At 68.1% G+C, this 225,288-nt stretch carries 231 protein-coding genes and 2 pseudogenes (2 of these 233 only partly in view); 171 read left to right on the forward strand and 62 right to left on the reverse strand.

The window, feature by feature from the left end:
• From galE (BKA02_RS07505) to galT, 3 genes and pseudogenes are all read right to left on the reverse strand, one after another.
• Positions 1-691 carry the 5' portion of a UDP-glucose 4-epimerase GalE gene (gene galE, locus BKA02_RS07505; RefSeq protein ID WP_179432755.1) on the reverse strand. It extends 287 nt beyond the left edge of the window, so the window shows 691 of its 978 coding nt (coding positions 1-691); its start codon is at positions 689-691; the stop codon falls past the left edge of the window.
• A 50-nt stretch (positions 692-741) separates the two neighbouring features.
• Positions 742-1,917 carry a galactokinase gene (galK, locus tag BKA02_RS07510; protein ID WP_179432757.1) on the reverse strand — a complete coding sequence of 392 codons (1,176 nt, stop codon included), beginning with the start codon at positions 1,915-1,917 and terminating at the stop codon, positions 742-744.
• A pseudogene (galT, locus tag BKA02_RS07515) lies at positions 1,917-3,054 on the reverse strand (galactose-1-phosphate uridylyltransferase). Before galT ends, galK begins: the two are co-directional and overlap by 1 nt.
• 140 nt (positions 3,055-3,194) lie before the next feature.
• Here galT and BKA02_RS07520 point away from each other — a divergent pair.
• The 4 genes from BKA02_RS07520 (at position 3,195) to BKA02_RS07535 (ending at position 6,706) form a co-directional block, all read left to right on the forward strand.
• On the forward strand, positions 3,195-4,904 hold the full coding sequence (locus BKA02_RS07520; RefSeq protein WP_246285995.1) for an MDR family MFS transporter: 1,710 nt from the start codon (positions 3,195-3,197) through the stop codon (positions 4,902-4,904).
• 1 nt (position 4,905) lies between these two features.
• The gene (locus BKA02_RS07525; protein ID WP_179432758.1) at positions 4,906-5,364 is read left to right on the forward strand and encodes a MarR family winged helix-turn-helix transcriptional regulator; all 459 of its coding nucleotides are present in this window, start codon (positions 4,906-4,908) and stop codon (positions 5,362-5,364) included.
• Positions 5,365-5,434: 70 nt separating this feature from the next.
• Positions 5,435-5,890 (forward strand): MarR family winged helix-turn-helix transcriptional regulator, encoded by a 456-nt coding sequence (locus BKA02_RS07530; RefSeq protein ID WP_179432760.1) that lies wholly within the window; start codon positions 5,435-5,437, stop codon positions 5,888-5,890.
• Between the two features lie 39 nt (positions 5,891-5,929).
• Positions 5,930-6,706, forward strand: coding sequence for a sugar phosphate isomerase/epimerase family protein (locus BKA02_RS07535; RefSeq protein WP_218844495.1), 777 nt, complete (start codon positions 5,930-5,932; stop codon positions 6,704-6,706).
• Here BKA02_RS07535 and BKA02_RS07540 read toward each other — a convergent pair.
• The 4 genes from BKA02_RS07540 to BKA02_RS07555 form a co-directional block, all read right to left on the reverse strand.
• Positions 6,694-7,806 carry an acyl-CoA dehydrogenase family protein gene (locus BKA02_RS07540; protein WP_179432762.1) on the reverse strand — a complete coding sequence of 371 codons (1,113 nt, stop codon included), beginning with the start codon at positions 7,804-7,806 and terminating at the stop codon, positions 6,694-6,696. The genes BKA02_RS07535 and BKA02_RS07540 overlap by 13 nt on opposite strands.
• Positions 7,803-8,555 (reverse strand): ABC transporter permease subunit, encoded by a 753-nt coding sequence (locus BKA02_RS07545; protein WP_218844496.1) that lies wholly within the window; start codon positions 8,553-8,555, stop codon positions 7,803-7,805. Before BKA02_RS07545 ends, BKA02_RS07540 begins: the two co-directional genes overlap by 4 nt.
• On the reverse strand, positions 8,552-10,576 hold the full coding sequence (locus BKA02_RS07550; RefSeq protein ID WP_179432764.1) for an ABC transporter substrate-binding protein: 2,025 nt from the start codon (positions 10,574-10,576) through the stop codon (positions 8,552-8,554). Before BKA02_RS07550 ends, BKA02_RS07545 begins: the two co-directional genes overlap by 4 nt.
• 88 nt (positions 10,577-10,664) lie before the next feature.
• Positions 10,665-11,222 (reverse strand): TetR family transcriptional regulator, encoded by a 558-nt coding sequence (locus BKA02_RS07555; RefSeq protein ID WP_179432766.1) that lies wholly within the window; start codon positions 11,220-11,222, stop codon positions 10,665-10,667.
• A gap of 138 nt (positions 11,223-11,360) precedes the next feature.
• On the opposite strand from BKA02_RS07555, the gene BKA02_RS07560 reads away from it, so the two are divergent.
• Positions 11,361-11,903: a DUF4242 domain-containing protein gene (locus tag BKA02_RS07560; RefSeq protein ID WP_179432768.1), complete on the forward strand. Its 543-nt coding sequence runs from the start codon at positions 11,361-11,363 to the stop codon at positions 11,901-11,903.
• Between the two features lie 21 nt (positions 11,904-11,924).
• Here BKA02_RS07560 and pgm read toward each other — a convergent pair whose 3' ends face one another.
• A complete protein-coding gene (gene pgm / locus BKA02_RS07565; RefSeq protein WP_179432770.1) occupies positions 11,925-13,565 on the reverse strand; it encodes a phosphoglucomutase (alpha-D-glucose-1,6-bisphosphate-dependent) in 1,641 nt (546 codons plus the stop codon).
• Between the two features lie 267 nt (positions 13,566-13,832).
• On the opposite strand from pgm, the gene pheA reads away from it, so the two are divergent.
• Positions 13,833-14,783 carry a prephenate dehydratase gene (gene pheA, locus BKA02_RS07570; RefSeq protein ID WP_343045369.1) on the forward strand — a complete coding sequence of 317 codons (951 nt, stop codon included), beginning with the start codon at positions 13,833-13,835 and terminating at the stop codon, positions 14,781-14,783.
• Between the two features lie 42 nt (positions 14,784-14,825).
• Here pheA and BKA02_RS07575 read toward each other — a convergent pair whose 3' ends face one another.
• Positions 14,826-17,399 (reverse strand): ATP-dependent Clp protease ATP-binding subunit, encoded by a 2,574-nt coding sequence (locus BKA02_RS07575; RefSeq protein WP_179432774.1) that lies wholly within the window; start codon positions 17,397-17,399, stop codon positions 14,826-14,828.
• Positions 17,400-17,571: 172 nt separating this feature from the next.
• Between BKA02_RS07575 and BKA02_RS07580 the strand changes: the two genes are divergently transcribed.
• The 5 genes from BKA02_RS07580 (at position 17,572) to BKA02_RS07600 (ending at position 23,673) form a co-directional block, all read left to right on the forward strand.
• Positions 17,572-18,585, forward strand: a complete 1,014-nt coding sequence (locus BKA02_RS07580) for a LacI family DNA-binding transcriptional regulator (RefSeq protein ID WP_179432776.1) — start codon at positions 17,572-17,574, stop codon at positions 18,583-18,585.
• Positions 18,586-18,739: 154 nt separating this feature from the next.
• The gene (locus BKA02_RS07585) at positions 18,740-20,410 is read left to right on the forward strand and encodes a glycoside hydrolase family 13 protein (RefSeq protein ID WP_179432778.1); all 1,671 of its coding nucleotides are present in this window, start codon (positions 18,740-18,742) and stop codon (positions 20,408-20,410) included.
• Positions 20,411-20,447: 37 nt separating this feature from the next.
• Positions 20,448-21,815 carry an extracellular solute-binding protein gene (locus BKA02_RS07590; RefSeq protein ID WP_179432780.1) on the forward strand — a complete coding sequence of 456 codons (1,368 nt, stop codon included), beginning with the start codon at positions 20,448-20,450 and terminating at the stop codon, positions 21,813-21,815.
• Complete coding sequence (locus BKA02_RS07595; RefSeq protein ID WP_179432782.1) at positions 21,812-22,756, forward strand: ABC transporter permease subunit; 945 nt, start codon at positions 21,812-21,814, stop codon at positions 22,754-22,756. The genes BKA02_RS07590 and BKA02_RS07595 overlap by 4 nt, the downstream gene beginning before the upstream one ends.
• Positions 22,753-23,673 carry a carbohydrate ABC transporter permease gene (locus tag BKA02_RS07600; RefSeq protein ID WP_246285996.1) on the forward strand — a complete coding sequence of 307 codons (921 nt, stop codon included), beginning with the start codon at positions 22,753-22,755 and terminating at the stop codon, positions 23,671-23,673. The genes BKA02_RS07595 and BKA02_RS07600 overlap by 4 nt, the downstream gene beginning before the upstream one ends.
• A gap of 7 nt (positions 23,674-23,680) precedes the next feature.
• Here the strand turns inward: BKA02_RS07600 and BKA02_RS07605 are convergent, their stop codons facing one another.
• On the reverse strand, positions 23,681-24,739 hold the full coding sequence (locus BKA02_RS07605; RefSeq protein WP_179432786.1) for an LLM class flavin-dependent oxidoreductase: 1,059 nt from the start codon (positions 24,737-24,739) through the stop codon (positions 23,681-23,683).
• A gap of 94 nt (positions 24,740-24,833) precedes the next feature.
• On the opposite strand from BKA02_RS07605, the gene BKA02_RS07610 reads away from it, so the two are divergent.
• The gene (locus BKA02_RS07610; protein WP_179432788.1) at positions 24,834-26,579 is read left to right on the forward strand and encodes a cation:proton antiporter; all 1,746 of its coding nucleotides are present in this window, start codon (positions 24,834-24,836) and stop codon (positions 26,577-26,579) included.
• Positions 26,580-26,599: 20 nt separating this feature from the next.
• On the opposite strand, the gene BKA02_RS07615 is transcribed toward BKA02_RS07610, so the two are convergent.
• Positions 26,600-27,898: an isochorismate synthase gene (locus BKA02_RS07615; RefSeq protein WP_179432790.1), complete on the reverse strand. Its 1,299-nt coding sequence runs from the start codon at positions 27,896-27,898 to the stop codon at positions 26,600-26,602.
• The gene (locus tag BKA02_RS07620; RefSeq protein ID WP_179432792.1) at positions 27,895-28,872 is read right to left on the reverse strand and encodes a LysR family transcriptional regulator; all 978 of its coding nucleotides are present in this window, start codon (positions 28,870-28,872) and stop codon (positions 27,895-27,897) included. The genes BKA02_RS07615 and BKA02_RS07620 overlap by 4 nt, the downstream gene beginning before the upstream one ends.
• A gap of 94 nt (positions 28,873-28,966) precedes the next feature.
• On the opposite strand from BKA02_RS07620, the pseudogene BKA02_RS14500 reads away from it, so the two are divergent.
• Positions 28,967-29,314 (forward strand): annotated as a pseudogene (locus tag BKA02_RS14500) (CoA transferase); the annotation flags it as partial.
• A 60-nt stretch (positions 29,315-29,374) separates the two neighbouring features.
• Here the strand turns inward: BKA02_RS14500 and BKA02_RS07630 are convergent.
• From BKA02_RS07630 to trxB, 5 genes are read right to left on the reverse strand one after another with little or no spacing between them, the layout of a single operon-like run.
• Complete coding sequence (locus BKA02_RS07630; protein WP_179432794.1) at positions 29,375-29,779, reverse strand: arsenate reductase ArsC; 405 nt, start codon at positions 29,777-29,779, stop codon at positions 29,375-29,377.
• 25 nt (positions 29,780-29,804) lie between these two features.
• Positions 29,805-30,797, reverse strand: a complete 993-nt coding sequence (locus tag BKA02_RS07635; RefSeq protein WP_179432796.1) for a metalloregulator ArsR/SmtB family transcription factor — start codon at positions 30,795-30,797, stop codon at positions 29,805-29,807.
• Positions 30,794-31,891 carry an ACR3 family arsenite efflux transporter gene (arsB, locus tag BKA02_RS07640; protein WP_179432798.1) on the reverse strand — a complete coding sequence of 366 codons (1,098 nt, stop codon included), beginning with the start codon at positions 31,889-31,891 and terminating at the stop codon, positions 30,794-30,796. Before arsB ends, BKA02_RS07635 begins: the two co-directional genes overlap by 4 nt.
• On the reverse strand, positions 31,888-32,214 hold the full coding sequence (gene trxA / locus BKA02_RS07645; RefSeq protein WP_179432800.1) for a thioredoxin: 327 nt from the start codon (positions 32,212-32,214) through the stop codon (positions 31,888-31,890). The genes arsB and trxA overlap by 4 nt, the downstream gene beginning before the upstream one ends.
• A complete protein-coding gene (gene trxB / locus BKA02_RS07650) occupies positions 32,211-33,188 on the reverse strand; it encodes a thioredoxin-disulfide reductase (RefSeq protein ID WP_179432802.1) in 978 nt (325 codons plus the stop codon). Before trxB ends, trxA begins: the two co-directional genes overlap by 4 nt.
• 125 nt (positions 33,189-33,313) lie before the next feature.
• On the opposite strand from trxB, the gene BKA02_RS07655 reads away from it, so the two are divergent.
• The gene (locus tag BKA02_RS07655) at positions 33,314-33,718 is read left to right on the forward strand and encodes an arsenate-mycothiol transferase ArsC (RefSeq protein ID WP_179432804.1); all 405 of its coding nucleotides are present in this window, start codon (positions 33,314-33,316) and stop codon (positions 33,716-33,718) included.
• A 55-nt stretch (positions 33,719-33,773) separates the two neighbouring features.
• Here BKA02_RS07655 and BKA02_RS07660 read toward each other — a convergent pair whose 3' ends face one another.
• Positions 33,774-35,081 carry an FAD-dependent oxidoreductase gene (locus BKA02_RS07660; protein ID WP_218844820.1) on the reverse strand — a complete coding sequence of 436 codons (1,308 nt, stop codon included), beginning with the start codon at positions 35,079-35,081 and terminating at the stop codon, positions 33,774-33,776.
• A gap of 82 nt (positions 35,082-35,163) precedes the next feature.
• On the opposite strand from BKA02_RS07660, the gene BKA02_RS07665 reads away from it, so the two are divergent.
• The 7 genes from BKA02_RS07665 (at position 35,164) to BKA02_RS07695 (ending at position 41,223) form a co-directional block, all read left to right on the forward strand.
• On the forward strand, positions 35,164-35,505 hold the full coding sequence (locus tag BKA02_RS07665; protein WP_300267426.1) for an ArsR/SmtB family transcription factor: 342 nt from the start codon (positions 35,164-35,166) through the stop codon (positions 35,503-35,505).
• Positions 35,502-36,674: an MFS transporter gene (locus BKA02_RS07670; RefSeq protein ID WP_179432808.1), complete on the forward strand. Its 1,173-nt coding sequence runs from the start codon at positions 35,502-35,504 to the stop codon at positions 36,672-36,674. Before BKA02_RS07665 ends, BKA02_RS07670 begins: the two co-directional genes overlap by 4 nt.
• Positions 36,675-36,817: 143 nt before the next feature.
• Positions 36,818-37,783 carry a PstS family phosphate ABC transporter substrate-binding protein gene (locus BKA02_RS07675; RefSeq protein ID WP_343045370.1) on the forward strand — a complete coding sequence of 322 codons (966 nt, stop codon included), beginning with the start codon at positions 36,818-36,820 and terminating at the stop codon, positions 37,781-37,783.
• Between the two features lie 23 nt (positions 37,784-37,806).
• Positions 37,807-38,763 carry a phosphate ABC transporter permease subunit PstC gene (pstC, locus tag BKA02_RS07680; RefSeq protein WP_179432812.1) on the forward strand — a complete coding sequence of 319 codons (957 nt, stop codon included), beginning with the start codon at positions 37,807-37,809 and terminating at the stop codon, positions 38,761-38,763.
• 74 nt (positions 38,764-38,837) lie between these two features.
• Positions 38,838-39,677 carry a phosphate ABC transporter permease PstA gene (gene pstA / locus BKA02_RS07685; protein ID WP_234001305.1) on the forward strand — a complete coding sequence of 280 codons (840 nt, stop codon included), beginning with the start codon at positions 38,838-38,840 and terminating at the stop codon, positions 39,675-39,677.
• 89 nt (positions 39,678-39,766) lie between these two features.
• Positions 39,767-40,537, forward strand: a complete 771-nt coding sequence (pstB, locus tag BKA02_RS07690) for a phosphate ABC transporter ATP-binding protein PstB (protein ID WP_179435318.1) — start codon at positions 39,767-39,769, stop codon at positions 40,535-40,537.
• Complete coding sequence (locus tag BKA02_RS07695; protein WP_179432814.1) at positions 40,534-41,223, forward strand: winged helix-turn-helix domain-containing protein; 690 nt, start codon at positions 40,534-40,536, stop codon at positions 41,221-41,223. The genes pstB and BKA02_RS07695 overlap by 4 nt, the downstream gene beginning before the upstream one ends.
• Here BKA02_RS07695 and BKA02_RS14560 read toward each other — a convergent pair.
• From BKA02_RS14560 to BKA02_RS07720, 5 genes are all read right to left on the reverse strand, one after another.
• Positions 41,205-42,161: an arsenate-mycothiol transferase ArsC gene (locus BKA02_RS14560; protein ID WP_343045371.1), complete on the reverse strand. Its 957-nt coding sequence runs from the start codon at positions 42,159-42,161 to the stop codon at positions 41,205-41,207. The two genes, BKA02_RS07695 and BKA02_RS14560, sit on opposite strands and share 19 nt — an antisense overlap.
• Positions 42,158-42,475 (reverse strand): ArsR/SmtB family transcription factor, encoded by a 318-nt coding sequence (locus tag BKA02_RS07705; RefSeq protein ID WP_179432816.1) that lies wholly within the window; start codon positions 42,473-42,475, stop codon positions 42,158-42,160. The genes BKA02_RS14560 and BKA02_RS07705 overlap by 4 nt, the downstream gene beginning before the upstream one ends.
• Before the next feature lie 123 nt (positions 42,476-42,598).
• Positions 42,599-42,919 (reverse strand): hypothetical protein, encoded by a 321-nt coding sequence (locus tag BKA02_RS07710; RefSeq protein WP_179432818.1) that lies wholly within the window; start codon positions 42,917-42,919, stop codon positions 42,599-42,601.
• Entirely contained in the window at positions 42,909-43,673 is a 765-nt protein-coding gene (locus BKA02_RS07715) for a hypothetical protein (RefSeq protein WP_179432820.1), read from the reverse strand. Before BKA02_RS07715 ends, BKA02_RS07710 begins: the two co-directional genes overlap by 11 nt.
• A 552-nt stretch (positions 43,674-44,225) precedes the next feature.
• Positions 44,226-44,537, reverse strand: coding sequence for a DF family (seleno)protein (locus BKA02_RS07720; protein ID WP_179432822.1), 312 nt, complete (start codon positions 44,535-44,537; stop codon positions 44,226-44,228).
• Between the two features lie 200 nt (positions 44,538-44,737).
• Between BKA02_RS07720 and BKA02_RS07725 the strand changes: the two genes are divergently transcribed.
• From BKA02_RS07725 to BKA02_RS07745, 5 genes are all read left to right on the forward strand, one after another.
• Positions 44,738-45,436, forward strand: coding sequence for a DsbA family protein (locus BKA02_RS07725; protein ID WP_425487510.1), 699 nt, complete (start codon positions 44,738-44,740; stop codon positions 45,434-45,436).
• 167 nt (positions 45,437-45,603) lie between these two features.
• Positions 45,604-45,963, forward strand: a complete 360-nt coding sequence (cmtR, locus tag BKA02_RS07730; RefSeq protein ID WP_179432824.1) for a Cd(II)/Pb(II)-sensing metalloregulatory transcriptional regulator CmtR — start codon at positions 45,604-45,606, stop codon at positions 45,961-45,963.
• On the forward strand, positions 45,960-47,876 hold the full coding sequence (locus tag BKA02_RS07735) for a heavy metal translocating P-type ATPase (RefSeq protein WP_179432826.1): 1,917 nt from the start codon (positions 45,960-45,962) through the stop codon (positions 47,874-47,876). The genes cmtR and BKA02_RS07735 overlap by 4 nt, the downstream gene beginning before the upstream one ends.
• Entirely contained in the window at positions 47,876-48,481 is a 606-nt protein-coding gene (locus tag BKA02_RS07740) for a cadmium resistance transporter (RefSeq protein WP_179432828.1), read from the forward strand. The genes BKA02_RS07735 and BKA02_RS07740 overlap by 1 nt, the downstream gene beginning before the upstream one ends.
• A complete protein-coding gene (locus tag BKA02_RS07745) occupies positions 48,478-48,999 on the forward strand; it encodes a signal peptidase II (RefSeq protein ID WP_179432830.1) in 522 nt (173 codons plus the stop codon). Before BKA02_RS07740 ends, BKA02_RS07745 begins: the two co-directional genes overlap by 4 nt.
• Positions 49,000-49,032: 33 nt before the next feature.
• Here BKA02_RS07745 and BKA02_RS07750 read toward each other — a convergent pair whose 3' ends face one another.
• The 3 genes from BKA02_RS07750 to BKA02_RS07760 all read right to left on the reverse strand — a co-directional run bounded on the left by BKA02_RS07750 (position 49,033) and on the right by BKA02_RS07760 (position 51,939).
• On the reverse strand, positions 49,033-50,055 hold the full coding sequence (locus tag BKA02_RS07750; RefSeq protein WP_179432832.1) for a hypothetical protein: 1,023 nt from the start codon (positions 50,053-50,055) through the stop codon (positions 49,033-49,035).
• A 428-nt stretch (positions 50,056-50,483) separates the two neighbouring features.
• Complete coding sequence (locus tag BKA02_RS07755; RefSeq protein WP_179432834.1) at positions 50,484-50,831, reverse strand: helix-turn-helix domain-containing protein; 348 nt, start codon at positions 50,829-50,831, stop codon at positions 50,484-50,486.
• On the reverse strand, positions 50,821-51,939 hold the full coding sequence (locus BKA02_RS07760; RefSeq protein WP_343045372.1) for a tyrosine-type recombinase/integrase: 1,119 nt from the start codon (positions 51,937-51,939) through the stop codon (positions 50,821-50,823). Before BKA02_RS07760 ends, BKA02_RS07755 begins: the two co-directional genes overlap by 11 nt.
• Before the next feature lie 290 nt (positions 51,940-52,229).
• Between BKA02_RS07760 and BKA02_RS07765 the strand changes: the two genes are divergently transcribed.
• The 12 genes from BKA02_RS07765 (at position 52,230) to BKA02_RS07815 (ending at position 64,688) form a co-directional block, all read left to right on the forward strand.
• Complete coding sequence (locus tag BKA02_RS07765; RefSeq protein WP_179432836.1) at positions 52,230-53,036, forward strand: CaiB/BaiF CoA transferase family protein; 807 nt, start codon at positions 52,230-52,232, stop codon at positions 53,034-53,036.
• Complete coding sequence (locus BKA02_RS07770; protein ID WP_179432838.1) at positions 53,033-54,037, forward strand: ABC transporter permease; 1,005 nt, start codon at positions 53,033-53,035, stop codon at positions 54,035-54,037. The genes BKA02_RS07765 and BKA02_RS07770 overlap by 4 nt, the downstream gene beginning before the upstream one ends.
• A complete protein-coding gene (locus tag BKA02_RS07775; protein ID WP_179432840.1) occupies positions 54,034-55,584 on the forward strand; it encodes an ATP-binding cassette domain-containing protein in 1,551 nt (516 codons plus the stop codon). The genes BKA02_RS07770 and BKA02_RS07775 overlap by 4 nt, the downstream gene beginning before the upstream one ends.
• Positions 55,585-55,586: 2 nt before the next feature.
• On the forward strand, positions 55,587-56,657 hold the full coding sequence (locus tag BKA02_RS07780) for a sugar ABC transporter substrate-binding protein (protein WP_179432842.1): 1,071 nt from the start codon (positions 55,587-55,589) through the stop codon (positions 56,655-56,657).
• A gap of 142 nt (positions 56,658-56,799) precedes the next feature.
• Positions 56,800-57,228 (forward strand): cupin domain-containing protein, encoded by a 429-nt coding sequence (locus BKA02_RS07785; protein ID WP_179432844.1) that lies wholly within the window; start codon positions 56,800-56,802, stop codon positions 57,226-57,228.
• A complete protein-coding gene (locus BKA02_RS07790) occupies positions 57,225-58,337 on the forward strand; it encodes a zinc-binding dehydrogenase (RefSeq protein ID WP_179432846.1) in 1,113 nt (370 codons plus the stop codon). Before BKA02_RS07785 ends, BKA02_RS07790 begins: the two co-directional genes overlap by 4 nt.
• A 23-nt stretch (positions 58,338-58,360) precedes the next feature.
• Complete coding sequence (locus BKA02_RS14375; protein WP_246285998.1) at positions 58,361-59,842, forward strand: aldehyde dehydrogenase family protein; 1,482 nt, start codon at positions 58,361-58,363, stop codon at positions 59,840-59,842.
• Positions 59,835-60,821, forward strand: coding sequence for a hydroxymethylglutaryl-CoA lyase (locus BKA02_RS07795; protein WP_343045373.1), 987 nt, complete (start codon positions 59,835-59,837; stop codon positions 60,819-60,821). Before BKA02_RS14375 ends, BKA02_RS07795 begins: the two co-directional genes overlap by 8 nt.
• 32 nt (positions 60,822-60,853) lie before the next feature.
• Entirely contained in the window at positions 60,854-61,408 is a 555-nt protein-coding gene (locus BKA02_RS07800; RefSeq protein ID WP_179432850.1) for a DUF402 domain-containing protein, read from the forward strand.
• Between the two features lie 43 nt (positions 61,409-61,451).
• Positions 61,452-62,180 carry a class I SAM-dependent methyltransferase gene (locus tag BKA02_RS07805; protein ID WP_179432852.1) on the forward strand — a complete coding sequence of 243 codons (729 nt, stop codon included), beginning with the start codon at positions 61,452-61,454 and terminating at the stop codon, positions 62,178-62,180.
• Between the two features lie 49 nt (positions 62,181-62,229).
• Positions 62,230-63,291, forward strand: coding sequence for a polyprenyl synthetase family protein (locus BKA02_RS07810; RefSeq protein WP_179432854.1), 1,062 nt, complete (start codon positions 62,230-62,232; stop codon positions 63,289-63,291).
• Between the two features lie 23 nt (positions 63,292-63,314).
• Positions 63,315-64,688 carry an FAD-dependent oxidoreductase gene (locus tag BKA02_RS07815; RefSeq protein ID WP_179432856.1) on the forward strand — a complete coding sequence of 458 codons (1,374 nt, stop codon included), beginning with the start codon at positions 63,315-63,317 and terminating at the stop codon, positions 64,686-64,688.
• A gap of 27 nt (positions 64,689-64,715) precedes the next feature.
• On the opposite strand, the gene BKA02_RS07820 is transcribed toward BKA02_RS07815, so the two are convergent.
• A complete protein-coding gene (locus BKA02_RS07820) occupies positions 64,716-65,105 on the reverse strand; it encodes a type II and III secretion system protein family protein (RefSeq protein WP_179432858.1) in 390 nt (129 codons plus the stop codon).
• An 83-nt stretch (positions 65,106-65,188) separates the two neighbouring features.
• On the opposite strand from BKA02_RS07820, the gene BKA02_RS07825 reads away from it, so the two are divergent.
• From BKA02_RS07825 to BKA02_RS07845, 5 genes are all read left to right on the forward strand, one after another.
• A complete protein-coding gene (locus BKA02_RS07825; protein ID WP_179432860.1) occupies positions 65,189-65,797 on the forward strand; it encodes a hypothetical protein in 609 nt (202 codons plus the stop codon).
• Between the two features lie 137 nt (positions 65,798-65,934).
• Complete coding sequence (locus tag BKA02_RS07830; RefSeq protein ID WP_179432862.1) at positions 65,935-66,651, forward strand: copper resistance CopC family protein; 717 nt, start codon at positions 65,935-65,937, stop codon at positions 66,649-66,651.
• A 151-nt stretch (positions 66,652-66,802) separates the two neighbouring features.
• Positions 66,803-67,381 carry a copper chaperone PCu(A)C gene (locus tag BKA02_RS07835; RefSeq protein ID WP_179432864.1) on the forward strand — a complete coding sequence of 193 codons (579 nt, stop codon included), beginning with the start codon at positions 66,803-66,805 and terminating at the stop codon, positions 67,379-67,381.
• On the forward strand, positions 67,378-68,619 hold the full coding sequence (locus BKA02_RS07840; protein WP_179432866.1) for a Dyp-type peroxidase: 1,242 nt from the start codon (positions 67,378-67,380) through the stop codon (positions 68,617-68,619). The genes BKA02_RS07835 and BKA02_RS07840 overlap by 4 nt, the downstream gene beginning before the upstream one ends.
• 68 nt (positions 68,620-68,687) lie before the next feature.
• Positions 68,688-69,716, forward strand: coding sequence for an alpha/beta hydrolase (locus BKA02_RS07845; protein ID WP_179432868.1), 1,029 nt, complete (start codon positions 68,688-68,690; stop codon positions 69,714-69,716).
• Here the strand turns inward: BKA02_RS07845 and BKA02_RS07850 are convergent.
• Positions 69,691-70,359, reverse strand: coding sequence for a GntR family transcriptional regulator (locus BKA02_RS07850; protein WP_179432870.1), 669 nt, complete (start codon positions 70,357-70,359; stop codon positions 69,691-69,693). The genes BKA02_RS07845 and BKA02_RS07850 overlap by 26 nt on opposite strands.
• Positions 70,360-70,533: 174 nt before the next feature.
• Between BKA02_RS07850 and BKA02_RS07855 the strand changes: the two genes are divergently transcribed.
• From BKA02_RS07855 to BKA02_RS07890, 8 genes are all read left to right on the forward strand, one after another.
• Positions 70,534-71,934 (forward strand): FAD-binding oxidoreductase, encoded by a 1,401-nt coding sequence (locus tag BKA02_RS07855; protein ID WP_343045374.1) that lies wholly within the window; start codon positions 70,534-70,536, stop codon positions 71,932-71,934.
• Positions 71,931-72,398, forward strand: a complete 468-nt coding sequence (locus BKA02_RS07860; protein ID WP_179432872.1) for a GlcG/HbpS family heme-binding protein — start codon at positions 71,931-71,933, stop codon at positions 72,396-72,398. Before BKA02_RS07855 ends, BKA02_RS07860 begins: the two co-directional genes overlap by 4 nt.
• Complete coding sequence (locus BKA02_RS07865) at positions 72,395-74,581, forward strand: malate synthase G (RefSeq protein ID WP_179432874.1); 2,187 nt, start codon at positions 72,395-72,397, stop codon at positions 74,579-74,581. The genes BKA02_RS07860 and BKA02_RS07865 overlap by 4 nt, the downstream gene beginning before the upstream one ends.
• 47 nt (positions 74,582-74,628) lie before the next feature.
• Entirely contained in the window at positions 74,629-76,707 is a 2,079-nt protein-coding gene (locus BKA02_RS14565; RefSeq protein ID WP_179432876.1) for an RHS repeat-associated core domain-containing protein, read from the forward strand.
• Positions 76,697-76,981 (forward strand): hypothetical protein, encoded by a 285-nt coding sequence (locus BKA02_RS07875; protein ID WP_179432878.1) that lies wholly within the window; start codon positions 76,697-76,699, stop codon positions 76,979-76,981. Before BKA02_RS14565 ends, BKA02_RS07875 begins: the two co-directional genes overlap by 11 nt.
• Positions 76,982-77,221: 240 nt before the next feature.
• Positions 77,222-77,830 carry a polymorphic toxin type 44 domain-containing protein gene (locus tag BKA02_RS07880; protein ID WP_179432880.1) on the forward strand — a complete coding sequence of 203 codons (609 nt, stop codon included), beginning with the start codon at positions 77,222-77,224 and terminating at the stop codon, positions 77,828-77,830.
• Positions 77,827-78,303: a hypothetical protein gene (locus tag BKA02_RS07885; protein ID WP_179432882.1), complete on the forward strand. Its 477-nt coding sequence runs from the start codon at positions 77,827-77,829 to the stop codon at positions 78,301-78,303. The genes BKA02_RS07880 and BKA02_RS07885 overlap by 4 nt, the downstream gene beginning before the upstream one ends.
• A 49-nt stretch (positions 78,304-78,352) precedes the next feature.
• A complete protein-coding gene (locus BKA02_RS07890) occupies positions 78,353-78,841 on the forward strand; it encodes a hypothetical protein (RefSeq protein ID WP_179432883.1) in 489 nt (162 codons plus the stop codon).
• Positions 78,842-79,050: 209 nt separating this feature from the next.
• On the opposite strand, the gene BKA02_RS07895 is transcribed toward BKA02_RS07890, so the two are convergent.
• Positions 79,051-79,539, reverse strand: coding sequence for a YajQ family cyclic di-GMP-binding protein (locus tag BKA02_RS07895; RefSeq protein ID WP_179432885.1), 489 nt, complete (start codon positions 79,537-79,539; stop codon positions 79,051-79,053).
• A 70-nt stretch (positions 79,540-79,609) separates the two neighbouring features.
• Here BKA02_RS07895 and BKA02_RS07900 point away from each other — a divergent pair, with 70 nt between their 5' ends.
• The 4 genes from BKA02_RS07900 to BKA02_RS07915 all read left to right on the forward strand — a co-directional run bounded on the left by BKA02_RS07900 (position 79,610) and on the right by BKA02_RS07915 (position 82,116).
• Positions 79,610-79,762 carry a hypothetical protein gene (locus BKA02_RS07900; protein ID WP_179432887.1) on the forward strand — a complete coding sequence of 51 codons (153 nt, stop codon included), beginning with the start codon at positions 79,610-79,612 and terminating at the stop codon, positions 79,760-79,762.
• Positions 79,763-79,877: 115 nt separating this feature from the next.
• Positions 79,878-80,822, forward strand: coding sequence for an ABC transporter (locus tag BKA02_RS07905; protein ID WP_179432888.1), 945 nt, complete (start codon positions 79,878-79,880; stop codon positions 80,820-80,822).
• A gap of 171 nt (positions 80,823-80,993) precedes the next feature.
• A complete protein-coding gene (locus BKA02_RS07910; protein WP_179432890.1) occupies positions 80,994-81,422 on the forward strand; it encodes a hypothetical protein in 429 nt (142 codons plus the stop codon).
• A 46-nt stretch (positions 81,423-81,468) separates the two neighbouring features.
• A complete protein-coding gene (locus tag BKA02_RS07915) occupies positions 81,469-82,116 on the forward strand; it encodes a spermidine/putrescine ABC transporter substrate-binding protein (protein ID WP_179432892.1) in 648 nt (215 codons plus the stop codon).
• A 34-nt stretch (positions 82,117-82,150) separates the two neighbouring features.
• On the opposite strand, the gene BKA02_RS07920 is transcribed toward BKA02_RS07915, so the two are convergent.
• A complete protein-coding gene (locus BKA02_RS07920; RefSeq protein ID WP_179432894.1) occupies positions 82,151-82,570 on the reverse strand; it encodes an META domain-containing protein in 420 nt (139 codons plus the stop codon).
• 151 nt (positions 82,571-82,721) lie between these two features.
• Here BKA02_RS07920 and BKA02_RS07925 point away from each other — a divergent pair, with 151 nt between their 5' ends.
• From BKA02_RS07925 to BKA02_RS07950, 6 genes are all read left to right on the forward strand, one after another.
• A complete protein-coding gene (locus BKA02_RS07925) occupies positions 82,722-84,725 on the forward strand; it encodes a S1 family peptidase (RefSeq protein WP_179432896.1) in 2,004 nt (667 codons plus the stop codon).
• 279 nt (positions 84,726-85,004) lie between these two features.
• Positions 85,005-85,373 carry a 30S ribosomal protein S12 gene (gene rpsL, locus BKA02_RS07930; RefSeq protein ID WP_017201609.1) on the forward strand — a complete coding sequence of 123 codons (369 nt, stop codon included), beginning with the start codon at positions 85,005-85,007 and terminating at the stop codon, positions 85,371-85,373.
• A 5-nt stretch (positions 85,374-85,378) separates the two neighbouring features.
• Entirely contained in the window at positions 85,379-85,849 is a 471-nt protein-coding gene (gene rpsG, locus BKA02_RS07935) for a 30S ribosomal protein S7 (RefSeq protein WP_179432898.1), read from the forward strand.
• A 121-nt stretch (positions 85,850-85,970) separates the two neighbouring features.
• Positions 85,971-88,085 (forward strand): elongation factor G, encoded by a 2,115-nt coding sequence (fusA, locus tag BKA02_RS07940; RefSeq protein ID WP_179432900.1) that lies wholly within the window; start codon positions 85,971-85,973, stop codon positions 88,083-88,085.
• Between the two features lie 150 nt (positions 88,086-88,235).
• Complete coding sequence (gene tuf / locus BKA02_RS07945; RefSeq protein ID WP_179432902.1) at positions 88,236-89,429, forward strand: elongation factor Tu; 1,194 nt, start codon at positions 88,236-88,238, stop codon at positions 89,427-89,429.
• Between the two features lie 161 nt (positions 89,430-89,590).
• Entirely contained in the window at positions 89,591-89,815 is a 225-nt protein-coding gene (locus BKA02_RS07950) for a hypothetical protein (RefSeq protein WP_179432904.1), read from the forward strand.
• A gap of 156 nt (positions 89,816-89,971) precedes the next feature.
• Here BKA02_RS07950 and BKA02_RS07955 read toward each other — a convergent pair whose 3' ends face one another.
• Positions 89,972-90,976, reverse strand: coding sequence for a hypothetical protein (locus BKA02_RS07955; RefSeq protein WP_179432906.1), 1,005 nt, complete (start codon positions 90,974-90,976; stop codon positions 89,972-89,974).
• Positions 90,977-91,506: 530 nt separating this feature from the next.
• Here BKA02_RS07955 and rpsJ point away from each other — a divergent pair.
• From rpsJ to map, 23 genes are all read left to right on the forward strand, one after another.
• Positions 91,507-91,815, forward strand: a complete 309-nt coding sequence (gene rpsJ / locus BKA02_RS07960) for a 30S ribosomal protein S10 (protein ID WP_017201594.1) — start codon at positions 91,507-91,509, stop codon at positions 91,813-91,815.
• 11 nt (positions 91,816-91,826) lie between these two features.
• Complete coding sequence (rplC, locus tag BKA02_RS07965; protein WP_179432908.1) at positions 91,827-92,486, forward strand: 50S ribosomal protein L3; 660 nt, start codon at positions 91,827-91,829, stop codon at positions 92,484-92,486.
• A gap of 3 nt (positions 92,487-92,489) precedes the next feature.
• Positions 92,490-93,152 carry a 50S ribosomal protein L4 gene (rplD, locus tag BKA02_RS07970; RefSeq protein ID WP_179432910.1) on the forward strand — a complete coding sequence of 221 codons (663 nt, stop codon included), beginning with the start codon at positions 92,490-92,492 and terminating at the stop codon, positions 93,150-93,152.
• Positions 93,149-93,472 (forward strand): 50S ribosomal protein L23, encoded by a 324-nt coding sequence (gene rplW, locus BKA02_RS07975; protein WP_179432912.1) that lies wholly within the window; start codon positions 93,149-93,151, stop codon positions 93,470-93,472. The genes rplD and rplW overlap by 4 nt, the downstream gene beginning before the upstream one ends.
• Positions 93,473-93,492: 20 nt before the next feature.
• A complete protein-coding gene (rplB, locus tag BKA02_RS07980) occupies positions 93,493-94,332 on the forward strand; it encodes a 50S ribosomal protein L2 (protein ID WP_179432914.1) in 840 nt (279 codons plus the stop codon).
• Between the two features lie 12 nt (positions 94,333-94,344).
• Positions 94,345-94,626, forward strand: a complete 282-nt coding sequence (gene rpsS, locus BKA02_RS07985) for a 30S ribosomal protein S19 (RefSeq protein ID WP_179432916.1) — start codon at positions 94,345-94,347, stop codon at positions 94,624-94,626.
• Positions 94,627-94,652: 26 nt separating this feature from the next.
• Positions 94,653-95,051 carry a 50S ribosomal protein L22 gene (rplV, locus tag BKA02_RS07990; RefSeq protein ID WP_179432918.1) on the forward strand — a complete coding sequence of 133 codons (399 nt, stop codon included), beginning with the start codon at positions 94,653-94,655 and terminating at the stop codon, positions 95,049-95,051.
• Positions 95,051-95,800 carry a 30S ribosomal protein S3 gene (gene rpsC / locus BKA02_RS07995; RefSeq protein ID WP_179432920.1) on the forward strand — a complete coding sequence of 250 codons (750 nt, stop codon included), beginning with the start codon at positions 95,051-95,053 and terminating at the stop codon, positions 95,798-95,800. Before rplV ends, rpsC begins: the two co-directional genes overlap by 1 nt.
• On the forward strand, positions 95,800-96,219 hold the full coding sequence (gene rplP, locus BKA02_RS08000; protein WP_179432922.1) for a 50S ribosomal protein L16: 420 nt from the start codon (positions 95,800-95,802) through the stop codon (positions 96,217-96,219). Before rpsC ends, rplP begins: the two co-directional genes overlap by 1 nt.
• Positions 96,219-96,533: a 50S ribosomal protein L29 gene (gene rpmC / locus BKA02_RS08005; RefSeq protein ID WP_179432924.1), complete on the forward strand. Its 315-nt coding sequence runs from the start codon at positions 96,219-96,221 to the stop codon at positions 96,531-96,533. The genes rplP and rpmC overlap by 1 nt, the downstream gene beginning before the upstream one ends.
• Positions 96,533-96,844 carry a 30S ribosomal protein S17 gene (gene rpsQ / locus BKA02_RS08010; protein WP_179432926.1) on the forward strand — a complete coding sequence of 104 codons (312 nt, stop codon included), beginning with the start codon at positions 96,533-96,535 and terminating at the stop codon, positions 96,842-96,844. Before rpmC ends, rpsQ begins: the two co-directional genes overlap by 1 nt.
• Complete coding sequence (gene rplN, locus BKA02_RS08015; protein ID WP_179432928.1) at positions 96,841-97,209, forward strand: 50S ribosomal protein L14; 369 nt, start codon at positions 96,841-96,843, stop codon at positions 97,207-97,209. The genes rpsQ and rplN overlap by 4 nt, the downstream gene beginning before the upstream one ends.
• 2 nt (positions 97,210-97,211) lie before the next feature.
• The gene (rplX, locus tag BKA02_RS08020; protein WP_179432930.1) at positions 97,212-97,571 is read left to right on the forward strand and encodes a 50S ribosomal protein L24; all 360 of its coding nucleotides are present in this window, start codon (positions 97,212-97,214) and stop codon (positions 97,569-97,571) included.
• On the forward strand, positions 97,571-98,161 hold the full coding sequence (gene rplE, locus BKA02_RS08025; RefSeq protein ID WP_179432932.1) for a 50S ribosomal protein L5: 591 nt from the start codon (positions 97,571-97,573) through the stop codon (positions 98,159-98,161). Before rplX ends, rplE begins: the two co-directional genes overlap by 1 nt.
• 118 nt (positions 98,162-98,279) lie before the next feature.
• Entirely contained in the window at positions 98,280-98,678 is a 399-nt protein-coding gene (rpsH, locus tag BKA02_RS08030; protein ID WP_179432934.1) for a 30S ribosomal protein S8, read from the forward strand.
• A 6-nt stretch (positions 98,679-98,684) separates the two neighbouring features.
• Positions 98,685-99,221 (forward strand): 50S ribosomal protein L6, encoded by a 537-nt coding sequence (gene rplF, locus BKA02_RS08035; protein WP_179432936.1) that lies wholly within the window; start codon positions 98,685-98,687, stop codon positions 99,219-99,221.
• Positions 99,222-99,223: 2 nt separating this feature from the next.
• Positions 99,224-99,583 carry a 50S ribosomal protein L18 gene (gene rplR, locus BKA02_RS08040; RefSeq protein ID WP_179432938.1) on the forward strand — a complete coding sequence of 120 codons (360 nt, stop codon included), beginning with the start codon at positions 99,224-99,226 and terminating at the stop codon, positions 99,581-99,583.
• The gene (gene rpsE, locus BKA02_RS14505; RefSeq protein ID WP_343045375.1) at positions 99,580-100,290 is read left to right on the forward strand and encodes a 30S ribosomal protein S5; all 711 of its coding nucleotides are present in this window, start codon (positions 99,580-99,582) and stop codon (positions 100,288-100,290) included. The genes rplR and rpsE overlap by 4 nt, the downstream gene beginning before the upstream one ends.
• Positions 100,290-100,475 carry a 50S ribosomal protein L30 gene (gene rpmD / locus BKA02_RS08050; protein WP_179432942.1) on the forward strand — a complete coding sequence of 62 codons (186 nt, stop codon included), beginning with the start codon at positions 100,290-100,292 and terminating at the stop codon, positions 100,473-100,475. Before rpsE ends, rpmD begins: the two co-directional genes overlap by 1 nt.
• Positions 100,475-101,131, forward strand: coding sequence for a 50S ribosomal protein L15 (rplO, locus tag BKA02_RS08055; protein ID WP_218844498.1), 657 nt, complete (start codon positions 100,475-100,477; stop codon positions 101,129-101,131). Before rpmD ends, rplO begins: the two co-directional genes overlap by 1 nt.
• Positions 101,132-101,233: 102 nt before the next feature.
• Positions 101,234-102,556 carry a preprotein translocase subunit SecY gene (secY, locus tag BKA02_RS08060; protein ID WP_179432944.1) on the forward strand — a complete coding sequence of 441 codons (1,323 nt, stop codon included), beginning with the start codon at positions 101,234-101,236 and terminating at the stop codon, positions 102,554-102,556.
• A complete protein-coding gene (locus tag BKA02_RS08065) occupies positions 102,553-103,146 on the forward strand; it encodes an adenylate kinase (RefSeq protein ID WP_179432946.1) in 594 nt (197 codons plus the stop codon). The genes secY and BKA02_RS08065 overlap by 4 nt, the downstream gene beginning before the upstream one ends.
• Before the next feature lie 14 nt (positions 103,147-103,160).
• Positions 103,161-103,991 carry a type I methionyl aminopeptidase gene (map, locus tag BKA02_RS08070; protein ID WP_179432948.1) on the forward strand — a complete coding sequence of 277 codons (831 nt, stop codon included), beginning with the start codon at positions 103,161-103,163 and terminating at the stop codon, positions 103,989-103,991.
• 49 nt (positions 103,992-104,040) lie between these two features.
• On the opposite strand, the gene BKA02_RS08075 is transcribed toward map, so the two are convergent.
• On the reverse strand, positions 104,041-105,021 hold the full coding sequence (locus BKA02_RS08075) for a hypothetical protein (protein WP_179432950.1): 981 nt from the start codon (positions 105,019-105,021) through the stop codon (positions 104,041-104,043).
• 275 nt (positions 105,022-105,296) lie between these two features.
• On the opposite strand from BKA02_RS08075, the gene BKA02_RS08080 reads away from it, so the two are divergent.
• The 14 genes from BKA02_RS08080 to BKA02_RS08145 all read left to right on the forward strand — a co-directional run bounded on the left by BKA02_RS08080 (position 105,297) and on the right by BKA02_RS08145 (position 116,207).
• Positions 105,297-105,986 carry a DsbA family protein gene (locus BKA02_RS08080; protein ID WP_179432952.1) on the forward strand — a complete coding sequence of 230 codons (690 nt, stop codon included), beginning with the start codon at positions 105,297-105,299 and terminating at the stop codon, positions 105,984-105,986.
• 133 nt (positions 105,987-106,119) lie between these two features.
• Positions 106,120-107,502, forward strand: a complete 1,383-nt coding sequence (locus BKA02_RS08085; protein WP_179432954.1) for a choice-of-anchor A family protein — start codon at positions 106,120-106,122, stop codon at positions 107,500-107,502.
• Positions 107,503-107,661: 159 nt separating this feature from the next.
• Positions 107,662-107,883: a translation initiation factor IF-1 gene (gene infA / locus BKA02_RS08090; protein WP_028496510.1), complete on the forward strand. Its 222-nt coding sequence runs from the start codon at positions 107,662-107,664 to the stop codon at positions 107,881-107,883.
• Positions 107,884-107,957: 74 nt separating this feature from the next.
• On the forward strand, positions 107,958-108,074 hold the full coding sequence (gene rpmJ, locus BKA02_RS08095; RefSeq protein WP_084516090.1) for a 50S ribosomal protein L36: 117 nt from the start codon (positions 107,958-107,960) through the stop codon (positions 108,072-108,074).
• A 134-nt stretch (positions 108,075-108,208) separates the two neighbouring features.
• Positions 108,209-108,583, forward strand: coding sequence for a 30S ribosomal protein S13 (rpsM, locus tag BKA02_RS08100; RefSeq protein WP_179432956.1), 375 nt, complete (start codon positions 108,209-108,211; stop codon positions 108,581-108,583).
• Between the two features lie 27 nt (positions 108,584-108,610).
• Positions 108,611-109,009 (forward strand): 30S ribosomal protein S11, encoded by a 399-nt coding sequence (gene rpsK, locus BKA02_RS08105; RefSeq protein ID WP_045253826.1) that lies wholly within the window; start codon positions 108,611-108,613, stop codon positions 109,007-109,009.
• A 145-nt stretch (positions 109,010-109,154) separates the two neighbouring features.
• A complete protein-coding gene (locus BKA02_RS08110) occupies positions 109,155-110,144 on the forward strand; it encodes a DNA-directed RNA polymerase subunit alpha (protein ID WP_179432958.1) in 990 nt (329 codons plus the stop codon).
• Positions 110,145-110,174: 30 nt separating this feature from the next.
• Positions 110,175-110,870 (forward strand): 50S ribosomal protein L17, sunset domain variant, encoded by a 696-nt coding sequence (gene rplQ / locus BKA02_RS08115; RefSeq protein ID WP_179432960.1) that lies wholly within the window; start codon positions 110,175-110,177, stop codon positions 110,868-110,870.
• A 266-nt stretch (positions 110,871-111,136) separates the two neighbouring features.
• Complete coding sequence (gene truA, locus BKA02_RS08120; RefSeq protein ID WP_179432962.1) at positions 111,137-111,988, forward strand: tRNA pseudouridine(38-40) synthase TruA; 852 nt, start codon at positions 111,137-111,139, stop codon at positions 111,986-111,988.
• 64 nt (positions 111,989-112,052) lie between these two features.
• A complete protein-coding gene (locus tag BKA02_RS08125) occupies positions 112,053-112,745 on the forward strand; it encodes an endonuclease/exonuclease/phosphatase family protein (RefSeq protein ID WP_179432963.1) in 693 nt (230 codons plus the stop codon).
• Between the two features lie 173 nt (positions 112,746-112,918).
• The gene (rplM, locus tag BKA02_RS08130; protein WP_179432965.1) at positions 112,919-113,365 is read left to right on the forward strand and encodes a 50S ribosomal protein L13; all 447 of its coding nucleotides are present in this window, start codon (positions 112,919-112,921) and stop codon (positions 113,363-113,365) included.
• Between the two features lie 26 nt (positions 113,366-113,391).
• The gene (rpsI, locus tag BKA02_RS08135; protein WP_179432967.1) at positions 113,392-113,877 is read left to right on the forward strand and encodes a 30S ribosomal protein S9; all 486 of its coding nucleotides are present in this window, start codon (positions 113,392-113,394) and stop codon (positions 113,875-113,877) included.
• Positions 113,878-113,894: 17 nt separating this feature from the next.
• Complete coding sequence (glmM, locus tag BKA02_RS08140) at positions 113,895-115,253, forward strand: phosphoglucosamine mutase (RefSeq protein ID WP_179432969.1); 1,359 nt, start codon at positions 113,895-113,897, stop codon at positions 115,251-115,253.
• Positions 115,254-115,385: 132 nt separating this feature from the next.
• A complete protein-coding gene (locus BKA02_RS08145; protein ID WP_179432971.1) occupies positions 115,386-116,207 on the forward strand; it encodes a hypothetical protein in 822 nt (273 codons plus the stop codon).
• Positions 116,208-116,331: 124 nt separating this feature from the next.
• Here the strand turns inward: BKA02_RS08145 and lepB are convergent, their stop codons facing one another.
• From lepB to BKA02_RS08160, 3 genes are read right to left on the reverse strand one after another with little or no spacing between them, the layout of a single operon-like run.
• Complete coding sequence (gene lepB / locus BKA02_RS08150; protein WP_179432973.1) at positions 116,332-117,042, reverse strand: signal peptidase I; 711 nt, start codon at positions 117,040-117,042, stop codon at positions 116,332-116,334.
• A gap of 1 nt (position 117,043) precedes the next feature.
• Positions 117,044-118,636, reverse strand: coding sequence for a hypothetical protein (locus BKA02_RS08155; RefSeq protein ID WP_179432975.1), 1,593 nt, complete (start codon positions 118,634-118,636; stop codon positions 117,044-117,046).
• A complete protein-coding gene (locus tag BKA02_RS08160) occupies positions 118,633-119,454 on the reverse strand; it encodes a glycosyltransferase family 2 protein (RefSeq protein ID WP_179432977.1) in 822 nt (273 codons plus the stop codon). Before BKA02_RS08160 ends, BKA02_RS08155 begins: the two co-directional genes overlap by 4 nt.
• A 62-nt stretch (positions 119,455-119,516) precedes the next feature.
• Between BKA02_RS08160 and BKA02_RS08165 the strand changes: the two genes are divergently transcribed.
• The 3 genes from BKA02_RS08165 (at position 119,517) to BKA02_RS08175 (ending at position 122,090) form a co-directional block, all read left to right on the forward strand.
• Positions 119,517-119,972, forward strand: coding sequence for a GtrA family protein (locus BKA02_RS08165; protein ID WP_179432979.1), 456 nt, complete (start codon positions 119,517-119,519; stop codon positions 119,970-119,972).
• Between the two features lie 91 nt (positions 119,973-120,063).
• On the forward strand, positions 120,064-121,152 hold the full coding sequence (locus BKA02_RS14570) for a glycosyltransferase (protein WP_179432981.1): 1,089 nt from the start codon (positions 120,064-120,066) through the stop codon (positions 121,150-121,152).
• Positions 121,149-122,090: a nucleotidyltransferase family protein gene (locus BKA02_RS08175; protein WP_179432983.1), complete on the forward strand. Its 942-nt coding sequence runs from the start codon at positions 121,149-121,151 to the stop codon at positions 122,088-122,090. Before BKA02_RS14570 ends, BKA02_RS08175 begins: the two co-directional genes overlap by 4 nt.
• A 40-nt stretch (positions 122,091-122,130) precedes the next feature.
• On the opposite strand, the gene BKA02_RS08180 is transcribed toward BKA02_RS08175, so the two are convergent.
• Positions 122,131-123,201, reverse strand: coding sequence for a TlpA family protein disulfide reductase (locus BKA02_RS08180; protein WP_179432985.1), 1,071 nt, complete (start codon positions 123,199-123,201; stop codon positions 122,131-122,133).
• A 47-nt stretch (positions 123,202-123,248) separates the two neighbouring features.
• Here BKA02_RS08180 and BKA02_RS08185 point away from each other — a divergent pair, with 47 nt between their 5' ends.
• Positions 123,249-124,304 carry an acyltransferase family protein gene (locus BKA02_RS08185; protein WP_179432987.1) on the forward strand — a complete coding sequence of 352 codons (1,056 nt, stop codon included), beginning with the start codon at positions 123,249-123,251 and terminating at the stop codon, positions 124,302-124,304.
• Between the two features lie 58 nt (positions 124,305-124,362).
• Here the strand turns inward: BKA02_RS08185 and BKA02_RS08190 are convergent, their stop codons facing one another.
• Together BKA02_RS08190 and BKA02_RS08195 are read right to left on the reverse strand one after the other, a co-directional pair.
• Complete coding sequence (locus BKA02_RS08190) at positions 124,363-125,067, reverse strand: hypothetical protein (protein WP_179430094.1); 705 nt, start codon at positions 125,065-125,067, stop codon at positions 124,363-124,365.
• A 192-nt stretch (positions 125,068-125,259) separates the two neighbouring features.
• Complete coding sequence (locus BKA02_RS08195) at positions 125,260-126,081, reverse strand: AraC family transcriptional regulator (protein ID WP_179432989.1); 822 nt, start codon at positions 126,079-126,081, stop codon at positions 125,260-125,262.
• Between the two features lie 117 nt (positions 126,082-126,198).
• On the opposite strand from BKA02_RS08195, the gene BKA02_RS08200 reads away from it, so the two are divergent.
• Positions 126,199-127,563, forward strand: a complete 1,365-nt coding sequence (locus BKA02_RS08200; protein WP_179432991.1) for a PqqD family protein — start codon at positions 126,199-126,201, stop codon at positions 127,561-127,563.
• Here BKA02_RS08200 and BKA02_RS08205 read toward each other — a convergent pair whose 3' ends face one another.
• The 4 genes from BKA02_RS08205 to BKA02_RS08220 all read right to left on the reverse strand — a co-directional run bounded on the left by BKA02_RS08205 (position 127,564) and on the right by BKA02_RS08220 (position 132,739).
• Entirely contained in the window at positions 127,564-129,045 is a 1,482-nt protein-coding gene (locus BKA02_RS08205) for a polysaccharide biosynthesis tyrosine autokinase (protein WP_179432993.1), read from the reverse strand.
• A 69-nt stretch (positions 129,046-129,114) separates the two neighbouring features.
• Positions 129,115-129,834: an arsenate reductase/protein-tyrosine-phosphatase family protein gene (locus BKA02_RS08210; protein ID WP_281370270.1), complete on the reverse strand. Its 720-nt coding sequence runs from the start codon at positions 129,832-129,834 to the stop codon at positions 129,115-129,117.
• On the reverse strand, positions 129,824-131,293 hold the full coding sequence (locus BKA02_RS08215) for a polysaccharide biosynthesis tyrosine autokinase (RefSeq protein WP_179432995.1): 1,470 nt from the start codon (positions 131,291-131,293) through the stop codon (positions 129,824-129,826). Before BKA02_RS08215 ends, BKA02_RS08210 begins: the two co-directional genes overlap by 11 nt.
• 84 nt (positions 131,294-131,377) lie before the next feature.
• Positions 131,378-132,739 (reverse strand): tyrosine-protein kinase domain-containing protein, encoded by a 1,362-nt coding sequence (locus BKA02_RS08220; protein WP_179432998.1) that lies wholly within the window; start codon positions 132,737-132,739, stop codon positions 131,378-131,380.
• Between the two features lie 100 nt (positions 132,740-132,839).
• Between BKA02_RS08220 and BKA02_RS08225 the strand changes: the two genes are divergently transcribed.
• The 10 genes from BKA02_RS08225 (at position 132,840) to BKA02_RS08270 (ending at position 143,015) form a co-directional block, all read left to right on the forward strand.
• Positions 132,840-133,949 carry a hypothetical protein gene (locus BKA02_RS08225; protein ID WP_179433000.1) on the forward strand — a complete coding sequence of 370 codons (1,110 nt, stop codon included), beginning with the start codon at positions 132,840-132,842 and terminating at the stop codon, positions 133,947-133,949.
• Between the two features lie 160 nt (positions 133,950-134,109).
• Positions 134,110-135,969 (forward strand): polysaccharide biosynthesis protein, encoded by a 1,860-nt coding sequence (locus tag BKA02_RS08230; RefSeq protein WP_343045376.1) that lies wholly within the window; start codon positions 134,110-134,112, stop codon positions 135,967-135,969.
• A gap of 14 nt (positions 135,970-135,983) precedes the next feature.
• Entirely contained in the window at positions 135,984-137,099 is a 1,116-nt protein-coding gene (locus tag BKA02_RS08235; protein WP_179433004.1) for a DegT/DnrJ/EryC1/StrS family aminotransferase, read from the forward strand.
• 10 nt (positions 137,100-137,109) lie between these two features.
• On the forward strand, positions 137,110-137,739 hold the full coding sequence (locus BKA02_RS08240; RefSeq protein WP_179433007.1) for a sugar transferase: 630 nt from the start codon (positions 137,110-137,112) through the stop codon (positions 137,737-137,739).
• Positions 137,732-138,370: an acetyltransferase gene (locus BKA02_RS08245; protein ID WP_179433009.1), complete on the forward strand. Its 639-nt coding sequence runs from the start codon at positions 137,732-137,734 to the stop codon at positions 138,368-138,370. The genes BKA02_RS08240 and BKA02_RS08245 overlap by 8 nt, the downstream gene beginning before the upstream one ends.
• Before the next feature lie 27 nt (positions 138,371-138,397).
• Positions 138,398-138,610 (forward strand): phosphopantetheine-binding protein, encoded by a 213-nt coding sequence (locus tag BKA02_RS08250; protein ID WP_179433011.1) that lies wholly within the window; start codon positions 138,398-138,400, stop codon positions 138,608-138,610.
• Between the two features lie 10 nt (positions 138,611-138,620).
• Entirely contained in the window at positions 138,621-139,370 is a 750-nt protein-coding gene (locus BKA02_RS08255; protein ID WP_179433012.1) for an SDR family oxidoreductase, read from the forward strand.
• A 21-nt stretch (positions 139,371-139,391) separates the two neighbouring features.
• Positions 139,392-140,399: a 3-oxoacyl-ACP synthase III family protein gene (locus tag BKA02_RS08260; protein ID WP_179433014.1), complete on the forward strand. Its 1,008-nt coding sequence runs from the start codon at positions 139,392-139,394 to the stop codon at positions 140,397-140,399.
• A gap of 212 nt (positions 140,400-140,611) precedes the next feature.
• Positions 140,612-141,757, forward strand: coding sequence for a glycosyltransferase family 4 protein (locus BKA02_RS08265; protein ID WP_179433015.1), 1,146 nt, complete (start codon positions 140,612-140,614; stop codon positions 141,755-141,757).
• Entirely contained in the window at positions 141,708-143,015 is a 1,308-nt protein-coding gene (locus BKA02_RS08270; RefSeq protein WP_246285999.1) for a lipopolysaccharide biosynthesis protein, read from the forward strand. Before BKA02_RS08265 ends, BKA02_RS08270 begins: the two co-directional genes overlap by 50 nt.
• Here the strand turns inward: BKA02_RS08270 and BKA02_RS08275 are convergent.
• Both BKA02_RS08275 and BKA02_RS08280 read right to left on the reverse strand, forming a co-directional pair.
• Positions 142,983-144,326, reverse strand: coding sequence for an oligosaccharide repeat unit polymerase (locus BKA02_RS08275; protein WP_179433019.1), 1,344 nt, complete (start codon positions 144,324-144,326; stop codon positions 142,983-142,985). The genes BKA02_RS08270 and BKA02_RS08275 overlap by 33 nt on opposite strands.
• A gap of 78 nt (positions 144,327-144,404) precedes the next feature.
• The gene (locus tag BKA02_RS08280; protein ID WP_179433021.1) at positions 144,405-145,301 is read right to left on the reverse strand and encodes a glycosyltransferase family 2 protein; all 897 of its coding nucleotides are present in this window, start codon (positions 145,299-145,301) and stop codon (positions 144,405-144,407) included.
• A 96-nt stretch (positions 145,302-145,397) separates the two neighbouring features.
• Between BKA02_RS08280 and BKA02_RS14575 the strand changes: the two genes are divergently transcribed.
• From BKA02_RS14575 to BKA02_RS08305, 5 genes are all read left to right on the forward strand, one after another.
• Positions 145,398-147,227, forward strand: coding sequence for a DUF4012 domain-containing protein (locus BKA02_RS14575; RefSeq protein ID WP_179433023.1), 1,830 nt, complete (start codon positions 145,398-145,400; stop codon positions 147,225-147,227).
• A 69-nt stretch (positions 147,228-147,296) separates the two neighbouring features.
• Entirely contained in the window at positions 147,297-148,592 is a 1,296-nt protein-coding gene (locus tag BKA02_RS08290; protein ID WP_179433025.1) for a nucleotide sugar dehydrogenase, read from the forward strand.
• A gap of 72 nt (positions 148,593-148,664) precedes the next feature.
• Positions 148,665-149,273 carry an acyltransferase gene (locus BKA02_RS08295; protein ID WP_343045377.1) on the forward strand — a complete coding sequence of 203 codons (609 nt, stop codon included), beginning with the start codon at positions 148,665-148,667 and terminating at the stop codon, positions 149,271-149,273.
• Positions 149,270-150,367, forward strand: coding sequence for an aminotransferase class I/II-fold pyridoxal phosphate-dependent enzyme (locus BKA02_RS08300; protein WP_179433027.1), 1,098 nt, complete (start codon positions 149,270-149,272; stop codon positions 150,365-150,367). Before BKA02_RS08295 ends, BKA02_RS08300 begins: the two co-directional genes overlap by 4 nt.
• Positions 150,367-151,362, forward strand: coding sequence for a Gfo/Idh/MocA family protein (locus tag BKA02_RS08305; protein ID WP_179433029.1), 996 nt, complete (start codon positions 150,367-150,369; stop codon positions 151,360-151,362). The genes BKA02_RS08300 and BKA02_RS08305 overlap by 1 nt, the downstream gene beginning before the upstream one ends.
• A gap of 4 nt (positions 151,363-151,366) precedes the next feature.
• Here the strand turns inward: BKA02_RS08305 and galE (BKA02_RS08310) are convergent, their stop codons facing one another.
• Positions 151,367-152,374: a UDP-glucose 4-epimerase GalE gene (galE, locus tag BKA02_RS08310; RefSeq protein WP_179433031.1), complete on the reverse strand. Its 1,008-nt coding sequence runs from the start codon at positions 152,372-152,374 to the stop codon at positions 151,367-151,369.
• A gap of 116 nt (positions 152,375-152,490) precedes the next feature.
• Here galE (BKA02_RS08310) and BKA02_RS08315 point away from each other — a divergent pair, with 116 nt between their 5' ends.
• Positions 152,491-153,846 (forward strand): HNH endonuclease signature motif containing protein, encoded by a 1,356-nt coding sequence (locus tag BKA02_RS08315; RefSeq protein ID WP_179433033.1) that lies wholly within the window; start codon positions 152,491-152,493, stop codon positions 153,844-153,846.
• Between the two features lie 45 nt (positions 153,847-153,891).
• Here the strand turns inward: BKA02_RS08315 and BKA02_RS14395 are convergent, their stop codons facing one another.
• Complete coding sequence (locus BKA02_RS14395) at positions 153,892-154,341, reverse strand: VanZ family protein (RefSeq protein ID WP_179433035.1); 450 nt, start codon at positions 154,339-154,341, stop codon at positions 153,892-153,894.
• Positions 154,342-154,454: 113 nt separating this feature from the next.
• Between BKA02_RS14395 and BKA02_RS08325 the strand changes: the two genes are divergently transcribed.
• Positions 154,455-155,189 (forward strand): hypothetical protein, encoded by a 735-nt coding sequence (locus tag BKA02_RS08325; protein WP_179433037.1) that lies wholly within the window; start codon positions 154,455-154,457, stop codon positions 155,187-155,189.
• Positions 155,186-155,869 carry a hypothetical protein gene (locus BKA02_RS08330; RefSeq protein ID WP_179433040.1) on the forward strand — a complete coding sequence of 228 codons (684 nt, stop codon included), beginning with the start codon at positions 155,186-155,188 and terminating at the stop codon, positions 155,867-155,869. The genes BKA02_RS08325 and BKA02_RS08330 overlap by 4 nt, the downstream gene beginning before the upstream one ends.
• A 37-nt stretch (positions 155,870-155,906) precedes the next feature.
• Here the strand turns inward: BKA02_RS08330 and BKA02_RS08335 are convergent, their stop codons facing one another.
• Complete coding sequence (locus BKA02_RS08335) at positions 155,907-156,911, reverse strand: Ppx/GppA phosphatase family protein (protein WP_179433042.1); 1,005 nt, start codon at positions 156,909-156,911, stop codon at positions 155,907-155,909.
• A gap of 370 nt (positions 156,912-157,281) precedes the next feature.
• Here BKA02_RS08335 and coaA point away from each other — a divergent pair, with 370 nt between their 5' ends.
• From coaA to glmS, 3 genes are all read left to right on the forward strand, one after another.
• Positions 157,282-158,232, forward strand: coding sequence for a type I pantothenate kinase (coaA, locus tag BKA02_RS08340; RefSeq protein WP_179433044.1), 951 nt, complete (start codon positions 157,282-157,284; stop codon positions 158,230-158,232).
• Positions 158,233-158,392: 160 nt separating this feature from the next.
• Entirely contained in the window at positions 158,393-158,830 is a 438-nt protein-coding gene (locus BKA02_RS08345) for a hypothetical protein (protein WP_179433046.1), read from the forward strand.
• 61 nt (positions 158,831-158,891) lie between these two features.
• Positions 158,892-160,739 (forward strand): glutamine--fructose-6-phosphate transaminase (isomerizing), encoded by a 1,848-nt coding sequence (gene glmS, locus BKA02_RS08350; protein WP_179433048.1) that lies wholly within the window; start codon positions 158,892-158,894, stop codon positions 160,737-160,739.
• A gap of 59 nt (positions 160,740-160,798) precedes the next feature.
• On the opposite strand, the gene BKA02_RS08355 is transcribed toward glmS, so the two are convergent.
• The 3 genes from BKA02_RS08355 to BKA02_RS08365 all read right to left on the reverse strand — a co-directional run bounded on the left by BKA02_RS08355 (position 160,799) and on the right by BKA02_RS08365 (position 163,694).
• Complete coding sequence (locus BKA02_RS08355; protein WP_179433050.1) at positions 160,799-161,620, reverse strand: citryl-CoA lyase; 822 nt, start codon at positions 161,618-161,620, stop codon at positions 160,799-160,801.
• Entirely contained in the window at positions 161,617-162,786 is a 1,170-nt protein-coding gene (locus BKA02_RS08360) for a CaiB/BaiF CoA transferase family protein (protein WP_179433052.1), read from the reverse strand. Before BKA02_RS08360 ends, BKA02_RS08355 begins: the two co-directional genes overlap by 4 nt.
• Before the next feature lie 98 nt (positions 162,787-162,884).
• Positions 162,885-163,694, reverse strand: coding sequence for an IclR family transcriptional regulator domain-containing protein (locus BKA02_RS08365; protein WP_179433054.1), 810 nt, complete (start codon positions 163,692-163,694; stop codon positions 162,885-162,887).
• A 193-nt stretch (positions 163,695-163,887) separates the two neighbouring features.
• On the opposite strand from BKA02_RS08365, the gene dctP reads away from it, so the two are divergent.
• From dctP to BKA02_RS08430, 13 genes are all read left to right on the forward strand, one after another.
• Entirely contained in the window at positions 163,888-164,970 is a 1,083-nt protein-coding gene (gene dctP, locus BKA02_RS08370; RefSeq protein WP_179433056.1) for a TRAP transporter substrate-binding protein DctP, read from the forward strand.
• Positions 164,971-164,985: 15 nt separating this feature from the next.
• Positions 164,986-165,537 carry a TRAP transporter small permease gene (locus BKA02_RS08375; protein ID WP_179433058.1) on the forward strand — a complete coding sequence of 184 codons (552 nt, stop codon included), beginning with the start codon at positions 164,986-164,988 and terminating at the stop codon, positions 165,535-165,537.
• Between the two features lie 29 nt (positions 165,538-165,566).
• Positions 165,567-166,859: a TRAP transporter large permease gene (locus BKA02_RS08380; RefSeq protein ID WP_179433060.1), complete on the forward strand. Its 1,293-nt coding sequence runs from the start codon at positions 165,567-165,569 to the stop codon at positions 166,857-166,859.
• Positions 166,860-166,891: 32 nt separating this feature from the next.
• Positions 166,892-168,112, forward strand: a complete 1,221-nt coding sequence (locus BKA02_RS08385) for a thiolase family protein (protein ID WP_179433062.1) — start codon at positions 166,892-166,894, stop codon at positions 168,110-168,112.
• Positions 168,113-168,146: 34 nt separating this feature from the next.
• The gene (locus tag BKA02_RS08390) at positions 168,147-168,644 is read left to right on the forward strand and encodes an OB-fold domain-containing protein (RefSeq protein ID WP_179433064.1); all 498 of its coding nucleotides are present in this window, start codon (positions 168,147-168,149) and stop codon (positions 168,642-168,644) included.
• Positions 168,641-169,795 (forward strand): CaiB/BaiF CoA transferase family protein, encoded by a 1,155-nt coding sequence (locus BKA02_RS08395; protein WP_179433066.1) that lies wholly within the window; start codon positions 168,641-168,643, stop codon positions 169,793-169,795. Before BKA02_RS08390 ends, BKA02_RS08395 begins: the two co-directional genes overlap by 4 nt.
• A gap of 109 nt (positions 169,796-169,904) precedes the next feature.
• Entirely contained in the window at positions 169,905-170,273 is a 369-nt protein-coding gene (locus BKA02_RS08400) for a holo-ACP synthase (protein WP_179433068.1), read from the forward strand.
• Positions 170,273-171,394: an alanine racemase gene (gene alr, locus BKA02_RS08405; protein ID WP_179433070.1), complete on the forward strand. Its 1,122-nt coding sequence runs from the start codon at positions 170,273-170,275 to the stop codon at positions 171,392-171,394. The genes BKA02_RS08400 and alr overlap by 1 nt, the downstream gene beginning before the upstream one ends.
• Before the next feature lie 14 nt (positions 171,395-171,408).
• Complete coding sequence (gene tsaE, locus BKA02_RS08410) at positions 171,409-171,879, forward strand: tRNA (adenosine(37)-N6)-threonylcarbamoyltransferase complex ATPase subunit type 1 TsaE (RefSeq protein ID WP_179435335.1); 471 nt, start codon at positions 171,409-171,411, stop codon at positions 171,877-171,879.
• 74 nt (positions 171,880-171,953) lie between these two features.
• A complete protein-coding gene (gene tsaB, locus BKA02_RS08415) occupies positions 171,954-172,577 on the forward strand; it encodes a tRNA (adenosine(37)-N6)-threonylcarbamoyltransferase complex dimerization subunit type 1 TsaB (protein ID WP_179433072.1) in 624 nt (207 codons plus the stop codon).
• Entirely contained in the window at positions 172,574-173,056 is a 483-nt protein-coding gene (gene rimI / locus BKA02_RS08420; protein ID WP_179433074.1) for a ribosomal protein S18-alanine N-acetyltransferase, read from the forward strand. The genes tsaB and rimI overlap by 4 nt, the downstream gene beginning before the upstream one ends.
• The gene (gene tsaD, locus BKA02_RS08425; protein ID WP_179433076.1) at positions 173,053-174,117 is read left to right on the forward strand and encodes a tRNA (adenosine(37)-N6)-threonylcarbamoyltransferase complex transferase subunit TsaD; all 1,065 of its coding nucleotides are present in this window, start codon (positions 173,053-173,055) and stop codon (positions 174,115-174,117) included. Before rimI ends, tsaD begins: the two co-directional genes overlap by 4 nt.
• Positions 174,114-174,512 (forward strand): hypothetical protein, encoded by a 399-nt coding sequence (locus tag BKA02_RS08430; RefSeq protein WP_179433078.1) that lies wholly within the window; start codon positions 174,114-174,116, stop codon positions 174,510-174,512. Before tsaD ends, BKA02_RS08430 begins: the two co-directional genes overlap by 4 nt.
• Before the next feature lie 270 nt (positions 174,513-174,782).
• Here BKA02_RS08430 and BKA02_RS08435 read toward each other — a convergent pair whose 3' ends face one another.
• On the reverse strand, positions 174,783-176,021 hold the full coding sequence (locus BKA02_RS08435) for a THUMP-like domain-containing protein (protein ID WP_179433080.1): 1,239 nt from the start codon (positions 176,019-176,021) through the stop codon (positions 174,783-174,785).
• A gap of 133 nt (positions 176,022-176,154) precedes the next feature.
• On the opposite strand from BKA02_RS08435, the gene groES reads away from it, so the two are divergent.
• The 8 genes from groES (at position 176,155) to fgd (ending at position 183,885) form a co-directional block, all read left to right on the forward strand.
• Entirely contained in the window at positions 176,155-176,451 is a 297-nt protein-coding gene (gene groES / locus BKA02_RS08440; protein ID WP_067242196.1) for a co-chaperone GroES, read from the forward strand.
• A 467-nt stretch (positions 176,452-176,918) separates the two neighbouring features.
• Complete coding sequence (locus tag BKA02_RS08445) at positions 176,919-177,701, forward strand: ABC transporter ATP-binding protein (RefSeq protein WP_179433082.1); 783 nt, start codon at positions 176,919-176,921, stop codon at positions 177,699-177,701.
• Complete coding sequence (locus BKA02_RS08450) at positions 177,694-178,539, forward strand: ABC transporter permease (RefSeq protein WP_179433084.1); 846 nt, start codon at positions 177,694-177,696, stop codon at positions 178,537-178,539. Before BKA02_RS08445 ends, BKA02_RS08450 begins: the two co-directional genes overlap by 8 nt.
• A gap of 45 nt (positions 178,540-178,584) precedes the next feature.
• The gene (locus tag BKA02_RS08455) at positions 178,585-179,640 is read left to right on the forward strand and encodes an ABC transporter substrate-binding protein (protein WP_179433086.1); all 1,056 of its coding nucleotides are present in this window, start codon (positions 178,585-178,587) and stop codon (positions 179,638-179,640) included.
• Between the two features lie 70 nt (positions 179,641-179,710).
• A complete protein-coding gene (locus BKA02_RS08460; protein WP_179433088.1) occupies positions 179,711-180,901 on the forward strand; it encodes a M24 family metallopeptidase in 1,191 nt (396 codons plus the stop codon).
• A 5-nt stretch (positions 180,902-180,906) separates the two neighbouring features.
• Positions 180,907-181,902, forward strand: coding sequence for an LLM class flavin-dependent oxidoreductase (locus BKA02_RS08465; protein WP_179433090.1), 996 nt, complete (start codon positions 180,907-180,909; stop codon positions 181,900-181,902).
• A gap of 1 nt (position 181,903) precedes the next feature.
• The gene (locus tag BKA02_RS08470; protein WP_179433092.1) at positions 181,904-182,878 is read left to right on the forward strand and encodes an LLM class flavin-dependent oxidoreductase; all 975 of its coding nucleotides are present in this window, start codon (positions 181,904-181,906) and stop codon (positions 182,876-182,878) included.
• Positions 182,869-183,885: a glucose-6-phosphate dehydrogenase (coenzyme-F420) gene (gene fgd / locus BKA02_RS08475; RefSeq protein WP_179433094.1), complete on the forward strand. Its 1,017-nt coding sequence runs from the start codon at positions 182,869-182,871 to the stop codon at positions 183,883-183,885. The genes BKA02_RS08470 and fgd overlap by 10 nt, the downstream gene beginning before the upstream one ends.
• 23 nt (positions 183,886-183,908) lie before the next feature.
• Here the strand turns inward: fgd and BKA02_RS08480 are convergent, their stop codons facing one another.
• Positions 183,909-184,343, reverse strand: a complete 435-nt coding sequence (locus BKA02_RS08480) for a VOC family protein (protein WP_179433096.1) — start codon at positions 184,341-184,343, stop codon at positions 183,909-183,911.
• 146 nt (positions 184,344-184,489) lie between these two features.
• Positions 184,490-186,010: a PucR family transcriptional regulator gene (locus BKA02_RS08485; protein WP_179433098.1), complete on the reverse strand. Its 1,521-nt coding sequence runs from the start codon at positions 186,008-186,010 to the stop codon at positions 184,490-184,492.
• A gap of 145 nt (positions 186,011-186,155) precedes the next feature.
• On the opposite strand from BKA02_RS08485, the gene gcvPA reads away from it, so the two are divergent.
• The 5 genes from gcvPA (at position 186,156) to BKA02_RS08510 (ending at position 192,630) form a co-directional block, all read left to right on the forward strand.
• Positions 186,156-187,547, forward strand: a complete 1,392-nt coding sequence (gene gcvPA / locus BKA02_RS08490) for an aminomethyl-transferring glycine dehydrogenase subunit GcvPA (protein ID WP_179433100.1) — start codon at positions 186,156-186,158, stop codon at positions 187,545-187,547.
• Complete coding sequence (gene gcvPB / locus BKA02_RS08495) at positions 187,544-189,214, forward strand: aminomethyl-transferring glycine dehydrogenase subunit GcvPB (protein ID WP_179433102.1); 1,671 nt, start codon at positions 187,544-187,546, stop codon at positions 189,212-189,214. The genes gcvPA and gcvPB overlap by 4 nt, the downstream gene beginning before the upstream one ends.
• The gene (locus tag BKA02_RS08500; protein ID WP_179433104.1) at positions 189,211-190,320 is read left to right on the forward strand and encodes an ATP-NAD kinase family protein; all 1,110 of its coding nucleotides are present in this window, start codon (positions 189,211-189,213) and stop codon (positions 190,318-190,320) included. The genes gcvPB and BKA02_RS08500 overlap by 4 nt, the downstream gene beginning before the upstream one ends.
• A 23-nt stretch (positions 190,321-190,343) precedes the next feature.
• A complete protein-coding gene (gene rarD / locus BKA02_RS08505; protein WP_179433106.1) occupies positions 190,344-191,279 on the forward strand; it encodes an EamA family transporter RarD in 936 nt (311 codons plus the stop codon).
• A 106-nt stretch (positions 191,280-191,385) separates the two neighbouring features.
• Positions 191,386-192,630, forward strand: a complete 1,245-nt coding sequence (locus BKA02_RS08510; protein WP_179433108.1) for an ABC transporter substrate-binding protein — start codon at positions 191,386-191,388, stop codon at positions 192,628-192,630.
• Positions 192,631-192,700: 70 nt separating this feature from the next.
• Here BKA02_RS08510 and BKA02_RS08515 read toward each other — a convergent pair whose 3' ends face one another.
• Genes BKA02_RS08515 through BKA02_RS08530 form a run of 4 tightly spaced genes read right to left on the reverse strand, consistent with a single transcriptional unit; the run spans position 192,701 to position 196,754 of the window.
• Positions 192,701-193,471 (reverse strand): ABC transporter ATP-binding protein, encoded by a 771-nt coding sequence (locus tag BKA02_RS08515; RefSeq protein WP_179433110.1) that lies wholly within the window; start codon positions 193,469-193,471, stop codon positions 192,701-192,703.
• The gene (locus tag BKA02_RS08520) at positions 193,468-194,439 is read right to left on the reverse strand and encodes an ABC transporter ATP-binding protein (protein WP_179433112.1); all 972 of its coding nucleotides are present in this window, start codon (positions 194,437-194,439) and stop codon (positions 193,468-193,470) included. Before BKA02_RS08520 ends, BKA02_RS08515 begins: the two co-directional genes overlap by 4 nt.
• On the reverse strand, positions 194,429-195,406 hold the full coding sequence (locus tag BKA02_RS08525) for a branched-chain amino acid ABC transporter permease (protein ID WP_179433114.1): 978 nt from the start codon (positions 195,404-195,406) through the stop codon (positions 194,429-194,431). Before BKA02_RS08525 ends, BKA02_RS08520 begins: the two co-directional genes overlap by 11 nt.
• A gap of 1 nt (position 195,407) precedes the next feature.
• Positions 195,408-196,754 carry an ABC transporter permease subunit gene (locus BKA02_RS08530; protein ID WP_179435337.1) on the reverse strand — a complete coding sequence of 449 codons (1,347 nt, stop codon included), beginning with the start codon at positions 196,752-196,754 and terminating at the stop codon, positions 195,408-195,410.
• Between the two features lie 263 nt (positions 196,755-197,017).
• Between BKA02_RS08530 and guaB the strand changes: the two genes are divergently transcribed.
• From guaB to BKA02_RS08555, 5 genes are all read left to right on the forward strand, one after another.
• The gene (gene guaB / locus BKA02_RS08535; protein WP_179433116.1) at positions 197,018-198,520 is read left to right on the forward strand and encodes an IMP dehydrogenase; all 1,503 of its coding nucleotides are present in this window, start codon (positions 197,018-197,020) and stop codon (positions 198,518-198,520) included.
• Positions 198,521-198,580: 60 nt separating this feature from the next.
• Positions 198,581-198,898, forward strand: coding sequence for a DUF2277 domain-containing protein (locus BKA02_RS08540; RefSeq protein ID WP_179433117.1), 318 nt, complete (start codon positions 198,581-198,583; stop codon positions 198,896-198,898).
• A gap of 57 nt (positions 198,899-198,955) precedes the next feature.
• Positions 198,956-199,177, forward strand: coding sequence for an AbrB/MazE/SpoVT family DNA-binding domain-containing protein (locus BKA02_RS08545; protein WP_179433119.1), 222 nt, complete (start codon positions 198,956-198,958; stop codon positions 199,175-199,177).
• A 189-nt stretch (positions 199,178-199,366) separates the two neighbouring features.
• Entirely contained in the window at positions 199,367-200,485 is a 1,119-nt protein-coding gene (locus BKA02_RS08550; protein WP_179435339.1) for a GuaB3 family IMP dehydrogenase-related protein, read from the forward strand.
• A 7-nt stretch (positions 200,486-200,492) separates the two neighbouring features.
• Positions 200,493-201,302: an SURF1 family cytochrome oxidase biogenesis protein gene (locus tag BKA02_RS08555; protein ID WP_343045378.1), complete on the forward strand. Its 810-nt coding sequence runs from the start codon at positions 200,493-200,495 to the stop codon at positions 201,300-201,302.
• 71 nt (positions 201,303-201,373) lie between these two features.
• Here BKA02_RS08555 and BKA02_RS08560 read toward each other — a convergent pair whose 3' ends face one another.
• Positions 201,374-201,976 carry a VOC family protein gene (locus tag BKA02_RS08560; RefSeq protein ID WP_179433121.1) on the reverse strand — a complete coding sequence of 201 codons (603 nt, stop codon included), beginning with the start codon at positions 201,974-201,976 and terminating at the stop codon, positions 201,374-201,376.
• 134 nt (positions 201,977-202,110) lie between these two features.
• On the opposite strand from BKA02_RS08560, the gene BKA02_RS08565 reads away from it, so the two are divergent.
• Together BKA02_RS08565 and guaA are read left to right on the forward strand one after the other, a co-directional pair.
• Complete coding sequence (locus tag BKA02_RS08565; RefSeq protein WP_179433123.1) at positions 202,111-202,605, forward strand: DUF3817 domain-containing protein; 495 nt, start codon at positions 202,111-202,113, stop codon at positions 202,603-202,605.
• The gene (gene guaA / locus BKA02_RS08570) at positions 202,602-204,218 is read left to right on the forward strand and encodes a glutamine-hydrolyzing GMP synthase (RefSeq protein WP_179433125.1); all 1,617 of its coding nucleotides are present in this window, start codon (positions 202,602-202,604) and stop codon (positions 204,216-204,218) included. The genes BKA02_RS08565 and guaA overlap by 4 nt, the downstream gene beginning before the upstream one ends.
• Positions 204,219-204,324: 106 nt before the next feature.
• Here the strand turns inward: guaA and BKA02_RS08575 are convergent, their stop codons facing one another.
• Positions 204,325-204,597 carry a GlsB/YeaQ/YmgE family stress response membrane protein gene (locus BKA02_RS08575; protein WP_179433127.1) on the reverse strand — a complete coding sequence of 91 codons (273 nt, stop codon included), beginning with the start codon at positions 204,595-204,597 and terminating at the stop codon, positions 204,325-204,327.
• 156 nt (positions 204,598-204,753) lie between these two features.
• Positions 204,754-205,704, reverse strand: coding sequence for a Bax inhibitor-1/YccA family protein (locus BKA02_RS08580; protein WP_179433129.1), 951 nt, complete (start codon positions 205,702-205,704; stop codon positions 204,754-204,756).
• A gap of 87 nt (positions 205,705-205,791) precedes the next feature.
• Here BKA02_RS08580 and BKA02_RS08585 point away from each other — a divergent pair, with 87 nt between their 5' ends.
• From BKA02_RS08585 to BKA02_RS08630, 10 genes are all read left to right on the forward strand, one after another.
• The gene (locus tag BKA02_RS08585) at positions 205,792-206,772 is read left to right on the forward strand and encodes a glycerophosphodiester phosphodiesterase family protein (protein WP_179433131.1); all 981 of its coding nucleotides are present in this window, start codon (positions 205,792-205,794) and stop codon (positions 206,770-206,772) included.
• Positions 206,773-207,075: 303 nt separating this feature from the next.
• Entirely contained in the window at positions 207,076-209,562 is a 2,487-nt protein-coding gene (locus tag BKA02_RS08590) for a lamin tail domain-containing protein (RefSeq protein WP_179433133.1), read from the forward strand.
• Between the two features lie 88 nt (positions 209,563-209,650).
• On the forward strand, positions 209,651-212,680 hold the full coding sequence (locus BKA02_RS08595; protein WP_179433135.1) for an ABC transporter permease family protein: 3,030 nt from the start codon (positions 209,651-209,653) through the stop codon (positions 212,678-212,680).
• Entirely contained in the window at positions 212,677-215,151 is a 2,475-nt protein-coding gene (locus BKA02_RS08600) for an ATP-dependent helicase (protein WP_179433137.1), read from the forward strand. The genes BKA02_RS08595 and BKA02_RS08600 overlap by 4 nt, the downstream gene beginning before the upstream one ends.
• Before the next feature lie 51 nt (positions 215,152-215,202).
• Positions 215,203-216,342, forward strand: coding sequence for an SseB family protein (locus tag BKA02_RS08605; protein ID WP_179433139.1), 1,140 nt, complete (start codon positions 215,203-215,205; stop codon positions 216,340-216,342).
• A gap of 159 nt (positions 216,343-216,501) precedes the next feature.
• The gene (locus tag BKA02_RS08610; RefSeq protein ID WP_218844500.1) at positions 216,502-217,119 is read left to right on the forward strand and encodes a SipW-dependent-type signal peptide-containing protein; all 618 of its coding nucleotides are present in this window, start codon (positions 216,502-216,504) and stop codon (positions 217,117-217,119) included.
• 67 nt (positions 217,120-217,186) lie between these two features.
• Positions 217,187-217,738: a SipW-dependent-type signal peptide-containing protein gene (locus BKA02_RS08615; RefSeq protein ID WP_281370333.1), complete on the forward strand. Its 552-nt coding sequence runs from the start codon at positions 217,187-217,189 to the stop codon at positions 217,736-217,738.
• Between the two features lie 80 nt (positions 217,739-217,818).
• Complete coding sequence (locus BKA02_RS08620) at positions 217,819-218,439, forward strand: signal peptidase I (protein ID WP_179433141.1); 621 nt, start codon at positions 217,819-217,821, stop codon at positions 218,437-218,439.
• Complete coding sequence (locus tag BKA02_RS08625; protein ID WP_179433143.1) at positions 218,436-219,095, forward strand: hypothetical protein; 660 nt, start codon at positions 218,436-218,438, stop codon at positions 219,093-219,095. Before BKA02_RS08620 ends, BKA02_RS08625 begins: the two co-directional genes overlap by 4 nt.
• Before the next feature lie 83 nt (positions 219,096-219,178).
• A complete protein-coding gene (locus tag BKA02_RS08630) occupies positions 219,179-219,694 on the forward strand; it encodes a hypothetical protein (protein ID WP_179433145.1) in 516 nt (171 codons plus the stop codon).
• 7 nt (positions 219,695-219,701) lie between these two features.
• Here the strand turns inward: BKA02_RS08630 and BKA02_RS08635 are convergent, their stop codons facing one another.
• Positions 219,702-220,382 (reverse strand): YqaJ viral recombinase family protein, encoded by a 681-nt coding sequence (locus BKA02_RS08635; protein WP_179433147.1) that lies wholly within the window; start codon positions 220,380-220,382, stop codon positions 219,702-219,704.
• A 118-nt stretch (positions 220,383-220,500) separates the two neighbouring features.
• Positions 220,501-221,865: a glucose-6-phosphate dehydrogenase gene (locus BKA02_RS08640; RefSeq protein ID WP_179433149.1), complete on the reverse strand. Its 1,365-nt coding sequence runs from the start codon at positions 221,863-221,865 to the stop codon at positions 220,501-220,503.
• 55 nt (positions 221,866-221,920) lie between these two features.
• Here BKA02_RS08640 and BKA02_RS08645 point away from each other — a divergent pair, with 55 nt between their 5' ends.
• From BKA02_RS08645 to rplL, 4 genes are all read left to right on the forward strand, one after another.
• Positions 221,921-223,774 carry a glycoside hydrolase family 15 protein gene (locus BKA02_RS08645; RefSeq protein WP_179433151.1) on the forward strand — a complete coding sequence of 618 codons (1,854 nt, stop codon included), beginning with the start codon at positions 221,921-221,923 and terminating at the stop codon, positions 223,772-223,774.
• 162 nt (positions 223,775-223,936) lie between these two features.
• Positions 223,937-224,062 (forward strand): hypothetical protein, encoded by a 126-nt coding sequence (locus BKA02_RS14510; RefSeq protein WP_281370271.1) that lies wholly within the window; start codon positions 223,937-223,939, stop codon positions 224,060-224,062.
• 294 nt (positions 224,063-224,356) lie between these two features.
• Positions 224,357-224,878 carry a 50S ribosomal protein L10 gene (rplJ, locus tag BKA02_RS08650; protein ID WP_179433153.1) on the forward strand — a complete coding sequence of 174 codons (522 nt, stop codon included), beginning with the start codon at positions 224,357-224,359 and terminating at the stop codon, positions 224,876-224,878.
• Positions 224,879-224,926: 48 nt separating this feature from the next.
• Positions 224,927-225,288, forward strand: partial view of a 50S ribosomal protein L7/L12 gene (gene rplL / locus BKA02_RS08655; protein ID WP_179433155.1) — the 5' portion only. The gene runs 28 nt beyond the window's last position; 362 of the gene's 390 nt are visible here — the first part of the coding sequence; it begins with the start codon at positions 224,927-224,929; its stop codon lies off the right edge, out of view.

Here is a 225,288-nt window from a genome sequence, read left to right on the forward strand (position 1 = left end):
CGATGTCGCCCACGTGCACGTAGTCGCGCACGTTCGTGCCGTCGGGGGTGTCGTAGTCGTCGCCGAAGATGCGCGGGGTCGTGCCCGCCAGCAGCGCCTCGAACACGATGGGGAAGAGGTTGTGCGGGCTCACGTCGTACACGCTCGGGTCGGCCGAGCCCACGACGTTGAAGTAGCGCAGCGAGGTGTGCCGCAGCGGATGCTCGGAGGCGGCCGTCGCGATCGCCTGGTCGCGCAGCAGCCACTCGCCGATGAGCTTCGACTCGCCGTACGGGCTCGAGGGGCGCTTGGCGGTGTCCTCCTCGACGAGCGGGACATCCGGTGTGCCGAAGACGGCGGCGCTGGAGGAGAACACGATGTTCGACACATCGGCGGCCGCCATCGCCTCGAGGATGATGCGCGTGCCCTCGACGTTCTGCGCGTAGGTGTGCAGCGGGCGCTGCACCGAGACCCCGGCGTACTTGAAGCCGGCGACGTGAATGACCCCGGTCACCGCATGCTCGCGCAGCGTGCGCTCCACGAGCTCACGGTCGAGGATGCTGCCCTCCACGAGCGTGACGTCGCCAGGCACGAACGATGGACGCCCGCTGGAGAGGTCGTCGAGCACGACCGCCGTCATCCCGGCTCCGGTGAGCGCACGCACGACGTGCGATCCGATGTAGCCGGCACCGCCGGTGACAAGCCAGGACATGCGTCTCCTCTCCTCGCGCGGATGCGCGCCTGCCATTCTTCCAGGTGAGCTCAGGCGTCGCGGCGGGGGCCTGCCGACGGCGGGGCGGTGAACAGGCGGGGCGCGCGGAAGCCGGCCGCGGCGAAGGATGCGCGCACCGCCGCGCCCACGGCATCCGCCTGCTCGTGGTCGACGAGCGCGATGGCCGCGCCGCCGAACCCGCCGCCGGTCATCCGAGCCCCGATCGCCCCGTGCGCGAGCGCCGTGTCGACCGCGAGGTCGAGTTCGGGCACGGAGATCTCGAAGTCGTCGCGCATCGAGGCATGCGAGGCGATGAGCAGCCCACCGATCGCGCGCGGGCCCTCAGCCTCCAGCGCCGCGACCGTGTCGAGGACGCGCTGATTCTCGGTCACGACGTGGCGCACGCGGCGGAAGGTCGTCTCATCCAGCAGGCCGGCTGCACGGTCCAGATCGTCCACGGCCACATCGCGCAGCGCGGGCACGCCCAGCTCCGCCGCCCCGCGTTCGCAGGCGGCGCGGCGCTCGCCGTACCCGCCCGTGGCGTGCGCATGGCGCACCTGCGTGTCGATCACGAGCACGTCCAGTCCCGCCTCGCGCACCCTCAACGGCACGGTGCGCGCCGCGAGCGATCGGCAGTCGAGGAACACCGCGGCATCCGGCTCGCCGAGCATCGACGCCATCTGGTCCATGATCCCCGTCGGCGCGCCCACGGCCTCGTTCTCGGCCCGCCGCCCGGCGCCGGCGATCCTCACGGCGTCGAGCCCCAGCTCCCACACGTCGTCGAGCGCGACCCCGACTGCGCTCTCGATCGCGGCCGATGATGACAGACCCGCGCCCACGGGCACATCGGATGCGATCGCGATATCGAGCCCCGGGAGTGCTGCGGGGGCGTGGGCGAGCGCGCGCAGCGCCCATGCCACGCCCAGCGGATACGCCGCCCACTCCGGCACGCGCGGCACGGCCGAGGGGAACAGCCGGTCGAGCTCCTCGAGGGCGACCTCGACCGGGGCATCGGCGAACGTCGAGGCGACGCGGATGCGTCCATCCGGCCGCGTCGCGACGGCCGCCGCGGTGCGGTGCGGGATGGCGAACGGCAGCACGAATCCGTCGTTGTAGTCGGTGTGCTCGCCGATGAGGTTGGCACGACCCGGCGCCGACCAGACCCCTGCGGCGGGCGCTTCGGTGAGTGAGGCGAGCAGGAGGCGCGCAGCCGATGCCGCATCCATCAGGCGCTCACGCCCTCGACGGCTTCGCGCAGCCGGGCGGCGGCGGTCTCGGGGGTGATGTCGCCGATCCACGCGCCCATCGCGGCTTCGGAGCCGGCGAGGTATTTGAGCTTGTCGGCCGCACGGCGCGGCGAGGTGAGCTCGAGGCGCATCCGCACCGTGTCGCGCCCGGTCGCGACGGGTGCCTGGTGCCAGGCGGCGATGTACGGGGTGGGCGAGTCGTACAGCGCATCGACGCCGCGCAGCAGGCGCAGGAAGAACGGGGCGAGTTCATCGCGCTCGGCGGCCGTGAGCCCGGCGAAGTCGGCGACGTGACGATGCGGCAGCACGTGCACTTCGACGGGCCACCGTGCGGCGAAGGGCACGAAGGCGGTCCAGTGCTCGCCGCGCAGCACGACGCGCTCGCCGGCCTGCTCGGTGGCGAGCACGTCGGCGAACAGATCCGCCCCGGGATGCGCGCCCTCGTAGGCCGCGATGCGCTCGAGCAGGCGCCGGGTGCGCGGGGTGAGGAAGGGGTAGGCGTAGATCTGGCCATGCGGATGCGGCAGCGTCACGCCGATCTCCCGCCCCCGGGTTCTCGAACGGGAACACCTGGGCGACGCCGGGCAGGGCCGACAGCGCCGCCGTGCGATCGGCCCATGCCTCGATCACGGTGCGCGCGCGCACGGGGGTGAGCGTGCCGAACGAGCCCTCGTGCTCGGGCGAGAAGCACACGACCTCGCAGCGTCCGAACGAGGGTGCCGTGGCATCGAGGCCGAGGGGCTGCGGATCGAGAGGTGCCGCATCCGCGCCAGGCAGTCCTGGTCCGAACGAGGGCGAGCGGTTCTCGAACACGGCGACGTCGTAACGGTCGGGCACCTCGGAGGGGTTCGTCGGGGTCTGCGGGGCGAGGGGGTCGAGCTCGGCGGGCGGCAGGAAGGCGCGGTTCTGCCGTGCGGCGGCGATCGAGATCCAGTCGCCGGTGAGCACGTCGAAGCGCATGGTGGCCGTGTCGGGACGGGCGTCGAGCGTGCGGGCGTCGATGCGGCGCTCGGCGGGCAGGGTCGTGCCCGGATCGTCGTAGTAGAACAGCTCGCGCCCGTCGGCGAGCCGCGTGCTCCGCTTCACGACGCCGGCGCCGAGTCGCTCGATGCTCACCCCTTCACGGTAGTGCCGCGCGCGGCCGAGACGGATTCCGCCGGATCGGGAATGGTTGACGTCCATCATCAGTTGCAAAGAATCAACTAATGATTTATGGTTGAGCAAGATCAACCTTTCCTACTCAGGAGCATCCCCTTTTGAACGTCACCGCACCATCCGTGGAATCGCCGCGCTCCGCGCGTGAAGTCTTCACCGCCATCTCCGGTCTCATCGTCGGCATGTTCGTCGCCGTGCTCTCGGGCACGGTCGTCTCGACCTCGTTGCCGGTCATCGTCGCCGACCTCGGCGGCACGCAGTCCCAGTACACCTGGGTCATCACCGCCAGCCTCCTGGCCACCGCCGTCTCGACCCCCATCTGGGGCAAGCTGGCCGACCTCGTCGACCGCAAGGTGCTCGTGCAGCTCTCGCTCGCCCTGTTCACCGTGGGCACCGTGATCGCCGGCTTCTCCACCGACATGAACATGCTCATCGCCGTGCGCGTCGTGCAGGGCCTCGGCGTGGGCGGTCTCATGTCGCTCGTCATGATCGCCGTCGCCCTGATCATCTCGCCGCGCGAGCGCGGAAAGTACATGGGCGTCGTCGGCGGCATCATGGCCCTCGGCACGATCGGCGGACCGCTGCTGGGCGGATTCATCACCGACGCGATGGGCTGGCGGGCCAACTTCTTCGTCGGCGTGCCGTTCGCCGTCATCGCCCTCCTCCTGCTGCAGTTCACGCTGCACCTGCCCAAGCCCGACAAGGCGCGCGTCTCCATCGACTACATGGGCATCGTGCTGCTGGCGGTCGGCGTGTCGACCCTGCTCATCTGGGTGTCGATGGGCGGCAACCAGTTCGACTGGGACTCCTCGACCAGCCTGACCCTCGGCGTCATCGCCGTGGTCGCCATCCTCGCCTTCATCGCGGTGGAGTTCTTCGTGAAGGAACCCATCGTGCCGATGTCGTTGTTCCGCAACCGCACCTTCACCCTCTCGGTGATCGCCTCGATCGCGATCGGCGTGTCGATGTTCGCCACCTCGGTGTTCCTCGCGCAGTACTTCCAGCTCGCCCGTGGCGCCACGCCCACCGAGTCTGGTCTGATGACCATCCCGATGATCATCGGCCAGATGGGTTCGTCGATCATCATCGGCCAGCTGGTGAGCCGCTTCGGCAAGTGGAAGGGCTGGATGATCACCGGCTCCGTGCTCACGGTCGCCGGCGTCAGCCTCATGTCGACGCTGCGCTACGACACCCCGTTCCCGCTCGTGGCGGCCTTCATGGTGGTGCTGGGCGCGGGTCTGGGCATGGTCATGCAGAACCTCACCCTCATCGTGCAGAACGACACCCCGCCCACGCAGCTGGGGGCGGCCTCGTCGAACGTCAACTTCTTCCGCACGATCGCCGGCACCATCGGCGTCACGGTGATGGGCTCGATCCTGTCCACGAGCGTGGCGACGCACGTCACCGACGGCCTGTCGGGCTTCACGCCCACCTCGCCGGATGAGATCGACGCGCTCAAGAGCCTCTCCACGGGCAATGTGCCGAAGATGTCGGAGCTGCCCGAGACCATCCGCACCATCGTGGAGTCGGCGTACGGCCACGGCATCGCCGAGGCGTTCATGGTCGCCATCCCGCTCGCGGTGCTCGCCGTGATCGCGATCGCGTTCATCCGCAACAAGCCGCTGTCGACGAAGAACGCCGCCGAGCAGCTGCGCGCGCAGGCCGAGGAGTCGGTGATCGAGGTCGCCGAGGCCGAGGTGGCCGCGTCGCTGAACACCGGCAGCGTCCTGATCGGCAACTCGGATGCGGCGACGCAGACCGAGCGCCCCGTGGCCGTGCTCGAGCGCGACGACGAGGAGCGGGGGCGCTGACATGGCGACCGTCGAGAGCGTGGCGCACGACGAGGATCTCGATGAGGTGCTCGCCGAGTTCCAGGGCGACCTGAACCTCATCTTCACGCGCGCCCGGTCGCTGTGGAAGGAATCCGCGGCGCGGATCCATCCCGATCTGCAGCCGGCCGGGTACAAGCTGCTCTCGCACATCGCCCGCGCCGGCAGCGCCAGCGCGCACCTGCTCTCCGAGCGGTTCGAGCTGGACAAGTCGGCCGTCAGCAGGCAGATCCGGATGCTCGAGGATCTCGGGCTCGTGGCCTCTCGTCCGGATGAGCACGACGGCCGGCTGCGGGTGCTCACCGCGACGGCCGAGGCCGAGGCTGCGCTCGTCGGGGTGCGGCGCGCCCACGTCGACCGCCTGCGTCGCATCCTCGCCGAGCTGACGCCGGAGGAGCTTCGCGCGGCGTCGAAGGTGTTCCGTCTCCTCGCCGAGGTCTGACCCCTCTGCACGATTCTCGCGCCCCGTCATCGGACGTTCCGATGGCGGGGCGCGGCCGTACACTGGCGGCATGAGTGCCGAATCCGATGACGCCACGGGCTCGTCGCTCGATCAGGCCGTCGCGCGAGTGGAGCACGAGCTCGGCCGGCTGTTCGCGCGCATCCGCATCGGGTGGCGCGAGGCCGCGGCCACCGTGCATCCCGAACTGCAGCCGCTGGGCTACCAGGTGCTCACCTCGATCGTCAGCGGCAAGGCCACCACGGCGGGCGAGATCATCGAACGTCTGCAGACCGACAAGTCGGCGATCAGTCGTCATGTCCGCCAGTTGGAGCAGCTGGGGCTCATCGAGAGCGTGCGCGATCCCGACGACCGGCGGATGCGTCGACTCGTCGCCACGCCGCTCGCCCAGGAGAGGGTGGCGGAGGCGAGAGCCGCCTACGAGGGCCGCCTCGGCGATCGGTTGCGCTCCTGGTCGGTCGAAGACCTCGACCACTTCCTCGCCCTGCTCGACGACTTCGGTCGCTGAACGCTGCCGCCGCGCGGCAGCGCATGTCAGGGTGGGTGGATGATCATCCGGTCGGGGCTGTGCTCGGTGACGTTCCGTGCTCTCGAACCCGCGCACATCGCGGCGCTCGCCGCGGAGTCGGGGTTGGCCGCGATCGAATGGGCCGGTGATGCGCACGTGCCGCCGGGCGATCTCGACCATGCCGCCGAGGTCGGCCGGATCACGGCGGATGCGGGCATCGCCGTCGCCTCGTACGGCTCGTACTTCCGTGCGGGAGCGGGGGAGGAGATCGCGCCCTGGCTCGATGCGGCAGAGGCGCTGGGTGCCGACCGCGTGCGCGTGTGGGCCGGCTCCGTGGGTTCTGCCGAGGCGACGCCCGAGGAGCGCGCGCAGGTCGCCTCGCGGGTGGCGGATGCGGCGCTTGCCGCGGCAGAACGGGGTCTGACCCTCGCGCTGGAATACCACGGCGGCACGCTCGCCGACACTCCGCAGGCGACGCTCCGCCTCCTCGCCGAGGTGGATCATCCCGCGCTGACGAGCTATTGGCAGCCGACGGTCGGAGCGCCGGATGCGGTGGCGCGCGACGAGTTCGCCGCGGTTGCGGGGCAGGTGAGCGCCATCCACGCGTTCTCCTGGTGGCCCGACGACGAACGCCATCCCCTTCAGACCCGGGAGTCGTTGTGGACGGCCGTGCTCGCGCACGCGGCGGCCCTGCCGGCGCCGCCGCGAGACGTGCTGCTGGAGTTCATTCCCGACGACGATCCCGCGCTCCTGCCCCGCGAAGCGGCCGCGCTGCGCCGGATGCTCGCGGGAGCGGGTGCCGGTCAGATCGTGTAGGCGTCGGCGAGGCGGTCGCCGAACTGCTCCAGCTCCCACAGCAGTTGCACCTCGCTGGGCGACTGCACGGGAAGGAAGCTCGCCTCGCGCAGGCGACGGTTGGTGGCCGAGGTCGTGACGAAGCCGCGCCCGCCGGTGAGCGCCGATTCGTGCCGGGCGGCGGCGTTCGCCAGCCGGGCCGATTCGAACCGCAGCAGGGTGACCTCGCGCGGCGAGACGGCATCTGCGCTCCGCGCGAAGCGGTCGAGGTCGGCCGTCAGGGCCTCGGCCTGGGCAGACAGCCGGGTCTGGAATCCGCCGAGCACCTGGTTCGGGCCGCCGAGCCGCTCGCCCGCCTCCGCGAGCGAGCGGCGGGCAAGGCCCAGGCACAGCGCGGTCTGCAGCAAGAAGTGCGTGGTGCGCTGCGCGGCCACGGCGGCCAGCGACTCGGCCAGCACGTTCCCTGCAGGCACGTGCAGCCCGTCGAAGGCGAGCATCGCCGAGCGCGTCGCGCCGAGCGCCAGCAGATCCTCGACAGGGCGGGTCGTGAGCCCGTCTTCGCCCACGGTGGTCACGAGGATGACGCGGGCTCCATCGTCGGCAGACGCCTCCGCGCCCTCGGCGACCACCCGCGCGGGAAAGACGACGAGCGTGCCCTCGGCGATGTTCGACGCCCACGCGATGCGGCCCGACACCCGGTATCCGCCCTCGCCATCGGGGGCGGCGAGGGTCGGCACGGCGCCGAGACCGGCCGCCTCCTGCAGCGCCGTCGCCATCGCGATCGAGCCCGCACGCCGCCCCGACACCAGCTCGTCGAGCAGCTCGTCGCGGGCAGGAAGAGCCGAGGCGCGCACGTACTCGGTGACCATCCGGTGCGCCCACAGCGAGAAGGCCGTGCTCATGCACTCGCCGGCGACGGCAGAGAGCACGGCCACGGCATCGGAGAGGTCGTCGTCGTCGCGATCGACGCCCGCGCCGAGCGCGCCGATCGCGGCGTAGGCGGCGAGCGTGTCGTGCAGCGGCTCCGATTCGGCGCCGTCGACGGCACCGGCGGTGGTGGCGGCGCGGGCGGCGCTCGCGGCGACGATGTCGTCGCGGCTGCGTGCGAGGGCGGCGGTCATGTCTGGTCCTTTCGCCCGGGCGCGAGCTGGTGGACGCCCCGGAAGATGCGATCGAGGAGGAAACCGAGGATGCCGATGGCGAGCATCGTGGCCGCGAGCCCCGAGTAGTCGATGTTGTCGCGCGCATTGAGGATCGCGTACCCCAGCCCGTTCGCCACGCCGAGCATCTCGGCGGGCACGATCACGACCCACGCGATGCCGAGTGCGACGCGGGCGGCGCCGGTGATGGGCGCCGCCAGCGCGGGCAGCGCCGTGGAGCGGAACGCCTCCCATCGCGTCGCGCCGAGCGAGCGGGCGACCCGGTTCAGCCCAGGATCCAAGGCCCGCACGCCCCCGGCCACACCCAGCACGATCGGCCACACGGCGGCCAGGGCGACGAGGGCGATGACCGCTCCCGTGCCCGCGCCGAGCAGCACGATCGCCAGCGGCGCCCAGGCCAGCGGCGAGGTCATCCGCAAGAACTGCACGACGGGGTTCACCGCGTCCTCCACGAGCCGGCGCGAGCCGAACAGGATGCCGAGCGGGATGCCGATCACCAGCGCGATCGCGAGACCGGCCAGCAGCCGTCCGAGCGAGACGGCGATCGCATCCAGGAACTGCGGGTCGACGACGAGGCCGGCGAGCGCGCGCACCGTGCTGATCGGCCCCATCTTCGAGACGACGGGGTTGCCGGCGAAGACGACATCGGCCAGCAGCCACCACAGCACGACCGTCGCGGCGAGCACGCCGATGCGCGCCAGCGCCTTCACGGCTGCACCTGCTCGGTGCGGGTGGCGGTGGCGCCGAACTGCGACAGGCCACCCGCAGCATCGATCGCGCGCTCGTTGATGTCGACGGCGACGAGGTCGGTGTGCACGGCGGCCGGATCGATCCGATCCAGCCATGCGGTGTCGGCGTCGATGGTGGTCAGGCGCATCTGCCGCACGAGCTCTTCGGTGTAGCTCGGGTAGGCGTACGGCTGGAAGCCGATGCGCGACTGCTCCCACTCCGGGTGGTGGATCGCGCCGTCCTCCACGTAGTGCTCCTCGCCGTGCTCCACGAGCACCTTGGCGATGGCCTCGGGCGACTGGGGCAGGTAACCGCCTGCGCTCAGGCGCTCGGCGGCGGCCGCACGGTCATCGAGGATCAGCCGCTGGGCGGCGACCACGGCATCCGCGGCGCGCTGGGCCAGGTCGGGGTCGCCGGTCACGAGATCTTCGCGCACCACGGTCACGCAGCACGCGTGCTCGCGCCACACATCTCCGGTGAAGCGGAGGATGCGGCCCACGCCCTGAACCTCGGCGACCGCGCAGAAGGGTTCGGCGACGATGTAGCCCGACACAGATCCGGCGCCCAGCGCGGCGGGCATGTCGGCGGGGGCGAGCACCACGAGCTGCACGGTGCCCGCCTCGACGCTCGGTTCCTGGTTGATGACGGCGGTGAGGCCCGCATCCCGCAGCAGCTGCTGGAAGACGACGTTGTGCACCGAGTACCAGCCGGGCACGGCGAAGGTGGTGCCGGCGAGCTGGGCGATGTCGGTGACGTCGGGGCGCACGGTCACGGCCGAGCCGTTCACGTGGTTCCAGGCGAGCACGCTCACCGGCACGCCCGCCTCATAGCGCAGCTGCATGGCAGAGGGCATGAGCAGGTGCACGATGTCGACGCTGCCGGCCTGCAGCGCCTCGACCAGCGGCGCCCAGCCGCGGAACAATGTGGGCGTCGGAGTGTCGATGCCGCGCTCGGCGAAGGCGCCGGAGTCGTGGGCGAGCAGGAGCGGGGCGGCATCGGTGATGGGCAGATAGCCGATGCGGAGGGTGTCTCGGGGCGCGTCGGGATCACGGGCGGGTCCGGCATCCGGGTTGACGCCTCCCGCGTTCGGCTCGGCCGAGGCGGATCCGCCCCGCACGGTGCCCGCGGCGACGACGGGCAGCGCCAGCAGGGCACCGGCGCCGGCGAGGGTGAGGAACTCGCGCCGCGACCGGGCGGGCTTCGGCGCCCCGGTGAGGACGGCGTCGTCAACGGGTTCGTCGTCGCCGATCTCGTCGGCGAAGCGCGCGAGCAGCTCGGCCTCGAGGGCGGCGTGGTCGTCGCCGTCGGAGGAGAGGATGTGCAGACCCTCCCGCCCCGGCCGCAGCACGGCCACCCGGTCGCCGAGGCGCGCGGCTTCGGCGAGGTCGTGCGTGACGAGCACAGTGGTGAGTCCGCGGTGCTCGTGCACGCGGCGCAGCCAGGCCTGGGTGTCGGCGCGGGTGAGCGGATCGAGTGCCGAGAACGGCTCGTCGAGCAGCAGCAGGCTGGGCCGGGCCGCCACGGCACGCGCGATCGCGACGCGCTGGGCCTGACCGCCCGAGAGCTGCACGGGAAGGCGATCGGCGAGCTCGGCGATCCCGAGGTCCGCCAGGAGTGCGGCGACGGTCGCATCCGCATCCCGCGCGTGGCCGAGTCCGTGCCCGCCGTTGGCGCGGTACTCCAGTCCCAGGCGCACGTTCTCGGCGGCGGTGCGCCAGGGCAGCAGATGCGCATCCTGGAACACGACGCGGGTGGACCCGCCCTCGTCTTCGGGGCGGCGCACGGTGCCGGCGGTGGGGGCGAGCAGTCCCGACAGCAGCGACAGCAGCGTGGACTTGCCCGCGCCGGAGGGGCCGACGATCGTGAGCAGCTCGCCGGGGAGGAGTGCGAGGTCGAGCCCAGAGAACACCTCGGTGCCGCCGCGGACGACGCCGGCGTCGCGCACCTCGGCTATCGGGGCGGATCCGGGCGTCTGCTCGCCGGGCGGGGTGGTGTCGGTCACGGCTGCTCCAGTCGCGTGCGCCGCGATCGCGGCTCGGGGGATGGGGCGAGCGTAACAACCAGACAGACCCGTCTGTGCTCGTGTGACGTCAGATTGCAGCGGCGAGGCGGGTGCGCACGATCTCGCCGGCCAGCTCGATGGGCGCGGGGGAGTGCTCGACCTTCGAGCCGAGCAGCCCGCCGTCGTAGGCGACCTGCGCCTCGGCGATGATCCGCTCGGCGTCGTCGCGGGCGCTCACGGCATCCCGCCACTGCTCCTGCACCCAGTCGCGGTGCTGTCGCACGGCGCGGCCGATGGGTTCGTCGGGCTCGGGGAACTCGTTGAGCGCGTTGAGGTACACGCATCCGATGAAGCCGTCGGCGGCGGTGCGCCGCGCCGCCAGGGTGAAGGAGGCGAGCAGCCGCGCGGGACCAGCGGGGATGGACGCGATGTGCGCGCGGTACGCCTGGCGGTCTGCCATGTCGCGGCGCTCGAGGTGGGCGACGATGAGCGCCTCCTTCGAGCCGAACGCCTGATAGAGGGTCGCCTTGGCGACGCCGGCGTCGGCGAGGATGCGGTCGATGCCGACGGGGCGGATGCCCTCCTGGCAGAACAGGCGGCTGGCCGACTGGAGCAGGCGGTCGGCGGCGGGAGTGAGCGTGGTCACGTCACCATGTTACGGAGCGTCGGGCGTCGATCGGATACGCTGGGCGGTGACTAGACAGACCTGTCTAGTCACTGACATCCCGTGCCGCCGATTCCGGCCGCACGCGCAGGAGCCGCCGGCTCCGGAACGGAGGACCGCATGGGCCTGTTTCTCGTCGAGGCCGAACTGAGCGAGCCGGGTCGCCAGAGCGCCGCGACCGTCATCGAGGCCGTGGCCGCCGCCTATGCGTCGTCTGGCGGAACGCTGGTCGAGGCCCAGGTTCCCGCGGGTCACGAGCGGGTCTACCTCATCCTCGAGGGCGACGACTGCGCGGGTGTCGTGCTCGACGCGGCCGCGCTCCCCGGCGTCGCCTCGATCACCGAGGCGGTGCCCGTGCGGATCGTGGGCGCCACGGTCGAGCAGGTGCGCGAGCGCGGCGCCGGTGCCGGCTACCTCGTGGAGTGGGACATCCCCGCCGAGGTGACGATGGAGCAGTACCTCGCGCGCAAGAAGGAGAAGTCGCCGCTGTACGACACCCTCGACGATGTCTCGTTCCTGCGCACCTACGTGCGCGAGGACACCCAGAAGTGCCTGTGCTTCTACGATGCGCAGGACGAGGCGGCCGTCCGCAACGCGCGCGAGGTCGTGAGCACGCCGATCAGCCGGCTACAGGCGCTCGATGCCGACGCCGTCGTGAGCTGAGCCCCGTGCGTTGACGCGCGCTCAGTTCAGTGCGGCGGCGACGACGGTCCGCGCCTCGTCCTGCACTTGGGCGAGGTGCTCGGGGCCGCGCAGGCTCTCGGCGTACAGCTTGTAGACGTCTTCGGTGCCGGAGGGGCGCGCGGCGAACCAGGCGTGCTCGGTCTGCACCTTGAGCCCGCCGATCGCGGCTCCGTTGCCCGGCGCGTGCGAGAGCTTCGCGGTGATGGGCTCGCCCGCCAGCTCGACCGCCGACACGGACTCCGGCGCGAGGGCCGCGAGGGCCGCCTTCTGCTCGGGGGTGGCGGGGGCGTCGATGCGCTGGTAGGCCGAGGCGCCGAACTCCTGCTCGAGTTCGGCGTAGCGCTGCGAGGGCGTCTTGCCGGTGACGGCGATGATCTCGGCGGCCAGCAGGCACAGCAGGATGCCGTCCTTGTCGGTCGACCACACGGTGCCGTCGGTGCGCAGGAACGACGCTCCCGCCGACTCCTCGCCGCCGAAGGCGACCGAGCCGTCGAGCAGCCCCGGCACGAACCACTTGAAGCCGACCGGCACCTCCAGCAGCGGGCGCTCGAGCGAGGCGGCGACCCGGTCGATGACCATAGACGACACGAGAGTCTTGCCGACCGCCGCATCCGCCCGCCACGACGGCCGGTGCGAGAAGAGGTAGTCGATCGCCACGGCGAGGTAGTGGTTCGGGTTCATCAGCCCCGCATCCGGGGTGACGATGCCGTGCCGGTCGGCGTCGGCGTCGTTGCCGGTGAGCACGTCGTAGTCGCCGCGCTTGGCGACCAGCGACGCCATGGCGTTCGGGGAGGAGGGATCCATCCGGATCTTCTCGTCCCAGTCCAGTGTCATGAACCGCCAGGTCGGGTCGACCTCGCGGTTCACCACGGTGAGCTCGAGACCGAACAGCTCGCCGATGAGCGCCCAGTACTCCACCGAGGCCCCGCCGAGCGGGTCGGCGCCGATCCGCACCCCCGCGCGCTTGATGGCATCGACGTCGATGATCGAAGGCAGGTCGCGAACATAGGCGTCGCGGAAGTCGTACGCACCGATGCGGGCGGCGTCGATGTCGGCGTAGCGGATGCGCTGCACGCCCTCCATCCCCGCGGCGATGAGGGCGTTGGCGCGCTCGGCGATCCATCCGGTCGCATCCGTGTCGGCGGGGCCGCCGTGCGGCGGGTTGTACTTGAACCCGCCGTCGCGGGGCGGGTTGTGCGACGGGGTGACGACGATGCCGTCCGCCCTGGCCGAGGCGCCGTCGGGCGTGCGGAGGTTGTGGGTGAGGATGGCGTGGCTGAGCGCCGGGGTCGGCACCCACGAGTCGCGGGCATCGACCCGCACCTCCACGCCGTTCGCGACGAGCACCTCGATCGCGCTGCGCTCGGCGGGGCGGGAGAGGGCGTGCGTGTCGCGGCCGAGGAACAGCGGTCCGGTGATGCCCTGCGCCGTGCGGTAGTCGACGATCGCCTGCGTCGTGGCGAGGATGTGGTTCTCGTTGAAACTGCCCGACAGCGACGAGCCGCGGTGCCCGCTCGTGCCGAACACGACCTGTTCGGCGGGATTCGACGGATCGGGGGCCCGGTCGTAGTACGCCGCGATCAGGGCGTCGACGTCGATGAGGTCACTTTCCTCCGCGGGGAGGCCGGCACGGCTCGTCATGGGAACAGTCTGCCCCCGCAAGTGTGTGGATCGCATCCTCGTGGGGACAGATGGCTGAATGCGTCGGAGGTCGGCGGGACGGACGGCTGAGCGCTTCGACGATCGGCGGGATGGATGGCGGACGATTCGGCGGGTTTCGAGCGGACACGCCCCGAATCAGGGGCGTCCGGCAACTGTGGTCAGCCATCCGTCCCGCGGAGGCGGAGTGAGGCTCAGCCATCTGTACTGCGGACACGGGTGGGACTCCGCCATCCGTGCCGGACTACAGTGAGTCGGGTGACCGAACGCCGCACGTACAGCTATCTCGGACCCGCGGGAACCTTCACCGAGGCGGCCCTGGATCAGGTGCCCGAGGCGCGCGGCCAGGACTGGCGGCCCGTGCACAACGTCGGCGAGGCGCTCGCCGACGTGCTCGAGGGCCGCAGCCACGCGGCGATGATCGCGATCGAGAACTCCGTCGAGGGCGGGGTGACCACCACGCTCGACGCGCTGGCGACGCTGCCGGGCCTGCGCATCGTGGGCGAGTACCTCGTCAAGGTCGACTTCATGCTCGTGGCCGCCCCCGGCACCGCGCTCGACGACGTGCGCGTGGTCGCGGCCCATCCGGTCGCCTATGCGCAGTGCCACCGCTGGCTCGGCGAGACGCTGCCCTCGCACCAGCACGTGCCGGCGGCGAGCAACGTCGCCTCGGCCCTGGGCATCCTCGACGGCACGCTGCCCGCCGATGCCGCCGTCGCCGCGCCGGGCATCGTGCGCCACCACGACCTCACCGTGCTCGCCGACGACATCGGCGACAACGACAACGCCGTCACCCGGTTCGTGCTCGTCACCCGCACGATCGCCCCGGCTCCGCCCACGGGGGCCGACAAGACGTCGCTCATCGTCGAGCTGCCGCAGGATCACCCCGGCGCGCTGCTGGAGCTGCTGGAGCAGTTCTCCACCCGCGGCATCAACCTGTCTCTGCTGCAGTCGCGCCCCATCGGCGATGCGCTGGGCCGGTACCGGTTCGTGCTCGACGCCGACGGTCACATCCACGACGAGCGGATGGCGGATGCGCTGCTCGGCATCCGCCGGTTCAGCCCCGGCGTGGTGTTCCTCGGGTCGTACCCGCGTGCGGACCGCAAGATCGTGAACTACCCCGACCGCTACGCCGACGACGTGTTCGTCGAGGCGCGCGACTGGCTGCGCAGCCTCGTCAGCGGTGCCCCGACGCAGTAGTGCGCCGGAGCACCGCCGCTGTGCGCCGCAACGCCGAGGCGATCAGGCCGCTGTCGCCAGCGCGGCTGTTCTCACGGCGATCCCGGTGTCGTCGGCATCGACCGTCACCGCGCCGCCGTCGCCGAGGGCACCCGTGACGAACAGGTCGGCGATGCGGTCGTCGACCTCGCGCTGGATGAGTCGGCGCAGCGGACGCGCCCCGTACTCGGGCTCGTAGCCGTGCTCGGCGAGCCAGCGCACGGCGGCATCCGTGACGTCGATCGAGACCTCGCGCGCGGCCAGCCGTGCGGCGGTCGCGCCGAGCATGAGCCGCACGATGCGCTCCAGCTGGGTCTGGTCGAGCTTGCGGAACAGCACGATGTCGTCGATGCGGTTGAGGAACTCCGGCCGCATGGCCTCGCGGAGCTTGCCCATGACCCGGTCGCGCAGCTCCTTCTCGCTGCCGAAGCCGGTGTCCCCGCCGCCGTCGGCGACGAAGCCCAGCGCCCCGGAGCGCGAAGCGAGGAACTCGGAGCCGATGTTCGAGGTCATCACGATCACCGTGTTGCGGAAGTCGACCGTGCGGCCCTGGCCGTCGGTGAGCCGCCCGTCGTCGAGCACCTGCAGCAGCAGGTTGAACACGTCGGGATGTGCCTTCTCGATCTCGTCGAACAGCACGATCGCGTACGGATTGCGGCGCACGCGCTCGGTGAGCTGCCCGGCCTCGTCGTAGCCGACGTATCCCGGAGGGGCGCCGACGAGACGCGAGACCGTGTGGCGCTCGCCGAACTCGCTCATGTCGAAGCGGATGATCGCCTGGTCGTCGTCGAACAGCGACGCCGCGAGGGCCTTGGCCAGCTCGGTCTTGCCGACGCCGGTGGGGCCGAGGAACAGGAAGGATCCGACGGGGCGGCGCGCATCGGCCATGCCGGTGCGGTTGCGTCGCACGGCCCTGGCCACGGCGGTCACGGCGTCGTCCTGCCCGATCACGCGGGCGTGCAGCTCGTCTTCGAGCACGGCCAGCCGGTCGCGCTCGGATTCGGTGAGCCGGTTCACCGGGATCCCTGTGGCGCGGCTGATGACGGCGGCGATCTGCGCCTCGTCGACGACGGCCTCGTCGGATCGGGCATCCTCGGATGCGGTCGTCGCCGGAGCGGATGACGTCGCCCCATCGAGCTTCTCCTGCACCTCGGCGATGGCGTCGCGGATGCGCGAGGCGTCTTCGTACTTCTCCGCGCTCACGGCCGCGTTCTTGTCGGCCTCCAGCTCCGCCAGACGCGCGCGCAGCGCCTCGGTGTCCGCGGGCACCCCGAGACGCAGCCGCAGTCGGGCGCCGGCCTGGTCGATGAGGTCGATGGCCTTGTCGGGCAGCACACGCTCGGTGAGGTAGCGGTCGCCCAGCTCGACGGCGGCGCGAAGGGCGGCATCCGTGTACTGCACGCCGTGATGCTCGGCGTAGGCGGGGGCGAGGCCCCGCAGGATCGCCACGGCATCCTCCACCGAGGGCTCCCCGACCTTCACCGGCTGGAAACGGCGCTCCAGGGCCGTGTCCTTCTCGATCGTGCGGTACTCCTTCAGCGTCGTCGCACCCACCAGGTGCAGCTCGCCGCGGGCGAGGCGGGGCTTGAGGATGTTGCCCGCATCCATGGCGCCCTCGCTGCCGCCTCCGGCGCCGACGACGGTGTGCACCTCGTCGATGAAGACGATCATCTCGCCCCTGTGCGCGGCGATCTCGTCCATGGTGCCGGTGAGGCGCTCCTCGAAGTCGCCGCGGTAGCGGGCGCCGGCGAGCATGGCGGGCAGGTCGAGCGCAACCACGCGGGTGCCGCGCAACTGCTCGGGCACGGCCTCGGAGACGATCGCGCGCGCCAGACCCTCCACGATCGCCGTCTTGCCGACGCCGGCCTCGCCGACGAGCACGGGGTTGTTCTTGGTGCGGCGGCTGAGGATCTCGATCGTCTGCTCGATCTCGTCGTCGCGGCCGATCACCGGGTCGAGCGCCCCTTCGCGCGCGAGCGCGGTGAGGTCGGTGCCGAAGCGGTCGAGCATCGGCGTCTCGGAGGCGGTGCCGGATGCCGCATCCGCGCCCGTCGCCGGCGCACCCGAGGGGGTGACCGTCTCGCGGGCGCCCTGGGTGAGCGCCTCGGCGGTGACGCCGGCGTCGGCCAGCGTGCGCCCGGCGGGGGTGTCCTGCGCGAGCACGAGGGCGAAGAAGAGGTGCTCCGGGTCGACGTAGGTCGAGCCGGAGGCGCGCGCGACCTGGAACGCGTGGAACAGGGCGCGCTGCACGGAGGGCGTCACGACGGCGCCGTCGACGTCGGCGGCCTCCGAGGCGGCGGGAAGGCCCGCCTCGGCGGCGTGTGCGATCGCACCCGCGTCGGAGCCGATCCGTGCGACGGCGGAGGCGACGGAGTCGTCGCGCACGAGCACGCTCAGCACGTGCAGGGCGTCGAGCTCGCGCTGGCCGCGCTCGAGCGCGAAGCGTCCCGCGCGCTGCAGGATCTCCTGCGTGCGTGCGCTGAGGAACCGCGCGAGGTCGATGGAGCGCTGCTCGTGGGCGCGCTCGCCGGCGAGGTAGCGGGCGAGGAACTCGTCGAACGCGCTGGTGCCGTCGTTCGGCGTCGTGTTGTCAGGCATCCTGGTTCTCCCTGATCGGACGGACAGTCAAACTTGCGTTGGCTGCTATCAACTTTACAAAGTTGAGCGTAGTCTTATCAATCTGAACGCGTCAACGCGAGGGATATTCCGAGCAACACCTCAGAATCGTTTTTTTGCGTCGGCGCGCAAGCGGTTTGCATAGGATGTGCGCATGACGAGACGGTTGGCGGAGGTCGCACAGAAGGTCGGCGTGAGCGAGGCCACGGTCTCTCGCGTGCTCAACGGCAAGCCCGGGGTCTCGGAGGCCACGCGGCAGGCCGTGCTCACGGCGCTCGACGTGCTGGGGTACGAGCGGCCCACCAAGCTGCGCGGCGAGCGCGCGCGCCTGGTCGGGCTCGTGGCGCCGGAGCTGACCAACCCGATCTTCCCCGCCCTGGCCGAGATCGTCGGCGGCGGGCTCGCGCAGAACGGCTACACCCCCGTGCTCTGCACGCAGAACGCGGGGGGCATCGGCATCACCGAGGCCGACTACGTCGATCTGCTGCTGGCCCAGCACGTGTCGGGCGTGATCTTCCTCGGCGGCCTGTACACCCAGGCGGATGCTCCGCACGAGCACTACGACCGACTGCGGCAGGTGAACCTGCCCACCGTGCTCGTGAACGCGCGGGTCGAGAGCCTGCCGTTCCCCGCGATCGCGGCCGACGACGCGGCGGCGGGCGAGCAGGCTGTCTCGCACCTGCATCAGCTCGGGCATCGACGCATCGGCCTGCTGCTCGGCCCCTCCGATCACGTGCCGTCGCGGCGCAAGCGCACGGCGGCCGAGCGGGCGCTCGCGAGCTTGGGCGACCCGCTCGACTCCAGCCTCGTCGTGCACGGGAACTACGCGCTCGAATCCGGTCAGGCGGGGGCGGCGAAGCTGCTGGACCGTGGCGCCACGGCGATCGTGTGCGCCAGCGACCCGCTCGCCCTCGGCGCCATCCGCTGCGCCCGTCGGCGGGGCGTCTCGGTGCCCGGTGAGGTGTCGGTGGTGGGCTTCGATGACTCCGCCCTGATGAGCTGCACCGAGCCGCCGCTGACGACGGTGCGCCAGCCGATCGAGGCGATGGGGCGCGCCGCCGTGGAGCTGCTGCTGGCGCAGATCGCGGGCACGGCGAGCGCGACCGATGAGCTGCTTTTCGAGCCCGAGCTCGTGCTCCGCGGGTCGACGGCGCCTCTGCGGGGCTGATCCCCGGTCCGTGACCTCGGCGAATGAACACGGCGGCACGGCGTCGCCCTGCAATAATCAGCAAATTACGTAAGTTCGTTACGTTTTTGCATTTAAGTATCCGGAAAGCTACTTTTGTCGCAGCGATCATCCGATCGCCCGATCGAGGAGCACGATGGACACCGAGGCAACCGGCCACGCCGACGACTGGTGGCGCACCGCCGTGATCTATCAGGTGTACGTGCGCAGCTTCGCCGACGGTGACGGCGACGGGATCGGCGACCTGCGCGGCGTGCGCGAGCGGCTGCCGTACCTGGCCGCGCTCGGCGTCGACGCCCTCTGGTTCACCCCGTGGTATCCGTCGCCGTTCGCCGACGGCGGCTACGACGTGGCCGACTACCGCGACATCCATCCCTGGTTCGGCGTGCTCGCCGACGCCGAGGCGCTCATCGCGGATGCGGCAGAGCTCGGCATCCGCACGATCATCGACGTCGTGCCCAACCACGTGAGCGCCGAGCATCCGTGGTTCCGCGCGGCGCTGGCCGCGGGCCCCGGCTCGCCCGAGCGCGAGCGGTTCTGGTTCCACCCCGGGCGCGGCGAGGACGGCTCCGTCATCCCCACCCGGTGGGAGTCGAGCTTCCAGGGCAGCACGTGGACGCGCACGGTCGGCGCCGACGGCACCCCGGGCGAGTGGTACCTTCACCTGTTCACCCCCGAGCAGCCCGACCTCAACTGGAACCATCCCGATGTGCACCGCGAGCACGAGGACGTGCTGCGGTTCTGGTTCGACCGCGGCGTCGCGGGGGTGCGCATCGACTCGGCGGCCCTGCTGGTGAAGGATGCGGCGCTGCCCGAGGTCGGCGAGAGCGCCGACGGCACGCATCCCGCCCAGGATCGCGACGAGCTGCACGACGTCTACCGGTCGTGGCGGCGGGTCGCCGACGGCTACACGCCGCCGCGCGTGCTCGTGGGCGAGATCTGGCTCGACGACGTCGACCGCTTCGCCGCCTACCTGCGCTCCGACGAGATGCACACGGCGTTCAACTTCGACTTCATGACGCAGCCGTACGACGCCGCGGCGTTCCGGGAGTCGATCGCGCGCACCCTGCACGCCCATGCGCCCGTGGGCGCGCCGAGCACGTGGGTGCTCTCCAACCATGACGTCACCCGCCCCGTCACCCGCTACGGGCGCGAGGAGTCGGGCTTCGCCTTTCTCGACAAGCGCTTCGGCACACCCACCGACCTGGAGCGCGGCACGAGGCGCGCCAGGGCCGTGAGCCTCGTGGTCGCGGCGCTGCCCGGATGCCTGTACATCTACCAGGGCGACGAGCTGGGCCTGCCGGAGGTCGAGGATCTGCCGCGCGAGAGCATCCAGGATCCGATGCACTTCCGCTCCGGCGGGGTGGATCCGGGCCGCGACGGATGCCGTGTGCCGCTGCCGTGGTCGGGCGACCGGCCGCCGTACGGGTTCGGACGCACCGGCGAGCCGTGGCTACCGCAGCCGGACGACTGGGCGGCCCGCACCGTCGAGGCGCAGGACGCAGACGCGTCGTCGATGCTGTCGCTGTACCGTCGCACGCTGCACCTGCGCCGCACCCTCGAGCCGCTGCGCTCGGGATCGTTCGCCTGGATCGAGGGCCTCGGCGACGACGTGCTCGCCTTCCGCCGCGGCGATCTCGCCTGCGTGCTGAACATGGGCCAGGCCCCCATCCCGCTGCCTCCGGCCGCATCCGCCGTGCTGGCCAGCGACGAGCTCACCGACCACCTGCTGCCAGGCGACACCGCCGTCTGGCTGCAGGGGGCGTCCGCATTCGCGGGCGCCGACCATCTGGGATCACCGGCGTGACCGCACCACGCGCCGCCCGCACACGAAAGGTATGACGATGAGGTCACCACGAAAGGTCCTGCTCACCGGCACGGTGCTGCTCGCCGCCGCCGGACTGCTCGCCGGCTGCGGCACCGGACAGGCGGGAGCAGGCGACGGCCGCGTGCAGCTGCGCGTCGCCACCTTCCCGCCCGGCGCCGACGCCGCGGCGTACGAGGCGTTCGCCGCGCAGGAGGAGCAGTTCGAGAAGGAGCATCCCGACATCGACGTGATCGGAGTCGAATACGAATGGGAGGGGCCGACCTTCGCCGTGCAGCTGGCGGGCGGTTCTCTCCCCGACGTCTTCACCGTTCCCTTCACCGACACCAAGACGCTGCTGGAGAACGGCCAGCTCACCGACGTGACCGACGCCATCGAGCGCCTGGGCTACACGGATGCCTTCAACGACGTCATCCTCGACGGCGTCACCGGCGACGACGGCCACCTCTACGGCTTCCCGCGGCAGGCGTATGCCATGGGCCTGCACTACAACCGCGAGCTGTTCGCCGAAGCGGGTCTGGACCCCGACGCCCCGCCCACGACGTGGGACGAGGTGCGCGAGTACGCGAAGCAGATCACCGAGAAGACCGGCAAGGCCGGGTACGCGCAGATGGCGGCCAACAACACCGGGGGCTGGCAGCTCACCGCGGCCACCGTCGCCCGCGGCGGTCGCACCCAGGTCGACGAGGCCGACGGCTCGGCCACCTCGACGATCGACAACGACGCCACGAAGGCGGCGCTGCAGTTCCTGCACGACGTGCGGTGGACCGACGGATCGTTCGGGGCCCGGTTCGACCTGGACTGGGGCACGATCAACCAGGAGTTCGCCGCGGGCAACCTCGGCATGTACACGTCGGGATCCGACGTGTACACCGCCCTCGTGCGCGACTTCGGCATGGCGCCCGAGACGTACGGCCTCGGAGTCGTGCCCGTCGAGGGCGACGATCCGGGCACCCTCGGCGGCGGCGATGTCGCGGTGATCAGCCCCACGGCGGATGAGACGACGGTCGATGCCGCCGTCGAGTGGATCGACTGGTACTACATGCAGAAGCTGCTCGACGAGGATGCTGCGGTCGCCGATGCCAAGACGCTCGCCGATTCCGGCCAGGCCGTCGGCACCCCGCTGCTGCCCGTGCTCAGCCGCGAGCAGTACGAGGAGTCGCTGACCTGGATCGAGCCGTACATCAATGTACCGCGCGACCAGATGAGTGCGTTCATCGACGACATCTGGGAGCAGACGCCGGTGGGCGAGCCGAAGAAGAAGACGCAGGAGGTCTACGCCCTGCTCGACACCGTCGTGCAGACCGTGCTCACCCAGCAGGACGCCGATATCGACGCCCTGCTGAAGAACGCGCAGTCCGACGCGCAGGCGCTGCTGGATCAGTGACGGCTCGGACCCCCACGTCGCCGGAGCCGCGCGTTCGCGCGCGGCTCCGGCGCACGCCTGCCACCTGGTACCGCGGCGGCGGGCTGTGGAACCTGCTGTTCCTGGCGCCGATGATCGTCGTGTTCGCGGTGTTCAGCTGGTCGCCCATCGTGCAGTCGGTGCTGATGAGCCTGCAGAAGACCAACCTGATCACGGCGGACTGGGTCGGCTTCGCCAACTACGCGAAGGTGCTCACCGATCCGCTGCTGGGCGAGGCCGCGATGAACACGCTGTGGTTCGCCGCGCTCGCCCTGCTGTTCGGCTTCCCCGTGCCGCTGCTCATGGCCGTGCTCATGAGCGAGGTCCGCCGAGCCAAGGGCCTGTACTCGGCGCTGGCCTACCTGCCTGTGGTGGTCCCGCCGGTCGTCGCCGTCCTGCTGTGGAAGTTCTTCTACTCCGCCGATGCGAACGGCGTCTTCAACACCGTGCTCGGCGTGGTCGGCATCCCGCCGCAGCCGTGGATCCAGGACGCCGTGCAGGCCATGCCCTCGCTCGTGCTCGAGGCGACGTGGGCCGGAGCTGGTGGATCGATCATCATCTACCTCGCCGCTCTGCTGGGCGTGCCGCCCGAGCTCTACGACGCCGCCGAGGTCGACGGCGCGGGCATCTGGAGCAAGGTGTGGCACGTGACCCTGCCGCAGCTGCGCGGGATCCTGTTCATCATGCTCATCCTGCAGATCATCGCGACGGCGCAGGTGTTCCTCGAACCGTTCCTGTTCACCGGCGGCGGCCCTGCGGGCGCGACCAGGACCATCCTGCTCTACATCTATGACAAGGCGTTCCGCAACAGTCTGGGCGGCGCGTACGGCGAGGCCACCGCCGTGTCGGTGCTGCTCGCGATCGCCCTGGCGCTGCTCAGCGCCCTGTATTTCCGACTCACCACCCGATGGAGCACCGCATGAGCGCCCGCACCGCCCGCACCGCCCGCCCGGCGGATGCCGAGGCCGAGCGCACGATCGTCTCGGCATCCGATCGGCGAAAGCCGGGCATCCGCACGGGCATGGCGTTCACGCACGTCTTCCTCTTCGTCACGCTCGTCATCGCGGGGCTCGGGCCGATCCTCTGGCTCATGAAGGCCGCCGTCACCCCGACGCAGGACACCCTGCAGCAGCCGTTCGCGCTGTGGCCGAACGGCATCGACTGGCAGAATCTCGCCGCCGCATGGAACGACATCGGCATCTCGCAGTACTTCTGGAACACGATCGCGCTGGCCGCCGGCGCCTGGCTGTTCCAGCTGTTCGTCGCCACGACCGCGGGGTACGGGCTCTCGGTGCTGCGACCGCGCTACGCGCCCATCCTCAACGGGCTCGTGCTGGCGACCCTGTTCATCCCCGGGGTCGTGCTGCTCGTGCCGTTGTACCTGACGATCGTGCATCCGCCGCTGATCGGGCAATCGCTGCTGAACAACTACCTCGCCGTGTGGTTGCCGATGGCGGCCAATGCCTTCAACATCCTGCTCGTCAAGCGCTTCTTCGATGCGCTGCCCCGAGAGGTGTTCGAGGCGGCGCGCACCGACGGCGCGGGCCCGGTGCGGCTGTTCTGGTCGATCGTGCTGCCGATGTCGAAGCCGATCCTGGGCGTGGTGTCGGTGTTCGCGATCATCGCGGCGTGGAAGGACTACCTGTGGCCCATGCTCGTGCTGCGCGACCCCGCCGTGCAGCCGCTGTCGGTGCGGCTTCCGGCCGTGCAGTCGCAGACCGAGCTCGACGTCTTCCTCGCCGCGCTCGCGATCGCCACGCTCATCCCGATCGCGATGTTCCTCGCGTTCCAGTCGGTGTTCCTGCGCTCGGCCGGGCTCGGGGGTGCCGTCAAGGGGTGAGCGCGGCTCAGCCGTCGAGCGCGTCGACGACGAGGTCGACCGTCTGCACGCGGCCCGGGGCGCGGTCGCGGGGCTCGGCGTCGAACGACCCGGCGACGGGCGAGATCATGATCTCGTCGACCCCGTGCCGTTCGGCGAAGGCGCGCAGCTCTGCCGCGACCGTCTCGCCGGTGCCGACGAGCCAGCGCGCGCGGGCGGCGTCCATGATCTGCCGCTCCTGCGCATCCGGGTTCTCCTGCAGCGCGGCCCGCGCCTCCTCGACGGTCTCCAGCGCGACGAGCGGGCGGTTCAGTCGCAGCCGGGCCATCATCCGCAGCTGCGGCAGTGCGCGCTGCTCGGCCTCCTCGGCCGTGGGCGCGGCGACGGCGTTCACGGTGACGAAGGTCAGTGGATGCGGATGCGCCTCGGTCGGCTGGAACCCGCCGCGGTACAGCTCGAGCGCCCGCTCCAGCCCCGCGCCGGAGAAGTGGTTGGCGAAGACGTAGGGCAGGCCGAGCGAGGCGGCCAGCTGCGCGGAGTAGTCGCTGGAGCCGAGCAGCCACACCTCGGCGGTGCCGGTCGCGGCGGGGGTCGCGTGCACGGAGTAGGTGCCGCCGCTGGTGAACTCCACCGTCGCGCCCTCGGCCGATAGGAGCATCCCGATGTCCTGAACGTGCGAAGGGAAACGCTCCACGTCGCCCGCCGCGCCGGATGCCCGCAGCAGCTGGGTGATGACGGGATCGCTGCCCGGCGCCCGGCCGATGCCGAGGTCGATCCGGCCAGGGGCCAGCGCCTCGAGTGCGGCGAACTGCTCGGCCACGATGAGCGGGGCGTGGTTGGGCAGCATGACGCCGCCCGAGCCCACCCGGATGCGCTTCGTGCGCGCCGCCGCCGCGGCGATGAGTACGGGCGGGGCGGTGGAGGCGACGGCCGGCATGTTGTGGTGCTCGGCGAACCAGTAGCGGCGCAGCCCCCGTTCGTCGGCGCGATGCACGAGGTCGAGCGAGGCGGCCACGGCCTCGGTGCTGGTCTGCCCTGTGCGCACGGGCACGAGGTCGAGGACGGAGAGTGCGGGAGTCATCCTCATCGCCAACGCCTCGCGAGCGCCGCAGATTCCCGGGCCATGTCCGATTCCCGCTGATCCCGCCGTGGGAAGGTCACGGTTCTGTACCCTTTTCGACATGGATGTCGAGTTCTTCTATGTGATCGTCGGCGCCGTCGCGGTCTCCGCCTTCGCACGATGGAGAGGCTGGCCCGCACCCCTGCTGGTCACCCTCGTCGCCCTGCTGGCCTCGTTCCTGCCCTTCATCCACGAGATCACCATCGACGGCCACGTGCTGCTGAACCTCGTCCTCCCGCCGCTGCTGTATTCCGCGGCGCTGGATGTCTCGTTCGTCAACTTCAAGCGCAGCATGCCGCAGATCCGTCGGCTCGGCATCGGCCTCGTGCTCGTGACCACCGTCGCCGCGGGCCTGGTGGCATGGTGGATCATGCCCGAGCTCACCCTCCCGGGCGCCCTGCTGCTCGGGGCGATCGTGGCGCCGCCCGACGCGGTCTCGGCGGCCGCCATCGGACGCAAGCTCGGTCTTCCGCGCCGCATCATGACGGTGCTGTCGGGGGAGAGCCTCATCAACGACGCCACCTCGCTGACCCTGTATCGGGTGTTCGCGTCGATCGTCGCGGGCGCCGCGCTGACCGTGTGGGACGGCGTGTGGCAGTTCGCGCTCGCCGTGGGTGTGGGCGTCATCGTCGGTCTCGTCTTCGGCGCCGCCGTGCATCAGCTGCGCATCCGGGTGTCCGATCCCGTCGTCATCAGCGCGGTCGGGCTGCTCGCGCCCTTCGGCGCCTACGCCATCTCGGAGCACCTGCAGGGCTCGGGCGTGCTCACCGTCGTCGCCATGGGGCTGTATGTCGGGTTCCACTCCCCGCGCACCACGTACACGACACGCCAGCAGGAGGGGCCGATCTGGCTGTCGGCGGACTTCCTGCTCGAGGCGTACGTATTCGCGTACATCGGCCTGCAGTTCACCCGGGTGCTGCGCGATCTGGGCAGCGAATCCGTGCTCGACGTGCTCAGCCTCGCCGGCGCCGTGCTGCTGGTGGTGCTGTTCGTGCGACCGCTGTTCATCTTCCCCTCCGAGGCGTGGGGGCGCATGTGGGCCGGGCGCAAGAGACGGCTGTGGGAGCGGGGGCTCGAGAGCGGGCGTATCGCGGCGATGGCCGCGCGCGGGTCGGATGACCCGCGCCGCCGTACGCCGCCGATGACCATGGCGGAGTACGACCGGCAGGCGGGCCCCGTGCTCAGCTGGCGCGACAAGGCCGTGATCTCATGGTCGGGCATGCGGGGTGTGGTCACGCTGGCGACGGCGCTCGCCGCCGCCGACCTCGCCGCGCTGGATGCCGAGGCTTCGCACGCGATCGTGATCGCGGCGTTCATGGTGACCGTCGCGACCCTCATGCTGCAGGGGCTCACTCTGCCCTGGCTCATCCGCATGCTGGGGCTCGCCGACGACACGACGGAGGACGAGGAGGACGAGCGGGAGCTCGCCGCCGTCCGCGCGCGCACGAAGGAGGCCGGCAAGGACTACCTGCGCACCAAGCGCGATGAGTGGATCGAGAAGCACGGCCGCGAGGAGATCGAACAGTTCGACGTGTTCATCCGTCGTCTGCTGCGCGTCGAGTCGGGCACCGACAAGGCGCAGGAGGCGCAGGATTCGCTGGATCCCCGCAAGCACCAGCGCGAGTTCGCCGAGTACATGGAGCACCTGTCGAAGGGGTGGATCGAGGTGCGCCGCGAGCTGCTGATCGCCGAGCGCGACGCGGGCACCCTGAACGAAGAGGTGATGCGCGAGCTCATCGACGCGATGGATGCCGAAGAGCTCGCCCTCGACACCCGCGGCGCCTTCCGCGGCGGCTCGCGCGTGTAGGCGGATCGTGGCGGGATGCGCTACGCGAGGGCGTCGACGACGGGCCGGAATTTCACCCGGGTCTCCAGCAGCTCCGATTCCGGATGGCTGCCTGCGACGATGCCCGCGCCCGCATACGCGGTGACGGGGATCGTGTCGGAGTACTCCGCGTGCCGTCGTGCGGGCGGCGCGCCGATCTGCGCGCAGCGCAGCGCGATCGCCCACTCGCCCCCGCCGTCGGCGTCGAGCCAGCCCACCGGCCCCGCATAGCGGCCGCGGTCGAAGGGCTCGATGCGGTGGATCGCCTCGATCGCCGCATCCGTCGGAGTGCCGGCCACGGCGGCGGTCGGATGCAGGGTGCCGACGAGGTCGAGCACCGTCGATCCGTCGGACAGCTCGCCCTCCACGTCCGTGGCGAGGTGGAACAGGTTCGGCAGCCTCAGCGTGAACGGCTGCTCGCTGGCCGCCAGTGCGCGGGTGTGCGTGCGCAGCGCCGACAGCACGCTCTGCACGGCGTACTGGTGCTCGTCGAGGTCTTTAGTGCTCGAGGCGAGGTCGGCGGATGCCGCCGTGTCGCCGTCGGGATCGGCGCCGCGGGCGGTCGTGCCGGCGAGCACGCGCGCCGTGACGCGGCCGCCGCGGCTCGTGACGAGGGTCTCGGGGCTCGCGCCGATGAGCCCGTCGACGGCGAAGGTCCACGTGTCGGGGTAGTCGCTGGACAGCGCGCGGGCGAGCCGGCGCACATCCGCCCCCGCCGGGATCGTGCCGGTGAGGTCGCGGGCGAGTACGACCTTGCTGTAGGCGCCGCCGGCGATCTCGTCGAGCGCGCGCCGCACGGCATCCTGGTAGCCCTCGGCGGTCTGCGCGCCGGGGCCGAGCGTGCCCGCCCAGTGCGGCCCGTACGGCAGGGGCACGGCTTCCGGTGTGGGCAGGTCGTGGTCGCCGCGGATGCGGGTGATCCATGAGCGGCCCTCGTGGCGGCCGATGACCGCCCGCGGCACGAGGATGACGCTCTCGCGCACCGAGCGCTCGTCGAACACGAGTGCGCCGAAACCTACCAGTCCCGTACCCGGTAGGCGGACCGGATCGTCGATCTCGGCCTCGGCGACGAGCGCGCGCCAGGCGTCTGCGGCCGCAGCGGTGCGCGTGCCGGCAGGCGAGGGCTCGGGCATCGCGGGAACGCGGATCTCGCGCATCGTTCCCGGTCCGGGCACGCCGGCGCCGATCGCGACGATGCCGTCTCCGCGTCGCAGCCAGGCCAGCGGGGCGTCGGGATCGGCGTAGGCCAGGAGGTCTTCGACGGGGTCGATCTCGCGGGTCTCCACGACCAATCTGCTCACCCGTCCAGCCTAATCCGTGCGGCCGGCGGGGACTCATCGTGTACCGGTCGCGAGACCACCTCGCGAAGGATGCGGGCGAACTCTCGAGCGGCGGGAGAGGTGGCCCGATCCGGCACCGACACGAGCCCGAGTGGGCGCTCGGCAAGCGGTTCGGTGAGCGTGGCGGATTCGAGGTCTGCGAACTTCATCAGCGGAATGACGAACTCTGGAGCGGCAGCGACACCGAGCCCAGCCGCGACGAGACCCGCAACGACGGCGATGTTCTGGGCCTCGATCGTGGTGGAAATCGACAAGCCCAGGTCGGTGAGCACGCGATCTGTGCGCGTGCGGATGCTGCTGGAGGCGCCGAACATGGCCACGGGTTGGTCGGCGAACTCCTGCCATGTCACCTCCGAACGTTCGTGGAACGGATGATCCTCGCGGAACACGACCCGGAAGCGGTCACTGGTCAGCGGTGTGAAAGTCACACCCTCGGGGAGCCAGTCATCCGTTGTCAGGGCGTAGTCCACTTCGCCCGCGAGGAGTCGATCGATCGCGACATGGGCGAGGGTGTCGTCGACGGACAGGGCGATGCCGGGTCTCTCGGACTGGAGTCGCGCGACGAGTGGGGGCAGCAGTATCGCGGCGACGGATGGGAGGGCTGCCACACGGACCGAACCGCTCAGCCCCTGGCGGAAAAGCGCAAACTCGTTGAGAGTCCGTCGATGCGTTGCGAGGAGCCGCTTCGCCAGGCGGACGAACTCGACGCCCTCCGGCGTGAGGTCGACGGCCCGGGTCGTGCGGGTGAACAGTCGCGTGCCCAGACGCCGCTCGGTCTCATTGATGGCCCGGCTGAGCGCGCTTTGCGACAGATGCATCTCGAGAGCGGCGTTTGTGAAGCTGCGCCGTTCGGCGACTTCAAGCACATAGGAGAACTCGCGAAGGGTGAGGTCTGCCGTGAGGTTGTCACCTGCGACCTCGAGCGAATCATTCATGAGTCTCAAGCATATATTCATGTGGATTATGCCGTGCGGATGCGTGTATCCAATTTCTAGCGTGGGAGGTGTCGTCAACGGAGACAGGAGCCTGATGCCCGATCACGAGCCCGCGGACTTTCGCCCACTCGAAGGCATCCGCATCATCGACTTCACGCGACTCCTGGCAGGCCCGTACGCGACGATGACGCTGGCCGAGCTGGGCGCAGATGTGATCAAGGTCGAGATGCCCGGAGTCGGCGATGAGACTCGCACCTGGGGCCCGCCCTTCGTCGCCGGCTCCAGCGCGTATTTCCACGCGGTGAATCGCGGCAAGCGAAGCGTCGCGCTCGACCTCGCTGCGGCTGACGGGCGTGAATGCGCGGATGCGCTCATCGCGACCGCCGATGTCGTGCTCGAGAACTTTCGCCCCGGGGTGGCAGACCGACTCGGGATCGGTGCAGTGTCGGCGGAGAGAAGTATTCCCGAGAGAACTATTCGCGCTCAGCAGGCCATACCGGAGCTAGATGAGCTCGCTCACCAGCTGCTCGATGCGGCCACGGATATCGTCGCGGATGGGACGCACGGAGTCGATGCCCTGACCTGCCGGGTCGTCAAGCTCCCAGTCCTCGTAGCGCTTCCCCGGGAAGAACGGGCAGGCATCGCCGCAGCCCATCGTGATCACGACGTCAGAGGCCTGCACAGCTTCGGTGGTGAGCACCTTGGGGGCTTCGGCGGTGATGTCGATGCCAAGTTCGGCCATCGCGTCGACCGCGACGGGGTTGATCTGGTCGGCGGGCATGGAGCCGGCGGAGCGGACCTCGATGCGGTCGCCGGCGATGTCGCGGAGGAATCCGGCGGCCATCTGCGAGCGGCCGGCGTTGTGGACGCAGACGAACAGGACGGAAGGCTTAGCGGTGTCGGTCATGGTGGCTCCAGGTTTTGAGAAGTGGTCAGTTGAGAAGATCGTCAACGAGAGTGCGGACGCGGGCGGCGATGTCGTCTCGGATGGCTCCGACGCCTTCGCGGGACGCAAGTGCTGGGTCTCCGACGGCCCAGTCGTCGTAGCGGATGCCGGGCATGATCGGGCAGACATCGCCGCACCCCATGGTGATCACGACATCGGCCGCGCGGACAGCATCGTCGGTGAGGGGCTTCGGGAACCGCTCGGCGGCGTCATCGCCCTCGATCTCGGCGAGCAGGGATCGAACGTGCGGGTGGATGACGTCTGCGGGGCTGGATCCTGCCGAGCGGGCGATGACCTTGCCGTCAGCGATCTGGTTGACGAGGGCGGCGGCGAGCTGTGAGCGGCCGGCGTTCGCAACGCAGACGAACAGCACTTGCGGGACTGCCGTGTCACGGTCTCGGGTGAGATCGCTCAGCCGCTGACGCGCGAAACGCTCCGTGAGCGGGATCAGTGCTGAGGTCACACGCGCGGTGCGAGCGAGGGCGGTGTATGACTCCCGCACGATGGTCAGGACAGTCGCTGAGTCAAGTTCCGGGATCTCGGCGGCCAGCTCGTCGGCGAGATGAGTGACGCGGGCGTCGAAGTCTGGTCGGCGTGCCTCATCAGCGGCATCGTCCGCCCAGGGTGCGGCGACGGTGGCGGGTGCGAAGGAGTCGAGCAGTGCGGTGACCGCGCGGCGACGGTTCGGGTTGATTTTGTACCAGACCCAGGTGCCGCGACGCTCGGACGTCAGCACATCGACATCCTTGAGGACCTTGAGATGGTGCGACACGGTCGGCTGGGACACCTCGGCGAGCTCGGCGAGGTCGCAGACGCAGGATTCCCCGCGGGGGTCTGAGGCGATCGCGGACAGCATCCGCAGTCGCAGTGGGTCCGACAGCGCCTTCAGCGTGGACGCCACCGATGACGCCGCGTCCTGGCCGATCGCGTGCGTGCTGACAGGACTGCACGTCTCCTCAGCGGTCAATGTAACATTCATGATGGCAACCTTTCACCCGAGTACGGGTCAGTGTGGAACCATTTCCGGGCCGTCCAGAGCGACACGTAGACCAGCCCGACGAGGACCGGCACCTCGATGAGAGGTCCGACAACGCCGGCGAGGGCCTGGCCGGACGCAGCGCCGAAGGTCCCGATGGCCACCGCGATCGCGAGCTCGAAGTTGTTGCCGGCGGCGGTGAAAGCCAGGGTCGACGATCGGGCGTAGCCGAGGCCGAGGGCCTTGCCCGACAGCAGCCCAACGAACCACATCACGGCGAAGTAGACCAGTAGCGGCAGCGCGATCCTGGCCACGTCGAGCGGGCGGGACGTCACCTGCTCGCCCTGCAAGGCGAACAGCAGCACGATGGTGAACAGCAACCCATAGAGGGCCCAAGGCCCGATCTTCGGGAGGAACTTCTCCTCGTACCAGTCGCGCCCCTTGCGGCGTTCACCGATGAAGCGGGATGCGAATCCCGCCAGCAGCGGGACTCCGAGGAAGATGAGCACGTTGAGGGCGATCGCTCCCACGGAGAAGTCCAGCCCCTGGGTATCCAGCCCCAGCCATCCAGGGAGCACGGTGAGGTAGAACCACCCGAGCAGCGAGAAAGCCACGACCTGGAAGACCGAGTTGACCGCGACGAGCACGGCTGCCGCTTCCCGGTCGCCGCAGGCCAGGTCGTTCCAGATGACGACCATCGCGATGCACCGCGCGAGTCCGACGATGATGAGACCGGTCCGGTACTCCGGCAGGTCGGGCAGGAACATCCACGCGAGGGCGAACATCAGCGCGGGGCCGATCAGCCAGTTCAGCACGAGCGAGGAGATGAGCAGCTTCTTGTCGCCCGTGACCGCCGCGACCTTGTCGTAGCGAACCTTCGCGAGCACCGGGTACATCATCACCAGCAGACCAAGGGCGATCGGGATCGAGATCCCACCCACTTCGAGGCTCGCGAGCAGCGGAGAGACGCCGGGGATGAATCGGCCAAGGAGGATGCCGGCGACCATCGCCAGGCCGATCCACAGGGGTAGCCAGCGGTCCAGGGTGGACAGCCGACGTGTCGTTGAGGTCGGCGCGGGAGCGGTTGCGGTACTCATGCGAGCAGCGCCTCCATCTTCTCGGCGATGACGGGCCTCGGGTGGGCACCGATGAGCATGTCGGTGCGGACACCGTTCTTGTAGAAACCGAGGGTGGGGATCGAGGTGACGCCCGCAGCTGTCACCGTCTCCGGGTTCTGGTCGGCGTCGAGCTTGACGATCTTGATCCGGCCGTCGTACTCGGCGGCGAGCTGGTCCAGCAGCGGTGCGATCTGCTTGCACGGGCCGCACCAGGTGGCCCAGATGTCTACGACGACGGGGAGGTCCGCATCGAGGACTTCGGTCTGGAAGGTGGCGTCGGTGACAGGTGTGGGGGCGCTCATGCGAACACTTCCTCGGTCTTGAGGTCGATCGTGGTGCTCTCGTCCAGAGCGGACAGGTAGTGCTGGGCGTCCTGCGCTGCCGCGCATCCGGTGCCCGCAGCGGTGATGGCCTGCCGGTAGGTGTGGTCGACGAGGTCGCCGGCCGCGAACACTCCGGGGAGGTTCGTGCGGGTGGAGGGATGGTCGACGAGCACGTATCCGTCGGCATCCGTGTCGATGATCCCGGTGACCAGTTCGGAGCGCGGGTCGTGCCCGATGGCGACGAAGACGCCGGTCGCCGAAAGCTCGCGTTCTGCTCCGGTGACGGTGTCGCGGAGGGCGACCGCGTGCACCTTCTCGGCGCCGATGATCTCGGCGACCTCACTGTTCCAGGCCACCTCGATCTTCGGGTGATCCAGCACCCGCTGCGCCATGATCTTCGAGGCGCGGAACTCTTCGCGGCGGTGCACGACGGTGACCTTCGATGCGAAGCGCGTCAGGAACAGTGCTTCCTCCATCGCGGAGTCGCCGCCGCCGACGACGACGATCTCCTGCTCGCGGAAGAAGAATCCATCGCACGTCGCGCACCACGAGAGACCGTGGCCGGTCAGCCGCTCTTCCTCGGGCAGTCCGAGCTTGCGGTAGGCGGACCCCATCGTGAGGATGACGGCGCGGGCGCGGAACGTCTCACCAGCGCCGGTCTCGATGACCTTGATCGGGCCGTCGAGCTCGACACGGATGGCGTCGTCGAGCAGGATGCGTGCTCCGAAGCGCTCGGCCTGCGCACGCATCGACTCCATCAGTTCGGGGCCCTGCACACCGTCGACGAACCCGGGGAAGTTCTCCACCTCGGTCGTCGTCATCAGAGCGCCACCCGCAGTCACGGAACCCGCGAGCACGACCGGCTCGAGTCCCGCACGAGCGGCATAGACCGCAGCGGTGTACCCGGCAGGTCCGGAACCGACGATGACCAGCTCAACCTCTTGAATCGACATGCGTCTATATTGACATTCATCGATACCGAATGCAACCATGCTGAAGAAGAGTTCACCTGCCCGTCACCCGGCGAGCCGATCATGCCAATGCAGCACCCCTTTCCCTCCTCCGAGAAAGCCTCGAAATGACGACCCAACCCAAGACTGTCCTGTTCATCTGCACTCACAACGCGGGGCGTTCGCAGCTGGGCGCCCACCTGCTCACCCAAGTCGGAGACAAGTGCCTGGTGGCTATGAGCGCGGGCATCAGCCCGGCCGAGGCGATCAACCCGGCGATCGCGGCATCGCTGCAGGAACTCGGCATCGACACGAGCGCCGCACATCCGCGTGCGGTGACGGCCGGAGATCTCGACGCCGCCGATGTCGTGGTGCTGATGAAGCCGGGCCTGTCGCTACCAGGCCCAGTGCGCGGAGAACTCGTCGAATGGTCGTTCCCTGATCCATCGAACTGGGAAGCCGACGGAGTGCGCGAGCTACGCGATGCCGTCAATGAGAGCGTGCGCGGGCTCGCTGCGCGTCTCACGGACTGAGGACACGAAGGGCTGGGTCCTCCTCGCCTGGACCCACCCCTTCGAGACCTGACGATCAGCCGACGGTGACGGGACGCAATCCGATCTGCACCAAGGCCGGAGCTGGGGCCGCACAGCAGCTTCCCGCGTTGTCATCGAAGTCGCCCGAACCGCCACACACGCCGGTACCCGGCAGGACGAGTTCGTTGCGCGCGGCGGCCTCGTGATCTCCGGCGAGATGCGCGGTGACACTGCGCACCTGCTCGTATCCCGTCAGGGCGAGGAACGTCGGTGCACGGCCGTAGGACTTCACCCCAACGATGAAGAAGCCATGTTCGGGCTGCGCGAGCTGCTTGGCGCCTGTTGCCGACACCGAACCGCAGGAATGGATGTTCGGGTCGATCTCGGAGGCGATGCCGGCGACCGCATCAAAAGCAGGATCAAGGTCAGTGCGCACCTCGCGCAGCATCTCCGTGTCCGGCCGGAACCCGGTGAGAGCGAAGACATGCGCGACGTCGGTGACCGCAGCACCATCTTCGGCGACGATCGTCAGCGACTTACTATCTTGGCGGAACTCGGCGACGCGGAATCCGGTCACGAGGTTCACCAGACCCTCATCGATCATCTTGCGGGCTCGAGAGCCGAGCGCGGCGCGCTCTGGGAGTTCATCGCCGAGCCCACCACCGAAGACGTTCGTAGCGCTCCCGCGACGCAGCACCCATGTCACCCGCGTCCCGGGTGACCGCCGGGCCAGTTCACTCAATCGGAGCACGGCGTGGGTAGCGGAGTGCCCCGCCCCCACGACCACAACATGCGACCCGGCGAATTCAGACACGTCATCGGGGATGCGATACGAGATCGACGCCGACGCCTTTGATTCCCCGAGCGCGGGGAATCCATCGCTACCGGCAGGGTTCGGAAGGCCCCAGGTACCGCTTGCGTCAATGACGGCCCGGGCGCCCAGGCGGGATTCATTGCCGTCCTGGTCCACCGCGTGCACGATGAAGGGCTGGCTCTTGCGTCCGCCGTCGACGACCTTGTCGCGTCCCCGGCGAGAGATGCCGGTCACGGTCGTTGAGTACTTCACCCGCTCTCCCAGAACACCAGCGAGCGGGGCAAGGTAGTTGCTCACCCATTCCGCCCCGGTCGGGTATCCCGAGGTGGGTGCGCTCCAGCCGGTGGGTTCGAGAAGACGTCGTGCGGCGGTGTCCGTCAGCTCCGGCCACGATGAGAAGAGACGCACGTGGCCCCATTCCGATACCGCTGCCGCGGGGCCCTCGCCACGCTCGAGGACAACCACGTCCACGTCGCGTTCGGCAAGGTGCGCCGCTGCGGCAAGCCCTTGTGGACCCGCACCGATGATGACAACAGGAAACTCATCCATCACATCTCCTCAAATCGAAGTTCTTCAATACGAAACTGTTACGCATCTATCGAAGAATGTCAATACGTGCCGGACTAGACCCGTGAGCCTGCCAACCACCATCGAAGCGACCGCCTGCTGCGTGCCACGCATCACCTCCGCGCTCACCGCTGAAGATGCGGAGCGGGTGTCACGGGTGTTTAAGGCCCTAGGCGATCCGACCCGCGTCAGACTGTTGTCCCTCATTGCGGCCGGCGCGGGCGGCGAAGCATGCATCTGTGACCTCACAGAACCGGTCGGGCTCTCGCAGGGCACGGTCTCGCATCACATGAAGCTCCTGACCGATGCGGGTCTGGTCACTCGGGAGCAACGAGGCAAGTGGGCGTACTTCGCACTCAACGACGGCGCGCTGGATGCGGCCGCCGACGCACTTCGCTCGGTATGACCGCGGTACAAGCACCGCCCCGCCTGGGTGGACGGCTCGCGGCGCTGTCCATAGGGCAGGTCATCAGCTGGGGCATCCTGTTCTACGCACTCATCGTCGCGTCCCCTGCGATCGCGGCCGACACAAGCTGGCCCGTTGCACTGGTGACCCTGTCATTCTCGTCAGGCCTGATCGCGTCCGCGGCTGCGGGGGTATTCGTCGGCCGGTGGCTCGATGAGCGCGGCCCGCGACTCATCATGACCATCGGCAGCATCGTCGGTCCCGCCGGACTCCTCGTCGTCGTGATTGCACCGAACCTCGGGGTGTTCACGGTCGGGTGGGTCATCGCGGGCATCGCGCAGTCGGCCGTGCTCTATCAGGCGGCGTTCACCGTCATCGCCCGCAGGTACGGGGCGCGCCGCCGCGGCGCGATGACGATCCTGACCCTGGCCGGCGGCCTCGCCTCCACGGTGTTCGCCCCGATCGTTGCCGGACTTCTCACGGTCACGGATTGGCGGACCACGTTCCTGCTTCTCGCCGTGTTCCTGTTCTTCACCACGGTGCCTCTGCACTGGTTCGGCCTCGAGCGCACCTGGACCCCCATCGCTCATGACGACAGCGTCCAGGTTCACACCGTGAGCACGGTCGTTCGCACCGGGCGCTTCTGGATGCTGGAACTGTCCATGCTCGCCCTGGCGGCAGCTCTCTTCAGCGTCACTCTCGCCCTCATCCCGCTGTTCATGGAGAAGGGCCTGACCTACGAACTCGCCGCCTGGGCACTAGGACTTCTTGGGGCAGGACAGGTCATCGGACGACTTCTCTACGTCGCCATTCCGCACACTGCCGCGCCTTGGATTCCCCTCGCGGCCACCGCTGGACTGAGCGTCGCATTCCTCGCCCTCCTCGCTCTCGTCCCCGGCCCGCCATGGCTGCTCATCTCCATCGGAATCGCCGCCGGTGCCGTCCGCGGCGCACAAACCCTTGTGCAGGGCTCAGCCGTCGCAGACCGATGGGGCACCCACAACTACGGCGCCATCAACGGCGTCTTCGCCGCCCCCATCACCCTCATCAGTGCGATCGGCCCCGCCATCGGGCCACTGCTCGCAGTCGCGACCGGCTCCTACTCGGCCATGGCGCTCATCGCCGTCGCCCTCGCTGCGCTCTCGCTCGTCTTCGCCCGGTTCTCCTGACGCGGTAACTCAGGAGAGTTCTTCCACGCTCGTTCACCTCACGTTCACATAGATGACCTTCTATGAATACGTCGGATAGACAACCATCTATTTGAGGCGGTCCACTGGCTGCCTGACACGTATCTGAGATGAAGGAAGCAATCGTGCGAAAGACCACAGCAAAGATCTTCGCGTCGACGGCGCTGGTCGTCATCGGCGCGCTCACGCTGAGCGCCTGCGGGGGACAACCCGCGGAGGGTGACTCCGGCGGATCGGGCGGCTCCGCAAGCGGATTGTCCGGTTCGGTGACCACCGACGGTTCGTCGACCGTTGCCCCGCTCACCGAGGCGGCAGCAGACCTGTTCGGCGACGAGGAGTCCGGTGTGAACGTCTCCGTCGCCACGTCTGGCACCGGCGGCGGGTTCAAGTCTTTTTGCGCCGACGAGACTGACATCTCCAACGCGTCCCGTCCGATCAAGGACGAAGAGGCTGCGGAGTGCGAGGCGGCGGGTGTCGAGTACACCGAGATCGTCGCCGCGAACGACGGGCTCTCGGTGATCATCAACCCGGAGAACGACTGGGCTGAGGACCTCACCGTCGAGCAGCTCAACACCATCTGGGGCCCGGAAGCCGAGGGTGAGATCACCAACTGGAACCAGGTCGACTCGAGCTTCCCCGACCAGGCCATCACGCTGTTCGGTGCGGGAACAGACTCCGGCACGTTCGACTACTTCACCGACGCGATCAACGGTGAAGAGGGCGCGATTCGCACCGACTACAGCCCGTCGGAGGACGACAACATCACCGTCCAGGGCGTCTCGGGCGACGTCGGCGCGATCGGCTTCCTTGGCCTGAGCTACGTCGAAGAGAACGAGGGCGTCATCAAGGCCGCCATGATCGACGGTGTGATGCCGAGCACGGAGACCGTTCAGGACGGCACCTACACGCCGCTGGGGCGTCCGCTGTTCATCTACGTCAACAACGCCTCCTACGTTGAGAAGGAACAGGTGAAGGCGTTCGTCGACTTCTACGTCGCGAACTCGCTCGACATCGCCGAGCGTGCTCTGTTCGTCCCCCTCACCGAGGAGCAGGTCACCACGGCCTCGGACGAGCTCGCCTCACTCGGCTGATCCGCCCGCTCACGACGCCTCCCATGACCACCGTCACTGAGCGGACAGGGGGGCCGGCCACTGGTCGGGCCCCCTCCCCCTCCACATCATTCGCCGGACGCCGCCGGCCTGGTGAGTTCCTCATCAAGCTCGGGCTGCGCGTGGCCGCCGGCATCACTGTCATCACGACGGTCGGCATCCTCATCGCGCTGCTGATTCCGTCGCTGAGCTTCTTCGCCGAAGTGCCCGTGCTCGAGTTTCTCTTCGGTACACGCTGGGCACCGCGGTTCGCGGACGCCTCGTTTGGCGTTCTGCCCCTGGTCACCGCAACACTCTGGACGACGGTGATCGCTCTCCTGGTCGCGGTGCCGTTCGGTCTCGGCGCCGCGATCCTCCTCGCGGAGTACGCCAAACCCCGCGTCCGCAAGATCCTCAAGCCGCTGTTGGAGATCCTCGCCGGCATCCCGACCGTCGTCTACGGGTTCTTCGCCCTTCAGTTCGTCCAGGGCACGGTCCTCCGCGACTGGCTTCAACTGCCCACTGGCGCGTTCAGCGTTCTCGCCGCTGGCCTTGTGATGGGCGTCATGATCATTCCCACCATCGCCTCGATCGCCGAAGATGCCATGTCTGCCGTTCCCAGCGCGCTCCGACAGGGAAGCGCCGCCCTCGGCGCCAACCGCATGCAGACCACTCTCCGCGTTGTCTTCCCCGCAGCGCTGTCAGGCATCGTCGCCGCCGTCGTCCTGGGGATCTCCCGCGCGGTCGGAGAGACGATGATCGTTGCGATCGCCGCCGGCAGCCAGGCACAGATGGTGAGCAACCCGCTCGAGCAGGGACAGACGATGACCGGCTTCATCGCGAACGCCGCCCTGGGCGACTCCCGCGTCGGAAGCCTGGAATACAACACGCTCTTTGCCGTCGGGCTGCTGCTGTTCCTCATCACGCTGCTCATCAATTTCATCAGCATCCGCTTCGTGCGTCGATTCCGGGAGGCCTATTGATGTCCGCGCCGACAACCACCCCGCCCCGCGTAATCCACGCATCACGCCCGCTCGCGACCGGGCGAAACGGTGAGATGCGCCCCACTGCGCTTTTGTTCCTCCTGCTGCTGTGGTTCTCGCTGTTCGTCGCGTTCGCGGTGCTCATCACGCTGCTGGTGACCATCTTCCTCACCGGACAGAACAAGCTCTCCTGGAACCTCATAACGAACTTCCCTTCCGCCGACCCCGAGGAAGCCGGAGCTCGCCCCGCCATCCTCGGTTCCGTCTGGGCGATCGGCACCACCGCCGTGCTGACTTTGCCCCTGGGCATCGCCGCCGCGGTACACCTGGAGGAGTTTGCCGACCGGAAACGCTGGTTCAACAAGTTCGTCGAACTCAACGTGCAGAACCTCGCCGCCGTCCCGTCCATCGTCTACGGCCTACTGGCCCTCGCATTCCTGTCGATGTTGGGCGTGACCAACAAGAACATCGTCATCGGCGGGGCGCTCGCACTGACCCTGCTCATCCTGCCGGTCATCATCATCGCCACCAGAGAAGCCCTCCGTGCCGTGCCCCGCGAGATCCGCGACGGCTCTCTGGCACTGGGGGCGACGCCGTGGCAGACAACGTGGCGGCAGGTGCTCCCCGCATCCGTCCCCGGCATCGCCACAGGGTCGATCCTCGCCCTGTCCCGCGCCCTGGGCGAGGCCGCACCGCTGCTCGTCCTCGGCGCCCTTGTGTACATCACCTTCGATCCGAACGGGCTCCTCAGTGGATACACCACCTTGCCGATTCAGATCTTCAACTGGACCGGGCGACCACAAGAGGGATTCCACGAACTCGCCGGCGCGACCAGCATCCTTCTGCTCGCCGTTCTCATCCTGATGAACGCCCTCGCCATCTTCATCCGCAACAAGTTCCAGAAACGGTGGTAACCATGAGCACCTCCACAGACAGCTCGGCAGCACACACTCACTTCCACGCCGCCAACTCACGCCGCGTCGCCGAAACCCCCAGCGGACTCATTCGCTGCGAGGACGTCAACGTCTACTACGGCGACTTCCGTGCCGTCACCGGCGTGAACCTCGAATTCGGCCGCAACGAGATCACCGCTCTCATCGGTCCCTCCGGATGCGGCAAATCCACCCTCCTGCGTTCCCTGAATCGCATGAACGACCTCATCGACGGTGCCCACGTCGAGGGCAACGTCCTCTTCCAGGAGGAGAACATCTACGCAAAGGGTGTCGATCCGATCGAAGTCCGCCGACGCATCGGCATGGTCTTCCAGAAGCCGAACCCGTTCCCGAAGTCGATCTACGACAACATCGCCTACGGCCCCAGGGTCACGGGGATGAAGGTCGACAACATGGACGACCTCGTCGAGGAAGCGCTGACACGTTCGGCCCTCTGGGGAGAGGTCAAGGACAAACTCAAGCAATCGGCGTTCGGTCTCTCGGGCGGTCAACAGCAGCGCCTGTGCATTGCCCGGACCATCGCCGTACAGCCCGACGTGATCCTCATGGACGAGCCGTGTTCTGCTCTCGATCCGATCGCCACCTCACGGATCGAAGACCTGATGCACGAACTGCGCCAGGACTATACGATCATCATCGTCACCCACAACATGCAGCAGGCCGCACGCGTGGCTGATCGCACCGCATTCTTCACTGCCCTCGCCGATGACACCACCGGCGACCGCACGGGCGTGCTGGTCGAATACGACCTCAACAAGAACATCTTCGAGCAGCCGCAAGACCAGCGCACCGAGGACTACATCAGCGGACGATTCGGATGAGCGACATCCCCCGGGCCGGCAACGCCCGATTCGTCGTACACGGCAACAGCACCGATATTCTCCGGGGCAGCTTCGCCGAATTCCGCCACGCGGGAGTGCCGATCACAATCCACCCAGAGATCGTCGGCGCCCTCGCCGATCTCGCTCACGATGACGATGCCTCGCTCATCCTCGCAGGCGGCGAAGCCTTCGAGCAGCTCAGCGCCATCCTCCAGATCGCCCAGCCCGTATGCGGCGGCTCCATCTTTCTCGGTGTTTCCGATACCACCGCGACGGCGACGATAGCCGGCGCGATGACAGCGGGAGTGCGCGGCACGGTCCGGCTGCCGATGAGCCCGCAACGACTGCGGGAAGTCGCCCGCCTGCACCCGCGGACCGGCCCGATCGAGCGCATCCTCACCATCGGAGAACTGACCCTCGACGTCCCGCACCGCAGTCTTCGATGGCGAGACCAGTCGCTGCTCCTGCCCGCGCGGGAGTTCGAGCTCCTGCACCAGATCATTCGTGCGTACCCGGAGAGTGTGAGCATCGACACCCTCGCGCTCGCCTTCGGTTCCGACCTGGAAGACCCTCATGCTTCGGTGCGGGTAGCGATGACGAAACTGCGTGCACGGCTGGCGGCGTTCGCCCCCGCACAAGCACTCATCGAGACCGTGCGGGTGGCAGGTTACCGGCTCGCGTCCTGAGGCTCGACCCCGAGTTCAACCAGCAGGTCCAGAACACGGGAGCGAATGTCGTCACGCACATCCCGGAGACCAGCGTCATCAAGCTCAAGCGGATCCGGAAGATCCCACTCCATGTACCGACGCCCCGGAAACACCGGACACGCGTCGCCGCACCCCATCGTGATGACATAGTCGGCGGCGCGCACGACGTCATCGGTCAGCGGCTTCGGGAACTCGCCCCACAACTCCACGCCCGCTTCCAACAACGCCGCAGCTACGCGAGGATGCGCGGCCTCGGCCGGTGATGAACCCGCCGTCCGAACGTGCACCTTCCCGCTGGAGAGGTGACGTAAGAATGCTCCGGCCATCTGCGAGCGGCCGGCATTCTGCACGCAGACGAACAGCACCTCCGGTGTATCTCGGAGTAGCAACCCCTGCGCTGTCGCAAGAGCCTCCAGCCGGTCAGCGGCATAACGCTCCGTCATCGTCAGAAGGTGCTCGCGGACGCGTGCCCGCTGACTCAACAGCAGATAGCTCTGCGCAACATAGCTCGCCACCGTCTCGGGGCTGAACGTGGAACTGAACCGGTACGCCAGATCCGCAACGATCGTCATCACTCCCTGCGGGAGATCCGTGACCGACGGGGTAGCCGGCTCAGTCTGCAGCGACTCACTCGACAGCAGTCGCCCAAATCGGACCCAGGTATCGACGGTCGGAGTCATTCGCCCCTCGTCGTCGCGTACCAGCGCCGTCATGAGAAGGGAGTGCAGCGCAGCGTCGACCACTGCCTGCTTCATTCCTAATTTCGCGGGGATCGACGCCGCAGGAACGTCGGACGCGAGAGCGCTGAGGACACGAAGGATGTCGGGGTTGCCCAGGACCGATACCTGCGCGGCCCGATCGCGCGCGGCGCGCTCATCGAGCGGCTTGCCCACTCGATGGCGCGCGTTGTCGCTCACTGCAGGAAGTCCTCGATCGCACCGCGTCGAGCGGGATCAACCGATAGCCAGCCAAGCTTCCCGTCCTGCTGACGCGTGATGAATCCGTCATCGAGCAGTATCCGGACGTGATGAGTCACCGTCGGCTGCCGCAGCCCCAGGGCATCGGCCAGCTGGCTCACCGTGGCACGCTCATCGAGGGAGCCAAGGATGATGCTCAGGATCTGAAGCCGAGTCGGATCAGCCACCGCTCGAAGCGTGCGCGCCAAATCTTCCGCGACACCACGATCCAGGGCGCCACCTATCTGAGGCTTGGACTTCGGAAGCGACGACATCAAGCCGAGTCTACGTCCAACTCGCTGTCACAAAGCAGCGCCCATCTCCCACCCTGAGGGGTGCATTCGATGTGGCCACTACTCTGCTTTCCTTGGGCCGATCACCCACCAGGGTTTGAGATCTCAACTGCGCAGCTCTGGATAGTTCGACCAGGTACCGCCTGATTTCCTCTTGCGGCGGTCGGCCGTGTGGCCGCCGATGCCGATGACGTCAGCGATGACGGCGGACGGCATTCGCATCGACAGGAGGTTCATCCGGGTCTCACGCGACACCCGTGCGCGGATCCCAAGCTCAGCGAGGCGAAGCCGGATGTAGGCAGCCGTCATGTGCGTGCCCGGAGATAACCCCTCGAACAGCCAGCCTGATGCCCCTGCGGCATACCCTCTTCTTGGTTCCGCCGAGACTTGTCGGCGAACGAGATCGCCGACCACGTCATCGAGCACGATGGGGGGTGGCTCCGAACCGTACCGTCACCCGTTCTGGTGAGACGTTGATCTGATCGCGCGTCAGGCTGACGGCGCGACCGAGTAGTTGGGCGTAGAGGAGCACGAACAGCCCGGCGACGCGCACTTCCAGCTCCACGCTCTCGTCCGTGAGGAGAAGATCAGTGGCACGCCACAGTTCCTCTTCGGTCATCGTCGTCATCGTGTTTCGAGCAGCGCGGGCGTGAGTGGTCAGGTCGCCAGTCAGCCGCGATTTCGTCGCCCACCGGACGAAGTGATCCACCGGCTCCCGGGTCTTGATGCGGGCGGTGTAGTGGTCAAGTGTGCGCTGGTCGAGGTCTCCGAGGAGCGTCCCTCTGGCATCCATCCAGACCAGGAATCGCACGACAGCGGCGAGATGGCCGCGCTGGCCGATGACGGCCTCCATGGACAGATCTCGGCCGCGATCTCGGTAGCGTCGATGCAGTTTGGGCAGGATGTCCCACCTATAGAAGCGGCGGAGTTTGTTCCCCGACGCGGGCTCGAGCGCGCCCGCCAACGCGGCAACGTGCAATGTGAGCTCGTGCTGCAGTACATGGATCTGGGGCAGCACGCCGGCTTCGATGAGCAGGCGTCGGAAGTAGCGAGTCGCCGCTCCTTGCGTTAGTAGATCAAGAGCCGAGTGGTCAACATCGAGTGCGCCGGTAGCCATGCCCTTCAGCGTCGCTGCGACGTGTGGACGGCGCAGCCAGCTGACCACCGAGCGGGGGTCCATCGGAGCATTCGCGAGGTGCGCACGAAGTCGGGTTAGCTCCACAGGGGCCGACCCATCGGCGCCGATAAGGTCATCGAGCCGCACCTGCAAGCGGCACCGTCCGCAATGGGTCCCGGTCAGGAACTCCTCGCTACCGCATGTGCGGCACGCGAACCTCGGTGGGTGACCCGCGCAGGTCGCGCACGTGATCGCACCCTCCTCGGTGAGGAAAGCGAGCACCCGGATGTCCCCGCACTGCGGGCATTCGGCCGGGTTTCGTCGGAGCGTGCTGTAGCAGACGTTGCAGATTCTCCCGCCGAGCAGAGAGTACAGCCCTATAGCCGAGCGTCCGCAACGGTCGCAGGTCCGCAGAGGCGCTGCCGCCTTCATCGGTTGGAATCGCGAGGACGATGAAGCCGTGCGCGCACAGGGCGCAGATCCCCAATCGCGGTGTCGCGCCCGCGCGCAGTGCCCGTCTTGTCGGCGGAGAGAAGCATTCGCGGAGGCACTATTCACGACCTTTGGTGGTCTGACGTCACGGCGCGGACGAGAACACTTCATCCGGGCCCGGTGTCAGGAGAGTCGGGCCCGAATTCCCGCCTCGATCTGAGACTCTGACGGCAACCCCGCAAGCCCCGTCTCGGTCGCATAAACCCGACACGCAATATTCGTCGTCTGCCCCGCAGACGGCACCACGTCCTCTCCGTCGACGAGGACCGTCGGCGACCCCGCGAACCCGACGGCAGCAGCATCCACCAGCGTCTCCACGAGCACGAACTCCACCGGCACATCCGGCAGGCCGAGCCTGCCCAGCACCGCCTGGACACGATCGCCCGTGGTCTCCCAATTCGGGCACTCATCGATATGAACAACCTGGATCTTCACCCGACCATTCTCCACCCGATCCCGGGACAGGTGGTCCTGAATCGAACCGACACCCGGTCCTGAACCGAGTTGACATAGCCAGCTGTTGGAATCGATTGTTCTCTGTGCATGCCGAACGTCAGATAGGTCATTGGTCCCTGTATAGTCATGTCGATGCCCTCAGCGGTGTATGCCGCACGGTGTCTGCGTCTCTTGCCGCGATGCCCATGCCCCAGCGACAACCACGCCCCGATCTGGAGCCCTCCATGAAGACCCCAGTCAAGGTCACTCTCGTCACCGTTGCCGTCCTCATTGCCCTCGCTATCGTGGCGCTCATCGTCGTCATGATGACCCGCCCCGACGCTCCCGACGCCGGCGCGGAAGGAACCCTGCCGGGCACCCGCGCGGACTCGCATGTCCTCGACGACGCCGGACCGGACGCTCCCACCCTGGTGGAGTTCCTCGACTTCGAATGCGAAGCGTGCGGGGCGTTCTATCCCGTCGTCGAGCAGATCCGTGAAGAGTATGCGGGCGAGATCAACTATGTCGTCCGTTACTACCCGCTCCCCGGACACTTCAACTCTATGAACGCGGCCCTGGCTGCGGAGGCTGCGGCCGAACAGGGGAAGTTCGAGGAGATGTATCAGCGTCTGTTCGAAACCCAGGCCCAGTGGGGCGAATTGCAGACCTCGCGAGCCGACCTCTTCCGCACCTTCGCGGAAGACTTGGGGCTCGACATGAACGCCTACGATGTCGCCGTCGCCGGCCCCGTCACCAGGGAGAGAGTCGAAGCTGACTTCAACGACGGACAGTATCTCGGCATCAGCGGCACACCCACCTTCTTCCTTGACGGCGAGAAGCTCGAACTTACACAGCTCAGCGACCTAACCGACGCCCTCGATGAGGCGACAGGACGATAACCTGGAGAGCCTTGCGCTCTCGAGTCTGACCGCATGCGCCTACCTGGCGCTGAGCCCCGATCACGCCGCACCCGCGCGCAGCAAGGGCGGCTGAAGGCGAGGATGCGCTTCGCGTATATCGAGACAGCAGTTTCTAATAGGTCAGCGGGTACTGTATAGTTCAGTGCATGCTGACTATTGCTTCACGTCTCGACGTCATGAACCGGCTCGGCCGGGCCATGGCCGACCCGACGCGTTCCCGGATCCTGATGACCCTCCTCGGCGGCCCGAGCTACCCGGCGGTGCTCTCCCGCGAGCTGGAGCTGACGCGCTCGAACGTGTCCAACCACCTCACCTGCCTCCGCGACTGCGGAATCGTGGTCGCCGAGCCCGAGGGGCGGCAGACGCGGTATGAGATCGCCGACCCGCACCTCGCGGCGGCGCTCGTCGCGCTGGTGGATGTGACGCTGGCTGTCGACGAGAATGCGCCGTGCGTGGACTCTTCGTGCACGGTCCCGGGCTGCTGCGGAGCGGGGGCTGACGCGTGAGCGCGGCGTGCGGCTGCGAGCACGAGCCTGTCGCTGCGGCGGACGATGAGACAGAAGAGGCGGAGCGGCCCTGGTGGAGGGACCGCGGGATCATGGTGCCGGTCTTCTCCGGCGTCGCATTCCTTACCGGTCTGATCCTCGAGTGGTCCGGCCTTGAGATCCCGGCGCTCGTGCTGTTCTGGATCGGCCTTCTGCTGGGAGCGTCGACGTTCACTCCCGGCGCGATCCGGAAGCTGTTCAAGGGCAAGCTCGGGATCGGGCTGCTGATGACGATCAGCGCGATCGGCGCAGTCATCCTCGGCTACGTGGAGGAGGCCGCGGCTCTGGCGTTCCTGTACTCGATCGCCGAGGCGCTCGAGGACAAGGCGATGGACCGCGCCCGGGGCGGCCTGCGGGCGCTGCTGAAGCTCGTGCCGGAGACAGCGACAGTGCTGCAGAGCGGCGTCGCTGCGCAGGTGCCGGCCAGAGCGTTGACGGTCGGCCAGGTCATGGTGGTCCGCCCGGGCGAACGGATCGCAACCGACGGGATCGTCCTCTCTGGCCGCTCAAGCCTGGACACCTCGGCGATCACCGGGGAGTCGATCCCCGTCGAGGTCGAGCCCGGGGACGCGGTGTCGGCCGGCGCGATCAACAGCTCCGGCGTGCTGGAGGTCGAGGCGACCGCGGCCGGTACCGATAACTCGCTTACGACGATCGTGGAGTTGGTCGAGAAAGCGCAGACGGAGAAGGGCGAGCGTGCGCGTCTCGCGGACCGGATCGCCCGCCCGCTCGTACCCGGTGTGCTGATTCTCGCAGCGCTCGTCGCGATCATTGGGTCACTGCTGGGCGACCCGGAGGTATGGATCACTCGTGCGCTCGTCGTGCTGGTAGCGGCCTCTCCGTGCGCGCTGGCGATCTCGGTGCCGCTGACAGTCGTCGCCGCGATCGGCGCGGCGAGCAAGTTCGGCGTGATCATCAAGTCCGGCGCGGTGTTCGAGCGCTTCGGCACAGTCCGGCACGTTGCCGTCGACAAGACCGGCACCCTCACCCGCAACGAGCCCGCAGTCGCCGCCGTGCTCACCGCGAACGGCGTGACCGAGGCGCAGGCGCTGGCGTGGGCGGCCGCGTTGGAGCAGCACAGCACGCATCCTCTCGCCTCGGCGATCACCGCTGCGGCCCCGGGTGTTCCCGCAGCTGCGGACGTGACCGAGCAGGCCGGGCACGGCATCCAGGGCACCGTCGACGGCGCTCATATCACGGTCGGCAGCCCCCGCTGGCTCGACGCGGGCGAACTCGGTGACCGGGTCGCGGGCCTGGAAGAACAGGGCATGACCGTCGTGATCGTCCACCGCGACGGAGTGCCGGCCGCCGCGATCGGCGTCCGCGACGAGTTGCGTCCCGAAGTCCCCGAGGTCGTCCGCACGCTCGCGGACCAGGGTATCGACGTGACGATGCTCACCGGCGACAACGCCCGGACCGCTCGTGCACTGGCGGCGCAGGCCGGGATCAGCGACGTGCGTGCGGAGCTGCGTCCCGAGGACAAGGCGGCGGCGATCGGCGAGTTGTCGAAGGCGGGATCGGTCGCGATGATCGGTGACGGCATCAACGACGCCCCGGCCCTGGCGTCCGCGGACATCGGCATCGCGATGGGCGCGACCGGCTCCGACGCAGCGATCGAGTCCGCCGACGTGGCCTTCACCGGTCATGATCTGCGCCTCATCCCGCGGGCGTTCGATCACGCCCGCCGCGGTCGACGGATCATCAACCAGAACATCATCCTGTCGCTGCTGATCATCACCGCGCTGCTCCCGCTCGCGCTCTTCGGCGTGCTGGGGCTCGCGGCCGTCGTGCTGGTCCACGAGGTTGCGGAGGTCATCGTTATCCTCAACGGCCTGCGTGCCGCGAGCACCCGCACGCCACGGTTGGAGAGCTGATGCTCGCGACCATCGGTTCAGCGATCGGTCTGTTCGCGGCGACCAACATCGACGACATCGTCGTGCTCACGGTGCTGTTCCTCGCCTCCAGCCGGGGGAAGCCGCGGCCGTGGCAGATCGTCGCGGGTCAGTATCTCGGGTTCATCACCCTCGTCGTGATCAGCGTGGTCGCCGCGCTGGGTCTCACGATCGTTCCGGACGAATGGGTGGGCTTCCTCGGTCTCATCCCGCTCGGCATCGGCATCTGGACGCTCATTCGCGGCCTGCGCCGCAACGGCGACGATGATGACGACGACAAGATCACCGCGGTCGGCCTGTGGGGCGTCGCGGGGATCACGATCGCCAACGGTGCGGATAACATCTCCCTGTACACGCCGATCTTCCGCACCAGTACGCCCGGCGACGTCGTGATCATGATCGTCGTGTTCCTGATCCTCGTCGCCGTCTGGTGCGCGGCCGGTCGACTGATCGGAACACACAAGGCGGTCACCGAGACGCTCGAACGCGTCGAGCACTGGCTCGTCCCGGTCGTGTTCATCGGCCTGGGCCTGTTCATCCTCGTTGAATCCGGCGTCATCGTTCGTCTGTTCGAGGTCCTCGCATGACCCCCGACACGAACGCCGACGTTGAGTCGGCGTCGGAAGAGCGTCCGCAGAGGGGGCGCTGGCGGCTCACGGCCTGGGCGCTCCTGATCGCTGTGGTCGTCGTCTTCATCGATCAGGGGACGAAGGCATGGGCCGAGGCAACTCTGTCGGAGTATGAGCGCATCCCGCTGATCGGCGACCTGCTGGGCATGCAGCTCGCGTACAACCCTGGGGCGGCGTTCTCCTTCGGCGAGGGCTCTACCTGGGTGTTCGCGCTCATCGCCGTCGCGGCCACTGTGACCGCGATCGTGTTCGCGTTCCGGGTCCGACGCCCTGGGTGGGCGGTCGTGATCGGTGCGCTCGGCGGGGCCGCTGCTTCGCATGCCGGTGACCGGCTTTTCCGCCAACCAGGATTCGCCCGGGGTCACGTCGTGGACTTCCTCGCCTACGGCAACTGGTTCATCGGGAACGTCGCCGACATCGTGATCGTCACCGCCGCGATTGCCGGAGCGCTCCTGATGCTCCGCGACGGCAAGTAGCGACAGAGAGGTAAGGCTCGCTGATCGGGCGGCTCAGTCCGCGTGGTTGCTCCGCAGCTCTGGGTAGTCTGACCAGGTACCGCCTGATCTCCTCTTGCGTCGGTCGGCCGTGTGGCCGCCGATGCCGATCACGTCAGCGATGACGGCGGCGGGCATACGCATCGACAGAAGGCTCATCCGGGTCTCGCGCGATACCCGTACGCGGATCCCACGCTCCGCGAGGCGAAGCCGGATGTAGGCGGCCGTCATGTGCGCGCCCGGGGATAGCCCCTCGAACAGCCAGGGTGATTCCCCTCCGGCATACCCGCGACGGGGTTCCGCCGACAGTTGTCGACGAACGAGATCACCGACCGCGTCGTCGAGCACGATGGGGGTGATACCGAACTGCACGGTCACCCGTTCTGGTGTGACGATGATCTGTTCGCGTTTCAGGCTGACCGTGCGACCGAGTAGTTGGGCGTAGACGAGCACGAACAGTCCGGCGACGCGCACTTCCAGCTCCACGCTCTCGTCTGTGAGGAGAACATCGGTGGCGCGCCATAGTTCCTCTTCGGTCATCGTCGCCATCGTGTTTCGAGCAGCACGATCATGAGTGGCCAGGTCACCTGCCAGCCTCGATCTCGTCGCCCATCGGACGAAATGATCCACCGGTTCCCGGGTCTTGATGCGGGCGGCGTAGTGGTCAAGTGAGCGCTGGTCAAGGTTTCCGAGGAGCATGCCTCTGGCATCCATCCAGGCCAGGAACCGCACGACAGCGGCAAGGCTGCCGCGCTGGCCGATGAACGCCTCCATGGATAGATCTCGTCCGCGATCACGGTAGCGTCGGTGCAGTTTGGGCAGGATGTCCCACCGGTAGAAGCGGCGGAGTTTGTTCCCAGACGTGGGCAGGAGGGTGCCCGCCAACGCGGTGACGTGCAGTGTGAGTTCATGCTGCAGCACGTGAATCTGCGGGAGTACGCCGGATTCGATGAGCAGCCGCCTGAAGTAGCGCGTCGCCGCACCCTGCTTGAGGAGATCAAGGGCCGAGTGGTCCACATCGACTGTGCCAGTGGCCATGCCTTTCAGTGTCGCTGCGACGTGCGGACGTCGAAGCCAGCGGACCACTGAGCGAGGGTCCATCGGAGCATCCGCGAGGTAGGCACGGAGACGGGTCAGCTCCACAGGAGTCGACGCGTCCGCGCCGATGAGGTCATCGAGCCGGACTTGCAAGCGGCACCGTCCACAGTGGGTGCCGGTCAAGAACTCTTCGCTGCCGCACGTGCGGCACGCGAACCTGGGTGGGAGACCCGCGCAGGTCGCGCAGGTGATCGCACCCTCATCGGTGAGGAAAGCGAGGACTCGAACTTTCCCGCACAGCGGGCATTCGGCCGGGTTTCGTCGGAGTGCGCTGTAACAGACGTTGCAGATTCTCCCACCGAGCAAGGAATACAGGCCCTCGGCTGAGCGCCCACACCGGTCGCAGCTACGGGTGGGTGTTGCTGCTGTCATCGATCGGGATCGGCTGGACGGTGAAGTCGTGCCCGCACAGGGCGAAGATCGCCAATCGCGGCGTCACGCCCGCGTGCAGTGCCCGTCTTCCTGGCCACTGCCGATTGCGCCGCCACCGTGATCAGATCATTCGGCTGACATCCAAAGATGCGGCACAACGCCGCCAGAACTTCGACGTTCAGCCTCTCCGGAGTGCGGGTGACCAGCCGATACACCTGCTCGCGGGAGAGTTCGACGCCCTGCTCGCGCAAAGGGGCTAGCAACTCGGTGGTCTGGAACATCCCGGCCCCGGCCATCACGGCGCGCAAGTGCCAGTCGATGGGGCCCTTGGACTCAGTTGTCATTGCGGTTCTCCGTGTTCCTCTTCAGCGCGTCGGCGAGCACCCGGTTCTTGTAATCGTCGCCGACGGATGTGTAGATCGCGGTGGTCGAGGCAAACGCATGCCCCACCTGGTCCTGAACAAACTTCTCGCTGTAGCCCCACTCGATGAGGTTCGTCACATAGGTGTGCCGCAGCGAATGCAGCGTCAGCTCCTCCGGAAGCCCAGCCTCGTCGCGCAACTCAGCGAATCGATCGTTCAGATAGCGAGGACTGACCCTCGTCCGGCGCTCCGTCGGCCAGAGGATACCCGTCTCCCAATCGCCAGCCATCCGGGGCCGCCCCTGGTCCACCCAATGAGTGAGGCCGTCAACAATCCAGTCGAACTCGGGCACAGTCAGCACGGTCCGCCGCTTGGGTCCGGTGCCCCGCGTGCCCTTCCCATGCCGGACGTAGACGGCGCCGAAGTTGCCGAACTGCGCTGCCACCGGGTTCGATCGCAGGTCAGCGATGTCGAGCCCGACGCACTCGGAGCGCCGAAGCCCAAACGCATAGATGGTCTTGAACATCTGAGCATTCCGGAGCGCAGCAAGTGCCCCCTTCCTCTTCGTGCGAACGATGCTCTCGACCCGAGCATCTGCAGCATCGAAGAACTGCTCCAACTCATCGAACGTGAGGGCTCGTCGTCCCGGCGATCCCTCGTAGTCCAGCAGATGCGTGATCGTGTTCCAGTCGTGGCAGATCTGCTGCGGGGCAGACCCGAAACGGGTCAGGCACTCCGCCTGCCAGCCGTACCGTTGGTCGGTGAGGAACTCGCAGAAGAGACGGACATCCGTCTGATAGCCCCGAATCGTCGACCTCGACAACAGCTTCGCTCCAGACCGCCCGCGGGATGAGTAGTCCTCGAGGTCCTGCGGCTGCCACTGCCACGGGTATGTTGCGCAGTACTCGGTGAAGTGCTCGATGAATCGCCGGCGTCGATCAATGGTTCTCGCCAGTAGGCCACGACTCGCCTGCTGATCCGACCACCCATCCAACATCGACTCGAAAACGTATTTAGCCTCATCGAGCGCGACGACGTTCCCGATCAATCGCAGCGAAGATTGACCAACATCACCTGGACCAGAGCTCACGTCTCTATGTTGCAGTAGATGCATCATTCTTGCAACTGTCTGGTGCGCCTAGATGCCGAGGTAATGTGCTTGACGCCCTCCACGAGCCACCAAAGCCGGTCGCGGGCGTAGGCAGGCCCGCTTCTTGTCTCGATGATGCCCGCAAGACGAGCTCATCGAGCTCCTCCGAGGTTCTGAGCTCCCCAAACCAGACATCTCAGGACTGCAACTTCAATACAGGAAGACCCGATCAATCCAGAAATTCCTGAACAAGGATGCATCTGATGCCGATACTTCTCACTTAGCGGATCATGGCGAACCATCCGCACATCGTGTACGGGTCCATCACCGGCTTCGGCTCCGAGGGGCCCCTCGCTGAACACGCGGGCACTGAGGTCATCGTAGAGGCGGAGTCCGGTCTGATGAGTGTGACGGGCCTCCCGGGCGGAGAACCCGTCCGATTCGGCGTCGCGATGATCGACATCGCGAGCGGGCTTTCGGCCATGAACGGCATCCTTGCGGCGCTCATCGAGCGCGGGCGAACCGGTCGCGGCCGGCGGATAGAGGTCTCCTTGTTCGCTACAGCCATCAGCGGCCTGGGCACCGTGATCGCCAGCGCCTCCGCCGGCGGTGGAAATCCCCGGGCATGGGGGAGTGCCCATCCTTCGATCGTCCCCTATCGCGCGTTCGCGACATCGGACGGCTATGTCGTCCTCGGCGCCACCAACGATCCGATGTATGAACGGCTGCTGCGCGCTCTTGACCTCGAGGACTTCGACCAGGAGGACTGGCGGGTGAATGCCGGGCGCGTCCGCGACCGTGAGGTGCTCGAACAGATGCTGGCCGCGCGAGTACGCGAGCTCTCTGCGGAAGAGGTCATGGGACGGCTCCGGAAGCATCGTGTGCTCGTTGCGCCCGTCCGAACGCCTGATGAAGCCGCGCGCGGCGAACAGGCGAGAGCACTGGGCCTCATCGTCGACGACGACGGGCTCCTCGTCGCGCGATCCCCGCTGAGCACGAACGGGACGCGACTGCTCCACTCCGCGCCCGCCCTGGGTGCGCACACCGAAGAAGTGCTTGCGGAACTGCGCATGATCCGAGAGGAAGCCGCACGATGAACACCACCACGACGACCCGGCGCCTCGTCGAGGAAGAAGCGACAACTGCGTCGATGCGGCCAGTCATGGATCTGCTGAGGAACAGGGCGTTCCTCGGCATCGTGGTGCTCCTCCTTCTGGTCGCCTTCTTCGCGTGGCAGCTGCCCGAGACATACCTCACGGTCGACAACATGAAATCGATCCTCCAGCAGCAGTCGACGTTGATCGTGTTGGCGCTGGGCGTCACATTCGTGTTGATGATCGGCGAGTTCGACCTGTCCTTCTCCTTCACGATCGGGTTGTCGGCAGCGGTGTCGATCCTGCTGATGTCGGCGCTCGGGGTTCCTTGGTTGGTCGCCATCCTCGCCGGGATCATCATCGGGATGCTCGTCGGCGTGGCCAATGGCCTTGCAGTGGCGTGGGGGCGGGCGCCGGCCTTCATCGCGACGTTGGCTGTCGGCTCGGCGGCCACAGGTATCGAGCAACTGCTCACGGGCAACAACACCATCGCGAACGGTGTACCGGTCGAGTACCTCATGTTCACCCTGGAGGAGTTCGCTGGACTGCCCAGCTCCGTGTGGCTCACCCTGCTGTTGGTCGCGATCTCCGTTTTCATCGTCTCGTTCACGACATTCGGCCGCCGCGTACGCGCGACCGGACTCAACCCCACCGCTGTCGCACTCGCCGGGACGTCGGTCGAGCGCGTGCGGCTCGGGGCCTTCGTCATCATGGGCCTGCTCGCAGGTCTCGCGGGTGTCATGGTCTCGTCCCTCGGCGGCTCCTACTTCCCGAACAGCGGTTCCGGGCTCCTACTGCCGCCGTACTCTGCGGTATTCCTGGGAGCGGCGATCATCGGCCGTGGCCGGTTCAGCCCCCTTGCCACGCTGTACGGCTTCGCGTTCATCGCTCTGCTGGAGCGCGGGCTGACGATGATGAATCAGAAGTCCGCCGTGATCATGCTCATCGAAGGGCTTGTGCTGCTGGTCGCCGTGGTGCTTGCCCGACAGGAGCGCAAGCGGTGAGCGCCGTGGTACAAGTCATGGACGACGACGTCGTTCTGCTTCGAGCGCACGGCGTGCGGAAGTCATTCGGCCCGGTCACGGTGCTCGATGGTGTCGACCTGACCCTGCGGGCGGGGCGCGTCGACGGGCTGATCGGCCGCAACGGCGCCGGCAAGAGCACGCTGGTGAACGTGCTGACCGGACGGCTGCCGGCCGACGAGATCGAACTCGAAGTCGGAGGCCGCCGTGTCGACGCGCACGGACCCGCGGACGCACTGGCGGCAGGCATCGTCGCCGTGCCGCAGGAGCTTGTCATGCCGATGGACATGACGGTCGTCGAAGTGGTGACGTTCGGGGCCGAGCCGCGTCGTTTCGGTGTGCTGGATCTTCGACGCGCATCGCGTGAGGTGCGGGCACTCTTCGAATCGATGGGGCTCGACATCGACCCTCACGCGCGGGTGAGCGACCTACCGGTGTCGTGGCAGCGCGTCGTCATGGTCGCGCAGGCGCTTCATCGGCGCGCACGTGTGCTCATCCTCGACGAGCCCACGGCTGCGATGAACGCCGAGGACTGCACACGCGTGCTCGATGTCGTCAGAAAAGTCCGGAACCGCGGGCTGGCAGTGCTGTACATCAGTCATCGGTTCGACGAGGTCGAGGACGTTTGCGACCGGGTCACCGCGATGGCTGACGGCAGCGTCATCGATGTCCTCGAGGCGGGAGAGGTGACGCACGCCAGGCTGGTCGCCGCGATCACCGGCTCTGACGAACCCGCGCAACGCGGCGAGCGACGACCCGGAACAGTCCGAGCGGACAGCCCGGTGCTGCGGATGAAAGCGGTCACGGCTCCTCGTGTGGACGAGGTGGATCTGGTCGTCCGCCCGGGCGAGATCGTGGGCCTCGCAGGGCTCCCCGGTTCGGGCATCGGAGAGGTCTTCCAACTCATTTCGGGAAGGGCCCGGCTGGACGAAGGCAGCATCCATGTGGGAGAGCGTGCCGTCACGTCGCCGCGTCGTGCAGGGCGCCTGGGCATCGAGCTGCTTCCTGCGAGCCGTGCGGATGCTTCGCTCCCTGGAGAGCCGGTGCTGGAAAACCTCGGGCTTCCGGCGCTGCGCAGGCTCAGCGGCGCGCTCGGCTTCACCACCGTCCCGCGGCTGCGTCGAGGCGTGGCGGATGTCGTGCGCAGGCTGTCGCTTGCACCGGTAGTGGAACGTCGGATGTGGCAGCTCTCCGGCGGTAATCAACAGAGGGTTCTCGTCGGTGCAAAGTTGTTGGCCGAGCCGCGCTTCCTCCTCTTGGAGGATCCGACGGTGGGCGTCGATGTCGCGGCGCGGGCGGAGTTGCACCAGCTTCTCTGGAGTCTGGCGGACGGGGGCATGGGACTCGTCGTCGGATCGAGTGACGTGGATGAACTGCGCGAACTGTGCGATCGGATCGTCGCGATGCGGCGCGGTCGCATCGTCGCCGAATGGCCGGCTGGAGGGGTTACCGAACAGGAACTCCTCACGGCAGTGACAGGAAGTGGTGTCGGCAAAGCCGCCGGCACCGGGACACAGAAAGAAGGATGACCATGAGGGACAAGATCTGGAAGCGCGTGCTCAGCGTCGCTGCGACGGCTTCCGTACTGAGTCTGGCGGCCTGTTCCGGCGGAGCGACGGGCGGGGGTGCGTCCGCAGACGCGGGCAACGGCGGCGACGGCATCGAGAAGCACACCATCGGATGGGTGGACGGCACGCTCGCCGGTTCGTTCCAGGAGCGGCTGCACGACATCGCCGAAGAGGCGGTCGAGCACATCGGCTGGGAGATGCAGACGGTGGACACGGCGGGCGACGCCTCCAAGGCCGCCCCCGGCGTCTCCAGCCTCGTCTCCTCGGGCGTCGACGCCATCATCATGTCGGCCGTGACCCCGTCCACCGCTCGCGCCGGGCTCATCCAGGCGCAGGCCAAGGGCATCCCGGTCCTGATGGTCGGGTCGGCCGTCGATGACAGCCTCGACGACGAGCTCGGTCTCACCTATATCGGCGAGGACGAGGACGGGCTGACGGCGCCGCTGGCCGAGCTGATGACCACGCAGCTCGCCGCGGGCGACAAGGTCGGCGTGCTCTACACGACGGCGCTCGCCTCCGCGGTGCAGCGCACCGACGCTCTGACGGCGGAGCTGAGCGAGGCGGGCATCACGGTGATCGACCCGCTGGAGACCGGGTTCGACTTCAGCGCCGGGCAGAAGAACGCCTCGACGCTGATCAACCAGAATCCGGACATGACGGCGATCATCTCGATCTTCGACCTGTGGACGGCGGCGACGGTCAGCTCGGTGAAGTCGTCGGGCAAGGACATCAAGGTCTACTCGTACTATGCGGATGCGGTGAACAACCCGTTGATGAAGGACAACCCGGACATGGTGCTCGGGTTGGCGGACGGCGACATGATCTCCAGTCCTCTTCTCGCGATCGACAAGCTGATCGCCTTCTTCGAGAACGGAACCGCGATCGACGCCAGCGGCCAGCAGGATTACAACTACGTGGCGGTCACGCAGGACACGCTGCCGCCGGGCGAGCAGAACGGTCCCGTGGCGCCGGAGGATGCGCTGGACCCGTATTACACGAAGTGGGCCGACGAGTACGGGATCCCCGCATCCTGACCCGAACCCGCCATCCGCTCAAGGAGGAGACATGACAGCACGACGCAGGATCGTAACAGGCCACGACGCCCAGGGGGCGTCTGTGATCGTCGGCGATGAGAGGGTCGTCCCGAGGACATCACCCGGTATCCCGGGGATGGAGATGAGCTATCTCTGGGCGGCCGACGGCCCCCAGCGGTATCCCGACGACGGATCCGAGCCCGCGTGGGACTCGCACTTCCCGCCCGTGGGAGGCTTCCGCTTCGTGACATACTCGTTGCCGCCGGTGGGCCATCCGGTGCCCGCCGAAGCGGCCGGCGAGGAGGCGCAGGCGCACGCGCGGAGGACGTTCCCCGGACTTCTCGACACGTATGAGGACGACGGATCGGGGACGCACACCTCCGACACGACCGATGTGGCGATCGTGCTGTCGGGCGAGGTCGTCCTCGGCCTGTCGGACGGCTCGGAGACAGTGCTGAGGGCGGGCGACACGATCGTGCAGAACGGCACGGCGCACAGCTGGGAGAACCGGAGCGCCGAGCGCGCCGAGTTGCTCTTCGTGCTCATCGGCGCGGAGCGGAGCGGATCATGACCGGCGCCACCGGCCGGGCCGCCGTCATGAGCTCCTTCGGCGCCGACTTCGAGATCCGTGCGTTCCCTCAGCCGGTCGCCGAGCCCGGCGGCCTCGTCGTGGAGATCGAGGCGGCGACGGTCTGCGGCTCCGATCTGCACGCCTGGAAGGGCGAGCTGTCGTTGCCGATCGACCCGCCGCTCATCCTCGGCCACGAGATGACGGGGCGCATCATCGAGATCGGCGACGGCGCGGAGATCGACAGCGTCGGCCAGCCGTTGCAGGTCGGGGACAGGGTCGTGTGGGCGCACCTGCCTTGCGGCCACTGCCACGAGTGCACGGTCGAGCACCAGCCGGTGCTGTGCGGGAACCGCTACATCGCCTACCTGACGGACTGCAGCGTCGCCCCGCACTTCACGGGGAGCTTCGCCGAATACGGGGTCGTGCGCCCAGGTGCGGGGCGGGTGCGCGTGCCGGATGCGGTCGAATCGACCTGGGCGTCGGCGGGCAGCTGTGCGCTGCGGACCGTTATCCGCGCCATGGAGATCGCCGGACCGATCGACCGGGACGACACGGTCGTCGTGCAGGGCGCGGGCCCGCTGGGGCTGTTCGCCACGGCGCTGCTGTCGCTGCATGACCCGCGCCGGCTCGTCGTCGTGGGTGCACCGGAGGACCGCCTCGCACTGGCCAGGGAGTGGGGTGCGACCGACACGGTCAGCGTCGAGCGCGGCCAGGAGCCGCAGGAGCGGATCGACGAGGTGCTCCGCATCACCGGTCGGGGCGCCTCCGTGGCGTTCGAGCTCGCAGGCTTCCCCGGTGTCGTCGGCGAGGGCGTGCAGATGATGGCGCGCAACGGGCGGTACGTCGTGATGGGGACGCTGGGCGGGCCGCCCCAGCCCATCAACGCATCGACGATCGCGACCCGCGGTATCACGGTCCGTGGCTCAATGAGCGGGGACATCGGCGACTACCACCGGGCGATGCTCGCGCTCGAGCGCTACCGCGACCGCTTCGACTGGAGTCGCATGCTGGGCAACGAGTATCCGCTCGAAAGACTGTCGGAGGCGATGACGACCATGCAGCGCATGGAGGAGATCAAGCCCGTGATCCGGCCGACAGCCACCGTCTGAGACCAAGGAAGAGAGCACACGAGATGACGACGACGTTCGAGGGTCTGCGATCGGCCCTGGAGGATCACGAGACCACGCTCCCCGAGCGGTTCCTCCTCGACATGGGCGCGGGGACGCGCGAGCCCGAGCGATGGTTCGCGAACCTGGACCCGGCGACGGGCGAGCTGCTGGCCGAGGTGGCCACGGCGACCCCCGCCGAAGTCTCCGACGCGGTCGGCGCGGCCGAAGCAGCGGCACCGGCCTGGGCGGCAGCCGCACCCGCGCAGCGTGGAGAGCTCCTGCGCCGCCTCGGTGCGCTCGTGCGTCGGGAGGCCGAGACGCTGGCACGGCTCGAGGTGCGCGACACCGGCAAGCCGCTGGCTCAGGGGCGCGCGGACATCGCCGCAGCGGCGCGTTATTTCGAGTACTACGGATCCATCGTGGAGGGGCTGCTCGGTGACAGTATCCCGCTGGGATCCGCGTCGTTGGCCGTGGTGGAGAACGTGCCCCACGGCGTCACGGGCCACATCGTGCCATGGAACTATCCGGCGCAGATCGCGGCGCGGTCGGTGGGCGCGGCGCTCGCCATGGGCAACGCGGCCGTGGTGAAACCCGCCGACGAGGCACCTCTGGTCACCCTCTGCTACGCCCGCCTCGCACGGGAGGCGGGGTTTCCCGCCGGAGTGTTCAACGTCATCCCCGGCGGGGCGGAAACCGGCACGGCGCTCATCACCGACGACCGCGTCGATCACGTCTCCTTCACGGGCTCCGTCGCGACGGGTCGCCTCGTTGCCGGCACGGTCGCGGGCCGGGGGAGGCCGACGCTGCTGGAGCTCGGCGGGAAGTCCGCCCACCTGGTGCTCGAGGGTGCCGACATCTCCCGCGCGGCGCCCGTGATCGCGCGGGCGCTGCTGCTGCACGCCGGACAGACCTGCACGGCGGGCACGCGCGTCATCGTCCACGAGTCGCTGCGCGCAGAGCTCCTGGACGCTCTCGCCCCGCATTTCGCCGGGGCGACGCTCGGCCCCGGGCTGACGGAGCCCACCGTGGGCCCCGTGGTCTCCGAGCGGCAGGCGGAGCGCGTGCGCGGGTTTATCGATCGGGCGCAGGCCGACGGCGCGGCGATCGTGGCGCAAGCCGAACCGGGCGGACATGCGGGCGGCTTCTTCGTGCCGCCGGTGCTCTTCGACGCCGTCTCGCAGTCCAGCGAACTGTTCGCCGAGGAGGTGTTCGGCCCGGTTCTGGCCGTGACGGCCGTCTCCTCCGACGAGGAGGCGCGTGAGGCCGCGCACAACTCCCGCTACGGCCTCACCGGAGCCGTCTGGTGTCAGGACGTCGATCGTGCGCTGGCGATGGCGCGCTCGCTGGATGTCGGGCAGGCCTACATCAACGGCTATGCACCGGGCGGTGGCGTTGAGCTGCCCTTCGGCGGCACGCGGGACAGCGGCTACGGCCGGGAGAAGGGCGTGGCCGCGCTCCGCGAATACAGCCAGGCGCGGACGCTGTTCGTCGACATCCGTGGCTGAGCAGACGGTCGACGGGTCCGTGCCCGGTCTCACAGCGCTGGATCGGGGCCTGCCCGCGGTGCATCCCGATCCGGCGCTGCCGACCCGGGTCCGCGTCTACGAGGTCGGCCCCCGCGACGGACTCCAGGCGGAGAGCCGCGTCGTCCCCACGGCAGAGAAGGTGCGCTTCATCCGCGCGCTGCGCTCCGCCGGACTCGAGACCGTGGAGGCGACCAGTTTCGTCGCCCCCGGGTGGATTCCTCAGCTCGACGATGCGGCGGAGATCATGGCGGAACTGGAATCGGATGCCGAGCACCTTCCGGTTCTCGTTCCCAATCAGCGCGGCGTGGAGCGAGCCCTGGCTGCGGGGTCGCGAGCCGTTGCCGTCTTCGTCAGTGCGACCGAAACCTTCGCGCAACGCAATCTGAACCGCAGCCTCCGGGAGGCGATGGATGCCGCCCTCGACGCCGTCGCGTACGCGCGTGCGGCGGGCATGACCGTCCGCGGGTACGTGTCGATGGTGTTCGGCGATCCCTGGGAGGGGGCGGTGTCGCTGTCGAACGTCGCGGCGATCTCGGCGGAGCTTCTCTCTGCGGGATGCGACGAGATCTCTTTGGGAGACACGATCGGAGTGGCGACCCCCGGGCACGTCGCCCGTGCCGTCGAGAGGCTTGACGCGACCGGAGTGCCATCGAGCGCGATCGCGCTGCACTTGCACGACACATACGGACAGGCGCTAGCGAACGTTCTGGAGGGACTGCGTGCGGGGGTCACGACGTTCGATTCGTCAGCCGGAGGGCTCGGCGGGTGCCCGTATGCGGGCTCGGCGACGGGCAACCTCGCGACCGAGGACCTCCTGTGGATGCTGACGGGGCTCGGCATCGAGACCGATGTCGACCTGCGTGCGGTGCATCGAGCGGGGTCACGTGTCTCCACGATCCTCGGGAGGGCCTCGGTATCACGGGTCGCTGCGGCTCTCGAAGCGCCCCGACCGGCATAGTTCCCGCGCGGCCCGGGTTCTAGGCTGACCCCGTGAGCAGCGCGCGCCCCGAAGCGGGCACCCCGATGATCTTCCAGTGGCGCAAGTGGGACGGTGCGGCGCACTGGCGTCACGAGTGCGTGTACCTCGGGGCAGATGTGTGGGGCGACTGGGTCGGGCAGCCGGTCGGATGGCGCAGCGAGCGCCCGGGGCGGGAGTTCCTGGCGCCCGGGCCCAACGTCACGCTCGTGCCGGCGGCACCCGGCGACCACGCGCTCACGGTCAACCGCGATCACCCGCACGGGATGCGCGTGTACATCGATCTCGGGTGGGACGTGCGCTGGAGTGACGATCCGCTGCTGGCCACCGGCATCGACATGGACCTCGATGTCGTGCGCGTGATCGGAGAGCGGGGCACGTGGGTCGATGACCGCGACGAGTGGGACGAGCATCGCGTGCGGTACGGCTACCCCGCCGATGTCGTGACGCGCTTGGAGGCTCTCGCCGTCGACCTCGAGGATCGCGTGCGCGCGCAGGAGGCGCCCTTCGACGACGCGACCGCCGACGCCTGGCTCGACCGTCTCGTCGCGCTGCGCCTGGATCGATGAGCGTGGACCGCTGAGCGCGGACCGCCGCGCATAGACTCGAGGGATGACCCCGGACGAGCCCAACCGCGCCGATCTCGGCAAGGATCCCGCGCGCGTGAGCGGCATGTTCGATCAGGTCGCCAAGGGGTATGACCGCACGAACGTCGTGATGACGGCAGGCAACGACGCCCTGTGGCGGGCCGCCACCACCCGCGCCGTCGCGCCAAAGCGCGGCGAGCGCATCCTCGATCTGGGGGCGGGCACGGCGTCGTCGTCTGCGTCGCTCGCCGCGAGCGGGGCCGATGTCGTCGCCGCGGACTTCTCGCCCGGCATGCTGGCCGAGGGTGAGCGCCGGCACGGGCACCTGCGCAACCTCTCCTTCGTGCAGGCGGATGCGACCGATCTTCCATTCGGCGACGACGAGTTCGACGCGGTCACGATGTCGTACAGCCTGCGCAACGTGAACGATCCGAAGAAGGCGCTGCGCGAGCTGTTCCGGGTGACCAAGCCCGGTGGGCGCCTGGTGATCAACGAGTTCTCCACGCCGCCGAGCCCGCTGTTCCGCGGGTTCTACCGCTTCTACAACGCCCGGGTGCTGCCGCGCGTCGCGCGTCTGGCCGGCACGAACGGCGAGGCCTACGACTATCTCAACGAGTCGATCGCGGCATGGCCCGATCAGGCGACCCTGTCGGCGTGGATCCGCGAGGCGGGCTGGACGGATGTCGCCCACCGCAACCTGTCATTCGGGATCGTCGCGCTGCACCGGGCCCGCAAACCCGGTTCGCCGAGCTGACGATGCGCTCTCGCGCGGGGGAGCGCGGCACGGCAGGTAGGCTGGTCGGGTGACTTCGAGCCCTCTCGCGTCGGGTTCGCGACTGGCGAGCCGACTCGGTTTCAGCGACCGCGTCTTCGTCGGTCCTGCCGCTCGCCGACTGGCCGCCGAGGTCGAGGCGGGCCTCGACCTCGTCGAGTCCGGTCTCGCCGAGGATCTGCACGTCGCCGACAGCCTCGCCGACACCACGAGCCGCTACCTGTACGAGGCCGGCGGCAAGCGCGTGCGTCCTGTCCTGGCACTGCTCACGGCACAGCTGGGCGAGGGCAACATCCCCGCCGTCATCGACATCGCCAAGGCCCTGGAGATCACGCATCTCGGCTCGCTGTACCACGACGACGTCATGGACGGCGCCGACCGCCGCCGCGGGGTTCCCGCCGCGCACGCGGTGTGGGGCAACAACGTCGCCATCCTCACCGGCGACATCCTCTTCTCCCGGGCCAGCCAGCTCATGTCGCGCCACGGCGACCGGGCCATCCGGTTGCAGTCCGACACGTTCGAGCGTCTCGTGCTCGGGCAGCTGCACGAGACCGTCGGACCGCAGGAGGGCGAGGACCCGATCGAGTTCTATCTCCAGGTGCTCGCCGACAAGACCGGCTCGCTCATCGCCGCCGCCACCCAGGGCGGGGCGATCTTCTCGCACGCGCCCGAGGAATACGTGGAGCCGCTGCGCCGCTACGGCGAGAAGGTAGGCGTCGCCTTCCAGCTGCTCGACGACGTGATCGACCTCTCGGCCGACGCCGACGACACCGGCAAGGTGCCGGGCACCGACCTGCGCGCGGGCGTGCCGACCATGCCGTCGCTGCTGCTGGCCCGAGAGACGGATGCCGCATCCGTCTCTCTGTCGGCGCAGATCGACGACGGAGTCGCCAGGATCGCCGAGGGCGAGGATCCGGCGATCCTCGACGAGCCGCTGCGTCGGCTGCGCGACCACGCGGTCACCGCGAAGACCATGGACCTGGCCAGGGAATGGACCGACGACGCGCTCGCCGCCCTCGCCCCGCTCTCGAAGGGCCCCGTGCGCGATGCGCTGGAGCGGTTCGCGCGCACGCTGGCCGATCGCAGCAGCTGACCAGCCGCTGACGGAAGGAAGAAATGACCAAGCTCAGGCTTGCCATCGTCGGAGCCGGCCCCGCCGGCATCTACGCCGCCGACCTCCTGCTCAAGGCGGAGCGGCGCTTCGACGTCTCCATCGACCTGTTCGAGCAGCTTCCCGCGCCGTACGGACTGGTGCGCTACGGCGTCGCCCCCGACCATCCGCGCATCAAGGGCATCATCAACGCCCTGCGCGACGTGCTCGACCGCGGCGACATCCGCCTGTTCGGCAATGTGCGCTTCGGCGAGGACATCACGATCGACGACCTGAAGCGCCACTACAACGCCGTGATCTTCGCCACCGGCGCGGTGCGCGACACGAGCCTCGACATCCCCGGCATCGACGCGGCGGCCTCGCACGGCGCGGCCGATTTCGTCAGCTGGTTCGACGGGCATCCGGATGTGCCGCGCGAGTGGCCGCTGGACGCCGCCTCGGTCGCCGTCCTCGGCAACGGCAACGTGGCCCTCGACGTGTCGCGGATGCTCGCCAAGCACGCCGAAGACCTCCTCGTCACCGAGGTGCCCGCCAACGTGCACGCGGGCCTGGAGGCCAGCGCCGTCACGGATGTGCACGTGTTCGGCCGCCGCGGCCCCGCGCAGGTGAAGTTCACCCCGCTCGAGCTGCGCGAGCTCGGCGAGCTGCGCGACGTGGACATGGTCGTCTACGACGAGGACTTCGACTACGACGAGGCGTCCATCCAGGCCATCGCGAGCAACAAGCAGGTCATGGTCATCGACCGCGTGCTGCAGTCGTGGCGCAAGCGGGACTCGGTCAACAACGCCGGCGGCACCGCATCCCGCCGTCTGCACCTGCACTTCTGGGCGCGTCCCGTCGAGGTCAGGAAAGACGCCGATGGCCGCGTGAGCGCCCTCGTGTACGAGCGCACCAAGCCCGACGGGCAGGGGGGCGCCGTGGGCACGGGCGAGATGCGCGAGGTGCCGGTGCAGGCGCTGTACCGCGCGATCGGCTATTTCGGTTCGCCGCTGCCCGGGGTTCCCTTCGACAAGAAGCACGGCGTCATCCCGAACCGCGAGGGCCAGGTGCTCGCCAAGGACTCCAACCAGCGCGTGCCCGGTATCTACGCGACCGGCTGGATCAAGCGCGGCCCGGTGGGCCTGATCGGGCACACCAAGTCGGATGCGATGGAGACGGTGCGCCACCTCATCAACGATCAGGGCTCGTGGTGGCAGCCTGAGCAGCCCGAGGAGGCGGCCATCCCGGCACTGCTCGCCGAACGCGGCGTGCAGTGGACGGATCTCGACGGCTGGCACCGCCTCGACGCGCACGAGATCGCCCTGGGCGGCGCCGAGGAGCGCGAGCGCATCAAGGTCGTCCCCCGTGACGAGATGGTGCGCATCTCCCGCGGGGAGTGACCGCCCGCGCCCGAGACTGCGCGCCCGTCAGGACTTGGGCGTCACCTCGACGGTGAAGCTCACGCTGTCGCCGCTGTCGGCGTTGTCGAGCGTGACCTCGGTCGTGCCCTCCTTGAGCGCATCCAGGCCCGGGTTGAACTGGGCGGAACCGTCGTCCTTGCCCGGGGTGAACGACACGATCGACGGATCGGCGATGTCGGCCGACCAGGCCGTGAAGTGCTCATCGTCACCGGTGAGGTCGATGACGTTGCCGACCGGCACCTCGACGGTCGTGCCGTCGATCTCGCCGAGGTCGACGATCACGGGCGGCAGGGTTTGCCCGGCCTGCGTGCACCCGGTGAGGCCCGCAGCGGCGCCGAGAACCAGCACCGCCGAGGTCAGGAGCGCGGCGCGGCGCGAACGGAAGAAGCGGTTCATGATGCCTCCGGGGATGCGGGATCCGGGATACGCGGACGCCTCCAGCGTAGGGGCGTTCGGGCGCGCGGGCTAGCATGGAATCCATGCGCACACCCCGGGCGGTTCGTGCCGCACGCGGCGGCGCGGCGGCGACGCTGGCGACCTTCGTGTCGCTGCTGTCGCACGTGGCCGCCGGCGGGGCGATGCCGGGATGGCTCGGTGTCGTGGCCCCGTGGCTGTTCTCCGTGCTCGTGTGTCTCGTGATCGCCGGACGCCGGCTGTCGGCCGTGCGGCTGAGTGCCGCCGTCGTTGTGAGCCAGGCGCTCTTTCACGTGCTGTTCGTGCTCGGCTCCGGATCCTCGACCGCCCTGGTCGGCCATTCGCATCACGGGGCCGTCGCCCTGGCCGCCTCGGGTTCGGGCGGCACCGCTCTCGACGTCGCGCTGCGGGGCGAGCCGCTGATGTGGGCGGCGCACGCGATCGCCGCGATCCTTACCGTCGTGGCCCTGTACCGCGGTGAGCGGATGCTCGTGCTGCTCTCGTACACCGCGCGCTCCGTCACCGCCTGGCTTTCGCGCCTGGTCGCCGTCGTGCTCGCGCCCGTCGTCATCCGTCCGCGTCGCGTGGCCACGACCCCGCGGCCGTCGCGCGTCGTGCTCCCGGCGGTGCCTCTGTCGGCGGTCGTCCGGCGCGGCCCTCCCGCCCTGGTGTGATCCGCCGCGGCTTCTGCCGCGCTCGCCGCGTCCTCCGATCGCGGCGTTCACCGATGCGCCTCCCGCGCCTCGGCACCGATCGCACTCGCGCCCTTCGAAGGCGCTGTTTGCGGGCATCGCCCGCAGGGAGAACACCCATGACGAATTCGACCCAACTGACAAGACCAACCGAACAGGTGTGTCCGACCGAACAGGAAAGAACCGCGCGCACCCGCCGCGCACCGCAGCGCCTGCGCGCCGTGGTCACCGGCATCGTGATCGCCGCGGCCGCCGTGCTGGGCACGGCGTTGCCGGCATCCGCACACGACGAGCTCATCTCCAGCACCCCCGAGGTGGATGCGGTGCTCGAGACGGCGCCGACCGAGATCGTGCTCGGCTTCTCGGGCGACGTGCTCGAGGGCACGGCCACCGTCGTGCTGCTGGACGCCGACGGCACCGATCACGTCTCCGGCGCTCCGGAGGTGCTCAGCGGCACCGTCACCACCCCGGTGGCGGAGGGGCTGAAGGCCGGTGCGTACGAAGTGCGCTGGGCGGTGACCTCCGAAGACGGGCACCCGATCTCGGGCGTCATCCCGTTCACGATCGACGGCGCCGCCTCGCCGGAGCCGACGAACAGCGCCGAGCCGACGACCCCGCCGTCGCCCACCGCCACGGCGGGGCCGGGTGACTCCGCGGCCCCGACCGCGACGCCGGACGAGAACGGACAGGGCCTGCCCGTGGCCGCCATCGTGGCGATCGTCATCGGCGGACTGGTCGTGCTCGGCATCGTCATCGCGATCGTCATGGCCGCCCTGCGCCGCCGGTCGGCGACCGGATCGACCGGCACGTCGTCCGATGACGCGCCCCGGTCGTAACCGGCTGATCGCCCGGCTGTACGCAGCCGTCTGATCCCCCCCGGGGCACCGGATCCGCCCGTTCGGGCCGATCCGGCCTCGCCCCTGCCCGTTCCGGGCATCCGTCCGTCCTGCGACGCGGCGGTTCTCAACGACCCCGAAAGACACCCTCATGACAACTTCTTCCCCCTTCCGTTCCTTCTCGCTCCGCTCCGCCGCCGGCGCCGGTGCGCTGGCGCTCGCGGCGGGTCTCGCTCTCAGCGGATGCGCCCCCGCGGCCTCGGCCGGCACCTCGCCCTCGGCATCCGCCTCGGCGTCGACCGCCGCCTCCTCGGTCACCGTCGTCGACGGATGGATCAAGGCGGCCGACAGCGGCATGTCGGCCGCCTTCGGTGAGCTGCGCAACGACGGCGCCGCCGATGCGACCCTCACGGCGGTGCGCACGACGGCGTCGTCGATGATCCAGCTGCACGAGACCGTCGACGACGGCGCCGGTCAGATGCAGATGCAGGAGAAGGACGGCGGATTCGCAATCCCCGCCGGCGGCAGGCACGTGCTCGAACCCGGCGGCGACCACATCATGTTCATGGAGCTGGCCGCCCCGTTGCGCGCCGGTGACGAGGTCGAGCTCACACTGGAGTTCTCCGACGGATCGACGACGTCGGTGACGCTCCCGGTCAAGGACTACGCGGGCGCGAACGAGAAGTACAGCGACGGCGACGAGCACGCCGGTCACGGCTCGGCACGATGAGCGGCGCCCCGGACAAGGGGCGTGCGACCCGGCGGCAGTTCCTCCTCGGAGGGGCCGCCGCCGGCGTCGGCGCCGTCGGGGGTGCCGCGGCGGGTGCGACGCTCGCCGCGACCGCTCCCGCCACCTCTCCCGATCCGACAGCATCCGCGCCGCCCGCGCTGCACGGCGCGAGCACGGTCGCCTTCCACGGTGCGCATCAGGCGGGCATCGCCACGGATGCGCCCGCCCACGCGCTGTTCCTCGCGCTCGATCTGCGCGACGGTGTGGACCGGGAGGCGCTGGGCCGGCTGATGCGCACGCTCAGCGACGACGCGGCCCGTCTCTCGGCGGGCCGCCCGGCCCTGGCCGACACCGAGCCGGAGCTCGCCCCGGCCCCGGCGAACCTCACCGTCACGTTCGGCTTCGGCCCCGGCTTCGTCGCCCGTGCGGGCGGGGAGATGCCGGCCTGGCTGGGCCCGCTGCCGGCGTTCGGCATCGATCGGCTGCGGCCGGAGTACGGCGACGGCGACCTGCTGCTGCAGATCTGCTCCGACGACCCGCTCACGGCCGCGCACGCGGCGCGCATGCTGCTGAAGGATGCGCGCTCGTTCGCCACCGTGCGCTGGCGCCAGCGCGGGTTCCGCCGGGCGCACGGCACGCAAGCGCCTGGTACGACGATGCGCAACCTCTTCGGCCAGGTCGACGGCACGTCCAACCCGCGGCCGGGCAGTGCCGAGTTCGCGCGTACGGTGTGGATCGACGACGGCTGGCTCGCGGGCGGTACGAGCGTCGTCGTGCGGCGCATCCGCCTCGACCTCGACGGCTGGGACCGCATCGATCGTGCCGGCCGGGAGCAGTCGGTCGGGCGCACCCTCGCCGACGGGGCGCCGCTCACCGGGGGAGGAGAGCACGACGAGCCCGATCTCGCCGCGACCACCCCGCTCGGCTTTCCGGTGATCCCGGCCTTCGCGCACCTGCGCCGGGCGCGCGGCGAGGGCGGCGGTGAGGGTGCCGCTGAGCGCATCTTCCGCCGCGCGTACAACGATGACGCGGATCCGTCGGGAGAGGAGATCTCGGAGTCCGCGCTCGTGTTCGTGTCGTTCCAGGCGGATGTGCACGCGCAGTTCGTGCCGATCCAGCAGCGGCTCGATGAGCTCGATCTGCTGAACACGTGGACGACCCCCATCGGGTCTGCCGTGTTCGCGGTGCCGCCGGGATGCGCTCCTGGCGGCTGGATCGGCGAGACCCTCCTCGCGTGAGGCCTCGCGCGGATTCGAGGCGAGACGATCCGGGGGCTCTCTCCGCGGCGGCGGGCTACGCTGACGCCATGGAGTGGGTCCCCGACGTCCTCGGCGAGGAGTTCACGCAGCGCACGCTCCCGCTCGGCGCCGATGACGAGGGGCCGCTCGTCGCCACCCTCGTGCGCGCCCTGCCCCGGCGCACGTGGTGGCAGCGGATCGCGGGGGATCGACGCGAGCTCACCGACGTCGACGTGCTCTACGTGCACGGTTGGTCCGACTACTTCTTCCAGAAGCCGCTGGCGAGGTTCTTCACGGCGCGCGGCGCCCGGTTCTTCGCGCTCGATCTGCGCAAGTACGGTCGCAGCCTGCGACCGGGGCAGACCCCCGGCTACGTCTCCGACCTCGCCGAGTACGACGCCGACATCGCCGCCGCGCTCGCCGTCATCCGCGAGGGAGTGCCGCAGCCCGATCCGGATGCCGACGGCGGCACGGCCCGCCCGGGGCGGCGCCTGCTGCTGCTCGGCCACTCCACGGGCGGGCTGGTGCTCAGCCTGTGGGCGTCACGGCATCCCGGTGAGGCGGATGCACTGGTGCTGAACAGTCCGTGGCTCGAGTTCCAGCTCTCCCGCTTCACGCGCGAGGCGGTGCTGCCGCTCGTGGGCCTGCACGCGCGCTACCGTCCGCTCGAGCGCGCACCGCAGGTCGATCTGGGCTTCTACAGCCGTGCTCAGCGCGAGGTGGCCGAACCCGATGACGAGACGCCGAATCCCGAATGGCGACCGGCTCAGACCATGGCGGTGCACTCGGGCTGGCTGCACGCCGTGCTCGCCGGGCACGCGGCCGTGGCGAAGGGGCTCGATATCGGGATGCCGGTGTGCGTGCTGCTCTCCACGCGCACGGCTGTGCCCACCTCGTGGTCCGACGCGCTCACGCGCGCCGACACGGTGCTCGTCGTCGACGACATCGCCCGCGCGGCGCTCAAGCTCGGCGCCTCGGTCACCGTCGAGCGCATCGAGGGCGCGCTGCACGACGTATTCCTCTCCCGGCATGAAGCCAGGCAGGATGCCTACGACCGCCTCGGCCGGTGGGTCACCGGATGGGCCGTCGTGCGCTGAGCCTCCCGTGGGCGCGGTCGTGGGTCGAGTGCATGTGTTCCAGCAGCATGGTCGAGAACGTCGCGGCGTCACCGCGCGCCACCACCTCTGCGAGCTCGCGATGCGCGGTGACGATTCCGCTCATCCTGGCGCGATCGCGCCAGACCGAGCGGGTCGTCATGCGCCGCAGCCGGTCGCGCAGGCCGCGATAGATGTCGGCGAGCACGTCGTTGCCGCCCGCGGCGACGATCATGAGGTGGAACTCGGCGTCGAGCTCGATGAAGGTCTCCACGTCGTCGGCCTCCATCGCCTCCCGCGTGCGCTCGGTCACCGCGATCAGCTCGCGGCCGAACGCCTCGGCTTCGCGGGGCTCGTGCGAGAGCATCGTCACGGCGTGGGTCTCGATGAGCTGGCGCGCCTCGAGCACCTGCTCCATCTCCTCCGGCTGCACGGGCACGACGAGGGCCCCGCGCTTGGGGTACAGCCGCAGCCAGCCCTCGGCCTCCAATCGCAGGAAGGCTTCGCGCACGGGGGTGCGGCTCACACCGAGCGCCTCGACGAACTGCCCCTCGGTGATCATCTCGCCGGCGGGCAGCTGTCCGTCGAGCACGCGCTCGCGCACGTGCCGGTAGACCTGTTCGGATGCCGACATCGCCTCGGTCATTCGGCCTCCTTCCCTCGAAGCGTTCAGCGTACGGCATCCGCGCGCCTTGGATGCGTGATGCATCTATCTTGCATCTAAGGCGGGCATGAGGTTACCGTTGACGCGCGGGCGACGAATGCCCGACCGTGTGCCGCGTGTCGGCGTGCGTCCTTCCGAGGCGATCCGGAGGCTCCCGTGCCCGCAGATCCGCAGGCCGTCATCGAGGCGATCGGCGCCGCCCTGCCGGCCGACGCCGTCGTGACCGATCCCGCGTCGATGGATGCGTACCGCTGGGATCGCGCGCTCGACCCCGACGCGGGCGTGCCCCTGGTCGTCGTGCGGCCGCTGACCACCGGGCAGGTGCAGGACGTCGTGCGCATCGCCGCTCAGCACGGCGTGGCCATCGTGCCCCGCGGCGCGGGCTCGGGTCTGTCCGGCGGCAGCTCCGCGGTGCAGGGGGCGATCGTGCTCTCCCTTGATCGGATGCGCGAGATCCGCATCGACCCGGCCACCCGCATGGCCGTGGTGCAGCCTGGTGCCTTCAACGCCGAGGTCAAGCAGGCCGCGGCCGCCGAGGGCCTCTGGTACCCGCCCGACCCGTCGTCGTTCGAGTTCTGCTCGATCGGCGGCAACATCGCCACCAACGCCGGCGGTCTGTGCTGCGTCAAGTACGGCGTGACCACCGACTACGTGCTGGGACTGACGGTCGTGCTCGCCGACGGCCGCGCCGTCACCCTGGGCGGGCCGCGCCTGAAAGACGTCGCCGGACTCTCGCTGGCCAAGCTGTTCGTCGGCAGCGAGGGCACGCTGGGCATCATCACCGAGGCCGTGCTCAAGCTCATCCCGGCCCAGCGCCTGCCCGCGACCGTCGTCGCGACCTTCCCCACGCTCCAGGGCGCCACGGATGCCGTGCTCGCCATCTCGCGGAGCCTGCGCCCGTCGATGCTCGAGTTCATGGACCGCCCCACGATCAACGCGGTCGAAGACGAGACGCGCATGGGGCTGGACCGCGAGGCGGCGGCGATGCTCATCATCCAGTCGGACGAGCCCGCCGAGGCCGCACGCGAAGAGGTGGCCGAGGTGGAGCGCATCTGCGCCGAGCACGGCGCGAGCGAGTGCTACGCGACCGACGACCCCGACGAGAGCGAGGCGTTCGTCGTGGCCCGTCGCATCGCGATCCCCGCCGTCGAGAAGAAGGGCACCCTGCTGCTCGAAGACGTCGGCGTCCCGCTGCCGCGGCTGGGCGACCTCGTCGCCGGCATCGAGCGCATCTCGGCGGCACGGGAGGTGCCGATCGCCGTGGTCGCGCACGCGGGCGACGGCAACACGCATCCCCTCCTCGTCGTCGACCCGAACGACGCGGCGCAGAAGGAACGCGCCGACATCGCATACGGCGAGGTCATGGATCTCGCCATCGAGCTGGGCGGCACGATCACGGGCGAGCACGGGGTGGGAAGGCTCAAGCAGCCCTGGCTCTCGTCGTACCTCGGCGCCGACGAGTACGACCTCAACCTCCGGATCAAGGCCGCTCTCGATCCGCAGAACATCCTCAACCCCGGCGCCGTCTTCGGCGCCTCGACGGAAGCAGCCCGATGACCACAGCCGCATCCACGACGACCACCGACATCTCGTCGGTCGCGTACCTGTCCGCACCGGCCGTCTCGTACGCCAAGGCCGCCGAGATCGTCGCGGCCGGCATCCGCATCGCCGACGCGGCGGGAGTGCGCGCCGTGATCACCGTCGCCGACCCCGCCATGGCCATGGTCGCCTTCGGGCGCGCCGACGGCGCCACCCCGCACAGCGCCGAGACGAGCCGCCGCAAGGCGCAGACGTCGGCATCGACGCGCAAGCCCACCGCGGCCCTGCCCGCCGAGCTGGCGGTCGCCCTCGAGCACGGCACGGGCGGATTGCTCACTAGCATCAAGGGGGGAGTCCCGCTCGTCTTCGACGGCGTCCACGTGGGCGGCGTCGGCGTGGCCGGAGGACGACCCGATCAGGATGCCGAGATCGCCGCGGAGCTGCTGCGCGAGATCGGCGCGAACACGGAGGTAGCACGATGAGCACGCAGCGCACGGAGCGGGCCGGTCTGCAGGTGGCCGACGAACTCGTCGCATTCGTCGAGAACGAGGCGCTGACCGGCACCGGCATCGACGCCGACACGTTCTGGGCGGGGGCGGCCGCGATCATCGGAGACCTGGCCCCGGTCAACCGCGAGCTGCTGGCCGAGCGCGACCGCATCCAGAAGAGCATCGACGCGTACCACGAGGCGCACCCGGGTCGCCCGGATGCGGCCGACTACCGCCGCCACCTCGAAGAGATCGGCTACCTGCTGCCCGCCCCGGCATCGGTGCAGGTCACCACCGATCGTGTCGACCCCGAGATCGCCACGATCGCCGGCCCGCAGCTGGTGGTGCCGCTGCTGAACGCGCGCTTCGCGATCAACGCCGCCAACGCGCGCTGGGGTTCGCTCTACGACGCGCTGTACGGCACCGACGCCATCTCGGAAGACGGTGAGCTGGCCCGAGGCAAGGGCTTCAACCCGGCCCGTGGCGCCGCGGTGATCGCGTACGGCCGCGAGCTGCTCGACGACATCGCGCCGTTGCAGGAGGGATCGCACGCCGAGTCGACCGGGTACACCGTCGTCGACGGCGCGCTGCGCGTGGCGCGCGGCGACAAGCCCGCCACCGGGCTCGCCGACCCGTCGGCCTTCGCCGGGTACACGGGCGACGCAGCCGCTCCCGACGCCGTGCTGCTCGTGCACCACGGCCTGCACGTCGAGATCGTCATCGACCGCGAGAGCACGATCGGCGCCACGGATGCGGCGGGCGTCTCCGACCTCGTCATCGAGTCCGCCGTCACCACGATCATGGACCTCGAGGACTCGGTCGCCGCCGTCGACGCCGAGGACAAGGTGCTCGGCTACCGCAACTGGCGCGCGCTCATGCGCGGCGAGCTGAGCGCCGAGGTGAGCAAGGGCGAGTCGCGTTTCACGCGGCGCATGAACCCCGACCGCACGTACACGACGCCCGACGGGGGCACGCTCACGCTGCCCGGCCGCGCGCTGCTGCTCGTGCGCAACGTCGGTCACCTCATGACGACGGATGCCGTGCTCGACGCCGAGGGTCGCGAGGTGCCCGAGGGCATCCTCGACGCGCTCGTGACGATGCTCGGCTCGCTCGCCGACCTCTCCGGCGACACCGCGGGAGGCAACTCGCGCGCGGGGTCGATCTACGTCGTCAAGCCCAAGATGCACGGACCCGCCGAGGTCGCCTTCGCGGCCGAGCTGTTCAGCCGTGTGGAGGCGCTGCTGGGCCTCGCCCCCGCGACCGTCAAACTCGGGATCATGGATGAGGAGCGCCGCACCACGGTGAACCTCGCCGCCTGCATCGACGCCGCGCGCGACCGCGTCGCCTTCATCAACACCGGCTTCCTCGACCGCACGGGCGACGAACTGCACACCTCGATGCGCGCCGGCGTCATGGTTCCCAAGGGGGCCATGAAGGAGCAGCCGTGGCTCGCCGCGTACGAGCGCAACAACGTCGACGTCGGCACGGCCGCGGGCCTGCGCGGCCGCGGCCAGATCGGCAAGGGCATGTGGGCGATGCCCGACCGGATGCGCGAGATGCTCGACTCCAAGGCCGCGCACCTGCGTGCCGGAGCCAGCACCGCCTGGGTGCCCTCGCCCACGGCGGCGACGTTGCACGCCCTGCACTACCACGAGGTCGACAGTGCGGCGGTGGGCGCGGAGCTCGCCACGCGCGACCCGCAGACGGTGGATGCGATCCTCGAGATCCCCCTCGCCGACGACCCGCTCTCGGACGAGGTGGTGCGCACCGAGCTCGACAACAACGTGCAGTCGATTCTCGGCTACGTGGTGCGCTGGATCGATCAGGGCGTGGGCTGCTCGAAGGTGCCAGACATCCACGGCGTTGCGCTCATGGAAGACCGCGCGACGTTGCGCATCTCGGCTCAGCTGCTGGCCAACTGGCTCGCGCATGGGGTGATCGATGAGGCGGCGATCGATGACAGCCTGCGCCGCCTGGCGCCGGTCGTGGACGAGCAGAACGCGGGCGACCCGAACTACGAGGCGCTCATCGGGCCCGACGGTCCCGGTCTCGCGTTCGACGCTGCACGACTGCTGATCGTAGAGGGCGCCGAGCAGCCCAGCGGCTACACAGAGCCGCTGCTGCACCGCCTCCGCCGCGAGAAGAAGGCCGAGCTGGCCGCCCGCGTCGAGGCATAGCCCGCCCGCGCGTTCGGGAGGAGTTCTCAGGTTCGGGAGGATGTCTCGTGGCGGATGCTCCGCCGCATCCAGAGATCTCCTCCCGAACGAGAGGATGGCTCAACCGCTGCCGTCTGATGGGGTTGGACGGGTACGCCAGCAGTGTCAAGTACCAGGCGACGGGTGAGGTTTCACAGATCACCCGTGCCGGTACGGTGTGGTCGGCCATGACGTTCACTTACAACTCGGGTACGCGCGAACTCCACACGATGGAGGAGACGACGCGTCGCAACGGGAATCAGTTCACGCAGGAGGCGTTGCGCACGTACGACCGCAACCCGGCAGGGATCATCACGCAGATCACTTCGGCGGGCGCGAATCATGCGACCGACGTGCAGTGCTTCCGATATGACGGGTTTCAGCATTTGACGGCGGCGTGGACGCCGGCTGGTTCGTGCGCGGGTGAGCCGTCGGGGTCGTTGTCGGGTCCGGCGCCGTACGCGGTGATGTACGAGGTGGATCCGGTGACGGGGAATCGGGTGAGTGAGCAGCGTCGGACGAGGTCGGCGGATGCCTGGGATGTCACCGACTATGCCTATCCCGCGGGTGGGGCGCCGCGTCCGCATGCACCGGTGTCGGTGTCGCAGACCGAGGGTTCGGTGTCGACGTCGTCGGTGTTCGAGTACGACGCGGCTGGGGGAATGGTCTCGCGGGCGGGGCAGGAGATCGCTTTCGACATGTCGGGGCGGATCTCGTCTGTGCAAGACGGGTCGGGCTCGGAGGAGAGCATCTATACCGCGGACGGGCAGTTGTTGCTGCGGTTTGGCGGGTCGGATGGGGCGTCGTTGTTCCTGGGTGACACGCTGGTGCGTGAGACGACGGGGACGCTGCAGGCGAAATGGGCGGTGCGAACATATCAGGCCGCGGGTGTCACGGTCGCGCAGCGAACGAGTGGCGCGCAACCCGGGGTGTATTGGTTGATGCCGGATCCGGTGGGCACGGTCGGGTTGCAGATCGATGTCAGCACGGGTGTGGTGACGCGGCGGTGGACCGATCCGTTCGGGAACAGCCGTGGTGATGCGGTGGCGTGGCCGAGCCCGTTGGGGTTCTTGAATGCTCCGGAGTCTGCGGTCGGGTTGACGCAGCTGGGTGCGCGTGCGTATGACAGCGTGTTGGGGGTGTTCGTCAGTGTTGATCCGTTGTTGGATACGTCGGAGCCTCGGCATGCGAATGCGTATGGCTATGCGATGCATTCTCCGGTGTCCTATTCGGATGCTGACGGGCTGCGCCCGATCATCCAGCCTCCGCCCGGTGGGGGGAGCCCGTATTCCCCGGCGCCGAGGCCGGCGCCTTCGAGCCCGGGTGGGCATTGGAATCCGTCACCGCCGTCGGCCGGCAATGACCCCGCGGGCGATACCGGGTCAGTGGGGCCTGCTCAGGAGCAGTTCTGGAACCCGATGTCGTGGAGTGATGACACCTGGCGGGGCATCGGCGCAGTCGCCAGTGGTATCGCCGTCAGTGTGGGGATTGGGCTTGCGGCTGTGGGAGGTGGTGCGTGCGTCCTCGTCACCGCGGGGGTCTGCGCGGTCGTCATTGCCGGTGTCGCCGGCGCGGCCGGCGCGGTCGTTACCTACAACCTGGCGACCGATCCGGACGAGAGGACGGCAGAAGGGCTGCTCTCCACGGCCGCTCTCGGCGCTGCCGCTGGAGCCGCGGGGGGAGTTGCCGGTACCCTGATCTCCAAAGCACTCAGCGGCACCGCGGCCGTTGCAAGTAGCGTTCGTTACGGTCCGATAAAGCCAGGGCCGCTAGATGAGGCGGTCGCGAACACCTTTAGGAGTGGAAGTTACACAGGAGTCATTGCAGACAAGCCGACGACTCTGTATCGCGTCTTCAGCGGCAACAAGGAACTCGGCAGTTACTGGACTAGGACGAAGCCGTCAGGGCCAGTCCAGTCGATTGTGGACAGTGCGCTCGATCCGGCATGGGGCAATCAAGCAGTGAGTTGGGTGAAGGTCCGAGTACCCGCAGGAACCACTTTCTACGAGGGCGCGGCGGCTTCCCAAGGCGGTCTTGTTGGTGGCGGCAATCAGGTATTCGTCCCTCGGGTCGATCCGTCTTGGGTGGTGGGCCGCGGTGGCTTCTAACTATCAGAACCCCGAAGGATGGGACGAGATCCAGAGCTTCGCATCCCCAAGCGAATACCAGCGATTCTTGCTTTGGATCCAATCTGCAATCGACGAGGAGGCGCTTACAGAAATCCCCGTTCAACGCCGCTACGGCCCCTCTGAGATGTTTGACGAGCGATGGTTTGCGGCGCCGTCTGGGCAGCGCTGGCGTTTGGTTGCCCCAGAGCCTCCGTTCCTAGGCGTCTTCCTGATGCTCGAATCTGCTGTGGGAAATGATGACATCGTGACCTGACCTACGGCATGGGGGTCTGAGCCTCGGCATGCGAACGCGTATGGCTATGCGATGCATTCTCCGGTGTCCTATTCGGATGCTGATGGGCTGCGCCCGATCATCCAGCCCCCGCCCGGTGGGGGGAACCCGTATACCCCGGCGCCGCGGCCGGCTCCGGCGTACCAGCCCCCGGCGCCGGGCGGGCATTGGCGGCCAACTCCTCCAGCTGCTGGTAATGAGCCTTCCAGCGATATCAGTGCTGTGGCTCTGCTCGGGGACTGGAACTCGCGCCGTGTCGCACTGCTGAGCTTCACACTTTATCGTCAATACATCAACTCCGAAGATAATCGGAGAATTAGTAGAGTCTCGGATCGTTGGTACAAGACGTTTGATGGCGCTGTGGAAGCGGGAATAAAATATAAGGCACGAGGTGAACTCGATATTGAGCACCTTCTTCAAGCTGTTGTACTATCGGGGATATATGAAGCTGGCACCACGTTAAATATGAACTTTAAGACCGGAGGCAAGTGGGATGCGAAAGTGCCCATTAAGGCGCTGTCGGGACTCGGGAACAGAGACTACATGTACCCTGCTCAGTCCGATGGCGCGTCGATTCGATCTGATGTGTTCGGTAATGTGATTTTCGGAGCAATGACCGCTCGATATCACCTAGAGTTGGATACTGCCCAGCTTGCTGGCAACATGGGCACTCCTGAGGCAGGTATTGGCAACGATCCAGTCGATGATATTGCGATTGCGATTGCGATTGCGATTGGGTTTGAACTATTCGAGAAGTACTCGACAAAATTCACGTTTCGTCAGTACTATGAAACAATTCTGGCGCACTGTTATGAAATAGAATGCAAATGAAGAGGCGAACTCTGTTTTGGCTGTCGATTGCGTTGGCGCCAATACTGCTCGTGGCACTGGCGTTCGGGGCGCTACTGATCCATCAGCGAATTTTGCATGATGAATGGGATAATCCCCCAGAGAGTCAGTTGACCTTCCCATACAAATGGTTCCAAGTGGTTGGGCCCGATGAGAATTTCCTCTCCGAGAATCCGTACATAAAACTGAACGAAGATGGAAGCGGGTTCGTGCAGAAGGTCTATCTCGGTGAGATTGATGAGGATCACGGTGTGCGGCCATGCGTCGTCGCTGAGGGAGACCCGTACACGGGCACTGTGACGTGGGAGTTCGACGAGAATCGTGCGTTCCGCATCCACCATGGCAATGATTCCGCAGTATTCACGCCGAAGGGCGGCGGGACGATGCAACGCGCTAATTGGACTTGGATCATCGAGCTTTTCTGCGACGGCAACCACGTGAACTTCAATAACTGACCGCCGCTCTGATGGACGCCCTCGTACTCGAACACTCCGGAGATATTGCATGCGAGTGAGAACCGCAAGTGTTGTCGTTACCGCGATTGGTATCGGTATTTTGATATGGGTGGTCATCTATGTTGTAGGGTACGTGCTCATTCGCGAGATCTTTGTTGGCAGCAGGCATCCTGCTGATCAGTTCGAGTTCCCAATGAGCTGGAAGCAGTCGATTCAGCCGGGTGATGAGAACAGAGGAGAGTCAACGATTGACCTCCATGGCGATGGCACGGGAATAGTCGCGCGAGTTCTGTTCGGAGATGAAGTGCGTATCAATGGTGGCCTCTCGTGCGCGGGCGGTGAGAAGGACTCCTATTCTGGGCGTGTCACCTGGTCGATCTCCGCAGATAATTCACTGGAGCTTGAACAGAATAATGGCTCCGCTGTGTTCGTTCCGGATGCCTGCAAATTCGCTGGTGTCGACTGGCACGACATGCGCGAACTGTTCTGTGACGGATCGATGTTGTACTACTCGTCAAACGCTGGCGCTGACCACTGACCGTTCCGGTATGACAGGTTTCAGTATTTGACGGCGCCGTGGACGCCGACCAGTTCGTGCGCGGTGAGCCGTCGGGTCCGGCGCGGTATGCGGTGATGCCCGAGGTTGCCCACCTCGATGGGAGGTGCCCCGACACGCCCTGCGAATGCGCGCAAAGGGCTATCTGGGGCGCACGAGCGCGAAAGCCGCGCCCCGGCACGCCACCTGCCTCAGCGGTAGTTGACGAACTGGAGGTCGATGTCGAGGTCGGCGCCCTTGAGCAGAGCGATCACGGCTTGCAGGTCGTCGCGGCTCTTGGACTGCACGCGCAGCTCGTCGCCCTGGATCTGGCTCTTGACGCCCTTGGGCCCCTCGTCGCGGATGATCTTGCCGATCTTCTTCGCGTTCTCCGACGAGATGCCGTCCTTCATGGTCGAGACGATGCGGTACTCCTTGCCGCTGGCCACCGGGTCGCCCGACTCCAGGCTCTTCAGCGAGATGCCGCGCTTGATGAGCTTCGTCTGGAACACGTCGAGCACCGCCTTGGCGCGCTCCTCGGCGTTCGCGGTGATGACGATCTGCTCGCCGCTCCACGCGATCGAGGCGCCGGTGCCGCGGAAGTCATAGCGCTGCTCGACCTCCTTGCGGGCCTGGTTCAGGGCGTTGTCGGCCTCCTGATGCTCGACCTTGCTGACGATGTCGAAAGAGCTGTCTGCCATGCGCACAGTGTAACCGGGCGCCCGCGCGTCGCCTCGAGAGCAGGCGAGCCGGGGGCGTATTCTCGGCCGCATGGCACGGATCGCCGGTCGCAAGACGGCCCTGACATGGGTCGCCGGTGTGTTCTGCGCCGGGGTGATCGCCCTTCTCGGCTATCTGGCGATCCCGATGCTCCCCGTGATCGGCGACTACGTCGCCGGGATGGTGCGCTCGCTGATCGGATGATGATCGCGATCGCGTAACTTCGCCGAAATCTTCGGCACGCCTCTAAGCAGAGCCGACGTCACGGCGATACTCTTCACCCGTCATACCGTGCAGACCACCGATGCGAGGAGCTCCCATGAGTGACCACGAGGCACCCCGGACCCCGTCCGACAAGAACGTCGACGGCGTGGTCGACAGCGCCAATGAGGCGCTCGCCGACGCCGATCGGGCCGCGAAGGATGCGGCATCCGACGGCTCTTCCATCGTCGAGGAGTCGGAGGTCATCGAGACGACGAACGTCGAGACACCGAAGGTCGAAGACCCGGATGCGGCGGCATTCGCCGAGGCGGAGAGCGCGTTCCCCGGCACGTTCGGCACATCGTCGGCCGCCGCCGCGCCCGCGTCCGAGTCGATCGCCGCCGATGCGTACACTCCTCCGCCCGCATCGGATGCCGACACGCGCATCTTCGCCCCGGAGCCGGCAGCCGAGCCGACCGTCACCGGAGCCGCCGCTCCCGGCCCCATCTTCGTGCAGGCGCCCGAGCCGCCCCGCGACCGCGGCAACCGCGGCACAGTGGCCGGCATCGGCATCCTCGCTGCCCTCTGCTTCGCCGTGCTGTACCTCGGGACGGCGCTGGGCATCGGCGCGCTTGCGGGCAACGTCGAGGGCGACACCTTCGTCGACTCCGTGCTCGAAGCGCTCACGAGCTGGCAGCTCTGGGTGCCGACCGCCGTCTTCTTTATCGCCTTCTGGCTGCTGGGTGCGATCATCAACCGCGGCCGGTGGGGATTCTGGGTGGTCTTCGGCATCCTCGTCGGCGTCGCCTCGTACGGCGGGCACCTGCTCGGTCAACTGTTCGCCGCTCCGTTCTGGAACATCTCCTCGGCGCAGGCGGGCGAGCTGGTCAACGTCAATCTGTTGGCACCGTTGGCGATCGCCGCGTTCATCTTCGGCCGCGAGCTGACCATCTGGTTCGGCGCGTGGGCGGCCCGCAGCGGCGCGCGCAAGACGGTGCGCAACGCCGAAGCGCAGCGCGAGTACGAACGGCTCCTCGAGGCGGGGCCGAAGCTCTCGGCGTGATCCCGCACGCGACGCGGATGCCCTCGCTTTCGCATCGCATATAAATTCGCACCGCATATAAAGAAGAACGGCAAGCGAACAGGAATCGACACGGACGACAACGAGCAGAACCCCCGCGATCCGGCCCCCTCGGGCGGATCGACGGGGGTTTCGCCCGTCGTGGCCTGGGCGATGGCGACCGTCGTCTTCTTCGCCCTCGCCGTTCTGGGGCTCGGCGCGCTGACGCTTGCGACGGCACAGGATCTCATCGACGAGCCCGGGCTCGGTGCTCTCCCCGGCGCGCTGGCGATGATCGTCGCACTGGCCGTGTTCAGCATCGGGCTCGCCGTCGTGCTCCGCGCGCCGCGACCGCGGTTCGTCTCGAGCGTGTTCCTCGCCTTCAGTGCGGCACTGGCGCACCTCGTCGCCCTCTGGCTCGGCGCGTTGATCGCCGGGGCGGGGCCCGCCGCCGCGACGGCCATCGTCGGCCGGTTCGTGCTGGGTGGGGCAAGTGCGCTCATCACGGTCGCCGCACTCCTGGCCGCCTTCGGGGGCATCGCCGCCCGCCGGTCGCGGTCGGGCACGCCACGCTGGCCGTGGGAGGGCGACGGCGTGCCCTGACCCGCCGCTGACGGCGGGTGAGCATGGTGCGGCGTACGCTGGAATCGTGCAGCGCTCACTGGAGACGCAGGTCGACCAGGCCGTCGAGGCCTGGTTACGCTGGGTGCCGCGCTGGCAGCCGGCGACGCACCGCGGCCGGGTGGCGCCGTGCCGGCGCTGTCTGGGCTCGCCCATCCTGTCGGCGGCGGGCATCGGCTCGAACGTGCCGCACGGTGTGCAGCACGGACTGTCCACCCGCGTCAAGACGATCGTGGATCACGCCGTCGCCGACTACACCGCCCGCAACCTGCCGATGCTGCAGAGTGAGCTCGATCAGCAGGCCGCCCGCAACCGGTCGCGCGGATACCGGCCGGCCGAAGACCTCGCCCCCGAGTTCGAGGGAATGCCACTGGACCCGGATCCGTTGCCGGGCGCGCCCTTCCTGTTCACCCTCGCCGGGCTGGCCGACGAAGAGGCCGCGGAACTGCCACCCCTGCCGCCGCTGAGCGACGACGCCAAGGCGGCGCTGCGGCGCGAGGTCGGCTTGGCCGATGAATACGCGAACATGGTCGGTCGCGAGATCTGCGGGATGCTGCTGCGTCATCGGCTGCGCGTGCAGGAGGCGATCGCGCACTACGTGGAACCTCAGATCGAAGCGATGCTCGCCGAACTCACCGAAGCGCTCGACTCGCCCTTCGAGTCCGACGGGCTCTGAGCTCGACGAGCCTGAGACTCGACGGTCCCGAGATTCACTTCTTGGCGTCGAGTGTGCCGATGGCCGTGCCCTCGGCGTCGAACACCTGCAGAGTCGTGTCCGCGACGGTCGCGGTATCGATGTGCTCCAGCCATGTGTCGATGTCGGGGCATCCCTTCTGGGTGCCCACCGAGATGGTGAAATCGAGCGCGTCGCCGTTCTGCGCGTACGTGCCGTTGAAGGCGTTGCAGCCGTCGTTCGCAGCGAACGTGCCGTCGTCGTAGATCGAGAGTTTCGGCTCTCCGGTCTGCGTGCTCTGCCATGCGGAGACGAGCGTGGGAGCGCTGGACGGCGCCTCTGACGGCTCCGGCACTTCGGTGGGGGTCGAGGCTCCTCCGGCGGTGGATGCGCACCCTGCGAGGAGCAGCATTCCTGAGGCGAAGAGAACTGTGGATGCGGTCGTCTTGATGCGCATGAGGATCACCCTCTCGAAAACTCTGACTCCCCAAACACTATCCTCATGGGTTACTGTGAAGAGGCTGTGTCTCTTCTAGGGAGACTCAGTGAAGTTGGGGGGAACTACCCTGCCTCGCTCAAATCGTGTCCGATAACCAGAGGGATCCAAGGTGAAGAAATCATTCCGTAGAGCAGGACAGGTCGCCGCTGTCGGCGTCGCTGCTGCACTCGCCGGCGGAGGGCTGATCGTCACTCCCGCATTCGCGAGCGACGTCCAGACCGAGACGGCGCCGGTGCTCGGCGATCAGTACGACGCCTTTGCGACGTCGCTGCTGACCGAGCACGCCGACGTCGTCAACGGCGTGGGCTTCAACGGATCCGACATCGTCGTGTCCGTGACCGATGACGAGAAGGCGGCCGCGGCCAAGGAGCTGCTCGCCGAGTACTCGAACATCGTCATCAAGAACCGCGGCTACGTCCAGGCTCAGACGACGGATGACGTCGTCGGTGGCGCCGGGCTCATCAACGAGAACGCCAGTGCGGTCTGCTCGTTCGGATTCAGCGGTTGGTCGCCGAGCGGCGACCCCATCATCCTCAGCGCCGGTCACTGCGGTGAGGTGGGCGACGTCGTGACGCGCTCGCTGCCCAGCGACGACGACGCTCCGTACTTCCCCGGCGAGGAGCCCACGTACACCGTGACCCGCTTCGGCGACGTCGGCTCGTTCGAGTTCTCGCAGTGGGGCGGCCCCGGTGGAAGCGCCGGATCGGCCGGCGACCTGACCTCGACCGACATCTCCGCGATCTCGGTCGACAACTCCGCCCTCAACCTGCTGCCGAAGGTCACCGACTGGAGCAGCTGGGAGAGCGAGGACCTCTCGACTTCCGGCACCGCGATCACCTCTGTGGGCACGGTCGCTGTCGGCGACTCGATCTTCCGCTCCGGTCGCTCGACCGGCAAGCAGGAGGGCTCGGTCACCGAGATCCAGTCGTACGTCAACGTGTGTGAAGACGTCACGACCGACCCGCCGACCAACTGCCACGTCGTCTACGGCTTCTGGACCGACGCGGTCAGCCGCGGCGGCGACTCCGGCGGTTCGTTCGTCAAGGGCAACGCCGCGGTCGGCGTGCTCTCGGGCGGCAACGGCACCGAGTCGTTCGCGACCGACCTGTCCAACGCCCTCGTCCAGGCCGACGGCTACACCGTCATGCTCGACCTGGCCGAGCCGGCCGTGACCTCCCCCGCTTCGGGTTCGACCGTTGCACCGGGTGCCACCATCTCCGGCACGGGCCCCGCGGGCCTCACGCTGACCGGGTTCGGCAGCGACATCGTCATCGGCGATGACGGCAACTGGACCGCCACGGCTCCGAGCGAGCCCGGCACCCACGACTTCACCCTCCAGGTGAAGGACGCGGGCTACAACAAGTCCGACACCGTGCCGTACTCGATCAAGGTCGAAGCCGCTGCCATCGCCTCGCCGGTGATCACCTCGCCGGCCGAGGGATCCGAGGTCACCGGCCCGCAGGTCACCATCTCGGGCACCGGCGCCGCAGGCGCCACGATCGAGCTGACCGGTGACGTCACCGGCACCACCACGGTCGCCGACGGCGGCACCTGGTCGATCATCGGCGACGCCGAGTACGGCGCTGCCGAGGTCACCGCGACCCAGACGCTGGGCGCCGACGTGCAGACGACGAACGTCAGCTTCACGGTCGTCCAGGCCGCGCTGGCCGCTCCGGTCATCACCAGCCCGGCCAACGGCGCTGAGCTGACCACGTCGCCGTCTGCGATCACCGGCACCGGTGTCGCCGGCGCCGAGGTCGAGGTCAGCCTCGGCAACGGTTCCTCGGGTGACACGCTCCCGCCCGTGACGGTCGACGCCGAGGGCAACTGGGCTGTCGAGGTGAGCAACCAGCTCGCCGAGGGCACCTACACGATCGGCGCCTCGCAGTCGCTGAACGGTGAGACGAGCGCGGTGGTCTCCTCGACCTTCACGATCGTCGCCGCCACCACCCCGACCCCGACCCCGACGGACGACCCCAACGGTCAGCTCCCCGGTACGGGTGCCGACGGTGGAGCGCTGCTCGGCACGGGCATCGTCGGTGGGGCACTCGTGCTCATCGCCGGCTCGGTCCTGCTGATCGCGCGCATGCGCCGCAACGCCGCCGCGGAGTAATCCCCGGCAGCACGCACTGACGGAAAGCGCGTCCCCGCACCGGGGGCGCGCTTTCCGCGTGTTCGCGGCGTGTCGTCCTGCCGCATTTGACCGGCGAGGTTAGGCCGGATTACCATGGACGGGAACACGTGCGCTCCGGCGTGCGCGAAAGGGCGCCGACACTCGTCGGATCCGCCCCCACGGCATACCCACCAACACAGCACACCCATTCCGGTGTGCCGGCGGGTCATGATGTGAAATCCATCACGCTGTCACCGTGCAGCACTATGAGGAGAGAACGTGCCAACCATTCAGCAGTTGGTTCGCAAGGGTCGCTCGCCCAAGGTCACCAAGACCAAGGCACCCGCCCTGAAGTCGAACCCCCAGCAGGCCGGCGTGTGCACCCGCGTGTACACGACCACCCCGAAGAAGCCGAACTCGGCGATGCGCAAGGTCGCCCGTGTGAAGCTGCGCAACGGCACCGAGGTCACCGCCTACATCCCCGGCGAGGGCCACAACCTGCAGGAGCACTCGCTCGTGCTGGTCCGCGGCGGTCGTGTGAAGGACCTCCCCGGTGTGCGCTACAAGATCGTCCGCGGTGCCCTGGACACCCAGGCCGTCAAGAACCGTAAGCAGGCTCGTTCCCGCTACGGCGCCAAGAAGGGTTGAGTTAGATGCCTCGTAAGGGTCCCGCCCCCAAGCGCCCCGTCGTCAACGACCCGGTCTACGGCGCACCGATCGTCACCTCGCTGGTGAACAAGATCCTCGTCGACGGCAAGAAGTCGCTCGCCGAGTCGATCGTCTACGGCGCCCTCGCCGGTGTCAACGCCAAGAACGGCGAGGATGCTGTCGCCACGCTGAAGAAGGCGCTCGACAACGTGCGCCCCACGCTCGAGGTCCGCAGCCGCCGCGTCGGCGGCTCGACCTACCAGGTTCCGGTCGAGGTCAAGCCGCACCGCGCGAACACCCTCGCCTTGCGCTGGCTCGTCAGCTACGCGAAGAGCCGTCGTGAGAAGACCATGACCGAGCGTCTCCAGAACGAGATCCTGGACGCCTCGAACGGTCTGGGTGCCGCGGTCAAGCGCCGCGAGGACACCCACAAGATGGCCGAGTCGAACCGCGCGTTCGCTCACTACCGCTGGTAAGACACCTCACCGCGTCTCGTCACGCTGAATATCGCCCGCTCACCGACCCCGTCCGGCCGGTGAGCGGGCGCAGCGAGACGGAACGCCACTGATCGCAATCTTCGAGATAAGGAAGAGTCCCGTGGCACAAGACGTGCTCACCGACCTGAGCAAGGTCCGCAACATCGGCATCATGGCGCACATCGATGCCGGTAAGACCACCACGACCGAGCGCATCCTGTTCTATACGGGTGTGAACCACAAGCTCGGCGAGACCCACGACGGTGCGTCGACCACCGACTGGATGGAGCAGGAGAAGGAGCGCGGCATCACGATCACTTCTGCCGCCGTGACCTGCTTCTGGAACGGCAACCAGATTAACATCATCGACACCCCCGGCCACGTGGACTTCACCGTCGAGGTGGAGCGTTCGCTCCGCGTCCTCGACGGTGCCGTCGCCGTCTTCGACGGCAAGGAGGGCGTCGAGCCCCAGTCCGAGACCGTGTGGCGTCAGGCCGACAAGTACGGCGTTCCGCGCATCTGCTTCGTCAACAAGATGGACAAGCTCGGCGCCGACTTCTACTACACCGTCGACACGATCATCAACCGCCTGGGCGCCAAGCCGCTCGTGCTCCAGCTGCCGATCGGCGCCGAGAACGACTTCATCGGCGTCGTGGACCTCATCGAGATGCGCGCGCTGGTGTGGCCTGGCGACTCCAAGGGCGATGTCACCATGGGTGCGTCGTACGAGATCCAGGACATCCCGGCCGACCTCAGGGACAAGGCCGAGCAGTACCGTCAGCAGCTGCTCGAGACGGTCGCCGAGACCGACGAGGAGCTTCTGGAGAAGTTCTTCGGCGGCGAGGAGCTCACGGTCGCCGAGATCAAGGGCGCGATCCGCAAGCTCGTGATCGCCGACGAGATCTATCCGGTGCTGTGCGGTTCGGCGTTCAAGAACCGCGGCGTGCAGCCGATGCTCGACGCGGTCGTCGACTTCCTCCCCAACCCCCTCGACGTCGGCGCCATCGAAGCGCACGACCCGAAGGACGAGGAGAAGGTCATCGAGCGTCACCCCGACGCGAACGATCCGTTCTCGGCGCTGGCCTTCAAGGTCGCCGTGCACCCGTTCTTCGGTCGTCTGACCTACGTGCGCGTGTACTCCGGTCACCTCGACTCCGGTTCGGCCGTCGTCAACTCGACCAAGGGCAAGAAGGAGCGCATCGGGAAGATCTTCCAGATGCACGCCAACAAGGAGAACCCGGTCGACTCGCTCACCGCGGGCAACATCTACGCCGTCATCGGCCTGAAGGACACCACCACCGGTGACACCCTCGCCGACCCGGCGAACCCCGTCGTGCTCGAGTCGATGACGTTCCCCGAGCCCGTCATCGAGGTCGCCATCGAGCCGAAGACGAAGGCCGACCAGGAGAAGCTGGGCACGGCGATCCAGAAGCTCGCCGAAGAGGACCCGACCTTCCGCACCGAGCTCAACCCCGAGACCGGTCAGACGACCATCAAGGGAATGGGCGAGCTGCACCTCGACATCCTCGTCGACCGCATGAAGCGCGAGTTCCGCGTGGAGGCGAACGTCGGAAAGCCCCAGGTGGCCTACCGCGAGACGATCAAGAAGGCCGTCGAGAAGCACGACTACACCCACAAGAAGCAGACGGGTGGATCGGGTCAGTTCGCGAAGATCCAGTTCAACATCGAGCCTCTCGAGGTCACGGCCGACACGACGTACGAGTTCGTCAACGCCGTCACCGGCGGCCGTGTGCCGCGCGAGTACATCCCCTCGGTGGACCACGGCTTCCAGGATGCGATGAACGTCGGCATCCTGGCCGGTTACCCGATGGTGGGCGTCAAGGCGACGCTCGTCGACGGTGCCGCGCACGACGTCGACTCCTCGGAGATGGCGTTCAAGATCGCCGGCTCCATGGGCTTCAAGGAGGCCGCTCGTCGTGCGAACCCGGTGCTCCTCGAGCCGCTCATGGCGGTCGAGGTGCGTACGCCGGAGGAGTACATGGGCGACGTCATCGGCGACCTGAACTCGCGTCGCGGCCAGATCCAGTCGATGGAAGACGCCCAGGGCGTCAAGGTCGTGCGCGCATCGGTGCCGCTGTCGGAGATGTTCGGCTACATCGGCGACCTGCGCTCGAAGACCTCGGGCCGTGCGGTCTACTCGATGGAGTTCGACAGCTACGCGGAGGTCCCGAAGGCCGTGGCCGACGAGATCGTCCAGAAGACCAAGGGCGAGTAACGCTCTGACGCCGGATCGGGCTCACGGGTCCGATCCGGCGGACACACAACTTCATATCGCGTCTCAAGTAAACTGAGAAACATCATCCCGTAGAGATCCGGCCGCAAACCGGCGTCCGGCCGCTCTACATGACGTCCTGAGGAGGACCCAGTGGCTAAGGCCAAGTTCGAGCGGACCAAGCCGCACGTGAACATCGGAACGATCGGTCACGTCGACCACGGCAAGACCACGCTCACCGCAGCGATCTCGAAGACGCTCGCCGACAAGTTCCCGTCGGACGTGAACGTCCAGCGCGACTTCGACACGATCGACTCCGCTCCCGAGGAGCGCCAGCGCGGTATCACGATCAACATCTCGCACGTCGAGTACGAGACCCCCAAGCGTCACTACGCTCACGTCGACGCCCCGGGTCACGCCGACTACATCAAGAACATGATCACCGGTGCCGCCCAGATGGACGGCGCGATCCTCGTGGTCGCCGCGACCGACGGCATGATGGCCCAGACGAAGGAGCACATCCTCCTCGCCAAGCAGGTCGGCGTGCCGTACCTGCTCGTCGCGCTGAACAAGGCCGACATGGTCGACGACGAGGAGATCCTCGAGCTCGTCGAGATGGAGGTCCGCGAGGAGCTCTCCAAGCAGGGCTACCCGGGCGACGACGCTCCGGTCGTGCGCGTCTCGGGCCTGAAGGCTCTCGAGGGCGACGAGAAGTGGGTTCAGTCGGTCGTCGACCTCATGGACGCCGTCGACGAGAACATCCCCGACCCGGTGCGCGACAAGGACAAGCCGTTCCTGATGCCGATCGAGGACGTCTTCACGATCACCGGTCGTGGCACGGTCGTCACCGGTCGCGCCGAGCGCGGCACCCTGGCGATCAACTCCGAGGTCGAGATCGTCGGCATCCGCCCGACGCAGAAGACCACGGTCACGGGTATCGAGATGTTCCACAAGCAGCTCGACGAGGCCTGGGCCGGCGAGAACTGTGGTCTGCTGCTCCGCGGCCTCAAGCGCGAGGACGTCGAGCGCGGCCAGGTCGTCGTGAAGCCGGGTTCGATCACCCCGCACACGGACTTCGAGGGCACCGCCTACATCCTGAACAAGGACGAGGGTGGCCGTCACAACCCGTTCTACACGAACTACCGTCCGCAGTTCTACTTCCGCACCACCGACGTCACCGGCGTCATCTCGCTGCCCGAGGGCACCGAGATGGTCATGCCCGGCGACACCACCGACATGACGGTCGAGCTGATCCAGCCGATCGCCATGGAGGAGGGCCTCGGCTTCGCCATCCGTGAGGGTGGCCGCACCGTCGGCGCCGGAACGGTGACCAAGGTCATCAAGTAAGCGGTAGCACTGCTTCTCGCAGAGGGGTCGGGCCATGTGCCCGGCCCCTCTGTCGTACCCGGCGGGCTCGTGTGACGATTACTCTTCCGTCTTGGCGCGTTTGACGATAAAAAGGACTCAGGCCAGCAATCGTCTGGTGTGGGAGAGCGAAAGGGACGCCAATGGGTATCGAAGACCAGATCGGTGACGCCGTGAACAAGGGCAAGGAGTTCATCGAGTCGAACAAGGAGAAGCTGGGCGACGCTCTGCACAGCGAGCAGGCCGAAGGCATCAGCGACAAGATCCTCGATGGAGTGGCCGACTTCGCGAAGAAGGTCGCCCCGGACGCCAGCGAGAAGATCGACGGAGTTCGCGACAACATCGACAAGCAGATCGGCAACGAGTGAGCTGACGCTCACCACCGACCAAGGGCGGCGCTCCTCCGGGGGAGCCGCCCTTCTGCGTCGGCGCGCCTCGCATCCGTGTGTTCCGTGTCCTTCAGGTGCCCGCGTTCGCCCCTTGTTCGTCGCCTGCGGGCGGATCGGGGCACCCGAGCCGGGAGATCATGGGGTCCACCCCGCTGCGCGCAGCGTCGCTCGCACTCGCCGAAGGGCCTCCGCAGGCTCGCGGTACAGACGCGCGCGCGTGATCCGCACGATCCGCCAGCCCGCCTCCCCGTACCGTTGGTACTTGTCGATGTCCCGGTTCCACCGGTCTCGGTGCACCCGGTGGTAGTCGCCCTCGTACTCCACGGCGACCCTGAACCGGGGGTAGGCCAGTTCACTGCAGCCCAGGAACGCACCGCGCCGGTCGCTGACGTCCACGTCGAGCGCGGGTTGGGGCAGGTCTGTGTCGCGGGTGAGCAGCAGCCGGAGGTGCGTCTCGGGGCGCGAGGCGGACCCCACGCGAATGAGCGGATGCGCTGTGCGCAACGCGGCGCTGCCGCGGCGCCGCCCCGCGGTCATCGCCGCGCGCAGCTCGTCGTGGTCGGCAAGCGGCGGTCGAAGCCGACGGCCACCAGGCCCCGGGATACGGGGATGGCGCACGATGGCATCGCCGAGCGCGACGAGATCGTCGAGGTCGAGCCGGTCGCCCATCGAGGCCCAGAGGGATGCCGGCGCGATCACCGGCATCCCGTCGGCGATCCGCACCGGCGCCAGGGCGGGGAGGAGGCGTTGGCCGCGGATGCGCCGCCCGCGCGGTGCGTTGCGGGGAGCCCATGTCGCGACCTCGAGCATCAGGGCGTGCGGCAAGTCGTCGACGCCCGAGAGCCGCGGGAAGGCCGCACGGGGCAGCGGGATGCCGAGGATGGCGGCCGCGGTCGAGCCGACGAAGAAGAACCCGGCAGGGGCTCGAAGGGCGTAGGCCGCGGCGAGACGCGAGACGAGCTGTGCCGTGTCGTCGACGAGCGGATCGTCGTCTCCGGGCACCGTCGGCTGCATCCGCACCCCGGGGAACGGGGCGAGCAGTTCGGGGCGCCGCAGGCGTTTGGCCGTGACACCCGCGCGTTGTGCGTCGGCGATGGTGAACGCCGAACCGAGGGACGGGGGGAGCGGAGCTCTGCGCATCCGAAGAGCATTGCGCGCGGAGCGTGCGTGCCGGGGCGCCCGCGCAGAACCCGGGGAGAACCCGCACGATGCGATGGCATGGGGAGGAGAACTCGGGTGCCCCGAATGGCCCGGAATCCCGCCCGACAGGGCGATGCGGGGCACCTGAGGGCGGAGGCGCGGGAGCGCGACACGCCCGGGTTTGCAGAACGTGAATCGGGCATGGCAGAATAGACAAGTTCCACATTCCGCAGCCGTTTCGGCGTGCCGCGGATCACTGTCACGGCAGTGCACAGACGGCGCGACCGCGCAGGGTTCTGGGCCGCGGGCAGCAGAACACACAACCGACACCTCCTCACCGGGGCCCCGCCATGCGCGGGGGTCGGCATCCGGACGCCGCAAGGCACCGGGCTGACAGCAGAACAGTGGTGCAGAGGTTCTTCCACGGAAGGGCCATGCGCGTGGCGTGAAGAGCGCCGAAGTGCGTCCAATGCCCCCGCGCCCACCTGGCGCGGGTCGGTAAGACGCTGTGAAGAGAGTGAGCCAGACAAATGGCGGGACAGAAGATCCGCATTCGCCTGAAGTCGTACGACCACGAGGTCATCGACACCTCGGCACGCAAGATCGTCGACACCGTGACCCGTGCGGGCGCGACCGTCGTCGGCCCCGTGCCGCTTCCGACCGAGAAGAACGTCGTGTGCGTCATCCGGTCGCCCCACAAGTACAAGGACAGCCGCGAGCACTTCGAGATGCGCACGCACAAGCGTCTGATCGACATCGTCGACCCGACGCCCAAGGCCGTCGACTCGCTGATGCGTCTCGACCTGCCGGCTGACGTCAACATCGAGATCAAGCTGTAAGGGGTCTCGACATGGCTGACATCAACGCAAAGATTTCCAAGGGCATGCTGGGCACCAAGCTCGGCATGACCCAGGTGTGGAACGAGGACGGCAAGCTCGTCCCCGTCACCGTCATCGAGCTGGCGCCCAACGTGGTCACCCAGGTCCGTACCCCCGAGAAGGACGGCTACAACGCCGTGCAGATCGCTTACGGCCAGATCGACCCGCGCAAGGTCACCAAGCCCCTCACCGCCCACTTCGAGGCCGCCGGCGTCACGCCGCGCCGTCACGTCACCGAGGTCCGCACCGCGGATGCTGCTGACTACTCACTCGGTCAGGAGATCACGGTGGACGGCACCTTCGAGTCGGGCCAGCTGGTCGACGTCGTCGGCACCAGCAAGGGCAAGGGCACCGCCGGTGTCATGAAGCGCCACAACTTCAAGGGCGTCTCCGCCTCGCACGGTGCGCACCGCAACCACCGCAAGCCCGGTTCGATCGGCGCCTCGTCGACCCCGAGCCGCGTCTTCAAGGGCATGCGCATGGCCGGCCGTATGGGTGGCGAGCGCGTGACCGTCCTCAACCTCACGGTGCACGCCGTCGACGCCGAGAAGGGTCTGCTGCTCGTCAAGGGCGCCGTCCCCGGTGCGCGCGGCCGCATCGTCTACGTCCGCAACGCTGTGAAGGGGGCCTAGTCCATGGCTGACTCGACTCTCGCGCTCGACGTGCGCAGCGCCGCAGGCAAGAAGGCCGGCTCCGTGGAGCTGCCCGCCTCGGTGTTCGACGTCAAGACGAACATCCCGCTCATCCACCAGGTCGTCGTGGCGCAGCTCGCTGCGGCGCGCCAGGGAACGCACTCGACCAAGCGTCGCGGTGAGGTCTCCGGTGCCGGCCGCAAGCCCTTCAAGCAGAAGGGCACGGGTAACGCCCGTCAGGGCTCGATCCGCGCGCCGCACATGACCGGCGGTGGCATCGTCCACGGCCCCAAGCCCCGCGACTACTCGCAGCGCACCCCCAAGAAGATGATCGCCGCCGCCCTCGCGGGCGCGCTGAGCGACCGTTTCCGCGGTGAGCGCCTGCACGTCGTGGAGTCCTTCGGCATCGACGGAACCCCGTCGACCAAGGCCGCCGCGGCGTACCTCGCCGAGGTCGCCCCCTCGAAGAACGTCCTCATCGTCACCGAGCGCGACGACGAGCTGACGGTCAAGAGCGTGCGCAACCTGCCTTACGTGCACGTGCTCAGCTTCGACCAGCTCAACGCCTACGACGTGATCGTCTCCGACGACATCGTCTTCACCAAGGCCGCCTTCGACGCGTTCGTCGCGGCGAAGTCCGGCGCGACCGAGGAGGCCTCCGCATGAGCGCCCAGGACAACGTGCTCGCCACGGCGAACAACAAGGACCCGCGCGACATCATCCTCAAGCCTGTCGTCTCGGAGAAGAGCTACGGACTGATCGACGAGGGCAAGTACACGTTCCTCGTCGACCCGCGCGCCTCCAAGACCGAGATCAAGCTCGCCATCGAGAAGATCTTCGACGTCAAGGTCGCCGGGGTCAACACGATCAACCGCGTCGGCAAGGCCCGTCGCACCCGCTTCGGCACCGGTAAGCGCAAGGACACCAAGCGCGCCATCGTCACCCTGAAGTCGGGCACCATCGACATCTTCACGGCAGTGAACTGACCGGGGGATAAGGACAGAACATGGCTATTCGCAAGTACAAGCCCACGACCCCGGGTCGCCGCGGTTCGTCGGTGGCCGACTTCGCCGAGATCACCCGATCCACGCCGGAGAAGTCGCTGCTGCGCCCGCTGAGCAAGACCGGTGGCCGCAACAACCAGGGCCGCATCACGACCCGTCACATCGGTGGTGGCCACAAGCGCCAGTACCGCGTCATCGACTTCCGTCGCAATGACAAGGACGGCGTCAACGCCAAGGTCGCCCACATCGAGTACGACCCCAACCGCACCGCACGCATCGCGCTGCTGCACTACTTCGACGGCGAGAAGCGCTACATCCTCGCCCCGAACAAGCTGAAGCAGGGCGACGTCGTCGAGAACGGCGCGTCGGCCGACATCAAGCCGGGCAACAACCTGCCGCTGCGCAACATCCCCACCGGTACGGTGATCCACGCGATCGAGCTCCGTCCCGGCGGCGGCGCGAAGCTGGCCCGTTCGGCGGGCGCCTCGGTGCGTCTCGTCGCCAAGGACGGTCCCTACGCCCAGCTGCGTCTGCCCTCGGGCGAGATCCGCAACGTGGATGCGCGCTGCCGCGCCACGATCGGCGAGGTCGGCAACGCCGAGCAGTCGAACATCAACTGGGGAAAGGCCGGCCGCAAGCGCTGGAAGGGCGTGCGCCCGACCGTCCGCGGTGTCGCGATGAACCCGGTCGACCACCCGCACGGTGGTGGTGAGGGCAAGACCTCCGGTGGTCGTCACCCCGTCACTCCGTGGGGCCAGGCCGAAGGTCGCACCCGTCACGCCAACAAGGAAAGCGACAAGTACATCGTTCGTCGCCGTACCGCCGGCAAGAAGCGCAAGTAGGAGTAGAGGAAGATGCCACGTAGTCTCAAGAAGGGCCCCTTCGTCGACGAGCACCTGCTTCGCAAGGTGGTCGGGCAGAACGAAGCCGGCAGCAAGAACGTCATCAAGACCTGGTCGCGCCGTTCGATGATCATCCCGGCCATGCTGGGTCACACCATCGCCGTGCACGACGGTCGCAAGCACATCCCCGTGTTCGTGACCGAGTCCATGGTCGGACACAAGCTGGGCGAGTTCGCGCCCACCCGCACCTTCCGCGGCCACGAGAAGGACGACAAGAAGGGCCGTCGCCGCTGACGCGGCGACGCACAGAGGAGAGAGAAATGGTGGAGTCCATCGCACGCGTGCGACACATCCGCGTGACCCCTCAGAAGGCTCGTCGTGTCGTCGCGCTCATCAAGGGCAAGCAGGCTCAGGAGGCCATGGCCATTCTGAAGTTCGCCCAGCAGAGCGCCAGCGAGCCCATCTTCAAGCTTGTGGAGTCGGCAGTCGCCAACGCCCAGGTGAAGGCGGACCGCGACGGCGAGTACCTGGATGAGCAGGACCTGTACGTGAAGAACGCCTTCGTGGACGAGGGGACGACGCTGAAGCGTTTCCAGCCCCGCGCCCAGGGCCGCGCGTTCCAGATCAAGAAGCGCACGAGCCACATCACGGTCGTGCTGGCGACGCCGGAGACCGCTGAGGTCGCCGCCGACGCCACGACGAAGAAGGCGAGCAAGTAATGGGACAGAAGGTAAACCCGTACGGCTTCCGCCTCGGCATCACGACGGACCACGTGTCGCGTTGGTTCTCGGACTCGACGAAGCCCGGCCAGCGTTACGCCGACTACGTCGCCGAGGACATCCGTATCCGCAAGCTGCTGCAGACGCAGCTCGACCGCGCCGGCGTCTCGAACATCGAGATCGAGCGCACCCGTGACCGCGTTCGGGTGGACATCCACACCGCGCGTCCCGGTATCGTCATCGGCCGCCGCGGCGCCGAGGCCGAGCGCATCCGCGGCGACCTCGAGAAGCTCACCGGCAAGCAGATCCAGCTGAACATCCTCGAGGTCAAGAACCCCGAGGCCGACGCTCAGCTCGTCGCGCAGGGCATCGCCGAGCAGCTGTCTGCTCGTGTGGCGTTCCGCCGCGCGATGCGCAAGGGCCTCCAGGGTGCCCAGCGCGCCGGTGCCAAGGGCGTGCGCGTCCAGGTCTCCGGTCGTCTCGGCGGCGCCGAGATGAGCCGCTCGGAGTTCTACCGCGAGGGTCGTGTGCCGCTGCACACGCTGCGCGCGAACATCGACTACGGCTTCTACGAGGCCAAGACCACCTTCGGCCGCATCGGCGTGAAGGTCTGGATCTACAAGGGCGACCTCACCAACAAGGAGCTCGCTCGCGAGCAGGCCAACCAGAAGCCGTCGCGCGACCGTGGCGGCGACCGCCGTCGTGGCCCGCGCAACGAGGCCCCCGTCGCAGAAGGAGCGTCTGCCTGATGCTTATCCCTCGTAAGGTCAAGTACCGCAAGCAGCACCACCCGAAGCGGGATGGTCAGGCCACCGGCGGCACGAAGGTCTCCTTCGGCGACTTCGGCATCCAGGCGCTGACCCCGGCCTACGTGACGAACCGTCAGATCGAGGCCGCCCGTATCGCGATGACCCGTCACATCAAGCGTGGCGGCAAGGTGTGGATCAACATCTACCCCGACCGTCCGCTCACCAAGAAGCCCGCCGAGACCCGCATGGGTTCCGGTAAGGGTTCGCCGGAGTGGTGGGTCGCCAACGTCAAGCCGGGCCGCGTCCTCTTCGAGGTCGCTGGTGTCGACGAGCAGCTCGCTCGTGAGGCACTGACCCGTGCCATTCACAAGCTGCCGCTCAAGGCACGCATCATCAAGCGCGAGGGGAGCGACGCGTAATGGCGATCGGAACCAAGGAGCTCGCTGTGACCGAGCTCGACACGTTCGAAGACCAGCGCCTCGTCGAGGAGCTGCGCAAGGCCAAGGAGGAGCTGTTCAACCTCCGTTTCCAGTCGGCCACCGGCCAGCTGGAGAGCCACGGCCGCATCCGCGCCGTCAAGCGCGACATCGCGCGCCTGTACACCGTGATCCGTGAGCGCGAGCTCGGCATCCGTGCGACGCCGGCTCCGGTCGAGGCTCCGGCCAAGAAGGCGTCCAAGAGCAAGGCGAAGAAGGCCGAAGCGGCCGAGGCGCCGAAGGAGGAAGCCGAGTAATGGCTGAGAAGAAGGCTGCGGCCGCGGAGCACGCCGCGCACGATGTGCGCGACGCGGACGCCCGCGGATACCGCAAGACGCAGCGCGGCTACGTCGTCAGCGACAAGATGGACAAGACCATCGTCGTCGAGGTCGAGGACCGCGTGAAGCACCCCCTGTACGGCAAGGTCATCCGCCGCACGGAGAAGCGCAAGGTGCATGACGAGACCAACTCGGCAGGCATCGGCGACCTCGTCGTCATCAGCGAGACCCGCCCGCTCAGCGCCACCAAGCGCTGGCGTCTGGTGGAGATTCTGGAGAAGGCCAAGTGATCCAGCAGGAGTCCCGCCTCAAGGTCGCCGACAACACCGGCGCGAAGGAGCTGCTCACCATCCGCGTCCTCGGCGGCTCGCGCCGTCGCTACGCCGGACTCGGTGACACGATCGTCGCGACGGTCAAGGATGCGATCCCGGGCGGCAACGTCAAGAAGGGCGATGTGGTCAAGGCCGTCATCGTCCGCACCGTCAAGTCCACGCGCCGTCCCGACGGCTCGTACATCAAGTTCGACGAGAACGCCGCCGTGCTTCTGAAGACCGACGGGGAGCCCCGCGGCACCCGCATCTTCGGACCGGTCGGTCGTGAGCTTCGCGACAAGAAGTTCATGAAGATCGTCTCGCTCGCCCCGGAGGTCATCTGATCATGGCGAACATCAAGAAGGGCGACCTGGTTCAGGTCATCTCTGGCCGTCGCCAGGACAAGGGCGGCGACCGCGGCAAGCAGGGCAAGGTCCTCGAGGTCCTCGTCGAGCAGAACCGCGTGATCGTCGAGGGCGTGAACTACGCCACCAAGCACACGCGCGTCGGCCAGACGCAGCGCGGCACCAAGACGGGCGGCATCGAGACCATCGAGGCCCCCATCCACATCTCGAACGTCGCACTCGTCGACCCCGAGACGAAGAAGCCGACCCGTGTCGGCCACCGCGTCGAGGAGCAGGTCAAGGACGGCGTCAAGCGCACGGTCCGCGTGCGCTACGCGAAGAAGAGCGGTAAGGACCTCTGATGAGCACCGACACTGCCGCGCCGGCTGGCAAGATCCAGCCGCGCCTGAAGCAGAAGTACAAGAACGAGATCCAGCAGAAGCTGCAGGACGAGTTCGGCTACAAGAACGTCATGCAGATCCCCGGCCTGGTCAAGGTCGTCGTCAACACCGGTGTCGGTGAGGCGGCTCGCGACAGCAAGGTGATCGACGGCGCGATCGACGATCTCGTCAAGATCACCGGCCAGAAGCCGATCGTCACCAAGGCGAAGAAGTCGATCGCGCAGTTCAAGCTGCGCGAGGGCCAGGCCATCGGTGCGCACGTCACCCTCCGCGGCGACCGCGCGTGGGAGTTCCTGGACCGCCTCGTCAACCTCGCCCTTCCCCGCATCCGCGACTTCCGCGGACTGTCGGGCGAGCAGTTCGACGGCAACGGCAACTACACCTTCGGCCTGACCGAGCAGAGCGTGTTCCACGAGATCGACCAGGACAAGATCGATCGCGTCCGTGGATTCGACATCACCGTGGTGACGACCGCCAAGACGGATGACGAGGGTCGTGCGCTGCTGCGCCACTTCGGCTTCCCGTTCAAGGCGACCGACGCCCCGGCGTGACGGCGGGGGCGGGGTGCAGCGCACCTCGCCCCACCCCGTACAATTGAAGATTGTGTGTTCACGAAGGTCGGTGTCCGTGTAACGGGCATCGAAACCTCATGATCGAAAGAAGAAGCAAATGACAATGACAGACCCGGTCGCAGACATGCTGACCCGTCTGCGCAACGCGAACTCGGCGCACCACGACTCCGTGACGCTGCCCTCGAGCAAGCTCAAGACGCACATCGCCGACATCCTCCAGCAGGAGGGCTACATCAGCGGGTGGGAGCTCAGCGACGCCCGCGTCGGCAAGAACCTCACGCTGACGCTCAAGTACGGCCCGAACCGCGAGCGGTCGATCGCCGGCATCAAGCGCGTGTCGAAGCCCGGCCTGCGCGTCTACGCACGTTCGACCGAGCTCCCCAAGGTGCTCGGCGGCCTGGGCGTGGCCATCCTGTCCACCTCCTCCGGTCTTCTCACCGACCGTCAGGCTGAGCAGAAGGGCGTAGGCGGAGAAGTCATCGCCTACGTGTGGTGATCTGACATGTCGCGTATTGGACGACTTCCCATCGAGATCCCCGCGGGTGTGACCGTTTCGGTCGACGGCCGGGATGTGTCGGTGAAGGGCCCGAAGGGCGAGCTCTCGCTCACCGTGGCCGCCCCCATCGAGGTCGCCGTGGAGGAGGGCCAGGTTCTGGTCACCCGCCCCGACGACGAGCGCGAGTCGCGGTCGCTGCACGGCCTCACCCGCACCCTCATCAACAACGACATCATCGGCGTGACCCAGGGCTACACCAAGGGCCTCGAGGTCGTCGGCACCGGTTACCGCGTGCAGCAGAAGGGCAGCTCGGTCGAGTTCGCCCTCGGCTTCTCGCACCCCGTGCTCGTCGACGCCCCCGAGGGCATCACCCTGACGGTGGAAGGCACGAACAAGCTCACCGTCAGCGGCATCAGCAAGCAGGCCGTCGGCGAGGCGGCTGCGAACATCCGCAAGATCCGCAAGCCCGAGCCGTACAAGGGCAAGGGCGTGCGCTACGCCGGCGAGGTCGTGCGTCGCAAGGCCGGAAAGGCTGGTAAGTAACCATGGCTGTGAAGTCGAAGTCCGACGCCCGCGCGCGTCGTCACGCCCGCCTTCGCAAGAAGATCGTCGGCACCGAGGCGCGTCCGCGTCTGGTGGTCACCCGCTCCGCGCGCCACGTGTTCGTGCAGCTGGTCGACGACGGCAAGGGACGTACGGTGGCATCCGCCTCCACGCTCGAGACCGATCTGCGCGCCCTCGACGGCGACAAGACGGCGAAGGCCCGCAAGGTCGGCGAGCTCGTCGCCGAGCGTGCGAAGGCCGCCGGCGTCTCCGAGGCGGTGTTCGACCGCGGCGGCAACCGCTACGCCGGTCGCGTCGCCGCCATCGCCGATGGCGCCCGTGAAGGGGGTCTGGCACTGTGAGTGACAACAAGGAGAACGAAGTGACCACCGAGCAGTCTGCTGCCCAGGCGCCCGCGGAGAACACCGCCGCGTCGGAGCAGCCGCAGCGCGACGAGCGCCAGGGTCGCCGCGGAGGCCGCGACCGCGGCCAGGGCGGTCGTGACCGCAACTCCCGCGACCGTGGCGACAACCAGTTCCTCGAGCGCGTCGTGACCATCAACCGCGTGTCGAAGGTCGTCAAGGGCGGCCGCCGGTTCAGCTTCACCGCGCTCGTCGTGGTCGGCGACGGCAACGGTCTCGTGGGTGTCGGCTACGGCAAGGCCCGCGAGGTCCCCCTCGCCATCTCGAAGGGCGTCGAAGAGGCCAAGCGCAACTTCTTCCGCGTTCCGCGCGTGGGCACCACGGTGCCCCACCCCGTGCAGGGCGAAGCCGCTGCCGGTGTCGTGCTGCTGCGTCCGGCCGCCGCCGGTACCGGTGTCATCGCCGGTGGTCCGGTGCGCGCCGTGCTCGAGTGCGCGGGCATCCACGACGTGCTGTCGAAGTCGCTCGGTTCGTCGAACACGATCAACATCGTCCACGCCACCGTCGAGGCGCTGAAGTCGCTCGAGGAGCCGCGCGCCGTCGCCGCTCGTCGTGGACTCGCCTACGACGCCGTCGTTCCGGGGATCATCATCCGCAACGAGGAGAAGGCCGCTGCGGCTGCCGCAGCCGAGAAGGTAGGTGCCTGATGGCTGCGCGCCTCAAGGTCACGCAGATCAAGTCCAAGGTGAGTGAGAAGCAGAACCAGCGCGACACGCTGCGCAGCCTCGGTCTGAAGCGGATCGGTGACACCACCGTCCGCCCGGACGACGCGCAGACGCGCGGGTACGTGCGCACCGTCGCTCACCTCGTCAAGGTTGAGGAGATCGACTAATGGCTGAGAAGAACGACGCCGCCGTCGAGGCCGAGAAGGCTCCGAAGAAGGCTGCCGCTCCCAAGGCCGCCGCCGAGAAGAAGGCCGCTGCCCCCAAGGCCGCGGCGAAGAAGGCCGCAGCCCCCAAGGCCGCGGAGAAGACCGCCGAGAAGAAGCCGGCCGCCAAGAAGGCTCCGGCCAAGGCCGCCGCCAAGAAGTCGGATGACACGGTCTCGCGCCCCGGCGTGCTCAAGGTGCACCACCTGCGTCCTGTTCCCGGCGCCAACACCGCCAAGACCCGCGTGGGTCGCGGTGAGGGCTCCAAGGGCAAGACCGCCGGTCGCGGCACGAAGGGCACGAAGGCCCGCAACACCGTGCGCGTCGGATTCGAGGGTGGGCAGATGCCGCTGCACATGCGCACCCCGAAGCTGCGCGGCTTCAAGAACCCGTTCCGCGTCGAGTACCAGGTCGTGAACCTGGAGAAGCTCGCCGAGCTGTACCCGAAGGGTGGCGAGGTCACCGTGGGCGACCTGGTCGCCAAGGGCGCGGTGCGCAAGAACGAGAAGGTCAAGGTGCTCGGAAACGGCGACATCGCCGTCAAGCTCACCGTGTCGGTCGACAAGGTCTCGGGCTCTGCCGAGCAGAAGATCGTCGCGGCGGGCGGTTCCGTCAAGTAACCGCCGCAAGAGGGGCCGGAGAGATTCTCCGGCCCCTCTTGGGTTACCCTGGTTTTCGGCCGTCTGTCACTCGGATCGGCCACCCCTTCAGGAGGCAAGCCCTTGTTTAGCGCCATCGCGCGGATCTTCCGCACGCCGGATCTGCGTCGGAAGATCGGATTCACGCTCGCGATCATCGCGATCTACCGACTCGGTTCCACCGTTCCCGCACCGTTCGTGCACTTCCCGAACGTGCAGGAGTGCATTGCGCTGAACTCCGGCACCGACGGCCTGCTCGGGCTCGTCAACCTCTTCTCCGGCGGCGCGCTGCTGAAGCTGTCGATCTTCGCCCTCGGCGTGATGCCGTACATCACGGCGACGATCATCACGCAGCTGCTGCGCGTGGTCATCCCGCACTTCGAGACGCTGCACAAGGAGGGGCAGGCCGGGCAGGCCAAGCTCACCCAGTACACGCGCTATCTCACGATCGCCCTGGCGCTGCTGCAGTCGACCACGCTGGTGACCGTGGCCCGCAGCGGTCAGCTGTTCGGCCAGAGCGGCGTCGCCGCGTGCAACCAGCTGCTCACCAACGACGTGTGGTGGGCGCAGCTGCTCATGATCATCACCCTCACCGCCGGCACGGGCCTCATCATGTGGTTCGCCGAGCTGGTCACCGAGCGTGGTATCGGCAACGGCATGTCGCTGCTGATCTTCACCTCGATCGCGGCGACCTTCCCCGGCGCCATGCAGGCAATCTGGGAGGCCCGCGGCTTCGAGGTCTTCCTCCTCGTGCTCGCGATAGGCATCGTGGTGATGACGCTCGTGGTCTTCATCGAGCAGTCGCAGCGGCGTATCCCCGTGCAGTACGCCAAGCGGATGGTCGGCCGGCGCACATACGGCGGCACGAACACGTACATCCCGATCAAGGTGAACATGGCCGGTGTGATCCCGGTGATCTTCGCCTCGTCGCTGCTGTACATCCCGATGCTGGTCGCCCAGTTCAACATCCCGCAGGACGGCTCGGCTCCGCCGGAGTGGGCCACCTGGATCATGCAGTACTTCGTCACGGGCGATCACCCGCTGTACATGGCGGTGTACTTCCTGCTCATCATCGGCTTCACCTACTTCTACGTCGCGATCACGTTCAACCCCGTCGAGGTCGCCGACAACATGAAGAAGTACGGCGGTTTCATCCCCGGCATCCGTGCGGGGCGCCCGACGGCCGAGTACCTCGACTATGTGCTCACGCGCATCACGTTCCCCGGATCGCTGTACCTGGGCGTGATCGCGCTGATTCCGTTGATCGCCCTGGCCACGGTCAGCGCGAACCAGAACTTCCCGTTCGGCGGTGCGTCGATCCTCATCATCGTGGGCGTGGGTCTTGAGACGGTGAAGCAGATCGATGCGCAGCTGCAGCAGCGCCACTACGAAGGGCTTCTGCGATGACCGCTCGACTTCTGATCGTGGGGCCGCAGGGCTCCGGCAAGGGCACGCAGGGCGTGCGCATCGCCGAGGCCTTCGGCGTCCCCGTCGTCTCGACGGGCGACATCTTCCGCGCGAACATCACGCAGGGCACGAAGCTGGGCAAGAAGGTCACCGCCATCCTCGACAAGGGCGACCTCGTTCCCGACAAGCTGACCGGCGAGATCGTGCGCGACCGCCTGTCGCAGCCCGACGCCGAGCCCGGCTTCCTCCTCGACGGCTACCCGCGCAACGCGGCGCAGGTCAAGGATCTGGATGCCTTCCTCACCGCCCAGGGTGCGTCGCTCGACGCCGTCATCCTGCTCGAGGTGCCCCGCGAAGAGAGCATGGCCCGCCTGCAGCTGCGTGCGACGGAGCAGGGCCGCACGGATGACACCCCCGAGGCCATCGCGCACCGCCTCGACATCTACGAGAACGAGACGGCGCCGATCGTCGACGCGTACGGTTCGCGCGGCATCGTGGAGCGCATCGACGGCGTCGGGGGGCTGGACGAGATCACCGAGCGCATCTTCGCGGCGCTGGCCGCGCGCGGTCTCGACCGCGTCGTCGCCTGAGGGCCGCGAGCCCTGTGGTGTTCCGACGCTCCCTCTACAAGACGCCCGCGCAGTTGCGCGCCATGATCGAGCCCGGCCTGATCACGGCTGCGGCTCTTGCGGAGGCGCGCACACGCATCCGTCCGGGTGTGTCGACCGGTGAGCTCGACGCGATCGCCGAGCAGGTGATCCTCGCACGTGGTGCGGAGTCGAACTTCCAGCTCGTGCGCGGGTACCGGCACACGACGTGCATCTCGGTCAATGACCAGGTGGTGCACGGCATTCCGGGCGACCGCGTGCTCGAGCCGGGCGACATCGTCTCGATCGACGGCGGTGCGCAGTTCCAGGGCTGGAACGGCGACAGCGCGTTCACGGTCGTCGTGCCCGACGCATCCCGCCCCGAGCTCGTGTCGGCGCGCGAGGAGCTGTCGCGGGTGACCGAGGCGTCGATGTGGGCGGGGATCGCGGCCATGACGACGGCGCGCACGCTCAACGACATCAGCGGCGCGATCGAGGACGTCATCAGCAGCGCGGGGGCGTACGGCATCTTGCGCGAATACGTCGGTCACGGCATCGGGCGCAAGATGCACGAGGCGCCCAGCCTGTTCAACTACCGCACCTCGGATCCGGGCGCCGAGGTGCGCCCGGGCCTCGTGCTCGCGATCGAGCCGATGGTCACCGCCGGCGACGAGGAGACCTTCGTCGAGGACGACGACTGGACCGTGACGACGACCGACGGATCGGATGGCGCGCACTGGGAGCACAGCGTCGCGCTGCATGACGGCGGCGTGTGGGTGCTCACCGCCCCCGACGGCGGCGCGGCGGGCCTCGCGGCGTTCGGGGTGACTCCCGTCCCGCTGGCCTGACTCACGAGAAACCCGCTGCTGCGTGAAAAATCCGCTCGCAGAGGGTTTCTCACGCAGAACGGGGTTTCTCGCGGGGCGAGCCGTGGAGCGTGGCGAGCATCGCCGTCTGCGGGCGTGCGACGAGCGGCACCCTCGCCACGCGGAGTGCCTGCGCCAGTGGTTCGACGCGCCAGGCGTCCGACAGGCTCCACCGCGCGAACGGATGGCCATGCCGGCGCAGCCGATCCTCGCGCTGCTTCTCTTCGCGGAATCGGCGGCTGCGCGTGCGTTCGTCGTCGCCGTACTTCTGCCAGCCGTCGACCTCGGCGATCGCTCTGCAGGAGGGGAAGAAGAAGTCCACCCGATCGCGCGCGTCCTCGTATCGGAACTCTCGCTGCGAGGCGGGGCTCTCGAAGCCGCACCACTCGATGACGGCTCGGCTCACACTCTCGGCCGGAGACTCAGATGCCGGATCGGCTCGCCGCCACAGCCACGGCATGCGGCGTCGCCCGCGGGAGCCCGGCTGCGATTCCGACCGGTCGCGGAGGTCGCGGAGCAGGAGAGGGCCGCCCTGGGCCGGCGCGATCGCCGTGTCGACGAGGGCGAGAGCCTGCGCAGGCGGCAGGAGCCGCGCGAGGTCGACCACGGTGTCGAGCACGGCGGTGACGCGGATGCCCTCGACAGCGACGACCTCGCGCGGCATCGCGCCGGTGTGCACGGCGACATCGCCCCGCCGGCGCGACGCGGTGCGCACGGGGTCGTACACGTGGATGTCGCGCGGCTCGCCGAACAGCGGCAGGCCGTGGATCACGGCCGCCGACTCGAGGCAGAGGATCGCGTCGGGATGCGCACGGAGGTATGCGTGCACGCGCAGCGCGTAGCGCATCCATGGCGGGAGCGAATCGCATGCGCCGCGCGCGGCATAGACGCCTCGGCGCACACGCACCCACTCGGCCGAGGGCACGACGATCCCCAGCATCCGCGCCTCCTCAGTGGTCATCAGCGGTGCGGGGGAGAGGAGGGATGCGCGGTCGGAGAGGAGGTTCAGCATCCGCCCATCCTGCGCGGCACACCGCCGCGACGCACCGCGCTCTGCGGACGTCGGGGACAACTCGCCGGGTCGCGCCTCTGGGGAGGAGAAGTGAGAAACCCGGCCTTGCATGAGAAACCCTCTCAGAGCGGGTTTCTCATGCAGAATTGGGTTTCTCGCTCGTTGTCGCTTCACACGCGCCCCATAGGCGGGTGCGAAAGGATGAGAGCGCGCGGGCCTCCTGCGCCCGCTTCCTTGCACACAGGATCCCCGGGATCCCGAAAGATCGGATGAGAATGGCCGCTGCCAAGGGCAGGACCAACTGGTTCGCCATCATCGTGTCCGCCGCCGTCGTCGTCGTGCTCCTCGGGCTCGGCGGCGTTGTGGTCTGGCTCAACAACGCCGCGACCGACCCTGGTCCCGCACCGCAGGCGGGCGTCGTCGACACCGACACCGGGGCGATCACGTTCGGCACGGGGGACACGACGATCGAGACCTACGTCGACTTCATGTGTCCCGCGTGCAACGCGTTCGAGCAGACGCACGGCGAAGACCTCTGGAGCCTCGCCGAGAGCAACAAGATCACGCTCAAGGTGACCCCGGTCGCCGCGCTCGACCGCTTCTCGCAGGGAACGGCCTACTCGACGCGCGCGGGCAATGCGCTGTACTGCGTTGCTGAGAAGGACGAGAGCGCCATCGTGCCGTTCATCACGGGGCTGTTCGCGCAGCAGCCGGAGGAGAACAGCACCGGCCTCGACGATGCGACTCTCATCGAGATCGCCAAGGGCGTGGGCGTCACCGGCATCGACTCGTGCATCACGGATCGGACGTACGGCAAGTTCATGACCAAGACCACGAGCCTGCTCCCGGCGAGCCCTGCAGATGGGCAGCGCTACACGCCCGCCGTGCTCGTCGACGGCGGGTATGTGGAGAACCCGGTCAACAGCCCGGACTTCGCCAAGCAGCTCGTCGATCTGGGCAAGTGAGCGGACGCCGCTGAGGCGGCTCGTCACAGCTCGTGGGCTGCTTTCAGGATTTGACCCGTGCATCCTCTATGATTGTTTCTCGACCTAACAAATCAGGGGGATCACGCCGACTCCGGCGTGCAAGGGGAGAATCATGACGAAGACAGCTGTTTCGTCGCGCCCATGGGCGCGACTGGCCGCGTTGGGGTTGGCGGCCTCGGGCCTCGTGGCATTCGGGGCGTTCGCATCGCCGCAGATCGCCTTCGCCGCCGCAGGCGAGTGCGCCCCCGGTGAGGTGCCGAGCCCCGACAGCGTCACCAACGTGTTCACCGACAACAACGTGGCGGTGTACGCGGGCGACGACCTGGTCGTCGCGGGCGCGTCCGCCGAGCTCGAGGGTCTGATCGTCGCCGGAGGCGACGCCTCGTTCGTCATGGACCCGGCGCGCCTGTTCAACATCGGCACGGTTGGCGTCGGCTCCGGCGTGGTGCCCGGCGCGGGCGAGACCATGCTCGCCGTGGGCGGCGACCTCACGATCGCCGACGGCAACAGCATCGCCGTCGGCGCCGTGGTCGGCGACTTCGCGGGCGGCGGAGACGTGCAGGTGGGTGGCGTCGCCACCCCGACCTACCCGTCGCCCGCTTACGACCTCAGCGGTGGCGAGCTCGCCGAGGGCCTCGGCGCGGATGCCGTCGCCCCGTGGGCAGACTTCGGCACGCTGATCTCCGCGGCCTCGATGGAGTACGCCGCCGAGGCGACGACCGGTGCGACCACCGCGGAGTGGGGCCGGATCACGTTCACCGGCACCGGAGCCGACCGCGAGGTGTTCACGGTCACCACGGACCAGCTGACGACCAATCCCGAGATCGCCTTCACGGGGATCGCCGCGGATGCCACGATCATCGTCAACATCACCGGCGTGACCGCGAACTGGGCGCCCACGTACTTCGAGCTCGACGGCATCCGCGTCGACGTGGTCGGCGCGGGCGTGAACGGCTTCGGCTACCTCGCCTCGCACACCCTGTGGAACTTCGTCGACGCGACGGATGTGACCGTGGGCGGCTCGTCGCAGGTGCTCGGATCGATCCTCGTCCCGGGCGTGAACCCGGATGCCTCGGCGCCGACCGTGACCTTCTCCGCCAGCACGAACGGCCGGATGTACACCAACGGCACGATCCGCATGGAGGGCACGGGGAACGAGCACCACAACTATCCGTTCGTGGACGATGTCTTCAGCTGCTCGGTCGTGCCTTCGACACCGGACCAGCCGGACAACCCCGACCAGCCGGACAACCCGGACCAGCCGGACAACCCCGACCAGCCGGACAACCCCGACCAGCCGAGCCAGCCGGACCAGCCGAGCCAGCCCGACCAGCCGAGCCAGCCTGACCAGGGCGACAAGCCCGGCGACGGCACCCTGGCCGTGACCGGTGCCGAGTTCTCGCCGTGGCCCGCCCTCGGCGGTGCGGCCGCGCTGCTCGGCGGGGCCGCGCTCCTGCTCGGCGCGCGCCTGCGCGGACGTCGCGCCACGCGCTGAACGATCCGACGGCGGAGCCCGGCTTGCCCGCAGCTCCGCCGTCGGATAACATAGATCGTTGGTGCCTGGCGCCTTATCTCGGCGTGTCCGGATAAGCGCGGCACCGACATCCCATCACCCACCGCAGATCGACCGGTCTGCACAAGCGTCAGCGAGGCTATGGCTAAGAAAGACGGTGTCATCGAGATCGAAGGCGTGATTTCCGAGGCGCTGCCCAACGCGATGTTCCGCGTCGAGCTCACCAACGGACACAAGGTTCTCGCCACGATCTCCGGAAAGATGCGGCAGAACTACATCCGCATCATCCCCGAGGACCGCGTGGTCGTGGAGCTCTCGCCCTACGACCTCACCCGTGGTCGCATCGTCTACCGCTACCGCTAGACCGGTCGAGAAGTAACGGCTGTCGCCTGCCCCAGGGGCGTGCGACAGCACGAAGACAGCGAACAGGAAACAACATGAAGGTTCAGCCGAGCGTCAAGCCGATCTGCGATCACTGCAAGGTGATCCGCCGTCACGGCCGCGTCATGGTGATCTGCAAGAGCAACCCCAGGCACAAACAGCGCCAGGGCTGACTCGACCGCAGGAACAGCACAACTCAATACAAAGTCCAGCAGGATCGAGAACCCGCGTGCGGGGGACACCTCGGGAAAGGGGCCCGAGTCCCAGATCCTGCTCCACACCTCTTACTCATTCCAGGAGAATCCGCATGGCACGTCTTGCCGGCGTCGACATCCCGCGCGACAAGCGCGTGGTGATCGCACTCACGTACATCTACGGCATCGGCCGTACCCGTTCGGTCGAGATCCTCAAGGCCACCGAGATCGACGAGTCGATCCGCGTCAAGGACCTGACCGACGACCAGCTCATCGCCCTGCGCGACCACATCGAGGGCACCTACAAGGTGGAGGGTGACCTTCGCCGCGAGGTCGCCGCCGACATCCGTCGCAAGGTCGAGATCGGCTCCTACGAGGGCCTTCGTCACCGCCGTGGCCTGCCGGTCCGCGGTCAGCGCACCAAGACCAACGCCCGTACCCGCAAGGGCCCGAAGCGCACCGTCGCCGGTAAGAAGAAGGCCCGCTAAGCGGCCAGGGATTAGGAGAAGACTTTCATGGCTGCACCCAAGGCCGCCGCGCGCAAGCCGCGCCGCAAGGAGAAGAAGAACATCGCGCTGGGCCACGCCCACATCAAGTCGACGTTCAACAACACGATCGTTTCCATCACCGACCCGTCCGGCGCCGTCATCAGCTGGGCCTCGTCGGGTGGCGTGGGCTTCAAGGGCTCGCGCAAGTCGACGCCGTACGCCGCCGGCATGGCCGCGGAGTCTGCCGCCCGCCAGGCGCAGGAGCACGGCGTGAAGAAGGTCGACGTCTTCGTGAAGGGCCCGGGTTCGGGTCGCGAGACGGCGATCCGCTCGCTGACCGCCGCCGGCCTCGAGGTCGGATCGATCCAGGATGTGACGCCGCAGGCCCACAACGGCTGCCGTCCTCCGAAGCGCCGCCGCGTCTGATCGCTTCGCCGCTCGGACCAGCACTGCGGGTCTGAGACCTGCTCGCGGTCCGAGCGGCGTGCGGCGATCCTCTCGCCTTCTCACAACTCAACAACCTCACCCACCACGTGTCATATAGCGGGCACGTGATCGAAAGGAACAGACAGTGCTCATCGCACAGCGTCCCACTCTCACCGAGGAAAAGATCTCCGAATTCCGCAGCCGCTTCGTGGTCGAGCCGCTCGAGCCCGGCTTCGGATACACCATCGGCAACGCGCTTCGTCGCAGCCTCCTCTCCTCGATCCCCGGCGCTGCGGTCACGAGCGTCCGCATTGACGGCGTGCTGCACGAGTTCAGCACCATTCCGGGCGTGAAGGAGGATGTCACCGAGATCATCCTCAACATCAAGCAGCTCGTCGTCTCGTCGGAGCGCGACGAGCCGATCACCGCGTACCTGCGCAAGACGGGTGCCGGTCAGGTCACGGCCGCCGACATCTCGGCTCCCGCCGGTGTCGAGGTGCACAACCCCGAGCTGGTCATCGCGACCCTCAACGACACCGCCAAGTTCGAGCTCGAGCTGACGATCGAGCGCGGCCGCGGCTACGTCTCGGCCGCACAGAACCGCAACGAGTACGCCGAGGCCGGGCAGGTTCCCGTCGACTCGATCTACTCGCCGGTGCTCAAGGTCAGCTACCGCGTCGAGGCGACTCGTGCCGGTGAGCGCACCGACTTCGACAAGCTCGTGCTGGATGTGGAGACCAAGCCGTCGATCGCCCCGCGCGACGCCGTGGCGTCGGCCGGTCGCACGCTGGTGGAGCTGTTCGGTCTCGCCCGCGAGCTGAACGAAGAGGCCGAGGGCATCGAGATCGGTCCGGCTCCGGTCGAGGCCGTGCTCTCCAACGAGCTGTCGATGCCGATCGAGGACCTCGATCTGTCGGTCCGCTCGTACAACTGCCTCAAGCGCGAAGGCATCAACACGGTGTCCGAGCTCGTCGCCCTCTCGGAGACGCAGCTCATGAACATCCGCAATTTCGGACAGAAGTCGGTGGACGAGGTGCGCGACAAGCTCATCTCGCTCGGCCTGTCGCTGAAGGACTCGGTGCCCGGTTTCGACGGCGCCCACTTCTACAGCGGCTCCGAAGACGAGTCCTTCTGAAACCCTTCCTTCCGATCCAGGAGATAGACAATGCCCAAGCCCACTAAGGGTCCGCGCCTCGGAGGAGGCCCCGCCCACGAGCGTCTGCTGCTCGCGAACCTCGCTGCCGCGCTGTTCACCCACAAGTCGATCAAGACGACCGAGACCAAGGCCAAGCGTCTTCGTCCGCTCGCCGAGCGCCTGGTGACCTTCGCCAAGCGCGGCGACCTGCACGCGCGTCGTCGCGTGCTGTCGATCCTGCGCGACAAGGACGCCACGCACGTGCTGTTCGCCGAGATCGCGCCGCTGGTCGCCGAGCGTGAGGGCGGCTACACCCGCATCACGAAGGTCGGTAACCGCAAGGGCGACAACGCGCCCATGGCCGTGATCGAGCTCGTGCTCGAGCCCGTCGCCTCCAAGGCGAAGAAGTCGAGCGCGAAGGCCGACAAGCCCGCGAAGGCCGACAAGCCCGCGAAGGCGGAGAAGGCCGACGAGGCCGCCGCCACCGAGGTCGCGGCTCCCGTGGCGTTCGCCGCCGGTGACTTCGGCGACGACTCGGCTGCTCCTCTCGAGGACGGTTCGGCGCCGGAGGGCTTCGACATCAAGGGCAACAAGGACTCGATGCTCTACCACCGTCCCGACGGCCAGTGGTACGACGCAACGGTCGCCGAGGTGTGGTTCCGCACGGCCGAGGCCGCCGAGGCCGCAGGCTTCACGGAGGCCGGCAAGGGCGACTCCGCCGAGTAATCGCGTCTCACGCCGAAGCCCGCCGCTCCCTCGGGGCGGCGGGCTTCGGCGTGCCCGGGGCCGTCCGCCTCCGGGACCACCCCGAGGGTTCAGGTGCCCGCTTCGCCCGCTCAGGGCCTCCGGAGGGCGATCGGAGGCACCTGAGTGCGGAACGCATCCGTCGGGGGCCCCTGTTTGCCCCGGATGGGCATAGGCGAGGGCATTCCCGGGCACCTGAGCACGAGGCGGCGTGCAGTGCGCCGCGTGGGCAGGAATACCCTGGAGGCGTGCGCATCCGACTCGATATCGCCTACGACGGCACGGGCTTCCGCGGCTGGGCGCGCCAGCCCGGGCTGCGCACCGTGCAGGGCACGCTCGAGGGCGCGCTGGAGCGCATCGTCGGATCCGCGGTGCAGCTCGTCGTCGCCGGGCGCACGGATGCCGGGGTGCACGCCGCGGGGCAGGTGGCACACGTCGACCTCGATGAGGCGCAGTGGGCCCGGGTGGAGTCGCGCCACGGCCGTGCGGCGCACGATCCGGCGGGGTCGCTGGCCGGGCGGATGCGCGGGGTGCTCGGCGCGTATCCGGATGTGACGGTGCGTCAGTCGATGATCGCGCCGGAGGGCTTCGACGCCCGTTTCTCGGCGGTCTGGCGTCGTTACCGCTACCGTCTCGCCGACGAGCAGTCGGGCTACGACCCGCTCGTCCGGCATGACACCACGAGCATCCGCGCATCCCTCGATGTCGACGCGATGGATGCCGCCGCGCAGACGCTCATCGGCCTGTGGGATTTCGCGGCGTACTGCAAGGCGCGCGACGACGCGACGACGATTCGCACCCTGCTCGAGTACCGCTGGCGCCGCGATGAGGCGGGCGTGCTCGTGGCCGAGGTGAAGGCCGACGCCTTCTGTCACAGCATGGTGCGCGCGCTCGTCGGTGCTTGCGCGGCCGTGGGGGAGGGGCGGCTCGATGTCGGCGACCTCGCGGTGATCCGCGACGGGCTCACCCGCACGAGCGAGTTCAAGGTGCTCGCCGCGCGCGGGCTGTCGCTGCTCGAGGTCGGCTATCCGGCCGATGAGCTGCTGGCCGCCCGTGCCGAGCAGACGAGGGCGCGGCGCGAGCATCCGGGAGACGCCTGACTCATCCTCAGACGTTTGCCGTATTCCGGGATCCGCAAAGCCGACGCGAGTAGCGTGGGATGCGATGAAGGTGATCTCGTACAACCTGCGCAAGCATCGGGCCGCCGACGAGCTCGGTGCGCTCGTCGCCGAGCATGCGCCCGATGTGCTGTGCCTGCAGGAGGCCGATTCGGCGGCACTCGATGAGCGGCTGGGCGATCTCACCCTCGTGGAGGCGACGCAGGGCAACCGCCTGGGGCTGGCGGTGTATCACCGGGCGAACACGTTCGACGTGGTCGGCGTCTCGGCGTTCGAGCTGAAGAAGTCGCTGCACGATCGCATCCTCAAACCCGCGCACGAGCGCGTGCTCGGGGTGCGTCTGCACGACATCGACTCGGGGGCGGATCTCGTCGTCGCCTCCTTCCACGCCGCCCCGCTCACCGCGCTCAACTCGCTGCGCCGGCATCAGATTCGCGCGGCGCTGGATGCGCTGGCCGAGATCGGCGACGGACTGCCCATCCTCATGGTCGGCGACTACAACTATCCGGTGTTCAAAGAGAACCTCGGCCAGGCGGTGCGCGACCACGGCTACACGCTGAGCCTGAGCGATGATCGCACCTACACGCGCTACCGCGTGTTCAAGGGGCACTACGACTTCGCGACCTCCGTCGGGTTCGCGATCGACAGTATCCGCACGCTGCCGCAGCGCTCCAGCGATCACCGCCCCATCCTCGTCACGGCCGACCCGCATCCCGTCGAGCGCACCGGCGCCGCCTGACAACAGGCGTGTTTGGGGATGCGGCGAGGATGCCGTAAGCTATTCCTTTGGTACTCCATACTGCGGGGTGCCACGAACGTGAGCCCTCCACTGGCGTGTTCGCCCCTCTAGGGGAGAACCACCCCGGAGTGGGATTCACGAACCTCTCCGTTCGACTAGAAAGCAGCACTATCGTGACGCGCACTTACACCCCGAAGGCCGGGCAGGTCCAGCGCGACTGGATCGTGATCGACGCCACCGACGTCGTTCTCGGCCGTCTCGCCTCGCACGCCGCAACGCTCCTGCGCGGCAAGCACAAGCCCACCTTCGTCAACCACATCGACACCGGCGACTTCGTCGTGATCGTGAACGCCGACAAGGTCGCGCTCACCGGTCAGAAGCTCGAGAAGAAGATGGCCTACCGCCACTCCGGCTACCCGGGCGGGCTCAAGGCCGTGGCCTACTCCGAGCTGCTCGAGAAGAACCCCGTCCGCGCCGTGGAGAAGGCCGTGCGCGGCATGCTCCCGAAGAACAGCCTGGGCCGCCAGCAGCTCTCGAAGCTCAAGGTGTACGCCGGTGCCGAGCACCCGCACGCCGCGCAGCAGCCCCAGCCCTACTCGTTCGACCAGGTCGCCCAGTAAGCGCCGTACACCCTAAGGACATACTCGTGGCTGACAACGACACCACCGAATTCCCCACCTCGTACTCGACGACCAGCGCCGAGACCGTGGAGGCCGCCGAGGCCGCTCCGCGCCCCGTGCTGAACGTTCCCGGCGCCGCCGTGGGCCGCCGCAAGCAGGCCATCGCCCGCGTGCGCCTGGTTCCGGGCTCGGGCACCATCACGGTCAACGGCCGCACGCTCGAGGACTACTTCCCGAACAAGCTGCACCAGCAGCTGATCACCGACCCGTTCACGGTGCTCAACCTCACCGGTGCGTACGACGTGATCGCCCGCATCTCCGGCGGCGGCGACTCCGGCCAGGCCGGTGCGCTGCGCCTGGGCATCGCCCGCGCGCTGAACGCGATCGACGCCGAGAACAACCGCCCGACCCTGAAGAAGGCCGGCTTCCTCTCGCGTGACGCCCGCGTCATCGAGCGCAAGAAGGCCGGTCTCAAGAAGGCTCGCAAGGCTCCGCAGTACTCGAAGCGCTGATCCGTACCGTTCCTCCCATGGCACTGTTCGGAACAGACGGTGTGCGCGGGCTGGCCAACGGCCCCCTCACCGCCGATCTGGCGCTCTCCCTGGCCCAGGCGACTGCTGTCGTCCTGGGCCAGGGCCGCATCGCCGAGGCCCGCAGGGCCGCCGGCAAGCGGCTCACCGCCGTGGTCGCCCGCGACCCGCGCATCTCCGGTCACTTCCTCAGCGCCGCCGTCGAGGCGGGTCTGGCATCCTCCGGCGTCGACGTGCTCGACGCGGGCACGTTGCCGACCCCGGCCGCGGCCTTCCTCATCTCGGATGTGGATGCCGACTTCGGCGTGATGATCTCGGCTTCGCACAACCCGGCGCCCGACAACGGCATCAAGATCTTCGCCCGCGGCGGTGTGAAGCTGCCCGACGACGTCGAGCGGCGCATCGAAGAGGCGATGAACGGCCCCAAGCTGCAGCCGACCGGTGGCGATGTGGGCCGGATCATCCGGTTCGCGGATGCCGAGGACCGCTATGTCATGCACCTGCTGGCGTCGCTGCCGCACCGGCTCGACGGCATCCATGTGGTGCTCGACTGCGCCAACGGCGCGGCGGCCGGGGCGTCGCCCGAGGTGTTCACCAACGCGGGCGCGAAGGTGACCGTGATCGGTGCCGAGCCCGATGGGCTGAACATCAACGACGGCGTCGGCTCGACGCACCTCGACAAGCTGGCCGCCGAGGTCGTGCGCGTGGGCGCGGATGTCGGCATCGCCCACGACGGGGATGCCGACCGCTGCCTCGCGGTGGATGCCTCCGGCAACGTCGTCGACGGCGACCAGATCATGGCGATCCTGGCCGTGGCGATGAAGGAGCGCGGCGTTCTCGCTGAGAACACGCTCGTCGCCACGGTGATGAGCAACCTCGGCCTGCATGTCGCGATGCGCGAGCACGGGATCACCGTGCGCAAGACCGCGGTCGGCGACCGGTACGTGCTCGAAGACATGAACGCCGGCGGGTTCTCGCTGGGCGGCGAGCAGTCGGGTCACGTGATCATGAGCGAGTTCGCCACCACGGGCGACGGCGTGCTCACGGGCCTGCACCTGGTGGCGGAGATGGCGCGGCAGAAGAAGTCGCTCGCCGAGCTGGCCTCGGTGATGACGGTCTTCCCGCAGGTGCTCGTGAATGTGAAGGATGTCGACAAGACGCGCGTGAACGACGACGAGCCGCTCGCGGCCGCCGTGCGCGCGGCCGAGTCGGAGCTCGGCGACACGGGACGCGTGCTGCTGCGCGCATCCGGCACCGAGCTTCTCGTGCGCGTGATGGTCGAGGCGGCCGACGTCGAGACGGCCCGCAGCCACGCCGACCGGCTGTGCATCGTGGTGCGCGAGCGGCTGTCGCTGTAGTCCTTCGCTGTAGTCCTTTCGCGAGTGCACGGGATCCCGCCGAATGCACGGCGTATTTCCCGAAAGAAGCCGCTCATTCGGTGATAAGCCGTGCACTCGCGGGTGGGCGCGCGCACTGCTAACCTCGGGCGCGTGACCCGTTCAGATGAGGCCGTCGAGCCTGCCCGCACATCGCGCCGGAGTTTCCTCACCGCGGCGGCCTGGAGCGCGCCGGTCGTCGCAGCGGCCGTGGCCGTTCCCGCGCGGGCGGCGAGCGTGAGCGGCCCGACCGTGCGGTTCAGCCAGATGGCGTACGTCGTTCCGATGCCTCCGGGCGGCGAGGTGGCCGTGTCGGGGTGGCTGCTCGATGAGGATGGCCAGCCGAAGTACGGTCAGGTCGCGGCCCTGATCGAGGGGTCTGATTTCGAGATCGTCGGCGGGGCCGGAGGGTCGACCGAGGTATACGCCATGACGTCCGACGACGGCAGTTTCCGGCTGCGGGTGCGGGCGAAGCCGTCGGCGACGGTCGCATCCCACGGTGGGATGCACGGCTTGGCCGTCGACGGCGGGCTCACCACGTCATATGCCGGGTTCGTTCCCGCGCCCGGCGGAACCGTCTCCCTCACGCAGCCGCGCACCAACATGAACTTCGTCAACGGTCGGTTGCGCGCCGTCGTCGAGGCGCACGGGATCAGCGTGCCGGGGCCTGTGACGCTGACCTTCGCCCTCGACAGCGGCGTCTTCACCGCCGCATCCGTGTCGGTGGACGCGTCGCCGCAGACGGGCTGGACGATCACGGGCGTGGGCACGGGCACGCTGAGCGTGGCGCGCGATGGGGGGCTCGCCGCTGACGATCCTGTCGTGGTGGGAGTGCTCGCCGGCTATTCCAGCCCGACGACCGGTAGCGTGCACCTCTCGACGGTGGGGGGAGAGCTCGTCACGCCGTCGCAGCCGGTGCCGCTCTACTTCGGCTGAAATCGCATCCCGAATGTGCGGGATTCCACCGAATGTGCGGCGTGTTTCCCGAAAGAAGCCGCTCATTCGGCGATAAGCCGTGCACTCGCGAGGGGATGACGGGGGCTCGGCGAGGGACGGCGGCCTACGGCACCTGCCAGCGGGGGATGGGCCACACGATGCTGACGACCTTGCCGACGACGCCGTCGCGGGTGGCCCAGCGCCAGCATCCGTCGCTGCCGGTGGGCAGGCTGCGGCACCGGGCGGCGGAGTCGGATGAGTTGCCGCGATTGTCGCCGAGCATGAGGTACGAGCGCTCCGGCACCTCCACGGGCCCGAAGCAGCGGGTCGAGGCCGGCTCGGTCTCGCAGTCGAGCACACCGGGCGTGAACGGCAGGTCGTTGAAGACGTAGGGTTCGTCGAGCGCGACGCCGTCGACCGTCACGGCGCCCGCGGCGGTGCAGCACGCGGCGGTCTGCCCGGGCCCGGCGATCACGCGTTTGACGAGCGTGTGCGGGCCCGACGGGCCGAATCCGCTCACTTCACCGAGCCAGCGCAGCACGCTCGTGAACCACGGTTCTTCGTCGACGCCGGTGGCGCCCCACGTCTCGTCGGCGTCGAACACGATGATGTCGCCGGTGGCGGGCTCGGTGCCCACGTAGGCGAGACGGTTGACGAGCACCCTGTCGCCCACCTGCAGGGTCTGGGTCATCGAGCTCGACGGCACCGAGTACGGCTTGGCGACGAAGCTGAGCACGCCTCCGACGAGCACGAACGCGAGCACGAGATGAAACCACGGGCTCGACGTGATGCGACGCCACCGCGAACGCGGTGCGGATGCGGTCTCGCTGCTCATCTCACTCCTCGGGTGCGCTGCAGATACGGTACTCGCCCGCCTGGGCGAGCGTCTCGCCGACGCACGGCTGCGGGGTGAGTCGGGGAACGTCGGCCATCCCGGGCGCATCCCACAGTCCTACGTGGGCGCCCGTGAGCACGACCGCTGCCACCGGCCGCCCCCACGGCTCAGCGGCGAGCCAGTCGGTGCCCGTCTCCGCCACCCAGGCGCGCAGGGGCTCGAGTCCGGCGCGCTGGCTCTGCAGGGTCTCGGCCGGAGGCGCGAGGGCGGATACGGCGTGCAGGGCTGCTCCGGCGGCGACCACGACGACGATCACGCCCGCACCGACCGCGCCGATCCCGGCACGAAGGATGCTCGACCCAGTGCCCGCATCCGACCCACGGCCCGCATCCGACGCGCCGCCCGCCGTGCGGCGCCGGCGCCACCACGCCGCGGCGACGCCGGCGGCGGCCGCGGCGAGAATCGGCGTGAAGGCGAAGACGCCCGGCGCGGGATGGCGCACCCACAACGGCAGGTGCGCGGCGAGCGACCACCACGCGAGATAGGTGGCGAGCCCGACGCCGGCGGCGAGCACGATGGCCGTCCGACCCCGAAGGGACTCAGCGCGGGGCGACTCAGCACGAGGTGACTGAGCGGGCCCGGGCTCGCCCCGCCCCGACTCAGCGCTCCCCGCCACCGAGGTCCGCCGATGCGCCACGGCTCCCGCCACGACGAGCGCCACGGTCAGAAGCCCCGCGACGGCGGCCGCCCACGGCCACACGAACCACGCGTCGGCGAACGTGGTCGCCTTCTGCGCGATGGTGGTCGGCGCGGTGTCCTGCCCTCCGCTCAGCAGGAACCCGCCGAGCGAGCGCAGGTGGCGCAGGTACCCCGAGAAACCCATGCCCACGAGCGCGGCGAGCTCGACGAGCAGCGTCGGCAGCGCGACCATCACGAGCGGCAGCCAGCTGCGGCGCAGGGTGGTGCGCACGCGCATCCATCCGGTTCCTGGTGCGAGCATCCACAGCGCTACGGCGAAGGCGGGCAGCGCGAGCAGAGCGATGAGCTTGGCCTGCACGGCGAGGCCCACGAGGAGCCCCGCGAGCCAGGCGCGGCGCGGCAGCACGATGAGGGCCCACACGAGCAGGGCGGCGGCGGGGATCTCGCCGAGCAGGTCGGCAGGGCCCTGGATGGGTGAGACGCCCGCGGTCGTGTTGAACGCGAGCGGCACGGCGGCGGCCAGCAGTGCCGCCCAGCGCCCGCCCAGCCGGTGGCCGAGCACGCCGGCGCCGGCCAGCAGCAGCATCCAGAAGGCGAGGGGCACGAGCCGTGCGCCCATCACGGTGTCGGCGCCGAGCGCGAGCACGGCGGCGACGGGCAGCAGCACGGTCGGTCCGGTGGAGATGCGCGGGTCGAACGGGGTGATGCTCGAGCCCGAGAGCGTGCCGTCGCTGGCGTAGCCGAGACCCGAGAGCAGGTTGAGCGGCACGGTGAGGTTGAACGCCTCGTCTTCCCACAGGTGGTTCACGACCACGCTCTGCCACGCGACCACGCCGTGGCAGGCCAGCAGCGCCGCGGCGAGCAGCCAGAACAGCGTGGTGCGCAGCGTTCTCATGAGCCGGATGCGGTGGGCCCGGATGAAGTGGGCCCGGATGAAGTGGGGGATGTGCGGCGGATGCTGCGCAGTGGCGCCGATGGACGCAGCGACAGGCGCCACACCTCGGCGAGGGCGTCGCGGGCGAACACGCGTAGGCGTTTGGGAGGCAGGCGCAGCCCGGCGCCGCGCCCCCACATGGTTCCGCTGGCGGATGCGCCGCGGCGCGGGATGCTCGCCACGCGCACGTAGCGCACGAGGAATCCGCCGCGCGCCTCGGCGAGGGAGAAGTGCACGTGCGGCACGAGCGCGTCGGCGGGAACGGCATCCACGAGGGTCTCGGCCGCGGCGGGGCGGTAGCCGCGCAGCGGGGTGTTCACGTCGGGCACGCGGCGCCCGCAGGAGGCGGCGACGAGCAGGCCGACTGCCGCGGTGAGCGCCTTGCGGTACCAGGGGTCGGTGCGTCCGCCGCGCACGCCGTGAACGACATCGGCGCCCGTGGCTTCGAGCGCGGCGACGAGACGGGCGACGTCGTGGCCGAGGAATTGCCCGTCACCGTCGATGTGCACGAGCGCGTCGGGGGAGAGCGCGATGCCCGCCTGGTAGGCGGCGAGTGCGGTGGGGCCGTGGCCGCGGTTGGCGGGCTGGGTCTGCACATCCACATCCGGCAGGTCAGACAGCACGACGGCGGTGTCGTCGGTGGAGCGGTCATCGGCGACGACGAAGCTGAGGCGCTCGGCCAGCGGGGCGACGTGCTCGCGGAGTTCTTCGATGAATCCGCGGATGCCCTCGGCTTCGTTGTAGGCCGGCATGACGATGGTGAGATGGGTGAACGGCAAGGGAGTCCTCAGGCGCTGGACGGCGCGCAGAGGGCCCGGCGCGCACCTTCTAGACTAGTCGAGTGAACCCCCTCTCCCGCGTGCCCGCGCGCCTGCGTCGGCTCCTGGGAGTCGGCAGCCGGTTCCTCGTCGTCGGTGCGATCAGCACGGTCATCGAGATCGCCGTGTTCAACCTGCTCGTGTACGTGCTGGGGTGGGATCTCGTGGTCGCCAAGATCGTCGCATCCCTCGTCGCGCTGGTGAACGCGTACATCGGCAACCGCGAGTGGGCCTTCCGCCACCGCGACCGCCGCGGCCGCACCGCCGAAGTGGTGCTGTTCCTCATCACCAACGGCGTATGCACGCTGCTCGGCGCAGCGCTCGTGTGGCTGGGCGTGGAGCTGATGACCGGGATGCTCGGCCACGCACCCGGGGCGTTCCTCGTGAACGTGATCAACCTCGCCAGCATCGTCATCGTCGTGCTCCTGCGCTTCGTGCTGTACCACAAGGTGGTGTTCCGCACGTCGGCGAAGGCGTGAGGACCGTGCGATCGCGCCGACCCGGCCCGCGACACTATGCCACGATGGGAACGACCACGGTAGACGGATCGCCGTGCGGGGGAGGAGTGCGGTGATCGTCGAAGTGATCCGCGGGCTCGGTGTCGGAGGAGCGGAGACGCTGTTGTTCACGCGCCTTCGTTGCGCTCTCCGCACGCACCCCGCAGGCTTCGAGACCACCCTCGTCGTCAACACCCTTCGCGAGAACGATCACTACGTGAACGCTCTTCGCGATCTCGGCGTGCACGTCGTCGAGCTCGGTGCCCGCGGCCCGCTTCGCGGAATGCTGCAGTTGCGCCGGACTCTTCGTCATCTGGGCCCTGAGGACACCGTCGTCTTCCACTCGCCTGTGACGAGTTACCTCGAGAAGCTGGTTCGCGCATTTCGACTGCGCCGACGGCCTGGTCGGCTTATCAACGTCGTGCACGGCGTACGTCATCGTGCCGTGTACAACTACCTCGGGGCGTTCCTCGATCGCTACGCCGATCGGGCGCTCGCGGTCGCCGATGCGGTCGCCGCCAGCCCGACTGCGAGGCACTATCGCGATGTGCGAACCGTCCTCGGGGGTGTGGACATGGAGGCGATGCGGGATTGGATTACGCAGCATCCGGCAGCGCGCGACGACTTCCGAGCGAGCATCGGCATTCCCGAGGATCATTCGTTGGCCGTCGCCGTCGGCGGGCTCAATCGCCTGAAGGGCCATCGATTCCTCCTGTCTGCAGTGATGTCGATGCCCAAGACCTCACTCGTGCTCGTCGGGGATGGCCCTGAACGTGACGCACTTCACGCCCAGGCGCGGAATCAGGGAATCGCCGACCGCGTGCATTTGCTGGGTGTCCAGCAAGACGCATGGCGATGGGCTGCTGTCGCCGACGTCGTCGTGCAGCCCAGCGCTCACGAGGGCCTACCGGTGACCCTGATGGAGGCGGTTGCATTGGGCACCCCCGTGGTCGCGACGGATGTGGGCGGCGTCGGCGAACTCATCCGCGATCATCCCCGTGCTGTGCTGATCGCCTCGGCGGATCCGACCGAGATCGCCACGGGTCTGGAGCGTGCCCTGCTGTTGGGTGGATCGGCCGCGAGCGGAGGGCTCCCTGCCCGCGCATCGGAATGGTCCGTGTCGCGGTTCGCCCGCGACTTCTACGCGGCTCTGATGCCATGAGCGCCGATGTCGGCACGGACGTCGCGGTGCAGCTCGCGCGATCCGAGGCGACCCGACTCGCGCATGCCTTCTGCGCGCACCTCGGGCGCTCGCACGGGATGCGGGTGCTGTCCATCAAGGGCCCTGCCGCAGAGCATCATCGACTCCGCGCTCCTCGGGTCGCCGCCGATGCGGACGTCTGGGTCGAGCCGGGCGGCTTCGACCGGTTCTGCGCCTTGCTTGGGGATGCGGGATGGCGTGAACGGGTCGCTCGCTCCACGCCGTGGATCCTGGACATCCATTCGGCCACCTACATTCACGAGTCGTGGCCGTGCGACATCGACGTGCATCGAGCCTTTCCCGGAATGTTCGAGAGTGCAGGCGGCTTCGACGCTCTGTGGGCGGCGCGGGACACGTTGCGGATCGCCGGCGTCGACGTCTGCATTCCCTCGCGAGCGGGCTCGGTGCTGATCGCCGGATTGCACGCGCAGCGGAACATGACGGTCGCGCGACATGTGCGCGAGTGGGATGAGGTGCTCGCAGTCCTCGAGCGCGGAATGGCACCACGCGAGCGCGAGGAATTCGTCAAGACGGCGACGCGCGGCAGGGCCCTATGGGTGATGCGCGACGCGATGCGGCGAGTCGGTCAGGATCTGTTCGTCGATGTGACGCCCGACGAACAGGAGGTATGGCTGGCCAATAGCCGATACGGTGCGGACGGCGGTACGGTCGGCTGGCTGCGGTCGTTGCGCGGCCAGACCTTCTCGGCACGGGTGCGCATCATCGCTCGGGCGGTGTGGGTGCGCCGTGACGACATCCCTCGTAGTTCTCTGAGTCGTCCGACCAGACGCGAGGCGTGGCGATACCAACGTGATCGATGGTGGAGAGGTGCGAAGGCGCTTCGGAGAGTGGTCGTCGATCGCGTACGAGGAGCCGAGCGCGCTTCGCACGACGACTGACGTATGCGCGAGAGGTGTCGGTGGCAGCCCGCGTGTGTTGTCAGCCGCGCGCGTCCAGGACGCTCTGCACGAGAGCCTCGATCTCCTCAAGCCCGTAGGCGATGGGCGAGGCGATGATCGGGTTCTCCTGGTTGCCGAGCACGACGGCGGCGGGGGCGCGCTGCACGCCGATCGCGCGCCGGACCGCCCGTGATCCGTACCGGGCGAGCGGAGCGAGTTCGGCGTCGAGTGCGGCGATCGCCGTCGGCTGAGACGAGGTCGCGATACGTACCTGAAGCGGCGCGAGCCGGAGGGACCATTCGGCCGTGGCAGCAGCGACCGGCTTGCACGATCCGCATTCGGCGCTGAGGAAGACGAGCAGAGTCGGATTCCCGTTTCCGAGCTGCGCGAGCGGCTGGGCCATGCCGTTCGCGGCCACGAGCTCGACATCGGGGATCGGGTCTCCGGGCATCACCTCGCCCGGGCGGGCGGGATCCAGGCCCAGCGCCAGAGACCGCGGGGACAATGGGGCGGGGCTACGAGGATCGGAACGGGCAGACTCGGTGGGCACCGAGGGCTGACGCTCGGCTCGCCGTGCGCCGACGAGAGCGGCGATGAGCACGATGACGAGCACCGCCGCCCACGCGAGTGCGACCGTCAGGACGAGCACGAGAGGCAATTGCGCGAGCTGCACGGGCAGCGCCGGGACGGCCCATCCGAAGACCGCGACGATCAGGGCCGCAACGATGAGCAGCGCGTTGCGCACGAGTGACCACGGCGTCACGCGGGAGTCGCGGGAGAGCGCGCCGAAGCATCCGCAGTCCACGTCATCGCCGCGTCGGAGCACGCCGATGAGCAGCGCGGTGAAGACGAGGAGCACGGCGACGGCGACGACGCCGGCCAGCGCGCGAGTCGGGCCCGGCAGGAGCAGTGCGAGGGCGAGAAGCAGCTCGCCGATCGGCACGAGTCGCGCCACGCCGGGCCTCCGCAGCCAGGAGGGCACGCGCAGGGCCGACATCGCGGCCAACGTCTGCGGTGCGTGCCCGAGCTTTGCTGCCCCCGACCACGCGAATGTGAACGCCACAAGCCCCGTCGCGAAGACGAGCAGCAGATCCACGGTGTCGGCAGGCATCGAGGGAAGTGTATCGCCGCGGGGAAGCGCCCTGACACAATACGGACATGACTTCGGACAGCCTTTCGGCGACGCAACCATCGCGGCGCGACAGGCTCGCGGTTCCCGACGTGTTGCGGGGAGTCGCGATCATCGCGATGCTGCTCGCGCACGCCAACATCATGCTGCCGAATCTGCCGTGGGTGGTGAAGATCACAACCGCCCAGGTCAACGACCTCGCCTCTCCGCTGTTCGCGCTCGTCATGGGCATGTCGGCGCAGATCGTCTGGAACCGGCGCGCAGGCGTCGCCAAGACGATCGCTCAGCAGACGATTCGCGGAGTCCTCTTGATCGCGATCGGCGTGTGGATGGTCCTGTGGGGCAGTTGGGTCGCGATCGTGCTGCAATACCTTGGACTGGTACTGATCGTGGGCGTGCCGTTGCTGCTTCTGCGCACGCGGTGGCTCCTCGGAGTGCTCGCAGTGCTGACTGTGGTCACGCAGCCGATCCTCGAACTCGCACGACACTCGGCCTGGTTCTCGACGCAAGAGCCCTGGGTACAGGAGGTCGGGCGATGGGTGCTGCTCGGGCACTCATACCGTCTGGTGAACCTGCTGCCGTTCTTCCTGCTCGGTGCGTTGCTGCTGCGCCACGGCTTCCGCCGCGATGGGCTGCTGTGGACGATGGCCGTCATCGCGCCCGTCGCCTGGATCGGGGCCGCCGTTGCGAAGAAGTTCCTCGAACCCGTTCCCGTACTGTCCGGCGACTATCTCGATACCCTTCACGACGTCGGGCTGGTCTTCGCGGTCTACGTTGTGGTGGTGCTGCTCGCGCAGATCGATCCCTCGGGCGTCGCGACAGTGCGGGATGCGGTGTTCGCCCCGCTACGGGCGTGGGGGCAGATTGCGCTCAGCCTCTACCTGCTCCACGTCGCGATCATCGCCGTATGGAACCGCGACTCGGGGCGACCGCAGGAGAACTCCGTGGTCGGTTGGCTCCTGGTAGTTGTCCTTCCGCTGACAGTGGCGTGGGTGTGGGTGCGCTTCGTCGGTACCGGGCCGGTTGAGTGGATACTCGGGTGGGTTTCAGGCAGGTCACGACCGAGAGCCGGGGTTTGGGCGTAATCAATCGAGGGCGGCCGCACACATGTACGGCCACCCTCGATTGATTGAAACGCGCGTGCTACGGCTGGGTGGGGTCGTCCTGGCCCGGGCACAGCTGGAGAGTGACATCCAGGTTACCGAGCAACAGCGACAACGCTCCGAGATTCACGATCTCGCCCAGCGTTGTGTTGACGGAGATGAGCGAGAGGTCGGCAGAGTTCGGAGCCCCCGGGGGGGTGCTCGGGTCGTCTGCGCCATTGAGCGCCAACGATGTCGTGCCAGCTACGTCGAGATCGACATCGGCGTTCTGCAGGGAAATGAGAGCGGTCTCGCCCTCATTCAAATCAGTCGTCAATTCGATGATCGCGCCATCTGTGTTCAGCGTGACGATGCCAAGCGCTCCCGCCTGCAGGGTGCCGGGCAACAGGCTCAGATCGATGAGGCCGGGCGGCACGGTCAACGTGAACTGAGTGCCGGCCGGAATCGTCCCCTCCACGGCAGTGATGTTGAAACCACGAGAGGAGAACTGCTCGAGACCGATCGCGCTGAGGAGGCCCGTCACAGTGTTTACCGCAATCGGACCAGCACCAGGGATGCCTTCGATTGTGTCCAAGAGCGCGAGGTCGTAGTTGCCGACGCAGTTGTATGTCACTCCTACGTCGACGCCCGTCAGCGACGCAGCGCGCGCCGGCACGGCGACGGCCGCGGCGATGACCGGAACCGACCAGGCGGCTCCCTTGACGACGGTGCGGCGTGAGATGCCCTTGGGCTGTTCTTCGGTCATGCGAGCCTCTTTCCAGGAAGTGTCAGGAACTGCGCGGGTATCGGGAGCGAGCGCACAGCGGCACCCCGATTTTCCCCCGTCGGGATCAACATAGAGACAACTCTCAGGGAAAGCGATAAATCGCCCTCGATCTGCGTGCTGTGCGCTCTTTCTGCGCGAAATGTTTGATATCGCGTCGAAATGCGACGGCTGTTAGACGTGCCCGCGAGCGCGGCGCAGCGATCGCGGGCTTGCATCGTAGACCTCGTGCAGCGCGCGGCGCAGGCTCATCGTCGTGCCGAATCCGGAGCGCTGGGCGATCTGTTCGACGGAGAGCACGTCGAACCGGCTGTCGATGAGCAAGGACCGAGCGAGCCGGGCGCGGTGGCGCCGGATCTCCCCGGCCACGGTCAGATCCGACTCGGCGAACACGTTCTGCAGGCGCCGCAGCGACGTGCGGCTGTCGTGCGCGACGCGGGCGGGAGTCAGCTCGCTATCGGCGCACTGCTGCGCGATCACGGCGAGCGCGCGGTCGCGCAGGGCCGTCGCGGGATCTTTCGCCGGCGTATCGGCACCCAACCGGTCGAGCAGTACGGCGCCGGCCATCTCCAGCAGCAGCTGTTCGGCGGCGTACGTCTCGATCGCCGTGGCGTCGTGCGTCGGTTGCGCGAGAGCAGTCACGAAGGCCTGCATCGCGAGATCGAGAGTTCGTCGCTCCCTCGGCCACCAGATGGTCGTCGGCAATCGGGTGACGAAGGCCGTGAGGGCGGGGCGCGGAAGAAGAACGACGCTCGCCCGCCACGGGCTCTCGAACCTCAGACGGCGTGCGATGCCGTCTGGGGCGATGATCATGCCGCTGTTGATCTGCAACCACGGTTCGCCGTCCAGGCGTGACGCGGGCGATCCGGCATCCACGAAGGCGAACGCGATCGCATCATGGGCCTCATCGGGGCGCACCTCGAACTCCGTGGCGTCGCCGGCGAGCGCCCACAGCGTCACGCCACCGTAGTCGTGACGACGTGCGGAGATGCGCAAGGGGCCGGATGCACCCCGTAAGCGATGCGATGCGAGCAATTTCGGAGGGTCAGCAACGCGAAGCGGTTCGACCGTCACCGTGCGCCTCCTCTGCTGCTTGCTCGATAGGCTAGCGCCATGTCTGGTCGCATTCTGGTCAGTGCGGTCGGCGCTGTCGTCGAGATCGATGTCTCCGAGCTGGAATCCGCCGCGAGCGAGGCGATCCGCGATGCCTGGCGCGACGCGCTTCTCGGGTACGACCGCGATCCCGACGCTGTCGTGCGTCCGCGCACCGACCTCGACGATGCGGCGATGCTCTCGAAGCTCTCGACCACGGTCACGCTCGCAGCCCTCGAACATCGTCAGGGCGAGCTGTGGATGCTGCATGCCGCCGGCCTCGCCGATGAACGCGGCCACGTCGTCGTGCTCAGTGCGCGCTCGGGGACGGGGAAGACGACTGCATCCCGGCATCTCGCGCGGCGGTTCGCCTATGTGAGCGATGAGACGGTGGGGATCGACAGCCAGGGCGGCGTGGTCGCCTATCGCAAGCCGCTGTCGCTCATCGTCAATGCCGGGTATGCGAAAGACCAAGTGCCGGTATCCGCGGCCGTCGCCGGCCCCGAGCTGCCGCACGCCCTGCGCCTGTCGAAGGTCGTCGTGCTCGATCGCCGTGATGATGCAGGGCCGCATGCGCGCGTCGAGCCGCTGAGCCTTGCCGACGCCGTCATGGCCCTGGCGCCGCAGAGCAGCTATCTCACCGCGATGCGGTCGCCGCTGCGCACGATCGCCTCGCTGCTGGATGCGACGGGGGGAGCCGTGCGCGTGACCTATCGCGAGGCGGAGTCGCTCGACGGCGTGATCGACGCGCTGATGGATGCCGAACCTCCGAACGATCCGCTCGTTGCCCGCCCCGAGGCGCGCGTCGATGCCGCAACGGTCTCCGGTGCGGAAGACCAAGACCCGGATCGGTGGTTCCGCGGTCCTGCGAGCGATGCGCTCGACGTCGGAGAGGGCCGTCTCGCGCTGCTCCGGCGGTCGCAGGACGGCGGGAAGCTCGAGCTCCTCGACGGTATCGCCCCCGCGATCTGGCGAGGCGCAGCCGGTCGCACGATGGAGGACATCAGCACCGGGCTCATCGCCGAGTTCGGCAGCCCGGCGGACACCGTGGATGTCGAGGCCCTCGTCGGCACGCGCATCGAAGAACTGGCGGAGCTCGAGCTCCTCGCCGCCGAGCCCTCGTGGCGCATCACCGATGCCGCAGCGTGGGTTGGCGACCAGGAGCGGGTCACGGTCATGAACGTCGCGACCGGGAGCCAGCCGCTCGCGCTGGATGGCTCCGCCGCCATCATCTGGACTGTTCTGGCCGATGGGCTCGCGCTCCGGCAATCGGCACTGCTCGAACACTGTGTTGCGGCATTCGACATCGCCGTCGACAGCATCCGGGCCGACGTGCTCGCACTGCTCGATCAGCTGCGCGAGGCCGGCGTCGTGACGATCCGCTGATCAGGGACGGGGCGAGCGGCGGGGTCCGGCCTCGGCGCTCTCGGTGCTGTCCTCCGGCTCCGGCTCGCGCCCGTAGCGCTCGTAGGCGCCGTAGTACTCGCGGCCGTAATAGGCCGAGGCCGCGCCCTTCATCGGCACCTTGTTCAGCACGACGCCGAGCACGCGTCCCGTCGTGCGGGTGACGTTGTCGATGGCGCGTTGCAGCATGTCGAAGGTTGTCTTGCCTGCCGAGGCGACGATGAGAACGCCGTCAGCGGCCGTCGAGAGCACTGCGGCATCCGTCACGGGCAGCACCGGGGGGGAGTCGAGCACCACGATGGCCGATTCTCCGAGGCTGCGCACGAACTCGCGCATGCGCTGCGAACCGAGCAGCTCGCTGGGGTTCGGCGGGATGCGCCCCGCGCCGACGACAGCGAGCGGGACCTTCGGATTCGGCCGATGCGCCACATCGTTGAGCTCCGCACGGCCGGCGAGGATGTCGGTGAGACCCACGTCGTTCGACATCCCGAAGATGTCGGCGACGACGGGGCGCCGCAGATCGCAGTCGATGAGGATCGCCCACTGCCCCGCCGCGGCCAGGCTCGAGGCGAGGTTGACCGCGACCGTCGACTTGCCGTCGCCGGGTACGGAGCTGGTGACGACGATCACGCGCGGCGGGTTGTCGACGTCGATGAACTGCAGGTTCGTGCGCAGCTCGCGCATCGACTCGGTGAGGTGGTGAGAGACGCCGCTCTGCGTGTCGAGCGCGAAGTCGATCACCTGCCGCTCCCCGGTCATCGTCTTCTCCAGCGGGAGAGTGCCGATGACCGAGACGCCGGTCTCGCGCTCGATGTCGCGCGGGTGGCGCACCCGGCGATCGAGGAGGTGCTTGATGAAGGCGTAGATGAGCCCGAGCGCCAGACCGATCAGCGCGCCGAGCATGACGTTCAGGCGGGTGTTCGGAGAGGAGGGCGAGGTGGGGAGCCGCGCGGAATCGCCGACCATGAGCGACACCGGCGCGGACGTGGTCTCCGTCCCGCCTTCGAGCTTCTCGATCTCATCGGCCATGCCGTGCATCCACGCTTCGGCGAGCTGCTGCGCGTCTTCGGGTGTGGGTCCGGTGGCGCTCACCTTGAGTGCGGTCGTGTCGAGCGGGTTCGTCACGGTCACGCGCGAGACGAGGGCTTCCGGAGTGGTGTCGAGGCCGAGCTCGTCTTTGGCGTGCTCGGCGACGGCGCGCCAGGAGCCGAGGTTGAGGTACGACTTGACCCGGCTCTGCGCGAGCTGGTTGCCGACCAGGGCGCTGCCGGTGGAGCCATCGCTGGTGGTCGAGGTGACGATGCCCGTGGTGTCGGCCGTGTACACCTTCGGCTGGATCGCGCTCCATCCGAACGCGATGACGGCGCCGGCGACTGTCGCGATCACGATGACGATCCAATGCGCACGCAGAATGCGCAGGTAGTCGCTCAGCTCCACGTTCCATCCCCTCACGCTTCTGGTCACGTACGACGAAGCGTCGAATCCGAGCCTAGGGCTCTGCGGTGCGGGCGCTCGTCTCCGAGAAGCCCAGTGTCAGGCTAGCGCGGCGCGCACGATCCGCTCGACCTCGTCGATCGCGGGCGCCAATTGCGCCGCCGATTCCGCGTACGTCTCGCCGGAGCGTCGATAAGGATCGATCACGTCGTCATCGTCGCCGCCTGCGCTGAGCCCTCGCTGGTCGCGCACGGCGGCGACCACGGCGGCCAGCCGCGCCGTGGGGTCTGTGCTCGCGGCGTCGGCGATCTTCGTCGCCTCCTCCGTGGTCAGCGACGCGGCCAAGCGCGCGAACTCGCGCACGGTGAAGGTCTGGCGAAGCCGCTGCGGGAGCATCTGCACGGCGTGCGAGCGGTGCTCGCGGGTCATGGCGAGCACGAGATCGGATTCGAGCAGCAGAGGCTCCACGAGGTAGCGCGCGCGGTGCGCCTCGACGTCGTCGTGCGATGCCCCGAGCTGTTCGGCCAGGGCGGCGGCCGGCGCAGGCATGCCGTGGTCGACGAGCGCGTGGGTTCCGGCGCTGTGCACGCGCACGCCGAGGTCGTGCAGACGCGCTCGCAGCAGCGTCTCGGCCATGGGGGAGCGGCAGATGTTGCCCGTGCAGACCGTGAGGATCGTCGGCAGCGCAGAGGCATCCGACGGCGCGGGCGGCGCGAAGGCGGGCCGTGGAGCAGATTCAGATGCTCTCTGCCGTTCGCGCCATTCGCGTCGGCTCATCCCCGGAGGCGGCGTCTCCTGCGCCGACGCATCATCGGGCATTCGTCGTACTTCTCGATCGTGCCGACAGATCGACCAGTTGGCTGATCGGCGCGCTCTCGTCCATGGCGAGCTCGACGGGAGAGTCGTCGAACGAGTGCGTGGCGCCGTACGCATAGGCACCGTAGCCGTAGCTGTCAGGGCCCTTCGTCGGCAGCATCGTGACGACGACTCCAAGCAGCGGCACCCCGGCGGTGTCGAGGCTCTTGACGGCGCCGGCGAGCTCCTGCTTCTTCGTCTTTCCCGAGGCGGCGACGAGGATGACTCCGCTCGTCTTCTTGCCGACGACGGCGGCGTCGGTCACGCGCAACAGGGGAGGGGCGTCGATGAGGATGTAGTCGAAGTACTCCTCGAGCGGCTGGATCACGTGATCCATGCCCGAGGATCCGAGCAGTTCGCTGGGGTTCGGGGGGATGCGTCCGCTGGGCAGCACGAACAGCTGGCCCGTACCCCATTTCTGCAGCGCGTCGGCGACGTCGATGCGGCCGATGAGCACATCGGTGAGGCCCACGCTGCCCTCGATGGACATGTAGTCCGCGATACGTGGCAGACGCAGGTCACCGTCGATCAGTGCGACGCGGGCACCGGTCTCGGCCAGAGCGATGGCGAGGTTGGCGGTCGTCGTCGACTTGCCCTCGGCGGGTCCGGCACTGGAGATCACGAAGGTGCGCGGTCCGCCGTCGACGTTGAGGAACTGCAGGTTCGTGCGCAGGGTGCGGAACGACTCCGAGCGCGGGCTGCGCGGATCCGCATGCACGATGAGGGGGCGCTTGGATGCATCGGGGTCGTACGCGATGCCGCCGAGCATGGGCTTGTCGGTGAGCTGCTCGATGTCGTGGAGCGTGTGGATGCGCACGTCGAGCACGTGCCGCAGCACGGCGATGCCGATGCCGATGGCGAGGCCGAGGATGCCGCCCAGCGCGACCAGCAGGGGCACGTTCGGGCTGGCGGGCTTGGTCGGGACCGACGCCGGGTTCGTGACGGTGACGGTCACCGGGCTCGCCGCTCCCTCCGTGGCGGGGCGCTCGAGGGTGTTCTGCACGGCGTCGGAGAAGCTCTCGGCTACGGCGTCGGCGATCTTCGCCGCCATCTCGGGGTCGGAATCGGTCGCACTGATCTCGAGCGTCACGGTGTTCAGCGGTGCGGAGGCGGTGATCGTCCCGGCGAGCTGACCGACGGTGGTGTCCAGTCGCAGGTCATCGATAACAGGGTCGAGCACGAGGGCCGTGCCAATGATGTTGGCGTAGCTCGTGACCATCTGCCGCGCGAAGGTCGTGCCTTGCACGAGGTCGCCCGTGGCCGCGCCCTCACTGCGCACGGAGACGTAGAGCTGTGTGGACGAGACGTACTTCGGCGTCTGCATCATGGCGTAGCCGGCTCCGCCGGCGAGGCCGAGCACGAGCAGCACCAGCATCAGTATCCAATTGCGATGCAGGATGCGCAGGTAGTCGCGGAATTCCACGCGAATCGTCTCCAGTCTTTTCGGCGATCGGCCGTGGTCATTGTCCCATAAGGGCCAGATCGAGCCGTAGAACGCGCGGTGCGTTCACGCCTCGGCTTTCGCATAGGCGCCGTATGCGGTGCGGTCGGCGCCGGTGGTCGGCACCATCGTCAGTACAGTGCCGAGCACGTGCGCCCCCACCTTGTCGATGCTCTCCACAGCCGAGGCAAGGCGCGGGACGGTGGTCTTGCCGGCGGCCACCGCGAGCAGCGCGCCCGTGCTGGTCTTCGCGAGCACGGCGGCGTCGGTGACGAGCAGCAGCGGAGGGGCGTCGACGATCACGACGTCGAAGACGGAAGTGAGATCGTCGATCAGGCGCGTCATGGCCGAAGATCCCAACAGCTCGGCGGGGTTGGGCGGGCGCGTGCCCGAGGGCAGGACGAAGAGGGTTCCGCGCCCCCAGCGTTGGATGGCCTGGCTGGCAGTCAGACGCCCCGCGAGCACGTCGCTGAGGCCGATGCCACCCTCGATCCCGAGCCTGTCGGCGACGCGCGGCAGACGCAGGTCGCCGTCGACGAGCGCGACCTTCGCTCCTGTCTCGGCGACCGCGATGGCGAGGTTCACCGCTGTCGTCGTCTTTCCCTCGCCGGGCCCGGCGCTGGTGACGGTGAGGACGATCGGCTTGCCCTCCACGGAGAAGAACTGAAGATTGGTGCGCAGCGCACGGTGCGCCTCGGCCGGCGGAGAGTGCGGGGCAGTGGTGACCACCAGCGGATGTGCGCTCGCGGTGGCGCTGAAGGGTACGGCGCCGAGCACGGGGGCTTCGGTCGCGCGCTCGACATCGCGCATCCCGTGCACGCGTGTGTCTATGACCGAACGAAGCACGGCTGCGCCGACGCCGACAGCGAGGCCGATGAGCGCGCCGAGAACCGTGGACAGCACAGGTTTCGGGGCGACCGGTGAGATCGGCACTTGGGCTGGCTGCACGATATCGATGCGGATGGGACTGGGACGGTTGGCGGAGCCGCGTTCGATCGTCTCGGTCACGGCGGAGCGGAAGCTGTCGGCTACCGCGGCGGTGACCCGCGCCGCCTGGCTGGGAGTCCGTGCGGTGACCGAGACCGTGATCGAGACGCTGTTCGGAGGGGCAGAGGCATCCACGCGGCTCGCCAGCTCGGCGGGCGTGGTGTCGAGGCCGAGGTCGTCGATCACCGGTTGCAGCACGAGCTCGCTGGAGAAGAGGGTGAGGTAGCTCGTCACGGCCTGCTGAGCGTAGCTTCGACCCAGGTTCAGCTCTGAGGAGGAGGTCTGGCTCGTCTCGGCCGCCACGTACAGCTCTGCGGATGATTGATAGCGGGGTGGGGTGAGCGATGCGAGGAGGAGTCCGGCGCTCAGGCCGATGATCGTGCAGGAGAGGATGAGCACGAGGTTGCGCCGAAGCACGCGCAGGTAATCGTGAAGGTCCATGTCTCCTCAACGGATGCGACGGGTATCCTGAACGAGGATAACCGCAGGCTGAGACATCGACGGGCGCAGGGGGGTGCGGCGTGCTGGTCCGCACGTGACTATGACGACACTGGCAGAGCTCTTCCCCGGCGACGCGCGGGACCATCAGGCGACGACCCCGTTGAGCACTGACGATGAGGCGCGCGGGAAGCTTCAGCAGCTGATAGGCTCACCCGTTCAGCTGGCGGCGCCAACGGATGCACCGTCGGATCGGGGTGAGCTCCGCAGCCTCGTGGATCAGGTCGCGGCGGATGTGCGCACCACCGCGGTCGCGCCGAGAGGGTCGTTCCGCGCCCGGCGGAGCCGACGGATCAACTGGGTCAACGTGATCGCCGGAGTGGTCGCCCTGCTCGTGGTCGGCGGCACGGCGACGTTCGTCGTCGCGCAGTCCGCACGCGCGACTCCGGCAGCAACGGCCTATCAGTCATTGGTGAATGATCAGGACGATTTGGCCAGCGCCGAACAAGGGCTGGCGGCGCTGAACGATCGGGTCCCCGCATCGATCGCCGACGACGTCTCGGCGACAGCCGCGGTCCGCAGCGCTCTCGTCGCCCTCGATGCCGAGCTGATCGACGGCGCGTCTCGCGACGCGACCGTGGCGGCGCTCGACGCCTACGTCGGAGCCCTCCAGACGCTGAGCCTCCCGGAGATGCCGGCCGCCTACGAACGACCGGACGTCGACCCGGAATCGCTGGCCGAGGTCGCGAGCGCGATCGATGAGGTCCGCGCGCGCGTGGTCGTCGTGGACGGCGCGATTGCAGATCTGCGGGAGGTGCGCGGGCAAGCCGATGCAGCGACGGCCACCTATCGGCAGCAGCTCGCCGCCTTCGCCGCCACCTTCACGGCGCGAGCGGAAACGGAGGACGCCGAGAACGCCCTCGCGGACCAGAGCTTCCGCGATGCTGTGTGGGCGGCGGCGGCGAGCGTCGTCGCGAACACGCTCGAGACCGACGCAGGGCGGCAGGCGGCCACGGCGTACATCGCTGCCGTGCAGGCGCTGCGCGAAGATCAGGCGCGTGCCGTCGAGGCGGTCGTCTCGGAGGAGCCGTCGTACGACGGCGGGGGAGATGGCGGCGGCGAGGAGAGTCCTGCCCCCGAGGTGCCGAGCGATCCGCCGCCCGTCACCGAGCCGGATTCGGACATCCCGACGGATCCCGTCCCCGAAGGCTGACGGTGACGACGCGCATCGGCCCGATCCGAATCAGTTTTCGTTCGATTCATATTCGCGTTCCGTGACGAGCGGTGTCGGTCGGTTGTGCCACGATAGTAAGGGGACGCTAAGCGAATTCTCAGGAAGAGGTGGTCGTGGGGGCACGGCCGGAGGGACGGAAGTGACGGTCTCAGCGGATACGCAGGGCATCTCGACGATCACCATCAAACAGCGACGACGGCGATTGCTCGCCGCGATCGTCGACTGCGCGGCGTGGGTCCTCGGTCTCTTCGCGGCCGTCGTTCTGCGGTTCGAGTTCGAGCCGACGTTGCTCGGATGGATCTCCATCCTCGTGATCGCTGCGGTGGCGGTCGCGCTCCAGATCGTGATCGGGTATTTTCTCGCCCTGTATCGCGGGCGCTACCCCTACGGCTCTTTCGACGAAGTGCGAACGCTCGGGCTGGCTGTTCTCGGCGAAGCGGTGGTGCTCGCGGTCGTCGTGCTGGTATTCGGCAACGCGATCGGCGTGCCGCGCGGCACCGTCATCCTCGCGTTCCCCTTCGTATTGCTGCTCATGTTCGGCGTGCGGTACCTCGCTCGCCTCGTGCTCGAGAGCCGCCGCCGGCCGAGCGGCGAGGCCGTACCGGCGCTGGTCGTGGGCGCCGGGTACGTGGGCGACAGCGTGCTGCACAACATCACGACCGATCCGGAGTCGCCGTTCCGCGCCGTGGGAATTCTCGATGACGACCCGGCCAAGAAGAACCTGCGTCTGCGCGGCGTGCCGGTCGTGGGTCGCACCAAGAACATGGCCGATGCCGCCCGGAAGACGGGTGCGCAGGCGCTCATCATCGCCATCGCGAACATCGACAGCACGGTGCTGCGGCGACTGAGCGACGAGGCCGAAGCCGTCGGGCTGAAGGTCTCGGTGACCCCAGCTCTGTCGAGCGTTCTCAGCGGAGAGGCCTCGGTGAAGGACCTCCGCGAAGTCAGCATCGAAGACCTCATCGGCCGTCACCCCGTCGACACGAACGTGGAGCAGATCGCCGGATACATCACCGGGCGCCGCGTGCTGGTGACGGGCGCGGGCGGATCGATCGGCTCGGAACTGTGCCGTCAGCTGTCGAAGTTCGGCCCGAGCGAGCTCATGATGCTCGATCGCGATGAGACTGGCCTGCAGCTCGCCCAACTCGGCACGCTCGGTCATGGCCTCCTAGACACGAAAGACGTCGTGCTCGCCGACATCCGCGAACCCGATGCGCTTCTGAAGATCTTCCAGGAACGTCAGCCCGAGGTCGTGTTCCACGCGGCGGCGCTGAAGCACCTGCCGATGCTGGAGCAGTACCCCGATGAGGCGTGGAAGACGAACGTGCTCGGCACGCTCCACGTGCTTCAGGCGGCCCAGGCTGTGGGGGTTGGAACGTTCGTGAACGTCTCCACCGACAAGGCCGCCAATCCCACCAGCGTGCTCGGCCACTCCAAGCGGGTGGCGGAGAAGCTCACGGCGTGGATGGGCGAAGAGACCGGCCTATGCTACCTGTCGGTGCGTTTCGGGAACGTGATAGGCAGCCGTGGTTCCATGCTTCCCACCTTCCAGCGGCTCATCGAGCAGGGTGGGCCGCTCACGGTGACTCACCCCGAGGTGACCCGCTACTTCATGACCATCCCGGAGGCTTGTCAGCTGGTGATCCAGGCCGGCGGCATCGGCCGGCCCGGGGAGATCCTCATCCTCGACATGGGAGAGCCAGTGTCGATCCTCGACGTGGCCAAGCGCATGATCTCGATGTCGGGCAAGAACATCGAGATCGTGTTCACGGGCCTGCGGCACGGAGAGAAGATGCACGAGGTGCTCGTGGGCAACCGTGAAGAGCTGGAGCGTCCGTTCCACCCGAAGGTCGCGCATACGAACGCCGACACGATCTCGCCCGAGCGTCTCGACTTCGACGGCTGGAAGGCACGCCTGGAGCAGGCACCCCGCGACAACGACACGAGCATGATCCGGCCGATCGACATCTCGACCGGGCCGGTGGAGTCGTCGTCGTGAGTGAACGGATCTACATGTCTTCCCCCGATGTGGGGCGGGCCGAAGAAGATGCAGTCGTCACCGCGATGCGCTCCGGCTGGATCGCGCCGCTCGGCCCCGACGTCGACGCCTTCGAGAGCGAACTGGCCGCGCGCGTCGGCGCGGCGCACGGCGTCGCGCTGAGCTCGGGCACGGCAGCCCTGCATCTGGGCCTGCTGACGTTAGGTGTCGGAGCGGGTGATGTGGTGGTCACCTCGACGATGACCTTCGCGGCGACCACCAATGCGATCGCCTACACCGGCGCCGAGCCGTACTTCGTCGACGCCGATCCGCAGACCGGCAATATGGATCCGTTGCTTCTGCGCGAAGCACTGGAGACGCTACGTGCGGCGGGAGAACGGGCGGCTGCGATCGTGCCCGTCGATCTGCTGGGAAAGGCCGTGGACTACACGTCGATCCAGCAGATCGCCGATGAGTTCGAGGTTCCGGTGCTGGCGGATGCCGCTGAATCCCTGGGGGCCACGCACAATGGGCAGGCCGCCGGCAGCTTCGGACGCGCTTCCATCGTCTCGTTCAACGGCAACAAGATCATGACCACCTCCGGCGGCGGCATGCTGCTCACCGACGACGAGGGGTTCGCGGGGCGGGTGCGCTATCTCGCCACCCAGGCCCGGCAACCCGTTGTTCATTACGAGCACACTGACATCGGCTATAACTACCGCATGAGCAACCTCCTCGCCGCGCTGGGGCGTGCGCAGCTGCGCCGCCTGGACGACATGATCGCCCGTCGTCGAGAGATGCGCGAGCTGTACAAGGGACTGTTCGCCGGGACCGCGGGAGTGGAGGTGTTCGGCGCCGAGGGCGACGAGCACGACAATGTGTGGTTGACGTCGATCCTCGTCGACGAGACCGTGACCGGATGGGCCCCGCAACTGCTGGCGGCAGCGCTTGCGGAGGACGATATCGAGAGTCGCCCACTGTGGAAGCCGATGCACCTGCAACCGGTGTTCGCCGGGTGGCGAGGGACCATCAACGGCACTTCGGAGTGCCTGTTCGAGCGCGGGTTGACCTTGCCCAGCGGTTCGGCGCTGACCGATGGCCAGCGCGCGCGCGTCTTCGACCGCATCCGGTCCTTCCTCGGTAGTCGGTGAGCGTATGGGCATGACTGGTCGTGCGTACGATCCGTGGAAACGAGGCCTGGACGTGGTCGGGGCGCTGATTGGTCTGGTCGTGCTCTCGCCCGTCATCGGGGTGACCGCCCTGTGCGTCGCGCTCAGGCTCGGCCGGCCCGTCGTCTTCGCCCAGCCGAGGCCAGGACGTAACGAGCGGATCTTCACTCTGTACAAGTTCCGCTCCATGAAGGATGTTGATCATGAACGAGGACTGGTGAGCGATGAGCAGCGCCTGACGTCGTTTGGGCATGCGCTGCGAGCGACGAGCCTGGATGAGTTGCCGTCGCTGTGGAACGTCTTGCGTGGCGACATGAGCTTCGTTGGTCCGCGCCCGCTCCTCGTCGAGTACCTGGCGCGATACACGCCCGAACAGGCGCGCCGACACGAGGTTCGCCCTGGCGTTACCGGGTTGGCGCAGGCGAACGGCCGTAACGCGCTGAGTTGGGACGAGAAGTTCCGGCTCGACGTTGAGTACGTGGACCGGCGAAGCCTTGTCACGGACGCTAAGGTACTTCTCGCGACGGTGCGCTCCGTCCTCGTCCGGGAGGGGATTTCAGCGGACGGGCATGCGACGATGACTCGATTCACGGGAACGAAGGAGCGTGTCGACGATGCATGATCTCGTGGTTGTAGGAGCAGGCGGCTTCGGTCGAGAGGTGCTGGACGTGGCCGACGCCATGAATTCGTACCGTGTGATAGGCGTGCTTGACGACAGTCTCACCGAGCAGAATGCCGCACGTTTACGACAGCGGGGAATTGACTACCTCGGCGCGGTCGACTCATTTGCGGCGAAGAAGAATGATGCTCAGTTTGTCATCGGGATCGGTAGCGCGAGCGTCAGAGCAGCCATCGACAGCCGGATGACCAGCGCAGGGTTCGAAGCGGCCACGCTAGTGCACCCAGAGTCCTCGATCGGGTCACTCGTGAGCCTCGGGCCGGGAACGGTCGTTTGTGCCGGTGTCAGGATGACGACGAACGTCACGACGGGTAGACACTGCCATTTCAACCTCAACGCCACGATCGGGCACGATGTGTCGATTGATGATTACGTGACCGTCAACCCGGGCGCGGCAGTGTCGGGAGAGGTCGAGCTTGCGGAATCGGTGCTCATCGGCGCTAACTCCTTCGTACTCCAGGGCCTCGAGATCGGGGCGAAAAGCATCGTCGGCGCCATGGCCTGCGTCACACGGGCCGTTCCCAGTGAGGTGACGGTGGCCGGCGTTCCTGCGCGCGTGATCAGTCGGCGATAACGTGCAGGGCTCAGGTAGTCTGATTTCGTGAACCATGATGAATTCCTGAAGCTCGTCGCTGAAATCCTTGAAATCGAAGAGGTGGCTGAGAATGCCGATCTTGAAGATCTTGGCTGGGACTCGCTTTCCAACTTGAACTTCATCGCCGAGGTCGATGAACGTGCGAACATCGCCGTCGATGCTGACAAACTGTCTGAAGCGCGTACCGTGACGGACCTATTTTCCCTACTCAACGCGTGAGTGAACATCTGTGAAGTCGCTGGCGGATCACACGGTGCTCATTACGGGCGCATCGTCTGGAATCGGCCGCGCATCGGCCCGACTCGCGGCAGAGCGTGGGGCTCGTATCGGTCTCGTTGCTCGCAACGAAGCAGCGTTGAGAGCAACGCGGGACGATCTCCCCGGCACTGGACACGTCGTTCTCCCGGCCGACCTCAGCGACGACTCCACCATCCCTGATCTTGTTCGCCGGGCGGTGGACGAACTCGGCGCTCTCAGCGGTTTCGTTCACGCGGCCGGAGCGCACGCGTTCACGCCGCTTCGTACTCTCTCTGCACGAAAGATTGCTGAGCTATATCAGCTCAACGTTGCAGCAGCGCTGTTGATCCTGAAGGAACTGCGTCGACCAGAAGCACGAGCTGAGGAACTGAGCGCCGTGTTCGTGTCCTCTGCCGTTGGGATCGTCGGCAGTCCGGGGGTGAGCGGTTACGCAGCATCCAAGGCCGCCGTGGCGGCAGCTGCGAGATCGCTTGCACTTGAGGTCGCCGATGAGAAGATACGCGTCAACAGTGTCGCCGCCGGAGTCGTTTCGACTCCACTGACGGACAAGATGAGACAACTGGTCGGACCGGATGGCTGGTCACGTATCGAAAGTGCTCACCCGCTCGGGCTCGGCTCCCCGGATGACATCGCCTCTGCCATCATCTTCCTGCTCTCCGCGGACGCCAGATGGATAACGGGAAGCACGATGGCGGTTGACGGCGGATACACGGCACAGTGAGGCTGACGGTAAGGTCACTGTATGGGATCCCGCGTCTCGGCAGTTGACTATTACCTGCCTCCGAACATTCTGACGAACGATGCGCTCGCCGAAGAGTTCCCCGAGTGGAGCGTCGAGAAGATCGAAGGCAAGACAGGGATCCGCAGTCGGCACGTCGTACGGGAAGGCGAGTACACGTCCGAGTTGGCAGTACGCGCTGCTGAGCAGCTCTTGTCGAGCGCGTCGATCGACAGAAGCTCGGTCGAGTATTTGATCGTCTGCACACAGACGCCCGATTACATCCTTCCGTCCGTCGCCGGAATCGTCCAGACTCAGCTCGGCCTACCCACAGCCGTTGGAGCCACTGATATCAACCTTGGATGTTCTGGCTATGTATATGCGCTCGGCCTCGCCAAGGGCTTGATCGAATCCGAGCAGGTTTCGAATGTTCTCGTTATCACTTCCGACACGTATACGCGCGTGCTCAACAAGGGCGACAAGTCGGTGCGTACGATATTCGGCGACGGCGCCGCCGCGACGTTCGTGGAATCTGTCGGTGGCGCGAGCCGAATCAATGGCGTGGTGTACGGTACCGACGGGTCGGGCGCGAAGAGTCTCATCGTGCCGTCCGGCGGGCTGCGTGATGGGCGTGAGATTCAGCCAAAGTCGGATGCCGAAGCCCGCGGACTCGTTGCTGGAGACCATGACTTGTTCATGGACGGTCCAGCGATTTTCAATTTCACGCTTGCAACCGTGCCCGCTGCCGTGGATGGAGTGCTCAGCAAGGCCGGGCTCGGAAGAGACGACATTGACCTGTTTGTGTTCCACCAAGCCAACGCATTCATGCTTGATCATCTGCGCAAGAAACTCGGAGTCCCGAAGGATCGCTTCTTTGTCTCGATGCAGGATTCGGGAAACACCGTATCCTCAACCATTCCCATTGCCTTGACCGATGCGGTGCGGCAAGGAGTCCTCGATGCGGGGATGAAGGTCATGATCGTCGGTTTCGGCGTGGGATTGTCTTGGGGCGGACTTGTCATCGATTGGTAGGTGCAGACAGCGGACCGCTCTGAATCGTGAGGCGTCCAAGTGAGGCAGGGGGTGGCTTTGGGGTCGCCGTCGGCGCGCGCACGGCTGGGCGTCGGTGCAGGAGCCGTCGTGTTGCAACGGCTCAAGACTGGTGAGCGCAGCACTTTGGGCGCCGCGGTCTGCGTCACTGCAGACGTGGCCGCATCGACGCTGGTGAAAGGGGTGCCAGCTCGATGACCCGGCGCTTATGCCTGATGGTGACCAGTTCGATCACCGCGACGACGTTCCTCGATGGGTACCTCCAGTTTCTGCAGTCAGACGGGTGGGATGTGACCCTCGTCTGCAGCGACGGCGAAGGCGTCGCGGAGATGGCGGCAGCCGCAGGCGTCGCTTTCGAACCGCTCGCCATGCCAAGGGATCCGGCGCCGCTCGATGATCTGGGTGCGGTGTTTGCGGCCGTGCGCCTGTTTCGCCGGATCCGACCGGATGTGCTGGTGTACGCCACGCCGAAGGCGTCGCTGATCGGCGCGTTGGCAGGATGGTTCACGCGGATTCCTCGTCGCATCTACGAGTTGTGGGGCCTGCGCCTCGAGACGGCGAGCGGGTTTTCGAGGCGTGTGTTCGCGCTTCTGGAACGACTCACCGCGAGACTCTCCTCGATGGTGATCGCGAACAGCAACAGTCTCGCAGAACGGGCCAGTCAGCTCGGGGTCAATGGCGGCAAGGACGTCGTTGTGCTTGGGAGCGGGTCGTCGCACGGCGTCGACGCGGAGCGATTCTCTCGAGAGGCGGAGCTGCCCGAGATCGATCCGGAACTGTCTCGCGCTCTTCGGGCGTCGACAGCTCCGGTTGTCGGCTTCGTTGGCAGACTCAACCCTGACAAGGGGATCGACGTGCTCTTCGACGCACTGGCGATCTGCGCCTCGCGAGGAACGGAGGTGCAGCTGCTCATTGTCGGAGACTCCGAGGGCGTTCCAGTCACGGAGCTTGCTCGGCGGCTGGACGGCATCATCCCCGTGCACTTGGCAGGGTTCGTCCGGGATCCTCGGGCTCTTCTTGCAGTGATGGATGTGCTCGTGCTTCCGAGCAGACGGGAGGGCTTCCCGAACGTCGTTCTGGAAGCGGCGGCCATGGAAGTGCCGGCGATCACTTCGGACGCCACCGGCTGCGTCGACGCCGTCATCGACGGCGAGACCGGGCTGATCGTCCAGACAGGAAACGCGGCGGCACTAGCGGATGCTCTTGCAAGGACGGTACGAGACGACGAGAAGCGCGCCGCGCTCGGGTACGCCGCGCGCGCACGGGCAGTGGACGAGTTCGCTCCTCGTCATGTGTGGGCGCTGCACTCTCGCGCCTGGCGTGGACGACGGGGCGCATGAGCCGGTGAAACAGCGGATTGGAGGGGCCGGGAGGGGATTCGCCTCCGTTCTTTCGGGGACCGTGATCGCTCAACTGATCGCGTTCGCCGTGCTGCCTGTCATCTCACGACTCTATGATCCCGACGCGTTCGGTGCATTCAGCTTTGTGCTCGCGGTGACGGCGGTGATCGCGCCGGTGGCGACGCTTCGGTTGGAAACTGCAGCGATGCTTCCGCGCCGAGCAAGTGCGGTGCGAGCAGTGGTCATGAACTGCCTCATCTGCATTGCGGCCTCGACCGTCTTAACGGCTGTTGTCGTCGAGTTGCTTCAGCTGTGGGGACTTACCGCGCTTCAAGACATACCCTTCGCCTCCTTGTGGATCGCTGTGCTGGTCTTGTTCACGGCGTTGTACTCGCTGCTGAGCCAGTTGGCCCTACGTCGAAAGCTCTACGGATCAGTCGCGCGGCGAAACGTCTATCAGGCAGCGTCCGCAGGCGCGAGCCAGTTGGCGTTGGCACTCGTGACCCGCCAGGGAACCGGTCTGATCGCAGGACAAGCGCTCGGGAGAGTCGCCGGGCTGATACCTCTCTGGTTGCAGACACGAGACGATTTCCGCATGGTGGATCGTCGTGTGCGACGAGTGGCCTGGCGCACCTACTGGCGGTTCCCGGCCGTATTCACGCCTTCGGCTCTGTTGAACGCCATCGGCGCGCAGGCGCCTCTCTTGTTTGTGACGATGTGGTTCGGGCTCGAAGCCGGGGGGCAGATCGGAATGGCTGAGCGTATTGTCGGCATCCCGCTCGCGCTCATCGGCGCAGCAGCAGCACAGGTGATCGAAGCTGAGGTCTCTCAGAAGGTCCGCGATGGTTCGGGTGGTCTGAGACCGACGTATCTGCGGGTGAGCGGGCTGCTTGCGGTCGTAGGACTCGTTGTCGGGGTCGGTTTCGGTGTTCTCGGCGGGTGGGTCATTCCGATGATCCTGGGGGCGGATTGGGCTGTCGCGGGTATCGCTGTGCAGATCCTCGCGCTCAATTCTGCTGTGCGGCTGGTGGGTAGTCCGCTCAGCAAGTTCATCCTGATCTATCAGCGCTCCTTGGCGAACACGGTGCTCGACGTGCTGCGAGTGGCCCTGATGGGCGCCGCATTCACCGTGACGGCAGTGATTAACTTAGACCTCACTACGTCGCTGTGGTGGATCTACACTGCTCTCGCAATCACGTATGTCGTGACGTGGTGCTACGGTCTCTTACTTGCTGCGAGCGGCGACACCAACCGCTGACAACTCGGCCGCAGAGAAATCAGTTGTGTCCGACTTTTCCAGATGTGAACCCAGTCGATAGACGATCGACATGTAGAAGTAGATGAGGGCCGCGCCGATAATCACCCCGACACCGGCGAACGAGGTCCCTGCGAGGAGTGCCACGATGGCGGCCTTGAACCCGGGGGAGAAGTAGCGATCCTTCTCCCACTGTCGATTGCGGTCGATCGTGGTGAGCAGCATTCCCCAAGCGAAGGAGAGCAGTGCGACGCCGATCAGGCCGAAGTTGATGAACGCCTCGGTGAAGAAGCCGGGTGCGGCCGTGTATCCGTAGCTGCTGCCGTAGATGCGCGAAAAGAAGTCGACCTCGAAGTTCTGCACGTCCGAGCCGGGAACATACGCGAGGAGTGCCTGCAGATACGAAGCTCCGCCGAGTTCCCCGGAGTTATACACGCGGTTCTGGAAACTGAGAATCGGCGTGGCGCTCTGATCGAAGATGATGCGTTGGAAGAGATTCTCGAAGACGAAATTGACCGCTTCGCCAAAGCTGTCGATCACCTCTGTCGTCCGCTTCTGCAGGAGTGTGATCACCAGACCGACCCCGATGAGAAGTGCGGAGAATCCCACCACGCGTCGCAATGCCGGTCGAATACCGAATCCCACGAGCGCGTAGATGGCAGCTAGCGCAGCCACGAACAGGTAGATCAGCGGCCAGCGCTGACCCGCGGCGAGGCTGGTGACGACGCCGAGGACGATGAGGAGGATGCGCGGCCAGCGCTTCTCTCCCTGCAGCATCTGTACGGTGCTCACTCCGACGATGAAGAGGGGGCCGTAGTTGCGGATGATGTCGAAGACTCCCTTGAAGGGGATCGACATACCGGAGAGATGCGGAGTGAGTTCGAGTCGATAGGTCTGGAGTGCCCCGAGGCCTTGATACCCGGATTCGAAGACGTCACCGACTCCCATGAACAGCGGGACGTGGCCGAGCAACACGAAGTAGACGACGGAAGGGACGATCACCGCAGCCGCAATGAAGAACAGGCCCCGGCCCGGGGGAACCACGCGTCGAACGGTTGGATCACGACGCACATGGCGCTTTTCGGTATGCCGCCTGCCTTTCGGCCCGCCCAGCACGAGGCTGCCAGCGATGAACGAGACTAACCCGAGGCTCACGACGAGTACTCCCGTGGCGATGCCGTCCAGGTCGTTGAAGTTGGATTCGCTCCACACCACGACGAACGAGTACAGGAAGAAGACGACGCTGAGGATCGTGAACCACAGGGCGGCGCTGGCGACGATGCCCTTACGGAGGTACACCACGATGTACCCCACAGCCAGGACGGCGACGAGAATGGTGAAGAGAAGTATCACGGCTGCCTCATGCGCTCCGGTGTGGATTCACGAGCGAAGTCATTCGGATCCCGCGTCCCAACCGGGTACTTCAGTGCGACCGACTTCTTCGATAATCCGCTGGTGCCGGGCAATTTCCTCCGGCGTCAACGGGTCGACTCGACGATAGTACAGCTTGGATGACCCGCCGCCGATCGTCGTGAGAGCGACGATCGCTTGCTTGACCACCGATTCCGCATAGATCTTCATCACCTGTGGCGTGGACAGCACGCGTCGGCCGTACTTCCAAATGACTCGGCGGGCATACTTGCTGCTCCACGCGTACTTCTTGTAGCTGAGTGGTTTGGGGACGCGGTAGTAGTAGACGACATCCGGAAGGATCTCGATAGTGCTCCCGACGTGGGCTTCGATCCAGAATGCGCGATCCTGAGCGCGGATCAGCGACTCGTCGTAGGGGTGATCGCGGAACCAGGCGGTCCGCGCCATGGCGGTGGCGTGCGATATCGGCGTGCCGGCTACCCATCCACGTGCGTCGTCAGGGACGTGGGCCGCCTTCTGGGCTCCTTCGACCGTCTTGCTGTCACTGATGATGATCATCTGACCCGCGAGGACGTCGGGCGCATCTTCCTGCGTGAGTCTCTGCAGTTGCACCGTCAGTCGATCAGGAGTCCAGGCATCGTCCGCAGCGAGGATTGCGATGTACTCACCGCGGGCCATAGAGGCGAGGCGGTTGAGGTGACTGCCGATGCCGCGCCGCGTGTCGTTGACGACATATGAGACGCGGGGGTCGTCGATCTTCTTGATGTGCTCGACGCGGTCCGGTGGACTCGCGTCGAGGAAGAAGACGACCTCCCAGTCCGTGAAGGTCTGGGCGTACACGGATCGGACAGCCAGCTCGATCTCGTCGAGGCTCTCGTTGACAAGAGGGATGCCTACGGTGACACGGGGGGTGGGCATCACTAGCTCCAAGTCGGGTGCGGTTCTCGCCCATCCTATGGCTCACGCCCCGCTCGCACCCATCTGCGGTTCAGGCCGATCTGATTTGATGACGTTGTGAATCGAGCCGATCCCGACGCGCCTGGACGCGCGATGCACCGCAAACGGACGCAGACCAAGCCACGCCGCAGACTCGGACTCTGGATCTCGCTCGGCGCGCTGCTGTTCGTGCTGATCGCCATCGTCGCAATAGGCGGGTGGCTGGCCAGCCAGATCTATGGCCAGGCGGATCGTGTGCGGGCTCACCTCGACGCCGCATTGTCGCACGTCAGTGAAGTGCAGCAAGGCGTGATGGACGGCGACTTCGACTCTGCATCCGTCGCCGCGGAGCAGTTCGCAGAGGAGACGGGGTCGGCCCGCGCGGAGGCACAAGGGCGGCTGTGGTCCTTCGCTGAGTCGCTCCCTGTCGGGCTGGCTGATGACCTCGTCGCGGTGCGACTCGTCGCAGAATCTGCTGATCAGCTTGCCCGTGACGTGGTTCAGCCGATGAGCTCGGTCGATCTCGCGGCGCTCGTTCCTCGCGGCGGCGCGATCGACGTGGGTGCGCTGGCGCAGCTTTCGGGTTTGCTCGACCAGGCAGAGGCCGGAGCGCGTACAGCTTTGGAATCGCTCGATCCGATCAATCGCGAAAACCTGATCGGACCGGTGTCGGCGGGCGTCACGAAACTAGAGAACGCTCTGAATTCGATTCTGCCGATGCTTCAGCCCATGCGGGATGTGCTCGAAGTGCTGCCGGAGGCCTTGGGCTCACCAGAGCCGAAGAATTACCTCCTGATGTTCCAAGGCACCTCGGAGGCTCGTAGCCTCGGCGGCAATGCCGCGGTCTTCCTTGTCCTCCACGCAGACAACGGTGTCGTGTCGATCGTCCAACGGGCCGACAGCTCCGACTTCTCGTCTCGGGCCGATCCGATCGTGCCGTTGAACCCCGAGTCGGTGGCGATCTACGGCGACAAGATCGGACGCTATACCCCAGATCCGACGATGGTTCCCGATTTCACGGAAGCCACCAGCATAATTCTCGGTTTCTGGGCCGATCGATTCGATATGACTTTCGACGGCGTTATCTCGATCGATCCCGTCGCCCTGGCCTATGTCTTGGGAGCGACCGGTCCCGTGCAGCTGCCGACCGGAGACACGCTCAGTGCGGCGAACGCGACGTCGCTCCTGCTCAACGAGGTCTACTTCCGATACGAGACCAACCTTGAGCAGAATGCTTTCTTCGCGGCTGCCGCGGATGCGGTGTACACGGCAGTCACGAACGGTCCGGCAAATCCGGTGGCCTTCATCTCGGCGATCGCGCGTGGCGCCGACGAGGGGCGCATCCTGTATCGCAGCAACGATGAGCGCCAGACCGAGCTGATCGCCGGATCGCGAATGTCCGGGGTGATGCCTCAGAACAATTCTGATTCCACAGTGTTGGGGGTTTATGTCAACGACAACACCGGGTCGAAGAAGAGTTACTACCTCGATATGGCGATCGAGGCGAGTTCAACACGGTGTGAAGCAGAGCCGGCTGAATACTCGGGTGCGGTGACGTTGTCTTCGTCGCTGTCAGCCGATATCGCGGGACGCTTGCCTCCCTACATCAAGGGTCCGTACTTCGCGGCGGAAGAGATCAGCACGTACGTCGTCCTATACGGTCCCGTCGGCGGTGCCTTGGATGAGGTTCTCATCGACGGCGCCCCGGCCCCTGTGCTCAGCGCGGGGCAGCATCTGGGACGTCCTGCGGTAAAGGTCGAGGTCTCGCATTGGCTGGAGAGTTCGCACACGATTGCGTTTCGATTCCACGCGGCGGAAGCATCGAGCGAGCTTGGTCCGCTGAACGTCTGGCATACGCCCATGAGCCGAGCTACCTCCGTCGCGATCACGGAACCCGGTTGCTCGTGATCGTCGAGCGGGGGCCGGTCACGTAGCGTACGCCTTCGCCGCCACGCGGCTGCATCTAGGATTGACAGTATGCGTATTGCCGTCGTGGCCCTCGGAAAGATCGGCCTCCCGCTTGCTGTGCAGTTCGCGTCCTCCGGTCACGAGGTCGTAGGCGTCGATGTCAATCAGGCGACGGTCGACAAGATAAACACCGGTCAAGAGCCGTTCCCCGGTGAAGCAGAGCTGCAGGAGCGGCTCTCGGAGTTGATCCCCGAAGGACGACTGCGTGCGACGACGGACTACAGTGAAGCGATCCCGCACGCGGACGCGATCGTCATCGTGGCGCCCGTCTTCGTGGATGAGCAGACCTCGGAGCCCGACTTCACCTACATGGACTCGGCGACGAAGTCGCTCGCCGAGCACCTGACCGCGGGGACGCTTGTCGTCTACGAGACGACGCTGCCCGTGGGAACGACACGCAACCGGTACAAGCCGATGATCGAGGAGATCTCAGGCCTCACCGAGGGGGTCGACTTCCACCTCGCGTACTCCCCGGAGAGGGTCCTCACGGGCCGGGTATTCGCCGATCTGCAGAAGTATCCGAAGCTCATCGGCGCACTGTCCGCCGAAGGAACTCGTCGAGTTCGGAACTTCTATGAGGCCGTCCTTCAGTTCGACGAGCGTCCGGATCTCTCGCGGGCCAACGGCGTGTGGGATCTGGGAACGACGGAAGCGTCGGAAATGGCCAAGCTCGCCGAAACGACCTACCGTGACGTGAACATCGGTCTTGCCAATCAGTTCGGACTTTTCGCCTCGGCGAACGGGATCGACGTGCACAAAGTCATCGAGGCGTGCAACTCGCAGCCGTACAGCCACATCCATCGTCCAGGGATCGCGGTGGGCGGTCATTGCATACCCGTGTATCCGCGGTTGTACCTCTCCACCGATCCCGAAGCGGAGATCGTGCGCACCGCACGTGATCTCAACGCGTCGATGCCGGAACGCATGGTGGCTCGCGCAGAAGCACTGCTGGGATCATTGGAAGGTCTGCGCGCCGTCGTACTGGGCGCGGCATACCGAGGCGGGGTGAAAGAGACCGCGTTCTCCGGTGTCTTCCCGATAATGGACGCGCTGCGAGCGCGGGGCGCGACTGTCCGGGTGCACGACCCGCTGTATTCGGACGACGAGCTGCGCGGCCTCGGATTGGAACCCTACGACATGGGGGACCCGGTCGATCTGGTCGTGCTTCACACGGATCATGCGGAATATCGGGAGATCTCGCCCGCTGACCTGCCCGGCGTCAAGCTGTGCGTCGATGGTCGCGCGGCAACCGACCCTGCACGTTGGGTCGGCACGCCGCGAATCGTCGTTGGGGCAGCAGAGTGATGGCGGCAGCACTGGTGGAGACACCAACTGCTGACGGCGACTTCGTTCGCGTCTACGTCCAAGAGGATCTCCGTGGCACCGCGTCGTGACGTGCGGATCGCCGAGTCCGCCGACGTCGCCGCCGACGCCGAACTCGGCCCTGGCACGTCGGTCTGGCATCTGGCGCAGGTCAGAGAAGGGGCGGTGCTCGGCGACAACTGTGTCGTCGGTCGCGGCGCATATATCGGCACGGGCGTGCAACTGGGCGACAACTGCAAGGTCCAGAACTACGCTCTCGTGTACGAGCCAGCAGAACTCGCCGACGGTGTCTTCATAGGACCCGCGGTGGTCCTCACGAACGACACCTACCCGCGGGCGGTCAACGTCGATGGGACGATCAAGAGCGCCCACGACTGGACGCCGGTCGGGGTGACTATCGGTCGCGGCGCGTCGATCGGCGCTCGTGCAACCTGCGTTGCGCCCGTCACAATCGGCGAATGGGCGACTGTCGCGGCGGGTTCCGTCGTCGTGAAGGACGTGCCCGCCTTTGCGCTCGTGGCCGGCGTACCGGCGAAGCGCATGGGCTGGGTCGGCGAAGCGGGAGTGCCGTTGAAGCCGAGCTCGGAGGGTATCTGGATCTGTCCGGTCTCGGGGGCACGATTTCGAGAGCATGATGACACATTGACCAAGGAGACATCGTGAACGATTTCGTTCCCGCAGCGAAGCCGGTCATCGGCGACGAGGAACGCGAGGCCGTTGATCGGGTTCTGCGCAGCGGCATGATTGCTCAGGGCCCTGAAGTGGCAGCGTTCGAAACAGAGTTCTCTGCGCATTTCGTACCCGGACGCGTGACGGTCGCTGTGAACTCCGGCACTTCGGGGCTCCACCTCGGCCTGCTTGCGGCGGGTGTCGGCCCGGGAGATGAGGTCCTCGTACCGTCGTTCACGTTCGCGGCGACGGCGAACGCCGTCGCCCTGGCGGGGGCGACACCGGTCTTCGTCGACATCGAGCCGGAGACCTTCACCCTCGCTCCGGACGCCGCCGCGGCCGCGGTGACCGAGCGGACGAGGGGCATCCTCCCGGTTCACCTATACGGACACCCCGCGCGGATGCAGGAGCTTGAAGCGATCGCTGCGTCCCACGGGATCGATCTCTATGAAGATGCGGCGCAAGCTCACGGCGCCTCGCTCAACGGGCGCCCCGTGGGTTCGTTCGGTCAGTTCGCGATGTTCAGCCTGTACCCCACGAAGAACATGACCAGCGGTGAGGGCGGAATGGTCACCGCAGCGACTGACGAGATCGCGCGCCGGTTGAAGCTCCTTCGCAACCAGGGTATGGAGCGTCAGTACGAGAACGAGCTCATCGGTTTCAACAATCGGATGACCGACATTCATGCGGCGATCGGTCGAGTGCAGCTGACCAAGGTAGACGCGTGGACACGCGCTCGCAGGAACAACGCCGCATTCCTCGACGCCAACCTTCGCGGCGTTGTTGTCCCGCCCGTCGCAGACGGCGCCGTCCACGTGTACCACCAGTACACGGTTCGGGTGTCCGAAGACCGCGACCGTTTCGTCGCTGCTCTCAAGGAGGAGCATCAGATCGGCGCCGGCGTTTATTACCCCATCCCGAATCATCGGCTCCCGTCCCTGGCGTCATACGCGCCGGGCTTGGATCTGCCAGAGACGGAGCGGGCCGCCAAGGAGGTTGTTTCGCTTCCGGTGCACCCCTCGCTGAGCGAAGGTGATCTGGAGCGCATCGTCACTGCGGTCAACGTGCTCGCACAGGCGGGTGGCTGATGGCTTCGCTGCGCGCCGGCCTGCTCGGTGTTGGGATGATGGGCCGGCACCACGCACGGGTGCTCCGAGAGCTCGATGGGGTTGAGCTCGTCGCGATCGCCGATCCCGGAGGGGATCCGCATGCTGTAGCCGGCGACTTGGACGTCCTCCCCGACATCGATGCGCTGATCGATGCGGGAATCGACGTGGCCGTTGTCGCGGTGCCCACCCGATTCCACGAAGACGCGGCGCTGAAGCTCGCGGTTGCCGGGGTGCACACTCTGGTCGAGAAGCCCATCGCGCACAGCCTCGCGGCCGGTCAGCGGATGGTCGATGCGTTCGCCAATGCGGAATTGATCGGAGCCGTAGGCCACATCGAGCGTTTCAACCCCGCGTTGCAGGAACTGCGTCGACGCATCGCCTTGGGAGAGCTCGGCACCGTGTACCAGGTGGCGACTCGCAGGCAGGGCCCGTTCCCTTCGCGTATTGCCGACGTGGGCGTGGGCAAGGACCTGGCGTCTCACGATGTCGATCTCACCGCGTGGATTGTGCAGAGCGACTACGACGTGGTCTTCGGTCAGACGGCACACAAGAGCGGACGCGAATACGAAGACATGATCACGATCACTGGCCGGACCGAGTCTGGCGTGATCGTGAACAACATCGTCAATTGGTTGAGCCCGATGAAGGAGCGCTTGACCGTGGTGACGGGCGAGAAGGGCGCTTTCGTCGCCGACACGTCTACCGGTGATCTCACTTTCTACGCCAACGGCACGATCCCGTTGGAGTGGGAATCGGTGTCGAGCTTCCGCGGCGTTTCTGAGGGCGATGTCACTCGGTTCGCGTTCCCCAAGCGCGAGCCGCTGCGCGTCGAGCACGAGGCATTCCGCGACGCTGTGCTCGGCAAGAGCAACGACGTCGTGACGATGGAACAGGGGTTGCGTACGCTCGCCGTCGTGGAGGCCGCGCTGGACTCGGCGCGGCAGGGCGAGCCGAAGAGGCTCGCGCGCGGCTAAAGCATCAGACCCCTGCCGCGACTCCTGCCTGCCAGCGCCAGGCGTCGCGGCACGCATCGTCGAGGTCGAGTTGCGCATGCCATCCGAGTTCGCGGTTCGCCTTGGAGGGGTCGGCGACCGCCGTAGCGACGTCTCCGGCGCGTGGTTCGGCGATGACGTAGGGGATTTCCCTGCCGCTGGCGTCGGCGAAGGCGCGGATGACTTCCAGCACGCTGTGCCCGACGCCGGTGCCGAGATTGAACACCTCGACGCCGGGTGAGAGGTGTTCGAGCGCGGCGAGGTGACCGCGGGCGAGATCCATCACGTGGATGTAGTCGCGCACGCCCGTGCCATCCGGCGTCGGGTACCGGTCCCCGAAGACGTTGACGTGTTCGCGCACGCCCGAGGCGACCTCGGCGACGTACGGCATGAGGTTGTTCGGCACGCCGGAGGGCTTCTCGCCGATGCGCCCGGACTCGTGGGCTCCGACCGGATTGAAGTACCGAAGCAGCGCGACCTCCAGATCCGGTTGGGCATGCCCGACATCGCGGATGATCTGTTCGTTCATCGCCTTCGACCACCCGTAAGGATTCGTCAGTCCGTGGCCGACAGGATGCTGTTCGTCGATGCGCTGAGATTCAGAGGCGCCGTACACGGTCGCCGACGAGCTGAACACGAACTTGCGCACATTCTTGGCGCGCATGATGTCGAGGATGTTCAGCGTCGAGACGATGTTGGTGCGGTAGTAGACCGACGGCTGCGCGACCGACTCACCCACCGACTTCAGGCCGGCGAGATGGATCACGGCATCGAAGTCCAGGCCGTCGAGGGCGCGTTCTGCCGCTGCGAGATCGGCGATGTCGCAGCGGATGCTGTCGACGGGCCGCTGCGCCAGCTTCTCGACACGGGCGATGACCTGCGGACTGCTGTTGGAGAAGTCATCGAGCAGGACGACATCATGGCCGGCTTCGAGCAGCACGACGGCCGTGTGTGACCCGATGTAGCCGGCTCCGCCGGTGAGAAGAACGCGCATCGTCTGAGACTACCGCGGGTGTCGGGGTCGGCTCGGGAGTGAGAAGACTTCGAGACTATCCACCAATTCAGTTCCCAGTACTAGTAATGATGTTCTAATTTGGATAGGCTTGACGCATGAACCCGCTCGATGATCTGGACGAAGCCGTCATGGCGGTCCGTGCCGCGTGGGAGTCGGCGGAGACCGCGGGGGATGTGCCGCGAGAGCGCCTGGTAGCGGTCAACGACGCCCTCGGATCGGTGCGTCGTCGGGTGGATGCGGTACTCGCCGAGGTGGCCGCCCGCATCGCGGCCGAGTCCCGCAAAGAACTCGGCCCGCAGGGTTTGGCGAAACAGCACGGGTATCGCACCCCGGCGATGCTGATCGCCTCCGCCACTGGCGCTTCCACCGGGGAAGCGAACAGGTTCGTCACCGTCGGGACAGCCACGGCCCCTCGGACGAGCCTGTTCGGCGAGCGGTTGCCGGCGAAGTACCCCGCCGTCCGTGACGCATCCCGCACGGGCGCGTTGTCGGTGCCGGCGTCGGCGGCGATCATTTCGCTGTTGGACAGGGTGCGCCTGAAAGTCTCGGAAGAACGTGTCGTGCAGGCCGAGCAGGTGCTCGCCACCCAGGCGTCAGGGATGTCTATGGATGAGGTTCGTAAGCTCCTCACCCGCGCTGAAGCATGGCTGGATCCCGACGGTGTCGAACCCCGGGAGGCACAAGCCCGCGCGGACAGGTCGTTGCAGATGTTCGAACGCGACGGGATGCTCCACCTCACTCTGCAGACCGACGTCGCCAGCGGTGCACCGGTGAAGGCGGCGATCGAGGGGTACGTGTCCGCCCAGTTCGCCTCCCGCAAGAATGCTGCGCGCGTGACAGATGCCGAGGGAGCCGTTGAGGGTGATACCCGCACGGTCACCCAGATGCGTGCGGACGCCCTCACGCTCTTCGCCGAGCACGTCCTCGGCTGCCAGCACGACGACTTGCCACTGGCCGGCGCCACGGTCGTCGTCCGCGTGGACCTCGACGACCTCGAAGCGGGCACCGGTATCGCCCGCATCGATGGAGTGACGGCCCCGGTGAGCATCGCCACCGCAAGGAGGCTCGCCGCCGACGGCGGTGTCATCCCGTGGGTGTGCGGTCCGGAGGGAGACATCCTCGATTGGGGGCGTCAGCGTCGCCTGTTCACCCGGCCGCAGAAGCTCGCCCTCACCGAGAGAGACGGCGGGTGCGCCATGTGCGGGCTCCCACCCGCCATGAGTCATGTGCACCACATCCGATGGTGGGAGAGGGATGCCGGACCCACGGATCTGGACAACGGGGTCCTGCTCTGCAGCACCTGCCACCACCTGATTCATGACAACGAGTGGGACGTCCGGGTCGAGGGCACCGGGATCCATGGACGGGTGTGGTTCCTGCCGCCCGCGACCGCCGACCCTGAACGCACACCGCGGCCCGCCGCGAATCGGAGATTCGAACACGTCGCATAGGGGCGGAGGACGAGTGTGCTCACTTCGTTTCGCCCCGCCGCTCGGTCAGCGATCGGGGAGAGAGGACTCCCTGTCGTCGCTGAGCAGGTAGCGCACGAGGAACACCGCTGCGCATCCGATCGCGGTTCCGAGCGTGTTGGCAGCGACGTCCGACAGGGTCGGGAAGCGCGAGGGCAGAGTCATCTGCACGAGTTCGATCGTGGAGCTGGCGACCAGTCCGGCGATGATGATCAGCCACATCCGCAGGCGCGGCCAGGCCAGGGCGAGCAGCAGCCCCAGGGGCACGAACAGCGCCACGTTCGCGAGGAACTCCATGATCGTGTACGCCGTGCGCAACGGGATGCCGTACTCGTGCAGGCGACGCGCGATCACCATCACGATGCCCGTGACCCTTGCCGCATCCTTCCCCGGCAGCCACACGATCAGTCCCAGGCCGAGCGCATACGGCAGAAGGAGGATCCGCGAGAGCACAACGGTCAGCGGACGGCGGGGCACCCATCCAGCCTATTGCGGGCACGGCCGAGCATTCGGCAGACGCCGGGGACTTAGCCAGAGCGCTCATCAGAAGGTGCTCCCCGCGGTACCACGAAGGGAACATAGAAAAACTTGTGGACTCATTCACAAGAAAAGCTGTAAACTCATTCTCAAGAAAAGCTATGAACGGGTGCGAGTGGTGGAGTGACATGAAGAAGAACGAGCTTGTGTGGCGCGAGCTTGTCGACGCTGCCATCGTGCAACGGGAACGACGATGGAACAACGTCGATGACGTCGCATTCCGTGCGGGTGTCGCCCCGGCAACGGCGGCGTACGCGCTGCGGCGCGTGATCGAGATCGGCGCCATCCAACAGCACCATGCGGGATTCACTGTCGTGAACCCCGCGAAGGTGCTGACGCTCCTGTGCGCTGCGCGCAGCATCCTGTCCGACACGTTGGCCATCGTGACCATGCATGACCATGACATTGAGCACCTGCGCGACCGCTGGGGCGCGGGGCTGATCGCCGGCGGCGCTGCCGCTGCCGTGGAGCTCCTGGGAGGAGTGAACACGGTGTCGGATTACTCCGAGCGGATCTTCTACCTCCGCGACGGCGAGGCGATCCGCACACTGACCGAGTTGGTCGACCAGAGGAAAGAAGCCCAGCACAGCGGCTTCGGCCGAGACCGAGGCAACGTGACGTTGTTGCTCGCGGATCCTCGCGCGGCCCGAAACTGGCGACGGCATACGTCATTCGCGCAGACATACGCAGATCTGTTCGCGACGCCCGGCTGGCAGGCATCCGAGTTCCGTCTTGCGCTGGATGAGAAGTACCTCAGTGGGCGAGATTGGGATCAGGACTCGGCATGACGGATCTGACCGATGACGAGCTCGGACGAGTCCACGGGCTGCTGGACCACCTCGGATACGATCTCGAACCATCCATCCTCATCGGCGGATGGGCGACACAGCTGCGCGTCGGCGGCGACGTGAGCCGCGACATTGACCTCATCATCATGGATCAGCGGCTGCGGCAGAAGCTCCGTGACATCCTGCCCGACTACAGCGAGAACACCATCCACAGCGGAGGCCGCAAGGGGCGCGGCACCAAGAACGGTGTGCATATCGATGCCTACATTCCCTACGAATCGGCGCTCGGCACGTTGCTCCGGCTCAGGGTGGACGCACTGCTCGAGCACACGGAGCCCGCCCCGATGAGGGGATGGCGGTTGCTGAACATCCATGCGCACACCGCTACCAAGTTCGCCGCACTCCTGGATCGACCGGGCACCGAGAAAGGGGAGAAGGACGCGCGCGAAATCGACCGGCTCCTGGGCCACGGTGCTGACCCCACCGCGACCATCGCCGTCCTCATCTCCGCTACCGGCGGTGACCCCGACCAGATTCCCGGGTGCGTGGGGCGCGTCTTCGAGCTCATCCCCACCCTTGCAGCCGTCAACAAGCAACGGCGGCGCGAACTCGCTCAGCAGCGTCGGATCTGGGTCGACGAAGCCGACCACCAGTTGGCACTCCGCCATTCCGAACGCTGACGGGCCGGGACGTTCGCCCTGCCTGCGCGGGGGATCCTCAGTCAGCGGGCGGTGCGGCGGTGGCGGTGGGCGAGCCCCACACCGGGTCGGCGAACACCGACGGCAGGCCCCACTCCATGCGTTCGATGTACCGCAGCAGCACGCCCTCGCGCAGCGCCCACGGCGACACCTCGAGCTCGTCGACCTTCATCGCGGTCATCGCCGTATGCAGCGAGACGGCCGCGGCGACGATCTGGAACGTGCGGTCGGGCGTGATCCCCGGCAGCTCCTGACGGGCGGATGCGGGAAGCCGCGCCAGCCGCGGGATCCACGACCCCAGTTCGGCGCGCGGCAGCAGCATCCGCTCCGATCCCGAGCCCGACCATCCAGGAACCGGATGCCCCACCAGCTTCGCCAGCGATCGGATCGCCTTCGATGAGCCCACCACGCGATCCGGGCGGTCCTGCGCGAGGAACTGTTCGGCGGCGGGCGCGATGGTCGCCGCCGCATGTTCGCGCAGCCGCTCCACGGCATCCTCGCCGGGCGGGTCGTCGGGCAGGAACTGCACCGTCATCCGACCCGCTCCCAGCGGCACCGACACGGCCAGGTCGGGCAGCTCGTCGCCCCCCAGCGCCAGCTCGAGCGAGCCGCCGCCGATGTCGAACAGCAGGATCTGCCCGGCCGCCCAGCCGAACCAGCGGCGCACGGCGAGGAACGTCAGGCGCGCCTCCGCATCGCCGTCGAGCACCTGCAGGCGAGCGCCCATCGCCTCCTCGATGCGGGCGATCACCTCCGGGCCGTTCGCGGCCTCGCGCACGGCACTGGTCGCTGTCGCCAGCAGCTCGTCGACATTCTCGCGCTCGGCGACCTCGCGGGCGCGGGCCACCGCATCCACGATCTGGATGATGCCCTCGTCGCTGATCGCCCCCGATGGGGTGAGGAAGCGCATGAGCCGCACGATCGTGCGATCGCTCGTGGTCGCCAGCGGGCGCCCGCCCGGCCTCACATCCGCCGCCAGCAGATGCACGGTATTGGACCCGATGTCGAGAACTCCCAAGCGCACGTCACGAGACTAGCGGGATGAGGGCGCTGCCCGAAGGCGACGGGCGAGGATGCAAGAAAACCACGACCTGCATGAGAAACGCCCTTCGGCGTGGCTCCTCATGCAGACCGTGGTTCGTCGGGCGCGATGCCTCCGCGTCAGTTCGCCGGGTAGCCCGACGAGGCGAGCACGCCGCGACCGCCGTCGACGCCGTCGGCGGCCACGCTGACCTGACCCGCCACAGGGTTGCGCGGGGTGGGCGTGCCGGGCGTGAACGGAGGACGCTCCGCTCGGGTGCCCCGGATGGTCCCTGCCGCGGCATGGTGAGGGCGGAGTGGGGCACCCGAATCGGGTGCCCGAGCGCTCGGGTCATGGGCGGCACGCGGATACGATGGGGCGCGTGACCTCAGAGCCGAACGCGACCCTGTCGCCCTACCGTCGCATCGACCGTGCGGACTGGGCGAGGCTGGCCGCCGATCTCGATCAGCCGCTCACCGAGACCGAGGTCGTCGAATTGCGCGGCCTCGGCGACCGGCTCGACCTCGACGAGGTGCGCGAGGTGTATCTGCCGCTGAGCCGGCTGCTGAGTCTTTACGCCACCTCCACCAAACGTCTGGGGGCCGCCACCAGCACATTCCTCAAAGAAGACGACGACACGACGCCGTTCGTGATCGGCGTGGCCGGTTCGGTCGCGGTCGGAAAATCGACTATCGCCCGGCTGCTGCGCGAGCTCGTCAGCCGCTGGCCAGACACTCCCCGCGTCGAACTCGTCACCACCGACGGATTCCTCTATCCGAACGCCGAGCTCGAACGGCGCGGGCTCATGGAGCGCAAGGGCTTCCCCGAGTCGTACGACCGGCGTGCGCTCGTCGAGTTCCTCACCGAGGTGAAGAGCGGCGCGCCCGAAGCCCGTGCCCCCTTCTACTCGCACATCCGCTACGACATCGTGCCCGATGCGACCGTCGTCGTGCGTCGCCCCGACGTCGTCATCGTCGAAGGCCTCAACGTGCTGCAGCCGCCGCCCGTGCCCAACGACGTCGCCGTCAGCGACCTGTTCGACTTCTCCATCTACGTGGATGCCGATCCCGACCACATCGCTCAGTGGTACATCGACCGCTTCCTCGCCCTGCGCAAGGGCGCCTTCACCAACCCCACCTCGTACTTCAACGTCTTCGCGCACCTCACCGACGACGAGGCGCGGACCACCGCGCTCGGGTACTGGAACGAGATCAACATGCCGAACCTCGTCGAGAACGTCATGCCCACCAAACATCGCGCGACCCTCGTGCTCAACAAGGGGCTCGACCACGCGGTCGAGCACGTGGAGCTGCGCAAGCTGTAGCGGCGCTGACGGGCCGCCGCTGAGAAACCGCCTACTGCGCGAGAAACCACCGCAGGAGTGGTTTCTGAGACGGAACATGGTTTCTCGGATGTGGTGGCCGCGCTTGCCGGGTGACCGCGAGCTGTTGTGGCGAGAGCGGGCGGGGGACAGACTGAGGCGCGTGAACAGCGAAACCGAAGCAAAGCAGACAGGCGGCGTCTCTCGGCGCACCCTCGTGAAGGCTGGCGTGTGGGCCGTGCCCGTTGTGGCGGCCGCGGTGGCGGTTCCCGCGCAGGCCGCCTCCACGGTGACGTTCGCGCTGACGAACACCAGCAGCTTTTACGACCCCCTCTCTCCGGACCCCCTCTCGCCCCCGTACGACCTCTACCTCTCCGGTGATCTCTCCCGCACCGACGGGCAGCAGATCACGCAGGACTACGCGACCGTCGTGGCGACGAACAGCGGTGACACCCGCACCTGGTATGTCTCGGGATCGACGAACTACAACCCGTATCCCTTCTCCACCTTCATCCACAACGTCTCGGGCGAGGCGACGAGCTTCACACTCACCATCGACGGAGAAGTACTGGGACCGTTCCCGATCGATCCGCCGTTCTGACGCGGGTCGACGGCGGGTTCGTACGGACGCCTCGCAAATCGCGCGGATTATTCTTGAGCCCATGTGTGGAATCGTCGGATACGTGGGCTCGCGACCGAGCCAGGACATCCTCCTCTCCGGTCTCGCCCGACTCGAATACCGCGGCTATGACTCCGCGGGCATCGCGGTGATCGACGGCGACGGAGACCTCGGGATGCGCAAGAAGGCGGGCAAGCTCGCCGTGCTCCGCGACGACCTCGATGCGCATCCGCTCGCGGCCGGCACTACCGGCATCGGCCACACCCGCTGGGCCACGCACGGTGGGCCGACTGACGTCAACGCGCATCCGCACCTCGCCGACGACGACAAGCTCGCACTCATCCACAACGGCATCATCGAGAACTTCGCCGCGCTGCGCGCCGAGCTCGAAGCAGAGGGCGTGACCTTCCGCAGCGAGACCGACACCGAGGTCGCCGCCGCGCTGCTCGGCCGCGAGTACCGCCGCACGGGCGACCTGGAAGGCGCGTTCCGCGCCGTCGTGAACCGGCTCGAAGGCGCCTTCACGCTGCTGGCCATGCACGAGGACCACCCGGGCGTCGTCGTCGGCGCCCGTCGAAACTCGCCGCTCGTGATCGGGCTCGGCAAGGGAGAGAACTTCCTCGGCTCCGACGTCGCCGCCTTCGTGGAGCACACCCGCAACGCGCTCGCGATCGGGCAGGACCAGATGGTCACCATCACGCCCGACGCGGTGACCGTCACCGACTTCGAGGGCAACGCCGTCGAGGCCGAGCCCTTCGAGGTCTCGTGGGATGCCGCCGCCGCCGAGAAGGGCGGATGGCCGTCGTTCATGGCCAAGGAGGTCTCGGAAGAGCCCGAGGCCGTCGCCAACACGGTGCGTGGCCGCGTGCAGGACGGCGCCGTCGTCATCCCCGAGCTCGACGGACTGGATGAGCTGTTCCGCGACATCGACCGCGTGATCATCACCGCCTGCGGCACCGCCTTCTACGCGGGCATGGTGGGCAAGTACGCGCTCGAGGCATGGGCGCGCGTGCCCGTGGATGTGGAGCTGGCGCACGAGTTCCGCTATCGCGACCCCGTGATCGGCGCCCGCACGCTCATCGTCTCGATCAGCCAGTCGGGCGAGACCATGGACACACTCATGGCCGTCAAGTACGCCGCCGAGCAGGGCGCGCGCACGCTGTCGATCTGCAACACGCAGGGGGCCACCATCCCGCGCGAGTCGGATGCGGTCGTCTACACGCACGCGGGGCCCGAGGTGGCCGTTGCATCCACCAAGGCGTTCGTCGCGCAGATCACCGCCCTGCTCCTGCTCGGCCTGCACGTGGGCCGGGTGCGCGAGACGCTGCCCGCCGACGCATCCGACGACGTGACGGGCCTGGAGGCGCTGCCGGAGAAGATCGCGCAGCTGCTCGACGAGGAGCAGGAGCACGTCGAGCAGCTGGCGAGTTGGATGGCGGACACTCGCTCGGTGCTGTTCCTCGGGCGCAACGTCGGGTACCCGATCGCCATGGAGGGTGCGCTCAAGCTCAAGGAGATCTCGTACATCCACGCCGAGGGCTTCGCCGCCGGTGAGCTCAAGCACGGGCCGATCGCCCTCATCGAACCGGGTCAGCCGGTGTTCGTGATCGTGCCGTCGCCGCGGCACTCGGCGCTCGTGCACTCCAAAGTCGTGTCGAACATCCAGGAGATCCGCGCCCGCGGCGCCCGTGTGATCGCTGTCGCCGAGGAGGGCGACGCGGCCGTGCTGCCGTTCGCCGACGAGGTCATCCGCATCCCGTTGGCAGGGCCCTTCCTCGAGCCGGTGCTGGCCGTCGTGCCCCTGCACTTGTTCGCGATGGGGCTGGCCAACGCCAAGGGCCTCGACGTCGACCAGCCCAGGAACCTCGCCAAGTCCGTCACCGTGGAGTGAGCTCGCGCCTGACCCTGGAATGCGGAATCACGATATCGCGCGTGACCCCACGATCCGTCTCACCCCGCAGGGGTGGGGTCCATGGGCTCTGCGCCGCTTTCGAGTTCGAGGAACATGCGATACGCGCTCGGAGCGGCCATCTCTTCGGACAGTTGGCCCAGGAGGCCTGCGGCGCGCGCGAGGAGCGCGATTCCGCGGAGCAGTGAAGCGGGGATCCCTGCGTCGAGGAGAGCCGCCCCGCACACGCCTGCGCCGTTGAGAGGAAGGGTTCGGCCCAGCAGGTCCGGGTGAACGCGGCCGATCGCGGCAAAGAGCTCCAGATGGGGGCCGAAGCACTCGTTCTCTCGTGCGATCTGCATCATCCGCGCCGTCCGCGGATCGGCCTTCTTGTGGATGTGGTGACCGAGACCGGGCACGTGGCGACCTGCTGCGTGAGCCTCGGCGACTGCGTGGCTCGCCAGAGCGTCCCACTCACCAGAGGAACGAGGCAGCGTCCCACCATCGCGCTGCTGACGTTCCAGCGCGTCGCACAGGAACGCTCCCGTGTCCTGTGTGACGCCGAGGAACCTGGATCCGCCGCCGAGGAGGCCCGCGGCCAGCGCTCCCTGCACCGAGTCTGGCGCGGAAAGGTACGTCAGCCGGGTGACGATCGACGTCGGTGTCAGGCCATGATCGGCCAAGGCGACCAGGACCGCCTCGAACACCCGGGTCTGCCCTGGTGACGGCCGTCGTCGTGTGACGAGCCGGTAGCTCAGCTCGCCGAAGCCGACCTTGCCCATGAGATCCTGGGCAAGGTCATCGCCCAGGAGCGTGATCGAGGTCGGTGTCGAGTATCCCAGCGCCGTGGGGTACCTCGCGTCTGTAGACCTTGTCTCGTTCATCGTCTGTCCCTCTCTTCGGCGTTCTGCAACCAGCGCCTGACCTCGGTTCCGTGCTCGTCGAGCTGAGGAGGAGCGAGGTCGTAGCGGTGCGCGGCGGTGGAGAACCTGATCGGGTTGCGGGCGGTCGGCACGGCGGACTCGCCGTGCCCCGCCATGACGACCGGAGCGAGGCCCACCTTCTCCGCGAAGGCGAAGCCTCCGTCGATCGTGTTTATCGGTCCGCAGGGGACGCCCTGTGACATCAGTGCCTCGAACCATTCTTCGGCAGACCGCGTCGCGAGGAGCTCCACCAGCAGTGGGCGCAGTGATTCTCTATGCGCAGTGCGTGACTCGTTGGATGCGTACTCGGGCCGCGCCGCCAGTTCGGGCGCTCCCAGCGTTTCGCAAAGCCGGTGGAACTGCCGATCGTTCGCCGCGGCAATGATCAGTTCGCCGTTCTTCGTGGGCAGCGGCTCGTAGGGAAAGACGCTGGGGTGCGCGTTACCCATCCGGTAGGGAACGACTCCGCCCGCGATGTACGCGGAGCTGTGATTTGCCAGCACGCTCAGCGCCGAGCTGAGGAGGTTGACCTCGATGTGCTGTCCCGCACCGGTGGTTTGACATCCGTGAAGCGCTGCGAGGATCCCGATCAGGGCATGATTGCCCGCCGCGACGTCGAAGACCGAGACGCCGGAGCGGTACGCGGGCCCATCATGATCGCCGGTGAGGCTCATCAGGCCGGAGATGCTCTGCACGATCAGGTCATAGCCCGGGAGGTCGCGGCCACCGTCGGGGCCGAACCCGCTGATAGAGGCGTAGACGATGCGCTCGTTCATGGCCCGGACGGAGTCGTAGTCGAGCCCGAACTTGGCCATTCCGCCGGGCTTCATGTTCTCGACCAGGATGTCGGCACGAGCTGCGAGACGCTGGGCGAGTCGGCGGTCCTCGGGGTCGGTCAGATCCAGGACGACCGAACGCTTGCCCCTGTTCACCGCGAGGTAATAGGTCGATCGTTCCTCGCGCACTGGAGGCTTCCACCCGCGCGTCTCATCGCCGCCGGGGGACTCGACCTTGATGACCTCGGCGCCCAGATCGGCGAGCATCATCGTCGCGTACGGACCTGCGAGAACGCGCGAGAAATCGGCAACGAGCAATCCATCGAGAGGAGGGGCGCTTGGAGACGTCATGCACTTTTTCCTTGAGTTTCACTATGCGGACAGATGTCCATCATAGCTCAGATCGTGCAGAAGGTGACGAATCGCGTGGAAGGGGAATCGAGGCGCGGCTAGCGGGGAAGCTCGATCGCCGGCAGTGCGCCGAACCGAGCGAGATCTCCGCTGATCAGGCTCGCCGCACGCAGCACCACCGGGAGATGCCGCTCGCGGAGGATGTCCAACGACGTCTCGGCGGCATGGGTGTTCACGTTCACTGCGGCGACGACGCGGCCGTCGCCGTCCCGGATCGGCGCCGCCACGGAACGGATTCCCAGCGCGAGGTACTCGTCGGCGATCGCCCACCCCTGTGCTCTGACCTCGCGAAGCCGCTGCGCGAGCTCGCCCTCCTCAGGCTGCCAGCGGGCCGTCACGCTGGCCCTGCTCGGTGTGCTCAACGCTTGGTGAAGCTCCTCCGGCGCAAGTGCGGCCAGTTGGACCATGCCCAGCGAGGTGGCCAGAGCGGGGAAGCGGGTTCCCAGTGACACAGCGAGGGTGACGATCTTGGGTACGGAGACACGAGCCACATACACGATGTCGGAGCCGTCCAGCTGTGCAATCGAGCACGATTCATTGGTCGTCTCCACCACTTGCTGCATGTGTGGCCTTGCCGCCTCCCACAGCTCCTGCGATGCGATGTAGGACAGGCCCAGGTCAAGGACGCGCGGAGTGAGGCGGAACCCGCCGTCCTCGGTGCGCACGTATCCGAGAGTCTCCAGCGTGAGGAGGATTCTGCGCGCCGTGGGACGTGCGAGGCCACTGGCGGTCGCGACCTCGGAGAGTGTCATCCGGGGTCGTGCCTGGCGGAAGCACTCGATCACTTCGAGGCCGCGTGCGAGCGCCTCGACGAAATCGGGTCCGGCACCTTCTCGTTCTCTCGACATTGCGTGCTCCCGTGATTCTGGCGAGTGATTCTCACAGCGTAGTGAACCTGTCGTCCGACCGACGGCAGGTCATGTGATCTGGGTGTCGCTTGACAGGTTTCGGGACGCTTTGCATAATGGGTCGCATTGGAAGATGTCCATCAGGCGGACAGTTGTTCGATAGACTGTCCCCTCAATCGAAAGGCGAGGCGCGATGAAGCGAACCTCGATCACCCCCCTCCGTCGGATCGCTGTCGTCACCGGTCTCGTCACGGCGATGTTCGGACTTTCGGCCTGTGCGGACTCCGCGGGAGGGGATGCGGACGGCGAGATCACGAGCATCACTCTGCGACTGGCCGATGGCTACGCCGCGAGCCACTACTACTCTGTGGCGGGCGCGCAGTTCTTCATCGACAAGGTGGCGGAGCTCACAGACGGCGCGGTGACCATCGAGTACTACCCCGGCGGGCAGCTGGGCAAACCCACGGACATGATCGACGTGCTCGATGAGGGAGTCGCCGACATCGCTTTCACCGCGCCCGGTTATCTGCCGTCGCAGATGCCGCTGTCCGGCGCCTTCTCACTGCCCCGAGTGCTTCCCGATGGTGACGTCGGGACTCTCGCGTACGCAGAGGTGATCGGCGATTCCGGTTCGGTGGTCTATCAGCGCGACTACGCCGACAACGGTTTGGTCCCGTTGTTCGCCGGCATCGCAGCCGACTACCAGGTGATGAGCGCCACAAGCGGGCTCGAGACTCCCGAAGCGCTTCATGGCCTCAGCGCGAGGTCGGCCGGTGGCACGATCGACCTCATCGTCAAGGCGCTGGGTGCCGAGCCGGTGCCCATAACGACCGGCGACATCTACGGCGCGCTTGAGGGCGGCATGGTGGATGCGAACTTCCAGGGCCCTCCGGGAGCGGTGGGCGGATCTCTGCACGAGGTCGTGAAAGCGATCACGACCAACGGCAACTTCACGGCCTTCGTATCCGCGTGGACGATGAAGCAGGACGCCTTCGACGCGCTGCCCGTCGACGTGCAGTCGGCATTGCGGGAGGCCGGGGCGGCGACCTCCCAGAACCTCGCCGCTGTCGCCAATGGTGAGACTGCGAAGGCGATGGCGGCCTTCGAGGAAGCCGGTGTCACGCTCGTGACCTACTCCGATGCGCAGCTCGAGGAGCTGGACTCCGAGCTCTCCGTCGTGACGGAGCAGTGGCTCGCGGGCCTGGACGCCGGTCTCGCTGGAGAGGATGCGGTCGCGGAGATGAAGGACGCGGTCGCCGCCGCAGCGGAAAGCTGAACGCGCACGATGTCCATGACTCCTACTGCGACCCCCGTGTGGAGACGAGCCGAGACGGCCGCTCTGTTCCTCGATCGTGCCCTGCTGGTGATCGCAGGGTCGGCGATGGTGCTGGTGACGGCCACCATCGCACTGGGCACCGTGACCCGGTACTTCTTCAACACGGCGCTTCCGGGTACCCACGAGATCATCGAAACCTACGGGCTGCCGCTGGTGGTCATGCTGGGCATGGGGTATACCTTCCGCGCGGGCGGGCATGTACGGATCACGCTGCTGACGAGGGCGCTCCCGCAGAGATGGCAGCGAGGTTTCGCCTATGTCGCCGGGGTGGCGAGTCTTATCGTGGCCATCGCGCTCACGTGGGGATCCGCTGCCCGTGCCGCCCGCGAGTACGCCAACGGCTCGGCCAGTGCCGGCCTGATGGCGCTGCCGCTTTGGATTGGTTACGTCGTCGTGGCTCTCGGCCTGCTGTCTCTGTGCCTCCTTGTATTCCTGGACCTGTTCAAGGTCCCTGCGAATTCATCCCAGTTCACAAGCACCGAAGAAGACCTCGACGCCGGCATCTGAGGCCGGGCCTTGAAAACGGATAGAACACCATGACCATCCTCATCCCCGTCATCCTGTTGCTCCTGCTCTTCCTACTCGGCATGCCGATCGCCCTGGCTCTCACGGCTGCGGGTCTGGTCGGGATCGTCATGGTGACCGGAAATCTGCAGATCGTCCTCCAGGCGCTCGGATCCGAGCCCTACTCCACAGCGGCCGACTACGCGCTCACCACTATCCCCGCCTTCGTCTTCATGGCCTATCTCGCCGATCGCGCAGGACTCGCCGAAGACCTGTATCGGGCGGCCGAGAAATGGCTCGCGCCCATGCGCGGCGGACTGGCGGTCGCGACGACCTTCGCGTCAGCCACGTTCGGAGCGATGTCCGGTGCGAGTACGGCTTCGGCGGCGGTCATGTCCCGCGTCGCCTACCCGAACATGCAACGGGCCGGATACGACCGACGCTTGTCGACGGGAACCATTGCCATAGGCTCGACCCTGTCCTCGATCGTTCCCCCGAGCGTGGCGATGGTGGTGTTCTCCATCGCCACCGAGACCTCACTTCGTAGTCTCCTCCTCGCCGGCGTGCTGCCGGGAATAATCCTGGCCGTCCTCGTCGTCTTCGCCGTGACGATCTGGGTCCGCGTGCGGCCCGCGCTGGCGCCGCAGGTCGAGCGCCATCCGCTAAAGGTGCTGCTGGCCAGCCTGAAGCCGATCTGGCTCGGCGCGCTGGTGATCGTGATCCTGATGCTTCTGTTGTACGGCGGCTTCGCCACGCCCACCGAGATCGGTGCGGTTGGTGCGGTCGTCATTGGCCTCGTGGGCGTGCTTCGCGGCAAGATCCGCTGGGCCGAGTTCGTCCAGGCCGTCGAGAACACCCTGAGGACCACGGCGCTCATCTTCCTGATCATCATCGGGGCGGGGGTGTTCGGGCTCTACCTCACTCTCAGCCGGCTACCCCAGAACCTCGTCGCCTTCATCACCGACGCCGGGGTGGCCCCGTGGCTGGTCATCCTTCTCATCTGCGTCGGCTATCTCGTGCTCAGCATGTTCATGGATGAGAATCCGCTGCTGTTGATCACGCTCCCGCTGACGTTCCCCCTGGTCCTCGCGCTCGGATTCGACCCGATCTGGTTCGGCGTCGTCACATTGCTGCTCGCGGCGATCGGCCTGGTCTGCCCGCCGGTGGGAATGTCGGCGTTCGTCGTGGCCTCCGCCTCGAGGGTGCCCGTGGATGTCGTCTATCGCGGCACACTCGTTCTCATGATTCCGATGCTGGTCTGCCTCGGGCTCGTCCTCCTGGTCCCGGACCTGTCGCTCTGGCTTCCGACATTGCTCAACCCCTAGACCCATCCATCCAGAGAAGAAAGATCCTCACCATGAGCCACGTCACAAGAGCCGGAGGCGACGCCGCGATCGTCGGCATCGGCAGACGCGTCATCCGCCGCGGCGCCGGACAACGCCCGACTGCTCTGCAGTTGGGCGTCGGCGCGGCCGTCGACGCGCTGCGCGACGCGGGCGTCACCCGAGACCGGATCGGAGCCTTCTTCACGGGGCGTGCGCCGCAGTCGCACATGGCACTGCAGTACAACCAGGTCATGTTGTCGGAGCTGAAGATCAATCCGGAGTTCAACACCTCCGTCAGTGCGCACGGCGCCGGCGCGCTCGGCGGCATCGCCCTGGCGATGACGGCGCTTGAGAGCGGAGCCGTCGACTATGCGCTCTGCGTCACCAATGAGGCGGCCGGGATCTGGCTCGATCAGGCGCGAACGAATCCGGCGTGGGAAGCGGACCTGCAGTTCGAGGGCCCGTATGGGGTGTCCACCCCGGCTCTCTATGCGCAATTCGCCGCCCGTTATCAACATCGTTGGGGGATCCTCGCGGAGGATGCCGCGAAGCTGTGCGTCGAGAACCGCCGGTGGGCGCTGGAGCATCCCGACGCGGCGATGCGCGATAAGGGCCCGCTCACGGTCGAGGACGTACTCGCGTCCCCGCTCATCGCATCGCCGTTCCGTCTCTTCGACTGCGCCGTGTGGTATCCGGGAGCGATCGCGACCGCTCTGGTGCTGACCCGGGCGGACATCGCCGCCGATGTCCATGCCGAACCGGTCTACATTTCCGGCCTAGGCCAGTCCACGACGCACGAGCGAGTGACCGAACGACTCAACGCCCCCGTCGGGCCGTCGGGCGAACCGTTTGAGCTGTTTGACACCGGCGCGGCGGCCGCCGCCAAGCAGGCATACGAGAGAGCCGGCATCTCACCGAGAGACCTCGACCTCGTCGAGACCTCCGCCCCCTTCTCCTATGTCGCGCTGATGATGCTCGAGGAACTCGGAATCTGCGAGCGCGGCGGCGCAGGCAGGTTCGTCGCCGAGGGCGGGATCGACTTCGACGGCGGACTTCCGTTCAACACGAACGGCGGTTATCTCTCGTTCGGACAGGTCGCCCAAGGGCTGTACATGCTTACTGAAGCGATCGACCAGATCCGTGGGCGTGCTGCCGGACGCCAGGTGGCGGATGCTCACCGTGCTCTCATCCATTCCCACGGAGGTCCGCTCGCAAGCCATGCCGTGTGCATCATCGGGGACCAGCATGAGTGACCCTCGCGCGACACCGAGAATCGAGGAGGAGAACGTGACGAGCACCGAGACGCCCTCTCCCTGGGAGGTCTACGGGAACTGGGCCGAGGGCAAGCCCCTCGTCGTCGGCCCGTGGAGCCTGGGCCTCTACCAGCCGGCGCCCGAGTCCGTGGCCTACTGGGAGGCTGTGGAAAGGCGCGAGCTGCGTCTTCCGCGATGCGTCCGCTGCGAGACATTTCACCATCCACGCCGGCTTGTGTGCTTCTCCTGCGACGCAGAGGAGTTCGAATGGACGCTCTCGTCCGGAAGGGCGACCGTCTACAGCTTCACGACCGTGCACCGCGATCTCAGCGGCGTTGGGGGGCCGACGCCGTACGACGTGGGGATCGTTCGCACGGAGGAAGGAGTGCACTTGTTCACACGGTTCGTGAACCGCAGCGAGAAGGCGCTCAGAATTGATGACGCCGTCGAAGTGGACTTCGAGGAGCTTCCGATCGGTTTCGTCGTTCCCGTCTTCGTCAAGGCGAGCGTCGCTGCGGAGACGACTCGATGAGCGCGGCGCTGGACGGTCTCCGTGTCCTCGACCTGTCCCGCAGCCTGACGGGCCCGCTGTGCAGCATGATGCTGGCGGATCTCGGTGCTGAGGTGATCAAGGTCGAGCTCCCGGGTATCGGAGACGATACGCGGTACTGGGGTCCTCCCTTCGTCGGTGATGCGGGACCGACCTTCCTCGCCTACAACCGCAGGAAGAAGAGCGTCGAGCTCGACCTGCGCGATGCCGGTCATCGGGAGCAGGTGCTCGAGCTCGTGCGCTCATCGGACATCCTCGTGGAGAACTTCCGCCCGGGCACCATGGCGCGGTATGGACTCTCGTACGACGAGCTCACCAAGGTGCGGAGCGATCTGATCTACTGCTCGATCAGCGGCTTCGGCCAGACCGGCGAAGACGCGCATCGCCCGGCGATGGATCTGCTCGTGCAGGCACGGAGCGGCATCATGTCGCTCACCGGACCGATTGACGGCGGTGCCTTCAAAGCGGCGGCACCCGTTGCGGACGTCACGGCAGGACTCATCGCATCCAGCTCGATCCTCGCCAGTGTGATCGAACGACAGCGCACGGGGGCGGGTGCGTACCTCGACATCAGCATGCTGGATGCGATGTGCGTACTGCTCGGGCAACCCATTGCCGCCTATGCGATGTCGGGCAAGACGCCGCGGCGGTGGGGCAATGAGCACGCTCTCATGGCGCCCTATCAGAGCTTTGAGACCGCCGGGCGCGAGATCGTCATCGCGGTCACGAACGACAAGACGTGGGAGAGGATGTGCCGGATCCCCGATTTCGAGGACCTGGCCGATGATCCGATCCTCGCAGGTGCGCCGGGCCGCAGCGCACGCCGCGTCGAGCTCAACGCGGAGATCGCTCGCAGACTCCGCCGACGGGACCACCGATACTGGTTGGAGAAGTTCGAGGGGGTGGGTGTTCCCATCGAGTTGGTGTGGGCCGTGCCCGATCTGATCGAGTCTGATTCTCTCCGGCGGCGCGGAGCGCTCGTCGAGGTCGAGTATCCCGCGGGGTCGGGACATCGCTTCGTGGTACCGGGATCGCCGTGGTCCGCGGCCGATCCGACCCGCGATCCGGGGACGCCGCCGTCGCTCGGCGAGCACACCGAGGAAGTGCTGGGTGATCTGCCGGGGCAGCAGTGACCTCGTGAGCATCATCGTTTGATCAGATGTCCTTGAGCCAGGAGAGCTCACGCGTCGCCGTCGGTGTGCTGGACCGGGACCGAGAGGACCGGGCGGATAGGCTGGGCCGGTGATCATCGGCACCGGCATCGACATCGTGGACATCCCGCGATTCGAGCGCACCATTCAGCGCACACCGCGGCTGCTCGAACGGCTCTTCGCGCCGTCTGAACGTGCGCTGCGCCTGCCGTCTCTGGCCGCCCGCTACGCCGCGAAAGAGGCGCTGATCAAGGCCCTCGGCGGATCCGACGGCGTTCATTGGACCGAGATCGAGATCACGGCCGAGCCGTCGGGCAAACCCCTGTTCGCTCTCGCCGGAACCACGGCCGACGCCGTGCGGGATCAGGGGATCGACCGCCTGCATCTCACGATGAGCCACGACGCGGGTCTGGCCACCGCATTCGTCGTCGCAGAGAACGTCGCCGAAGGCGGGGCCTGATGCCCGCCCGCGGCCGCGCCGCCGTGCGCGAGGCGACGATCGACCTCGACGCGATCGCCGACAACGTCCGCCATCTCCGCCGCCTCACCGGCGTCGACGTCATCGCCGTCGTCAAGGCCGAGGGCTACGGCCACGGCGCCGTCGACTCCGCCACCGCCGCGCTCGCCGGGGGAGCGAACCGCCTCGCGGTCGCCACCGTCGAAGAGGCGCTCGCGCTGCGCCGCGCCGGCGTCAACGCCGCGGTCCTGGCCTGGCTGCACGCGCCCGACCGCCGCTTCGACGACGCCGCTGAAGCCGGGATCGAACTCGGCATCTCCTCCTTCGAGCAGCTCGTCGCCGCGTCCGAAGCGGCATCGGGAGGCGCGCCCGTCGCCGTGCACCTCAAGGTCGACACGGGTCTCTCGCGCAACGGCATCGCCGCCGCCGAATGGCCGCGCGTGTTCGCCGAGGCGGCCCGGATGGAGCGCATCGGCCGCATCCGCGTCGTGGGCCTGTTCAGCCACCTCTCCAACGCGACCCGCGATGACGACATGGCGCAGCTGGCGAGCTTCGAGAACGCCGCGGCGATGGCATCCGGCGTCGGAATCGAGCCCGAGGTGCAGCATCTCGCCGCCACGGCCGCGGCGATCGACCACCCCGAGACGCGGCTGGATGCGGTGCGCATCGGGATCGGGATGTACGGGCTGTCGCCCTTCGCCGACCGATCGTCGGCCGATCTCGGCCTGCGCCCCGCGATGACCCTGCGCGGGCAGATCGCCGCCGTACGCCGCGTGCCCGCCGGCAGCGGTGTCTCGTACGACTTCACCTACCGTGCCGAGCACGAGACGACCCTGGCACTCGTGCCGCTCGGGTACGCCGACGGCGTGCCGAGGCAGGCATCCGGATCCGGCCCCGTCTCGATCGGCGGGCGCCGGTACCGCGTGGCCGGGCGCATCGCGATGGACCAGTTCCTCGTCGACGTGGGCGACGCCGAGGTCGCGGTGGGCGACGAGGTCGTACTGTTCGGCGACCCGACCCTGGGCCAGCCGTCGGCGACGGACTGGGCGGATGCCGCCGGCACCATCAATTACGAGATCGTCACGCGAATCGGGCCGCGCGTGCTGCGCAGGGCCGTCTCGTGAGCGTGCCGGAGCGGATGCTCGGGCGCCGCGAGATCGCCACCGCCGATGCCATGGAGGCGCTGGGCCGCGAGATCGGCGGTGGGCTCGTCGCCGGTGACCTGATCGTTCTCACCGGGCCGCTCGGCGCGGGCAAGACCACCTTCACGCGCGGGCTGGCCGACGGGCTCGGCGTGCGCGGGCCGGTGCAGAGCCCCACCTTCGTCATCGCCCGCACGCATCCTTCTCTCGTCGGCGGTGCCCCCCTCGTGCACGTCGACGCCTACCGGCTCGGTTCGGCCGTCGAGCTCGACGACCTCGACGTCGACATCGCACGCTCGGTCGTCGTGGTCGAGTGGGGGCGCGGGATGGCCGAAGACCTCGCCGACGCGTGGTGGGACATCGAGCTTGAGCGTCCCACCGGCGGCGACGACCTCGCCGATGACGATCTCGACGCCGACGCCCCGCGCATCGTGACGATCAGCCACGGCACGCGCGGCACCCGCTGACCGGTCCCGGGGCCTGTCGCGCAGGCGCGGGGATTCGCGGCGGCCGTGAAGGCGGTCGCGGCTACCCTGGAGGGGTGATCCTGTCCGTCGACACCTCCCTCGGCACAGCCGTCGCGCTCCTTGGATCCGACGGCTCGGTCGTCGCCGATCTCGCCAGCGACGATGCCCTCGGGCACGCCGAGGCGATCGGTGACCTGCTGCAGGGCGCGCTCGCCGCGGGCATCGGCGAGCCGATCACGCACGTCGTCGCCGGGATGGGCCCCGGTCCGTTCACCGGGCTGCGGATCGGCATCGCGGCCGCGCGCGCATTCGCGACCGGCCGCGGCATCCCCGTCGTCGCGGTACCGAGCCACCTCGCCGCCGCCCTCACCGTGCTCGAAGCCGACCCGCAGACGGGCCCGTTCGCGATCCTCACCGACGCGCGCCGCCGCGAAGACGCCGTCACGGTGTTCGAGGGTCTCGACGTCGACGGCATCCCGCACGTCGTGGTCGACACCGTGCTCACGCCGCGAGCGGAGGCCGACCGCCGCCTGGGCGCGCTGCGCCGCATCGAGACGCGCACTCTCTCGGCCGCGGCGCTCGCCCGCATCGGGCGCCGCGCGATCTCGGCCGGGCGGACGCTCACCGGACCCGAGCCGCTGTACCTGCGCGCACCGGATGCGACGATTCCTGGAGCGCCGGAGAAGGTGGGCGCATGATCCGGGCGGCCACCGCATCCGACCTCGATGCGATCATGGCGATCGAGCAGCGCTCCTTTCCGACCGACGCGTGGAGCGCCGAGACCATGGCTGCCGAACTCGCCTCCGAGCACAGCCGCTACCTCGTCGACACGGAAGGCGAGGAGATCGTCGGCTACGGCGGAGTGCGAGCGCTGGGCGGACAGCCGGATGCCGACATCCAGACCATCGCGCTCGTCGAGGAGCACCGAGGATCCGGGCGCGGCCGGTCGCTGCTGCGCGCGCTGCTCGCCGAGGCCCGCGGGCGCGGCGCACGCGATGTGTTCCTCGAAGTGCGTGCAGACAACCCCGTCGCGCAGGGGCTGTACGCCTCGGAGGGATTCGCCGAGATCGGCCGCCGCGCGCGCTACTACCAGCCCGACGACGTCGACGCCGTGATCATGAAGGCCCCCCTGTCGGCCCGGTCGTCCCTGTCGGCAGATGCGGAGGCGACGCGATGAGCGCACCCCTCGTGCTCGGCATCGAGACGAGCTGCGACGAGACCGGTATCGGCATCGTGCGCGGCCGGCGGCTACTGAGCAACACGATCGCCTCGAGCATGGACGAGCACGCCCGCTACGGCGGCGTCGTGCCCGAAGTCGCCGCCCGAGCGCACCTCGAAGCGCTGCAGCCGGCCATCGAACAGGCGCTCGCCGAGGCGCAGATCGACCTGCACGACCTGGATGCCGTGGCCGTCACGAGCGGGCCGGGCCTGGCCGGGGCGCTCATGGTCGGAATCGGTGCCGCCAAGGGGCTGGCCGTCTCGCTCGGCAAGCCCCTGTATGCAGTGAACCACCTGGTGGGGCACATCGCCGCCGACCTCCTCGACGCCTCCGCACCGCCGCTGGAGTACCCGACGATCGCGCTGCTCGTAAGCGGCGGGCACACCTCGTTGCTGCACGTGCGCGACCTCACCACCGACGTCGAACTGCTCGGCGAGACCGTCGACGACGCGGCCGGAGAGGCCTTCGACAAGGTCGCGCGCATCCTCGGCCTGCCGTACCCGGGCGGGCCCGAGATCGACCGCGCCGCGGCGGACGGCGACCCCCGGGCGATCCGCTTTCCTCGCGGGCTGTCGCGCGCATCCGACCTGGAGAAGCACCGCTACGACTTCTCGTTCTCGGGGCTGAAGACCGCCGTCGCACGGTGGATCGAGCGTGCCGAGGCGAACGGCGAGACCGTGCCGGTGGCGGATGTGGCGGCGAGCTTCCGCGAGGCCGTCGTCGATGTGCTCGTCACGAAAGCGCTGAACGCGTGCGCCGACCTCGGCGTGCCGCGGCTGCTGCTCGGCGGCGGCGTGATCGCCAACCGGCGCCTGCGCGAGGTCGCCCTGGAGCGCGCCGCGGAGGCGGGGGTGACGGTGCGCATCCCGCCGCTGTCGCTGTGCACCGACAACGGCGCCATGATCGCCGGGCTCGCCGCCGAGCTGATCGCCGCGGGGCGGGCTCCCTCGACCCTTGGGTTCGGGGCCGACTCGACGCTGCCCGTCACGCAGATCCAGGTCGACGAGGGTGCGCCGTGAGCCCGCGCGATTCGCAGCGCTACTCCAAGCTGCCCACGGGGCCGATGCCGGTCACGGTCCAGAGCGGGCCCACCGAGGGCGACGAGGGCGACAGCCTCACGCACGAGGGGTGGACGCCTGATGATGCGGTGACCGCGCCGCGTCGCGCGCGCAAGGAGCCGACGCTCGCGCCGTGGGCGCTGCTGGCCGCGATCGTCGCCCTGGTGACGTCGTTCTTCGTGGGGTGGGGGATTCCCGTCGCGATCATCGCCGTGATCGCCGCGATCATGGCCCTGCGCACGCCGTCGGAAAACCGGGCGATGGCGGTGTGGGCGCTCGTGCTCGGCGGCGTCGCGACGCTGTACAGCGCGGGCTGGCTCGTGTGGGCCGCCTACCGCTTCGGCTGGCTCGGGTAGGTCCGTCCCGCGGGTGCCGGGACCGATGACGGTGCCACGGCGCCGGACTGGATGAGCCAGAGTCCGTCCCGCGCGTGCGGGGACAGATGGCTGAGTGGGGCGGTCGGGGCCGGTACGGATGGCTGAGCGAGATGACCGTTTCGGGGCGACACGCCGCGTTTCGGGCTGGAATCAGGCTGTGGCTCAGCCCTCTGTCCCGGAACTGCCGGCGGGGGTCAGCCATCTGTCCTCGTCGCCGGGGTGACACTCAGCCATCCCTGCCCACCGGAATCAGGCGCGATCGGCGAGGATCGCGTGGCGCGCGTCGCCGATGCGGGCCAGGATCAGCGTCGCCTCGCGCGACCCGCGCAGCGCGAGTTTCTTGCGGAACGCCGCCGGATCGATGTCGACCCCGCGCTTCTTGATCTCCAACCGCCCGATGTCGGCCTTCTTCAACGCCGCACTGATCGCCTTCGGCTGCACCGGAAGCACCTCGCGCACCCGGAACGATGCGGCGAAGGGCGAATCGAGCGGGGCATCCGAGGTGAGGTACGCGATGTGCGGATCGAGCATTCCCGCGTCGTGCTCTCTGGCGAGGTCGCCGATGAGCCGGGCGCGGATCACGGCGCCGTCGGGCTCGTGCACGTACGCGCCCAGCGCGCGCACCTCGGCATCCTCGGCGTCGGCCGGCGCCGTGAGCTCGTGGGTCTCGTCGCCGCGGATCACCATCGCCGCGCGCCGCACGCCCTCGCGCGCCAGCGGTCCCGACCACAGCACGAGCTCGACGACGCTGCCGTCGGCACTGACCCACTGCGCCTCGGAACCGGTCGGAAGGGCGTTGCGATCGTGGCCGGGGCCGAGCTTGATCCCCGTTGGCACGCGCTCGGCGAGCGCGAACGCCCAGTCCAGCGCGGGGGAGTAGTCGGATGCCGCCACGCGCCGGGTCTCGGAATGCCCGGCCGTGCGGCGGGCGGGATCCAGCCACACCGCCGTTGGCGCGTCTCGCAGATGTGCAGCTTCCTCGGACGAATCCAATCCGCGCCCGAGATGCGTGTCGGCGAACTCCTCGGCCGTGCCCTGCTGCACGGTGACGTCGCCGCCGAACGGGGCCAGGTTGTACGCGGCGATCGCGGCGGTGACCTCGTCGGCGTCCACGGCGTGCACCTCGAGCCCTGCTCCGGCGAAGGCGAGCGCGTCGCCGCCGATCCCGCAGCCCAGGTCGGCGACGCCGGTGATGCCCGCCGCCCGCATCCGCCCGGCGTGACGCGCCGCGACCCCGAGGCGCGTGGCCTGCTCGAGCCCGGCGCGCGTGAACAGCATCCGCTCGGCGAAGCCGCCGAACTTGGCCACCGCCTTGGCTCGCAGCCGCGCCTGGCCGACGACAGCCGAGACGAGGTCGGGGGAGTGGCCCGCGGCGCGCAACCGGGTGACGGCGCGCGCGACCGCATCCGTCGAGTCGATGGGCCCGACCCCATCCAGCAGCCTCAGCCCTTCGGGGGTGAGCAGTGCGGTGAGCTCGGAGAGTTGCACCCTTTCACCCTAGAGGGGATGCCTCGCGCTGGCACTCGCATTGCGTGAGTGCCAGCGTTGCGCCTACACTGTGATTAGCACTCTCGCCATGAGGGTGCTAACTCAGTCTTGATTCGTCAGAAAGAGGTAGACCGTGTCGGTTTCCATCAAGCCGCTCGAGGACCGCATCGTCATCCAGCAGGTCGAGGCAGAGCAGACCACCGCGAGTGGACTGGTCATTCCCGACACCGCCAAGGAGAAGCCCCAGGAGGGCGAGGTCGTGGCCGTGGGCCCCGGCCGTATCGACGACAACGGCAACCGCGTTCCGCTCGACGTCGCCGTCGGCGACCGTGTGCTGTACAGCAAGTACGGCGGCACCGAGGTCAAGTTCGGCGCCGACGAGTACCTGGTGCTCTCGGCCCGCGACGTGCTCGCGGTCGTCGTCCGCTGACACATCGGCGACAGCTGACCGAAGGGTCCGGATGCTTCGGCATCCGGACCCTTCGTCGTCCCCGCGCGGACAGACTCGGTCGCGGATCGCCCAGGCACTCGCTGCGAATGAGGGCGAGGGGAGGACGGCGGCGCGTCAGATCCTCGGGCTTCCCACGGAGGACGGAAAGGAGGGCGCATCGCAGCGCCCGATCCAGATCAGGATCGATGCGTCCGTCCGACCCGACGAGTGGGATCATGAGACCGAATCCCCGCTCGGATTCGGTCGACGAGTCCATCGAGCGGATCCGTGGCAGTGCCTCCGCGCGGATGCCCGCGAGTAGTGCTGTTCTGCGCGCTCCGAAGCGTCTACGTCGTTATCGGGAATGTACGGATTGTCGATTGAGGGGGTGATTCGTCCGTCATAAGTTCAAGACATTCGCCACGGGGCCGGACGCCGCGGTCGAAGACGACGAGAGGGATCTCTATATGACAACTGGCAGCGGCGGAGCCGCGGTCTCGCTCCGGGACGTCAGCAAGACGTTCCAGACCGCCTCGGGACCGATGCAGGTCGTCGACTCCGTGAGCGTCGACATCGAGGCGGGAAGCTTCGTCTCCGTGATCGGCCCTTCCGGATGCGGGAAGACCACGGTGGTCCGCATGGTGGGCGACCTCCTCGCCCCGAGCGGCGGGGACATCCTCATCGACGGCCTCCCTCCATCCGCGGCGCGGGCGGCGCGTCAGTTCGGATTCGTCTTCCAACGACCGACCCTGGTGGAGTGGCGCTCGGTGCTGCGCAACGTGACCCTTCCCCTCGACGTGCTCGGATGGTCGCGGAAGGACAAGGAGAACCGTGGACGTGAGCTCCTGGAGCTCGTCGGCCTGGAGGATTTCGCCGACCACCGTCCCGATCAGATCTCCGGGGGGATGCAGCAGCGCGTCGCCATCGCCAGGGCGCTCTCCTACGACCCCGGCGTGCTGATCATGGACGAGCCCTTCGGCGCGTTGGATCTCATCACCCGTGACCGGATGGGCTTCGAGCTCCTGCGTATCCACGCGGAGGCGGGGAAGACCATCCTCTTCGTCACGCACAGTATCGACGAGGCCGTGCTCCTGTCCGACCGTGTCCTCGTCATGGGTCCGAGGCCGACGGCCGTGCAGAAGTTCGAGCAGGTCGATCTTCCCCGCCCGCGCGTACCGGATCATCGCGACGACCCCACTTTCATCGGGCTCGCCCACGAACTCCGGGAGATGTTGGAACCCCATGACTGACGCAACCTCTGTCGACAGCCCGCGCACGACGACGGTCGCGGTGGAGAAACCCGCCCGCAACGGCCTGCGCAAAGCCCTGACGAGTCTGCCCGCGATCATCTTCTACGGCGCGCTCCTGGTGCTCTGGGAGCTCGCGTCGCAGTTCGGCTGGGTGCGGTCATTCATCCTGCCGGGGCCTTCTCTCATCGCGCAGTCGATCGCCCTCAACTGGGACTCGCTGTGGTCGAACACCCTCGTGACCGCACGGGAGATCCTGATCGGGTTCCTCGTCGGCTCGCTTCTGGGTTTCATCCTCGCCCTCGGGATCTTCTACTCGAAACCGCTGCGGACGATCATCTATCCCGGGGTCGTGTTCCTGCAGACAGTGCCCAAGGTCGCGCTCGCACCGTTGTTCCTCATCTGGTTCGGAGTGGGCGAATCGTCGATCGTCGCCATCACGGCGCTGATCTGCCTCTTCCCGATCCTCGTGAACACCGTCGTCGGCTTCGAAGGCGTCGACGTGAACCTCCTGGAGCTCATGCACTCGGTGTCGGCGAACGGCTGGCAGAAATTCCGCATGATCTACCTGCCCGCGAGCCTCCCCGAGATCTTCGCCGGGCTCGAGGTCGGCATGTCGCTCGCCGTGGTGGGTGCCATCGTCGGCGAGTTCATCGGCGCCAGAGCGGGCCTGGGCTACCAGATCCTGATGGCGAACAGCCGGATCGACACCGCCGAGGTCTTCGCGGCGATCGTTTTCATCTCGGCGGTCGGAATGCTGTTCTACTTCGGCGTCCGCCTGCTGGGTCGTCTCCTGGTGGGGACGCGCGCCAATACGCGCACCGCCAGAGAGTCGGCCTGACGTCCTGCAACACACACCCCGAAACACCAACCCTTTGGAGCATCCATGCACCGCACACTGAAGTACCGGGCCATCGCCGCCGTCGGCGCGTCCGTGGCGCTTGCTCTCGCCCTCGGCGGGTGCGCAGCATCCTCCGACGAACCGGGCGGATCCGAGGGCGAGGGCGGCCTGGACCTGGTCACCCTGCGCCACTCCTGGGTCCCTGATCAGATCACCCTCCCGTACGCCGCAGCCAAGGCGCTGGGGTTCTATGAGGAGGAGGGCATCCAGCTCGTCGATCAGCCGGGCAACGGCGGCGCGACCTCCGTGCAGCTCGTCGCCAACGGCGAGGTCATGTTCGGCACGGGCGAGGCGTCGCACGTCATCTCCGCCCAGACCAAGGGCATCGAGCTCGTCTCGGTCATGCAGCAGTACCAGGAGCAGCCCAACGCCGTGATCACCATGAAGGACTCGGGAATCGAGGACTGGGACGATCTGCGTGGCAAGTCCATCGGCGGGGCCGTGGCCTCCTCCGGGCACCTCGCGACCCTCGCCGCGCTGCAGCTGAAGGGTATCGACGAGAGCGAGATCGACTTCGTCAACCTCAGCCCCGGTGCGCAGTTCGCGGCTCTCTCCGAGGGGCAGGTCGACGCGGCCGGAACGTTCCTCGGCAACCTCGCGGCGCTCGACCTCAAGGACGAGGTGAACATCCTCACCGTCGCGGATGCCGGGTACATCGCTCCGTCCACGAGCCTGTTCACCACCCCGGAGCTCATCGAGAAGAACCCCGACCTGGTCGAGCGCTTCGTGCGCGCCACCGTCAAGGGACTGCGGGCCGCGCTCGAGGACCCCAAGGGCACCTCCGAGGCGATGGCGGGGATGTACGCGAACGTCAACGCCGAGTCCCTGCAGGCGACTTTCGAGATGGACAGCCGCTTCCTCGTCAACGACTTCACCGACGAGAACGGACTCGGCATGCACAACGCCGACGCCTGGGAGCAGCAAGTCGAGATGCTCACCGAACTCGGCGAGCTCACCGGCGACGTCGACCTCTCGAAGGCCTTCACCAACGACTTCGTGGAGAAGACCGACAAGGCCGATCGCTCGTTCCCCCAGAAGTGACCTCATCGGGGCCCGTTCTCCGACGGGCCCCGATGCCCCATCCCTGACGAAGACGAAGAGGAGAACAGACATGGCGTTTCCCGAGGAGTACAAGCTCAAGTGGGCCGACTTCCCGCAGGACGAGTACGAATCGCGCGTGCGCCGCGCGCAGGAGCTGATGGCGGAGGACGGACTCGACGTCGTCGTGCTCACCTCGGGTGAGAATGTCGAGTACTTCTCCGGTTTCCAGAACGGGCACTGGAACTCGAAGTCGTTCCCCACCGGAGCGCTTCTTCTGCACCGCACGAAGAATCCGGTGCTGATCATCCCGCGGTTCTTCTCCGGAACGGCCTGGTCGTCGTCCTGGGTCGACGAGTACGCGATCTTCCCCGAACCGCACGCGGCCCCCCGCGATTTCGGGCGGGTCCTCGTCGATGCGGTCCGCAACCTCGGCGGGGCGACGGCGGTCGTCGGCTTCGAGCGGGGCACGCACCTGTCGCCCGGGTGGAACTTCGACGACCTGATCTATGTCACCGAGCACCTCGTCTCGGGGGAGATGCGCAGCGCGGCTCGCGTGATCTGGGGCTGCCGCATGATCAAGTCGGCACGGGAGATGGATCGGATGCGCTGGCTCACCAAGATCGCCGACGAGTCGATCACGGCCGCGCGCAACGATCTGGCGCTCGGGCAGACCGAGCGAGAGGTCGGCAACCGCATCGCCGTGGAGATCATGGCCCGCGGCGGCGACGACACCTCGTTCCGCAATATCAGGGCCGGATCCGACCGCTACCACTGCAGCGACTCGCTGCCGCAGGATCGCGCGTTCATCGACGGCGACCTCCTCATCATCGACACCGGCGCCAAGTACGGCCAGTACGTCACGGACGTGGCGTACACGACTCTGCTCGGCACGGCGACCGACCGTCATCGCGAGGTCTACGACATCACCGTCCGTGCGCAGGAGGCCGCGGTGGCGAAATGCCGTCCCGGCGTACCGGCCAAGGAGGTCTTCCTCGCTGCCGCACGCGTCATCGAGGAATCGGGACTCACCAGTCTCGACATGATCGGGCACGGGATCGGCATGGATCTGCACGAGCCGATCATGCTCACGCCATACAACGACGAGGTGCTCCAGGAGGGGATGGTCCTCGCCGTCGAGCCGTGGCTCTACGACCCGAGCGGGCTGGGCGTCTTCGCGCTGGAGGAGCACGTGATCGTCACGGCGGACGACCCGGAGATGCTCTCCTCGATCCCGCGCGACGAGCTCCTCGAAGTCCGCTGATCGAGATGGCTCTGCCCGCACTCAGCATCCACCTCTCCAATCACGGCGACGCCGCGCGGACGGTCGAGGACATCGTCCTGGCGGAGTCGCGGGGCGTGCGGCGCGTGTGGGTGTCGGAGGATCTCTTCCACCGCGGGGCGATGCCGATCGTGGCTGCCGCGCTGGCGCGTACCCGCACGATCGAACTCGCGTTCGGCGTGCTGGCTCCGCAGCATCGGCATCCGGCATCCATGGCGATGGACATCCGCAGTCTTCGCGAGATCGGAGGCGACCGGATCATCATCGGACTGGGCTCCGGTGTCGCCGAGCGTGGCGCGCTGATCGCTCAGCCGGCGTCGCCACCGCTACGGATCGTAGACGAGGCGGTCTCGGCGCTGCGCACGCTGCTCGCCGGCTCCGCGCTCGATCAGGAGGGAGTGCTGCACACGTCGAAGGGGCTGCGTCTGACCGGAGCGTCGGCCATCCCGCCGGTGTATGTCGCCGCAGTCGGTCCCAAGGCGCTGCAGCAGGCGGGGCGGCGAATGGACGGCGTCGTGCTCACGATGATGTGCTCGCAGGAGCACGCGCGCTGGGCGGCGGGACGGGTCGCCGCTGCCGCCGTCGATGCCGGCCGGGGGCAGGTGCCGGTCGTGGCCTATCTGCCCATCGCGGTCGATGAGGACGGGGCGGAGGCGCGCGACCGCATGCGCGGCGTTCTCGGCTATTTCATCGCGCGGTGGTCGCAGGTGGCCTTCCTTTCAAAGCTCTTCCTGGACTGGAGCGAGCTCGACGTCGAGAGGATGACGCGGATCCGTGAAGCGTTCGATGCGGGCGAGCCGCTCGACGAGCTGCTGCCGGACGCGCTCGTGGACCAGTACTGCGTGGCAGGGACGGCCGAGGAGTGCCACCGCACGATCGAGGCGTTCGCCGAGGCGGGGATCACGGAGATCGCGTTCGACGCCAGTGACGACCTCGACGGCGTGACGGCCCTGATCGCCGAGCTTCAGGACGGCGGGGCCTGAGATGCGCGTCGGGATCGCGCTGCCGCAGAGCTCAGCGGCAGCGCCAGGGCACCACGAGCTCACCGCCCGGTTCGCCGGGAGGGCCGAGAAACTGGGCCTGGACAGCCTCTGGGTCCAGGAGCAGATGCTCGGCTCGGACCCGAGCCTGGAGCCGATCGTGAACCTGGCCTTCGTCGCGGCGTGCACGCAGCGCATCCGCCTGGGCAGTGCGGCGATCATCGTCCCGCCGCGCAACCCCGTTGTCCTTGCCAAGCAGCTCACCAGCGTCGACCGGCTCAGCGGCGGGCGGCTGATCGCCGGGCTCGCCATCGGGGAGATGCCGCAGCTGTACGCCGCGTCCGGGGTGTCGCCGCGCGAGCGCGGTGCGCGGCTGGACGAGGCCGTCGAGGTCATCCGGGCGCTGTGGACCAGCACCTCGGTGCACATCGACGACGAGTACCGACGACTCGAGGGCGCGCGGATGGAACCGCAGCCGATCCAGCGGCCCCATCCGCCGATCTGGTTCGGCGGATCCTCGCAGGCGGCGCTGGTACGAGCCGCGCGGGTCGGACAGGGCTGGGTGGGCGCCGGCGGTTCCTCGTCGAGAGCGTTCGCCGAGGTCGCCGGTCGTCTGCGCGCGCTTCTTCTCGATCGACCGGGGTTCACGATCGCCAAGAAGGTCTACTTCGCGGTGGAGAGCACGCGCGAGCGCGCCGAGGAGCGGATCGTGGACTGGTTCGCCGCGCACTGGGGCTCCTCGCGCGATCCGAACAGCCTTGCCGCCGACGTCGCCGTCTTCGGCACCGCCGCGCAATGCGCCGAGGCTCTCGAGAGTCTGGCGGAGGTCGGTGATCCCGACCTGCTCATCGTCAACCCGGTCTACGACGAACCCGATCAGCTCGAGAGGCTCGTGGGAGAGGTGCTCCCGCATCTCCGCGAGGCGGTGAGCCTGCGCAACACTGCGCAGGACGGAGAGAAAGAGGAGCTATGGCGCTGAGTCTGGGATACAAGGCGTCCGCCGAGCAGTTCGGACCACGAGAGCTGGTGGAGCTTGCCGTGCAGGCCGAGCGGCACGGATTCGACTCCGCGACCGTCAGCGATCACTTCCAGCCCTGGCGCCACGTCGGCGGTCATGCGCCGTTCGCTCTGGCCTGGCTCGCCGCGGCGGGGGAGCGGACGGACCGGATCCGACTGGGAACGTCGGTGCTCACCCCCACGTTCCGCTATAATCCGGCTGTCCTCGCGCAGGCGTTCGCCACTCTCGGCTGCCTCTACCCGGGGCGCATCATCCTCGGCGTGGGGTCCGGCGAGGCGTTGAATGAGATCGCGACTGGTTTCCAGGGAGCAGGAGAGCAGGTCTGGCCGGAGTTCCGCGAGCGCTTCGCCCGGCTCCGCGAGGCTGTGCGGCTCGTGCGTGCGCTCTGGGCGGGGGAGCGGGTCAGCTTCGAGGGCGACTACTACTCGACCCACGATGCGAGCATCTACGATCGCCCCGTTTCACCGATCCCGATCTACATCGCCGCAGGGGGCCCTACCGTCGCGAAGTACGCCGGTCGCGCCGGTGACGGGTTCATCTGCACCTCCGGCAAGGGGCGCGAGCTCTACGTCGACGATCTGCTTCCCGCGGTCGCGGCGGGCGAACAGGCCGCAGGAAAGACCGAGGGCAGCACGGAACGGATGATCGAGATGAAGCTGTCGTTCGCGGACACGCTCGAGGAGGCGTACGAGAACACCCGTTTCTGGTCGCCGCTGTCTCTGTCGAAGCAGCAGAAGCACGACATCACTGACCCGGTGGAGATGGAAAGGGCGGCCGACGCGCTGCCGATCGAGCAGATCGCCTCGCGCTGGATCGTCAGTGCGGACGCCGACGACGCCGTGCAGAAGATCAAGGAGTACGTGGACATGGGGTTCACGCATCTCGTGTTCCATGGACCCGGTCAGGATCAGCGGCGCTTCATGGAGCTGTTCGAGCAACGGCTCGCCCCCCGGCTGCGGAAGCTCTGAGGGCGCGGCCGTCGGCGCGAGGACTAACGCGGCAACTCGTGCCGCTCCAGGATGAGTCCACCGACGGCACGCGTATCGAAGTAGGCGAAACGGCCGCCGTCGGTGAGGCTGCCCTCGGACACGACGGGGAATCCCGCCTCCGCCATCTCCGCGGTATCGGCGTCGAGGTCGTCCGTATAGGCGCAGACGTGCAACGCGTGCTCGCCCCTGTCACGAAGGACCTCCGCCTGGACGCTGTCGCCGCTCACCGGCTGCAGCAGTTCCAACTCGATCGGACCGAGCTGCACGCAGGCGCCGCGGACCACGGCGTCCGAGGGCACCCCGTGAACGCGCCGGTCCGATGCGGTCTCGGACGGTCCCTCGTGGAACGGGCCGATGCCCGCCTTCGCATAGTGCGCGATGGCCTCATCGAGATCCGTGACGACGACGCCGATCTGATAGATCCGATCCCAGTTCATGATTCCTCCGACTTCGAGAGCGTTTCTGCGACGCTAACCAGCGGAGCGGGCGAACGGGATCGCCGGAATGTACAAGCTCGTCGGCGGCGTCCCCGGACCGTACAGATCGGTGAGGGCGAAGCCATGACCCGTCCGCGGGGATCGTCTCAGCCGACGCGCTGGTTGCGCAGTTCCACCGCGAGCCAGAGCTCGAGGTACTGCGAGGAGTCGGAGATGTCGTAGCCGCTCAGCTCGGTGATCCTCTTGAGCCTGGCGCGCATCGTGTGGCGATGGATCTGCATCGTCACCGCCGAGGCCTCGATGCTGGCGATGGAATCGAAGTAAGCGCGCAGCGTCGGCAGCAGTTCGTGGCGAGGGTTGGCCTGATCGTGCGCCTCCAGCGGCGCGAGCACGCCGTGGGAGAACTCGGAGAGCCGATCCTCGTCCGCGAGGAAGATGCGCCGCAGCTGGTGTCCCTGTTTCGGGGCCGTTGCGAGGGGTATCCCGCGGGTGCGCGCGGCGCTCTGCGCCCGCACCGCCTCGGTATGGCTCTGCGGCGTCCGCTCCGCAGGACCCGCCTCGCCGATGCCGGCGTCGCCCAGGCCCAGCTCCGCGATGAGCGCGCTGAGGCGATCGAACACGTCCGGGCGGGGATCGCAGAGGATCACGGTCGTCTGATCCTGATCGTTCAGGACGAGGGCGTCGCCGGCGAGGTCGTCGAGGCCGGCGAGGAAGGCACGACGCTGAGCCACCGACTGCGTGCGCACGCAGACGACCTGCGTGGATGCCGCATCGACCCTCGCCGCGGAGAAGACCGCCGCGAGGTTCTCAGAGTTCTCCTTCGCCGCCAGCAGCATCGCCGCCAGAGTCGCCCGCGCGTTCCGCAGCGGGGCACCGGCCATGTCCCGCAGGTCGAGGAGGAGTCCGAGCACGGGTGCGGCGACCTTCAGGAGCGCGCGTTCCTCCGCGGTGAAAGGCACCCGCTTGGCGGAGACGGCGAATCCGCGGGCCCTTCCCTCGGTCACCAGCGGGAAGACGACCATCGAGCGCCCGGCGTCCTCCTGGATCGAGATCGCGCCCTGTCGATCGCGCAGGAGCTGTCGGCGGATCCGACGGCTCAGCTCGTCGCCGAGGATGATGTCCGGTGTGTTGATCACGGGGCGCAGCCGGATGTCGTAGACGGACACCGCGAGTCCAGACATCGCGCGAAGACGCTCGGCGGCGCCCTCGAGGCCGCTTCCCGAGGCAGCCTCTGACATCAGCCGCTGCTGCGCGTCGACGAGAGAGCGCAGAGGCTGGGCGCTCGCCGCGCTGATGGCGTCGGCGACGGCGCGGACGACGGCCTGCAGCGGGGTCCGCTGCGGCACCAGGATGAGGCGCAATCCCGTCTTCTCCGCGGCGGCGATCAGCGCCTCGGGGATCGTCTGATGCGTGAGGTCGGAGCCGACGCTGACTCCGAGCGCCACCACCCCTCGCTCGACCAGCCGCTGACAGTAGCGGAGGGCGTCGTCGCCATCCCAGGAGGCGCTCAGTCCGGTGGTCAGGAGCAGTTCGCCGCCTTCGAGCCAAGGGGTGGGGTCGTCGAGCTCGCTGACGTGCGCCCATCGCACGTCGAGGTCCAGGGGGTCGCCGGTGAGCAGACGCAGGCCCAGATCGGGGTGGGCGAGGACGGTGCGGAGGGGGACCATGCCTCACTCTCTCATGCGTCTTCGGTCGCGGCGAAGACGACCTCTCCACAACGGCGTCCCCGCCGTCGAAGATGTACATTGCGGATGCTGTTCGACCGAATCGCCGGTTCCTATCGTGGAGGAGTTCACCCCGAAGGAGGAGTCCATGCGCGAGGTCGCGCGGTTTGCACATCCCTACATCCCCAACTCCGCTCCCGTCGTCAAAGCGGAGATGCTGGCGACCGTCGGTGTCGCCGACGTGGACGAGCTCTATGCCTCGATCCCGAATGCTCTGCGCTTCGAGGGCGAACTCGACCTGCCATCGGCGTTGGAATCGGAGGTCGCCCTCCGCCGCCACATGAACGGCCTGCTTGCGCGCAACGTCACCGCCGGCCAGACGCTCTCCTTCCTCGGCGCCGGTTGCTATCAGCACTACGTCCCCTCCATTTGCGGCGAGATCAACTCGCGGGCGGAGTTCCTGACCGCCTACGCGGGCGAGCCCTATGAGGACCACGGCAAGTGGCAGGCGATCTTCGAGTACACGAGCCTGATGGCGGATCTGCTGGAGATGGACGTCGTGAACGTACCGAACTACGACGGCTATCAGGCTGCGGCGACCGCGCTGAGGATGGCCGTGCGGATGACCGGCCGCGCCACCGTCCTCGTCTCGGACGCGGTGCTCGCCGACAAGCGTCGCAAGATCGAGTCGTATCTGGAGGGCGCGGCCACCGTGGTCGTGCTGCCCGTCGACCGTGAGACGGGGCGAGTCGTCCCCTCGGCGGTGGAAGAACGGATGGGCGATGACGTCGCCGCCGTGTACCTGGAGACGCCCAATGCGCTCGGCGTGGTCGAGACTGAGCTCTCGGCGATCGCCGGGATCGCACACGGCGCGGGGGGTCTGCTGATCTGCGGGGTGGAGCCGCTCGCACTCGGATTCCTGGAGAGTCCCGCCTCGTCCGGCGCGGACATCCTCTGCGGAGACATCCAGGCGCTGGGGCTGGGGATGCACTTCGGCGGTGCGCACGGCGGTTTCATCGCCACACACGACGAGGAGACGTTCGTCTACGAGTTCCCGTCCCGGTTGTTCGGCATCGCGCCGACCGTCGAGGACGGTGAGCTCGGCTTCACCGACGTGGCCTATGAGCGCACGTCCCTGGCGATGCGCGAGGAGGGGATCGAGTGGGTCGGCACGGCTGCGGCCCTGTGGGGGATCACCGCCGGCGTGTACCTGTCCCTCCTCGGACCGCACGGACTGAGCGAGCTGGGCGAGACGGTGGCCGCCAACACCCGCTACGCGATCGAGAGGATCCGTGTTCTCCCCGGCGCTGAGATCATCGCCGCCGATGCCCCGCACTGGCGCGAGTTCGCCGTCCGCTTCGAGGGCCGGACGGCCGCCGAGGTGGAGAGCGGTCTGCGCGGGCGCGGGATCTTCGGGGCGGTGCCGCTGAGGCGCGAGCTCCCCGATCTCGGCGAGACGGTCCTCTTCGCCGTCACCGAGATTCATTCGAGCGCGGACATCGACCGGCTCGCCGACGCCCTGGAGGGGATCCTGGCATGACGGATATCCTGACCGCTCGCACACCGCTCGCCGCGCTCTCCGATCAGGAGGGGCGGACGCCCCGCGATTATCACGCCGCGCGCTGGAACGAGCCGCTCATCTTCGCCCTGGGCAGTGAGGGCGAGCGGGGCGTCCGCGTTCCGCTCGCTGATCCGGCCGCCTTGGAAGCGCTCTCCCGTGGTGCGGAAGCGGCCGTGCGCCGTGCGCGGCCGACGGCGCTTCCCGAGGTCGGTCAGGCACAGGTGCTGCGGCATTTCCTCCGGCTGTCGCAGGAGACCCTCGGTGCCGATCTGAACGTGGACATCGGCCAGGGCACCTGCACGATGAAGTACAGCCCCAAGGTCAACGAGGAGTTCGCCGGAGCCGCGCAGAGCGTCGAGACGCATCCGTTGCAGCATCCGTCCACGGTTCAGGGGACGCTGGAGATCCTCCACGAGCTGGAACGCGCAATCGCGTCCGTGTCGGGCATGGACGCGGTCTCGTTGCAGGCGGGTGCGGGGTCGGCCGCGATCTGGGGGAACGTGCAGATCGTCCGCGCGTACCACGCCGACCGCGGCGAGGGAGAACAGCGGGACGAGGTGGTCACGACGATCTTCTCCCATCCGTCCAACGCGGCGACGGCGAAGACCGCCGGCTACCGCGTCGTCACGCTGTACCCCGGCGACGACGGGCTGATCGAGCTGGATGCCCTGCGCGCGGCGCTGTCGGAGCGCACAGCGGCGCTGCTCATCACGAACCCGGAGGATACCGGGATCTTCAATCCGGCGATCGCGGAGATCGTCGCCGCTGCGCACGAGGTGGGTGCACTGTGCGTCTACGATCAGGCGAACGCGAACGGCATCCTCGGTATCACCCGGGCGCGGGAGGCGGGATTCGATCTGTGCCATTTCAACCTCCACAAGACGTTCTCCACACCTCACGCGTGCGGGGGTCCCGCGGCAGGGGCGATCGGCGCGACCGCGGAGCTCGAGCCGTTCCTTCCTGGTCCGCGACTCGTCCGCGGCGAGGACGGATTCCGCCTCGAGGACCGCGGCCCGCGGACGACCGCGCCGATCCGTCCGTTCTGGGGCGTCGTGCCGAACCTGATCCGCGCGTACGCCTGGATCAGGGCGCTCGGTGCCGAGGGTCTGCGGGAGGTCGCCGAGATCGCGGTGCTGAACAACAATTACGTCATGAGCCGTCTGTCCGAGGTGGAGGGCGTTCGCCCCGCCTACCTGGAGGGCGCTCATCCTCCCATCGAGCAGGTGCGCTACAGCTGGGACGGTCTCGCCCGTGACACCGGGGTGACCTCAGGAGAGCTCGGACAGCGCCTCGCGGACTTCGGCATGCACCTGTGGACGAGTCATCACCCCTACGTCGTGCCCGATCCGGCGACGATCGAGCCCACCGAGGCCTATGCGCGACGGGAGTTGGACGAGTACGTGGACGCGCTCCGCCAGGCGAGCGCCGAGGCGAGGGAGGACCCGGAGTTCGTCCGTCGTGCACCCTACAAGTCGAGCATTCATCACGTCGATGCCCAGTCGATGACCGATCCGGAGACCTGGGCGACGTCATGGCGCGCGTATCGGCGCAAGTATCTGGGAGAGGACGTGCGGATACCGGCCCACTGGTCTCCGTCGGTGGATTCTCCGACCCGCGAACGGCAAGAGAAGCTCTTCCACCGATGACCTCCGCGTGCGGCCTCATCGTCAACCCCGTCGCCGGTGTCGGCGGCGAGGTTGCACTGGCGGGGAGCGACGGTGACCGGGTGCAGCGCCTCGCCCTCTCCAAGGGGGCGGTTCCGCGGGCGTCGCTGAAGGCGGGGCGGGCCGTCGGCGCGATCCTCGCGCGCAGTCCGGAGACGGTCTTCCTCACCGGAGGAGGAGTCCTCGGTGAAGACGTCTGCCGACGGGAGGGGGCCGGGCATCGTGTGCTCGTCCCCGCTCCGCAGTCGACGTCCGCGGAGGATACGCGACGGCTCGCACAGGCGCTCCGCGACGAGGGTGCCGAGCTGATCCTCTTCGTCGGGGGAGACGGCACCGCCAGGGACGTCTGCGCCGTGATCGGCGAGGATATTCCGGTGCTCGGAGTCCCCGCCGGGGTGAAGATGCACTCCGGCGTGTTCGCGATCACTCCGGAGCATGCCGGACCGCTCGTGGCCACGGTGTTCGCGGGGCACCGGGCGGTCGAGCGCGCCGAGGTCGTCGACATCGACGAGGATGCGCGTCGCGCGGGCCGTCTCTCGGCACGGCTGTACGGTCATGTCTTGGTGCCCGTCGCCCCCGAGGCCGTGCAGCGCGGGAAGGCCGGCGTCTCGCCGGGCGATCCGTCCTCGGTCGACGGTATCGCCGCCGAAGTCGCCGGCCGGTGGGAGCCGGGGGTCCCCTGCCTTCTCGGTCCGGGAACGACGGTGCAGCGGATCGCGGAACGCCTCGGGCTGAGCTCGTCGCTCCTCGGCGTCGACGTGGTTCTCGACGGGGTGCTGACGGGGAGCGATCTCGACGCCACCGCGCTGCACGACGCCGTCGGCGCCGGTCGGTTCCAGGTGCTGGTGTCTCCCGTTGGCGGTCAGGGCATGGTGCTCGGCCGCGGAAACCAGCAGATCGACGCCGCGCTGCTCTCCCGGCTCGACCCGGCGGACCTGCTCATCGCCTGCCCTCCTCGCAAGCTCGCACAGTTCGCCGGTCGCGGCCTGCTCATCGACGCGCCGAGCGACGCTCTTAATCGTCGATTCCGCGGGATGCGGAGGGTGATCGTCGGCCACCGCGAGGACGCGCTCCTGCGCGTAGCATGACCGGACGCGGCTAAGGTCGTGTAGTGACCACCCCTTCGCGCACCTCACCGGTGGGCGTCGCCTATGGCGTCTCCGCCTACTTGCTCTGGGGGCTGCTGCCGATTTACTTCCTGCTGCTCGTGCCCACCGGCCCGTGGGAGCTGGTGGCCTGGCGCGTGCTGCTGTCGTTCGTGCTGTGCCTCGTGCTGCTCACGGTCGTGCGCGGATGGAAGCCTTTCCTCGCGATCGTGCGCCAGCCGCGACTGCTGGGCTGGACGGCGCTGGCCGGCGCGGTCATCTATGTCAACTGGCAGGTCTTCGTGCTCGCCGCGCTCTCGGACCACATCGTCGAGACGAGCCTGGGGTACTTCATCAATCCGATCTTCACGGTGCTGCTGGGCGTCTTCGTGCTCGGCGAGCGGCTGCGCCCGCTGCAATGGACCGCCGTGGGCATCGCCGCGATCGCCGTGGTCGTCATCGTCGTCGCCTACGGATCGTTCCCGTGGATCGCCCTGACCCTGGCCGCCTCGTTCGGCAGTTACGGACTGATCAAGAAGAAGATCGGCCCGGCCGTGGACGCGCTCAGCGGCCTGACACTGGAATCGTTCTGGCTCGTCCCCGTCGCCGTCGTGCAGCTCGTGCTCGTCGCCCAGCTCGGCACGCTCACCTACGGCACGGTCAGCACGACGCACACCGTGCTGCTGTCGTTCGCCGGCATCGCCACGGCCATGCCGCTGCTGCTGTTCGCCGCCAGCACGCGGCGGATCGGCCTGTCGGTCGTGGGGATGCTGCAGTTCATCACCCCGGTCATGCAGTTCATCACGGGCGCGTTCATCCAGGGCGAGCCGATGCCCGTCGAGCGATGGATCGGATTCGGGATCGTCTGGGTCGCGATCGCCGTCTTCCTCATCGATCTGGCGATCGCCGGCCGTCGCGACCGCCGTACCGCGCAGGCCGCCGCGGTCGGCGCGGTGGTCTGAACGACGGATCGTTAGCGCACCGATACCCACCGGGCGAAACGGCGCCATAGGGTTGGATCACCCCGGGCATGCGCGAGCATGCTCGCTGTTGTCAAAAGGAGCATCAATGAACCGAACGAAGAGCTCGCGGAAGAGCCTACTCGCGGGTATCGCGCTGATCGGCGCCTCGGCACTGGTCATCACCGGATGTGCGGGAAACGCCGCCACTCCGGAGTCCTCGGACGCGCCGGCCGATGTCGACCTCACACTGAAGCTCGGCTCGCTCCTGCCGTCGACGGGAACGCTGGCGTTCCTCGGCGCGCCGATGAACGCCGGTGTCGAGCTCGCCGTCGCGGAGATCAACGAGGCCGATGCCGGGATCACCGTCGATCTCACCGCCGAAGACGAGGGCGACCTCGACAACAAGGCGTACGAGACCTCGATCACCAACCTGCAGAGTGCGGGCATCACGGCCATGATCGGTGCCGCATCCTCGGGTGTGTCCAAGCTGATCCTCGACGGGAACGCCGGTGCGGGCATCCTCACCGTGTCGCCGTCGAACACGTCGGCGGAGTTCACGGGCATCAACCCGCTGTACTTCCGCACCGCCCCCAGCGACAGCCTGCAGGGCGAGGTGCTGGCCAACCAGGTGGCCGAAGACGGCCACAGCACGCTCGGCATCATCTACCAGAACGACCCGTACGGCTCGGGCCTGTTCGACAGCATCAAGACCACGTTCGAGGGAACGGGCGGCCAGGTCGTCGCCGATGCGTCGTACAACCAGACCGACGGTCAGTTCAACGCCCAGGTGCAGACGATCGCCGCAGCCAAGCCGGATGCCGTCGCCATCGTCTCGTACGACCAGTTCCTGACCATCGCACCGCTGCTGGTCAACGCCGGCATCAACCCGGGTTCGCTGTACCTGGTCGACGGTAATCTGAAGGACTACCCCGACCTGCCCGTCGACCTGACCGGGTCGAAGGGGACGCGCGCCGGTGCCGACCTGCCCGACTCGTTCCTCGACGACCTCAACGCGGCCTGGACCGCCAAGGGCAACGACCCGATCGACGCCGTCACGTACTCCGCCGAGGCGTACGACGGCGTCATCCTGATCGCGCTGGCCGCCCTCAAGGCCGGATCGGTCGAGGGTGCCGACATCGCCGAGAACATGCAGGAGGTCTCCGGCGGCAGCGGCAAGGGTGAGAAGTGCACGAGCTTCGCCGAGTGCGCGAAGATCATCGCGTCCGGCGGCACGGCCGACTACGACGGCTACTCCGGCGAGATCACCTTCGACGACCAGAACGACCCGAAGGGCGCCGACGTCGGCGTCTACGAGTACGGGGCGGGCAACGTCCAGACGCGCATCAAGTAAGCGCTGACCACGAGAGAAAGGGCTCCGGATCACCCGATCCGGAGCCCTTTCTCTCGTGCGTTCGTGTCGGTCAGTCGTCGGTGCCGAGGGTGCCCAGGTACAGCCCGATCACCTTCGGGTCGTTGAGCAGCTCGCGCCCCGGACCCTCGTAGGCGTCCTTGCCCTGGTCGAGCACATAACCGCGGTCGCAGATCTGCAGGCAGCGCCGCGCGTTCTGCTCGACCATGATCGTCGTGACGCCGGCCCTGTTGATATCGGAGACGCGGATGAACGCGTCATCCTGCCGCACCGGAGAAAGCCCCGCCGAGGGCTCGTCGAGCAGCAGCACCGACGGATCCATCATGAGCGCCCGCGACATGGCCACCATCTGGCGCTCGCCGCCCGAGAGCGAGCCCGCCCGCTGCTTCAGCCGCCCGCCGAGCTCGGCGAAGATGCCGGTGACGAACTCGAGGCGCTCGGCGAAGATCTTCGGGTTCTGGTACAGCCCCATCTGGAGGTTCTCGGCGATCGTGAGCGACGGGAAGACGTTGTTCGTCTGCGGCACGAACGCCACTCCGCGCGAGACGAGCTTGTCGGCCTTGAGGCCCACGATGCTCTCGCCGTTGACGGTGATCTTTCCCGAGCGCACCTGCACCATCCCGAAGATGGACTTCAGCAGCGTCGACTTGCCGGCGCCGTTGGGTCCGATGATCCCGATGAGCTCGCCCTTGCGGGCCACGAGGTTCGCGCCGTTCAGGATGTTCACCCCCGGCAGGTAGCCGGCGTGCACGTCGGTGAGCTCGACGACCACGTCGTCGCTCGGCGAGGGGATGCCGTTGCGCTGCGCGTTCTCGACGGTCATGAGCGCTCCTCCTCGGCCGCGTCGAACCCTTCCTCGATCTCGGCCTCCGCCTCGGCCTCGATCTCCTCGCGATCCCGGCGGTCCTCCTCGGACACGACCTCGAGGCGTCCGGTGACGGCGCCCAGGTCGACATCCTGATGCGCGCCGAGGTAGGCGTCGACGACGGCGGGATCCGACATCACCTGTGCGGGCGGACCCTCGGCGACCACGCGGCCCTCCGCCATGACGACGACCCAGTCGGCGATGTGACGCACCATGTGCATGTCGTGCTCGACGAACAGCACCGTCATCCCGAGTTCCTTGAGCCCCAGGATGTGATCCAGCAGCGACTGCGTCAATGCCGGGTTCACGCCGGCCATCGGCTCGTCGAGCATCACCAGCGTCGGATCGCTCATCAGGGCCCGCGCCATCTCGAGCAGCTTGCGCTGCCCGCCCGAGAGCGAGGCGGCGAAGTCCTTCTCCTTGGCGTCGAGCTTGAACCGGGCGAGCAGCTCGCGCGCCTTCTGCTCGATCTCGGCCTCCTGGCCGCGCCACAGGAACGGGAACAAGCTTGACCAGAACTTCTCGCCGCGCTGCGACTGGGCGCCCAGCTTCATGTTCTCCAGCACCGTCAGCAGTGACAGCGCCTTGGTGAGCTGGAACGTGCGCACCTGCCCCATGCGCGACACCTTGAACGAGGGCACGCCTGACAGCGCGGTGCCGTCGAACGTCCAGGTGCCGGAGTTGGGGCGGTCGAATCCGCACAGCAGGTTGAACAGGGTCGTCTTGCCGGCGCCGTTCGGCCCGATCAGCGCCGTGATGGCTCCGCGCGGGATCTCGAGGTGATCGACGTCGACGGCGACGAGACCGCCGAAGCGGCGGCGCACTCCGTCGGCCACGAGGATCGGGTCGGTCTTCGCCACCCCCGGTGCGGCGGGGCCCGTGGCGATCGGCTGGTTCTCCGTTGACGCCTGGTTCTCAGTTGACAAAGGTCATCTCCCTCTTGTTGCCGAGGATGCCCTGCGGGCGGAACACCACGATCAGCATGAGCACGACGCCGATGAGGATGTAGCGGACGATATCGCCCTGCTCGGCCGTGATCGGCAGGATGCCCGAGTCGGCCATCTGGGGGAGGAGGCCCCCGAGGAAGGCGAACACCATCCAGAACAGAACGGCGCCCAGTACGGGCCCGAACACGGTCGCCGCACCGCCGAGGAGCAGGATCGTCCACAGGAAGAACGTCAGCGACGTCGTGTAGCTGCCGGGGATCACCGCGGAGGGCAGCACGAAGACGACACCGCCCAGCGCGCCGATGACACCGCCGATCACGAGCGACTGCATCTTGTAGGCGAACACGTTCTTGCCCAGCGAGCGCACGGCATCCTCATCCTCGCGGATGCCCTTGAGCACCCGGCCCCAGGGGCTGCGCACGAGGGCCCACACGAGCAGAACCGACACGGCGAGCACGATGAGCCCGAACACGCGCACCCACAGGTCGTTCGCGTTGTACGTCCACGGCCCGAAGCCGTACGTCCCGGGAGGGAACGGGTTCGCATCGCGGAAACCCGTGTGGTAGCCGGAGAGGCCGCCGGAGCCGTTCGTCCACTTCTTGAACAGCTCGGTCGTGAACAGCAGGCGCACGACCTCCGCAGCGGCGATGGTGGCGATCGCCAGATAGTCGGCGCGCAGACGCAGGGTGGGGATGCCCAGCAGCAGCGCGAACAGCGCACCGCAGGCCGCGCCCACGATCACGCCCAGCCACCAGGGCAGGCCGAACGTGAGGATCGAGATGGCGTACCCGTATCCGCCGACCGCCATGAACGCGGCCATGCCGAAGTTGAGCAGTCCGGCGTAGCCGAAGTGCATCGCGAGCCCCGTGGCCGCCAGCGCGTAGGCGATCGTGGTGGGGCTGAACAGGTAGGAGGCGGTGTTGCCGAAGATGCTGCCGAAATCCATCTCAGCCTATCCTTTCCTTGCGCCCGAGAAGCCCCTGCGGCCGCAGCAGCAGGACCAGGATCAGGGCGACGAGAGCGCTGGCGTACTTCAGGTCGGAAGGGACGCCGAACAGTGTCGGCACTTCGACGGCGAGCCCGACGATGATCGATCCGATGAGCGCGCCGATGGCCGATCCGAGACCGCCCAGCGTGATCGCGCAGAACATCAGCAGCAGCATCTGCATACCCATGTCCCACTTGACTCCGGGGCGGAAGTACGCCCAGAGGATGCCCGAGATCGCCGCGAGCAGACCCGCGAGGATCCAGACGATCCGCACCACCTTGTCGACGTCGATGCCCGAGGCGGCGGCGAGCTGCGGGTTGTCGGAGATGGCCCTGGTCGCCTTGCCGACCCTCGTGCGGGTGAGGAAGAACGCCATGCCGAGGATGACGACGAGGCTCACCGACATGCCGATCAGATCGATGTACGACAGGCTGACCGGGCCCAGGCGCATCGGCTCGGGGCTCGATCCCGGCAGCTGCCGGGTGCTGCCGCCGATGATGAACTGCAGCGCATAGCGCAGGGCGAGCGAGAGCCCGATGCTCACGATCATGAGCTGCACCACGCCCAGGCCGCGCCGGCGCAGCGGGCGCCAGATCACGGCATCCGAGGCCCATCCCAGCAGGATGCCGGCCAGCACCGCGGCGATGATGCCCGCCCACAGCGGCAGGTGCAGCATCGAGGTGACCACGACCACGACGACCGGCCCCCATGTGACCATCTCGCCGTGTGCGAAGTTCGACAGCCGTGTGGTGCCGTAGATCAGCGCCGCGCCCATCGAGGCCAGCCCCAGCAGGAGGCCGAAGTTCAACCCCCCGACCGTGCGCGAGAGCAGCTGGTCGACGAACGACGCCGTCTGCCGCTCGCCGGCGCCGAGGAACAGGTTGACGATCTTCGTTCCGGTGAGGCCGAACTCCGCCTCGAACGACGCCGTCGTGCCCGACACCGGCTGCAGGCCCTCGGGAAGCTGCGAGGCGTCGACGATGACGCCGTCGGGAAGGGTGTCTTCGTCGACCTTGAGCGTGTACGTGTCCTTCTCGGGCACGTACAGGCGCCACTTGCCCTCGGCGTCGGTCTTCGTCTTCGCGTCGAAGCCGCCGCCGTCGACCGACATGGTCACATCGGGCACCGGTTCGCCCTCGAAGGTGATGACTCCGGCGAAGTAGAAATCGGTCTGCTCCTGGTCGCCGCCCGGGGTGTCCGGGGCATCGGCGGCGTGCGCGCCGGGTGCCGAGAACAGCACCATCACGGCGGCGAGGAGAAGACCGAGCAACGCGATCAGCCACGGGGCGGATCGTCGCGCGGCCATGGTCGTCGGGCTCACTGGGCCTCCTGTCCGAGGGGGACCGAGGCAGTATCGGGTGCATCGGCCTCGATGTCGACGGTATGAGCGTAATCCGTCGGGTCTGCTTCGGCCAACGGTCGTGACGCACACGTTGCCCGCGACGCCCGCTCCGCCAGACTGATGTCCGCCCGATCGCGGGGAATACGGCGGGTCGGTCGGCGCTTAGAATCGGAGAAGGACAGGCCGCCGCCCGCGCGGATCCCGCGCGTGTCACGAGAAGGAGCCCCATGGACCAGCACGACCCGTTCGGATTCGTCGGCCTCACCTACGACGACGTGCTGCTCCTGCCCGGTCACACCGACGTCATCCCCAGCGAAGCCGACACCTCCTCGCGGGTGACGCGACGCATCTCGGTCGCCACTCCGCTGCTCTCCAGCGCCATGGACACCGTCACCGAGGCGCGCATGGCCATCGCCATGGCGCGCGAGGGCGGCATCGGCATCCTGCACCGCAACCTGTCGATCGCCGATCAGGCCGCGCAGGTCGACCGGGTCAAGCGCAGCGAGTCTGGCATGATCACCGATCCGATCACGACCACCCCCGAGGCGACCGTCGAAGAAGTCGACGGGCTGTGCGCGACGTACCGCATCTCGGGCCTTCCCGTGGTGGATGCCGATGGGCGCCTCGTGGGCATCGTCACCAACCGCGACATGCGCTTCGTCTCGGGCTTCGAGCGCCAGACCACCCTCGTCAGGGATGTCATGACCAAGGAGGGACTGATCACCGCCCCCGTGGGTGTGGCCGCCGGCGAGGTCATCGCGCTGTTCGCCAAGCACCGCGTGGAGAAGCTGCCGCTGATCGACGAGGACGGCAAGCTGGCGGGCCTCATCACCATCAAGGACTTCGACAAGAGCGAGAAGTATCCGCTCGCCACCAAGGACGACCAGGGGCGCCTCCGCGTCGGCGCCGCGATCGGCTTCTTCGGCGACGCGTGGGAGCGCGCCGAAGCGCTGCGCGACGCGGGCGTCGACGTGCTCGTCGTCGACACCGCCAACGGCCAGTCGCAGGGCGTGATCGATCTCGTGCAGCGGCTCAAAGCCGACGAGTCGTTCGCGCACATCGACGTCATCGGCGGCAACGTCGCCACTCGCGAGGGCGCGCAGGCGCTCGTGGATGCGGGCGTCGACGCCGTGAAGGTGGGCGTCGGCCCCGGCTCGATCTGCACCACCCGCGTGGTCGCCGGCGTGGGCGTGCCCCAGGTGACCGCCGTGTACGAGGCGTCGCTGGCGGCTCGGCCCGCCGGCATCCCCGTGATCGCCGACGGCGGACTGCAGTACTCCGGTGACATCGCCAAGGCGCTCGTCGCCGGCGCGGATGCCGTGATGCTCGGATCGCTCCTGGCCGGCACCGACGAGTCGCCGGGCGAGATCGTCTTCCAGAGCGGCAAGCAGTTCAAGCAGTACCGCGGCATGGGTTCGCTCGGCGCCATGCAGACGCGCGGCAAGCAGACCTCGTACTCCAAGGACCGCTACTTCCAGGCAGACGTGCCCAGCGACGACAAGCTCATCCCCGAGGGCATCGAGGGACAGGTGCCCTACCGCGGGCCGGTGTCGGCTGTGGCGTACCAGCTCGTGGGCGGGCTGCGCCAGTCGATGTTCTACGTCGGCGCCCGCACCATCCCCGAGCTCAAGGAGCGGGGCAAGTTCGTGCGCATCACCTCGGCCGGGCTCAAGGAATCGCACCCGCACGACGTGCAGATCGTGGTCGAGGCGCCCAACTACAAGCGCTGACAGACGGCGGGCGCGTATCCCGGGGTTTCCGATGTCGCCGGGGCGGCGTAGCGTGCGGGCATGTGCCGCAACATCGTCCCCCTGAACAATCTCGAGCCCGCCGCGACGGATGAGGAGTGCCACGACGCCGCTGTGCAGTTCGTGCGCAAGATCTCCGGGGCGACGAAGCCGTCGAGGGCCAATCAGGAGGTCTTCGACCGGGCCGTCGCCGAGATCGAGCAAGCCACCCGTCGCCTTCTCGACGGACTCGTCACCTCCGCGCCGCCGAAGAACCGCGAGCAGGAGGCGACCAAGCGCCGAGCGCGCTCCGCGGAACGGTATGAGGCGATCCGGGTCTTCCAGGAGCAGAAGCGCGCCTCCCGCGCAGCAGGCCGCTGACACCCCTCCCATCAGCAGTGGCACGATGCGGGCATGAATACCACATAGGCTGCTCCGATGGGAGATCGAGGGCGTCTCGTCGTGCCCGCGGAGCTGCGCGTGCGGTTGGACTGGACCCAGGGAACGACCCTGTTGTTCATCGAGATGGGCGATGGCGTGATCGTGGCGACGCGCGACCAGGCGAAGGCGCTGATGCGGCGGCAGCTGGGCGGGGCGGACCTCGTGAGCGAGCTGCTCGCCGAGCGCCGAGACGCCGCGCGCGTCGACGACGCCGCATGATCGTGCTCGACGCCTCGCCATGGCCGCACGGTTTGACGCGCGCGTGCTGACAGCAGACCGGGAGTGGGGATCGTCAGAACAGATCGTGCAGTTGCGCACGGCCGACTGACACTGTCGCCGAACGCCCGGTGCCCGTCCCTGATGAGGACCTGGGGATATCTTCGCCGCGGGTAGGCTGGGCGCGTGAGCATGGATATCGAGATCGGCCGCGGCAAGCGCGCACGGCGCGCGTACACGTTCGACGACATCGCGGTGGTGCCCTCGCGGCGCACGCGCAACCCGGAGGACGTGTCGACCGCGTGGACGATCGACGCGTTCTCGTTCGACATCCCCGTACTCGGCGCCCCGATGGACTCGGTCATGAGTCCGGCCACGGCCATCGCGCTCGGAAAGCTGGGCGGACTCGGGGTGCTCGACCTCGAGGGCCTGTGGACCCGGTACGAGGCTCCCGAGCCGTTGCTCGAGGAGATCGCGGGCCTTGAGCCCTCCGAGGCGACCGTGCGGATGCAGCAGCTGTACGCCGAGCCGATCAAGCCCGAGCTCATCACCCGGCGCCTCGCCGAGGTCCGCGAAGCCGGCGTGACCGTCGCCGGGTCTCTCACCCCGCAGCGCACCCAGGAGCTGTACGAGACGGTCGTCGCCGCCGGTGTCGACCTGTTCGTCATCCGCGGCACGACCGTGTCGGCCGAGCACGTCTCCAGCGTCACCGCCCCGCTGAACCTCAAGAAGTTCATCTACGACCTCGACGTTCCCGTGATCGTCGGCGGCGCGAGCACCTACACGGCCGCCCTGCACCTCATGCGCACCGGCGCCGCCGGCGTGCTCGTCGGCTTCGGCGGGGGAGCGGCCTCGACGACGCGGGTCACCCTCGGCATCCACGCGCCCATGGCCACGGCCGTCTCCGACGTCGCCGCTGCGCGCCGCGACTACCTCGACGAGTCGGGCGGGCGGTACGTGCACGTCATCGCCGACGGCGGTGTGGGCACCTCGGGAGACATCGTCAAGGCACTCGCGATGGGCGCTGACGCCGTCATGCTCGGCGTCGCCCTCGCCCGCTCGACGGACGCGCCGGGCCGCGGATTCCACTGGGGTCCCGAGGCGCACCACGCCGAACTGCCGCGCGGACGCCGCGTGGCCGTCGGCGGCGTCGCACCGCTCGAAGAAGTGCTGTTCGGCCCGGCCCCGGTCGCCGACGGCACCGCCAACCTCATCGGAGCGCTCCGCAAGTCGATGGCGACCACGGGCTACTCCGACCTCAAGGAGTTCCAGCGCGTCGAAGTCGTGCTCGCCCCGTACGAGCGGTTCTGATCGCGTCGTGACCGCCCCCGCGACCCCGGCGCCATTCCCGCCGACGCTGCGCGAGGTGCTGCTGCGCCCGCGCTGGCTCGGCCTCCTCGGGCTGTGCCTCGTCGTCGCCGGCGTGTTCGCGTGGCTCGGCCAATGGCAGCTGGGCCGCGCCGTCGACACCGATCCGCCCGAGCCCGGCGCCACCGAGAGAGTCGTGCCGCTGGAGGATGTGCTGCCGCCGGGCACGTACCTCGATGCGCGATCAGAGGGCCAGAAGGTCGCCGTGCACGGCCACTGGGTGCCCGGCGATTTTCTCGTCGTCGCCTCGCGGTTCAACGACGGCGCCGAGGGGTACTGGGTGACCGGGCAGCTGCGGATCGCAGATGCCGAGACGCCCACCTCCCTCGCCGTCGCGATCGGGTGGGTCGCCGATGAGAAGGCCGCTGCTTCCGCCGTAGATGCGCTCGAGAAGCACGCCGACGGATCGGACGTCGAACTCACTGGCCGCCTCATCACCGACGAAGGGGTCGCCCCGCCGCCGCGCACCGATCCGCAGCGCCTGGGGCGCATGTCTCCCGCCGCCCTGCTCTCGCGCTGGCACGACGTCGAAGGGCTGTCTGTCTACCGGCCGTTCCTCACGGCCGCCGAGCCGCTCGGCGGCACCGTCGCCATCTCGTCTCCCGCGCCCGACGAGGGCACGTCGGTGAACTGGCTCAACATCTTCTACGCCGCCGAATGGGCCGTCTTCGCCGGTTTCGCCTTCTACCTCTGGTACCGCCTCGGCAAGGATGCGTGGGAGCGCGAAGTCGAGGAGTTCGAGGAGGCCGGCCGCGGCTGAGGCGGTGCCGCATCCGGTGGCGCCGCCGCGCACGTGCCGCCGACACGGCGATGGCGGGGAGCCCGCGGAGATCAGGCTTCCCAGACGAAGCCGTCGGGGTCGACGGCATCCGCGCCGCCGTGGATCACGATCCGATGCGAGCCGCTGCCCTCCGCGGAGACGTCGACCGACTTCGCCAGGGCCGCGCGCTTGTACAGCCCGAGACCGATCGTGCCCGCGGGGGTGTCGAAGTCGACGTAGCTGCCGAAGCTCTTGCGCACGGCGAAGCCGCGCTCGGTGTAGAAGGCGCGACTGCGGCGCACATCCGCCGATCCCAGCAGCAGCACGACGCTCTCGATCGCGCGCGATGCGGGGGCGGTGTCCTTCTTCGAGGAGGTGGCGATGTTCCACAGGGCGCCGTCCGGCGCCTCCAGTGCGCCGCCGAAGCCCCATAGCGACTTCGTCGGCGGCTTGCGCACGACCGCTCCGGCGGCGGTCGCGTCGTCGAAGAGGAGCAGGGCGTCGGCGGGCTGCGCAACGATGAGAGAGAGGGTGTACCCGCGGAACCCCTCGGAGGGTTCGGCGGTCTCGCGCAGGCGGATGCGGTCTCTGAGTCCGAAGACCGCGTCGTAGAAGGCCTTCGCGGCGGCGAGGTCGGTGGTCTCGAGGGTGATGGCGTCGATGGTGGTGTTCATGTCCTCGACGCTACGGCGGGCGCTCGGCCGCCGCTTCTCGATTCCTGCTCGATGGCCCCGTGGGGTTCTCCGGAGGGTGCCCGCCCGGCGGCGGAGACAGCGGGATGTCGCAGGCGGACGGCTAGAATGAGGACATGCCCGAACCCAAGCCCTCCTCCTTCCCGAAGATCCGCGGAGCGCTGAAGTTCTACCAGGTCGCCTCGATCATCACGGGCGTCATGCTGCTGCTGCTCGTGACCGAGATGATCCTCAAGTACACGCCCATCCGGCTCGAGCTCTTCGCCGGCGGATCCGGCGGGCCGCTGTGGTTCGCCCCCGTCGTCGACGGCGCCGAAGGCCTCGTCTCCACCGGTGACGGACTGAACATCTCGCTGCTCATCCTCATCGCGCACGGCTGGTTCTACGTCGTCTACCTGTTCGCCTGCTTCCGGGTGTGGAGCCTCATGCGGTGGCCGTTCCTGCGGTTCATCATGCTCGCCCTGGGCGGTGTGATCCCGCTGCTGTCCTTCTTCATGGAGGCGATCGTCGCGCGCGAGGTCAAGGCCTACCTCGCCCGTCGCGAACAGGAGCTCGCCGCCGAGCCGGCCGCCGCATCCTCATCCGCCCCCGCCACGGAAGGCACCCGTTGACCGGTCAGAACACCCCCGACCAGAACGCCCCCGTCGAGGGCAACGACACCGCGCAGCGCCCCGCGCTCGTCGTCGACTTCGGCGCCCAGTACGCCCAGCTCATCGCCCGCCGCGTGCGCGAGGCCGGTGTGTACAGCGAGATCGTGCCGCACACCGCGAGCGCCGAAGAGATCGCGGCGCGCAATCCGGTGGCGCTCATCCTCTCCGGCGGGCCGTCGTCGGTGTACGAGGACGGCGCGCCGCAGCTGGATCCGGCCGTCTTCGAGCTCGGCGTGCCGACGCTGGGCATCTGCTACGGCTTCCAGGTGATGGCCCAGACCCTCGGCGGCGAGGTCGCCAACACGGGCCTGCGCGAGTACGGCGCGACGGATGCGACCCTCGCCGGTGACGGCGGCACGCTGCTGGGCGGTCAGCCCGCAGATCAGAACGTGTGGATGAGCCACGGCGACCAGGTCGCCCGGGCCCCCGAAGGGTTCGAGGTGCTCGCCTCGACTCGCGCGACAGGCGTGGCCGCCTTCGCCGACGACGAGCGCCGCTTCTACGGCGTGCAGTGGCATCCCGAGGTCAAGCACTCCGATCACGGCCAGCAGGTGATCGAGAACTTCCTGCACAAGGGCGCGGGGCTTCCGGCCGACTGGAACAGCGACAACGTCATCGCCGAACAGGTCGAGCGCATCCGTGCACAGGTCGGCGATGCGCGCGTCATCTCCGCGCTGTCGGGCGGCGTCGACTCGGCGGTCTCCACCGCCCTCGTGCACAAGGCGATCGGTGACCAGCTGACGGCCGTGTTCGTCGACCACGGGCTGCTGCGCAAGGGCGAGCGCGAGCAGGTGGAGCAGGACTATGTCGCCTCCACCGGCGTGCACCTCATCACGGTCGACGCCGTCGACACCTTCCTCGGGCACCTGCAGGGAGTGACCGACCCCGAGGAGAAGCGCAAGATCATCGGCCGGGAGTTCATCCGCGCCTTCGAGAAGGTGCAGCGCGAGCTCGTCGCCGAGGCGAAGTCCGACGGCGAGAAGGTGCGCTTCCTCGTGCAGGGCACGCTCTACCCCGACGTCGTCGAATCCGGCGGCGGCACGGGCACCGCCAACATCAAGTCCCACCACAACGTGGGCGGGCTGCCCGACGACCTCGACTTCGAGCTCATCGAGCCGCTGCGCACCCTCTTCAAAGACGAGGTGCGCGCGATCGGACGCGAGCTCGGCATCCCCGAGGCGATCGTCGGACGTCAGCCGTTCCCCGGCCCTGGCCTCGGCATCCGCATCATCGGCGAGGTCACCCGCGACCGCCTGGAGGTGCTGCGCGAGGCCGACGCGATCGCCCGCGAAGAGCTGACCAGGGCGGGCCTGGATGGCGAGATCTGGCAGTGCCCGGTCGTGCTGCTCGCGGATGTGCGCTCGGTGGGCGTGCAGGGCGACGGCCGCACCTATGGGCATCCGATCGTGCTGCGCCCGGTCTCCAGCGAGGATGCGATGACGGCCGACTGGACGCGCCTGCCGTACGACGTGCTCTCGAAGATCTCCAACCGCATCACCAACGAGGTGCGCGAGGTCAACCGGGTGGTGCTCGATGTCACATCCAAGCCCCCGGGGACCATCGAGTGGGAGTGACCTCTCACGCCGAGACCCCTGGTTCGCGTCGTTCTCGCGTCGCGAACCAGGGGTCTTAGCTTATGATCCCCGGGGCGTGTGCCCCGGAGTTTCGGGTTGTCTTCCGTCAGCTCTCGACCTTGTTGCCCCGGCCCACGATGAGGCCGTAGATCAGCAGAACGATGATGGAGCCACCGATCGCGAGCAACCAGCTCGTGAGGTCGAAGAATCCGTCGATCTTCGCGCCGAACAGCAAGCCTCCCAGCCAGCCGCCCAGCATCGCGCCGACGACGCCGAGGATGAGCGTCATAATCCAGCCGCCGCCATGCTTGCCGGGCAGGATCAGCTTGGCGATGGCGCCCGCGATGAGTCCGAGGATGAGGAATGCGATGAATCCCATGATGTGCTCCTTCGATCAGTGGACGCCGTCATCATGACACTCCGCGCGCCGGGACGGAATACCTTGCGCGCCGAGTCGATGTGAGATAAAGAACTTTTCCGGATGACGAGAACGGCCCGCCCCTTGCGGGACGGGCCGTTCTGCGATGTGCGCGCGTCAGTTGCTGCGGGCGATCGCGATGATCCGCAGGATCTCGACGTACAGCCACACGACGGTGACCATGATGCCGAAGCCGCCGAGCCAGCCGTACACGCGGGGAGCGCCGTTGCGCACGCCCTGCTGGATCTGGTCGAAGTCGAGCACCAGCGAGTACGCCGCCATGAACACCACGAGCACGCCGATGATGAGGCCCAGCGGGATGCCCGCGACCTTGGCGCTGAACATGCCGAACATCTGATCCTGCGGCAGCACGTTGAAGAGCATCAGGCCGACGTTGAGCAGCGAGAAGACGAGGTAGCCGAGCATCGCGATCATGAAGATCTTGGTCATCTTCTTCGAGGCGCGGATCTTGCCGCTGGCGAAGAGGGCGAGCGTGACACCCACGACCGCGACGGTCGCGAGCGTCGCCTGCACGACGATGCCCGGGAACATGATCTCGAAGAACGCCGAGATTCCGCCGACGAACAGGCCCTCGAACGCCGCGTAGGCGAAGATCAGCGCCGGCCGCACCTTCTTGCGGGAAGTGAACGTGACGACCATGGCGAGCACGAAGCCGCCGAGCGCCCCGACGATCCACGGCCATGCGACGACCTGGCCCATCGCCGCGGAGTGCACATACGGGTCGGAGAGGTTGGGGATCGCGCCGCCGAACTTCGACAGCGTGAAGAACCAGCCGATCACAGCCGTGACCAGGAGGATGCCGAACAGGCCGGCCGTCTTCCAGACCGTGTCCTCGACGGTCATCCGATCGGTCTCGATCGCACCGGCCGGCGGGGCGGCGTATATGCCCTCGAGCTGTGCGTTTACGGCGGCGTTCATGCCCGCGTGGGCGGCCGACGCCGTCTGCGCGGCCTGCGCAGCACCCTGCGGGCTCGCCCCGGGATAGGTCGCGACGTTGCGCGGATCCTGCTGCTTGAACGCCGGATTGTTGAACGCGAAGTTGCTCATGAGTTGGCCTCACTCCTCGAGGTCGGGATGCGCGTACGTCAAGACTACCTGCGAGTGGGGCTCCACGGCGTGTCCTACCCTGAAAATATGCCCCGTCGTCCGCCGCTCGTGATCGGTCACCGGGGCGCACCCGGATATCGGCCCGAGCATTCCCGCTCGTCGTACGAGCTCGCGTTCGCGATGGGCGTCGATGCCGTCGAGCCCGATGTCGTGGCCACCCGCGACGGCGTGCTCGTCGTGCGTCACGAGAACGAGATCTCCGGCACGACCGACGTGGCCGAGCATCCGGAGTTCGCCGACCGCCGCACGACCAAGCGCGTCGACGGCGTGCAGCTGACGGGATGGTTCACCGAGGACTTCACCTGGGACGAGCTTTCGACCCTGCGCTGCCGGGAACGGCTGTCGGCGCTGCGACCATCGAGCGCGAGCTTCGACGGCGGACAGCCGATCCTCCGCCTCGTCGACGTGCTCGACCTCGTGCGCACCGCATCCGAGGAGCACGGGAGGGTCATCGGGGTGGTGCTGGAGGTCAAGCACGCCACGTACTTCGCCGGGATCGGGCTCGATCTGGCGCCGCTCATCCTGCGCGATCTGCGAGCGAACGGCTGGGCGGACGGCGACCTGCCCCTGACCATCGAGTGCTTCGAGGCCGGCATCCTCGACGTGTTCCGCGACAGCGCCGTCGCTGCGACGCTCATCTATCTGATCGAGGCGGTGGGCAGACCCGCCGACCTCGTGGCGGCCCTGGGCAAGGCGGCGCCGACGTACGCGCAGGAGGTATCGTCGGCGGGGCTCGACGCGCTGGTCGGGCGAGTCGACGGCATCAGCGTGAACAAGCGCATGCTGCTGGAGGGCGAAGGCCTCGTCGAGGCGGCGCACGAACGCGGGCTGCGGGTGTTCACCTGGACGTGCCGGCCCGAGAACGCCTTCCTCGACCGGCGATTCCGGCTCTCGGGCGGCAAAGCGGCGTTCGGGGACTACGAGAGCGAGTGGGCGCAGATCGCTCGCACCGGCGTCGACGGCGTCTTCGTCGACCACCCCGACCTCGGCGTCGCCTTCTTCCGGTAGTCATCCGGCACGGATGGCTGAGTGGGTCGCTCGGCGCCGGTACAGGTGGCGGAGCCCTGCTCCCGTTTCGGGGACGGACGGCTGAAGGCTTCCTCGTTTTGGACCAGACACCCTGGGTTTCACCCCGAAAACGGCTTCCTGCTCAGCCATCTGTGCCGAGGGTCTCAGCCATCCGTACCCGAACCCGTCGTGCCGTTCCGCCATCCGTACCCGCTTCGTTCACCGGGTGGACACCCGGCAGACGGGAGCGGGCCATACGGCAGCGATGATCTGGGACGGTCCCATCCGAATCCCAGGAGTCCCATGTCTCGCCTTCGTCACGGCCTCGCCGCCGCCTCCGCATGCGCGCTCGGCGCCGCCCTGCTCGCCGTACCGCCCGCCTTCGCCGCCGAACCCGGCATCCGCATCAACGAAGTCGAATCCAGCGGCGGCACGCCAGGCGACTGGATCGAGTTCCTGAACCCGACGGATGCGCCGATCGATCTCGGCGGCTACAGGGTGCAGGACGACAGCGACAAGAACCCGTACACGATCCCCGCGGGAATCGTCGTGCAGCCGGGAGAGTTCCTCGTGCTCGACGAGCTGATCGACGGTGAGGGCGACTTCGACTTCGGACTCGGCGGAACCGACCGGGTGCGTCTGTTCGACCCCGCCGGCGCGCTGGAGACCGAGACCGCGTGGGCGGGACACGCCGCGACGACCTGGGGTGCGCGGGTCATCGATGGTGCGGTGGAGTGGGCAGTGACCGCTGAGCCGACCAAGGGTGCCGAGAACGTCTTCCCCGACGACGGCGGGGAAGGCGGGGACGACGACGGAGGAGACCCGGGAGCGCTGGGCACGATCCGCATCAACGAGGTCGACTCGCAGCCCGCCGACTGGGTGGAGTTCGTCAACACCGGCGCCGCGCTGCTCGACATCTCCGGCTACGAGATCCGCGACAACTCCGACGATCACCGGTGGGCGTTCCCCGCCGGATCGGTCATCGAGCCGGGCGGGTATCTCGTGGTGGACGAGGCGAGCATCGGCATCGTCGACGGCGAGGAAGCTCCCTTCCGCGACCCGATCGGGATCGGCAGCGCCGACATGATCCGCCTGTTCGACCCCTCCGGATCGCTCGTCGACGAGACGGGCGCGTGGGAGGGGCATGCCGCGATCGACGGCGACTTCGGCGCCGCGACCCTGGCGCGCTGCCCCGACGGCGAGGGTGCCTTCGTGCTCGCCTACGCCACTCCGGGTGCCGCCAACACGTGCGTGAGCGCGCAGGTCGTCATCAACGAGGTCGAGTCCGACGGCGGTTCGCCCGACGACTGGATCGAGCTGGGCAACCCTATGGCCGAGACGGCCGACGTCTCGGGTTTCGTCGTGAAGGACGAGGACGACGGCCATTCCTACACGATCCCGGCGGGCACGACGATCGACCCGGGCGGCTACCTCGTGATCGAGCGCGATGAGCTGGGTTTCGGTCTCGGCGGCGGGGATGCGGTGCGCTTGTTCGACGGTGACGTGCTTCTGGAAGAGGTGCGCTGGGGAGACGGCCACGCGCCCACCACCTGGGGGCGCTGCCCCGACCTGACCGGCGACTTCGATATCACCGCGGAGCCGACCAAGGGCGCGGCGAACGTCTGCGGCGGCGACATCCCCGTCTCGCCGTGGCTAGGATCGCCGGATGTCCGCGTGCTCGACACCGAGCCGATGTTCCTGGAGGACAGCTCCGGTCTCGACACGCAGGAGACCGCGGAGGGCACCTTCCTCTGGGCGGTCGACAACGGCGAGGGCAGGATCTGGAAGCTCACCGCCTCGCCCGACGGCTCGGTGGCCAAGGCTGACGGCTGGTCCGACGGCAAGCGCGTGCGCTTCTCGAAGGATGCCGCCGATCCGGGCGCCGCGGGCCCGGACACCGAAGGGATCACCGTCGACGGCGACGGGCTCGTGTACGTGGCCGTCGAGCGTGACAACAGCGCCAAGGGCGTGAACCTCAACATGCTGCTGCAGGTCGATCCGGATTCGGCGCCGGGCGATCTCATCGCCCAGGCGGAGTGGGATCTCACGGATCTGCTGCCCGCCGTCGGTGCCAACCTCGGGATCGAGGCGGTGGAGTGGGTGCCCGACGCCGAACTCGCGGGGGCGCTGTACGACGATGCGGCCGGCGCCCGCTACGACCCCGCCGCGTACCCCGGGCACGGCGACGGACTGTTCTTCGTCGCGATGGAGGACAACGGGCACGTCTACGCCTTCGCGCTCGCGGCCGGTGCGGCCACGCTCGTGGCGGAGATCGATCCGGGGCTCGCCGGCGTCATGGGTCTGGACTACGACGCCGCCCTCGGCGTGCTGTGGGCCGTCTGCGACGACGGATGCCACGGACGCTCGGCGCAGATCGCGCTCAACGGCACAGCCCAGCCCGGCATCGTCCACATCGCCGCGCCGTCGGGGCTGCCCGACATCAACAACGAGGGCTTCGCCACGGCACCCGCGTCGCTGTCGATCGACGGTCAGCGTCCGGTGTGGTGGTTCGCCGACGGATACTCTTCGGAGGCGCTGCGCGTCGGCTCCCTTCCTGGCGGCACCGGCGGTGGCGGAGACGGCGGGGGAGCCGGGGGCGACGGCGATGGCCCGGACGGCGGCGCCGACCCCGGTGACGGATCCGGCGGCGATGGTGGATCCGGCAGCAGACCCGACGACGGACTCGCCGTGACGGGTGTCGAGCCTGCGATCGGGGCGGCCGTGCTCGGACTGAGCCTGCTGTTGGCCGGTGCGATCGCGCTCACCGCGCGTCGGAGGCGCCGCGCATAGACCCCCCGGCCGACCCACGGGTTCGGCCGGGCCGGGCAGCGGGGGATGCGTGGCGGGGGGCGCATCCCCGCTTCGCTAGAGTCCTTCTATGGGAGCACCGAGGCGACGCGGGATCGTCGCGATCCTTGTCGTCATCGCACTGCTCGGGGCCGGCTTCGGCGTCGCCACCGTCGTCGGCGACGCGCTCGGCATCCGTGCCGAACCGGCCCAGCGGATGGGCGGCGTCGCCGAACCGGCCACCGCTGCTCCTGCCACCCCCTCGCCGCGGCTCACGGTCGTGGAGGCCCCGCAGGACGAGCGGATCCGCGTCGCCCTCGATGAGCTCGACGATGCGCAGGCCACGGCGGCGATCGACGGTGCGGCCACGCTCGCCGTCTCGGTGCCGGTGGGTGCCTCCGGTGCGGATGACACCGACGACACGTACCGCGTCGCCGGCTCCGCCGAGGCGCTGCGCATCGAAGCCGATACCGTCACGGGTGCGACGCGCGGCGTGTACGACCTCGCCGCCGCGATCCGGGCCGGGCGCGACGTGCGCGCGCTCATCGGCCAGACCGTCACCTCGCGCATGCCGCTGCGCATGGTCGATCTCGGCGCGGTGGGGGTCGCCGTCGATCCGGAGCAGTGGCGCCCCGGCACCGACTACTCCCACGCGTCCAAGGCCTTCGCCGACGTGTTCCTCCCCGAGGCGCCCTACATCGACCAGACCGCGCTCGCCGCGGCATACGACGAGTTCGACGCCTATGTGCGACGCATGCTCGCCGAGGGATACAACGCCCTGGCTTTTCCTGGCTTCGTCGAGTTCGTGACCTTCTCCGGCGTCGACGGCGTGTACTCCGACGGCGACGAGCACATCGCCAAGGCGCTCGCCCTGCGCGAGGCGTTCGGGCCGTTCTGGGATCGTGCGCAGGAGCTGGGGATGAAGGTGTTCCTGCGCACCGACATGCTCACGCTGACCAGCCCGCTCGAGAGCTACCTGACCGACCGATTCGGCTCCCTCGACACGACGAACCCCGACCTCTGGCAGTTATACGCCGCAGGGCTCGACGAGCTCTACGCCGCCGAGCCGTCGCTGGACGGCGTGCTCGTGCGCATCGGCGAGGCCGGGCGCGTATACGACGTCGAGGGCTGGGACTACTACTCCTCGCTGGCGGTGACCACGACGGATGCTGTGCGCGCCATGCTCACCGCGCTCACGGCGCAGGCCGAGGCGTCAGACCGCGAAGTGATCTTCCGCACCTGGAGCGTCGGCGTCGGCGCAGTGGGCGACATGCACACGGATACGGACTCGTACGAGGCCGTGCTGGGCGGCATCGACTCGCCCGCGCTCATCGTGTCGACGAAGTACACGCTCGGCGACTTCTACAGCTGGCTGCCCCTCAACGACACCCTGCTGCAGGGCGATCAGCGGCGGATCGTGGAGTTCCAGAGCCGTCGCGAGTTCGAGAACAACGGCGCCTTCCCCAACGATCTCGGCGCCGAATACCAGTGGGCGCTGCAGAAGCTCCTCGCCGGCAACGATCGCATCGAGGGCATCTGGGCGTGGGCGCAGGACGGCGGACCGTGGCGTGCGGGCCCCATGATCCTCTACGGCAAGGCCGGGTTCTGGCAGCTCGCCGACCTCAACGCACAGCTGGCCGTTCGCCTGGCCCGCGACCCCGACGGCGATCCGGGCGGGATCACCGTCGACTGGGCGCGGCAGTGGTTCTCCGACGATCCGGCGACGATCCAGGCGATCGCCGACGCCATGGCGCTCTCGCGCACCGCGATCGAACAGGGGCTGTACATCCCTCCGTTCGCCGAGCAGCGCGTGGCCGCGATCGGGCTCGAGCCGCCGCCGATGATGTGGATCTTCGAGTGGGACATCCTCACCGGCGACTCTGCCGTGCTCGACGTGATCTACAAGATCTCGCGCGATCGCTTCGGCGAGGCCGTCGACGGGGGCGCGGCGGCATCGGACGCCGTGGAGCGGATGCGCACGCTCATCGCCGGCACGGATGCGGCGACCTGGCGCGATCCCGAGCTGCGCACCCGCTTCCTGGGCGCGCTCGACTACGAGCAGGACACCCTCGATCTGCTCGGTCACTACCGCGCGATGGTGCTGCAGCAGGCGCGCTGGCACGACACCCTCTCCGGTGACGCCTACGCGGCCTGGCAGAGCGCCCGCGACGACTTCGAGACCGCCGCGGCGGCGCACCTGGCGACCTACGAGGGCGACGTCGACCATCCGGCCTACAACCTCGCGGCCGCGCAACTGGGCGTGGAGCGCGCCGACCGCGATCTCGCGATGTCGTGGTGCGCGCGCGTGCTGCTCGTGCTCGCCCTGACGTGGCTGGTGATCGGGATGATGTCGGCGCGGATGCGCATCGTCCGCCGTCCGGGAGCCGCCGCGGCCAGGGCGACGTGGCTCGCCTCGACCCGTCCCTGGCGTGCGGCCGAGTCGACGCTGGGGATGCTGTCGGCCGATCGGATGCTCCTGGTGGCCGTGCCGGGCGCCCTGCTCGTGGCCACGCGCGCCGTGCAGACCTCGATGCTGTCGTGGACGCACCTGGCGATCACGCTCGGCGCCTGGGCCGTGTTCGTCGCGGTGACGCTGCTGCTCTCGCGGCGGCACTCGCCCTGGCCGCTGCTGAGCGCGGTGGGCGGGGTGATCGTGCTGCGCTGCGTGCTCACGCTGTTCGCGCTCTCGTTCACCGGGCCCGGCGGTTACTGGTTCGCCTTCTGGACCGACCCTGTTCGCCGCTCGCTGTACATCACCATCGCCTTCGCCCTGTTCGTCTGGCTGTTCGTCGCGGCGGGGTGGGCGCTGGCCGCCACCCGGGGTGCGCGACGCGCGACGGGTGTCGTGCTCGCCGGGGTCGGGCTCGGGCTCGCCGTGCCCGCGGCGGTGATCGCGATCATCGGCCTGGAGCCGGCGATGACGCTGTGGAACGACGAGATGGGGCTGCTGCCGTGGGGGCTCTCGCGCATCCTCGGCATCACCGTGTACCTCGAGATCCCCGCCGCGACGGCCGCATACGCCGCCGGATTCGGCGCAGCGCTCGCGGCGTTCGGCCTGCTCCTCGCCCTCATCCCGTCGAAACGGGTGTCGGCGGGGCGACCTAGACTCGAAGGGACATGACCGACGCCCCCCTCCTCGCCCCCGGAAACACCGGATCCGCCCGTCCCGGCAGTTCGGACCATTCCGACGCGGATCTCCTCGCGGGGCTGAACCCGCAGCAGCTCGACGCCGTGACCTACCGCGGCTCCGCCCTGCTCATCGTCGCCGGTGCCGGCTCGGGCAAGACGAGCGTGCTCACCCGTCGCATCGCCCTGCTGCTGCGCCGCAGGGAGGCCTGGCCCAGCCAGATCCTCGCGATCACTTTCACGAACAAGGCGGCGGGTGAGATGCGCGAACGCGTCGCCCAGCTCGTCGGCGACGTGTCGCGCGGCATGTGGATCTCGACGTTCCACTCCGCCTGCGTGCGCATCCTGCGTCGTGAGGCCGAGCGCTTCGGGTTCACCAAGGCGTTCACCATCTACGACTCCGGCGACTCGCGCGCGCTCATCAAGCGGCTCGTCAAAGAGCACGAGGCGGATGCCTTCGGCTTCACACCTGCGGCGGTGCAGTCGCGCATCTCCAAGCTCAAGAACGAGCTGCAGGATGCCGAGTCGTTCGCCCGGCAGGCGAACCTCGCCGATCCCGCCGAGCGGGTGTTCTCGGAGGTGTTCGGCGACTACCAGCGCTCGCTGCAGAAGGCCAACGCCTTCGACTTCGACGACCTCATCGGGCAGACCGTGTTTCTGTTCCGCGCCTTCCCCGAGGTCGCCGACACGTACCGCCGCCGGTTCCGGCACATCCTCATCGACGAGTATCAGGACACCAACCACGCGCAGTACTCGCTCATCCACGAGCTCACCCGTCCTCTCAGCGGCAAGGGGGCGGCGCCCGAACCGTATGCCTCGAACGGCATGATGATCTTCGAGCCCGAGCCGCAGACCGCGCCCGATGCCGGTGGCGAGGGCGCCTCGCTCACCGTCGTCGGCGACTCCGACCAGTCGATCTACGCCTTCCGCGGCGCCGACATCCGCAACATCAGCGAGTTCGAGCGCGACTTCCCCGGAGCCAAGGTGGTGCTGCTGGAGCAGAACTACCGCTCGACGAACAACATCCTCCAGGCCGCCAACGCCGTCATCGGCAACAACTTCGACCGCAAGGAGAAGAAGCTGTGGAGCGACCGCGGCGCGGGCGAGAAGATCGTCGGCTTCACCGGCTACTCGCAGCACGACGAGGCGCAGTTCGTGGCCGATGAGGTCGATGCGCTGCACCGGGACGGCATGCCGTATTCCGAGATGGCGGTGTTCTACCGCACCAACTCGCAGTCGCGCGCGCTGGAGGAGATCCTCATCCGCGCGGCCGTGCCGTACAAGATCATGGGCGGCACCAAATTCTACGAGCGCGCCGAGATCAAGGATGCCCTGGCCTACCTCGTCGCCGTCGCCAACCCCGCCGATGACATGGCGGTGCGCCGCATCCTCAACCGGCCCCGCCGCGGCATCGGCGACGTCACCGAGACGACGATCGCCCGCTTCGCCGAGGAGCACGAGCTGTCGTTCCGCGACGCGCTCGCGCATCCGGCCGAGCTCGGGGTGGGGCCCAAGATCCAGGCCGCGATCGGGCAGCTCGATGCCGTGCTCACCGAGGCGAGCGCGATCATGCTGCCCGCGACAGGCGACGTGCCGCCGCCTACGGTGGTCGCCGAGGGCCTCACCCTGCTGCTGTCGAAGAGCGGGTATATGGATGCGCTGCGCGCCAGCCGTGACCCGCAAGACGAAGCGCGTCTGGAGAACCTCGACGAGCTCATCGCCGTGACGCGCGAGTTCGCGCGCAACAACCCCGAGGGAACGGTCGCCGACTTCCTCACCGAGGTCGCCCTCGTCTCCGACGCCGACGACCTCGACGACTCCTCGGGCGTCGTCTCGCTCATGACGATGCACACCGCGAAGGGTCTCGAGTTCGACGCCGTGTTCGTCACCGGCGTGGAGGAAGACCTCATCCCGCACCGCATCTCGGCCGGAGAGCCGGGTGGGCCGCAGGAGGAGCGCCGGCTGTTCTATGTCGGCATCACCCGCGCACGCACCCGCCTGCACCTGTCTCTCGCGATGACCAGGGCGCAGTTCGGCGAGGTGTCGGTGGCGATGCCGAGCCGGTTCCTGCAGGAGATCCCCGCCGAGCTGATCGACTGGCGCCAGTCGCCCGGCGATATCAACTCGCGGGGATCGCGGACGCTCGGCGGGCGGGGCGGATTCGGGGGTTCGGGTTTCGGCGGATCGGGTCGCGACCGCTTCGCCCCGCGCGAGCTCGCGAAGAGCGACCGGCTGAAGCCGCTGTCGACCGCGATGGACAAGTTCCCCAACCGCGTCACCGGCAAGGTGCGCGACAACGGCGACCTCGAGTTGTCGGCGGGAGACCGCATCCGCCACGACGACTTCGGCGAGGGCCGCGTGGACCAGGTGACCGGCGAGGGGGCCAAGCGCGTCGCTCACGTGCGGTTCGACAGCGCCGGGATGAAGAAGCTGCTCATCAAGATCGCCCCGATCACGAAGCTCTGAGCGGGCGGAGCGTGCCGAAACGTCATGAGACGGGCAGGTTAGGCTGGCGCGATGGGTCTTTTCTCGCGCCGTAAGAAGAACGACGACGTCCCCGCTGCGGTCGAGGAGGTCGCGGAGACACAGGCCGCCGGGGAAGCGACTCCTGCCTCCGTGCCGGAGGAAGCCGCGGCCGCAGACGTCACTCCCGCGGTGGACATCACCCCCGCAGTAGACATCTCCGTGCAGTCGTTCCGCGGACTCGGGGCCCCCGCCGGCCCCGCCACCGCGCCGCCGCCCGGCCCGGGCGAGACCGCCGCCGCATCCTCCGCCGATGTCGCTGCGGCCACGCATCCGGTGCGTCCCACGCTTCCGCTGGCGCCGGCCGAACCTCCGGCGTCCCACGAATCGATCCCGGGGATGAAGGACAACGTGCTGCTGCGCGCCGCGCTCGCCGAGATCGGCGAGGGCGCGAGCAACGAGCAGCTGCTCGGCGTGCTGCGTCAGCTGCTGCAGGGGCAGCTCTTCCTGCGGGTGCAGGGCGATGCGGGCCAGCAGATCCGCGACGGCCAGCCGCTCGCCATCGGCATCCTCAAAGACGGCGAGCGCACGTTCATGCTCGCCTTCAGCTCGGCCGCCGCCGTGCGCGATTCGGTGCGGGGCGAGCAGGATGCGGCGCAGACATCGGTGGTGGCGCAACCCGTGCGCGACGTACTGCGCCAGGTCGTAGCCGGTTCGTTCGCGGGCCTCGTGATCGACACGGCATCCGCCCCGCACCGCGTCGTCTTCCCCCGGGAGGCGCTGGAGAAGGCGCTCGAGCAGGCCGATCCGGAGTTCACCCTGAAGACACTCGTGTCGGCGCCGCGCGAGGCCGACACCGAGGTGAAGGTCGGCACCGCCTTGGCCACCGCGCGCTTCTGGGTGGCGGTGAGCCAAGCCGCCGACGACGGGCAGTTCGGTGTGGCCGAGGCTCGTACGCCCGACGGGTCGCGCTTCCTGCAGATCTTCTCCCACCCGCTGGAGGTCACGGCGCTGGGTCGCGGAGACCGGCCGATGCCGTTCACGGGCGAGCAGATCGGCAAGGTGCTCTCGGGCCACGACGAGCTCACCGGCGTGCTGCTGGACCCTGCAGGGCCGACCATCGCCGTGCGCCGGGATGCGCTCGCGCCGGTGCTCGCGCTGGCCGCCGCGGCGGATGCGGTCGAAGGAGACTGATCCGCCGCCCTCGTGCGGGATCGCGCGAGGTTGCGGGATTGTGATGATGCGATATTGCGCGGTGCGCAGGCGTATCGGATGATGAGTGCAACGCCCCGGGGAGGGGGCGATTTCGCATGTGGCTCCGAAGGAGGAGTCGAGTCCTGAAAGGGGACGCTCATGTCTGACAGCAACAACCGTCGGAAGGTGCTCGCCGTACTGGCCGGAGGACTCGTCCTCGGTGTCGGCGCCGCCGTGACCCTGGCCGCGTGGAACGACTCCGAGTTCGCCACCGGAACGTTCACGGCCGGTGCGTTCAACCTCGAGGGGGCGACCGATGGCGCGGGCGGCACGTACTCCGATCACAACGTCGACGAGGGAGACTCGGCGGCGACCCTGACCTTCACGACGCCGCTGGCGGGCAACCTCTCGCCGACCGACGTCGTGTACGCGCCGTTCTGGGTGCGCCTGGACGACACGACGACCTCGAATGCCGCCCTCGTCGCCGCGTCGGCGACCGGCACGGGAGACAATGCCGAGAACATCTCGTACGCGGTGTACTCGATCGGCGCAGCGGCGACCTGCGACGCGACCGCCGTCACGGGCGGCACTCTCGTCGCCTCGGGCACCGATCTCACCGACTTCACCGCAGGCAGTTCGGTCGCGCTCGCGAAGGGCGCCGCCGTGGGCACGGCGGGCGCTCCGGCACAGCTCTGCTTCGTGGCGACCGCGGGTGCGGACCTCGTCGAGGGCGAGGCGGCGACCGCGACCTGGAAGTTCACGGCGACCTCGAACTAGCGGCATGCGCACTCGGCGCCAGTAGCGGGATGCGCGACGGCTGCGCTCCCGCCGAATCCGCGCGCTGCTGGCCGGCGGCGCGGTCTTCGGCGTGGGCGCTGCCATGACCCTCGCGGCCTGGAACGACTCCGAATACGGAGCGGCGTCGTTCCAGGCGGGCACGTTCGACATCGTCGGATCGACCGACGGCTCGACCTTTGCCGATCACGCAACGGCGGGCGCCGCGGCCGGGCTCGTGTTCCAGCTCGCCGCGCCGACGAACATGATGCCCGGCACGGTCACGCACGCGCTGTTCAGCGTGAAGAACCAGGGGTCCGTCGACGGGCATGTGCAGCTGGTCGTCGACTCGTCGTCGGGGACGCTCTCGCCATATCTCACCTACGGGGTGCGCCTCATCGCGGGCACGGCGTGCAATGCCACGACCTACGCCGCTGGCGCCGCGGTGATCGGCGACGGCACGGCATTGAGTGCGGGGTCGTCGAACACGCAGGGACTCGCCGCCGGGGCCACGGTGAACTACTGCTTCGCAGTGACCCTTCCCGCAACGGCCGGCAACGGTGCCCAGGGCGGGACGCTCAGTCAGGTGTGGCGCGTCGCCGGCGAATCCGGAGCGGGATGAGCGGGCGCTGATCCTGCGGGCAGGTCTATGGCCCGAGACGGATGCCGGACGAGGAGAAGACGGGAGAGGAGGAGCCGAGGATGTCGGCACCGACCACGCGACGCGAGCTGCGAGAGCAGCGGGCCACGGCTGGCGAGCACGCGACGCCCGCTGTCGCGCCCTCCGTCCGCGTGCCGCGCGCGCACTCCGTGCTCGCCGACCTGCTGCTGTGGGTCGCCGCGATCGCGGGGGTCATCTGCCTCGTCCTCGTGATCCTCGCCTTCAGCGCGAACATCACGCTCATCATGTTCCGCACCGGGTCGATGGCGCCCACGATCCCGACCGGATCGGTGGCGGTCGTGCAGCGCATCCCGGCATCCGAGATCGCCGTCGGCGACGTCGTGACGGTGGATCGGCAGGGCGAGCTGCCGGTGACGCACCGAGTGCGCTCGGTCGAGCCGGGATCCACCGACGCGCAGCGGGTGATCGTGCTGCGGGGCGATGCGAACGTCGATGACGACCCGTTCCCGTACACGGTGGAGTCGGTGCGGATCGTGCGCTTCGCGATTCCGGGGCTCGCGCCGGTGATCGTCACCCTCGGCAACCCGTTCGTGCTCGGGGCCATCACGATCGCGGCCGCGGGGCTGGTGGGATGGGCGTTCTGGCCGCGCGAGAGCGGCAGGCGGTCGCGCGAGCCCGACGAATCCGGGAGCGGATCATGAGGGGCGGGATGCGGGCGGCCGCGGCGCTGGCTGCCATGCTGGCGTTCAGTGTGATCGCCGCGACGCCGGCCGAAGCGGCGCCGACGACGGAAGTGGTGCAGGGGCGCTATCTGCGACTGGTGTCGACGGCGGACTGGACCCAGGCGCTGCGGCTCACCCCCGGCAACCCCGTGCGCTGGGACATCGAGATCAGCGCCGCCGCCCCCGATCCCGGCACGGTGTCCGTGGGGATGAGCGCGTCCGGCGACACGGTGCTGCTCGTCGACGTGCGGCTGTGCGCCCGGGCGTGGCAGGGCGAGGAATGCCCCGGGGGTGCGGATGCGCTGCGCACCGACTGGGAGGTGCCGCGCGACGGCGCCGTCGCCGCGCTGACCACCTTCGCCGACGATGCCGTCGCCCACCTCCGGCTCGACGTGCGCCTGGGCGCTGCGGGAGCGATCGGCACGGCCGGGCCGGCGCCCACCGAGCTTCGGGTGCACGCCGACGGCATGGGCGATGGCGTGAGTGTCGGGCCGGGGCTCCCCGGCACCGGCGGCGCGATACCGTATCCGATCATCATCGGCGGCGGGGCTCTGCTCGCCGTCGGCACGGTCGTCGTCATCGCCACGGCCGTGCGCCGTCGCCGTGGCGACGAGGATGACGGGGGTGACGCGTGAATGCCCCCTTCCTCACCCGCGAACGCACGGCTTCTCGCCGAATGCGCGGCGTATCGACGGCAATAACCCGCGCATTCGGCGACATGCCGCACATTCGGCGAGGGATGCGTCGCGCGCTCGCCGCCGCGCTCGGGCTCGGCCTCATCGTAGGAAGCGCGAGCCTCGCCGCCACCCCGCAGACGGATGCGGTGTTCACGGATGACGAGTACGCCGCGGCGTCGTTCTCGGCAGGCACGGTGCCGACGCCCACGATCACCTCGTGCACGGTGAGCACGGTGCTCAACCTGGGTCTCGTGTTCACAGGCGTGACGATCGTCTGGACTTCGACCTATCCGCCCGCGCAGATGAGACTGACCATCAGCGGGGTGACGGTCCCCGCGCAGAATATCGTGGTGACGGGATCGGGTCCGTACACCTACACCGCGACGCTCAACGCCACGCTGCTGCAGTCGCTGCTCGGGGGATTGCTGGGATCGGAGAATCCGGTGCGGATCGTCGCGACGTATCCGCAGAACTGGGAGTCGGTGGCCGCGACCCGCACGCTCCGCGTGGGAGGAGTCTTGGGGCTGCTCGGTCCGAACAACTGCACGGCTCCCTGAACCGCGCCTACTCCGCCAGCGCGAGCGCGCGGAACATGTCGCGCTCGCGGAGCGCATCCCGGCGACTGGCATCCTCACCGTCGTCGCGGGTGGGAGGCCTCTGTCCCGTCGTCCGGTGATACAGCTCGTCGATGAGGCGGGTCGCCAGGTTCACGAGCTGGGAGATCTCGCGGTCGTCGCGGTCGATCCACACGCAGTGCGGCTCGTCGTGCACGGGCTGGAAGTCGTCGTGCTGCTCCCAGACGAACAGCGTGCGCTCGGCGCCGAGCACGTGCTGCTGCCACCACACCTGCCGCAGGTAGGTGCGGGGGATGCCACGCCACGCCTTGTTCGTGGTCTTGATCTCGGCGAGCGAGATTCGACCTTCGGCATCCTGCACGATGCCGTCGGGGGTGGCGAGGTGACGGTGCTCGACCTCGGCGCGGAACAGGGCGGAGGAGGGCCGGATGCCGTGGGTCGCGGCGACCCAGGCGGCGATCTCGGGTTCGCGGCGCCGGCCGTGGTCGGTGTAGGCGTTGCCGGCGAACCGCGGGCCAGCACCGAGTTTCGCATCCGCCGCTCGTGCGATCGACCTCTCGCTGGTGAGCCCTGCGACATCGGTGGCGGTGATCCCGCGGGCCCGGGCCCGGAGCCAGGCGACGCGGTCGCGGGAGTCCGCGACGATGCGTGCGCTCAGTTCCGGGGTCACCCCTTCACGCTACCCCCGGCCGCCGACCCGCCCCGGCCGCGGGTGCCGCGCGTCCCGATCCTCGTGCGTGATTCCGCCGAGTGCACGGCGAGAAGCCGCTCATTCGGCGAGGGGATGATCACACGCGCGCAGGCCACCCCTGCGGGCCGAGCGAGCCCGCCGGATACTCCTCGAGCGGCACCTTCCCCGCACGCCACGCCTCCAGCACCGGGGCGACGATGCGCCAGCACTCCTCGGCGGCGTCGCCGCGCACGGCGAGCATCGGATCGTGATCCAGGATGCCCTCCAGGATCTCGCCGTACGGCGGCAGGTCCCCGGCGCCGAACGCGGTGACGAGGGTCTCGCGCTCCAGGTCGAGCGGATCGGCGGCGCCGTTCATGTTGATCTCCCATGACATCCGATCCGGGCCCAGCGTAAACCGGATGATCTCGGGATCGGCCCGGCCGACGAACCCCTCGGGCACGTGCTCGGGCGGGCGGAACACCACGGCGATCTCGGCGAAGCGCGCACCCAGCGCCTTACCCGAGCGCAGCCGGAACGGCACGCCCTCCCAACGCGGAGTGCGGATCTCGAACACCACCTCGGCGAGCGTCTCGGTGTCGTTCGCCGGGTCGACATCGGGCTCGTCGAGGTAGCCCACACGCGCGGTGTCCTCGATCTCGCCGGCCGCATACCGCGCGCGGCGCGAGGCGGCGACTGGATCATCGCCCCGCACGTGCACAGCGCGCAGCACGGCGGACTTCGTCTCGCGGAAGGGCTCGGCATCCAGGCTCGGCGGGCACTCCATGCCGAGGATCGCGAGCACCTGCAGCAGATGGCTCTGGATCATGTCGACGAGCGCCCCGGCGCGATCGTAGTAGCCCGCGCGGCCCTCGAGCCCGAGCTTCTCGTCGTACACCACGCTCACCTCGGCGATGTGCTCGGCCGACCACGTCGCCTCCAGGCGCCGGTTAGCGAAGCGCACGCCCAGTAGATTCAGCACGCTCGAACGGCCGAGGAAGTGATCGATGCGGAACACCTGCTCTTCGGGCACCAGCTCGGCGAGCCGCTCGTTGAGGGCGCGGGCGCTGGCCTCATCCGTGCCGAACGGCTTCTCCAGCGCGAGCATCACGCCGGCGGGGAGCATGTCGGCCTCCAGTGCCTCGCACGCCGCCGCCGTGACGGCCGGGGGCACGGCGAAATACAGCCCGTCGGCATCGGGCACGTCACTCAGCAGGGCGCGCAGGTCGGCCGCATCCGTGATGTCGGTGCGCCGGTACCGCACCTGCACGCGGTCGGCGGCGGCGGATGCGTCGGACGACGCGAACGACGCCTCGACCGTGCGCCGCAGGTCGGCATCCGTCCCGTCCTGCCGATCCGCCCCGACGAGCGTCACCCGCCGCTCCGGCTGCGCGACGAGCAGGCTGCCGAGGGCGGGAAGGAGCAGCCGCGACGACAGGTCGCCGCCGGCGCCGAACAGGACGAGCGTGGTCTCGGAGGTCATCCGTCCACGCTATTGCGGCCTTGCGAGTCGGGAAAGAGGGCACTTGAATCGAGGCATGCCCGCAGCTCGGAATGAGGACGCAGCTCCGATCGAAGACGCGCCGACCCCGATTGAGGACTATGCCCTGATCGCCGACGGACGCACCGGCGCCCTCATCAGCCGCGGCGGCGATGTCGACTGGTTCTGTCCGCCGCGGTTCGACGCGCCATCGGTGTTCGGCGCGCTCCTGGGCGACGCCGAACACGGTCGCTGGTCGCTGCGGCCCGTGGATGCGGATGCGGTGCCCACCCGGCACTACGTCGAGGGCACGTTCGAGCTCGTCACACGCTGGGAGAGCGAAGGCGGAGTGGTCGACGTGCACGACGTCATGCCCGTTGACACCGAGGAGAAGATCGTTCCTGCGCGCGCCGACATCGTGCGGCGCGTCGTCGGCATCCGCGGTTCCGTCGCCATGCGCACCGAGGTGCGCATGCGCTTCGACTACGCCCGCGCCCTGCCATGGGTGCGCCAGACCGGCACCGATGACGAGCCGGAGCTGCGGGCGACCGCGGGACCCTCGGCGGTTGTCATGCGCGGTGTGCGCTTCATGGCGCAGGACCACGCACATGCGGCGGAGTTCACGGTCGCCGCAGGGGAGAGCCGCGATCTCGCGCTCACCTGGTTCCCGTCGCACCTGCATCCGCCCGCGCCGTTGGACGCGGATCGTGCGCTCGCCGCGACAGCGGACCTGTGGCGGGAGTGGTCGGATACGGTGACCCACGACGGCCCGCATCGTGAGGCTGTCGAGCGGTCGCTGCTCGTGCTGCGGGCGCTGACGAACACCGACACCGGCGGGATCGTCGCCGCGCCCACGACATCCCTCCCGGAGGACTTCGGCGGCTCGCGCAACTGGGACTACCGCTATGTGTGGCTGCGCGACGCGGCGCTGACGCTGGAGGTGCTCATCACGCACGGGTTCCTCGCCGACGCGAAGCGCTGGCGCAACTGGCTGCTGCGCGCGGTGGCGGGCGATGCCGCGCAGGTGCAGATCATGTACGGGATCGCGGGCGAGCGCGACCTCGCCGAGCGTGAGCTCGGGAGCCTGCCGGGGTACGGCGGCGCCGCCCCGGTGCGCATCGGCAACGGCGCGGTCGACCAGTACCAGGGCGATGTGATCGGCGAGGTGCTCGTCGCTCTCGAGGCCGCGCGGCTGGCGGGACTCGACGAGACCGAGTTCTCGTGGCCGCTGCAGCGCGCCCTCATCGAGCGGGTGATCGCCGGCATCGACACCGCCGACAACGGCATCTGGGAGATCCGCGGCACGCCCCGGTTCTTCACGCACTCGCGCGTGATGATGTGGGCCGCGCTCGACCGCGGCGTGCGGGCCGTGCGCGATCACGGGCTCGACGGAGACGCCGAGCGGTGGGCGCGCATCCGCGACCGGCTGCGCGCCGAGATCGAGGAGCGCGGGGTGCAGCGCGGCGGCGGATACTTCGTGCAGCACTATGGCACCGATGCCGTCGACGCCTCGTTGCTCGTGCTGCCCCAGGTGGGCTTCTGCGACGCCGATGATCCGCGGATGCTCGCCACCGTCGAGGAGATGGAGCGCACGCTGCTGCGTGACGGGCTGCTGCTGCGCTATCGCACGGGGAGCGGAGTGGACGGGCTCGCCGGCGACGAGCATCCGTTCGTCGCGTGCAGTTTCTGGCTCGTCGAGCAGTACGCGGCGAGCGGGCGCCGGGCCGATGCGAAGGCGCTCATGGCGCGGCTGGTCGGCTACGCGAACGATGTGGGGCTGCTGTCGGAGGAGTACGATCCACGCGCCCGCCGTCAGGCCGGCAACACCCCGCAGGCGCTGTCGCATCTCACGCTCGTGCGCGCCGCCGATGCGCTCGCCGGCCACTCGGGTCGTGCCGCCGACCGCCATTGACCGCGTCGTTCCCCTCCCGCCGACTGAGCGGGTTGCTCGCGGGACAATCCGTGCACTCGCGGAGGGACGGGTCTTCCTACCCAGGCGCTAGTTCCGGATGCGTTGTACACAGGGCCCGCGAAAACACCTCCGCGTCGAGCACCCCGCGCCCATCATGTGGGGATGGACAGGCACGCAGCACGCGCGGCGGTGCGATCGCGCGCCGAGATGCAGGCATCCGGATGCACCGATCGCGCGCTCGCCGAGGCCGCGCGCTGCGCCGAGCTGATGCACGTCGCCCTCGGATAGCGCGCCCGCCCCGTTCCGCACGATTTGGCGGGGCGGGGCGGGACGCGTACACTGGGATCAACCGAAGACCGCCGGTCATCGTCGTGCGCGCAAGCGCGAGGCGATCGAAGCACTGCAGCACAGGATCCCGATCCTGTGAACAGCGGGCCTGCGCAGGTGACACGAACGTTCTCCAGATTCTGGATGCCCGCTCCGTGCGCTTGCGCCGGAGCGTTTTTCTTTGCCGCAGCGTCGAGAGCGACCGAGGTCCAGGCAGATGCCCCACCGCCGTGGGGCGTCTCGTACACACAAGGAGTGGCCATGGCGCAGAAGGAAGCATCGGTCGCCGAGCTCACGAAGAATTTCGAGGACTCGACCGCCGTTCTGCTCACCGAGTACCGCGGTCTGACGGTCGCCGAGCTCAAAGAGCTCCGCGACAGCATCCGTCAGGACGCGGAGTACGCCGTGGTGAAGAACACGCTGACCAAGATCGCCGCGAACAACGCGGGGGTCACCGGTCTGGACGAGGACCTGCAGGGTCCCTCGGCCATCGCGTTCGTGCACGGCGACCCGGTCGCCGTCGCGAAGGGTCTGCGTGCCTTCGCCAAGGCACACCCGCTTCTCGTGATCAAGGGCGGTTACTTCGACGGTAACCCGCTCAGCGCCGAGGAAGTCAGCAAGCTGGCCGACCTCGAGAGCCGTGAAGTCCTGCTGGCGAAGCTCGCCGGTGCGATGAAGGCCTCGATGTCGAAGGCCGCCGCGCTGTTCCAGGCGCCGCTGTCCAAGACCGTCCGCACGGTCGAGGCGCTGCGCGAGAAGCAGGACGCCGCCGCCTGATCAGGGCGCGGAAGCATCAACTGAACCACTAACAAGCAGGAGAAAATCATGGCAAAGCTCAGCACTGAGGAGCTGCTCGACCAGTTCAAGGAGCTCACCCTCATCGAGCTCAGCGAGTTCGTGAAGGCCTTCGAGGAGACCTTCGACGTCACCGCTGCGGCCCCGGTCGCGGTCGCCGCTGCGGGTGCCCCCGCCGCCGGCGACGGTGGTGCCGCCGCCGAGGAGAAGGACGCGTTCGACGTGGTCCTCGAGGCCGCCGGCGACAAGAAGATCCAGGTCATCAAGGTCGTGCGCGAGCTCACCTCGCTCGGCCTCGGCGAGGCCAAGGCCGTCGTCGACGGTGCCCCCAAGGCTGTTCTCGAGGGCGCCGCCAAGGACGCCGCCGAGAAGGCCAAGGCCGCTCTCGAAGA

The organism is Microbacterium pseudoresistens (genome assembly GCF_013409745.1).
Taxonomy (GTDB): domain Bacteria; phylum Actinomycetota; class Actinomycetes; order Actinomycetales; family Microbacteriaceae; genus Microbacterium; species Microbacterium pseudoresistens.

Coding starts and splice junctions, on each gene's coding strand:
- BKA02_RS07660 (WP_218844820.1), bottom strand. CDS start 35,081: ATGGATGAGTTTCCTGTTGTCATCATCGGTGCGGGTCCACAAGGGCTT.
- BKA02_RS08375 (WP_179433058.1), top strand. CDS start 164,986: ATGACTCCTACTGCGACCCCCGTGTGGAGACGAGCCGAGACGGCCGCT.
- BKA02_RS08185 (WP_179432987.1), top strand. CDS start 123,249: ATGACTTCGGACAGCCTTTCGGCGACGCAACCATCGCGGCGCGACAGG.
- rpsM (WP_179432956.1), top strand. CDS start 108,209: ATGGCACGTCTTGCCGGCGTCGACATCCCGCGCGACAAGCGCGTGGTG.
- BKA02_RS08590 (WP_179433133.1), top strand. CDS start 207,076: ATGTCTCGCCTTCGTCACGGCCTCGCCGCCGCCTCCGCATGCGCGCTC.
- BKA02_RS08575 (WP_179433127.1), bottom strand. CDS start 204,597: ATGGGATTCATCGCATTCCTCATCCTCGGACTCATCGCGGGCGCCATC.
- BKA02_RS07630 (WP_179432794.1), bottom strand. CDS start 29,779: ATGACCGACACCGCTAAGCCTTCCGTCCTGTTCGTCTGCGTCCACAAC.
- BKA02_RS07530 (WP_179432760.1), top strand. CDS start 5,435: ATGAGTGCCGAATCCGATGACGCCACGGGCTCGTCGCTCGATCAGGCC.
- galK (WP_179432757.1), bottom strand. CDS start 1,917: ATGGATGCGGCATCGGCTGCGCGCCTCCTGCTCGCCTCACTCACCGAA.
- infA (WP_028496510.1), top strand. CDS start 107,662: ATGGCTAAGAAAGACGGTGTCATCGAGATCGAAGGCGTGATTTCCGAG.
- BKA02_RS07830 (WP_179432862.1), top strand. CDS start 65,935: ATGACGAATTCGACCCAACTGACAAGACCAACCGAACAGGTGTGTCCG.
- BKA02_RS07725 (WP_425487510.1), top strand. CDS start 44,738: ATGCCCATGCCCCAGCGACAACCACGCCCCGATCTGGAGCCCTCCATG.
- rplO (WP_218844498.1), top strand. CDS start 100,475: ATGGCTGAGAAGAACGACGCCGCCGTCGAGGCCGAGAAGGCTCCGAAG.
- coaA (WP_179433044.1), top strand. CDS start 157,282: ATGGGGCGCGTGACCTCAGAGCCGAACGCGACCCTGTCGCCCTACCGT.
- BKA02_RS08180 (WP_179432985.1), bottom strand. CDS start 123,201: ATGCCTGCCGACACCGTGGATCTGCTGCTCGTCTTCGCGACGGGGCTT.
- BKA02_RS08315 (WP_179433033.1), top strand. CDS start 152,491: ATGAACCCGCTCGATGATCTGGACGAAGCCGTCATGGCGGTCCGTGCC.
- BKA02_RS08450 (WP_179433084.1), top strand. CDS start 177,694: ATGACTGACGCAACCTCTGTCGACAGCCCGCGCACGACGACGGTCGCG.
- BKA02_RS08445 (WP_179433082.1), top strand. CDS start 176,919: ATGACAACTGGCAGCGGCGGAGCCGCGGTCTCGCTCCGGGACGTCAGC.
- BKA02_RS08155 (WP_179432975.1), bottom strand. CDS start 118,636: ATGAGAACGCTGCGCACCACGCTGTTCTGGCTGCTCGCCGCGGCGCTG.
- guaB (WP_179433116.1), top strand. CDS start 197,018: ATGGACCAGCACGACCCGTTCGGATTCGTCGGCCTCACCTACGACGAC.
- BKA02_RS08365 (WP_179433054.1), bottom strand. CDS start 163,694: ATGTCGAGAGAACGAGAAGGTGCCGGACCCGATTTCGTCGAGGCGCTC.
- BKA02_RS08245 (WP_179433009.1), top strand. CDS start 137,732: ATGCATGATCTCGTGGTTGTAGGAGCAGGCGGCTTCGGTCGAGAGGTG.
- BKA02_RS08355 (WP_179433050.1), bottom strand. CDS start 161,620: ATGAACGAGACAAGGTCTACAGACGCGAGGTACCCCACGGCGCTGGGA.
- BKA02_RS08585 (WP_179433131.1), top strand. CDS start 205,792: ATGCCCCGTCGTCCGCCGCTCGTGATCGGTCACCGGGGCGCACCCGGA.
- rpsQ (WP_179432926.1), top strand. CDS start 96,533: ATGGCTGAGAAGAAGGCTGCGGCCGCGGAGCACGCCGCGCACGATGTG.
- BKA02_RS07905 (WP_179432888.1), top strand. CDS start 79,878: ATGAGTGACCACGAGGCACCCCGGACCCCGTCCGACAAGAACGTCGAC.
- BKA02_RS07835 (WP_179432864.1), top strand. CDS start 66,803: ATGACAACTTCTTCCCCCTTCCGTTCCTTCTCGCTCCGCTCCGCCGCC.
- BKA02_RS07790 (WP_179432846.1), top strand. CDS start 57,225: ATGACCGGCGCCACCGGCCGGGCCGCCGTCATGAGCTCCTTCGGCGCC.
- BKA02_RS07850 (WP_179432870.1), bottom strand. CDS start 70,359: ATGACCGAGGCGATGTCGGCATCCGAACAGGTCTACCGGCACGTGCGC.
- BKA02_RS08085 (WP_179432954.1), top strand. CDS start 106,120: ATGACGAAGACAGCTGTTTCGTCGCGCCCATGGGCGCGACTGGCCGCG.
- BKA02_RS07575 (WP_179432774.1), bottom strand. CDS start 17,399: ATGCCTGACAACACGACGCCGAACGACGGCACCAGCGCGTTCGACGAG.
- BKA02_RS08270 (WP_246285999.1), top strand. CDS start 141,708: ATGTGTGGGCGCTGCACTCTCGCGCCTGGCGTGGACGACGGGGCGCAT.
- BKA02_RS08625 (WP_179433143.1), top strand. CDS start 218,436: ATGAGGGGCGGGATGCGGGCGGCCGCGGCGCTGGCTGCCATGCTGGCG.
- BKA02_RS08080 (WP_179432952.1), top strand. CDS start 105,297: ATGGCCGCTGCCAAGGGCAGGACCAACTGGTTCGCCATCATCGTGTCC.
- BKA02_RS08380 (WP_179433060.1), top strand. CDS start 165,567: ATGACCATCCTCATCCCCGTCATCCTGTTGCTCCTGCTCTTCCTACTC.
- BKA02_RS07585 (WP_179432778.1), top strand. CDS start 18,740: ATGGACACCGAGGCAACCGGCCACGCCGACGACTGGTGGCGCACCGCC.
- BKA02_RS07715 (WP_179432820.1), bottom strand. CDS start 43,673: ATGGACCCCCGCTCGGTGGTCAGCTGGCTGCGCCGTCCACACGTCGCA.
- BKA02_RS08480 (WP_179433096.1), bottom strand. CDS start 184,343: ATGAACTGGGATCGGATCTATCAGATCGGCGTCGTCGTCACGGATCTC.
- BKA02_RS07825 (WP_179432860.1), top strand. CDS start 65,189: ATGCGCACACCCCGGGCGGTTCGTGCCGCACGCGGCGGCGCGGCGGCG.
- BKA02_RS08360 (WP_179433052.1), bottom strand. CDS start 162,786: ATGACGTCTCCAAGCGCCCCTCCTCTCGATGGATTGCTCGTTGCCGAT.
- rpmC (WP_179432924.1), top strand. CDS start 96,219: ATGGCGATCGGAACCAAGGAGCTCGCTGTGACCGAGCTCGACACGTTC.
- BKA02_RS07950 (WP_179432904.1), top strand. CDS start 89,591: ATGGGTATCGAAGACCAGATCGGTGACGCCGTGAACAAGGGCAAGGAG.
- rplW (WP_179432912.1), top strand. CDS start 93,149: ATGAGCGCCCAGGACAACGTGCTCGCCACGGCGAACAACAAGGACCCG.
- alr (WP_179433070.1), top strand. CDS start 170,273: ATGCCCGCCCGCGGCCGCGCCGCCGTGCGCGAGGCGACGATCGACCTC.
- BKA02_RS07820 (WP_179432858.1), bottom strand. CDS start 65,105: ATGAACCGCTTCTTCCGTTCGCGCCGCGCCGCGCTCCTGACCTCGGCG.
- rpsC (WP_179432920.1), top strand. CDS start 95,051: ATGGGACAGAAGGTAAACCCGTACGGCTTCCGCCTCGGCATCACGACG.
- tsaD (WP_179433076.1), top strand. CDS start 173,053: ATGAGCGCACCCCTCGTGCTCGGCATCGAGACGAGCTGCGACGAGACC.
- BKA02_RS07845 (WP_179432868.1), top strand. CDS start 68,688: ATGGAGTGGGTCCCCGACGTCCTCGGCGAGGAGTTCACGCAGCGCACG.
- pstC (WP_179432812.1), top strand. CDS start 37,807: ATGACCACCGTCACTGAGCGGACAGGGGGGCCGGCCACTGGTCGGGCC.
- BKA02_RS08485 (WP_179433098.1), bottom strand. CDS start 186,010: ATGGTCCCCCTCCGCACCGTCCTCGCCCACCCCGATCTGGGCCTGCGT.
- BKA02_RS08465 (WP_179433090.1), top strand. CDS start 180,907: ATGGCTCTGCCCGCACTCAGCATCCACCTCTCCAATCACGGCGACGCC.
- BKA02_RS07955 (WP_179432906.1), bottom strand. CDS start 90,976: ATGCGCAGAGCTCCGCTCCCCCCGTCCCTCGGTTCGGCGTTCACCATC.
- rplB (WP_179432914.1), top strand. CDS start 93,493: ATGGCTATTCGCAAGTACAAGCCCACGACCCCGGGTCGCCGCGGTTCG.
- BKA02_RS07865 (WP_179432874.1), top strand. CDS start 72,395: ATGAGCACGCAGCGCACGGAGCGGGCCGGTCTGCAGGTGGCCGACGAA.
- BKA02_RS07560 (WP_179432768.1), top strand. CDS start 11,361: ATGGGCCTGTTTCTCGTCGAGGCCGAACTGAGCGAGCCGGGTCGCCAG.
- glmM (WP_179432969.1), top strand. CDS start 113,895: ATGGCACTGTTCGGAACAGACGGTGTGCGCGGGCTGGCCAACGGCCCC.
- BKA02_RS07695 (WP_179432814.1), top strand. CDS start 40,534: ATGAGCGACATCCCCCGGGCCGGCAACGCCCGATTCGTCGTACACGGC.
- rpsJ (WP_017201594.1), top strand. CDS start 91,507: ATGGCGGGACAGAAGATCCGCATTCGCCTGAAGTCGTACGACCACGAG.
- rplP (WP_179432922.1), top strand. CDS start 95,800: ATGCTTATCCCTCGTAAGGTCAAGTACCGCAAGCAGCACCACCCGAAG.
- BKA02_RS07750 (WP_179432832.1), bottom strand. CDS start 50,055: ATGGCCACTGGCACAGTCGATGTGGACCACTCGGCCCTTGATCTCCTC.
- BKA02_RS07900 (WP_179432887.1), top strand. CDS start 79,610: ATGGCACGGATCGCCGGTCGCAAGACGGCCCTGACATGGGTCGCCGGT.
- BKA02_RS08600 (WP_179433137.1), top strand. CDS start 212,677: ATGACCGACGCCCCCCTCCTCGCCCCCGGAAACACCGGATCCGCCCGT.
- BKA02_RS07885 (WP_179432882.1), top strand. CDS start 77,827: ATGAAGAGGCGAACTCTGTTTTGGCTGTCGATTGCGTTGGCGCCAATA.
- rplF (WP_179432936.1), top strand. CDS start 98,685: ATGTCGCGTATTGGACGACTTCCCATCGAGATCCCCGCGGGTGTGACC.
- rpsG (WP_179432898.1), top strand. CDS start 85,379: ATGCCTCGTAAGGGTCCCGCCCCCAAGCGCCCCGTCGTCAACGACCCG.
- BKA02_RS14510 (WP_281370271.1), top strand. CDS start 223,937: ATGGACAGGCACGCAGCACGCGCGGCGGTGCGATCGCGCGCCGAGATG.
- BKA02_RS07535 (WP_218844495.1), top strand. CDS start 5,930: ATGATCATCCGGTCGGGGCTGTGCTCGGTGACGTTCCGTGCTCTCGAA.
- BKA02_RS07785 (WP_179432844.1), top strand. CDS start 56,800: ATGAGCTATCTCTGGGCGGCCGACGGCCCCCAGCGGTATCCCGACGAC.
- BKA02_RS07740 (WP_179432828.1), top strand. CDS start 47,876: ATGCTCGCGACCATCGGTTCAGCGATCGGTCTGTTCGCGGCGACCAAC.
- rplQ (WP_179432960.1), top strand. CDS start 110,175: ATGCCCAAGCCCACTAAGGGTCCGCGCCTCGGAGGAGGCCCCGCCCAC.
- lepB (WP_179432973.1), bottom strand. CDS start 117,042: ATGAGCAGCGAGACCGCATCCGCACCGCGTTCGCGGTGGCGTCGCATC.
- BKA02_RS07765 (WP_179432836.1), top strand. CDS start 52,230: ATGGCGAACCATCCGCACATCGTGTACGGGTCCATCACCGGCTTCGGC.
- BKA02_RS08235 (WP_179433004.1), top strand. CDS start 135,984: ATGTCTTCCCCCGATGTGGGGCGGGCCGAAGAAGATGCAGTCGTCACC.
- trxB (WP_179432802.1), bottom strand. CDS start 33,188: ATGTCGATTCAAGAGGTTGAGCTGGTCATCGTCGGTTCCGGACCTGCC.
- BKA02_RS07860 (WP_179432872.1), top strand. CDS start 71,931: ATGACCACAGCCGCATCCACGACGACCACCGACATCTCGTCGGTCGCG.
- BKA02_RS08385 (WP_179433062.1), top strand. CDS start 166,892: ATGAGCCACGTCACAAGAGCCGGAGGCGACGCCGCGATCGTCGGCATC.
- pstA (WP_234001305.1), top strand. CDS start 38,838: ATGCGCCCCACTGCGCTTTTGTTCCTCCTGCTGCTGTGGTTCTCGCTG.
- rpmD (WP_179432942.1), top strand. CDS start 100,290: ATGGCTGCGCGCCTCAAGGTCACGCAGATCAAGTCCAAGGTGAGTGAG.
- BKA02_RS08225 (WP_179433000.1), top strand. CDS start 132,840: ATGACGACACTGGCAGAGCTCTTCCCCGGCGACGCGCGGGACCATCAG.
- rimI (WP_179433074.1), top strand. CDS start 172,574: ATGATCCGGGCGGCCACCGCATCCGACCTCGATGCGATCATGGCGATC.
- BKA02_RS07815 (WP_179432856.1), top strand. CDS start 63,315: ATGACCAAGCTCAGGCTTGCCATCGTCGGAGCCGGCCCCGCCGGCATC.
- trxA (WP_179432800.1), bottom strand. CDS start 32,214: ATGAGCGCCCCCACACCTGTCACCGACGCCACCTTCCAGACCGAAGTC.
- BKA02_RS08280 (WP_179433021.1), bottom strand. CDS start 145,301: ATGCCCACCCCCCGTGTCACCGTAGGCATCCCTCTTGTCAACGAGAGC.
- BKA02_RS08175 (WP_179432983.1), top strand. CDS start 121,149: ATGAGCGCCGATGTCGGCACGGACGTCGCGGTGCAGCTCGCGCGATCC.
- BKA02_RS08460 (WP_179433088.1), top strand. CDS start 179,711: ATGGCGTTTCCCGAGGAGTACAAGCTCAAGTGGGCCGACTTCCCGCAG.
- BKA02_RS08550 (WP_179435339.1), top strand. CDS start 199,367: ATGGATATCGAGATCGGCCGCGGCAAGCGCGCACGGCGCGCGTACACG.
- BKA02_RS07895 (WP_179432885.1), bottom strand. CDS start 79,539: ATGGCAGACAGCTCTTTCGACATCGTCAGCAAGGTCGAGCATCAGGAG.
- BKA02_RS08190 (WP_179430094.1), bottom strand. CDS start 125,067: ATGACCGAAGAACAGCCCAAGGGCATCTCACGCCGCACCGTCGTCAAG.
- BKA02_RS07540 (WP_179432762.1), bottom strand. CDS start 7,806: ATGACCGCCGCCCTCGCACGCAGCCGCGACGACATCGTCGCCGCGAGC.
- BKA02_RS08305 (WP_179433029.1), top strand. CDS start 150,367: ATGGCTTCGCTGCGCGCCGGCCTGCTCGGTGTTGGGATGATGGGCCGG.
- BKA02_RS07920 (WP_179432894.1), bottom strand. CDS start 82,570: ATGCGCATCAAGACGACCGCATCCACAGTTCTCTTCGCCTCAGGAATG.
- BKA02_RS08530 (WP_179435337.1), bottom strand. CDS start 196,754: ATGGCCGCGCGACGATCCGCCCCGTGGCTGATCGCGTTGCTCGGTCTT.
- BKA02_RS07655 (WP_179432804.1), top strand. CDS start 33,314: ATGACGACCCAACCCAAGACTGTCCTGTTCATCTGCACTCACAACGCG.
- BKA02_RS08540 (WP_179433117.1), top strand. CDS start 198,581: ATGTGCCGCAACATCGTCCCCCTGAACAATCTCGAGCCCGCCGCGACG.
- rplC (WP_179432908.1), top strand. CDS start 91,827: ATGGCTGACATCAACGCAAAGATTTCCAAGGGCATGCTGGGCACCAAG.
- BKA02_RS08610 (WP_218844500.1), top strand. CDS start 216,502: ATGTCTGACAGCAACAACCGTCGGAAGGTGCTCGCCGTACTGGCCGGA.
- BKA02_RS08500 (WP_179433104.1), top strand. CDS start 189,211: ATGACCTCCGCGTGCGGCCTCATCGTCAACCCCGTCGCCGGTGTCGGC.
- rplE (WP_179432932.1), top strand. CDS start 97,571: ATGAGCACCGACACTGCCGCGCCGGCTGGCAAGATCCAGCCGCGCCTG.
- BKA02_RS08125 (WP_179432963.1), top strand. CDS start 112,053: ATGAAGGTGATCTCGTACAACCTGCGCAAGCATCGGGCCGCCGACGAG.
- BKA02_RS08545 (WP_179433119.1), top strand. CDS start 198,956: ATGGGAGATCGAGGGCGTCTCGTCGTGCCCGCGGAGCTGCGCGTGCGG.
- BKA02_RS07670 (WP_179432808.1), top strand. CDS start 35,502: ATGACCGCGGTACAAGCACCGCCCCGCCTGGGTGGACGGCTCGCGGCG.
- rplX (WP_179432930.1), top strand. CDS start 97,212: ATGGCGAACATCAAGAAGGGCGACCTGGTTCAGGTCATCTCTGGCCGT.
- dctP (WP_179433056.1), top strand. CDS start 163,888: ATGAAGCGAACCTCGATCACCCCCCTCCGTCGGATCGCTGTCGTCACC.
- BKA02_RS08640 (WP_179433149.1), bottom strand. CDS start 221,865: ATGACCTCCGAGACCACGCTCGTCCTGTTCGGCGCCGGCGGCGACCTG.
- rpsH (WP_179432934.1), top strand. CDS start 98,280: ATGACAATGACAGACCCGGTCGCAGACATGCTGACCCGTCTGCGCAAC.
- BKA02_RS07590 (WP_179432780.1), top strand. CDS start 20,448: ATGAGGTCACCACGAAAGGTCCTGCTCACCGGCACGGTGCTGCTCGCC.
- rpsK (WP_045253826.1), top strand. CDS start 108,611: ATGGCTGCACCCAAGGCCGCCGCGCGCAAGCCGCGCCGCAAGGAGAAG.
- BKA02_RS08605 (WP_179433139.1), top strand. CDS start 215,203: ATGGGTCTTTTCTCGCGCCGTAAGAAGAACGACGACGTCCCCGCTGCG.
- BKA02_RS08075 (WP_179432950.1), bottom strand. CDS start 105,021: ATGCTGAACCTCCTCTCCGACCGCGCATCCCTCCTCTCCCCCGCACCG.
- rplV (WP_179432918.1), top strand. CDS start 94,653: ATGGTGGAGTCCATCGCACGCGTGCGACACATCCGCGTGACCCCTCAG.
- BKA02_RS08220 (WP_179432998.1), bottom strand. CDS start 132,739: ATGGACCTTCACGATTACCTGCGCGTGCTTCGGCGCAACCTCGTGCTC.
- BKA02_RS08200 (WP_179432991.1), top strand. CDS start 126,199: ATGTCTGGTCGCATTCTGGTCAGTGCGGTCGGCGCTGTCGTCGAGATC.
- BKA02_RS08595 (WP_179433135.1), top strand. CDS start 209,651: ATGGGAGCACCGAGGCGACGCGGGATCGTCGCGATCCTTGTCGTCATC.
- BKA02_RS08510 (WP_179433108.1), top strand. CDS start 191,386: ATGAACCGAACGAAGAGCTCGCGGAAGAGCCTACTCGCGGGTATCGCG.
- BKA02_RS08395 (WP_179433066.1), top strand. CDS start 168,641: ATGAGCGCGGCGCTGGACGGTCTCCGTGTCCTCGACCTGTCCCGCAGC.
- arsB (WP_179432798.1), bottom strand. CDS start 31,891: ATGAGTACCGCAACCGCTCCCGCGCCGACCTCAACGACACGTCGGCTG.
- BKA02_RS08240 (WP_179433007.1), top strand. CDS start 137,110: ATGACTGGTCGTGCGTACGATCCGTGGAAACGAGGCCTGGACGTGGTC.
- BKA02_RS08265 (WP_179433015.1), top strand. CDS start 140,612: ATGACCCGGCGCTTATGCCTGATGGTGACCAGTTCGATCACCGCGACG.
- tsaE (WP_179435335.1), top strand. CDS start 171,409: ATGCTCGGGCGCCGCGAGATCGCCACCGCCGATGCCATGGAGGCGCTG.
- rplR (WP_179432938.1), top strand. CDS start 99,224: ATGGCTGTGAAGTCGAAGTCCGACGCCCGCGCGCGTCGTCACGCCCGC.
- pgm (WP_179432770.1), bottom strand. CDS start 13,565: ATGACGAGCCGTGCCGGCCTCCCCGCGGAGGAAAGTGACCTCATCGAC.
- BKA02_RS07525 (WP_179432758.1), top strand. CDS start 4,906: ATGGCGACCGTCGAGAGCGTGGCGCACGACGAGGATCTCGATGAGGTG.
- BKA02_RS08515 (WP_179433110.1), bottom strand. CDS start 193,471: ATGACCGTCGAGAACGCGCAGCGCAACGGCATCCCCTCGCCGAGCGAC.
- BKA02_RS14375 (WP_246285998.1), top strand. CDS start 58,361: ATGACGACGACGTTCGAGGGTCTGCGATCGGCCCTGGAGGATCACGAG.
- BKA02_RS07840 (WP_179432866.1), top strand. CDS start 67,378: ATGAGCGGCGCCCCGGACAAGGGGCGTGCGACCCGGCGGCAGTTCCTC.
- BKA02_RS08455 (WP_179433086.1), top strand. CDS start 178,585: ATGCACCGCACACTGAAGTACCGGGCCATCGCCGCCGTCGGCGCGTCC.
- rplD (WP_179432910.1), top strand. CDS start 92,490: ATGGCTGACTCGACTCTCGCGCTCGACGTGCGCAGCGCCGCAGGCAAG.
- BKA02_RS07890 (WP_179432883.1), top strand. CDS start 78,353: ATGCGAGTGAGAACCGCAAGTGTTGTCGTTACCGCGATTGGTATCGGT.
- BKA02_RS08565 (WP_179433123.1), top strand. CDS start 202,111: ATGCCCGAACCCAAGCCCTCCTCCTTCCCGAAGATCCGCGGAGCGCTG.
- BKA02_RS07745 (WP_179432830.1), top strand. CDS start 48,478: ATGACCCCCGACACGAACGCCGACGTTGAGTCGGCGTCGGAAGAGCGT.
- BKA02_RS08560 (WP_179433121.1), bottom strand. CDS start 201,976: ATGAACACCACCATCGACGCCATCACCCTCGAGACCACCGACCTCGCC.
- BKA02_RS08580 (WP_179433129.1), bottom strand. CDS start 205,704: ATGAGCAACTTCGCGTTCAACAATCCGGCGTTCAAGCAGCAGGATCCG.
- gcvPB (WP_179433102.1), top strand. CDS start 187,544: ATGACGGATATCCTGACCGCTCGCACACCGCTCGCCGCGCTCTCCGAT.
- BKA02_RS08330 (WP_179433040.1), top strand. CDS start 155,186: ATGACGGATCTGACCGATGACGAGCTCGGACGAGTCCACGGGCTGCTG.
- BKA02_RS08210 (WP_281370270.1), bottom strand. CDS start 129,834: ATGCCCGATGATGCGTCGGCGCAGGAGACGCCGCCTCCGGGGATGAGC.
- BKA02_RS07755 (WP_179432834.1), bottom strand. CDS start 50,831: ATGACAACTGAGTCCAAGGGCCCCATCGACTGGCACTTGCGCGCCGTG.
- BKA02_RS07610 (WP_179432788.1), top strand. CDS start 24,834: ATGGATGTCGAGTTCTTCTATGTGATCGTCGGCGCCGTCGCGGTCTCC.
- galE (WP_179433031.1), bottom strand. CDS start 152,374: ATGCGCGTTCTTCTCACCGGCGGAGCCGGCTACATCGGGTCACACACG.
- BKA02_RS07605 (WP_179432786.1), bottom strand. CDS start 24,739: ATGAGGATGACTCCCGCACTCTCCGTCCTCGACCTCGTGCCCGTGCGC.
- fgd (WP_179433094.1), top strand. CDS start 182,869: ATGGCGCTGAGTCTGGGATACAAGGCGTCCGCCGAGCAGTTCGGACCA.
- BKA02_RS07620 (WP_179432792.1), bottom strand. CDS start 28,872: ATGAATGATTCGCTCGAGGTCGCAGGTGACAACCTCACGGCAGACCTC.
- BKA02_RS07705 (WP_179432816.1), bottom strand. CDS start 42,475: ATGTCGTCGCTTCCGAAGTCCAAGCCTCAGATAGGTGGCGCCCTGGAT.
- BKA02_RS08620 (WP_179433141.1), top strand. CDS start 217,819: ATGTCGGCACCGACCACGCGACGCGAGCTGCGAGAGCAGCGGGCCACG.
- glmS (WP_179433048.1), top strand. CDS start 158,892: ATGTGTGGAATCGTCGGATACGTGGGCTCGCGACCGAGCCAGGACATC.
- BKA02_RS08525 (WP_179433114.1), bottom strand. CDS start 195,406: ATGGATTTCGGCAGCATCTTCGGCAACACCGCCTCCTACCTGTTCAGC.
- BKA02_RS07910 (WP_179432890.1), top strand. CDS start 80,994: ATGGCGACCGTCGTCTTCTTCGCCCTCGCCGTTCTGGGGCTCGGCGCG.
- BKA02_RS08290 (WP_179433025.1), top strand. CDS start 147,297: ATGCGTATTGCCGTCGTGGCCCTCGGAAAGATCGGCCTCCCGCTTGCT.
- BKA02_RS07770 (WP_179432838.1), top strand. CDS start 53,033: ATGAACACCACCACGACGACCCGGCGCCTCGTCGAGGAAGAAGCGACA.
- BKA02_RS07635 (WP_179432796.1), bottom strand. CDS start 30,797: ATGAATGTTACATTGACCGCTGAGGAGACGTGCAGTCCTGTCAGCACG.
- BKA02_RS07580 (WP_179432776.1), top strand. CDS start 17,572: ATGACGAGACGGTTGGCGGAGGTCGCACAGAAGGTCGGCGTGAGCGAG.
- BKA02_RS08470 (WP_179433092.1), top strand. CDS start 181,904: ATGCGCGTCGGGATCGCGCTGCCGCAGAGCTCAGCGGCAGCGCCAGGG.
- BKA02_RS08630 (WP_179433145.1), top strand. CDS start 219,179: ATGCCGCACATTCGGCGAGGGATGCGTCGCGCGCTCGCCGCCGCGCTC.
- rpsS (WP_179432916.1), top strand. CDS start 94,345: ATGCCACGTAGTCTCAAGAAGGGCCCCTTCGTCGACGAGCACCTGCTT.
- BKA02_RS08065 (WP_179432946.1), top strand. CDS start 102,553: ATGACCGCTCGACTTCTGATCGTGGGGCCGCAGGGCTCCGGCAAGGGC.
- cmtR (WP_179432824.1), top strand. CDS start 45,604: ATGCTGACTATTGCTTCACGTCTCGACGTCATGAACCGGCTCGGCCGG.
- rpmJ (WP_084516090.1), top strand. CDS start 107,958: ATGAAGGTTCAGCCGAGCGTCAAGCCGATCTGCGATCACTGCAAGGTG.
- BKA02_RS07780 (WP_179432842.1), top strand. CDS start 55,587: ATGAGGGACAAGATCTGGAAGCGCGTGCTCAGCGTCGCTGCGACGGCT.
- BKA02_RS08260 (WP_179433014.1), top strand. CDS start 139,392: ATGGGATCCCGCGTCTCGGCAGTTGACTATTACCTGCCTCCGAACATT.
- BKA02_RS07805 (WP_179432852.1), top strand. CDS start 61,452: ATGACCCCGGACGAGCCCAACCGCGCCGATCTCGGCAAGGATCCCGCG.
- BKA02_RS08645 (WP_179433151.1), top strand. CDS start 221,921: ATGCCCGCAGCTCGGAATGAGGACGCAGCTCCGATCGAAGACGCGCCG.
- BKA02_RS07600 (WP_246285996.1), top strand. CDS start 22,753: ATGAGCGCCCGCACCGCCCGCACCGCCCGCCCGGCGGATGCCGAGGCC.
- gcvPA (WP_179433100.1), top strand. CDS start 186,156: ATGCGCGAGGTCGCGCGGTTTGCACATCCCTACATCCCCAACTCCGCT.